A 230,686-nucleotide genomic window follows, 5' to 3' on the forward strand; every position below is an offset into this window, starting at 1 on the left:
CGGCCTGCCACATCTCCAACTGGTTAATGGCGGTGGCAGGTATATAGTCCGAACCGGTAAGCCAGGCATGTTTGGCATACCATTCATTGGCTTTTTCGATCGGCCATACTTTGCCGACGACGGTTTGCGCGGAAGCGAGACTTGTAACAAGCAAAAAAACAATCAGAATACGAAAGCATTTCATGTGTGACTATTTAGCGTAAAATAAGAGGTATCCGAAAATAATTGTTTGGATGTAAAACGACTTCCATCATTTATCAGCTTTCCGCAACAGCACTTCTATCACGGCGTTTGCTCCCGCGGCCTGGCTTGTTTCGAACCCAACCAGCGTGGTGCCGGGATTGGCGGCATCGTACGCGTTTGCGGGCGAGGTTGACCAGGTCTTCCATTCGATGGCGGCGGGTTGTTTAACCGATAGCAACAGTTTTTTTCCGTCCCTGCTCAGTTCCAGGGTATGCGCATCGATGATCTTCGGGGTGGCAGGCGTGGCCATTGTCCAGCGGATCACCGCCCGCCTGTCTGCCACCTGTATCCGATCGAGCACCTGCACGGATGATTTGTTCAGCAAAGAAATCTTGCGGATCGATTTTGCGAGCTGTCCCCGGTACACCGCGCTCATATCCACCACCGCATTCATGTCAGAAGCGGCATCTGAATAATCCGTCAGTTCCGCCATTCCCTCCACCCTTTGCAGGCTATCGTTCACGGTAAGCGTGTTGTGTGCATAGTTGTTGTAGCGGAAAACTTTCCAGCGCTGTGACTGCTGGCGCATGTTCCAGAGATCGATGCCTTTTGATTCGAGATTTTCATAATCCTGCATACCAAAATCCATCGCCCAGCGCAGGCCGTCCGCATCCAGTACAAAAGAGCCCGCATCCATATGCGCATGACTGGATGAAGGTGATCCGCCTTTGAAGCCGACATAGAGTGCTGTATCGGTCCAGGAAGAACGCATCATCACCAGCGGATTACGGCCATTGCCTTTCCAGAAAAGGGCTTTGGGCGGATGAATGCCCGCCATGCTGATCTTCTTACCCCATATCATGATCGCAGGCAGCAGCCTGTCGGACAGATTTCTTTTCGATGCCGGGTTATTGAGTAAAGGTTTTTCCATCCAGAGCAGCGAGGGATCGCTGGTTCTTTCTGCAAACCAGAACAGGGCGGGATGCAGTTCCTCGCTGCCACCCGAATCAAAAAAATTGAACGGCTTGTGCGAAGCACCCACCATATGTTCGAGAAAGGCACCCGTCTTAAGAAAACCCGGTTTGGCAGCGAGACCAAAATCCGATCCGAACGCTTTTTCCAGCGCACCGATCAGGAGCACGTTGAAACTGGTGCCGTAACCCCAGTAATTGTATCCCTCCGGATAAGCGCCGTCGGGCGCATACTCCTTCATGGGAATCTCAACCGAACTGATCGCGCGGTTAATGATCTCATGCGACATTACGGGTTCCTCCTCGTAAATGGCCAGGGCACCGTAACTCATGCCCGCATTGCATACCTGGTTCCAGTTATTGGATACCCGCAACCAGCCATTGTTCTTTGGCTCGAGGGATGCTTTCAATCCTTTTTCCAGTATGGCGTCTTTGATCGTCTTACGGGAAGCGGCAGACAATCCATCGTACAGCCAGTCGTAACCGATCGCAGCGGCCATCGTCATCTCGGCCACATCCAGGAAATGCGAGGGGTTCCAGTCGGTGAACGCCGATACTGCCAGCAATTCCTTCTCTGCGCGCGCCAGGTACCTTGCTTCATGCGTCATCCGCCATGCGTAGGAGAGAAAGAATACACGGCGCAGGCATTCCCGGGATTTATCCAGCAACCGCTTGCCGATCTTGATCTGTTCAACGGGTGGCTTGCTTTCGAACGATGCGGCTTCCTGCAGCAGGGCATGGTGCATGGCTTTCCAGGTAGGGTCCTGCAAAGAAGCACTGATCATTTTTTCTTCCCCGGCAAGTAATAATATCCTTGGGTGCGAAGGCAATGTTACATCCGCAGCTACCGGCTGGGCCTGCAAACAGATACCAACCAAACACCCGATCACGATACATCCGATCTTTTTCATATTAGTTATTTACAACAAAATGATAGCTGCCCGAACCCAATTCCATCACCACATAGCTTTCCTCCTGTTTTCCATTGATGGCGAGTCCGCCTGTTTCGGTAATGGCCGCCTGGTTTTTTGCAGGCAGGTATACGGTTGCGCGCGTATTGACGGGTATTTCCACATCCATCAGCAGCCTGTTGCCTTCACGCTTCCAGCTGTTACTGAGTTTGCCGTAATAGGTTTGCAGGGAGGCTGAAGCATGGGTAAAGCCGCCGCCGGGTACCGGCCTGATGCGCGCATGACGGTAACCCACACCATCTTCATAGGTATCCAAACCGGCCATCACCCGGTACATCCAGTCGCCGATGGCGCCATAGGCATAATGGTTGTACGAGTTCATCGAAGGAACCTGGAAACTGCCATCGGGCTTAATACCGTCCCATCTTTCCCATATGGTGGTGGCACCCATTTTTACCGGGTATAACCAGGAGGGATAGGTTTCCTGCAGCAATAACTGATAGGCAAGATCGGCATGACCAAACCTGGTCAGCACATGGCACAGATAAGGCGTACCCAGAAAACCGGTGGTAAGGTGGTTGTCGTAGCTTTTAATGTTTTCCACCAGCCTGTCTGCCGCCTGTGTCCGCATCGGCTCGGGCAGCATATCAAAATTCAATGCAAGCACGTATGCCGTTTGTGTACTTGAGACCAGGCGACCGTTGCCTGTTACATATTCTTTTACAAACGCATTTTTGATCTTTTGCAGCAGCGCCTGGTAATTTGCCGCATCATTCTGTTTACCCAGTTCGGTGGCCGCGTTGACCAGCAACTGTGTTGAGTAAGCGTAAAAACACTGTGCGATCAGGTATTTATCTGTTACCGCCGCTCGGCCGCTGTTATCGTCATCGGGTCGGTAGAACAACCAGTCGCCAAAATGAAAACCGGTGTTCCAGAGATCGTTTTTACTGCGGCTTTGCATATAACTCACCCAGGCCTTCATGCTGGCGTACTGGTTTTCGAGTATTTGTTTATCGCCGTAGGCCAGGTACATCGTCCAGGGAATGATATTGGCCACATCGGCCCATCCTGCAGAAGCGCCTGCATTGGCGCCGAGTACATTCGGCACCACAAAAGGCACGCTTCCGTTGGGCTGCTGATCGGCTTCCACATCTTTGAGCCATTTGTAAAAAAAGTTGTGCACGTTCATATTAAAAGACGCCGTTCGCGCAAATACCTGCGCATCGCCGGTCCAGCCCAGCCGTTCATCGCGTTGCGGGCAGTCTGTAGGCACGTCGAGAAAATTTCCTTTCTGTCCCCATACAATGTTTTTCTGTAACTGGTTGATCAGCGGATGCGACGATTCGAAACCTCCCGTTACGGGCATATCGGAATACAATGCCACGGCGCTGATATGCTCCGGTTTGATCTCTCCCGGGTAACCCTCCAGTTTCACGTAACGGAAGCCATGCCAGGTGAAATGCGGTTCAAAACTTTCTTCTTCCCCGCCTTTCAGGATAAACACATCCTGCGATTTTGCCGCACGCAGATTGGTAATGTAAAAATTGCCGCTTTTGTCCAGCACTTCTGCATGGGATACTACGATCTTACTGCCGGCATTACCCTTTGCCTTCAGCGTTACCCAGCCAACCAGGTTCTGCCCGAAATCGATCACCTGTTCCCCGGATGGCGTACGGAATATTTTTACGGGCTGAAAAGTTTCGTGTTTACGGACCGGCTCATTGTAAGTGGCCACCAGCGTATGCATGGGGTGACTGGCGGGTTTTACGCCGCTCCAACCCGCATCATTATACGAAGCCAGGCGCCAGCCCTGTTTCTCCTCGCGCGCATCGATGGTTTCTCCATTGTATATTTCGGAAGAGCGGATGGCACCTGTTGCCGATTTCCAGGTGTCATCGGTTACCACCGACTCGCGTGATCCGTCTGTATATACGATATCCACCTGCATCAGCAGGGTAATATCCTTACCATAGAAATTTTTGTTGTTCGAAAAACCGATATAACCGCGGTACCAGCCGCTGCCCAGCGCAACACCGATCGCGTTCGTTCCTTTACCCAGCATTGCCGTTACATCGTATGCCTGGTACTGCAGGCGTTTCTGGTAGGCGGTCCATCCCGGGGTAAGGTAATCGTTGCCGATGCGTTTGCCGTTCAGGCTGGCTTCGTACAAACCATGCGCGGTGATGTATGCGGTGGCCGATGCAACGGTCTTACTGATGGAGAATTGTTTCCGGAACAAAGGACTTGGCCGCTGAACGCTGTCTTCCGTATATCCCGGCTCTATCCATTTTGCTTTCCAGTCCTGCGCCTGTAACAAAGCCATCTGAAAAAATGCCGGGGCGCTGGCTGCCATGCGTCCCTGGTTGTCCCAGACCGTTACCGTCCACCGGTATTTCTTCCCGCTCTGCAGTGCCGGTCCGTTGTACGCAACATATACAGACTGGCCGGAGTTTTTTTTCCCCGACTCCCATATCACCTGTTTGGGATGCTGCACATCCTGCAGGGTGATGGCGTAGGCTGTCTGGAGTGTATTTCTTTTATCGCTCTGCAGTTGCCAGCTAAAACGCGGGTGGGTAATATCAAGACCGATAGGGTCCTTCCTGTTTTCGGTGAGTACTTGCTGCAGCATCAGCTGCGCATACGAACATACGGTAAGCGTTCCGGTAAGAAGTACCAGGCAGATTTTTTTCATCATGGCATATTTTACAATAACGGCGCAAGCAGGGCCGGGCTATTGGTTATACAGAAAAACTGTCGGCTGTACGATAGGCATTGATCAGCGCTTCCTCTCCTTCCTTACCGGGTTTTGCATTGCCGTGCTCCATTCCATACACGCCTTTGTAGCCTTTCTTCAGGATATGTTTGAATATATTCTGGTAATTCATTTCACCGGTGCCGGGTTCTTTGCGGCCCGGGTTATCCCCGATCTGGAAATAAGCGATCTCGTCCCACGCCCGGTCTATATTGCTGATGATATTGCCTTCGTTGCGCTGCATATGATACATATCAAAGAGTATTTTGCAGGAAGGACTGTTCACCGCCTTACAGATCGTATAGGTCTGTGAGGAAAGACGCAGGAACAGTTCAGGCGTATCGCTCAAGGGTTCCATCACCATCACCAGTCCGTGCGGCTCCAGTATTTCCGCACCGCGGCGCATAAACTCGATCACGTTGGCGGTCTGGTAGGCTTCGGGCAGGGTGCGGTCGTAGTTACCGGGTACCACGGTAATCCATTTGGCATTGCAGCGCTTGGCCACTTCCACCGAATCCTTGCAGTATTGTATGAATTTGTCCTTCCACTCTTTCTTGCCGCCGGTCATGGATATCTGCAGCGGCCATTTGTCAAACTGGTTAACAAATACGCCCATGGTCATACCCAGTTTGGCCAGCGTATCGCCAATCTTCTGCTGCATTTCGGGGGTGCGGCTCATCATGCCGTTATCTTCTATCGCCCTGAAACCCATCTCATGACCGAATTTGATCTGATCGATAAAATCGTTCCCGGCATGGTTTCGGAACATGCCGTCGTGAAAAGCATAGTTACACTGGAACGGCTGGGCGGCCGTTGCGGTATGCGTTTTTTTTACGGCGGCCATTGTTTCGGACAGGCTGAGCAGCGATCCGCCTGCGAGCAGACTTTGCTGCATGAATTTTCTCCTTTGCATGTAGCGTGGTATTTGTCGCTAAATTTACGGCTATCACCCTATAAACGATCAACTTTGTTAAGATATACAGGTTTTATTATGATCGCCCTGCTGTGTGGCGCAACGGCGCAGGGCCAGTTGAAGAAATATGTTTTTCCGAACCAGAAAATGGGATCGCCATTTACTATCATTATGGTTGCGGACGATTCGGTGCGGGCAGGGCAGCTGGCCGGCGAATGCTTCGGATTGGTGGATTCGCTCAATCGCATATTCAGCGACTACGATCCTGGCAGCGAGCTGAGCCTTGTCAATAATACGGCAGGAACGTCGACCGAACAGCCGCTCTCGCCCGCGCTCTGGCAGCTGATGCTGTTGTCGGAACAGGCCTGGCGCAAAAGCCATGGCGCTTTTGATATCTCGGTGGGCCCGCTCAGCATGGTATGGCGTAAGGCAAGAAAAACCCGGCAGTTTCCCACCGCCGGAGAAATTGCGTCGGCAAAAAAAGCCACCGGCTTCGATGCCATCCGGCTCGATAAGACAAAGCATACCGTTCTGCTCACCAAAAAAGGAATGCGGCTCGACCCGGGCGGTATTGCCAAAGGGTATATTGCCCAGCTGGTGCTGGACCGGCTTACCATGAGAGGTATTCGCAGCGCACTGGTGGATGCAGGCGGCGATATGGCGATGAGCGGCGCGCCTCCGGGCAGCGCAGGCTGGACCATCGGCGTAAACGTACCGGAAACAACAGACGAACTGCTGTCGAAGAAACTGCTGCTGCAAAACATAGCGGTGGCCACTTCGGGGGATATTTACCAGTATATCGAACATGGCGACAAAAAATATTCACATATCATAGATCCCCGCACGGGCTATGGCATTACCACGCAGCGCAATGTAACGGTGATTGCCGGTAACGGTGCCGAAGCCGACTGGCTCGCCACCGCCTGCAGCATACTGCCTGTTGCGCAGGCCAGGAAACTTGCGGAAGCCTGTCACGCAGAACTGCTGATCAATGAACGCAAAGCCGGAAAGCTGGCAACGCATACCACCAAAGGCTTTGCACGGTACTGGAAAAACACCCGCCCGGGCAACTGAGGAACGGGCTGATGCGGATCGGTGCGGACGTAACGGCCCGCCTGTTGTCCATGGCTTTTCACGGTGTATTTCCTGCTCAACCGGTTGCGCATTTTTTACTGTTATAAAATGCTGTTTTTCGCGTGGCCGATGCGGTATTTTATTACACAAATTGGCTATCTTGAAAAGCCCTAAAATTGCTGATGTGAAAAAATGTTTTCTCTGCATTTCTGTTTTGTTTTCTGTTCATGGTGTTTTTGCACAGACCGGCAATTTTCAGTCTTATGAACAGGCCATACCGGGCAGCGGTTTTCGTTTTAAAATGGTTCCGGTAAAAGAAGGCGATGTGCTGATGGGAAGCGCGCCGGCTGAAAAAGGCCGCAATGCAGACGAAGGTCCGCAGCAGAAAATACATATCGCCCCATTCTGGATGGCCGCTTATGAAGTGACCAGGGATGAACTGGATGTGTTCCTCAAAGACGAGAACACCAGCCAGAACTCGGATGTGGATGCCATTACCAGGCCCAGCCCGCAATACATAGATTTCAGCTGGGGCATGGGCAAGGAAGGCGGCTACCCTGCCAACAGCATGTCGCAGTACGCCGCCCTGATGTACTGTCGCTGGCTGTACCAGAAAACAGGTGTTTTTTATCGCCTGCCAACGGAAGCGGAATGGGAATATGCCTGCAGGGCGGGCAGCAGCACGGCCTATTTTTTCGGAAACGATTCTGCGCAGCTTGGCAGCTATGCCTGGTATGCGGCCAACAGCGACGATGCATTTCATAAAGTTGGCGAAAAGCAACCCAATGCATGGGGACTGTTCGATATGCTGGGTAATGTGATGGAATGGACGCTGGATCATTATACCGAACACTACCCGGCTTCCGGTAAAGTAGCGGCGAACAGAACGCGGTATCCGAAGACATTGCGGGGCGGTGGTTTTTCCGAAACGGCAAGGGAGCTCAGGATTGCGGGCCGTATCCAATCCGATCCGTCCTGGAACCAGCGCGATCCGCAGATACCGAAAAGCCGGTGGTGGATCACCGATGCGCGTTCTGTCGGCTTCCGCATCATGCGCCCGTTCAAACAGCCTTCGAAAGAAGCAGCAGATGCGTTTTTTTCGGCATACCTTGGGCAATAGGAATGACGGATATGTCCGCAGAAAAAGAATAACAAACGACCATAAACCATCACAAAAAACCAACACCATGCATAACGATGCTGCCAACAACTCTTCGAGAAGAGATTTCGTTAAACAATCCTCGCTGATCGCGGGCGGATTGATCGCTGCGCCATTTCTTTCGCGCGCCAACTTTTTTTCCGGTGCGGATGATGCCATCAAGGTGGTACTGATCGGATGCGGCGGCCGCGGCACCGGTGCGGCCATGCAGGCGCTGAGAAGCAAACAGAATGTAAAACTGGTTGCAATGGCGGATGCCTTCAAAGACAATATCGACAAATGCCTGAAATCGTTAACATCCGATGAAACGCCTGCCGATGTAAAAAACAGGATCGATGTACCCGAAGAAAGAAAGTTCACGGGTTTTGATGCGTACCAGAAAGCCATCCCGCTTGCCGATGTGGTCATACTGGCAACGCCTCCGGGATTCCGTCCCATTCATTTCGATGAAGCCATCAGGCAGAACAAACATGTGTTCATGGAAAAACCCGTGGCCACAGACCCCGCCGGCGTGCAGAAAGTACTGGCTACGGCGGAGATCGCGAAACAGAAAAAACTGAATGTGGTGGTGGGTCTGCAAAGACATTACCAGACTTCCTACCGCGAGCTGTTTGCCAGGAAGGATATGATCGGCGACATCACTTCGGCACAGGCCTGGTGGAACAACGATGGCGTATGGGTGCGCGCCCGTAAACCGGAACAGACCGAGATGGAATACCAGATGCGCAACTGGTATTATTTTGTATGGCTTTGCGGCGATCATATCACCGAGCAGCATATCCATAACCTGGACGTGATCAACTGGTTCAAGGGAGGCTACCCTGTAAAAGCGCAGGGTATGGGCGGCCGCCAGGTGCGTAAGGGAAAGGATAACGGGGAGATATTTGACCACCACTATGTTGAATTCGAGTATGCCGATGGTTCTATCCTGAACAGCCAGTGCCGTCATATACCCGGTACCATGAGCCGCGTAGACGAACTGCTGGTTGGCACCAAGGGAAAAATACAGTGCGGCCGCGGCACCATCACCGATCCGAGCGGGAAGGTTTTGTACCAGTTCGACAGGAAAACGGAGAACCAGCCTTACCAGGCCGAACACGATGAACTGTTTGCCGCTATCGCCAAAGGCGAATACAAATTTGCCGATGCCGAAAACGGCGCAAAGAGCACCATGACCTCCATACTGGGGCGGATGGCTACCTACAGCGGACAGGTGGTCAGCTGGGACAAAGCCATTCATTCCGGCATCAACATACAACCGAAAGTATATGCATGGGATGCCGCACCGCCGGTAGTGCCCAATGCAGACGGGTTCTACAATATTCCCGTACCCGGCGTAACCAGGTATGTGTAAATAAGCCGTTTTTTGCCAATGGGCCGGTTTTTTCAAACCGGCCCATTGGCTCTTTTTAAAATAGTGTATTTTTATTCATCATTCCCAGCACATGATGAATACACGCAATATTCCCCTACTCTTTATTCTTGCAGCCGTTTTTATCGTTTCCTGCGCAGGAACGCATCACAGCAGGCAGGGCAAATGGATCTCCCTTTTCGACGGAAAAACACTCAGCAACTGGCATGTGGGCGCCAATGCACAAACCTTCCGTGCAGACAGCGGCATGATCATCGTGCATGGCAATACCGCACACCTGTTTTACGAGGGACCGGTTGCCGCGCATAGTTTTACCAATTTCGAATTCAGGGCCGATGTGATGACCAAACCCGGCGCCAATTCCGGCATCTATTTCCATACCCTGTACCAGGAGAAAGGATGGCCTGCCAAAGGCTACGAAGTGCAGGTAAATAATTCGCATACCGACTGGAGAAGAACAGGCAGCCTGTATGGCATCAGCGATGTACGCGAAAACCTGGCGCAGGACAACCAATGGTTCACCGAGCATATTATTGTACAGGGCAAACACATCATCATCAAAGTGAACGATAAGATTGCCGTTGATTATACCGAGCCCGATAATGTACAGCGCGGCAAAGGCAGCGAGCAACGAAAAATATCCAACGGCACATTTGCCCTGCAGGGCCATGACCCCAACAGTGTGGTGTATTATAAGAACGTGCAGGTGAAGCTATTGGAGTGATTGGTGATTTCCGATTGCAGATTGGCGATTGCCGATTGGGTTTATATGCGGTAGAGGATGGATGAATTGCAGATCGGATCCGAAAGTATTTGCCTGTCCGTTTGTCTTTACTGCACACCATCACTCAAAATCGGCAATCGCCAATCTGCAATCGGAAATCGAAAATCCCTCATTTTCTCCTGTAGTTGGTCAGGAACACGCCGCCCATGATCAGTGCTGCTGCCAGTATTTTCGGCAGGCTCAGGGATTCGTTCAGCAGGATCATGGAAGCCATCGTGGCAAAAAAAGGCTGTGTGTAGATAAAAGCGCCTGTGCCGCTGGCACCGAGTTTGTTGATGCTGTAATTCATCAGCTGGTACGCAATAAAGGTGGCGCCCAGCACCACATAGACCAGCGAAAACCAGCTAAGCGCATCAAACGCCTGCCACTGCACTTCCTTCAGGGCATTCCAGCCAAGGGGCAGGCTGAACAGGCAGCCGAACAGGAATACCCATTGCAGGATATGCGCCGCTTTGTATTTGGGCATCACGGGTCTGATGAATACCACGTACAGGGAATAACTGATGGCGCCCATGATCGCAAACAGATCTCCCAGCAACTGCTGCCCCCCGGCTTTATCGGAAAGATCGCGGGAAAATACAAGCAGGGCACCGCCGCAAACCCCCAGTGCCAACCCCATCAGTTTAAACCTGGTAAGCTTCTCCCTCAATACCCAGGCGGCCAGCAGGGTAATGGTGATCGGTGTTGTCAGTATCAGCAGCGAGGCATGGATAGGACTGGTTAAAGACATTCCGCGTATGGAAAAAGTCTGGTTCATCACAATACCTGCTATCGCACAGAGGAAAAGCAGGCGATAGTCTTTTGCAACAATACCTGTTTTAACCGGCCTAACCGCATACATCAGCCAGAACAGTATGGTGGTGGAAACAACGCGAACCGCCGTTAATGCAATCGGCGGCATCAAGGAAGGGGTAATGTGTTTTACTGCGATGACACTGGTGCCGAAGAAAAAATTTCCCAGCAGCACGGCAATGATCGCTTTTTGTTTGTCGGTCATGCATTCGTATTCAGGAACAGGAAAGGGAACTGCCAGGCAATTCCCTTTCTGCTTTGTTGGTTACGGCGTTTGCTTATAACAAACGTTGGGTCAGTATTTAAACGGTTTGCCATTGGCCATTACTTCCTGTGTTTTTTCATTGAAAGTAACTTTTGCGCCGGTGCGTATCGCTGCGTTGGCCATGATGGTGGCAATTGAGTGGGTATATCCTGCTTCCACGGGTGCATTCGGCTGCTTCCTGCTGCGGATGCATTCCATCCAGTTACGCACGTGTGCCGTTGTCAGCTGGTCGCCGCCTGTGTTGGCACCGGCTTCCACTTTCACCGCAATATCGGTGAGGCTGAGTTCGGGCAGCAGGTTGGGCTGCATTTTCATGGCCGCAGCTTCGCGTGCACGCAGTCCACCCTTGGGCGATACCTTGTTGTTGATCAGGTTCAGTTCGCCGCCGTTTGAATAGTAGATCTCGGAAGGACTTTCATCGCCGTTGTGCATGCGCGACATGAATACAACCTGGAAACCTGTGCTGGCATCTCCCGCAGGACCGTAGTCGAATACGGCGGTGGTGGTATCCCAGTTGCGGCGTCCGTCTTTCCATACATAGATACCGCCGTTGGCAGTAACGCTGCGCGGATGCTGGTAGCCGGAGAACCAGTTCACGGTGTCGATCTGGTGACTCATCCACTGGCCGGGCATACCGGAAGAATAAGGCCAGAACAAACGGTATTCAAGGTATTTTCTCGGATCAAATTTTTCGAAGGGACGGTTCATCAGGTAACGTTTCCAGTCGAGATCCGCTTCGTGGCACTGTGCCACAAGATCGGGTCTTCTCCAGCGACCCGGCTGGTTCACGTTCCAGGTGAGCTCCACCATTGTGATCGGGCCAAATTTGCCGTCTTTGATAAAATCGGCAGCGGCTTTGTAATTCGGTCCGCTTCTTCTTTGCGATCCGATCTGCACGATGCGGTCGGTGGCTTTTACCGCCTTGAGCGCCGCGCGGTTATCTTCCATGGTTTCGGCAAAAGGTTTTTCGCAGTATACATCACATCCTGCCTTCACCGCCTCGATGGTATGCAGCGCATGCTGAAAATCGGCTGTGCTGATAAACACGGCATCCACTGTTTTGGAGGCATACAATTCATCGTTATTGCGGTAGGCATTGATATCATGTCCCATTTTCTCTTTCAGGAAAGCAGCGCCCTCCTCCCTTCTTTTTTTCCACAGATCGGATACGGAAACGATATCGAAATTCATTTCCTTGTGGAATTTCATGAACGGCGGTATATGCGAACTGCGGTGACGGTCGGAAAATCCCACCACACCTACCCGCACGCGGTCGTTGGCACCGATGATTCGCCCATAGCTCTGTGCACTGAAGCCTATAGAGGCTATATAAGTGCCCGCAGCAGCCCTGGCGGATGTTTTGATAAAATCCCTTCTTGATTTTGACATGGCATTATCGATTTAAGTTGTAAGTTTTCGGTTTGGGTTATACGCTGTATATGATTTTAGGTGGCGCTTACAGGTTAAAATATTCCTTCGCATTAGCATAACAGATCCTGCTTACGATATCACCCATCCATTTCTCATCATTCGGCAACAGCCCTTTTTCCATCTCATCGCCGATCAGGTTGCATAAAATCCTCCTGAAATATTCATGGCGGGGAAAGGAAAGAAAACTGCGGCTGTCGGTGATCATCCCTATAAATGTACTGAGTAATCCCATATTCGAAAGCGCATTCAGCTGCTTTTCCATCCCGTCTTTCTGATCCAGGAACCACCATCCCGAGCCAAACTGCATTTTGCCTTTGACGCTGCCGTCGTTGAAGTTACCCAGCATGGTCGCAAACACTTCGTTAAAAGAGGGATTGATGTTGTAAATAACGGTTTTTGCCAGCTGGTCCACCTGGTCCAGCGCGTCGAAGAACAGCGACATCTGCAGCGCCTGCGGCGCGTCGCCGATCGAATCGAAGCCGCTGTCTGCTCCCAGTTTTTTATTCAGCCGTGTATTGTTGTTCCGGATGGGTCCGAGGTGAAACTGCTGTACCCATTCGTGCTCGTGGTACATTTTGCAGAGTTCCGACAACACATACCCCATATACGCTTCCGGGTCTGAGAAACTGCCTTTTTTGTTTACCAGGAAACCGGCCAGTTCGTTCTCCAGCGCTTTGGAAAACTGCTGTTTGGCAGGCATCTGGGTAAGACCATGGTCAGATACCCTGCATCCGTTGGCATGAAAGAACACAACCCTGTTACGCAGCGCTTCGAGCAGCGAAGCAATGTCTTTTATCGCTATGCCGCTTGCTTTTTCCAGTAAACCGATATTGGTGAAAAACGCATCGCTCCCGATAAACAATACCTTATCAGGACGAAAAGAAGGCGATACCCTGACCGAAAAATTCTCCGCAGCCAGCCGGCGATGGTGCTCGAGGCTGTCCCAGGGTTCGTCTGTGGTGCCCACATATTTCACCCTGAACTCCGTAAGCAGCCCTTTTGTTGTATGAGATGGTTTTGCAAGCAGTTCGTTGCACTGCCCGTATATTTTCATCGCATTTTTTTCACTGAGGTATTCGTTGATACCAAAGACATTTTTCAGCTCCAGGTGTGTCCAGTGAAACAGCGGGTTGCGTACCGTTTGCGGAACCATTCTTGCCCAGGCCATGAATTTTTCCTCGTCGGAAGCATCACCCGTGATAAACGCCTCGGGCACACCCAGCGAGCGAAGCGCACGCCATTTGTAATGGTCTCCCTTGAGCCAGATATCGGTAAGATTGGGGAACTGTTTGTTCGAAGCGATCTCATCGGGCGGAAGATGGCAGTGGTAGTCGATGATCGGCTGGTCTTTTGCGTAATCATGATACAAACGCCTGGCAGCTTTTCCCTGTAAGAGAAAATCGTCGTTAAAAATGTAATCCTGCATAAGCTAATCGATAATTACACGCCGCTGAAGATGGTAAACCCACCGTCAACGCCCAGCTGCATACCCGTTACAAATGCCGAAGCATCGCTTAACAGGTAGATCAGTGCGCCGATAAGTTCTTCGGGTTTGCCAAATCTTTTGTAAGGCGTGTGTTGCACCACAAGGCTGCCTCTTGCTGTGAGGCTTCCGTCTGGTTGTGTAAGTAATGTTCTGTTCTGTTCCGTAAGAAAAAATCCGGGTGCGATCGAATTCATCCTGATCGCATCTCCGAAACGGTTGGCCACTTCCACGGCAAACCATTTGTTGTAGCAGTCCACCGCCGCCTTGCCCATGCTGTAACCCAGCACCTTGGTAACGGCAAGCTGGGAACTGACAGAGGAAATATTCACGATACTGCCCCTGCCTGCTTTTACCATGGCGGCGCCGAATACCTGTGTGGGAATGATGGTACCCCAGAGGTTCAGCTCCATCGCCTTACGCATGCCATCGAGGTTCATGGAAAAAATATCCGCATCGGGAGCCAGCACGCCTTCGGGCATATTACCGCCGGCGGCATTTACCAGTCCATCGATACGTCCGTATTTTTCAAGAATGGCTTCTTTGGTCTTTTGCAGGTTTTGTTCGTCGAGTACATCGGCGGTAACCGCCATGGCTTTACCGCCCGCAGCGGTTATTTCGTTGGCACGCTCCCCGGCTTTTGCCGTATTTCTTCCAAGGATAACGACGGTGCCGCCCGCTGCCGCAATTCCTTTCACAAATGCACCTCCCAATATACCCGTACCGCCTGTAACTATGATTACTTTATCCTTCAGAGAAAATAGATCGTTCATCGAAATAGCAATTAGTTAAAATGTGAAATTGGTTCTTTTTATCCTTCCGGATTCAAAATCGTGTTGATTAATTTACGAAAACGATATAGCGGGCTTTTCGTTACAGCGTCTGCCCGCACTTTCTCAATTTTCCGAGGGAATCATTTCCACGCGTTTGATGTTCTTAATCGGTACCAGCAGTTCCTTGCGTCGTTGTTTAAATACCAGCACACTGTCCTGCTGCTGCTGGATCACACCTTCTGTCAGTACCTTATCGTCCAGACCATATACCCGCAGCATGGTTTTGTGTTCGATAAAATAGCTGTAGGCCGATCCGTTGTAACTGGATACGGAAGCCGCTTTGCCCGCCCCTTTTCCATCCTTGGAAGTAATCAGTATCACGCCAAACATACCTCTTGACCCGTAGGCTGTTTGCGATGCCGCGTCTTTAAGCACCGAGATGCTTTTGATATCCGCCGGGTTGAGGTCGGACAGATCGCCGGAATACACCGCCCCGTCCAGTACAAACAGGGGCTGCCCCTGGCGGGTGAGGCTGTTTACGCCTCTTACGGTAACGCTGCCGGTACGCCCGTTATCGCTCGTAACCTCGAGGCCGGGCACGTCTTTCAGCATCTCGTAAATATTCCGGTAGGTACCCTGTATCGGAGCCGGCACCTTACCCTGTGCCATCGACCGCAGGCTGTGGCAGCAACTGCAGAGGGTTATGGCAAGCAACCAGGTTTTCATATGCTTATTTTTTATTGGCGATCCTGAATGCCCGGGTGGTGGTGTAATATTTGGCGATCATATTCGGCACTTCCCAGGAGGGCATATTGTTTTTGGACAGGTATTCGAGGTATTTTTCCATTACGCGGGCAAAATGCGCCTCGTGTCCTTCCTTGAATGCATCCGGAATAATCACTTCCCATCCCTTCGCCTGCTTTTTCAGTGTGAGGCCCTTGTACTGCGCGCTGATCTTTTTTACCGCCTGTTCCACCGCTGCCTCGTAAGCCGGGGTTTCTGCCATCGGTTCTATATACAAGGTTGGTTTGTACTGCTGCTCTGCGCCCTGGCGTATCACCAGGTTGGCACGGGTGCCGCGCATGATGGAATAATGGGTATCGCCGGTGCCCTCGGGCGCTTTGTAGTTCCAGATCACCGAAACTTTTGCGTGTACGCCTTTAACGGTATAGTTGATCTCTCCGTTGCTGAGGATACCGATATGACCATCCGCATCGGTTTTTTCGGCAAGGTATGCCGGCAGTACGGTTTCTTTTGTGAGCTCGGTAAACTGCGCTTTTGACACTTTGGTAGCCCAGTGTCTTGCCTGCTGTATGGCGATGTCTTTCCGGTAATCAAGCGTTACGCCGGGAAAACATTCCCACTGGATCAGGTCCACCAGGTGTGTTGTTACGTCCACGATACCTTCGCCCTGCTGTGCCACGTCGAGAAACCAGGCCGGCCTGGTGAGTACCGATCCGGATACGTATTTATAGAAATGATGCACACTTTCCTTGGTTACCGCCGGCTCCTGCAACGTGCCTTTTTTCAGCGCGCCGAACACCGATGACTCCATGGAGAACGCGCGCTGCAGCAGGGTGGTGATCTCATAACGCTCCGTCATGATATCATACAGCTGCACTTTGTTCTTTTTTGCCGTTACAAATGCCTGTTTCAGCTTTTCAAAACCCCTGTCATCGATGGCCATGGGTTTGTCTGCAAATACGTTCAGACCGGCTTTCACCGAAGCCGCGATATAATCTGTTTTCAGGCGGTTATTGCCGGCCAGCACCACCAGGTTGCCTTTTTTTTCGGCCAGCATTTTCTGCAGGTAATCGCTGCCCTCGTACACCACTTCTTTCCATTGCGTAGGGTTATTGGGGCTGCTGTTATATCCTTTGATCTTGTCGAGGTGCATGGTAACATCATTACCCTTGGGGGCATATACATGTACCGTATTGTCTACCTGCGGGTACATAGATTTCTGCACCAGCGCCGCATGGAAATGGCCGGGATCGAGTGTAATGAGTCTGATGTTTTTCTGTGCCATACCTATGGTGGTGATGCAAGCTGCAGCCGCCGCCAGGCCTGCTGTTTTGATTCCTTTCATTGTCTGCTATTTTTTTAATGGATCGTCTTTGGTGGTTGCCTGCGCTTTGGCATAGTCCAGTCCTTTGAACTGGTTTGCCATAAAACGGATGCCCTGCAGCAGGTGGTTCCTGTATACCGGTTCTTTATAACTGTCTTTGTGGTGACCCAGGGTGGTAACCCATACATTGCCGCCTTCAAAAGGCTGCCACCATACGGCCGGGTAATAGTCTGCATATTGTCCCTGGTTCTTCTGTATCAGGTCTGCCTGCGCTTTGTCTTCGCGGTTGAGCGAACTCAGCTGGTGCGCCATCAGCACGCGCATACCGGGATACAGTTCCTTGCCAAAATAGCATTCGTCTTCCCTGGACCATTCAGCAGGCACATCTTTCATGGAAGGATGCGAAGGATCTATTTTTCTGACGGTGAACCGCTGGTATTTTGCGTGCCAGGAAAATGTTTCCCCGATCATCATTTTGAACCAGTGCCAGTTCCGTTCCGTACCGGTGACGGAATGCACACCCACAAAACCGCCGCCCGCTTCGATATACCTTCTGAAGGCAACGCGTTCTTCATCGGTGGCAAACACATCGTTGTTGGTACTGGTGAAGATGAGCATTTTGTATTTACGCAGGTTGGCTTCGGTAAAGACAAGCGATGTATCCGCTACATCCACGAGGAACCCATGGGTTTTACCGAGTACTTTTACGGCATCCACCGCCGAGGCGATGTTGTCGTGTACATATCCCTTTCCGTTCTTGGTATATACCAGTACACGGCTGCCCTTCAGTTTATCTGTTTGTGCAAAAACCGCCGAGACGAGCAGCAGGCAGCACAGGATCGACAATCCTGCCTGAAATACATGTTTACGCATAATTGTTTTTTAAGGTACCGGCAGCCTGGCAGAAAACACGGATCGGTTTTGCGGCGCGGTGATGAAAAAAAATACGGTTGTGCAACTTTTCCCGGGAAAAGGCTGTCCTAACGAAGAGGCTTCCAGGCCAGAATAACGAAACGCTGCGGAAAAAAAACTCCGATGACCGGATTACTGCGTCAGCAGAAACAATTCTTTTTTTTATCATATAGCACAGCGTTAGCGCAAGCGGCAACTAATTTAGTGTTTTGCGTCTGTACAGATCGCTTTTATTTTACGAAAACCTTTTCGTAAAAAAACAAACGGTTGCGTCGGTTATCTGTTGTACAGAATGAAAAACTGGTTTAGATTCAATTTTCGATTGTCACAGTTGCAATGCGTACACAGGGTACAATCGTGTGCATTCGCAAATATTCATTAATTGCGTAAACCAATTCTTGCTGTATATGAAAACAACCTCCCGGGCGATTATATGCGCTCTCAGGGGCTTGGCTCTTTGCTTGACGGGCCTACTCCTTCTATTTAATGTAACTCTTGCACAAACCGGTTTTCCCGCCACCATTACGGGTAAGGTTAACGATGCCAAGAATACGCCGCTGGCGGGCGTTAGTGTGTTGATCAAGGGAACCAAGCGCGGTGTTACCACGAATAACACCGGCAACTTCACCATTAACAACGTGCCTGCGAATGCTACGCTGGTATTCAGTTATACCGGTTTCGAAGACCAGGAACTGGCGGTGAAGAACACATCGGCCATCACGGTTTCGCTTGCAGAAAAAGTGACCGGGCTGAACGATGTGGTGGTGATCGGTTATGGCACCGCCACTAAAAAAGACCTTACCGGTGCGGTGGCACAGGTAAAGGCCACCCAGTTCGAAAACGAAAACCCGAGGTCTGTGCAGGATATCCTGCGCGGCAACGCACCCGGACTTGACGTGGGTTTTGACGGAAGCACCAAAGGCTCCAACAGCAGCCTGCAGATCAGGGGACGCGGCAGTCTTACCGCAGGTACCACGCCGCTGATCATTCTCGACGGCGCCATCTATCCCGGCGGACTGGAAGACATCAACCCGAACGATATCGGCACCATCGATGTGCTGAAGGATGCCAGCGCCGCAGCCGTATTCGGATCGCGCGGATCAAACGGTGTTATCCTGATCACCACCAAGAAAGGAAGGGTGGGCAAACCCACCATCACCATCAATTCCAACGTGGGATTGAACAGGGTGTCGAGGAAGCCACACCTGCTGAACGCGGAGGAGTTCCTCAATTTCCGTTCCGATGCGCTTTGGGCGATAAACGGTTTTGACTCCACTTCCAAACCCGGTATCCAGTACCGGTTCCTCAATCCTGCCAAACTGCCTTCCAGCATCACCGTTGCACAATGGCTGGCGCTGGACGGTTCCACCGGTGATCCCGCCACGGCATGGCTTAACCGTCTTCGCATGAAACCGATCGAGATCAGCAACTACCTCGCCGGCAAATCGCTCGACTGGGAAAAGCTGATCTATGAGCAAAGCGCCATACAGCAGGATCATACCGTAAGTGTTTCGCAGAGAAGGGATGATTACAGCTATTACCTCTCACTGGGTTATCTCGAAAATATGGGTATCACGGTTGGTGACAGGTACAAGACCCTGCGTGTGAGACTGAACCTTGAATCCAATATCGCCAAATACCTCACGGTTGGTTTGAATACACAATTTGCCGAGAGAGACCAGAGCGCGGTAACCATTCCGCTGAGCGATGTGCTGCAGACAACGCCTTACGGCAGCCTGTATGCCGACGACGGAAAAACGCTCCGCATCAGTCCCAACGATGACCCGGGTAACAATACCAATCCGTTTATCCCGCAAACCTATACCGACCGCCTGTACAGGTACGATAACCTGTTTGCCACGCTGTATGCCAAGGGCAAACTGCCATTCGGCTTCTCTTACGAGATCCGTTTTGCGCCCACATTCAACACCTACCGCGAATTCAACCACCAGCAGGCCGCAAACCCGGTGCTCGCTTCAAGGAAAGGTATTGTGGACAGGGAATCACAGACAGAGTATAACTGGACAAACGACAACCTCCTATACTGGAACCGCAGTTTCGGAAAACATTCTTTCAATGCCACTTTTCTGATAAACGCGGAGAAAAACCAGCGCTGGTACCATACCATTCACGCAGAGAATTTTGCGCCGAACGATAACCTGAGCTTTGATGCGATACAATCGGCCACCATTCCCTATACCGCCAGCAGCAACGACACCTATGTAACCAGGGACGCCCTGATGGGAAGACTTGTGTACAGCTACGACCAGCGCTATACACTGACGCTGACCGAACGCCGCGACGGTTACTCAGGCTTTGGTAAAGAGAACAAGCGGGCTTATTTCCCCTCTGCCGCCTTTGCCTGGACGCTGAGCGATGAATCGTTCATGAAAAAAACAAACCGCTGGCTGGATTATGCCAAGCTGAGGGTTTCCTATGGCGAAAACGGTAACAGTTCGATCGATGCTTTCCAGGCCCTGGCAACACTCGGTTCGGGCAGCTATGTGTATGTGAACGGCACCGGTACCGCCAATAACGTGATCAGTGTTTTTTCCGCCAACCTCGCTAACCCCGAACTGAAATGGGAAAGAAAAGTGGCCACCAACTTTGGTCTCGACTATTCTCTGTTCAGAGGTGTGGTATCGGGTTCGGTGGAGTACTACAATTCGCATACAAAAGACCTGCTGGTTAGAAGAACCCTGCCAAGCGTAACAGGTTTCAACGATATCTACGCCAACCTGGGCGAGGTACAGAATTCAGGTTTCGAGTTCAATGTGAACACACAGAATATGCGCAAACCGAATTTTGAATGGAGAAGCACTTTCTCTATCTGGACCAACACCAACAAGATCGTGCACCTGTACGGTCCTACGCCGGATTACGATGCTTCCGGAAAACAGATCGGTACGTCTGAAAAAGATGACCTCAATAACGGATGGTATATCGGTCATAATATTTCCGACCAGTTCAACTACAAAGTGGTTGGCGTATGGCAGGCAGCCGAAGCAGCCGATGCAAAAAAATACGGTTACAAACCCGGTGATTTCAAACTGCAGGATACCAACGGAGACGGACAGTATACCATCGCCGATAAGGTTTTCCTGGGTCCTACCACGCCAAAGCTGAGCCTGAACCTGCGTAACGAATTCCGTATCTACAAGAATTTCGATTTTTCGTTCACGCTGTATGCAAGGCTGGGACAGATTTACCAGTTCAACGAAGCGAAGAATGTGGACAGGTTCTATGACCGCGCCAACTTCTACCAGCGCCCGTACTGGACACCGAGCAACCCGATCAATGATTACGCTGCCATTAACTCCAATGCCAGTGGTGTGGTTAGCTGGAACTACTATAAGAAGGCCAGTTTCCTGCGCCTGAGCAATATCAGTCTTGCTTATTCCGTTCCGGCTGAAACGGCCAAGCGCTGGGGCTTCCAGGGTATCAAGGGTTATTTCAACATGGTGAACGCCGCGGTATTCACCGGCTGGACCTATTTTGATCCTGAGTACAAAGGAACCGGCAATAACAATAACATGTCGCCTGTTCCCATGCAGATGAACCTTGGTCTCAATATCACTTTATAAGATAACCACGAAAACACAAGAACATGAAAAATATCTCAAATAAGGCATTTGTTGTGTCGGTTATCACTGTCACAACGATGGCGCTGGCCTCATGTAAAAAATCATGGCTCGACCCGAAACCGCTTTCGGTATATGTGCCTGAGAATACACTGGTAGACATTCAGGGATTCAAATCAGCCCTGTCATCCATTTCCAACAACCTGAAAGCGGAGTGGTACGGAGATGCCTCTCCCAATATCACCGAGCAGATCTTTTCAGAAGAATCGGTGGAAGGAACGGATGACAAGACCGGCCCGGCGCAGAACCTGGACCAGCTGATCAGACCGGATGCGCAGCTGAATCATACCGACTTCAATAAGATCGGTTTTTTCTGGGACAGACAGTATGTAAGCATCCGTGCCGCCAACGTGGTTATCACCCGTATACAGGCTCCGGAAGCAAAATCTATTTCCGACTCTGCCAGGAACGTGATCTTAGGACAGGCTTATTTCTTCAGGTCCTACAGCTACTACCGCCTGGTGAACCAGTTCGGCGATGTGCCCTGCCCTATGAAGGAAATCACTTCACCCAAAACGGATTTCTTCTCTGTAAAACGTGAAGTGATATTGCAGCGCATGAAATCAGACCTGGAATTTGCCGTGAAATGGGTGCCCTGGGTTACCGACAAAGGCGATATCAACCGCGCGGCCTGTTACCACCAGCTGGCGAAAATCAACCTGGCACTCGGCCTGTTCGACGATGCCATTGCCAACTGTTCTGCCGTGATCAGCCAGGGCAGTTACAAACTGGTGACCACAAGGTTTGGTGTGGATGCAGCCAATGCAAAAAAGAATGTAACCTGGGACCTGCATCGCCCCGACAACAAAGCGGCGGCAGCCAATACGGAAGTGCTTTACCTGGTAACAGACCGTTTCGGCACCCCCGGTGCATTCAGCAGCGGTTTGCAGACCATGCGTAACGCAACACCGTTTATTTCTATCGGCGCCCCCAACCTGGTAACCCCTTCGGGTAAAGCGGGCGTATCTGCTTCGCAGGGTGTGGAGATCGATAACATGATGCTGTATGGACGCGGCATCGGCCGTTGCCGTTCCACTCCTTATTATTACAACGATATCTGGGACGATCCGAACGACGAGCGTCATGATTCCACTTCAGGTAACTGGATGTACATGGAAAACATACGCTACAGCAACCCGGCACTCAAGGGAACCGATACCGCTTACGGCCTGCGCCTGAGGTTATACGGACCAACCGGCAGACTGCTTTGCCTGGATACCCTGCGCGACTGGTACCCCTGGCCGCAGTATAAAACCTATATTCCCGACCAGATCAACACGCCCTGGAGAGGTGGTAACGGCGACTGGTATGTATTCCGTCTGGCGGAAACGTACCTGCTGAGAGCAGAAGCCTATATGTGGAAAGGAGATGCGGCAAACGCGGCGGCTGATGTAAATGCCGTTCGCACAAGAGCTAAATGCGCTCCTTACCCTGCTTCCAAAATGAGCATCGGAACCATCCTGGATGAACGCGCTCGTGAACTGTATTACGAAGAACCGCGGAAAACAGAGCTGACAAGGATCTCCTACCTGTTTGCAAAAACAGGACAGGCCTATAACGGTAAAACGTATACGCTGGCGAACTTCTCTACCTCCAATTTCATGGTTGACCGCATCCTGGAAAAGAATATCTTCTATGCGAAGAATTTTGTGACGGTGCATGGCGACCAGTTCCGTATCAGTCCATACCATGTGTTATGGCCCGTACCCCAGGCAGCGATACTGGCCAATACCGATGGCCGCATCAACCAAAACCTGGGTTATACCGGTTCGGGTGGTAATGTTCCGGCTTTGGATAAGATACCCGAATAAGCAAACGGTATCGTTCTTTTACATCATACGGGAATGCCACACTGCGTGTGGCATTCTCTTTTAAATCTTTTTATATTTATCCCCTATGATACGAAAACTACCTCTAACCCTGATCGGAACACTGCTGTTCAGTGCCACTGTTTTTTCGCAGCACAAAACACCGCTGTTAACCCTTATCGACACGGCACTTAACAATGCCATAAGACAGTACAAATACCTGGCTACACAGGTGCCACAGGGCGTGATGCCCAAGACCTACTATCCGGTTAAAAAGCTGGAAACAAGCAGCACCAGCTGGTGGACAAGCGGTTTTTACCCCGGTTCCCTGCTGTATCTGTACGAATATTCAAAAGACCCGGCGGTAAAAGAGGAAGCCCTGCAAAGACTGGCGCTTCTGGAAAAAGAGCAGTACAACAAGGGCACCCATGACCTGGGCTTTATGATGTATTGCAGCTATGGCAACGCCAACAGGTTGCTCCACGATAAAAAATACGAGGAGATCATGGTCAACAGCGCCAGGTCGCTCTCAACCAGGTTTAATGCCACGGTGGGCAGTATCCGTTCCTGGGATTCCAAAGCCTGGAAATGGCCGGTGATCATAGACAATATGATGAACCTGGAACTGCTTTTCTGGGCAACCCGGCATACCGGCGATTCTTCCTTCTATAAGATCGCCGTAACGCATGCCAATACCACCATCAAAAACCATTACCGCAAAGACTACAGTTCCTGGCATGTGATCGATTATGATGTGAACACCGGAAATGTGCTGGCGAAAAAAACAGCGCAGGGTTTTGCCGATTCTTCGGCATGGGCACGGGGACAGTCGTGGGGACTGTACGGTTTTACGGTGATGTACCGCGAAACAAAGGATAAAAAATACCTGGCGCAGGCGATGCATATTGCCGATTTCCTGCTCGGCCATCCCAACCTGCCTGCCGATAAAATACCTTACTGGGATTACAATTCGGTAGACATTCCCGCCACTTACCGCGATGTGTCGGCGGCCTGCGTGGAAGCCTCTGCGCTGATCGAGCTGAGCCGGTATGCCGGCGCCAGGGGTGCAGCTTATCTTTCTGCCGCGGAGAAGATACTTGGCGTACTTGCCACCCGTACTTATACTGCAGCCCCGCAGCAGATCGGTGGTTTTATCCTGAAGCACAGCGTGGGTAATATACCCGGCAATTCCGAAATAGATGTGCCGCTTACCTATGCAGACTACTACTATATAGAAGCGATGATGCGTTACAAAGCGCTGAAAGCAAAGAAATAAGGAATCGGCAGAAGAACCCGGCAACAGGTTTTGCAGGGGTTTGGCAGCAAAGGGAATCATATTGGTTAAGGCAATCGCTGCCCGCCACCGGTATCATTCCCTTTGTCTTTTGCCCCTGCCCCACCACCGGTTTTCGTTGTTTTCGTAAATATGCCTTATCATTATCGTGGTTTTCGTAAAATGAGTAAATTACCTCTTCAAACATTTTCGTAACCATGAGTGTAAACCTGAAAAAATTGTCCGAAGAGCTGGGATTATCGATTTCCTCGGTGTCCAAAGCGCTCCGCGACAGCTATGAGATCAGTGCAGAGACAAAAAAAAGGGTGATGGAAATGGCCGAAAAACTGAATTACCAGCCCAATGCATTTGCAAGGGGTTTACGAAAACAGAAAAGCATTACGATAGCGGTTGTTATTCCCGAGATCGCGAATAACTTTTTTTCGCTCGCCATCGACGGCATTCAGATGATCGCGCAGCAGAAGGGCTACCATGTGCTTACCTACCTCAGCCACGAAGACGCGCAAAACGAAGAATCTACCGTTAAACACCTGCAGGGCGGGCGTGTGGATGGTGTGATCATTTCTCTCTGCGGCGACTCGAGCAGTGTAAAACACCTGCAGGCGCTGCAGGCTTCGGGCGTACCCGTTGTATTCTTTGACCGTGTGCCCGAATCAGGCGAGTTCCCTACGATTACCACGGATGATTTTGACTGCGGATTCAGGGCCACCGAACATATGTTGCTCGCCGGCTGCCGCCGCATCGCCTACCTGCGTATGAACGGGCACCTGTCTATCACCCAGAAGAGAATGAACGGCTACCTGGAAGCCTTGAAAAAATACAGGATCCCCTTCGACCCGAAAATGGTGGTGGAGTGCACCAACGACAACAACGGCAATATCGAATTGCTGAAAAGAATGCTCAAACTCAAAAACCGCCCCGACGGCATTTTTGCTTCAGTGGAGAAACTGGCCATCGCCACCTATCATGCCTGCAGCGAAATCAACCTGAAAATGCCCGAACAGCTAAAGATCATCAGCTTCTCCAACCTGAGAACGGCGTCCCTGCTTTCTCCCTCTTTGTCAACCATCACCCAGCCGGCTTTCGAAATAGGCCGGGAGGCAGCGACGCTTTTGATACAGATGATCGAAAAAAAGAACTTCAGCAACCGGATCGAACAGATCGTTCTGAAAAGCAACCTTATCGAACGAAACAGTTCACGAAAACGAGCGAAAGCGGGTTTATGACGAAGGATTGGCGGGTTACGGATTAGTGGATTAGCGGATGATTTTCCTGCGAAAGCACGGCTAATTCAAAATTTTCAAATCTTCAAATTCTCAAATTCACCAATCCCCCTGCACGAAATCTTCCCGAAACGGGCTGAAGGCATCGATCAGCATTCCTTCTTCCCTGCACACACAACCATGCACCACACCCGGCGGTACATAATACCCGTCTCCCTGTCTGATGGTCTTTGTTTCGCTGCCGATGGTCATTTCAAACACACCGCTGGCCACATAGGTCACCTGCGAATGCGGGTGGCTGTGCATGGCGCCGATACCGCCTTTTACAAATTTTGCCTTTACCAGCATCAGGTTTTCGTCGTAACCAAATACCTGCCGCTGTACGCCATTCCCGGCATCTTCCCAGGGAACGGACGATTCAAACTGAAATTCGCCGGATCGTATCATACAACAAATGTAGGTGCTTGCAGGCAGCCACTCCGTATCTTCATGCAAAAATCCGGCTATGCTGCAACGCAATTCCTACCGTTTATTTTTTCCGCTCGTTTCCTGTCTGCTCTGCGCAGCATGCGCAACAACGAAAACCGGCAGCGAAAACCATGGCGGTAAAAAAACACCTGTTATCGTCTGGCAGCCATCGCATCAAACCAATACCGGTGTCAATTTCAGCGAAGCGGCCACCTGCCATGCGATCGTGGAAGCCGCCATGGCAACCGGTCCGAAGCTGAAAGAATACAAAGTGTGGAGCCTGGGTGTTCCCAATCTCCACCATGCGGATGTTGGCAGCAATACCGTGGCGGAGCATACTTCGGCCGTTATCGGCGGACAGCTTTCCGGCTATGCTTACGAATTGCAGGAGTCCAACAAAAAAAAACCGCAGGTATTTATCGCGGTACACAATAACGGCGGAACCAAACGGCATGCCGTCTGGGGTTATATTCATTACGGAGATGCATTTGAGCAGGAAAACCGTGTACTTGCGGGCAGACTGATCGCCGCTATCGCCCGAACCACCGGTCTCGAAAACAGGGGCGTGCTGCTGGACAGCACCACGGGCCGCAACGATTACCGTTGTGCATCAACCGGCAAACTGGCTTTCTACAGCCTCGATGAACACATCAATACCGCACGCCACCGCGTACTGCTCGAGATAGGTGATAATTCCGTGAGCTATGATTTTCTCCAGGACTCGGCCAAACGAAAACTATTGGGCGAAGCCATCAAAAAAGAGCTGGCCGCCTGGCTGACCGATACCTACAAAGAATAACCCATTCAGAGAACGATCGTTTTCTTTTCGCTTTCATTACCCAGCCTGTCCACCGCAGTAACAATGATTTTCGTAAGCCTGTTTTTTTCTGTCGAATTGAATTGCCAGCTATGCACTTCTTTAGCGGGAATATGATTTGTCCAGGTATTCCCATACTGCGCATACACCACCCAGCGAAAAACATTTTTCTCATCCGGATGGGTCCACGAAACGGTAACTGTTCCGTTTTCGCCCGACAGGGAAACCGTGGGCGCCGCAGGCGCATCATTACCAAGCCAGGGGCTGGAAGGCACCAGTGCTTCCTGCTTATAGGGACCATCCACAAGTCCTTTTACCATATTGGGATTACCGGTAAGGGATGAGAGGCTCCAGTGTATCACGCCCGGGCTTTGCGGCAGCATACCGCGCGAGATCATTACCTGGCTCAGTATTTCGTTCACATTCCTGGCACTGGTATCGCGCCCCAGGCTGATACCGGGCCATAAGTGCCGCTGCAAGGTGTTTTCGCTTTGCCACCAGCCGAGCAACACGGGAAAACTTTGTGTGATGCGGTTTATCGGCCAGTACAGCTGCGGGGCAAAATAATCTATCCAGCCTTTGTTCAGCCATAGTTTGGCATCGGCATACAACTGTTCATACTGATCAAATCCCTGTATGGAAGCAGGATACCCCGGCCGCCAGATACCGAATGGGCTCAGTCCGAATTTCACGTATTTCTTTTCTGTCTTGATCTCTCCATACAGGCGTTCGATCAGTGTATTGACACTCTGCCTGCGCCAGTCGCCGCGCGACAGTTCGCCTCCCTTGCTTTTATAGGCGTTCCAGCTTGCCTCATCAGGAAAATCATCGGGGGCATTGTAGGAAGGATAGGGATAAAAATAATCGTCGAAATGTACCCCATCGATATCGTACCGCTTCACGATATCCCTCACCACTTTTGACGTATGATCCTGCACTTCCTGTCTTGAGGGGTCCATCCACCAGTAACCCTCTTTCAGTTTCATCACCAGCTCGGGATGTTGTTTTACGATTGACTGCCCGCTGATCTCGCTGCCGTCCCTGTGATGGGCACGGTAGGGATTGAGCCAGACATGCAGTTCCAGTCCCCGTTTATGCGCAGCCTCCACCCAGAATGCCAGCGGGTCGTAAAACGGCTCGGGCGCTTTGCCCTGTGCCCCGGTGAGAAAATACGACCATGGCTCCAGCTCACTTTTGTATAAGGCATCCGCCTGCGGGCGTACCTGGAAAATAACGGCATTGAAATGATTGGCCTGCAAAAAATCCAGCAGCGATATCGCCTCCTGCTGCTGCTGTTCGGCGGAAAGACCCGGTTTGCTGGGCCAGTTGATATTGGCTACCGTGGCCACCCATGCGGCACGAAACTCCCGGTTCGCCTGTGGCGCGGGCGGGTTGGCAGCAAGGGATTGCACGGTTGTTTTTTTTGCGGGGCCGCAGGCGCTGAATACAGTCGCCAGCGCAAATATGGCCAAAGCGTATCGCATAAGCAGTCGGTATGGAAGGTTATCAGTTTACAAAGAAACGGTTATTCCGTTTTCGTGGATGTATCAAGCAGTTTCACCACCCGGGTCATTTTACCGTCGCCGTTCACGCCTTCGAGCACCACCAGTAATTTTTTACTGATATCGTTGTTGTAAAACTCTATCCTTGCCCTCGGTGTTTTTTTATTGGTGATGATATAGGGGTTCCAGTACAAAGTGGTACGCACATCCGTTTGCGTGTTGTCGTTGCTCTTGTCGTAAACGGGATTATAGAATTCCTTGAACCTTGAGTACCCACCCAGCAAGGTATTCTCCAGTCCTTTGCTGTCGGCCGACCCTTTCCTGGCGTCAGCGCCTTTTTTTGTGTAGATGGCTATTGCACCGCCGCTGCCTCCACCGATGGATCCGAAGAAAGGCGGGCGGAACACTTTAATGTACGCCACATCGGTAACGGCAACAGACTGTACCATATCAACCGTGCTTTGCTGTTCGTTGATGTACAGGTCGGGGGATGCGCCTCTCCAGCTCAACGATGTCTGCATACCTGAACCCGATATCTGCAATCCTGCCACCCTACCCTGCAAAAAAGTAAAGATACTCAGGGCGCTTTTCGCAAAAGGGTCGTCAAGCATATCAAAAGAGTAGCCGTCTCCGCCGCTGAACAAACCGGATGCATAGGTTTTATCGAGGTTCTGCAGACTCTGGTCGCGTTTTGCTTTGGTTCTTACGATCACTTCCTCGAGTGTGGCGGCGGCCATCGCCTTTTTCAGGGCTTCCTGCTGGGTAAGAAACAGGTTCATCCGCAAACGGGCCAGGCTATCGGACCAGGCCGTCACCGGGTCTTTGGTGCCCAGGCTGATTTTTTTTGGCGACTGCCGCAGCAGGCCGTTATCGAACTGCACCTGTGTTCCCTCGGTGAATTTGTTGGCGCCGTTAAAACTGTAGTAGAGGCGCACCGTATCATAAAAGAAAACATGGGGATCTTCAAAGCTTCCATCCCTGGTGATAGGCAGGAACATAAAACGTTTGCTGCTGTCTTTCCCCACCATGATCACGTTCAGCATAGGCGATGGCGCGTTGGCAAACGCTTTCATATCCAATACCTTTCCTCCCATCTTCATCAGCGAATTTTCAACAGGGTATTTCCAGTCCGGCCTGGTGCCTGCCTTGATCTTATCCCAGTCAAACCTGCGCCAGCCGTTGGTGAGCATCAGCAGGTCGAGGTGTGCGGCAACCGTATCCGCATCGCTTTTCAGGTAATAGGCGGGGTTGTATATTTTTCCTTTTAATTCACCGCTGAGAAGGATATCGGAAAAGATATTGTTCTTTTCATCAACGGGAACATCGGCATCGGTAACAGCTATAGACATATTGGTGAACGCAGTGTCCGAAACACTGATATCAAGTACGTTCTTACCGCGTTTGTCGAGCGAAACCAGCTGGGCCAGCACTTTTGCGTTGAATTCGTGCTGGTGATTGTTTACGAAAAGTATCCTCTCTGCAACCGGCATCCAGTCGGCCGTAAACAGCGAAAACTGCAGTATCCCCGTAGGCAGTTCCTCGATGGGTATATTGGCCACCTGCACTGTTTTCTCAACGCCTTTTAACTGGGCCCTGAAAAAAAGCTGCTGGTTCATATGCACCAGGATATTGAACACTTTAAAGTTGTCGGGAACGTTTTCGCTGCGCTCCACTTTTACGATCGCTTTTTCGTTGGTGGTGGCAACGGCCATGCACACCCCCTGCTGTTTGATACCTTCCACCGCGGTGGTGCCTGTTTTACCATTTTCGTCCGTCCAGTTCACTTTATAGCTTTCTCCCGCCTGCGGCTGCAGTTGAAAGTAGCCCATGCCATCATGCTGCACTTTAAGCGTGTCGATCGTTTTGTTTTTACTGTCTGCGAGCACTGCTTTTACGAAAACGGGATTACCGAACTGGTTACTGGCTTTAAACGCCACTTTGCTGTTGATCCCATCCACCAGGAAGCCTCCTTCGGGAAACAGTTCCAGCCTGGTTTTCGGAAGCACCGGTGTTTTCCTGACAACTGCCGCAGAGAGCGTTGTGTTGTTGATACCCAGGTCACGCTCATACGAAAATGCGGGATCATCGTTGAGCATCCAGCGGGTAAACGCTTTCACGTGAATATAATCGCCTTTGTAGTCGGCCGGAAGTTCAAATGCGCCTTTGGCGGTTGCCTGGTACAGGGGTGCAACGGTCTGCTTCAGCATCCTGCCGCTGGTATCGTACCATTCGAGGTATACGTTCCTGCTGATATCGCTTAGCTCGGAGCCGGTGAGAATATAGACCTTGTACCAGATCGTCTCCTCCTTGTTGTAAACCGATTTATCGAAGTGGATATGCATTTTCTCCACCGGGTACTGTTCCTGGTAGACAGCCATCATCGAATCAACCTGTTGCGCCTTTACCAACTGGACGGCAACAATACATAACAGCAAAACCGATAAGCGTACGAATATCCTTTTCATTCCAAGCAGATTGGAATGCAATATAAAAATCCGGCGGCTTCAATGGAGCAAAACCGGCTATTTTAACTTATACACCTCGCTGCCGGCCAGCAGGAAACAGCCAAGCCCGTAGTCTTCAAAATCGGGCGAACTGTCGTAACCCACGGGCTGCCCGTCTTTGGGCTCCTTGCCGGTGCCCTGCACATAGCCCAGTTTACCGTTCGGGTGAACGCAGTCTTTTGCCATCGCATTCCAGGCTTTCACGATAGCGGGCATATAGGTTTTCCTGTCCAGCAGCCCCTTGTTGATACCCCAGGCAAAACCATAGGTAAAAAGACCGGTGCCCGATAATTCCTTACCGCCAAAATGGCCGGGGTCTTTCAGGCTTACATTCCAGAAACCGTCTTCACGCTGCAGCGGCAGCAATGCGGCGCACATTTCGCGGAAATTATCGAGGTATTCTTTGTAATGCGGATCTGTTTTCGGCAGCCATTCGAGCGTACGCAGCAGGGCCGCCACCACCCAGCCATTGCCCCGGGCCCAGTAACAACCTTCGCCATTGGGTTCTTTGTAGGGCGGTACAAAATCCTTGTCACGCCACCAGAGATGTGTTTTCGTATCGTACAATCCATTGCCGCCGTGGTTGTATTTGGCAAACGCATAGAGATCGTACATTTTCGCGGAGTAGGACGTATCGTTGTAGATATGGCCCAGCCTGGCGAAAACAGGCATGGCCATCTGCAATGCATCAATCCAGTTCCAATCGTCTTTCTTTTCGCTTTGCACCATGTTGTCGATACATTGTTTGATATCGCGGATGCGTTCCTCTTTTTTGTCGAGTAAGTACAGATCAATATAGGTCTGGCCGCAGCATTGCATATCTGCATTCCTTACTTTGGTGGTACCCCAGAGGCCCCATTGGTGTTTATCACCCCACTGCACCGCGTAATCGTAATATTCCTGCTGTTTGTCTATCGCATGCATGGCCATCAGTCCTTCGTAGTACACGGCCCTTGTCCAGAGATTGCTGGGTCTTTCTTTATTGGTAACCACCGGTTTTCCCGCATCGGGCCATTTGCTCATGAAATAGGCATTGGCCAAACGCATCGGCGCCAGGATATTTTTTTTGGAGGGTAGTTTCTGCGCAGATACAGCTGCAGAAATCAGTACGAAAACAAGCAGGCAATTTCTTTTCATGGTAAGCATGTTAGAATGCTATGTTACGATGGATGGCTTGATTGATTGTCCTGTGGCATCCTGTATCCTCAGGGCATTTTTCGCAGCCCCTCGTATCTGACTACCCAGTTTTTCGGAAAACCCGGATGGTCTCCGCCCGAGCCGTCGAAGCCGGCGCACATCATGGCCACCGCTGCCAGTAGTCCGCCGTTGCCGGGCAGGTACAGTGTCAGGCGCTGGTCCTGGTAGTTATGACCGTTGTTCAGATAGGTATTGGTCTGCACCGGCATCAGCAGCGCGTCGATCGCCTTATCCGGCATACCCAGTCTGGCCGCAGTCATGGCCGTCATCGGAAAATCCCAGCCCCAGGTTTTGTGCCAGTTCCAGTTCTGCCAGATCCAGTCGAAAGTACGCCGCATATAGACTTTGTTCACCAGCGGCGTCTGCGGCAGCATACCAAGGGCGCCAAGTACGGAAGGATGATCCGTTCGGTATTCGGGGTTGGTATAAGAATCTGTGGCGCTCTCTGTAAAAAGGTATTTGCCATCCTGTATCGCCAGCGGCGAAAGCTCCGTGATTACCCTGGCCCATGCCGGATCGGCGGGCATTTTCAGTCGCTGTCTCCATTGCTGCGCCACAGATAAAGCCCAATGCCAGTAGGCCAGTTCGTAAGCGGGGTTATAGGTATCGAGGGCTTTGAATCTCTCCTGTGCCGGAATCACGCCTTTACCCAGAACGTATTTTTTCTTTTGCTTATCGTAATAAGCAAAAGAAGCCATAAAATCGGCGGAGGCGAATACCAGTTTGCTGTATTTACGGATTGTTGCCAGGTCTTTGTTTTCGCGATACAGCAGTTCTGCGAAATAAATGAAATGCGGTTGCTGCCAGATCAGGAACGCGCCTATCGAAGAGGGACTTTCTTTCCCTGCATGATCTGTCATCTTCTGCCACCTGACTCCTTTGTATCCCTGTCGTTCCGAAATGTTTTTTGCCTCGGCTGAAACTTTTTCGTACCAGGACATTGATCTCTCCAATAGCTGCGGTCTGCCCCATAAAGCAAAATGGATACCATGCCACCAATGCATTTCGAGATGCGGTTTACCAAACCAGCTGTTATAGGTAAGTCCGGTCTCCTGCGGCGGGTAATCGCCGGCGCACTGGATTTTCGTAAGGTATTGCGACAATACGATCCTTCTTTCCAGTTCAACTGCACGGGGGTCTGTTGTGCCAGACAGGTCTACGGCGCCTCCCGATACCCAGAAATCCTGCCAGCGCTGACGACTGTCGGCAGCCGTCTCTTCGAAACCGGGCAGCGGTGAACGATCGTTTTTTTGCGCAAAACGAAAACTGATCGAAAACATGTCACCGGTTTTTGGCAGCAACGAAAATTCGTTCGCCTTTTTTTTCACCAGTTCAGCCATTTCACCCGAACGAAGCTGTACATAGTAGTCCGTGCTATCGAGGCTGTGTTTGATAACCGCGCCAAACGAGCTGGTCTGCAGCTCGGTCCGGTGTCCGGTCTCCAACCAACCGGTACCTGCATCTTTGAATTCTCCGTTGGGATACGGAAAACGTATCCGCAAACGAAGCCTGCCCTGCTGCATCAGTGATGAACTGATACGGAATGAAATAATATCCTGCTCCTGGTGGCAGTAGGTGGTCACATCAACAGGTACGTCTTCTACAGAAAAGCGGGAATGTATTTCTCCCGTCCAGGGATCCAGTTGCTGGTCGATATCGTGTATATCGGTAAGTTGTGCTGCGGTGCCGTCTTTCTTTTTTATCTCCAGTCCTATGGCTCCGAGTTGCAGCCGGTGCGGGTTCTGGCGAAACCATTCCACCGCGTTCCTGTTTCGCGCCGGTTCTTTTACCTGCACCGAGTAGGGAACCTGGCGGCCGTTCAAAGCATAGTATTGCAGTGTTTCCGAAAAACGGTAGCCGGTTGTATCGCGGAAGCTGTGCCAGCCCCACTGGCTTTGCGTACCGAGCGGAACACCGCCTGCATAGGCTTCCGGATAGGTTTGCATACCGGTGATATCTGCCGTAAACGCAAAACGCCCGTTGCCAACCGACAGGGAAGAAAGTGAATCGTACGTTTTGTTGTGCACGATATGCCTGCGCACAAGTTTTTGCCTGTCGATAGACTGCGCTATCGATGACAGGGCAATCAGTGATCCCAGTAAACAGGAAATGACTCTCATAAGGGTTTATTGCAGTCGTTCGGATACTTCTTTGGAAACCGGTTTTGCCGCTGCCGCGGCTTTTTCCACGCTGATGGAAACATTTTGAAATTTCCATCCGCTGGTATATTCAAGCTGGCCCAGCACATTGCCGGAAAACCGGCTGTTGCTGTATACAAAATTAGACAGGTACGACTGCGCAAGACCGTTTGCGCCGAAGATGGTGGATGCATGTGTTGCCCTGATATTGTCAACATACACATCTTTTGCATGCGGGATACCTTTCTCAGCAGGCGTTACTTTCTGCAGCATGGCTTTCCAGTGCGGGGGAATGGTATGGTAGTCGTACCCGGCGGGCAATTGCGAATAGCTGTACGCCGGATTCCAGTTAAGGTTGTACTGGAATACATTCCGCACTGAATCCAATTGCGAATTCCTGAAATAAATATCCTCTATCAATCCGCCTCTGGTAACAGCCGATTTGATACGAAGACCGTTGTCGGTGTTCCTTGCCACCAGTTCGGTGGCAAGCACATGCCGTATACCGCCCGATGTTTCGCTGCCCAGCGTTATAAGACCGCCGCCTCTTCTTGCCAGGCATTTCCTGATGACAACATATTCGGTTGGTCTGTTCACGCGGAGCCCGTCCCAGTCGCGCCCGGCTTTCAGGCAAAAATTATCGTCATTACAATCGATATCGCAGTTCTGGATCAGCGTCCAGGATGAAGAATCGATATCGATGCCATCTGTGCTCGGTCCATGACCGTCTTCGTTGTTCTTGATAACAAGACCATCCACCGTAAGATGATGCGAATACAGCAACTGCACGGTCCAGAAACCCGCATTTTTAAATGTCAGGTTTTTCAGGGTGATGTCCGATGCGTTCTGCACGAGTACGGTGCGCACACGTTTGGCATCATAATCAACGATCCAGCGCAGACCTTTTGCATCATAGTCTTTGCGCATGGTCCAGTATTTATCCCAACAGAATTTACCCCTTGCATTAACAATGCCCGATCCCGTAACGGCAGCATTGGTTACATCGATGAAATTGAGCAAAGCGGCAGGCCATTTCATTTCTATGCCGGCGATACGCGTGTCGATCTCGGGATAATCGGCAAAGTCCTGCGAGCCCAGCAGCAATACCTCTTTGTCTATACGCAGTTCCACATTCGATTTTACGAAAAGCGATCCGGTAACATAGGTGCCGGGCCTGAATGTAACAATGCCGCCACCTGCCGCTGCGCAGGCATCGATCGCTTTCTGGATGAACGCCGAATTAACGGTGCTGCCATCCCCTACCGCACCGTATTGATTGGCCTGAAAGATTTTCGGTGATTTCGGAAAAGAGCGGGCACCCACTTTACTCACCCAGGCAAGTTGCTGGGGAAACAGGTATCCGGATATACCGATGCAAAAAAGCAATAACCCGGGTTTTCGTAACGACATAGCATCCGTTTTGGGCAAAATAATGGGTTTGCTAAGCCTGTCTATCCTGAAGCGTCCTGCATCATTTCATATCCAACGCCCCAAATGACTGGCTGAATTCCTCTCTGCTGACAGGGAACGCGGTCCCATGGCGCATTCCTTTCGGAACACTTATTTTATCCGAAATATCCGTCCAGCTAACCAGGTCTTCAGAAACAACCGCACCGTAGGTATGATCGCGGTATTTGTCGAAATACACGATCCATTTCCCTCCCATATACAGAGCGGACGGCCCTTCCGCCCAGTAGTTTCCCGTGATCGGCGGCGAAGGATCGCTGTAACCGCCGGTGAGCCGGTCCGAACTGGCTGTCCGCAGGTTCTTCTGCGGAACGGGCACCAGTGTTTCATCTTTCAGGAATATGATGAACTGCTCTCCCGCCGAAACAATGGTTGCATCAATCACATTGAATCCTTTATCGTACAGCAGTTTTGCGGGACTGAAATTCCTAAAATCCCTGGTGACCGTATAATACATGCGATGGTTGTAGCCATTCTCGGTTTTCCCGTCGGCAGGAACCCTGCCTGCCAGGGTGGTTGCCCAATAGATCATGTATTCTCCGCGGCGGGAATCGTAGGCTATTTCGGGCGCCCAGCAATTGCGCGCGGAATCTTCGTGTTCCATTACCGGGATATATTGCTGTTCGCTCCAGTGAACCAGGTCTTTCGAAAAAGCGTACCCGATCCCTTTTGCATTCCAGCTAACGGTCCATACCATATGGAACAAACCGTCTGCACCCCTGACAATATTCGGATCTCGCATAAGTTTGTCCGTACTGATCACCGGTCTGAGAAAAGAACTGTCACTTACCGCTTTCCAGTGTAACCCATCCCTGCTCCAGGCATAGTGCAGTCCGTCTGCGCCGTTGTTGACAAAATACGCGAAAAGGTATACCGAGTCTCCCGGCTGTTTTGCACTGGTATGCATCGCGGCGAGTAAAACACAGATGATCGGCAGCAGTTTTTTCATACCCTTAAAATACATTATCGATTGCCGGCCTGCTGTATTTTTCCCTTGCCGAAGTTGTTTTGGGTGTTCCGAAATAAAAATACAGCGTACGTTTTACCGGGCTGTTGATCCTGGTGAGTTCGCTTGCCGGTCCAAGAGAAGCAGTGTTGTAATTGATGTTCAAAGCAAGTTTGCTGCCGATCGGCGGTATGCAGTCCAGGAAACTGATATTGCCTTTCGGAAGTTCGGGATGCGGTCTCAGCCCCGTGAGCCCGTAAAAATCAAATAACCGCACATACAATCCCGTATCCTTACTTGCCACGTAAAATTTCCCTTCCACGGTACTGAATTCCATCCAGGTAATATCGCCGTAATAGCCTTTGAATTCGGGATACACCACGGGCGAATACCCTGTTTGCGTATTGTTGTACAGGTTCTGCCATACATTCACAGGCGTTCCGTCCGACCGGTTCTTCCACTGGCGATAGGGACCTTTCCCCAGCCATTTCGCCCCCAGCATAAAATTTTCCGGGTACTGAAAACTGATGCCTGCAAACGGGTAATCATCGTTCAGCGCGTATTCGTATTCAAGGCTCACCCAGCCCGATCCGTAAATGGTCCATTTTGCATACCGCATATTTCTCTCATACCGAAAAACGGCGACGCTGTTGCTACCCTCCCTGGAAACAGAAGCAGCTGTCAGTATCGTGCTGCCCTGTACCAGCAATGGTCCTTTGGCAAAGGATAAATTATCGGATGCGCTGTTCTTAGCGTTCACAAGCATACCGGTGCGCCGGTCGAGTGTAATGGTAAGTTCACCGCCTTTCAGCACATAGCTGGTATCCGTCTCCGACACCGCAGTGACGCTGTCCGAAGCAGGTATGATACCGGCCAGCAATTCGGCATTGCTCTTCAGCTTCCATATCCATTTGTATATTTCTCTGCCCGCGGGGTCGGATGCAACCAGTACCAGGGCATCGTAGTCACGGTAATTGCCGGGCAGGCCAAGTGAGATGATTCCGCTTGCACCAGGCATAACGGCGCCTGTGGCCGCCATCCCTTTCTTCTCGAGATGGTATCCGTTGAGCCTGTCCTGCGGCGAAACATAATTCACCAGCGCCCACTGAAAATGACATTGATCCAGGTTGGTGAAATGATACCGGTTTTCAACGGGAATTTTTCCATCGAACCCTGCGGGCAACTCCTTCCAGGATATTTTTACCGGCGAAAAAATCTCCTTCATGGCAAAATAACTTCCTTCTTTCTCCCTGTGCGGACCAAGAATGCCATCGTTGGCGTTCAGACCGTTGGCGTCGAGGACATTGTTGAGGTCTGTGCGAACCACGGCTTCATCGAGCATGGCCCAGGTAAACCCGCCGCCACTTCTTTTGGATTTCCAGTGAAGCTCCCAGAAATCGCTCATCCCTGCCGCGCCACCGCCGTCGTCCTGCGAATGCAGGAATTCTGTCGGCATATAAATCAGTGAATCATTCAGTATTTTTTTGGTGCTGTAATAATCTTCGTAATGGTTGCAGTCTATACCGCTGAATTCATTACCGGGCCGGTGATGCGGGTGTATCACAGGTCTGCCCGACAGATCCCATTTACCGAATTCCCTGTCCAGTTCCTTGTTGGTACCGCCTTCGTTACCGTTGTCCCAGAAAATGATCGAAGGATGGTTCATATCCCTGGTCACCATTTCCTTCACCAGTTTCCGTCCCACTTCTGTTGCATAATATTTCTGCCAGCCTGCCAGTTCATCGAGCACATACAGGCCAAGCGAATCACAGAGCTCGAGGAAACGTTTGTCGGGCGGGTAATGCGAGCAGCGAACGGCGTTCATGTTCATCTCCTTCAGCAACAACACATCCTGCAGCTGTATCGCATCGTTGAGCGTTCTGCCTGTTTCGGGCCAGAAGCAGTGGCGGTTGGTGCCTTTCATTTTGATCTGCACGCCGTTCAGGTAAATACCATCGCCTCTCCTGATTTCGATGGTGCGGAAACCAAATTTTTCCTTTGTCGTATAAAGCGTCTTACCTTCTTTTCGCAGCGAAACATGCAGCTGGTACAGGTTGGGGGTTTCGCTTGTCCAGGTAAGCGGGTTTACAATATTCGTCTCGAGCAATACACTTGTATCGGCTTTATGGACAGGTTTGCTGACTGAGGCAATTTTTTTCCCCTTCTGATCAAGTATCTCCGCCACCAGCAGGGATGATTCGCCGATACCCGATAAACGGCTTCTGACTGCAAACCGGCCATCGGCTTTTGCATCAACAGCCAGGTATTCGATATGCTGCTTTGGCACCGCTTCGAGGTATACCGGTCTGAAAATGCCGCCAAATACCCAATAGTCGGCCAAACGTTCTGCATTGTTGACACTGGCATTATCGCTCATCTTGCTGACGGTTACTTCCAGCTGGTTGGCTCCGCCAACAACGATCTTATCGGTGATATCGTAGGTAAACCGGTAAAAAGCGCCCTGGTGAACTGCGCCTGCGGATTTTCCATTAACCTTCACTTCCGTATCGGTCATGCTGCCCTCGAAAACGATCGATACCTGTTTTCCCTTCCAGGATGCGGGAACGGTAAAACGGTGTTTGTACATTCCTTTCTCATCGTAGAAACGAAAATTTTTTCCGTTCGTTTTGTAGTCACGGCCATAGTTGTAATTGCCAAAACCCTGCAGCTCCCAGCACGAGGGTACGGCGATCTCTGTCCAGTAACCGCTCTGCCTGCCCGCGGTGCAGAAAAAGTCCCACGCAACGGTATGATCGCTGCCGGTGCCTGATAAATATTGCAACTGTTTTTCCTGCGCGGCCAGTGAGGATACCAATACCATGGTTACCGCTATACCCGTCAGTGTTTTATTGAAAATGCGCATACTTATTTTATTTTTTGCAGTGGCTGTATGGTAACAGGGCCCAGCAGACCCGATGGTTTGGGTTGCCATTGCGCGGCGGTGAAAATACCGTCCGCACCGCGGTTCTGCGGCAACCGCGATGGGAAATTCGTGTTATAGAATTTCTTCCATGGAATGCCTTTTTTGTCCATATCCGCGATGCGGTTGGCCATGCCGTTGGTGACCGCTATTTTCAGTTCATTATCGGCTGTCAGCAGCGATGCGGGGATCGACAGTTTAAATACCGGGCCGATCAGTGTTGCCAGACGTTTCCCATTCACAAACACTTCGGCGCTCTCCTGCACCGAACCAAGATCCAGTTCGTACCATTCTGCCTTCACGGCAGGATATAAAAAATGGGTGGTGTATACCGCCGTGCCGCTAAAATTTTTTGCGGCCGCATCGTTACCATCCGTCCATGAGCCGGGTGCGATATTGTTTTGCCTTGCAGGCAATACAGGGCTGCCGCCGGTGAACTGCAGCTGCCATTTTTCCCGTAAGGGTATTGCCGTTCCGGTGGTTTCTCTATAGGGATAGCTGCCTGCTTTTGGCGGCGATTGTACAGACTGCACGATGCAGGAAGCGCCGGCGCGCAACGACAACAATACCTCGAGTTTATTGCCCTGGTTTCTTGTTCTGGCAACGCCTGCCTCGAGCGTCATGGGATCAAACAACAAGGCATGCCTGTCATTGGTTTCCAGCGTCACCCATTCGCTGACGGATGCTGCAGTTGGGTTGCTGATAAAGTACAGGCGGCCATCATCGTATTTTCTTCTGGCAAACTGCAAGCCTTTATCCACCAGGGTTTCCCTGGTTGTTTTGGCCTGCAGCAGCAATTGCTCCATATCGTCGCCTACCAGTATCGATCCCTTTCCGATCGATGCCTGTCTGATCGTTCCCTTGTTTGTGAACGACAGCGACCCCGTGAGCTGCTGCAGCAAAGCCTGTCTTTTGGAAAGATCTGATAAGCCCGGCACCATGGATGGAAGATTACGGTAAAAAACAATCGTTGCTCCCTGCCTGGCGGCATCAAACAGTTTGCTCATGGTTTCGATGGGAATGTATTTTACATCGGCCAATACGATGGTGCGGTAACTGCCACCCCCGCTTGTCTGTAACCGGTCGCCGGCTGTGCGGATATCCATCACCTGTTTATCGGAAACAAGGTCAAAAGCGTATCCTTTTTGCAGCAACCATTCGGCGCTGGTTTTGAAAACCGTTTTATCAAAGCCTTCCATCCCGTCAAAATGCAGCAGCAGATCGCGTCCCATATCAACGATACGGTCATTAAAGGGGAAATAGAGCAGGAGGTCGTTATCCGATTTTCCTTTCTGCAAAAAGCTCTGGCAGCGCGCCACATAATTATTCAGCGTGCTTATGTCTTTCCAGAACGGATTGGCCGGCGTAAAATGCACGGCTGCATAGAACAGCCATCCGGGCCATGGATCGTTTTGCGGCGAGTAGTTGGTGCCGTGCCAGAATACATGGTTCACACCTCCCACAAAATATTTGTCAACAGCCTGCTTTACATCGCCGAGAGAAGATTGAAAATGTTCGTTCAGCCAGGTGGCGGTTTCTGCGGATGCCAGCGGCTTGCCCATAACATGCGCGGTTGAAGTGGCAAATTTAAACCGGAGTATATCCGCGCCTTCTGTTTCGGGAATATCCACCACGGCATACAGGTCGAGTATATTGGCGGGCGATCCGTGCGACTGGTTACGCACCATTTTGTTTTTTGACTTCGCCCATCTGTGCCAGGGCAGCGTAAAGTTATCGAGCAGCAGGTCTGATACCGTTTGCCGGTAATCTGCCAACACCCTGCGCCCGGTTTCCGTACTGTCGCGCTGCAATAACAAGGGCAGGTACTGCCTGATATCGTAGCCCCTTCGTTTGCGGAATTCGGACAGCATGTTGTTTGTCCAGTTTGCCTGTCCCTTTGCATCGTCCACTTCGTAGCTGTCGTTAAAAAACGATCGCAGAGAGCGGAGGTCCCTTCCTTTAAACGCCTGATCAAATTTTGCGAGGTAGTGCTGCAGGGCTTCGGCTTTGAAATGATCGATCACATCGCCCTCTCCTCCGGGGGCGGCGCGCTCCACCAGTTTACCGTGATAGCCTGTGAACAGCGCCACCAGTTTCCATTCGCCGCGGGGAGCCGTCCAGTTAAGTCTTCCGCTCTCACCGAGTTTTGATGTAAGGTCCGTCGCCTGTCCGCCGGTATCGTAGGCTATTACGGCCGATGGCAACAATACCTGTTCATACCGCAGCTGGTCCAGTGCGTACAATTGCAGGTTGGGGTTAGCGGCAACAGGATGCTGCAACTGGCTGACATCGATCTTCATCCTGCTTTCAGAGCGGTAAAACGGCTGCTGCCGGTAGCTGATCGTATCGTTGATGCGCTGTCCTTCTTTCAATACCCATGTTCTGAAGTTGATGTTACGGCAGGCGTCTTCGGGTTTTACCCATGGTCCGCCAAAGGGCCAGCCGGTGGCGTTGGCCATATCGATGCCCAGCCCCAGGCGTTTGCCTTCCTGCAGGGTATACCCCAGCATATCCATCCATTTGGGAGAAAGAAAATCGATGAACCTGGCCTCATATCCTTTCACCCCGTAGATCGGCGTGATCTCCAGTCCGCCCAGCCCTGCTTCCTTATACTGCTGCATGGCGGCTGTCAGACCGGCTTTGTCCACAGCGCTTCCCTCCCACCACCAGCGTGTCCACGGCCTGGCCGTTTGTGTGATCCGGGGCCAGGATGGCTGTGCATTGGATGAAAGAGATACGATAAGTGCTATCGCCAGTACAATGATGTTTCGGTTCATGAATTTGCGGATTTGTATAGTTGGAATTTACCTGTTCCTGTTTGCTTTTTTTATTTCAGCGGCATATACATTTTCAATGCCTTCAAAATTGGCACGGAAGATGATCCATTTTTGATCGGGACTGAAATGTACATTGGGCTCGAGTTTGTACTGGTGGTGCTGCATATTCACCAGTTTTTCTGCGCGCAGGGAATCTCCTGCGGGAAGAAACAGGTTGATCCATTTGCCGTCTTTTGCCTTGGCTACGGCATTCGGGTCTCCTCCGTCACCGGCGAAAATGGTCTCATCAGCCGAACTGGTGTAATGAACCGACCAGTCGTTCCGCTGCACCCGGTAACGTGTTTTCTTTCCCGTTTGAAGATCGACGCCGGCTACCAAAAAAGTCTCGCCGCGCGGCATCTGCAGATCGAACCAGATTCTTTTTCCGCTGGCGCCAAACCATTCGTGTCCGGCTATTTCCATATTCATCGTGCGTTTATGCACCAGGCTTACTTTCTTTGAGCCGGTATGGATCGTCCAGATACGGTCTACTTTGTGCCAGGGGCCTTCGTGACAGAACATCATCAACTGGGGATCAGTTGGTGAGAACTGGATATGGTTGAGCCATGCGGTGTCGGAGAAGAGTTTTGTCAGTTTTTTTGTTTTCAGATCGATGGTAAAAAGGGTGTGCGGCAGTTTGGCTTCGTAGATCAGGTTAAAATAGTCCGATTTGTTCGGGTTCTTCCGAAGCAGTTCTTTTTCTTCATTCGAGCTCCATCCCCCGCCCAGCATAGTGCCATCGGCATTTACCGTGGTGACACCGCCTTTAAAATCTTCCGGAAATACAAATACCAGTTCCTGTTTTCTGCTCCCGGGATCCACGCAAAACACACTGTCCTTCACCTGGAAATAGAGCTTCTTGGTACGCTGCGAAACGATTTCTCCGTTCATGGGTGTGGGATGATGGGTCAGCTGCGTGGCGGTAAGCGTGGAAAGCGAAAGCAGGTACAGCTGTTTGTCTTTTACATTCAGGTTATAGGTTTCCTGTTTGCGCATATCGGTGGCAGCGCCGGGCTCTTCGCGTTTGCTGTTGTAGAACACCATGTTGTTGCCCAGAAAAGGATTGTTGTGAAAATAAAAACTCAGGCTGCTGCCGGGTATCCTTGTCAGCCTTATCACGCGGTGTCCCGTACTTTTATCAATCCACTCATCGGGCATTTTCCGGTTACCTGTTTCCATAACGGGTTGCGCTGCGGCAAACAGCGCCAGTAACCCACCCGATACTGCCAATAGCGTTTTTTTCATAGACTGCATTTTAACGGATCCTGAATATAAATGGTGATGATGTCATGTATTTACCGCCCTGTGATGTTGTGAACAGGTAAGCCGGTTTGCCGTTGCGTAACAACAGCTGTGGTCTTTCGAAGCGACCGTATTTTTTCAGGTGCGCGGGGGCCGGCGGCTGCTGGATATAATGATCGGCCGCATAGTAGGCGATCCGGGGATCCGACCACCTAAGCCCGTCTTTCGATTCCATCAGGATACCGTTCTCGTGATTGAACACACCCATATCCCTTGCGATCATACAGAACCGCTTTTTCTCCATCCATACAAATGCGTCTTCGAGTTGCTTGTTGTCGCCGCGTGTTGAAAAATCGATCAGTGGGTTATCCGGATGTTTCTGATAGGGCCCTTCCGGCTTATCGGCGATGGCAAGCCCGTATTTGCGGTTACCGCGTATGGGGCCGGTTGCTTCTTCGTATTCTTTTGTATTCCACGATTTATAATAGAGCCAGTACCTGCCGTCGGGGTGTTTGATAACGGAAGGATTGGTGGTGCAATGGTCATCCCAACAGCCCGCTTCACCCGGCAGCAGCAAAGGCTGATCGGGTCTTTTCCAGGGTCCGTTCAGGCTGGACGCAGTAGCCAGTCCTATCCGCTTCGTATTGGTTTTACCATTGGCGTTACCCATATAAAACAGGCAATACAGGCCATCGATGTTTTTGATGGATGGGTTATGACAGGTGGTGGCATCCCAATAGCCGGGTCTGGGCGCCAATACCGTTTCCCTGATCTCATAGGGACCTTCCGGCCTCTCTGCCACCGCGTGCACGATCTCGCTGCCGTTGATCCAGCCGCCCATTCCCTTCTTCGCCACCCAGCGCGAAAAAAACACATGCGTGTTGCCATTTTCGTCTTCGATCGGGCTGTTGCACCATACATAATACCCTTCCTGTTCGAGCACACGGCCTACCGGCTGCAGTTTTTTTGCAAATGCCGATTCATCCGAAAACCAGGCTTCCGCCGCACCGGGTATGGCGCCGCCAGCGGATAAAAGCGTGAGCGACCGGATAAATTCTTTTCTTTTCATATTTTTCTGCGGCTGTGCTTATCGTTTGCTGTATCAGTTTCCATCGGGTTTTTGCGAAGCGTACAGGGGACTTAACGGCCAGTACCATTGCTCCCAGGGATCGGGATGAGATGGATCAAATGCGCCCGTATCCTTTTTCAGGTAGCTGGCAAGAGACAGTTTTTGTCTTCTGATCTCCTGCACCACACAACGCGCAAGTTCGTAAGCGCCATAGGTACTGAAATGTGTGTCGTCTTTCAGTGCCTGCGGCTGGTTGGGAAATATATTGGCCGGGAAATGAACAAATGCCCTGACAGATTTTTCAGGTCCCCATGCCTCGTACAATGTTTTGCTCATGGCATTCAGATCAATCAATGCCACATCCGCTTTTTGTGCGGTCTGCCGCATGGCTTCGGGATACTCGAGCAAGGTGTTATTGATCTTACCGCCAGTATCGAAAGATCGGCGATGCATGGAGGTAACCAATACCGGCACCATACCATGGGCTCTTGCCTCTGTGATCCATTCCATCAATGTTGACTGGTAGGTTGTAAAAGGATCCAGGTGTGTGGAGCCCGGCTTCTGGTCGTTATGCGCAAATTCGATAAACAGGTAGTCGCCGGGTTTGGCAAGACTGAAAATTTTCTGCAGCCTTCTCTCTCCCCGGAAAGCTTTCAGTGTTTCGCCCGACTCTGCATAGTTGGCGATACAGATATTACCCGGCCGAAAGAACGAAGGGAACATTTGTCCCCATGCAGCCCAGGGTTCTTTGTCCTGGTCCACCACCGTTGAATTACCTGCGAGAAAAACGGTTGCTGCGTTTGTGTCGCGCTGTATTTCCATCGCATCTACTTTCGGCAAACTGTCGTTGAACTCGATGGTGAGTTTGTTATCCCAGTGTGCGTAGCTGATCTCCCGTGGTTTGAGTCTGACCTTTGCGATGGCTGTTCCCTGCGCATCCCTGATGATGCTGTCGCGGATATGGATCGTAGCGATCACTTTCTTACGCTGGCCTTTTTTTGTTCGGATATTGGCAAACAGCAACCGTCTGTTTTCTGCGCGTACCGTGGTGGCCGAGCCGGCTTCGGTATCGCCCAATACAATCGTCACAGTATAGTTTCCTTCGGGAAGTTTTACCGAAAAGAAAAAAGGCGCAGACGCCGTGATGAAATCCATGTTCTTTCTTTCAACGGCCTGCAGCAGTGCACCCGGTTCAAATCCGTACCCTCTGTCGGCAGTGTAGCGATCATCGGTATGTATCCTGGTATACCCCTGTCTTGCTTTTCCGTTTCCGAAATCAAAGCGGTACGACTGAGCAAACAGTTCTGCAGAGAGGTTGCCGAACAGCAGGAGAAGAAAAAAACAGCGCATCTGGTTCACTGGACTTGTTGCTTTGAAATTACCATTTAAAAAATAGAAAGGACAATCTCAGCGATTGCCCCTTCACGTTATAACTACTATGCCTGCTTACTAATAGCCGGGGTTCTGGTAAGATGCCCTTGCCGCCGCATCGAGCGGCGCACCTTTCGGGTCTGTTAACTGAACCAGGAAGGCGTTGGGCCATGGCCTGAACGTATAGTTCTTTTTCATCTGTCCTTTGCCGTTGCCGTCCTGCCCGTTTCCGTTGGCGGTGTTGGCAGCCGCGGGCCATAAACCGGCGCGGTCCGATGCCATCTGGTTCGAATAGATTGCGCGATCGTAGAGAATACCGGCGTTGTGCTGGTCTTCCCAGGCAATGCCTTCCGAAAGAAATTCGCGCACTTTCTCATTGTAAATAAACTGGATGAACATATCCGCTTTTGATGTTGCCGCCGGTATGTATTTTTCCGCCGTTGCCTCGGGAGAACCCGGTGTAAAAACAGCTTCCGTAACCTGCAGCTTGGTGTACGAGCTGCCGCTGGCAGGATAGGCAGGGCCGGCTTTTTCGGATGCAGTAAGTCCTGCGGCCGCAGGCTCCCATTCTACCAGTACATTCGGTCGGCTCTCACCCGATTTGTAGGCCGCACGCTGGCGAAGCACATTGATGTCGTTCACCGCTTCTGCATACTGTCCCTTCCTGCCGTATGCTTCGGCGCGGATCAGGTAGGTCTCTGCAAGACGCATCAGTATCGCATCGCGGGTGCCGCTTTCGCTGTTGAAATTTGCCTCATCGGAGCTGCCGCCTTTCAAAGGGTCTACAAATTTTCTGGATGAGAGATAAGGCGCTGATGCACCTGTGGCCAGCCCGATATTGTTATTGGTAATACCCAAACGGTAATACAGTTTGCCCGTGGCCGAAGATTTCACCCAGCGCACCATGAACTGGTAGGGCAAACTCATCACCGACATGGAGTCCAATGCCTCCGATGGCTGGTTTTCAAGATAGATCAGCGCACGTGCACCGGGAGCTATCCGCTTTGAACCCGATACCACCGCGGGCTGACCCGCAGGTTTATTGGCGTTCCAGTAAGCGGCGGCGCCGGCAGACCAGGTATAGGACGTGCTGGTTGCAGCGGGCATGTTACTGATGTATTCGTACTGGAAAGTTTTGTAATAGCGCGAATCGTTCACTTTATCACGGAAATTATCATAGGCCCAGTCGGTAGGCTTAAAAGTTCCAAAAGGGCGTCCGTAGCCCTGCGACCTGGTGACGCCTGTATTGGCAGTATAATCGCCGGTATGGTAGTTACAGGAACGGTTGCCGCCAAAACGTCCGTCGAGACTGATATTGATATCAAACTGTGCAGACCACAATACTTCGGTCGAGGGATTGGTTTCCGATACGGCGGGATTGAACAGGGTCCAGTAATCCGGGGCAAGACCGGATACACCGCCTTTGCCGTTGATCACCTGTGTGGCGAGATTGATGCAGGAATCCAGATCGGTGGTCACATTTCCTTTGTAGAGCATTTTCAGGTGCGTTTCGCCGCTGTTTGCAAAACCTGCCGCCTGTGCACGGTTGAGGTAGAGTTTGGCAAGAAAATGCCCGGCAGCCCATTTGGTCAGGCGACCGCGGTCGGTGGTGGTAGCGGGGAGGTTATCAAATGCATAACGCATATCGCCGATGATCTGTTTGTAGATATCCTCCAGTTTTGCCTTGGGGTAATTGTAGATACCGTTGTCCTCGCGTTTTGCATCCAGCAGCAGGGGCACATCGCCCAGCTGGTTTGATATCAGGTAATACGCCCAGGCGCGGAGCATCAGTATTTCGGCGCGTCTTGTTTTACGCATCGTTTCATCGCTGCCAAATTTACCGGGTTTGATATTATCGATGATATTGAGCGCGATGTTGCAGTTATTGATATGCGGGTACACACCCATCGGTGCATAGCTTGAGTTGGCGCTGCCGAGAAAGTTCACCATATTGGCAGCGGCAATGGTAGATACATCCGTGCCGTATACGGACGACACCATCTGCGCGTTGGCTGCCGTGGAAGTCATATATGCATCCGTTTCAGGCTCTATAAGCCTTGCGCCGTTTGCATCCCACTCGTGTTTTACGCGGGCTATCACGTACAAACCGTTGATCAGCGAATTCAAACCGCTTTCGTTGTTATAATAATCCTGCGTAAGACTGGATACCTGTTTTTCCTGCAGGAATTTTTTACAGGAAGACAATGAGGCAACAAGGGATATCATCAACCCTATTATTACCATGTATTTTTTTTGATGCTGTTTCATGTCAATTATTTGAATAACTGGTAATGGGTTTAGAAAGAAGCCCTCAGGCCAAATACAAAACTCTGCGGCAGTATGGTATTGTTATTGGTTCCGCCCAGTGGATTGGTATTGGATGAAGCAATGCTCCAGTTTGTTTCATCGTCGGGATTGATTCCCCATTTCACCACACCCGGTCCGAAGATCAGCGGGTTGATCACCTGGAAATTCAGCGTCAGGTCTTTCAGTGTCGCTTTCTCGATCAGCTTCCTTGAAAAAGTGTACGAGAGCGAAATATTCCTGATCGCGCCAAATGATCCGTTATTGTACTGCCTGGCCGCTGTGATATTGGTGATATTCGTTGCGGCATTCGGCATGGGCCAGTAACCCGCGGGGTTATCAAAAGACCATACATTGTTCTCAACACGGCCGTTCGGGTTTACCCCGCCGTAAGAATTGGGATAACCGCCAAAATACATCTGTCCCCAGCGGAAATAAACAAAACTGCTCAGCGACCAGTTCTTATACCTGAACGTGTTGGTAATGCCTCCGGTCCATTTAGGTCTTGGCGTGCCAAGCACCAGCATATCGGATGCATCAATTTTTTTATCGCCGTTCTGGTCCGCCACCCTGATGGTACCGGGTCTGAAATTGGTGCCGTTGGCATTGAACAGCGCCATCTCCGCAAGGTCTTTGCTGTCTCCGCCCCATATACCCGCACTGGCATAGTTGTAGTATACCTGCGTTGGCTGACCGATAAACAGGCGGTCCGAAACCATGTCGGTCTTACCGTTCACCAGCTCAACAATCTCTTCTTTATTGGCCGACCAGTTCAGGTCTGCCGTCCAGCTGAACTCTTTTTTCTGTATGATACCACCCGATAAAGTGATCTCGATCCCTTTGTTGCTTGTCTTGCCCACATTCAGGTATTTCTGCACATAGCCCGAAACCGCCGGCAGGGTTTTGGGGAAGATCAGGTCGGAAGTGTTTTGTTTGTACACCTCAATACTGCCGGACAGTCTGCCTTTAAGAAAGGAAAAGTCGATACCCAGGTTGGTCTGTGCCGTTTTTTCCCAGGCAAGAGAGGGGTTCTGCACCAGCTGCGGCAGGTAGCCGATGGCGGCGGAAGAACCGAATACATAGGGGTTCCGGCTCAGCGGTCCGGAAGTGGTATAGGGTTGTACCGAAGAGTTGCCCACGATACCGTAACCGATACGCGGTTTCAGCTCGTCTACCCAGTCAATGCCCCGCATAAAGTGTTCATCCTGCATTTTCCATGCAAGCGCGAAGGACGGAAAGTATGCCCATTTGTTTTCGGGCGACAGCACAGACGACCCGTCGGCACGCAGCGAAGCGGTGAGCAGGTAACGGTTCATGAACGTATAGTTTACACGACCCATAAAAGAAGCCAGTGTATTTTCCGTAAAACCGGTGCCGTATCCGGGATTGCCCGCGGTGTTGGAAGCAAGATCGTACCAGAGACTCAGCGGATTGATGGTTCCCGTTACGTTCACACCCACATTCTCACGTCTTGATTTCTGCGAAGACTGCAGCAGTGTTATGCCGAGCGAATGGTTCTTGCCAAAATCCTTATTCACATATAACAGGTTCTCCAACACCCAGGAAAAATTCTCATCGGCCGCATAGCCGGCGGTGTTTGGCCTGTTGGTCAGATGGCTGGTTGCATCAGGCCCCATCCAGGCACCCGATCTGAAATGACGGTACTGCACACCGAAATTGCTGCGAAACTTCAGCCAGGGTGTGAATTTTACTTCCGCATAAGAACTTGCCATCACCGCCTGCGAACGCCTGTCGTTGAGGGCCTGGTCGATATCGATCAAAGGATTCCATAAACTCAGGTTACCACCGGGATTGCGGATCCATGCGCCGTTATCGTCTCTTGGCACGGCATAGGGAAACTGATCCGACGCCCTTGAATACAGGTCTTTCGAACCGGTGTTGGAAGTGTTGGGCCCGTTGATACCGAAGTTCTGCGTTGACAGCGAAGCGATCACCGAGGTGCCCAATGTAAACCATTTGGTTGGTGTGATATCGCCGCTCAGGTTAACCGAATAACGTTTGTAGTTCTGGTCGCGCTGCACACCGAGCTGGTTATAATAGTTAAGCGATATTGCCACACGGGACACATCGTTGGCAGCAGAAAGCGCCAGCTGGTGGTTTTGCGATACACCCTGTCTTACCGCCGCACCCAGCCAGTCGTAACTGCGGATGTTCGCGGCATTGTACAGCGGCACCATGGCGGGCCAGCCCATCGCCTGCTCCTGCGGTGTGGCGGCACGCATTTTCGGCGTAACGCCATACACATCCCACTCATATCCTTTCCACACGGAAGCCAGCGCCACCTGGTCGGCAGACAGGCTCATTTTATCCCTGTCAAGAAATGGATCCGGGTACCAGGTGCTGGCGGGTTTGGTAAGATCTGTGTTGGTGGTTGACTGATACAAACGCCCGTTGATCAGGCTCAGCCGCCAACGGTCGATGTACTGCCCCCCATTCATCCAGTCGGTAAGCGAATGATAGGAATCGAGTGATACCTGTGTATTATAGCTGAGCGAGGTACGGCCCCGCTGCGCTTTTTTCGTTGTGATCAGCACCACCCCATTGGCGCCGCGTGAACCATAGATGGCAGTGGCGGATGCGTCTTTCAATATTTCAACAGAGTTGATGTCGTTCGGGTTAAGATCGCTTATGCTGAATGAGTTTACGCCAAGTGCATTCACCAGCGGTATTCCGTCGATCACATACAAAGGATCATTGGATGCACCGATAGAACGGTTACCCCTTACACGCAGCACCGGAAGCTCGCCCGGTTTGAAATTGGTGGACACGCTCACACCCGCGGCCTTACCCTGCAAAGCCTGCAGCACGTTCTGCGCAGGACGTTCGCGTATGGTTTCTGCCGAAATACGGCTCAGGGAGCCCGTAACATCCGATTTCTTTTGCGTACCATATCCTACCACCACCACTTCGTCGAGATTGGATACCGAACGGATCATGGTAACTGCAACGCTGTTACGTGTGCCCACGGCCAACTCCTGTGTGGTAAACCCAACAGAACTGATCACCAGCACGGCATTGGCACCAACGCCGATCGCAAAACTTCCATCGGTTTTTGTAAGTGTTCTGTTACCGGTGTTTTTCTCCGAAATGGCAGCGCCTTCCAGTGGCAACCCGCCATCATCGGTAATTTTTCCCGATACGGTCTTACGCTGCGCCAGTGCCTGCGTAACCGGCAGTTGTGATAAAATAAGGGAGAGCAGCGAAACAAGGATACAGTTTCGCCACAGGCGTGGGAAAGGTTTCATGGTGCAATCGTTTGGTTTATATGATGCCAAGCATCATTTAAAAATAGAACGCTGCAGCAACATTACTATCCTGCACTATGCTGACAAACAACCAACGGCAACAACGCGGCGGACTGCTGTTACCGCTGTCTTACAGAATAGAATTTGAGGGAAACAAGATCGCCCGGAACGGGCTGCGGGTTCCACTGGTCGTGCATAACCAGCGCCGCTCCCACGGCTGTGGCCTGCGATACGGAGGCGGCAAATACCTCGTGACGGGGAAATGCGTCCGCCAGCAGGTGCAGGTATACCGGGTTGTTGGCAAAACCCCCGTCTACGAAAATGCGTTTTACATTACCCATCACCAGCAGCGAAGAAACGCATTGCTTATCTATGATAGATTGCATTAATGCGTGATAGGCTTCGGAATAATTTTCGAAAACCGAGAGGTCATCACCTGAAAAAAGTTTTTTACCGGTAACCGTCAGCCAGGAATGATCGAACTCTACCGACTTGTAAACATCAACATTTACCTTAAAATGTTCGGCCAGTTTTCTTACCTGCAGTTCGTGCTCGTAACCGGCAAAAAGACGTGAAGCTTTTACCGGGCGGCCGTTATAGGCGAGATAACAAAGACAGTCCATTTTAAGTTCCGACGAGGTCAGCGGTGTATCGTTGAAAGGATTCAGGCTGATGCACCAGGTACCTGTAGAGATGAGCAGAAAGGGATCGTTGAAAACGGACAGGTAAGGGATCAGCGCGGCGGAACTGTCGTGCAGACCGATACCCGCCTTGATGCGTCTCTTGTTTTTTTCCATCATGAACGCCTCGCTGTGCGGCACCACCGGTGCCAGTTTGGAAACCACGCCCTCCAGTGTTACCCATGAATGGTAACGTTTTTTGCCAAAATGCCAGAGCGAGGTATGACAGCCGATGCTGGTGATATCCGATGCGGGTTGTTGTGTAAACAGGAACCCGAGGTATTGCGGCAGGTGCAGTGAGTAGCTGATCTTTTTAAAAACGGCGGGCTGCTGTTCTTTCAGTCGGTATAACTGCAAACCCGAGTTCAGGTTACCCAATACAGGCGAAGCGGTTTCGAGAGAGAGTTTGTCTTCTCCCCCGTATTTTTTATAGAAAGCGTTCTGCAGCTCCTGCGGATAGGGTTTCAGGTAATTGTATAACGGCGTAACAGGATTGCCCGCTTCATCAATATGTACAAAGCTGGCGCCATACGCGGAAAAATTAACCGCCTGGATAAGGTATTGGGGAAGTGCGTTTACCTCGTCAAAAACCTGCTGCACCCAATCTGCCAGCAGCTGTAGATCTTCGCAGGCATCGCCGTCTTCATCAACAATCTCAGCAAAACTTTGCGAACGCTCCAGTACGATGCGGTAATGTTCATCAAACAGAAAACATTTCTTATTCGTTTTACCGATGTCAAAGACCGCTATGACAGGTATGGCACTCATAGACCGGTAGCCGAAGTTTTTTCGCCCCTGGTACCGATAAGCTGTGCGCGTATTTTTTCTGAGCGGAACAGTTGCAGCGGCTGCAATGCACCACCGTTCTGTAACCGTGCTTCGGCAACAAGGGGACGCAGATCGGTGCGGAAGGCGCCCTGCAGAATTTCCTGCGCAGCCACTACATCGTTTGATTCCTGTGCGTTTTTCAAAGCGGCGGTATCTACCAGCAGCGCCTGTGCATAGGCAAGCTGGATGGCTTCCACGCTCTGCAGCAGGTCTTCAAGCGGATCTTTTACATTGTGCGAGGCATCGATCATCCAGCCAAGACCGCTGGCATGATCCATTCCCTTTGCATCCATTCCTTCCACCAGTTCACAGAATATCAGGAACAGCTGATAGGGATCGATACTTCCAACGGTCAGGTCATCGTCGCCATATTTACTGTCGTTGAAATGAAAACCACCCAGTTTGTCTTCGCTCAATAACAAGGCAACGATCTGCTGGATATTCGCATTGGGCAGGTGGTGACCCAGGTCCACCAGCGTATAGGCTTTGTCGCCAAGTTTATTGGCGTACAGCAGCGACTGTCCCCAGTCGCCAACGGTCATCGAGTAAAAATTGGGTTCGAAGGCCTTGTACTCAACAAACATTTTCCAGTCGGAGGGCAAAGCAGCATAGATCTGCTGCAGACCCTCGAGTGTGTTTTCAAACGCCCTGCGGAAATTCAGTTGACCCGGGAAGCAGGACCCATCGGATAACCATACGGTCAGCGACTGAGACCCCAGTGCCATACCATGCCTGATCACTTCTATATTGTGTTCTATCGCCTGTCTGCGCACCTGTTTGTCCACATGCTGCAGCGATCCGAATTTGTAACTCAGTTTTTGTCCGGGCTGGTCCTGGAAAGTATTGGAATTAACCGCATCAAAACGAAGACCGTACTGATCGGCCAGCGAGCGGATCTTTTTGGCATCCGAGGGAATATCCCAGGGGATATGCAGTGATATGGCGCCGCTTGCGCGGTTAAGCTGGTGAAGCAGGGCCACATCTTCCATTTTTTCTTCGAGCGAACGGGGCTCTCCGCCACCGCCAAACCTGCCGAACCGCGTACCGCCGGTACCCAGCGCCCAGGAAGGGATGGCCACCTGGAATGCTTTCAGTTTCTGCAGTATGGCTTCCGTATTGGGCAATGTATCTGCCAGGCGACTTAATCCCGTCGCATGTTTGCCTGCAATCGATTCGTTGTGTGCAATGATCTTGTTCTGGTCAATCGGCATAAACAATCGTATATGTTCTTTCTAAGGTAGGTAAAATACTTCCTGCAGCGGTGTGCTTACCGGCGAGTTATCCGGGTTGGCATCCATGATGTCTTTCATATAAGCCCACCACCGCTGCATTACCGGGTGTGCGGGCAATTGTTCCATGGCAGTGGCATCGTCAATAGTCAGTACGCCGAACAATGCATTTGTATCGCTGTCGAGGAATATAGAATAAGACCCGATACCGGTTTCTTTCAACAGTGTTTCGAGTTCGGGCCACAACGCATCGTGCCGGCGTTTGTATTCCGCTTCCTGTCCTTTGTGCAACTGCATTTTAAACGCCAGACGCTGCATATGTTTCTGTTTACTGCTATGGTTTAACGTACAAATGCTGCGGCCACGCCACCGTCTACGTTCAGCACGTTACCGGTGGATTTATTCAGCAGCCCGCTCACAAAAGCAAAACAGGCATCGGCTATGTCGGAGGGGTTGATGATCTCGTTAAGCAGTGTACGCTTTGCATAGAACTGTGGCAGTTCTTCCACCTTCACACCATAGGCTTTGGCACGGCCTTCAGCCCAGGCGCCTTCCCATATTTTGCTGTCGCTGATCACCGCATCGGGGTTCACCACGTTCACGCGTATTCTGTCTTTGCCCAGTTCTGCTGCGTTCAGCCTGCTTAGGTGCAGCTGCGCCGCTTTGGCAGATCCGTATCCCGCATTGTTAGGGCCGCTTACCAGCGCGTTCTTGCTGACGATATTCAGTATATCGCCCCCCTTCTCCTGTTTGCGCATAAGGTTTGTCGCCTGCTGGGTTACGGTGAACTGTCCTTTTACCAGTACATCGTATAACAGGTCCCAGTCCTGCTCCGTATGTTCTTCGAGTGGTTTGGAGATGGAAAGACCGGCGCAGTTAACAACAATGTCTATCCCGCCAAACGCAAGCGATGCCTGTGTAAAGGCATTGCTGATGTTGCCTGTATTGGTTACATCGAGCAGTACGCTGATGAATACATCCCTGCCGTACTGTTTGTTAAATTCCTCCGTGGTGGCGGCCAGTCTTTGCTGGTCGTTGTCATTCACTACGATACAGGCCCCTTCTGCAGCAAAACGTTTGATGATGGCTTTGCCGATACCGCCCGCACTCCCTGTTACCATGGCAATCCTGCCCGAGAGGGGTTTGGGTTTTGGCATACGCTGCAATTTGGCTTCTTCCAGCAGCCAGTATTCGATATTGAATGCCTCCTGCCTGGGCAGTGAGGTGTAAGAAGATATCGCTTCCGCGCCGCGCATTACGTTGATGGCGTTCAGGTAGAACTCGGAAGCTACCCTTGCCGTTTGTTTGTTGGCCGCAAAGCTGAACATACCCACTCCCCGATACAGGATCACCACCGGATTGGCATCCCTGATGGCAGGGCTGTCGGGGTGTTTGCATGCTTCATAATAAGCGGCATACATGTCGCGGTACTCGGCAAATTGCTGACGTATCTTCTGTTTTACCTGCTCGGTGTCGCTGAGGTCATCACCGGCGCCGAGTGCCAGTACCAGCGGACTGATCTTGGTGCGCAAAAAATGATCCGGGCAGGAAGTGCCCATGGGTGCCAGCCTGTCCAGGTCCTGCGAATTGATGAATTGCAGTACTCTTTCATCATCGGTAAAATGGCCCACCATATGCCGCTCCGAAGAACAGAGTCCGCGCAGCACGGGCGCCAGTGCGGCGGCCTGCGAGAGGCGCTGCTCTTTGGGCAGGGAAGCGATCTTTTCACCACCGAATATCTTCTTTCCCTTCAGGTTTTCTTCGATATAGGCCGAGCACTGCTCGATCACCTCAAGCGTATTCAGGTAGCTTTCGTAAGCCGTATTGCCCCAGGTAAACAGGCCGTGCGAACCCAGCATAATGCCCCGGATACCGGGATTTGCATCGAGACAGGCTTTCAGTTTCAGACCGAGATCGAAACCCGGACGCTGCCATTCAACCCATCCTATCGTTCCTTTGAATATTTCCCGCGTGACCTTTTTCCCGTCTTTTGCCGCTGCTATCGCGATCGCAGCATCGGGGTGCAGGTGATCTATGTGTTTAAACGGAAGAAAACCATGCAAGGGCGTATCAATGGAAGGCGCCTTGGAACTGAGGTCGAATATGCAATGATTGAAGAGCTCCACCATTTCGTCTTCGTGTTCTATGCCGCGGTATACATTGGTAAGACTGCGCAGGCGGTTTACATATAATGCCGCCAGCCCGCTTTTCTGCAATGTACCCAGGTCGCCACCGCTGCCCTTCACCCACATCACTTCGGTTGCTTCGCCTGTGAGCGGGTCTTTTGCCATCGCTTTGCAGGAGGTATTGCCTCCTCCGTAATTGGTGAGCCTGAGATCGGCACCAAGCAGATTGGAGCGGTAGATCAGCAGAGCCACTTCATCGCCCGCCAGCTCGGCCGCTTTTGCTTCATCCCAGAGATAACTCACATGTTTAAACTGCGCCACTGTATTCACCTTACTTAGTTTTTTAGTTTTCCAATGAATTGCCATACCCCACAAGCACCACCGATGCCAGTATGGTCAGGATACCGATGAGTATGGTTGTTTTTGTTTTGCTGCTGACACCCTTCCATTCTTTAAGGGCCATACCCCACATATTGGAAACAAGAATGATGAATGCCATATGCAATATCCATGAACTTGCCCCGTTACCCATTTTGCTTTCGCCCATGCCGTAGAAAAAGAACTGCAGGAACCAGGTGGTGCCCGCTATAGCAGCAAGCAGGTAATTACCGGCAAGCGGTGTTCGCTTGTCGGTATAATCGCCGAAACTCTTATTACTCGCATTCAGCAAAATGCACCAGATAAAATTGGTGGTCAGTCCGCCCCAGAGCAATACCACATAGGTTACGTTGTTGCTGTACAGGAAATTTCCCTCTCCCGGGTGCAATGCCTGCCAGGCATGGTTGGCCACTTCGGCCATAGGCTTACCTGCTTCTATGCCAAAATTGAAACAGGCGCTGAGTATGCCCGATACCGTTGCCACGATCAGTCCTTTTGACAGACTGAACTCTTTCACAGATGCTTTTTTCTGCTCTTCGGGTAATTCTTTTTCTTTACGCATACCGGCACGTCCGCTGATAAAAATGCCGATAAGACAAACCAGCACGCCGAGCAGCACCATTCTTCCGCCATCCGCACCCAGCATCTGGCCGATGGTTGTTTTTCCCTCTGTACCCGAGAACTGGTAATAGATGGGGGGAATCAGCGAACCAAAGGCGGAACAGAAACCCAGCACCACGGAATTACCGAGCGACATACCCAGGAAGCGCACGCCCAGCCCATAGGTAAGACCGCCGATACCCCAGAGTATGCCCATAAGATAGGTCCAGAACAACACCGATGTATCGGTTTGCCTGATGATATCGGCAAATCCGGGAACGGTAAGCCATGCGGCAAGGGGCGGAACGATCAGCCAGGAAAACAGGCCGCCTACCAGCCAGTAACTTTCCCAATGCCATCCTTTGATTTTTTTGAAGGGCATGTAAAAACTGCCCGAGGCGAAACCGCCGATGAAATGAAACAGTACTCCCAGTATGATACCCATGAATGAATAATTTCGAGCTAAGCAATCAACAAGTTAAAGCTTCCAAAAATAGATTGGGGCCTTTTTTCCGCTGTCATGGACTGTCATGGGGATGGATGGTTTATGGAAGGGGTGACTGGTTGAGTAAGGTATGGTTGCATGGCTGTATGGCTGCAGGGCTGTGGTTTGCGGGCATCGCTTTGCGCAGCTGCTTTCAAAAATCAACCCCTGGCCGGACCAAATTTGTTAAGTTTGACCTGCATTGTCTTTGTTATGAAAACAAACCCGGTCTTCGAGTATCTAAGGATTGATTATTATTCCGCCACACCCAAATACCTGCAGCTGGCCAACTCGCTGATCAAGGCCATTGGCGACGGACGTATCAAAAAAGACCAGGTGCTGCCTTCGATCAACGAACTGAGTTTTGAATTCGAGATATCGAGGGATACCGCGGAGAAAGGATACAAATACCTGAAAAAGATCGGCGTACTGGGTTCCGTTCCCGGCAAAGGTTATTTTGTGCAGAACAGCCAGGTAGAGCAGCCGCTGAAAATATTCCTGCTGTTCAACAAACTGAGTCCGCATAAGAAGATCATCTACGACGCATTTGTCAGTTCGCTGGGAGAGCTTGCCTCGGTTGATTTTTACATTTACAACAACGATTTCGATTTTTTTAAACGGCTGATACAGAATACCAGCAGGGACTATACGCATTACGTGGTCATCCCCCACTTCATGGATGGCGGTGAGAATGCGCATGATGTCATCAATACCATACCCGCTGAAAAACTGATCCTGCTCGACAAACTGATTCCCGGCATCAGGGGCCAATACGGCGCGGTATACGAGAATTTTGAAAAGGATATCTATGAAGCGCTGGAGCAGGCTTTGCCGCATTTAAGCAAGTACCATACCATCAAGATCATCGTACCCGCCTATACCTATTATCCAAGGGAGATCGTAAAAGGCTATACCCGGTTCTGCCAGCAATATGCATTCAACTACAAGGTGGTGCACAATATCGCCAACGAACCGATCAAGGAGGGGGAAGCGTATATCAATTTAATGGAAGACGACCTGGTAACGCTGATCGAAAAAATACTGGCCACCAAAATGAAGCTGGGTAAACATGTGGGACTGATCTCTTATAACGAAACACCGCTGAAAAAAGTGATCCTCAACGGCATCACCACCATTTCCACGGATTTCCAGATGATGGGGGAGAAAACGGCGCAGCTGATCCTGGAAAAATCGGTGCAGCATATTGAAATACCGTTTTCGCTGACACTGAGGGCATCGCTGTAAATCAAAAGCCAAAAGCCGGCCGGCACCGGATGCATTTGCCGTTTCTTTTGACTTTTGATTTTTGAATTATTCTTCTTCCGCGGTTGCCAGCGGGTTTCTGCGCGAGGGGATGATGGTTTCCTCATCTTCGCTCAGGTATACCCAGAAATCGTAGAGGGCAAAAATATCGCCGGGGGTCTTGGGACCGTTGTGTTCGCTGTTACGCTCGTAAGAACCGAGCAGTTCTCCATTGTACTTCAGTTCGGAAAGTTTCTTCTCCACCGTAAGTTCTTTAAAAGCTTCAATTGTCATACCACGTTGATTTGGGCGCAAATTAAGGGTTTCTGTGTGAATTGAACAATCGCCCGCCGGCCGGCGTTAACGCATCGGCAGACCAGCCCGCATCCCCTACTGCCCTATCCGCTCCAGTGCCTTCATCACCGTTGAATCGTTCCTGTTGGCGATCTCGAAATACCCCTGCGCACGCCAGAGCTGTCTTCCCATCAGCGCCTGCATGCGTTTCAGCAGTTCCGATTTGTCGCGTGGCTTTATTTTAGCAAGCGCGATGGTATCTTTCTGTGCAAAAGCTGTTAACTGCTGCCACTCCTTTTCTGCGGGAACGAATTTCTGCGCCAGCTCCTCCGAGGTACGCATCGATTTGAACAGCGTGGTGTTCTGTATATAATACCGGTAGATAAAATTGGATAAGGTGTTCTTATAATACAGCCGCGCCATCAGCGGATCGAGCCGGGTGGTATCAAAGGGTACAAACACATCGGGCGTAATGCCGCCCCCTCCGTAAACAATATGCCCGCCCGGGGTTTTGTACGCCTTGCCTGCTGGCCTGGAAGTATCTCCTTTTACCACTTCGCCGTTGTGAAAACGGGCAGACAGTTCCGCCTGGTACTCTGCCTTTCCCTTGGTATAGGGTTTCTGGATATTGCGCCCCAGCGGCGTAAAATAACGGGCAATGGTGAGCCGGACAGCGCTGCCATCGGTTAGCTGAAACTGTTGCTGTACCAATCCCTTGCCAAACGATCTGCGGCCAATGATGGTGGCGCGGTCCCAGTCCTGCAGCGCACCCGCCAGCACCTCGCTTGCAGAGGCCGATGTTTCATCCACCAGCACTTCGAGCCGGCCTTTTTCAAAAATGCCGTCGCGTCTGCAGCGGTATTCCAGCCTGGGCACATGCGCGCCTTCGGTATACACGATCAGTTTATCGCCTTCGAGGAACTCATCGGCGATATCGGTTGCCTCTTTCATCAGTCCGCCGCCGTTGCCGCGCAGGTCCAGTATCAGTTTTTCCATACCCTGCTTCTGCAGTTTCTCCATGGCCTGCATAAATTCCTCGTAGGTACGCTCCGCAAAACGGTTGATACGCAGGTAGCCCGTTTTGGGTGCGATGATATAAGCGGCATCCACGGCGTATAGGGGAATGGTTCCCCTGGTGATCACCACCTCTTTTTTTACGCCGTTGCGCAGCAGGCTGATTTTTACTTTGCTGTCGGCTTCTCCGCGAAGCTGGTGGCGGATACCGTCCATTTTCTGCTTTTTTCCCGACAAAACCACGCTGTCGTTTGCCACCAGCAGCTTATCGCCTACCTGCAGGCCGGCTTTTTCGGAGGGACCGTCTTTCAATACGGTCATCACATTCACGGTATCGTTGATCAGCTGGAATTCGATGCCGATGCCCTGGAAATTTCCCTTGAGCTCTTCGTTCACATCGCTGAGGCGGGATGCGGGTATGTATATGGAATGCGGATCCAGGCGCGAAAGCAATTCATTGGAAGCCGCTTCACCGATACTGTCAGTTGCCACATTGTCTACATACCTGCTTTTGATCAGTTCCATCAACTCCTGCAGGGAACCACGCTTTGACAACGAGAAGAATTTGCCCGAGAGGGTTTTTTCTTTTAGCTGAAAACCGATGACCATTCCCACAACCATTACCACAGCAAACAAAACAGGCAGCCATACCTGCAGCTTCTTATTTATCATGCAGCAAAGGTAAGGCCTTCAAAGTACGATTTACGAAGTACAAAGTACGACCGGTCCGGTCCGGGGGTTTTACCTTCTGTTCTCTGCCGCTGAAATCGTGTTTGAATACCCCTTACTTCGTATGTTTGTAACTCATTACTAAGGATATGGCCATACTCATTGCAGACAGCGGCGCCACCAAATGCGAATGGAGACTGATTGGAAAGGACGGCAAAAAAAGCATCGTAACACAGGGTATCAGTCCGTATTTCCTCACCGGCGACCAGATCCACGCGCTTTTACAGAAAGAACTGCTTCCGAAACTCAAAAACCTGTCCGTTAAAAAAGTGTTTTTTTACGGAACGGGACTGAGCAACAAGGAAAATGCCGGTACGGTGCAGAAAGTGCTGAAAAAGGTTTTCGCCGGCGCGGCCGTTGAAGTGCAGACCGACCTGGTTGGTGCGGCAAGAGCGCTTAGCGGGAAAACCAAGGGTATCGTATGTATACTGGGAACAGGGTCCAATTCCTGTTACTACGACGGAAAAAAAATCGTGAAGAACAGCCCGGGGCTGGGCTATGTGCTCGGCGATGAGGGCAGTGGCGCTTACCTGGGCAAAAAAGTGGTGCAGTATTACCTCTATAATACATTTGATGAAGACCTGCTGAACCGCTTTGAAAAGAAATTCCAGGTATCTAAGGTGGAAATACTCGACAGGGTGTACAAACAGCCGCTGGCCAATCGTTACCTGGCCAGTTTCGCGATCTTTCTTGCAGAGAACCGCGGGCATTATATGATCGAAAACATCATCGAAGACGGTCTGAACGATTTTTTCTTTACGCACTTGTATAAATACCGCGAAACCTGGACCCTGCCCATCCATTTTATCGGGAGCATTGCATTTGGTTTTCGCGATGTATTAAAGGAACTTTGCCAGTCTTATGAACTGGACCTGGGTAAGGTGGTGAAAACACCGATCCAGGGATTGATTGACTACCACCGATAACAAACCGATATGTCTGAATTCCGTAAGGTTACCGAAGAAACCTCTCATTACCGCCACCTGGAGAAAATGTCTGTAACGGATGTGCTCCAGAACATGAACAAAGAAGACAAGACCGTTCCCGATGCCGTGGCCGAAGCCATTCCGCAGATAGAAAAACTGGTATCGGCTTTTGCAGACAAAATGCTGGCCGGCGGGCGCATGTTTTATATAGGCGCAGGCACCAGCGGCCGCCTGGGTATTGTGGATGCAAGCGAATGCCCCCCTTCCTTTGGCGTTCCTTACGGGCTGGTGATCGGGCTGATTGCCGGTGGCGAAAAAGCGATCACCCAGGCCGTGGAATTTGCGGAAGACAGCACCGAAAACGGCTGGGCAGACCTGCAGAAACATTTTATAAACGATAAAGATGTGGTACTGGGTCTTGCGGCCAGCGGCACCACGCCCTATGTGATCGCCGCACTGAAAGAATGCCGTAAACGGGGAATCCTAACCGGCAGCCTGTGCTGCAATCCCAACTCGCCGGTATCGCGCGAGGCGGATTATCCGATAGAAGTGGTGGTAGGACCTGAATTTGTGACAGGCAGCACCCGTATGAAAAGCGGCACGGCACAAAAATTGGTACTGAATATGATCTCCACATCCATTATGATACAGTTGGGGCGTGTGGAAGATAACAAGATGGTGAACATGCAGCTCAGCAATGTAAAGCTGGTTGACCGTGGTGTAAAAATGGTGATGGAAAAACTGGCCCTTACCGACTACGAGAAAGCCAAAGACCTCTTGCTGAAACATGGCAGCGTTAAAAAAGCAGTGCAGGCGATGAATGGCAGTTTGTAGTCCGGCGTCTGTAGTCTGCAGTTATAACCGTATCCTGGAAACAACCACAAACCCCAGACTACAAACCAGACCCAGACCACCCTATGCACGATATCGAACCTTTTTACAACTGGCGTCATATTTATACTGCGGAAGACGATCCCCGTTCGCCTTTCTTTGGGCGTAAGTACAGTGAGTTCGAGTTCTCGCAAACGGTTTACAATTATTATATCCATCCGCAATGGGATGATTTCGGCAGCAGAACGCTGTACCTGAAGATCATCTATGCGGATTATGAACTGCATTTTGCAGTGATCGAGCTGATCGGCGAGTGGAACGATGCGATCGAGAACGATATCATGGAACTGAAAAGAGAAGTGATGGATCTTTTATTCGGCCAGGGTATTTACAAATACATACTGATCACCGAGAACGTATTGAATTTCCACAGCAGCGACAAGGAATATTACCAGGAATGGTATGATGAAGTAAGCGAAGAGAACGGCTGGATCGTTGCGCTGAATATGCCCGAACAGACCCAGCAGGAGTTTCGCAAAAAGAAACTCAACTATTTCGTTGAACTGATGTCCTTACCCGAATGGCGCGCCTACAAACCCTATCACCTTTTCCGGAAAATAGATGATGAACTGATGCAGCGGTTGGATTAAGGGCTTTACCGATTGTCTTTAACGCAAAAAATCTTATCTTTCAGACTGTAAAACGATCTATTATGGGATTACCGGTAAACAATAAGAACAGCAGCAAGCCCGGCAAGGGCGGCAAGTCTTCCGTAATGGGAGGCAATTCAAAATTCATCGCCAAACCCGGCACCAAGGCCGCAGGCCCGGCCAAGAAGCCCATCAAAACCGGCGGATCACGCGGAAGCTGAGGGAACAGGGGAACAGATGAACAAGGAACAGATGAATAACGATCGGAATGCTGGATCGGTGTTCGTCTGTTTTTTATTTTATTTCCGTTGCTCGCTCATCTGTTCCTCCGTTCCTTGCTCCTTGCTCATCTGTTCATCTGTTCCTTGTTCATCTGTTCAATATTCGATATTCCTCATTTGTATTCATACGTATAATCCACCCCGTTTTCCGTTAGCTGCAGGGGATAACCCGAGGCATTATAGGTTTTATAGGTTGTGGTGGTTACAACCGGGTTGGCGGGAGCGCCCGGTGCGCTGAGATAGTTGTTGCTGGTGATCTTGGTGATGTTGTTGACATTGGCGCCAAAAGGCATCACCCAGGTGCCGAGATAGGGATTTTTCTGCTGGTCGTACTCGTAAAAATTTTCGTTGGTGGGCCCGCTGAGCCCTGAATTATACTGGAAAAACTGATCCGAAACCACGTTGCCCTGGCTGTTATACCGGTAAACACTTTTGTTTGCCGGACTGGTGCTGTTGGCTGCAAATACGGTTACGCTGCTCAGTCTTCCGTCTGCATTGTATTCCGTAACGCCCTTGCTTACGTATTGCGCCGCACCGCTGACAAGGTTATAGTTGCGTGTTTCCTTCCAGCTGTTACCGGCATCGTATACCATTTCGGCGTAAGACTGCACATACTGCGGACTGGTTGAACTGGAACTGATGTTGACGGCCGTTTCCACTTTTACCAGCCTGCCCGCATCGTCGTACCTGTACACCGTTTCAGAGCCGATGGCCGTTGAACCGGGAGACATATACCGCGTTATTTTAACCAGCCGCCATTTTGCATCGTAACTGAATTCGGAGCTGACCTGTGTTCCCACCAGTATGCGGGAAAGAACCGGCTTGCGGCTTCCCTGGGAATCATCATTGGGTTCAAGAAAACTTTTGCCGCAGGAAGAAACAAGCATGGCGATACAGGCGATCAGGAATAACTTTCTCATTGCGTATAGTTTTTTGGGCTGACACAAGTTAAACAGAAAACGTTGCATTGAGAGCGGAAAGAGGGCCGGTTGTATTATCTCTGCGTTCCGCTGCTGCTCATGCGTCTCTGCGGTGAAAATCTTTCCGAAAATCAAAGATCCCCGGTGGCCGGAATGTTTTACCGCAGAGACGCCGAGGTGGTGAAGTTTCGCAGAGGTAGCCGGTTACATTCGGCCATAACATATAGCCATGCAACAATTAAACCATTCATCCAATCACCGCTCCCCCAACCTGTCGGCCAGTGAAAGCCCATGTTTCCGCAAACTGTCTTTCGCTATATCGTAGCCCGCGTCTGCATGTCTGATCACGCCCATACCGGGATCGTTGCGAAGCACACGGGCCAGGCGTTTGGCCGCTTCGGGGGTGCCATCCGCCACGATCACCATACCCGCATGAATACTGTAGCCCATACCTACGCCGCCGCCATGGTGCAAACTCACCCAGCTGGCCCCGCCGGCCGTATTCACCAGTGCGTTGAGGATCGGCCAGTCGGCCACGGCATCGGAACCGTCCAGCATGGCTTCTGTTTCGCGGTTGGGAGAAGCCACCGAACCGGTATCGAGGTGATCGCGTCCGATAACGATTGGCGCTTTTAGTTTGCCGGTACGCACCAGTTCGTTGAAGGCAAGTCCCGCTTTTTCACGTTCTCCCTGGCCCAGCCAGCAGATACGTGCAGGCAGTCCCTGGAATGCGATGCGTTCTTTCGCCATGACCATCCAGCGCTGCATGCTTTTATTTTCGGGAAACATTTCCATGATCAACGCATCCGTTACGGCAATATCCTGCGGATCGCCGCTGAGCGCGGCCCAGCGGAAAGGGCCTTTCCCTTCACAGAAAAGCGGACGTATATAGGCGGGAACAAATCCCGGAAAATCAAATGCATTTTTCAAGCCATGCTCCTGCGCGCGTGCGCGGAGATTGTTGCCGTAGTCGAATGTGATCGCTCCCTTCTTTTGCAGTTCGAGCATCAATTCCACATGTAGTTTCATACTATCATAGGCAAGAGCGATGTACTGCTCCGGGTCTTTTTCCCGCAAAACATTCGCTTCCTCATTCGACAGCGTATGCGGTATATAACCGATCAACGGATCATGCGCCGAAGTCTGATCGGTCAGCACATCAACCGCAATGCTTCTTTCAATCAGCCTTTGCAATAACATAACGGCATTACACAATACACCGATGCTCAGGCGCTCCCCCGCAATTTTCGCCTTCAATGCCCGATCTATCGCAGCGTCGATATCGGTGAATTTCATGTCGAGATACCTGGTCTCGATCCGCTTATCAATACGCCATTCTTCCACTTCCGCAACAAGACAAACGCCGTCGTTCATGGTCACTGCAAGCGGCTGGGCGCCGCCCATACCACCGAGGCCGGCGGTAATACTCAGCGTTCCTTTTAAAGAACTGTCGAAATGTTTATCGGCCAGCGCAGCAAATGTTTCGTAAGTACCCTGTACAATACCCTGTGAACCGATATAGATCCAGCTGCCGGCAGTCATCTGTCCGTACATCATCAGCCCTTTTTTCTCCAGCTCGGTAAAATGTTCCCAGTTGGCCCATTTGGGTACCAGCTGCGAGTTGGACAACAACACACGCGGCGCATCTGCATGCGTTTTGAGGATGCCTACCGGCTTGCCGCTCTGTATCAGCAGGGTCTCATCCGCTTCGAGGTCTTTCAACGCTTTGATGATCAGGTCAAGACTTTCAAAATTCCTCGCAGCCTTTCCGCGACCTCCGTAAACGATCAGGTCGTCCGGACGCTCCGCCACGGCGGGATCGAGGTTGTTCAGTAACATTCGCAGGGCGGCTTCCTGTATCCAGCCCTTGCAGTTCAGTTGTGTTCCGGTGGGTGTTTTGTATTTCACCGCGTCGTAACGGGAAAGTGTAGTTGACATAGGCAATCGTTGGTCATTTATTAATTGCCAATGGTCAATTGCCAATGAAACGATCCGGTTGGCAATTGACCGTTGGTCTTTCTAATATACAAGGTCTTCGTAAGCCGCCTGCAATTCGTTGTATGAATGGTTGTCACCGGCTTTTTTTGCCTCGGACATCCCTTTTTCATAACAGGCTATTGCGGCATCACGCTCTTCCAGTTTTTCCAGTAATTTGGCAAGATGGTAATACGATCCTACATATTCCGGAGAATCCGCCAGCACCGCTTCAAATAATCCGCGGGCCTCGGCATCTTCGCCCAATTTCAAATACTCCAGCGCCAGCGCATGACGCAGGAAATTGTCTTTCGGATTGTCTTTGAGAAATTCCTGTATACGCGCGATCTTGTCCATGATGGAAAAGTAGGGAAATTCAAAAGTAAAAAGTAAAAATTCAAAAAGAAGGGCATGGGAATGGTTAAAAATTGCAAAATGGGATCTGTCGTCGTGATAGTGATTAAGATTTCGCATCCGCTTCCTTCCTGCTCGTAAAAAGGACTTGCCCATTCAGTGTTTTTGATCCTAAATATTTGTGCTACCTTCGTCAAATTGGATTTTACGGAATTGAGAAACAGAATACGCGTATCGAAATATTCAAGCTTATCTCCAATGAGATACTTTTTTTTATTATTAATAGAATTCTCGAAAGCTGCTAAAATACTAAAATTCATTTTCGCATTTATATACAATTCACGACTACCTACCGGCTCCCGCATCATTCTGCGCTTATTAAATATTTTATACTTATATGAAGTATCATTTTTTGAGATGCACTCTATGAAAGAAAGCACTTCATGAGTATTTGTATCAATATGCAAAATCCGATCGCAGAGACCCAGCTTGTCCGGTTTTGATATAGCCATGTTGTCCAGTTCAAATTGACCCATCCTGTCCGCTTTAAATTGATCCCCTTTTATTTTTCTGCAGTGATTGTTCTTCGCGTTTAAAATTGAATGACCGCGGTCATTCAATCCGCTGCTCCTGGGATTGATGTAACAACTATACTCGTATGTGCCTTGATCTGTGTGCATTGCAGCTATGTGTGATGCAGTGATGCGGCAGTGATCACAGTAGTGTATATTTAAGAGAACAGCAGTAATTGATGTTATGCTGCGACAGCGAGAGATGAACTGTAGAGATCAGAGGATTTTACGCCAGGAAAAAGGTGGGTCAGTTTGCGACGGAAAGAGTGGGTCAGTTTAATTGGATTGTGCATGTTTTTCCCGTTTTTTGCATTTCTAACCTGAAAAATGTAAAATAATTCAAATCTTGTCTATTCAATTCAATCCTATATTTGCAATGGTTGTTTATGCAACCAATTTATAAACAGATCATATGAAAATACTTGTCTGCGTAAGCAAAACACCCGACACCACCTCGAAAATTGCTTTTACCAACGGCAATACCAAATTCGATGAGGCCGGTGTTCAATGGATCATCAATCCGTACGACGAATGGTACGCACTGGTTCGCGCCATCGAACTGAAAGAAAAAGATCCTTCTGTTGTACTTCATCTTGTTACCGTTGGCGGCGCCGATACCGAACCCGTGATCAGGAAAGCGCTGGCGCTCGGGGGTGATGAGGCCATACGTGTGAATGCCGACAGCAGCGACAGCTATTATATCGCGGCCCAGGTAGCCGAGATCGCAAAACAGGGTGGATACGACCTGGTATTTACCGGTAAAGAGACCATCGACTACAACGGCTCCTCCGTTGGCGGTATGGTGGCCGAACTGACCGATGCCCCTTATATTTCCCTTGCCACCAAATTTGAACTGAACGGAACAACGGCAACGGTTACCCGCGAGATCGAAGGCGGCGAGGAGGTAGCGGAAATAAATCTCCCATTAGTGGTAAGCTGCCAGAAAGGCGTGGCCGAACAGCGCATCCCCAATATGCGCGGCATCATGGCTGCCCGCACCAAACCCCTGAAAGTAGTTGAGCCCGCAGCCATAGAACCACTGACCAATGTGGTAAGCTACGAACTGCCACCAGCCAAAGCCGGCGTTAAACTTGTCAGCCCGGATAATGTGGCGGAACTGGTAAGGTTACTGCATGAGGAAGCCAAGGCGATTTAGAAGGTCAAACGTGAAACGTGAGACGTGAGACGAAAAAAGAACGAATCGCAAAAACAGTATTGTCATTTTCAAATTTTCAAATCTTCAAATTTTCAAATTACCATGATCCTCATATTCACCGACCAATCCGACGGTCATATCAAAAAATCTTCTTACGAGGTACTTACCTACGGTGCAAAGCTGGCGGAACAGCTTGGCACAACTGCCGAAGCACTGGTACTGGGAACTGTACAGGACGATCTTGCCGCACTGGGCAGGTATGGCGTGAAGAAAGTACACCAGGCAGCCAACGAAGCCTTCAACCACCTCGATGCGCAGGTATATGCCAAAGCGATCGCCGATGCGGTTACACAAACAGGTGCCGATATCGTGATCTTTTCGCACAACCAGACGGGAAAAGCAGTTGCCGCACGTGTGGCGGTAAGACTGAAGGCCGGCATCGTTGCAGGCGCCAACGCGCTGCCCGATACCAGCAATGGTTTTACCGTTCGCAAAAGCGTATTCTCGGGTAAAGCATTTGCCAATGTAAGTATTACCAGCCCCGTAAAAGTGATCTCGCTGAACCCCAACAGTTATCATGTCACCGAAGGAACAGGCACGGCGGAAGTAACGGCGCTGGCTATCCAGCCCGAAACATCCAGGGTAAAAATAACAGCGGTGAACAAGGTAAGCGGCGAAGTGCCCTTAACCGAAGCCGATGTGGTGGTAAGCGGTGGCCGCGGATTGAAAGGTCCGGAGAACTGGAACCTGGTAACCGACCTTGCACATGTATTGCATGCCGCAACCGCCTGCAGCCGTCCCGTGGCCGATGCGCACTGGCGCCCGCACCACGAGCATGTAGGACAAACCGGCATCCAGATCGCACCCAATCTCTATATCGCCATCGGTATTTCAGGTGCCATCCAGCATCTTGCCGGTGTTAACCGCAGCAAGGTCATCGTTGTCATCAACAAAGACCCCGAAGCCCCTTTCTTCAAAGCCGCCGACTACGGCATCGTAGGCGATGCATTTGAAGTGGTGCCAAAACTGACGGAGGAAATCAGGAAGCTTAAGGCAATGTAAAACAGGTGAACAAGAAGCAGGGAACAGACGAGCAATTGATCAGTTAAGCCTTTTCTCAATCCCAAATCCGATCACCTGTTCATCTGTTCCCTGCTCCTTGTTCCTTGCTCATCTGCTCCCCAACTCCCTATAGTCTTCTCTCACCGGACTGAACACATCCAGCAGTTTGCAGTCTGTAATGGCCAGGCCGGAATGCCGTATATGGGAAGGGATCACGATCACGGTGCCGGGACCGAAACGCAGCGGCTCTCCGTCTACCGTAAGCTGAAACTCACCCTCCAGTACATGCGCCACCTGCTCGTGCGGGTGCGAATGTTCCGGCAGGGATGCACCCGCTTTTACATCGAGATAGGAAAAAGTCATGTTATCGGTATGAATAAACCGCGCGGCATAGCCGGGGCAGATTTCTTTGGGGGTGATGGAATGGAGGTTGATTTTGGGCATGATGGTGGCGTTTAGCGGGGGATACTGAACAGATGAGCAAGGAACAAAGAACAGAGGAGCAATTGATCGGATAGGAATTTTCTCGATCTCAAATCCGATCATCTGATCCTTGCTCCTTGTTCCTTGCTCATCTGTTCCCATTAATTGGTATTTGATCAAACACAAAAAAGGCACCCCCTATACGGTGGTGCCTTTTTATCGTTGTTATACACGAAAAGTTTATTTATTGGCAAAAAGATGCGCAGCGATCTCAACACCATAGGGTCTTTTGCTGAAAGGCGCTGAATCCAACGTGAAATAGGCTTCGGCGAACAGTTTTCCGTCTTTCAGTCCACGCACTTTAACAGGGAAGCTGAGTGGGAAAGCAACGCCTTTCACCAGCAGGTTACCGCTTACCTGTGCCACATTGTCGGAAGTATAGTTTACGCTGGTCACATCGTAAGTAGCTTCGCCAAACTGGGCCACATCAAAGAAATCGGCAGATTTCAGGTGGTTCTCCAGTCTTTCGCCGGAGCCGTCGGTTGGTTTGATGGTGGTCAGATCGAACACCAGTTTACCGCCTGTGATCTTTCCGTTATCAATTGAAACGGAGCCGCTTTTCAGCATCACGGTACCCGGGTGGTAACGGTTATCGGCCGAACCGGACCAGTCTACCTTGCTTTTTGCCAGATCCACAGTGTACGAATCGGCAAATTTACCCGAGAAGGAAAAAACGCCGGCGGAAGCTGCCAGCAACGCGGCTGCGAGGAATACTTTCTTCATAAAATGAATGGTTTATTTTTTAGTCGGTTAAAAATACGGAACTTCCGCAAATGCGGGTCAATGTTACAACAATAATGCCAGATACGGGAATTTCTACCAAAGGTTTCCTTTATCTTCGCGGGCAAATCTATTTTCTCCATGAACCTGCATGAATACCAAGCGAAAGAGCTGCTGAAAAAATACAATGTACCCGTACAGGAAGGCATTGCTGTTGACACCGTTATGGCTGCCGAAGAGGCTTACCGCCAGATAAAGACCCAGACCGGGAACAATTTTGCAGTGATCAAGGCGCAGATACATGCGGGTGGCCGTGGCAAAGGCAAAATAGAAGGCACCGAACAGCGCGGTGTGGCCGTGGCCAAAAGTCTGGAAGACGCCAGCAACATTGCCAAAAATATACTCGGCGGCACCCTGATTACCATACAAACCGGCGCCGCGGGCAAGAAAGTAAACAAGATACTGGTGGCACAGGATGTGTATTATCCCGGCCCCAATCCCGTTAAAGAATTTTACCTCTCCATACTTCTCGACCGCTCCAAAGGTCAGAACGTGATCATGTACAGCACCGAAGGCGGTATGGACATCGAAGAAGTGGCTCACAATACCCCCGACAAAATATTCAAGGAATGGGTGCATCCCGGCGGCGGCCTGCTGGGTTTCCAGGCAAGAAAGATCGCTTTTAACCTGGGACTGAGCGGTGAAGCTTTCAAGAGCTGTGTGAAATTCGTTACCAGCCTGTACAATGCCTATGTAGGCCTGGATTGCGGCATGCTGGAGATCAACCCGCTGTTCAAAACAAGCGACGAAAAGATCATTGCGGTGGACTGTAAAATGAACATCGATGACAACGCACTGATGCGTCATGCAGATACTGCCGCTCTCCGCGACGTTACCGAAGAAGATCCCACCGAAGTGGAAGCGGGACAATACAACCTCAACTTTGTAAAACTCGACGGTAACGTAGGCTGTATGGTGAACGGCGCCGGCCTGGCGATGGCCACCATGGATATGATCAAACTCAGCGGCGGCGAACCCGCCAACTTCCTCGACGTGGGTGGTTCTGCAAATGCCCAGACAGTGGAAGCCGGTTTCCGCATCATCCTGAAAGATCCCAATGTAAAAGCGATCCTGATCAATATCTTCGGAGGTATCGTTCGTTGTGACAGGGTTGCGGCAGGTGTGATCGAAGCCTATAACAAACTCGGCAATATCGATATCCCGATCATCGTTCGCTTACAGGGCACCAACGCCACCGAAGCCAAAAAACTGATCGACGAAAGCGGACTGAAAGTGCAATCCGCCATACTCCTCAGCGAAGCCGCCGATCTGGTGAAGAAAGCGGTGGCGTGAGAAAACACATGAGTGAATGTGAGTTGTCGTGAGTCAACGTGAGTGCAAAATATAAGAAAGAGGCAAAAACAAGGTGTTTTTGCCTCTTTCTTATGCTACAACTGTATCTTTCGGGTTAGACAACTCACGTTGACTCACCTCGCACGATTCTCACCTCACTAACCGGGCTGAACGTATACCGATACCCTGTCTTCACCTCCACGCATTCGTACCGTTTTCTGCGTTTGGGGCCTTTGCGGAATAGACGGCCATCGTCCATTTGAAATAGGGCGCCTTCGGGGAGTTCTGCTACGGGCAGGTAACCTTCTTTTTTGTGCAGGTCGTATCTGCGCAGTACCAGCAACAGGTCGGTTTCGCCGTTGGCGGTTGCTGCGGGATTGATGATGGATTTACGCAGGGCCCGTTCAATTTCGGCCGGGAATACCTGCTGCTGTACAAAATCCACCAGCAGCGAGCTGTAGCAGTGCTTCCATTCGGTGCCATGCGCCTCTACCCTGTTGCGGAATTGTTCGAATACCAGCAGGTGGGCCAGCTCATGCAGCAGCGTGATCAGGAATTCGTATTTGTTGAGATTGCCATTGATGCTGATGCGGTGGTTGCCGCCCCGGCCCGCATGCCGGTAATCGCCCAGCACCGACCTGCGCTCCTTTGTAATGGTCAGGTGCACCTTGTAGTGATCCAGGTACTGCGCCACCTGGTCGAAACTGCCTTCGGGCAGGAACTTCACCAGGGCATGCATAGGATGTTCTGAAACAGGCATTATTTTTTCCGGTTCATCCGTAAAGCGGTACGCACTTCGATCCAAGTGTAGAGGGAATAAAGTCCCATCCCGATATAGATCGCAGGTGCATTGCGTTTTTCACGCACCACTATGAGGTAGATAAAAAAAGCTGCGGCCAGCAGGAGCAGTTTCAGCAGCGAACCCGCCATCATCCCCCTGATTACTGCATTGGGATTGGCTTTGGCGATATTCCTGTTCAGCAAATACAGGTTTGCCGCAGTGATAACAAAGAGCAAAAGATTGGTTACGATCACCACCTGTGCATCGATGCCCGCACCCTGCAGTCTGCCGCTGAAAACAACGCACAGCACGGTAAACAGGATAAACAGCGCCAGCAAAGGTCTTATGGTCTGAAAAAAATGGGCGTTCATGCAGCAGGGGTTTGGGTAACAGGCAGCGTGTCAGTCGTTGGAAGTCTCTGTCTTCGGTACCTTCAAGGGTATGGTATCCAGTTGAGAGGGGGTATTTCCGGTGAGTACTTTTTTTACGCTTTCCAGGTATTGCTCCTTGTATTTGATGGCCTGCTCAAGTGAATCGGTGCGGATCTTGAGCACCTGCAGCGCCGTGCGGCTTTCGCGGGTGCCATAACCCGGTATATAGTATTTCAGCGGCGAAAAAGCGATCAGCGCAATCGTCAGTCCCACCAGCAATACGAACACCGTGCTCAGGCCGATATATACACTCAGACGTGAAAGCCGGAAAGTGACCACCTCCTCGTACGTATCATCGTTCATCACCACCAGGCGGTAGCTGTTGCGGAGCCGTTTCAGCGTATTATTGATCTCTATATTTGCCATTTTGTTAAATCGGGTTAAAGGTAATGCGCAAACACTGTTCCCGAAACCCCGCTATGAAGAAATAACTGTATTTTTAGTCACTTTTTATGTACCTGATGACATCCCGACGATACGGTAAAAAGACCTGTGCCGCCTGCCTCGCCCTGTTCGTGTTGCTGACCGCCGACCTTACTGCCCAGCCATCGCTGCTTTCTTTCGAACTGAAAAAACCAAAGAATTACGAAAACCGAAGCCTGCCCTCGGAGAAATCGGCCGATACCAAATTCGGGTACGCAAAGCGTTTGTACAACAACACCGTCAGCAGGTTTAACTATTATTTCAACGCCAGCAATATCCTGAATGAAGTGATCGCCGGTGCCAAACTTGCGCACAAAGACGACTACACACAGCTGCTGTCCTTTTATAATTATGAGCCGACAGAGGCATTTAAAGACAGGATGGACACCATCCTGTATAAAACAACCGCCGGCATTGTGCTGCACGATCTGAGAAGCGACTGGGTAGACAAGCTCTACCTGCTGATGGGCAAGGCCTACCTGTTCAGAAAAGATTTTGATTCGGCGGGTATCGTGTTCGAATACATCAACTATGCATTTGCACCCAAAGACGGCGGTTACGACCTGCCCGTGGGCAGCAATGCCAGTAACACGAACGGCGTATTTACCATAGCCACAAGGGAAAACCGCAGTCTCTGGAAACGCATGATGAGCTTTCCGCCCAGCCGGAATGAAAGTTTTCTCTGGCAGGTACGCAATTACCTGGAGCAGGATAAACTGATTGAAGCAGGCAGCCTGCTCGAGATGGTACGCAACGACCCGAATTTTCCGGAAAGACTCCACACCGATCTCGAAGAACTTACCGCCTACCTGCTGTACAAACAGAACAGCTACAGCGCAGCAGCCGGTCGCCTGGTACAGGCGCTCGGAAACGCGGAGAACAAACTCGAAACCGCACGCTGGGAATACCTGGCCGCGCAGCTGTATGAACTCGGCGGCGACAAAACCAAAGCTTCCGTTTATTTCGATCGGTCTATCCGGCATACCACCGACCCGCTGATGGAAGTGTATGCACGGTTGAACATGGTAAGTCTTGCCAGCGGCAGCGACGAGACCTCGCTGCAGAAAAACCTCGACGAACTGCTGCGTATGGCCAGGCGCGATAAATACGAAACCCAGCGGGACATCATCTATTATTCTGCCGCCAGACTGGAGCTGAAACGCAGCAACTATGCGGCAGCGCAGGACCTGTTGCTGAAAAGCATACAGTACAACAGCGACAATCCCGAACAGCGCCAGCAGAGCTTTCTGCTGCTGGGCGATCTGAACTATACGCGTAAAGCCTATACATCTTCGCACCGGTACTACGACAGTGTTCAGGTAGCGCTGTTGAAAGATACCGACCAGCAGCGGGTGAATGCCCGGAAACCGGCACTGCAGGTGATCGCCGGCAACCAGGAAACCATTGCAAGGGAAGACAGCCTGCAGCACCTGGCCGGTCTTACACCCGATCAGCGAAACGATATCATCCGCAAGGAACTGCGCCGGTTACGGAAGGAGAAAGGACTGAAAGACATCGCCACCGACCCGGGTAATATGCCGGCCGGCACCGGTACAACTGCGCCGCCTGATCTGTTCGGCAACAAAGCCGGTGAGTTCTATTTTCAGAACGCTTCCCTGCGGGCGAGGGGACTGGGAGAATTTAAATCGCACTGGGGCAACCGGCCCAATGTTGACAACTGGAGAAGACAGAATGCGATCGACAAAAGTATGGTTTCGGCCAGTGTAACCGCCGATATCAACAGCGCGGGCGCCGGGGCGGCAGAGACAGAACTTACCACGGAGGCATTGGCGAAGAACATACCGCTTACCGCGGCGCAGATAGACCGGTCGCACAGCGCCATCATCAAAGCCCTGCTGGATAACGCACATACCTTTCAGAACAAACTCGAAGACCATGCTTCCGCGATCGGGATGTACGAGGAACTGATCCGCCGATACCCCGAGAGTGCAGAAGTGGAAGACGCTTTGTACAACCTTAGCTATCTGTATGCCAAGACCGGCGATCAGGCAAAAGCAGATGCCGCCGCCGCACAGCTGAAAAGAGCCTTTCCGAACGGGAAACTCACCAGACAACTCAATGCCGTTAAGCAGCCACGAAACAACGATCCCGCACAGCAGGCCTATGAGTCGGTTTACCGTCTGTTCATAGAAGGCAATTTCAGCCGCGCAAAAGAAGCCAAAACAGCGGCCGATAAACAATTCGGAAAGAACTACTGGACGCCGCAGCTCCTGTACATCGAATCGATTTATTACATCAAACAGAAAAACGACAGTACGGCCATCGACAGGCTGCAGAACATAGCAGCACTGTTTCCCAATTCGCCGCTGGCGGAAAAAGCCGGTACCATGATCGATGTGCTCAGGAGAAGAAAAGAGATCGAAGCCTATCTTACCAATCTTGATATCTCCCGCCCCGATGATGTGCTGCGCAGGGGCGTGGACCTCAATAATACCGGCCTGGTTACACAGGCACCCCGCAAACAGGACAGTGTATCGGCTCCCAGAAACCTGCAGGGACAGGCAAAACAGCTGACGGATCTCAGCAATACCCAAACCGTGACTACCGCGGTTCCGAAAAAAGACTCGCTGCCGGTATTTGTGGCGCCCGGGCGGCTGGATGCAAAACCCGTTGCCAAAGCGGTGGAGAAACCAAAAACATTCTCCGCCAACGGTTATACCCTGAACCTTGCAGACACACAGTTTGTAGCCGTTGTACTCGACAATGTTGACCCGATCTTTATTACAGAAGCGCGCAATGCCTTTAACCGCTTTAACCAGGAGCGGTATGCCGGCAGCAATATGGGCATCTATAACAGCAAGATCAATGCACAGTACAGCCTGCTGCTGATGGGCCCCTTTGGCAACGCCGCCGATGCGGTTGGTTATATAGAGAAAACAAAACCGCTGGCAAGTTCGCGGATCATTCCCTGGCTGGCGGCCGATAAGTTCAGTTTCCTTATCATCAGTAACGACAATATGAATCAGCTGGTGAAAAGCCAGGACCTGGCCGGCTACCGTGCCCTGCTGAACCAGGTATTACCGGATAAATTTTAACGGTAAATGCACGGACTCTTGTTTAGTTTTATCATTGAATTGAAATAATCATTCCCGCTATGGTAATGTCAAAACCGGTAAAAATATTCTGGCGCATCTTTTTCGGAGGCTGTCTCGCATTTATCCTGTTGCTGCTGATCATCAACTGGGGCTGGCTGGGCACCATGCCCGACCTGGAAGATATCGAAAACCCCACGGCTTCGCTGGCAAGCCAGGTATATGCACAGGATGGTACGCTGATGGGGAAATATTATATCGAAGACCGTATCAATGTAGACTACAAGGACATCAGCAAATACGCTGTTGATGCGCTGGTAGCCACTGAAGACAAACGTTTTTACGACCACAGCGGTATCGACGTGTATTCGCTGATGCGCGCATTTATTTACCTCGGCAGCGAAGGCGGCGCCAGCACCATCACCATGCAAACCGCCAAGAACCTGTTTACGGAGAACTGGAGCACCAAGAATATTTTTCTCCGCAGCATCCAGAAACTGAAAGAAGGGCTGATCGCCATCAAGCTGGAACGCAATTTTACCAAGGAAGAGATCCTCACGCTTTACCTGAACACCGTGGCTTTCGGCGACAATGTATACGGCATACGCAATGCCTCAAAGACTTTTTTCCAGAAAGAACCCGACCGCTTAACGGTTGATGAAGCCGCCGTGCTGATCGGTATGGTGAACGGCCCGGGGCTGTACAATCCGCGCACCAATCCCAAACGTGCACTCGACAGGCGTAACCTGGTACTGAACAGGATGGTGAGCAAGAACTACCTCAGCACGGCCGAAGTGGAAAAACTCAAACGCAAACCCATCGATATCTCCAACTATAAAAAACTGGACGAAACAGCGGGTCTGGGCCCTTATTTCCGTATGGTGCTTGGTGAGGATATGAAGAAATGGTGCAAGGAACACAAGAAGAATAACGGTGATGCCTACAACCTGTACCGCGACGGGCTGAAGATCTATACCACGATCAACCCCATTATGCAGCAGTACGCGGAAGAATCGGTGGCCCGGCACATGAGCTATATGCAAAAACTGCTCGACAGGCAGGACAATATCAAGACCGGTACCATCTGGAAGGGATTTGAGAATATCCTGGAATCAGCGATGAAGCAAAGCGATCGCTGGCGCAACCTGAAGAAAGACGGGATGGAAGACGAAGAGATCAAAAAGACCTTCTACGATAAAATACCGATGCATGTATTTGCCTGGAACAGCAAACGCGGTAAAGACACCATCATGACGCCTTACGATTCCATCAAATACCATAAACAGATGCTTCAGACCGGTTTTATGGTGATGGACCCGCTGGACGGATCGATCAAGGCATGGGTGGGCGGTATCGATTTCAAGACATTCAAATACGACCACGCCAACGTAAATACCAAGCGGCAGGTAGGCTCTACCATTAAGCCCCTGCTGTACAGCCTGGCGATAGAAGAAGCAGGCTTCTCTCCTGCCACCACCGTGTACGATGTTCAGCAGAGTTTTGGCCAGTATGGGATGGTTCCTGCCACAGGCAAAACCTGTACGGGCGCGGCCATGCCCATGGCGCTGGCCCTGGCCAAATCGCGCAACTGCGCCACGGCCTATATTATGAAACAGCTGGACAGCGACGGAGGGCGCGGCGCGCGCAGGTTCATCGATTTCCTGAGAAGATGCGACCTGCAGGCCAAGCTGCAGGCTTACCCCTCTATCGCCATCGGCGCCTGTGAGATATCGCTGTACGAAATGATGCAGGCGTACAGTATGTTCCCGGGCAGGGGTTTCAATGCAAAGCCCATGTACATCACACGCATTGAAGACAGGAACGGCAATGTGCTGGCAACCTTTACCCCAAGACGCAAGGAAGTGATCAGTGATATTACGGCTTATTCACTGATCAAAATGATGGAAGGCGTGCTCACCAAGGGTACCGGCGCCGGTATCTGGCAGTACGATCCCCCCGCGGGCTTGTCGATGGCCGGCAAAACGGGTACCACCAACGATAACAGCGATGCCTGGTTCCTTGGCTATACGCCGCAGCTGCTGGCCGGCGGCTGGGTTGGTGCAGATGACCGTATCATCCGCTTCAATACAGAAAGCAAGAACGGAGAGGGCGGACGCGCAGCCATGCCGATCTGGGCCTATTTCATGAAAAAAGCAACCGCGGATCAAACGCTGGGCATCGACACCAAACTCAGCTTTGTAAAACCCGATGGCCTGCTGAACGATATCGACATCAATGCCATCGACGCCAATATCCCCATCCTGAACGGTGAGGGCGAAGGCATGGGCACGGGTACCGAAAAAGATTACGAAGTGCCGAAAGACATCCGGATCGACGATATCATCCCACCGGAGTCACAGCCGATCAAAACACCGGAAAAACCCAAGACCCCGCCGGTGAATAAACCGGTAAACAACCAGCCGGCCGTAAACCCCGCAGACAAGCAACTCAAAGCCATCATGCCCAAAAAAAAAGGTGGCCCGGCATAAATACGGACAGTTCAACTCATTGGCGCCGCCCCGCATACCAGCGGGGCGGCGCTTTTTTACACATTTATACCACAATGTATTTTTCCAGGCAACGGCGGGAGATAAAATCTTGTCTACATACCAGCGAAGCCAGAAAACCGTTATTGACATGAGAAAACTATCGCAAAGCTGGGTGCCGCTGGTTTTGGCGCTGCTGGTTGCCAAAAAACTGCCCACCTGTATGCAAATCATACTTTAGATCGCCCGTTATAACGCGGCAGGTTTAAATTCCGATGTCCGGCAGGGAGATAAACTCGCTGTTACCGGTAGCCCCGTGGTTGCCGGTTTTTTTATTTATAACGCCCCGCCCCAGTTAAAACCAAGACTGAGCTGGTGAAAAAGGTTCCGCTGGTAAAAACCGGTGGCATAGTGCAGGTGTATTTTTCTGAGCAACACCGAAGCCCCGAATGTAAAGCCGTTCAGACCGCTGGTATAATTAAATGCATTCAGGTCCTGCCGCCGCTGAAAATGATATCCCGCCGATACATGCAGTTTTTCGTTGAGGAAAGCCTGCGCAGACAATACCAGATGTGAGAATATCTTTTGCATGGCGCTTCCGGCCGCATACCCCGGTTCTCCTTCTGACGAACGGAACAGGGTATCGTTATAATACTGGTTGAACTGCTGCAGGTGATGGGCTGTCAGCGAAAACTGCAACGGTGCATGGCGCAGGCGTTTGGTAATGCCCGCCTGCAGGTCAAAGGGCAGTTCCTCCTTTCTGCTGCCGTTATAGGCTTTCAGCTGGGTTCCCATGTTTTTTGCCAGCAGGCTCACCTGCAGACCATTTGCCGAGTCGTAGTAACTGATCCCGATATCAAAGGCAATACCCGAAGAGGTGTAAGGGCCGTACCCCGACCGCAGGTACTTCATGGTGCCGCCATACCAGAAACGTTCGTGGTACCGGCGCGACGCCATCAACTGCACTACATAGTCCACCGGTCTGAAACTGCCCAGCACATTACCCGATGCATCGGTTTGCGGAATGGTGCCATAGTCGAAATAATTCACCCCCGCTGCCAAACTGGTTGCTGATCGTTCAAAATGATAGGCGCCTGTTGCACTGTAGTTACGGATCCCCGCAAGAAAGGCGTTGAAAGAAGTATTGACCTGCTTATGCATCCCTGGCCGGAGCAGTGCAGGATTAGGAAAGCTCATCCCGACATCATTACCGATAGCGGAAATATTTACGCCACCCAAGGCCGACAGTTGCGCCGTATTTGGCTGCCCCAAAAATCCAAACACCGCATTACCCCCCAGCGTCTGCGCGTTCAACAAAGAACATTGAAGTAAGAGGAGTGTTGGGAGAAGACGGTGAAGCAATTTGAAAATTTGAGGGTTTGAAAATGGGAGCGGGAGGGTAAATGGTTGTACTGCTTTATTGTTGAATTGCTGTATGGCTGCATTGTTTTCAAACACAAACAGTGCAGCCATACAGCAATTTAGCAATTTGCCAGTTAACCCATTTTCAAATCTTCAAACCTGCCGGCAGGCAGATCCTCAAATTTTCAAATTGCACTACACAAGCGCCAGGTCAATCACCTGCTGCATGGTCTTCACGTAATGGAATTCGAGGCCTTTGATGAAATTGCTTTCAATTTCGTTTACGTCTTTTTCGTTCTGCCAGCAGAGAATGATTTCTTTCAGACCGGCACGTTTGGCCGCCAGTATTTTTTCCTTGATACCTCCCACCGGAAGTACCTGTCCGCGCAAAGTGATTTCTCCTGTCATCGCCAGAAAAGGCTTCACCTTACGGCCAGTGAAGGCGGAAGTGAGCGAAGTGAGCATGGTAATGCCGGCGCTGGGTCCGTCTTTGGGTACGGCGCCTTCCGGCACATGGATATGGATATTCTTCCTGGAAAAATCATCCATATTGACGCCGAGTTTTTTTGCATTGGCCTGCAGGTAGCTGAGCGCCGTGGTGGCGCTTTCCTTCATTACATTGCCCAGGTTGCCCGTGAGTTTGAGCTCTCCCTTGCCTTCGCTCAGGATGCTTTCAATAAACAGGATATCGCCGCCCACATAGGTCCAGGCAAGTCCCACGGCCACACCCGGCATATTGGCCGTTTTGTATATTTCGTTGCTGTAGCGATGCTGCCCCAGTATCTTCTCCACATCGGCCGAAGTAACCGTGGGCTTGATCCTGTTCTTCATCGCCAGCTCTTTTGCCTCGTAACGCATGATCGAAGCAAGCTGCCTGTCGAGCTCACGCACCCCGCTCTCGCGGGTATACTGTTCAATGATTTTTTCAAGCACCCTGTCGGCGATCTTGAAGTTGACCTTACCAAGGCCATGCGCTTCTTTCTGTTTGGGCAGCAGGTGCCGCCTGGCGATTTCCACTTTTTCCTCCACGGCATAGCCACTCAGGTCTATGATCTCGAGCCTGTCGCGCAGCGCAGGTTGTATGTTCTGCAGGTTATTGGCCGTGGCGATGAACAGCACCTTGCTCAGGTCGTATTCCAGTTCGAGGTAGTTGTCGTAAAACGTATGGTTCTGTTCGGGATCCAGCACTTCCAGCAGCGCGGAAGAAGGATCGCCCCTGAAATCGTTGCCGATCTTGTCGATCTCATCGAGTATGATCACCGGGTTGGACGATCTGCATTTGCGTATGCTTTGTATGACCCTGCCCGGCATTGCCCCGATATAGGTTTTTCTGTGCCCGCGCACCTCGCTTTCATCATGCAGGCCGCCAAGGCTTACCCGTACATATTTACGGCCGATGGCATGCGCGATGGAACGGCCGAGAGAGGTTTTACCGATGCCGGGAGGGCCCAGAAAACAAAGGATCGGGCTTTTCATATCCCCCTTCAGTTTCAGCACCGCCAGGTATTCGAGTATACGGGTCTTGATCTTGCTCATGCCGTAATGATCCGAATCCAGCACTTTCTTGGCATTCTTCAGATCGTAATTGTCGGCCGTATAACTTTCCCAGGGAAGATCCAGCATCAGGTCGAGGTGGTTGTACACAACGGAGTAATCCGGTGTGGACGGATGCATTCGCTCGAGTTTTTCCACCCCGCTTTTGAACAGGGCCCTGGCGGCCTCGGGCCATTTCTTGCCGTCGGCTTTCTTCTTCATATCGGCGATCTCGCGTTCGTTGGTATCGCCGCCCAGTTCGTCCTTGATGCTCTTCAGCTGCTGCTGCAGAAAATAATCGCGCTGCTGCTTATCTATCTCGGTGCGTGTTTTGCTGGTTACCTTGTCTTTCAGTTCGGCAAACTGCAGTTCGCGCTGCAGGATATGGATCAGCTTTTCGGCGCGCTGGTGTATATCGTGTATCTCCAGCAATGCCTGCTTCTCGGGCAGCTCGCTGTTGAGGTTACTGCTTACAAAATTGATCAGGAAGGAAGGGTTCTCGATATTCCGGAGAATGATGGAAGCTTCTGTAGGCAGGTTGGGCGACAGCTGGATAATCTGCGCCGCAAGGTCTTTGATGGTGCTGATATAGGCATTGAAATTGGAATCTTCCGGTATCTCATCGTCTTCCAGCAATTTTATGGAAGCCTTGAAATAAGGATCATCGCTGACGATACCAGTGAGTTCAAACCGCTTCTTGCCCTGTATGATAATGGTGGTACCGCCATCGGGCATTTTGATCAGTTTCACGATGCGCGCAACGGTGCCGATGCTGCACAGGTCTTCCGGCTCGGGTTCTTCCACATTGGCATCTTTCTGGGCCACCACGCCGATCAGTTTATCGGTCTTGTATACATCGTTAACTGCCTTGATGCTTTTGTCACGGCCAACCGTGATCGGCAACACCACACCGGGGAACAGCACTGTATTGCGAAGGGGAAGAATGGGTAAGATATCCGGAACAACCAGGTTCTTGTCCTGCTCGCTTTCATTCTCGTTGATGGGGATGATCGGCATGAAATCGGTATCCTCATCCGAACGGAAAAACAGTTTCTCTTTTTGCATAGTAATTACTTGGTCAGAATGTCACAAATACCGGCGTACGCCGCGCAAAACGGGTAAAACAAAGTAAGTCAATATTGATGCCATTACCTATTAATAGAAGAATTATGTAAAACTGGCAGAGGAGGAGAGGAACGGATGAACAGGGAACAGAAGAACAAGGAACAGAAGAGCAAGGAGCAGGGGAAGGAAAAGAGCCGTCGGCGCCGGTTTTTCTCCGATCATCTGTTCATCTGTTCCTTGCTCTGCTGTTCCTTGCTCCCTGTTCATCTGTTCAAAAAAAATCCTCCCGCTTTTGGCGGGAGGAGCTTCTTGCAAGAAGTAATATAAAGTAACGAAGTACTTAAATTATTTCTTTGTAGTATCCATAGCAGCTTTGGTGGTTGTGTCAGCGGCAGCTTTAGCGGCGCTGTCAGCAGCAATAGCAGCTTTAGTGCTGTCAGCAATACGAGCGCTGTCAGCAGCCAGTTTGGCTTTGTCTTCACCTGAGTTACAAGCAGCCATGAAACCGGCTACGGCTAAAATTGCGAATACTTTTTTCATTTGTACTTGGTTTTTTGAGTTTAAGTTGCGCAAAGATATAGGCCTAATTGAATTTTGCAAATTTTAACACATATTTTTTATTTCTTTCTAAAGAAGATCCTGACCGGCACTCCGGTAAATTTAAACCGGCTTCTCAGCTGGTTTTCCAGGTAATTGCGGTACGGCGTCTTGATATCATCCGGAAAATTGGTAAAAAACGCGAAAGACGGCACATGTGTAGGCAATTGTGTGACATATTTAATTTTTATTGAATGTCCGCGAACCACAGGTGCATGGTAGGCTTCGATCGCTTTCAGCATCACTTCGTTCAGCTGGGCGGTGGGTATTTTCCGCTGCTTGTTATCGTTTACCTCCAGCGCCAGCTCTATGGCTTTGAATATGCGCTGCTTTTCCTTCACCGAAATAAACAGTACCGGCACATCGGTAAACGGTGCAATCTTCTGTTTCAATCTTTTTTCATAGTCACGCGCTGTATTGGTCTCTTTTTCAACCAGATCCCATTTGTTTACCAGTACCACCACGCCCTTTCCCTTGCGGGCGGCCAGACTGAATATGCTGATATCCTGCGCCGTAATTCCTTTTTCCGCATCCAGTACGATCAGGCAAACATCCGCCTCGTCTATCGCCCGGATGGCGCGGATGATCGAATAAAATTCCAGGTCTTCTTTCTCGCTGCTTTTTTTACGGATACCCGCGGTATCGATCAGTACGAATTCTTTCTGGAACAATTTGTAATGGGTGTGAATACTGTCGCGCGTGGTACCGGAAATCTCACTTACGATGGTACGCTCCTGGCCGATCAGGGCATTGAGCAGTGATGATTTACCTACATTGGGCTGACCGATGATCGCTATTTTGGGAAGCGTGTTCTCTTCTGCGGTCTCTGTTGATTTTTCTTCGCTGATCGGGCCGGTTACCGCATCCAGGAGATCACCGGTACCGCTGCCGGAGATACTGCTTATAAAATAGCTGTGTTCGAAACCCAAAGCATAAAATTCAGTGGCCTCCAGCTCGCGGGTACCGTTATCCACTTTGTTAACCACCAGGTAAACCGGTTTCTTGCTGCGTCGCAGCAGATCGGCCATGGCTTCATCCAGATCGGTGATGCCCGTGGCCACGTCTACCACAAACATCACCGCATCCGCCTCATCGATGGCGATGCGCACCTGTTTGCGTATCTCCGTTTCAAACACATCGTCGCTCTGCGGCACAAAACCACCGGTATCGATCAGGTTAAAGGTCTTTCCGTTCCAGTCGGTAATCCCGTACTGCCTGTCGCGCGTAACCCCGCTCACGTCGTCAACGATCGCTTTACGCTGCTCAAGAAAACGGTTGAAGAGCGTGCTCTTACCAACATTCGGTCTGCCTACAATGGCTACAGTATACCCCACGGAAAATCAATTAAAAATTAAAAATTAAAAACTAAAAATTGAGCATCAATAATATATAAAAATAAAGACCAACCCGACAGTGAATCCATTTTCTTAGCTGTCATTAATCCTTACACGCTGGGTTTCAAATTTCTAATTATCGATCTCTAATTTTTAATTCTTATCTATACCCGTATTCCTTCAGCTGCACTTCGTTATCGCGCCATTTGGGGCGGACTTTGACAAACAGTTCCAGGAACACTTTCTGTTGTATAAAGTTCTCGATATCGGCGCGTGCCTTCATACCGAGCTGCTTGATCATTTTTCCCTTATCGCCGATGATGATCGCTTTCTGGGTTTCGCGGTTCACGATGATATCGGCCTGTATCTTCACCAGGCTTTCTTTTTCCTTGAACTCGTTTACCATTACCGCGGTGTGGTAGGGAATCTCATCGCCAAAGAGCTCGTACACTTTTTCCCTGATCAGTTCGCCAACAAAGAACTTGGTGGGCAGATCGCTCAGATCGTCTTCGCTGTAAAAAGCCGCGGCTTCGGGCAGGTACTGCAGGATCGCATCCAGCAGTTTTTGCAGGTGCACTTTCTGCAGCGCCGATATCCTGACCAGCTGTTTGCAATACGGTCTGGTGGCAAAGAACGCTTCCGCTTCCGGCAGCCTGCCATTGGCGGCCACATCAATCTTGTTCAGCACAACAATCGCCGGCACTTTCAGCCGCAGTGCGCTGAATATGGCATCCATTTCGGCCAGGTCATCGTTTACATCCACGATCAGCAGTGCAAGGTCTGCGTCTTCCAGTGCGGTTTTCACCGAATCCATCATACGTTCATGCAGCTTGTATTTCGGATCGATGATACCCGGCGTATCGGAAAAGATCACCTGGTATTCGCCCGGCTTATTAAGAAAAGCCTTGATGCGGTGCCTGGTTGTCTGCACCTTGGATGATACAATAGCCATCTTCTCCCCGATCAGTGCGTTGAGCAGGGTGCTTTTGCCCGCATTGGGCCGGCCGAATATGTTGACAAATCCTGAACGCAAGAGAACGAAAATTGATGCTTATGAATGGAGAACCGGTGACTGTCGAATGCCTTGATCCCGATTACTCTCTCAAATTATTGATTATTACTTACTCACTGGTAAATTATATGCCTATCCAGCCGGTTATATTACTAACTCACTGATAATTAAAAAAGGCCCTTGAGGGCCTCTTTTGTTACGAGGGAAGGGATCGAACCTCCGTCCGCCTCAGGCGGATATCAGCCCGACGGCAATCCCGGAATATTTTTATCCCACAGGAGTCCGGCTATAATCTGGAAATAATTTCATTCCGTATCCAGTCACGCCCCTGCCCTCCCTTCAATTGCTTTTCCCTTAAAAGAGCTTCTTTTTTACCCGGATACGTTTCCTGATGAACAAGCACCCACGGTCTGAACCCGATCGTCCATCCTTTTTTACCCAATTCGTTATGAGACCGCAGGCGTTCAGCCAGGTTACCCGTGCATCCGATGTAAATCTTATCGTAGTTCGGGGAATATAAAATATACACCTGGTACATAAGACAAAGGCCTCTCTTCGAGGCCTCTTTTGTTGCGAGGGAAGGGATCGAACCTCCGACCTTCGGGTTATGAGCCCGACGAGCTACCGCTGCTCTACCTCGCGATGTAATGGGGTGCAAAAGTAGGTGCGCAACCGCTTCCTTCCAAATATATTTTGTTAATCCTCCGATCTTCTTTTCACGGTGGCTCCTCCGCTGGTGCTGATATCGCGGATCAATCCGTTGCCTTTGAAATAAACCGTGCTGCCGCCGCTTGCCTGGGCATTCAGTTCTTTTTCCACGCTGATGCGGATATTGGATGCACCGGACGCATCTGTTTTACACATGATGGCAGTGAGGTCGTAGGCCTTCAGGTTGCAGGCGCCGCTGGCGATGATGGCCAGGTTCTCCGCGCTGCCCGAGAGCTTGGCATTGGAAGCGCCACTGGCATCGATACGCAGTTTGCCGATGGCCAGCTCGCCGGTAAAATCACTGGCGCCCGATAATTCGATGCTGAGTTCCGGTTGTCTGATGCGTTCTGTTGCGCGTACATTGCAGGCACCGGAAGCTTCGAGCCTGCTAAGGGTTTTGAAAGTAACGTATGCTTTCATCTTGTGATTACCCCAGGCTTTCCAGTTCAGTCCCTTGCTGTCGAAATAGATCTGCAGGGTATTGCCGCGGAGTTCCGTTTTGATACGCTGTCTGATCTCATCCGAAGAAGCGCTTACGGCAATCCCTTCTTCCGTTCCCTGCGAGAGGTACAGGTCGATGGCACCCGAAACCTCTATGGCGCTGTACCCAAATACCATACGCGGCTCGGCATTGGCATCCACCACAATATTCTTCTGGTTCTGTGCACGAAGCCCGATACCGGCAAACAGGGAAATCAGGAGTACAATTCGCTTCATGGGGGCGTTTTGGGTTATAACGATGGTAAGCCATTAAAGTTACAGTGGGGCATTAATTTCCAAAACACTATTTTTGCGGCAGATCATTCCTCGGGGTGCTTTGTTCCGTTTTTGCGGAAAAGGCTGAGATAATACCCGTTGAACCTGAACAGGGTAATTCCTGCGAAGGGAAGGTGAACCGTCTTAGGGCCTCTCTCATCAGCTATTTCCCCTGTTCCCATTTGTAAACTTTTAAAACGAAAACATGAAAAAGTTTTTGGGAACAAGCGTGCTGGCATTGATCCAGTTCTTTGTCATCGCACAAACCAGAACCCTCGTTTCGGGGTCCGTAACGGAAACCAAGGGCGCGCCGGTTGCCGGCGCCGTTATTTCACTGGGCAATCACCAATCCATTGCCGATGAACAGGGCAAATTCCAGCTGGGCCGTGTGGCTGCCGGTGTGTACGAGCTTACGGTCAGCAGCCTGGGATACAAAACCCACCGGCAGCCGGTTACCGTAACTGCGGCGCCCGTTGCCCTTTCCATTGTACTTAACAGCCAGCCGCTTTTTCTGCAGCCACTGGAAGTGCGCTCTGTACGCGCGTCCGACAAAGCGCCTTTTGCCAAAACGGAACTGTCCAAAGCCGAGATCGAGAAGAACAATCTCGGGCAGGATATTCCCTTCCTGCTCAACCAGACCCCTTCTGTGGTGGTTAACTCCGACGCGGGTAACGGGGTTGGCTATACGGGTATCCGCATCCGCGGCTCCGATGCCACACGCATCAACGTAACGCTGAACGGGATTCCGTACAATGATTTCGAAAGCCTTGGCACCTATTTCGTAGACCTGCCCGATTTTGCTTCATCGGTAAGCAATATCCAGGTGCAGCGCGGTGTGGGAACTTCCTCCAACGGCGCCGGCGCTTTTGGCGCCACGCTGAACCTGGCCACCAACGAATACCGCGAAAAAGCCTATGCGGAACTCAACAACAGTTACGGCTCTTTCCAGACCTGGAAGAACACGCTGAAACTCGGCACCGGTTTGATGGGCGGACATTTTACGGTTGACGGAAGACTGAGCCGCATCAGCAGCAACGGCTATATCGAGCGCGCCAGCAGCGACCTGAAATCGTTTTACCTGAGCGGCGCCTATATCAACAACAAATCCTCCCTCAGGCTGAACATTTTTTCGGGAAAAGAAAAAACCTACCAGGCCTGGTACGGTGTGCCCGAAAATATGCTGGGCACCAACCGCAGGTTTAACCCCGCCGGAACCGAGAAACCGGGAACGCCGTACGATAACCAGACAGACAACTACACACAAACCCATTACCAGTTGTTCTTCAACCATTCGTTCAATACAAAATGGTCGTTCAATACTGCAGCATTTCTTACCAGGGGAAAGGGGTATTATGAAGAATACAAGGCGGGACAGGCATTTGCCGACTACGGATTACCGAATGTGGTCAGCGGCGGCACCACGGTGACAAAAGCAGATCTTGTGCGCAGGAGATGGCTGGACAATTATTTTTACGGACAGATCGCTTCTGTTCAGTATAAGGGAGAAAAAGATGAGTGGGTGCTGGGCGGCGGCTGGACCAAATACGACGGCGGTCATTTCGGAACCATTCCCTGGATACAGACCGGCAGCGTACCCGCCGGTTACCGGTATTACGATTATCCGGCCGTAAAAAAAGACCTGAACCTGTATGCCAAATGGCAGCACGAGATCGCGCCGCGGTGGTATACGTTTGCCGATATCCAGTACCGCAGCGTAAGCCATAACATGAGCGGGTTCGAAGGAAATGCAAAGCTGTTGGTAAACAGACGTTTTGATTTTGTCAACCCGAAAGCAGGTATCAGTTACCAGGCACGTAACGGCATGCTGGCCTATTTCAGCTATGCACTTGGTCATAAAGAGCCCAACCGCGACGATTTTCAGGCAAGCCCTGTTTCGCAGCCAAAGGCCGAAGCCATGCACGATGTTGAACTGGGTGTTGAAAAGAAAACCGGCAGGTTCCAGTATGGGGCCAACCTATATTACATGTATTACCTGAACCAGCTGGTACTGACGGGGCAGATCAATGATGTGGGCGCTTATCCCAGGATCAATATTCCCCGCAGCCACCGCATGGGCATCGAGCTGCAGGGCGCAGTAAAAGCGGATTCATGGATCCATATCGCCGCCAATCTTACACTAAGCAGCAACAAGATCGGGTCGTTTACAGAATACCTCGATAACTGGGACAACGGCGGACAGAATGCCCTTGCACACAGCAATACCGATATTTCTTTTTCACCGGCTGTGATCGGCGGCGCCACTATTACCTTATTGCCGGCGAAGGATGTTGATATCAGCCTGCTGAGCAAGTATGTGGGCAAACAGTATATGGACAACACGCAAAATGAAAAAAGAAAGCTCAATGCTTTCTTCACAGAAGATATCCGCGCCGGCTGGACCGTCCGCAAATTCCTGTTCTCGGAATGGCGTATCACAGCCCAGGTCAACAATCTCTTCAACACCCGGTACGAACCAAACGGCTATACCTACAACTACATCTACAACAGCACCCTCAACACCGATAACGGCTACTACCCCATGGCGGGAAGGAACTTTATGGTAGGGATGAATGTGAAGCTGTAGAACAAGGGAACAAGGGAACAGATGAACAAGGAACAGATGAATATCGAACAGATGAACGGGAAGAAAAAACGGGTGACCAGGTAACAGTTCCTATCCGATCATCTGTTCCTTGTTCATCTGTTCGATATTCTCGTTATTCACTTATTCTTTTCCTGCCACGCCAACATTCCGCCGGCTACGTTGACCAGGTTTTTATAACCGAGGGTTTCCAGGATAAGACAGGCCTGGCCGCTGCGGTTGCCGCTGCGGCAGTATACATACACCGTTTCGTCTTTGAGGTCATCTATATCTTCTACCTGCATGGTCTGCACTTTGCCAAGTGGCAGCAGGATACCGCCGATATTGAATTCGGCATGTTCATGCGGTTCGCGTACATCTACCAGGTTAACCGGCTCGCCGGCGTCTATTTTTGATTTGAGTTCTTCCACTGTGATGGTTTGCATAAAAAGAGTTTGTTGAAAATACTATTGCAAGGTATCGCGTAACGGCGAATTGCCGCTGATATAAACATCCATCAACTGCCCGGGCCGCACTTTATTGGGCACCCTGGCGCCCGAAGCACTCAGGGAATCGGACAGAGGCTCCGGACTTTGTCTTACCACATACGCCGATGATGAGTCCTTGATGCTGCCCATAGGCAGCACAGCCCCGATATTGATGCCAAGCGGCAGCAGATAAGCGCGCGCTTCGGCCAATGTCATGCCCACCACATCGGGTATGTTCGCCTGGCTGGGACCTTCGCCGCTGCCGAGTACAAAACTGATCGCTGAACCGATGGGTATTCGGGTGCCGGGTGCAATGGGTGCATCGTTAAACAACTGTTCCAGCACGGAGTTGCGCGCGATATCGGGTTTATACGTAACATATCCCAGTCGCAAACCAAGACTCTGCAAATACATCTCCGCGCTCTTGATCGAAAATCCTGCCAGGTTGGGCATTTCCACCTGCGGGGCTATGCTCCTGTTGATGGTAAGATAGATGGTACGTCCGGTTTTCACCATTGCATCGGCTTCGGGTGTTTGTCTTACCACGGCCTGTTTGGCAATGCTGTCGATATAGATCGAATCCTGTATCACCACATCAAATCCCCTGTCTTCCAGCATTTTGGTGGCTGCTGTGATGTTCTGTCCCATTACAGAAGGCACTTTCTCGTACTTCCCATACCGGGTAAGCCAGGAAAGCGACAAAAAGAACAGGAATACCAGTATGATCACCACCCCCAAAGCCACCAGTATATTCATCCAAAGCGGTTTGCTGGTCACGTATTTTTCGATGAATGCCTTCATAAACAATAACGCTGATTCCTTTAAGCGATCAATCAGCAGGTAAGATATTCAATAATCGGGTGCCGGATGGGATAAAAATAATAATCTATTGCGAAAAATTGGTTGGTAGAAGTTTTACAGAGCAACTACAGACCATGGATCACAACCCTACCCCAATGCCTGTTCAATAATGGAGGAATAGAAGTCTTTCAGGCTCTGTCCCATGGCCCTTACCTGTTGCGGAATCACGCTGGCTTCGCTCTGGCCGGGTACGGTGTTCACCTCCAGCATAAAGGGCCGGTCCGCGGTCATGTTATAAATAAAATCGATCCGCACCACGCCGCGGCAGTTAAGCACTTCGTACACACGCCTGGCGGCAGCTTCCAGTTTTTCCTGCATGGCTGCATCGATCTGCGCCGGGGTGATCTCTTCGCTCCTGCCCTGGTATTTTGCCTCGAAATCAAAAAACTCGTTCTTGGTGATGATCTCCGTAATCGGCAATACCTGAATACCGGCATTATTGCGCACCACGCCGATGGTGAATTCCCTGCCGCTGATAAATTCCTCCACCAGCACCTGGTCGTCTTCTTTGAATGCCTTGTCAAGCGCCGCTGCCAGTTCGCCGGCCTCATTCACCTTGCTCATGCCGATACTGCTTCCGCCGTTGTTGGGTTTTACAAATACCGGCAGGGAAAGCTGGGCAAGTATCTCGTTGGGGGCAACCGGGGTATGTTTGAAGAGATGCATCGACCTGGCCACACTGATACCGCCAAAAGAAGCCACCGCCACAGTATACCTTTTGTTGAAGGTAAGCGCCGAAGTGGCGGCGTCGCAGCTGGTGTACGGAATACCCAGCATATCGAAATAGCCCTGCAGTTTGCCATCTTCTCCGGGCGTGCCGTGGATGCAAAGCAGGATCACATCAAAATTGATCTTAGCGCCGTTATCGGTCACCGAAAAATCATCCCGGTTCACTTTTGACTTTTCGCCGTTCGCAGCCTCATACCACCAGCCTTCGGAATTGATATCGATGCGGTACAGGTCGTATCGTTCCCTGTCTACATTATTACCGACAGTAATGGCGCTCTTATAACTGATCTGTGCCTCACCGCTTAATCCGCCGGTGACAAGGGCTACTTTTTTCTTCATGAAGGAAATGATTGAGCAGCAAATATAGGGGATGGTGGGACGTGGGGAGTGAATCGTGAGGCGTGAGTTGTACCGGGCGGGGGTGTTTGCTGCAGGTCAGGGGTGTGCTATACGTTTCGGGGTTCCACAGGTCTGAAGACTGACGACTGACATCTGACGGCGTTCCCCCCCGGCTTCCTGCATAAAAAAAGGTGAAGAAAGTAATTTCTTCACCTCACGTTAGCGGGAAATATCACCCACTGTTAGCATTTGTTGCTTTGTGAGCAACAATTCAATTAATACTTCGATTAATTACCCTAAAGATAAGGCGCCTGTTTCTGAAATGCAAGGAAACGGTGTTAAAGTTTAGCACACCGCCTGTGCATTAAATGTGCATTTTCGCCTTCTTGCCCAGGAGTTCGTCAACGGTTTCGCGGTACATTTCATCGGGTACACAGCAGTCAACCGGACAAACGGCCGCACACTGCGGTTCTTCGTGAAAACCCTGGCATTCCGTACACTTGTTGGGTGTGATATAGTAAGTATCCACGCTGATGGGCGCAAAACGTTCCTCGGCGTCTACGGTGGTACCGTCCATTAAAGTAAAACTGCCTTTTACCGTTGTCCCGTCTGAAACAGACCATTCCACACCACCTTCATAGATCGCATTGTTGGGACACTCGGGTTCGCAGGCCCCGCAGTTGATGCATTCTTCCGTGATTTTAATAGCCATAGAAAAAGGTTTATTGGGTTAGTGATACATTTGCTGATTCAAAAATAAGGCTGCGCGATGACTTTACAAGAACGAATTATGCTGATGGCCCGCCTGGGCGAATATATGCGGGGAGATGATGAGTCCTGGCTGATGACAAAGGAAAAAGCCTGCCATGAAAACGCCTGGTTTGTACCGGAATTTATCGAGAAAGCCGTGAACAGCATCAGCACCCGTTTTCTGCAACCGTCATTATTGCAGGAATGGGCGGCGGCCTACCGCATTCCTGACACCCAACAAAATCCTAAAACCATCGGCGTGGTGATGGCCGGAAATATTCCGCTGGTGGGGTTTCACGACCTGCTTTGCGTGTTCATCAGCGGACATACACTGGTGGCCAAGACCGCTTCAAAAGACGAGGTGCTGCTCAAACACCTGGTGGCCCTGCTGATCGAATGGGCGCCCGCCGTATCAGACCATATCCGGTTCGCCGAACAGCTGTCGGGCTGCGATGCCTATATCGCCACCGGCAGTAACAACTCGGGCCGTTATTTTGACTACTATTTCGGCAAATACCCGAATATCATCCGCAGGAACAGGACTTCCGTTGCCATTCTCGACGGAACGGAAACCCGCGAAGAGCTGAAAGCGCTGTGCGAAGACATACAGACCTATTTCGGCCTTGGCTGCCGCAATGTGACCCAGTTGTTCGTGCCGGCGCATTACGACTTTATCCCGCTGCTGGAACTGCTGCGCAGCTACGATTATTTTATGCAGTTCCACAAGTACAAACACAACTACGATTATCACCTGGCGCTGCTGATCATGGGCAACAGGTATTACATGACCAATGATGCCGTGATACTGGCCGAGAACGCCTCGCCCTTTTCACCCGTAAGCCAGGTGCATTACACCTACTACAATAAAAAAGAGGAGGCCGGCGCCATCGTAAACAACAACGGCGATATCCAGTGCGTGATGGGTCATGGATATATCCCTTTCGGCGCTGCCCAGTCCCCATCGCTTACCGATTATGCGGATGGGGTGGATACGATGCGGTTTCTGGCGGGGCTGTAGTAAATTCCGGATTAGTGGATGGCGGATTAGTGGATTTGGGGCTTTTTTACCGAGAGATGCTGAGATAGACGGACGGGCGCGGAGGAGAATCTGACGATAGGACCATCCGTTAATCCATGAATTCCTGTCATTCATCCAAACTGAGGGCGATTATGGGCGCAATCCGCTAACTTTAGCTTATGCCGGGCACACCAAGTACGATAACTCTCGTAAAATATTTGTTAAATGGTTTTTCCGGGATGCTGACAATTAAACAGCTTCGTTTATTTGTTATCAGAAAGGCATACAATTTGAACTGTTCATCATCTCATTAAAACAAAGGAAAAGAACATGAATCTCAAGAACATTATCGCCGTAGTAGGCATCAGCGCCGCTACCGCCGTTTTGAGTGTGTGGGGTTTCAGCAAATACCAGCAAGGCCGGTATGCAGGCATACAGGATGGAAGCAAACTTCCCGTAAACTATGCAGGCTTTTTTGGCAACAACGGCGCTCCCGCCACGGCTGTTGATTTTACACCCGCTGCAACAACCGCCACACCCGCTGTTGTGCACATCAAAACAAGGACAAAAGCCCGCCAGGTAAGCAATAATTCCAGCCGCCGTAACCCGTTTGCCGACCTGTTTGGCGATGATTTCGGCGACTTCTTCGGCGGCCCGAGGGTTATACCCGAACAGCGTGCCAGCGGCAGCGGTGTGCTGATCACAGACGACGGTTATATCGTTACCAATAACCATGTGGTGGACAATGCAGACGAACTGACCGTTACACTTTCCAACAAGAAGACCTATAAAGCCACCGTAGTGGGCACCGATCCCAGCAGCGATCTTGCCGTGATCAAAATCGAAGGCAGGGGTCTACCCTACCTTGTTTACGGCAACAGCGATGATACCAAACTGGGTCAGTGGGTGCTTGCCATCGGTTATCCGCTGAACCTGGATGTAACGGTAACCGCGGGCATCATCAGCGCAAAATCCAGGTCTATCGGCATCAACAGGCAACAGAGCGGAAGTCCGGTGGAATCTTTTATCCAAACGGATGCGGCGGTTAACCCCGGCAACAGCGGCGGCGCCCTGATCAATACCAATGGTGAACTGATCGGCATCAACTCCGCCATTGCCTCTCCCACCGGTTCCTATGCAGGGTATTCCTACGCAATACCCGTGAACATCGTGAAAAAAGTGATCACCGATATCGTGAAATTCGGAACGGTGCAGCGGGCCTATATCGGTATCAATTACCTGAGCGAGAACCTGCCGGAAGAACAGATCAAACAATTTGAAAAAGAATCCGGTCTTACCTACCGCGAAGGCGAAGGTGTTTTTGTGACAGATGTGCCCGAAGGCGGCGCAGCTGTGGCGGCCGGACTGAAAAAAGGCGATATCGTTACCAAGATCAACGGCGTAACTGTTTTCAGCGGACCCGAACTGCAGGAGCAGGTATCGCGTTACAAACCCGGCGATAAGATCTCTCTTACGTTCACGAGGGCCGGAAAAGAAAATACCGTGAACCTGACTTTGAAGAACAGGGCAGGCAACACAGACATGGTTAAGAACACCAGTATTTTACAGCGGCTCGGTGCTGAACTGGTTAATGTAGACAGCAAAACCGCGGCCGCCAACAAGATCGAAGGTGGCGTGGTGGTAAAAAAGATCGGTGACGGATTGCTGAAGCGGACACGCATGCAGGAAGGATTCATCATCACCACGGTGGAAAACCAGGAAGTGAAAAATGTGAACGATCTCGACAAACTGCTGACACAGTTCAAAGGCCGCAGGATCAAGATCGAGGGCGTGTACCCGGGATACGAGAACACCTATCCCTACCCGCTCGACCTGAGCGATGTTGAATAAACAAACCGACAACAGACATACAAAAGGGCTTTCCTCCGGGAAGGCCCTTTTTTTCTCCCTGCAACCCGTCGTGTTGACATACTCCCGGCATTGGGGGCTGTTGCGGGTACGAAAGACAGGGATTTAGGGAATACGTTGGTAAACAAAATACTCCCCGGCCTGCAGCTCGAAGGTTTCATCATCTTTGAAAGAGAAAACAAGCCCGGAAAACAGGTTCCGGAAATCTCCGTTCAGCCAGGGGTGTGATACCCGGACAGACAGACGGTTATCTTTTGATACATTCAGTATCACCAGCACCACATCGTTACCGTTACGGCGCAGGTAGACCATAAGCTGGTTATCATAAGCAGATGGAAGAATAAACGTTTCACCCGAACGGATTGCCGGGTTATTGCGCAGAGAGAGCAGCGCCTTGTAAAACCCTGCTAACTGCAGGGGCTGGTTCCATTCGATCGGGTCTTTGTCGAAGAACTTCAACCGTTTCTGGTTGGGGCTCTCCTGTCCGCTGTAAATAAGCGACAGGCCTGTCCATGTATGGGCAAACACCGCCCATGGCAGGGCGGCACTTCCGTATTTTTCATACTCGGAACCGTTCCAGCTGTTTTCATCGTGGTTGGAGGTAAAGAAAAGTTTCCAAGCATCCTCGGGGTATTGCGAGTAGGCGTGCAATAGGTTGCGCATGTCTGCAAGTGTGTCCCTTCCTTTGGCATGACCCTCGCTTACATGCATCCACCACCAGCTATAGCTTGCGTCGAATACATCGTGGTATTCCACCACCTCGCACTCGGCCAGCCAGAACAGGGGTTTGACAGCATCGCAGGCGGTGCGTGCTTCTTTCCAGAAATCCAGCGGCACCAGGTGCGCCATATCGCAACGGAAACCGTCGATATCGCAGGCATCGATCCAGAACCGCATGGAATCGATCATGGCCTGCCGCATTTCTGCCGAGGTAAAGTCCAGGTCGATCACATCATGCCAGCCGTTTTTCTCGGTAAAATTTCCCTGTTCATCTTTGAGATACCAATGAGGGTGTTCCAAAGTCCATTCATGATCCCAGCCTGTATGATTGGCCACCCAGTCGATGATCACTTTCATTCCCGATGCATGGGCTGCAGTGACCAGCTGCCTGAAATCGTCAACGGATCCGAATTCGGGATTAACGGCGGTATAGCTGCTGCAGGCATAATAGCTGCCCAGTGTTCCCTGCCGCTCGCGAATGCTGATGGGTGTAACGGGCATGAACCAGAGTATCTCCACACCCATTTGCTGTAACCGCGGAAGATGCGCGGCGAACGCGGCAAAATTTCCTTCCGGCGTATACTGCCTGATGTTTACCTCATAGATGTTTGATCCTTTCGCCCACTCAACTGTTGAAAACTTTCTACGCATAATCGTATTGTCTGCTTACTAATGAAATAGTTTTATACCCAAGCACATGAGCGAGCAACCGAAACTGGAAAGAAAGATAAGCCTTTTACAGGCCACTGCCATTAACATGACAGATATGGTGGGCATCGGCCCCTTTGTGGTGCTTAGCGTGGTGGCCGAAACCATGCAGGGGCCCTGGTTTCTGTATGCATGGATCGCCGGCGCTGTTTTGTCTTTTATCGACGGTATGGTCTGGAGCCAGCTGGGCGCCACCTACCCGCTTGCGGGCGGCAGTTACAATTTTCTCCGCGAAGGCTATGGCCCCCGGCTTGGCAAACTGATGAGTTTTCTTTTTGTATGGCAGACCATGATACAGGCGCCGCTGGTGATCGCTTCCGCCGCCATCGGTTTTGCCCAATACAGCGGCTACCTTATTCCGCTGAACGAATGGCAGGGAAAATGCATCAGCGGATCACTGGTTGTGGCCATTGTGCTGCTGCTGTACAGGAAAACAGAAGCGATCGGAAAGATCAGCGTATTGCTTTGGGTAGGCGTGTTGGTAACCATGGCCTGGATCATCGGCGGCGGTGTGCTGCACGGCCGTTTCCTGGAACCGCTGAAACATATCAACGAGGGACTGACCATCGATCATGCATTTGCTGCCGCGCTGGGTTTTGCCAGTGTGAAAACGGTATACAGCTATCTCGGTTATTACAATGTGTGCCTTCTCGGCGGCGAGATCATCAACCCGCAGAAAAATATCCCGCGAAGCATGTTCATTTCCATCGCCGGCATCGCGGTATTGTACCTTGCCATGAATATCAGCGTGGCCTCCGTGCTGCCTTTTGATCAGATCAGGCAGAGCAGGTTTGTGGTGAGCGAATTTATACAGTCGCTCGCCGGCTCTGCCGCAGCCCGGATCGCAACAGGACTGATCCTCTGGGTGGCGTTTGCTTCTGTGTTTTCCGCAACGCTGGGGTACAGCCGTATCCCGTATGCCGCCGCGAGCGACGGCGCTTTTTTCAGTGTATTTGCAAAACTGCATCCCACCAAACACTTCCCGCATGTTTCGCTGCTGTTCCTGGGCGCGGTGGCTTTTGTGTTCAGCCTGCTGTTCAAACTGCGCGATGTGATCGATGCCATTCTTGCCATGCGTATCCTGGTACAGTTTATCGGGCAGGGCATCGGTTTGCTGCTGCTGGTAAAACGAAAAGGCCGGCAGCATTTTGCCTGGCGCATGCCGCTGTATCCCCTGCCGGTTCTTCTGGCCATTGGTATCTGGGGGTATATTTTCTTCTCCACAGGACAGAAAATGATGCTCGGCGGACTGATCGTAATTCTGTTAGGACTGGCGGCATACCTGATCAAAGCAAAACGCAACAGGGAGTGGCCGTGGGGGTAAAAATTACGGATTAGCGGGTCATGCATTAGCGGATTGCGGATTTGCGGATTATGGATTCGTAGATTCACGAATGAAGACCGGGATTTTTTGGGTGGTGTTTCGATTTTTTTGCGACCGGCTGTTTTTGGGAATCCCTAATCTGCGAATTCACTAATCCGCAATCCGCTAATCTTTCTTACGCGAAGGGAGGATCGGTTGAATCAGGAGGGCCAGGAGCACGACGGCGACCGCTCCCACCACGTTCAGCCAGAGAAAGCCGAGACCGATGATATTGTATCTGTCGAGGAAAAAGAAAGCGATAACGATGAGTTCACCGAGAATGGCAGAGATGAATACAGCCGTACCGCCGATGCGTTTCAGGTAAAAAGCCACCAGGAAAATACCGAGTATAACACCATAGAACAACGATCCCAGCACATTCACCGCTTCTATCAGGCTGCCCATGCCTGTGGCAAATTCGGCGGTGATCACACAGAAGATACCCCAGGCAAGCGTATAGTATTTGGAAACCTTATATTCTTTTATGCACTGCTCTTCGTGCGTTATATCCTTTGCCCGCCTGCCGAGCCGCAGGTGAAAATCGATCACGGTACAGGAGGCCAGTGAATTCAGCGCCGCAGCGATGGAGCCCCAGGCCGCGAGGAAAATGATCGCGATCAGCAATCCGACCAGGCCTTTCGGAAGAAAATCCACCACGAAGCGAAGGAAAATATAATTCGTATCGCTGGTGTCGGAGGAGGGCAGCGCTTTTTTCAGCACCGACCGGTATTCGGCCTGTGTGGCAGACAGCGCCGTGGCGCCGGCGGCCAGGCTTTCTTTATCACCAGCCGTTTCCGCAACCGCGTATTTCTTGCCGATCTCGTGTTGTCTCGCCTGCTGCCTGTTGAATTTTTGTTCGATGCGGAACAGCGTATCACGGTAAGGCGTTGCCATTGCCTTCTCCTTTACCGCGTTGTTAAAAAATACCGGCGCATCGTTGAACTGGTAAAAAGTAAACAGCAATGCCCCGATAAGCAGGATCAGGAACTGCATCGGCACTTTTACCAGTCCGTTCATCAGCAGCCCGATACGGCTTTCGCGGTTGCTTTTTGCCGTCAGGTAACGACCCACCTGCGACTGGTCTGTTCCGAAATAAGACAAGGCCAGGAAAAAACCGCCGATAACGCCGCTGATCAGGTTGTACCTGTCTTTCCAGTCAAATCCTTTTTCGGAGACACCGGTTGTGATCACATTCAGTTTTCCGGATGCCCCGCTTACTTTCAGGGCATCAGTAAACCCGACGCCTTCCGGCAGGTAATGCACGATCAGGTAACCGGCAATGAACATGCCGATGAAAATGATCAGTAACTGCAGCTGCTGTGTATACGCCACCGCCCTGGCGCCGCCACTGACAGTGTAAATGATCAGCAAGCCACCCATAACGATATTGGTCCAGAAAATATCCCAACCCATCAGGGAAGAAAGGATGATCGAAGGCGCATAGATGCTGATACCGGTTGACAACCCCCTTGACAGCAGAAACAGGAAGGAAGTGAATGTACGTGTTTTGAGATCGAAGCGCTGTTCAAGAAATTCATAGGCGGTGAATACTTTTACCTTGTTGAACAGCGGCACAAACGTGATACAGATCACCACCATGGCCAGGGGCAGACCAAAATAGTACTGCACAAACCGCATCCCGTCTGTAAACGCCTGTCCGGGCGCCGACAGAAACGTAATGGCGCTGGCCTGTGTTCCCATTACGCTGAGCAGCACGATATACCAGGGCATACTCCTGTTGCTCAGAAAATATCCTTCAAGATTTTTTTCCGTACGGCTTTTATACAGGCCATATGCGATGATGGCCAGTAAAGTGATGGCAAGTACTATCCAGTCGATCCGGCTCATGAAAAATAATTGGTGAACCATGCAAACCCGGCAATCAGCAACAGCAGCACGCCTATCACCAGCAGGTACCAGCGCTGCCAGTAAGCTTTGTCCATATCGTGGTTCTTATCTGTCAAGGTTAGCAGATTATATTTTATCGTTTCCCGCTGATCAGGCCGCCGGCGATCAGTCCCAGGCCAAGCCCGACGATCAGTCCCAGCCGCACATTCTTCAGTAAAAACCCGATAGCCAGTGCAATCAGCAATATGGTGAGCACACTTACCCTTCTTCTACCCTGCATGGTTATTTTGTTTTTGACAATGCAATGATGTTCGCCAGCAGGCGATAAGCTCCCGGCACGCCTGCGGGCAACTGGCGGAACAGGACAAGACTCACATACGTAAACCTGCCCTTACCGTATTTTGCCGTAATCAGGCTGCCGTTGCTTTGCCGTTCACCGGTATCGTTCATGCCCAGCGGGGCCTCAAAAGCAGTATCCATCTGGTCTGCCTGGTAAGTGCTGCGCTCCTGTATCCATCCCGCAAAATCGTTTTCGGTGATCTTGTTGGGATAATTCAATACCGGGTGCTGCGGCAGCAGGAAATTCACGGGCGCTTCCTCTTCGGTAACGCGCGATCCGGTGCTGATCGAGAAAGGATACGGCCCCAGCCTCAGTCTTCTGGCCCCGATCGTATTGCTCTTGATATACTGCGAAACCAGGTTGCCGCCGTTCTTTACATAATTGTTCAGTACATCGTTCTTATCGCTCAGCCATTCAAAAATATTATGCGCCCTTACGCCGATCACAATGGCGTCAAACTGCCGCAGGTTGTTATCGGTGATATCGTGTTCTCCCAGCACTTCCACTTCGTATCCCATTTCTGTGAGCGCCTCGGGCAGTTTATCGCCCGCGCCATTGATATAACCGATCTTCCTGCCCACGGTACGCACTTCTTCGTTTACAAAATGAATACGGTCTTTGAACGAATAATGAATGGTGGGAATATGATCGTATGCGACTGTTTTGAAATACTGCGAGTTCACATAGTTCTTTTTATCGACCCATATACCCATGGCCGATTCGATATCGGTGCCTTTGGAAGGATTGTAATATTTTTTCAGCGGCAGACTTACGGTATAGGTCTTCCCTTTCTCAAAATCGCGGGGTTGGTTGGAGAAAGCAGGTTTTAAAGTATCCTGCAGAATATGAAGCGTAGTGGGCACATTCTGCTGAGTGAAATTGGAGCGGTAGGTCACTTTAATGGAATCATTGGCCACTTTTCCGTTCTCCCCCCGAACATTCATGAGGGCCACATGCGGACTCATAGAGATGGAAAGATGCGGTATCATCACAAAGGGCTGATACACTTCTCCCTTTACAGGATCTACGTATTTATATTGTACGGGTCTGGTTATCCTGAACTCCACGCCTCCGATCTCAAAATGGAAACTGGCATTGAACAGGGCATCGTTCCATGCCTTTCCAACCAGCAGCGGGTTGGTGATCGTAAAATTGCCCGGCTTCTGCGGCTGCTGAAGCCAGTAAGGTTGCGTCATGTTTTCGATCTTGGGCTCTCTTGCCTGTTCCCTGATATCGAAATTATAATTCCGGTTCTGTTCCAGTTGCTGATTGGGGTCAATCTTCACAAAATCGATGCCCACCGAACTGAGTTTCACAGGAACATTGTTTCGTTTATTGACAGACACGCTTACCAATGCGGTATCGTTCTGCAGCACATACTCTTCGCGTGTGGTGGCTTCGGCAAAAATGCCGCTGCAGTTAATGATCAGTTCCTTTAACTCACCCATTTTTTTCGACCACCAGACGCCATGATCGGTGAGTCGCTGAATTGTTTTATAAAGATCCACCAGGCTGTCAACAGAATTTTCAGGGTGCTCAAAATTGTATGTCCCCAGTATCCGCCCGATCTTTGCTTTAACCGCTGCCCCGCCTTCTATCCTTGTCCAGTCGGTGGTAATATCCTCCATCAGGTCGTTGCGCGGTGTATCGCCACCCGTGGTCATGAAATTCTCGATGATCTCCCCGCGTCTGCGCGGTCTTCCCTCTCCCTGGCTTTTATGCATCGATCTTGCTTCGCCGCCCAGTTCGCCCGAGCTTTTACCCAGCAGGGGATCAAATCCGCCCACATCTATTTTCAAAGGTCCCGATACCGTATTGGCGCCGAAGTTGAAGCCGTTCAGCAATATGCGTTTTGCCTGCCATACGGTAACGCCGCGTTTGAACTGTTCCGGAAAACGGGCGGGGTCTGCCGCGGCGGTAAAGGCCTCGTTAGCCAGTATGGCCGATGCCCAGTGATGTCCATGACCCGCACGCGCATCGGCCGGAAAACGGGTAATGATGACATCCGGCTGAAACTTCCTGATCACCCAAACGATATCGGAAAGCACCTGCTCTTTGTCCCATATACGCAGCGCCTCGTTTGAATTCTTGCTGAAACCGAATTCGTAGGCGGAAGAAAAATATTGCTCCGCGCCGTCGATCTGCCGTGCAGCCAGTAACTCTTCCGTGCGGATCATGCCCAGTTCAATACCCTGCTCGCTGCCGATGAGGTTTTGTCCGCCGTCTCCTCTTGTCAGGCTGAGGTAGCCGGTACGGTATAATTTTTCTTTTGCGAGATAGGGAAGAAAGCCATTGTTCTCATCATCCGGGTGTGCAGCCACATAGAGTACGCTGCCCAGCACATTCAGTTTCCGGATCTGGTTATAGATCTCCGCGCTGGTATAAGCGGGCGGTGCCACCTGCGCTGTAAGCGACGATACCAATAAACAAAAGAGAATGCAATACCCCGAACGGATCGCTTTGAAAGGAAGGATCATATAGCTCATCTTGATTGGTCATACCGAAGATAGGTTTCCTTGCGGTATTGGGCATACCGTTAAACAAAAAGCCGCTCCGGATCGGCCAAAAGCCATTTCCACAGGAAGAACTTACCCGTACCAAGCCGGCAACGCTGCTGCACCGGCGTTTCGGCTTTTGATCGTTGACTTTTGATTTTTGATTTTGGGTTCCCGACCCAGCCTACTGCCCCACCAGGAACACGGCATTTGAAAACAGCAGTCTGCCGTTTTCCCAGAAATTGCGGAACAGGGGATCTTCTGCAAAATACACCACGCTGCCGCTGCCCATATCCTGTACACCGAACACCATACCATCCTTCAGCCTGTTTTTTACTTTTACGCCGGTAAAACCGGTGATGTAGGCTTCTTTTTTCATCACACCCACATTCCATCCTTCTTTCAGGAAATCGAATACACCGCCATCCTGTTTCAGCGTAAAATAAAAATCGGGATACCCGAATGCCAGGGGATGTGTATTATCCAGCTCCAGTTTATAAATAGCCCCGGGAATGGTATTGCTGATATACTGTGTTTCCCTGTCGCCGTATTTTTTCAGGTTGGCGTATTCGTTCTTGTCTTCGTTCTTGTCTTCTTTTGCTTTAATACCCCAGTCGGCCGATGCCAGTACCGAAATGGCATTATCGATGGCAATCAGTTTGCCGCCGCCGCGTACAAAATCTTTCAGTCTGTCGCTGCCCGCTTTGTCAGACAGCGAACGGTAACTGCCGTCCGGCATGATCAGCACCTGGAAATTTTTCAGGTTGGCCCTGGACAGATCGGATACATTGATAACGGTTACCGGGTAATCGAGTATCTGTTCAAAAAAATGCCATACCTCTCCTGCGCCAAGCGAAGAAACCTGCTCGCCGCTGAGCACCGCCACTTTCAGCGGTGTAATGGTTTTTACATCCGGCGATCCGAAGTCCGCACCCTTATCCATAAAACCGGTCTGAACCGCCACTGGCTGCACGTTGAATTTTTTGGCTGCCTCATTCACCACCTGGTTCCAGCCGGCGGGATTACCGGTTCGGAGAACGATCAGTGTACCGCGGTCGTAAGTCTTCCCGCCATAACTGAACGGCTTTTCTGCAAAACGTACTTTGATATGGTTCTTCAGCAGGTAAGCGATGGTCTGCGCCGCGCTGAACGACTGATACGGAATCAATACACCGTAATCCGAGCTGGTGCCGGTTACCGTATTTCCCGCCTTCCATTGATTCGTTATATCCAGTTTTTCCTTTACAGCATAGCCTCTTACCCCGTAGGCATACGGAATGGCCCAGGCCGTGATATCGTAGGTATTGGAGTCGGTCACCACGGTTTTCGGCTCCATCAATACCCTTGCCAGGATGGATTTGGACTGGTAGGCGCTGATGGCCACATGGTAGCCTTCGTCGGCATAGGTTTCGTCTTTCCCCGTATTGTAATTAAATCCGCGGAAGTTTTTCGTGCCAAGGGTTCCATATTCGATACCATTCTGTTCGAGCAGTCCGATCACAGACCTGATCTTGTTTTCATCGCGTGAAGTAAGTACATAGGCTTTGTATTCCGAGCCCCTGGCATCGCGGCCGTCGGCAAAATACCGGCGGTATTCGTCGATCAGTTTCTGTTTGTTTTTGGATGCGGTCTCGATGGTGGACAGACCCGTGGTAAAATGATGTGTTGCCCGGTCGAGCAGGGTAAGCGTATCACCGTCGGATTTTACGATGGCCAGTCCCGACCGGCCGCCGCCACCCTGTTCGAATGTCATACCGATAGAACCGTTGTAAATAGGATAGGTATCGCCGTAGGAAGGATACAGCAGGTCAAATCTTTCCTTGGTAAAGAAAAGCCAGCCGTTCTGGTCAAAATACCTGGCATTGTTTCTGCCGATCATCACCTGGAAATCGCGCTGCCAGGGTGTGATCGCTTCGTGAAGCGGATCTGCGGCCGGGGCAAAATAATAGGGTTCGTTGGCCCCCTGCTCATGAAAATCCACATGCACCTGCGGCAGCCACTGGTTGTATTTTTTTACGCGCTGGCGGCTCTCCACCTGTGTCTGCCATGCCCAGTCGCGGTTCAGGTCAAAATTATAATGGTTGCTTCTGCCGCCGGGCCAGGGTTCAGTATGCTCACGTGCAATGGGATCGGCATTGGCATTTTTACCTACCGTTCCGTTGAACCAGTTCACATAGCGGTCGCGGCCGTCGGGATTGATGCAGGGATCCATGACTACCACGGTATTCTTCAGCCATTCTTTTGTTTGGGTATTGGCGGGGTCTGCCAGCGCGTAGAGTGTCATCAGCGCCGCCTCCGAAGAAGAGGTTTCGTTACCGTGCACATTGTAGCTCAGCCATACGATGGCGGGCGCCTGTTCTGCAGCACCGTTACCGCTGCCTATGCCGGCAAGCTGCAGGTTATTGGTACGGATGGCTTCGAGGCGGCTGCTGTTTTCCGGAGAGGAAATAAATGCCAGCAGCAGTTCGCGGCCTTCGTTGGTCTCTCCGTATTTTTCCAGCTTCACCATATCCGGTCTGGCCTGCGCCACCGCCCTGAAATAATCGACAATACGATGGTGGCGCGTATAACGCTGCCCGATCTTATACCCCAGGAACTGCTCGGGACTCTGCAGCCCCTGTGCGGATAAACCATATACAACAGCAGTCAGACAACAGCTAAGCAGTAGTTTTTTCATAATGGAAAACGATTGTAATCGGAAATAGGAAAAGGGAAGATAAGCAAGGCAGGGTAAAAAGCAAAAATGCCGCTTCGCCAGGTGTATTACCCGCCTGGTGCGAGCGGGTTACCGATTTCTGCCGCTGCATACAGGATTGCATGGCGAATTTCATACCTTTCTGTTATGAGAAAAAGTTTTATCCTGTTGCTTGTGCTGGCAGGGCAGCAAACCCTGTACGCGCAGAAAATACCGTCTATTGTCGGTCCCGGAAAAGCGATCAATCCGTACCGGTATTCGATCGTAAAAAAAGCCGATTACCGCAATGCATCGGTGAGCAGCGCACATCCGCTGGCGAGTATGGTGGGCGCGGCCATCATGAAGAAAGGCGGCAACGCATTTGATGCAGCGATCGCCACACAGCTGGCGCTGGCGGTGGTATATCCGGGCGCAGGCAATATTGGCGGCGGTGGTTTTTTACTGGGGCGAAAAACAAACGGTGAACTGATCGGTATCGACTACCGCGAGGCGGCTCCGGAGAAAGCGGGCCGTGATATGTACCTCGATAAGAATGGCAATGTACAGCTTACACTCTCGCAGAACGGGCACCTGGCATCGGGCATACCCGGCACGGTTGCGGGACTGTTTGCCACCATGCCCTATGCCAAGCTTCCTTTTGCGCAGTTGATACAACCAGCCATCGACCTGGCCGAAAAAGGTTTTGCGATCACCGAGCGCGAAGCATCGGGCCTGAACGCATCCAAAGCCTCATTTATCAAATACAGCACCAGGCCGGGTGCATTTGTAAAAGAGACAGGCTGGAAAACAGGCGATACGCTGGTGCAGAAAGAACTGGCGGCAACTTTAAAACGGATACAGAAAGACGGTGCCATGGGTTTTTACGGCGGCACAACAGCGCAGCTGATTGTGGAAGAAATGCAGCGCGGCAACGGTATCATCAGTATAGACGACCTGAAAAACTATACAGCCAAACTCCGTAACCCGATCGGATTCGATTACCGCGGTTACCGGATCGTAAGCTTTGCCCCGCCCAGCAGCGGTGGCATTCTCATAGCCCAGATGCTGAAGATGATAGAGAAATACCCGGTAAAGGATTACGGTTTCCAGACGGCCAAAAGCGTGCAGCTGATGGTGGAAGCAGAACGAAGGGCGTATGCAGACAGGGCCGAGCATCTTGGCGATCCCGATTTTTACAAAGTGCCGGTACATACACTGATCAGCGAAAACTACCTGCAGCAACGCATGAGCGACTATACCCCCGATAGAGCCGGCAGCAGCGCCGGTGTCAGGGCCGGGGTGATCAGGGAAAGCGAAGAAACCACGCACCTGAGTATTGTAGACGCTGCAGGAAATATGGTGGCCGTAACCACCACACTCAACGGCGGTTACGGCAGCCATACCGTGGTAGCCGGCGCGGGTTTTATCATGAACAATGAAATGGACGATTTCAGCGCCAAACCCGGCGTTCCCAATATGTACGGCGCCATCGGCGGCGAGGCAAACGCCATCATTCCGGGCAAGCGCATGCTGAGTTCCATGACACCTACGCTGGTGCTGAAAAACAACAAACCTTATGTGGTGATCGGCACCCCCGGCGGCACCACCATTCCCACCTCGGTATTCCAGGGCATTGTGAACATCATTGATTTTGGCATGAGTGCAGACGATGCGGTCAACAAACCGAAATTCCATCACCAATGGTACCCCGATGAAGTGGCGCTGGAAAAAGATTTTAACCCCGACGTCAAAAAACAGTTACAGGCCATGGGATACAAGCTTACCGAACGCGGCGCCATAGGCAGAACGGAAGCGATACGCCTGTTACCGAATGGAAAAAGAGAGACCATTGCCGACAAACGCGGCGACGATGCCGTTGCAGGGTTCTGATTATACATGCCGCTCTGCTGATCAACTTAAAAAAATAACAGATGTTGTTTGAAGAAGGTTTTCTGAAAGATGTTATCAAGCGCTTCCGCAGTTACAAGGAACTGGGCGATAAAACATTTGTGCAGCTGGAAGAGAAGGATTTTTTTTACCAGCCCGGCACCGCCAGCAACAGCATTGCGGTAACGGTAAAACACATGCACGGCAATATGCTCAGCCGCTGGACAAATTTTCTTACCGAAGACGGCGAGAAAACATGGCGCCGGCGCGATGCGGAATTCGAGGAAGGCCCCGGCAGCAGGGAGCATATACTGGCTTTATGGGAAGAAGGCTGGCAGTGCCTGTTTACCACTCTCGAAAGCCTCTCTCCCGCCGATCTGACCAGAACGGTTACCATCCGCACCGAACCGCTGCAGGCCTACGATGCCATCCTGCGCCAGCTGGCGCATTATCCTTATCATGTTGGGCAGATCGTATACATTGGCCGGATGATCAGGAACGAAAACTGGCAGTCGCTGAGTATACCAAAAGGCGATAGCCTGCAGTATCTCGAAAAAGTAAAAGGCGAACAGAAAAAAAGCTGAGCCGCTCAAATCCCTCACCCAACAATCAATCGGCAATCGTCCATCAGCAATCTCCCATCTGTCTTCTATTCCTGCATTTTTCTCGCAATCCCCCATTCCAGTCCGCGCAGCTCGGCCAGTCCTCTTAGCCTCCCTATGGCGGAGTAGCCGGGGTTTGTTTTCTTGTTAAGGTCATCCAGCATCTGGTGCCCATGATCGGGACGCATCGGTATGGCAGTTTCCCGTTGCTGCATACCCTTTACCACTTCCTTCATTACCGCGTACATGTCAACATCTCCTTCGAGGTGATTGGCCTCGTAAAAATTGCCTTCCGCATCGCGCTGCGTGCTGCGCAGGTGAAGAAAATGGATGCGTTCGCTCAACCGCTTCGCCATTCCCGGAAGATCGTTATCGGCACGAACGCCGAAGGAACCGGTGCAGAAGCAAAGTCCGTTCGACGCAGAGGGAACCGCCGCAAACAGCGCATTCACATCCGCCTCCGTGCTCACCACACGCGGCAATCCCAGGATAGGATAAGGCGGATCGTCGGGATGGATCGCCATCTTTACCCCTTCCGATTCTGCAACGGGGATGATCTGCTGCAGGAAAAAGACCAGGTTGCTTCTCAGTTTTTCCGCGTCGATGCCTTCATAGGCGCCGAGCGCCGCAGCAAACTGCCCGAGTGTAAAACTTTCTTCACTGCCCGGCAGACCGGCAATGATATTTCTCTGCAACAGTGTTTTCTGCTGATCGCTCATGGAGGCAAATTTTTCCTTTGCTTTCTTAAGCTGTTCCGGCGTATACGCCGCTTCGGCCCCCGCGCGCTGCAGCATCAGCACATCAAATGCAATGAACTCGATCTTGTCGAAGCGAAGCGCTTTGGAACCGTCATCCACGGTATAACTCAGATCCGTTCTTGTCCAGTCGAGCACCGGCATAAAATTGTAGGTAACCGTTTTTACCCCGCATGCCGCCAGGTTGCGAATAGACTGCTGGTAGTTGGCGATGTACTGCAGGTACTCGCCGCGCTGGGTTTTGATATGCTCATGCACGGGTATACTCTCCACCACATCCCAGCTGAGCCCGCCGGCTTCCACCTCCTGTTTTCTTTTCCTGATCTCTTCAACGGTCCATACCGTGCCGTTGGGTATATGATGCAGGGCCGTTACAACGCCTGTACAACCTGCCTGCCGGATATCGGCCAGGCTAACCGGGTCGTTCGGACCATACCAGCGCATGGTCTGCACCAGCGAGAAAAAAGTATTGTTTGTCATAGTCAAAATTGGCTGCTAAGATAAAGGCAAAGCCAAACACCGGGAATCGGTCGAACAGGATTTCTACGAAAATGATTTCGCTTTTTACTATGCCGCAACCCGGCTATTTTGTATTTTCCCTGTCCAATCACCAACAAAATCCATTCATATGAAACGGTTCGTTTGTTTTCTCAGCATCTGTTTTGTCCTGCCTGTCTGCCTGCCGGCACAGCACAAACTTGAAAAACTCTGGCAAACGGACACGATCGTTGCCATACCGGAATCGGTGCTGCCCGATCCTGCCAACCATATCCTGTACGTATCGCTGATCGACGGCAGCCCCTGGGAAGCAGACGGCAAAGGCGGTATCGGCAAACTCAGTACCGATGGCAAACAGTACAATGGCAGCTGGATCACCGGACTTAACGCCCCGAAAGGTCTGGGCAAACACGGTAACCGCCTGTATGTAGCCGATATCTCTGAAGTGGTGGTGATAGACATCGCCAAAGGCGTGGTGGAAAAAAAGATCGCCATTCCGGGTGCCACCGGACTGAACGATATTACTGTAGACGGCAACGGTGTGGTATATGTTTCCGATTCAAGAAAGGGGAATATCCACCGTATCGAGAACGATATGCCTTCTGTTTATCTCGACAACAAACCGGGTGTAAACGGTTTAAAGGCGATCGGCAGCGATCTCTATATCTTCAATGGCAAAAAATTTGAAAAAGCCGATGTCAATAAACTCATCACCCCCATTCTGGAGCTGGATGCCGGCGGCGATGGTATCGAACCCGTGGGCAATGGTGATTTTATCCTGACGATTTGGGGAGGTTATATCTATTATGCGCGTCCCGACGGACAAAAAGAGCTGTTGCTCGACACGCATCTAGAAAAAAAGAACACCGCCGATATCGGGTACGATGCCGCTAAAAAGATCGTATATGTTCCCACTTTCAATGCCAAGATGATCGTTGCGTATAAATTACTGTAATGATATATGGAAGGCTGATCAGTTGACCTGTTGACCGGATGAAGCGCAGACAGCGAATCGCCGGTCAGCAAGGCAACCCATCAACCTTTTGCACTGCACGCATATTCATTCGCCTGTTAAGGGATACTCGAGGCAAAAAGTGGTTCCTTCATTCTCCGCACTGGTATACGTGATGTGTCCGCCGGTTTCGCGCACCAGTTGGGATACGATCGAAAGACCCAGCCCGTAAGAAGGTTCACCGTAAGTGCCCATCCTTTTGAAGGAAGAAGCCTCATCCAGCAGTGCATTGCGTTTGTCTTCGGGTATGCCGATACCGTGGTCGATGATACATATCCGCAGCCTGTCATCCTGTTCCTCCATTTCGATTTTGATCTCTGCCCCATGCGGACTGAATTTAATGGCATTGTCGAGCAGGTTGTGAAAGATGCGCTGCAGTTTTTCGCGGTCCGATATCAGCTGCACCGGCAATGAATGCAGCGTCAGCGACTGCTGTTTTTCCGCAGCGCGGTAACGGAGTACGCCCACCGCATCCTGCAGCACTTCTGCAATGTCAACGGTTTCCTGTTTGCCTGCCGTTTCCCTGGCGCGGCCTTCGAGCAGTTCGTTGATCAGGGATTGAGAACTGGTGCCCGCCTTGATGATCATGTCCAGCACTTCGTGCCGCATCTCCGGTTCTACCTGGTCCTGCCTGAGCATTTTGGCAAGTGTGGTAATGGATCCCACAGGACTGCGCAGGTCATGTGCCACGATATGCATCAGTTGCCGTTTGTCGCGCCGCATCTGCTCCAGTTTCTCCAGTGTTTCCAGCAATGCGGCGTTCTTATCGGAAATATTCTTGTTAAGTTCATTCAGCGTGCCGATGCTTCTGCGGCTGCGCAGGTAATAAAACCATAGCAACCCGATGATCACCAGCAGCATGGCCAACCCGAAGGCGCCCAGTACCAGGTAGTCGTTCTTACGCCGGTTATCGTTTTCGAGCTGGTACTGGCGGCCCACCTGTTCCAGTGCATTGCCCACCGAAATCAGCGGGTTGGATATGGCGGGCATCAGTATCGAATCGTTGTATCGGTTGTATTCTAACAGGTACCGGTATGCCTGGCCCGAATCTTTCCGTGCTGCGGCATACTGTGTGCGCAGATCCAGGTAACGGCCCTTGAGTTCCGACCTGGGAAACGCCTTGCGGATCTCGTCTATTTTCGCCATCATCGGTGCCACACTGTCTGTTTTCCCTTCCGCCAGGTACAGACCGGCCAGTTTCACCATCGTATACCCTGCATCTTCCAGTATGTATCCCGGGCGGCTGTTGTAGGCAATGCTTTTTCTGAAAAGCGCCTTTGCTTCTTCGGTGCGTCCCAGTCTTGCCGCCACATCGCCCTGGTTACCGTAAACAACGGCCTTGGCTATCTCCATAAACGCCCTGCGTCCCGGAAACCTGTTCTCGTTACTGTCGATAAACACCAGCGCCTTACGGTAATAGGTCTCGGCGCTGTCGAGCCAGTTGATCCGGCTGTACATGATACCGATATTATCATAATTGGCCTGTATGGCGGCAAACCGCCAGAAAGAACTGTCCTGGCAGTTGTGGTACTCTGTAACGATAACCTTATAAAAATCCGCGGCTTCCTTAAAACGGCGCAGCCGGAAGCATACGGAAGCCAGCCTGGCTGTATAGGTGGGCAACAGGCAGGGATTGTTTTTTTTCAGCACCAGCTGTTTGGCCCGGAAGAAAAGGGTAAAAGCTTCGTCGTATCTGCGGAGACCGGTGAAAATATCGCCCCGCTGAAGGATGGCTTCGAGGTACTCCTCGCTTTCAAGACCTGCGTTTTCCGCCAGCGGCAGCAGCGAATCGGAGTAGCGCAGCGCCCTGGTAGAATTGCCGGTATTGGTTTGTGCATAGTTGGCCAGCAGGTAAAACCGCTCCCGCTCATCGCCCGGTGTTCTTCCCGGGAGCGACCGGTATACGGAATCGATTACCCGTTCAGCCAGCATACTGTCTTTTGGCTGAAACGACCGCTCTCCCAGCAACGTGGTGATCCTGTTGCCGGATACATTTTTTCCGGCGCGATCCTTACAGGCTGATATCCCACATACGAGAACGGCAAGCAATAGTAGTAAACACAAACCCCCCGGGCGCATACCCTAAGATACGGACTATCGTTTGCAGGAAAAAGTCGATTTCGGGAAGCAGGGGCCGGCGGTGACGGGTGTTAATCGTTTTGATGGGGTTAGTCGGCGTACCGTATTTTGATCACCAGTTTCTTAACCGGCTTGTTGCCGCCCGGGGTGATATTGGGCCGGTGCGCGTCGGAAGGGAAGAAAAGAAAGAAGGTACCGGGTACGGAATGCTCCATACTGCCTTCTGCCGTATAATTGGCCACGTCTTTTTTCTCATCGTATTCTTTGGTGACAACGGCTTTACTCACCGGGCAAACACCAATGATCTCCTCTCCTGAAATGATGTACTGCAGGTCGATGTATTTACGGTGTGATTCCCAGCTGGTTTTATCCAGGTCTTTGGAAGGATCCTCAGTTACCGATGCATATACGTTATTGCTGTCTATCGGGTATTTTCCTTTTGCCAGGTTTACCATGTCGTGGTTTTTCATAAAGGCAAATGCCGCATCCCAGCAGGCTTTGTTGCGCTGGTATTGTTGCCGGAACACCTCCAGGTTGGTGGCCCGGTGCGGCATCAGCGCCAGTCCGTTCGCCCACTCTTTTTTTGCCACCCATGCGCCGGCATCCTGGGCGATGGCCGCGGTTACCGTTATACAGACTGCGAAAAGGACAGATATGCTTTTTTTCATAAGATCGTATTATGTCTGCAAGGTAGCGGAAAACCTGGTTGATGAAAAGGCCCGGGCATTACAAAGCCCTGTCGAGGTGCACATACCCGCCATCAACATGGATCAGCTGGCCGGTTGTATGCGAAGAACGCTCCGATAACAGGAAAGCCACCATATGGGCAATCTCCTCTTTGGTGGTAAACCTTTTCTCATAAGGGATCTTCGCGGTAATACTGTTCAGCTTACCCTCCGGATCGGGGAAACTGCGTATCCAGTTTTCGTATAAAGGCGTATAACATTCGGCAACGATCACCGCATTTACACGGATATGATAAGGCAGTAATTCCACGGCCCATTCCCTGGTCAGCGCATTCCGGCCGCCGTTGGCTGCGGCATAGGCAGAGGTGTTACCCTGTCCTGTTTCCGCCGTCTTCGAGCTGATATTGACAATGGCTCCCTTCGTTTCCTTTAAATACGGCAGCGCATAATGCGCCATCAGGTAATAGTGCACCAGATTCTTATGCAGGCTTTCCATGAAACGGTTGTAATTACCCAGCTCCAGGCCCACCCCATCATTCACTCCTGCATTGTTCACCAGTCCGTCTATCCTGCCAAATGCCTGTACCGTTTGCCGCACGGCGTTCCCGCACTGTTCGGGAACAGAAAGTTCGGCCGCCACCTGGAATGCCTTACCGCCGGCGCCGGTTATCTGCGATACGGTATGCAGGTTATCGGCTTCGTTCCTTCCAACGATAACCACCGTTGCGCCCTCGGCCGCCAGTACCTGGCTGATGCCCTCGCCGATGCCCTTGGCACCGCCGGTTACGATAATCACTTTACCCGAAAGCTGTAAATCCATATAGCTGTTTTATAAATGATAAAATTGAACGGCGTTCGCCCCCAGTATCTTTTCCTGTTCGGCTGCGCTGTAATAGTTACGGATAATATCAACCGATTGGCCATAGCTGGCGGCCACAAGACAAACGGGCCAGTCTGAACCGTATATCAGCCTGTCTGTTCCAAATGCTTCTGTTACCACATCCAGGTAGGGAACCAGGTCGGCCTGCCGCCAGTTATGCCAGTCTGCCTCAGTTACCATACCGGATACCTTGCAGTGAACATTCGGATAAGCCGCAATGGCGCGCAGCTGTTTTGCCCATTCGTCTGTTTTTCCCGAGCGGATTTCCGGTTTGGCCAGGTGATCGATCACAAAAGCCTGCTGCGGAAATGCGGCAACCAGTTCCTTCACCGCGGTAAGATGCCTGGGGTATACCAGTATATCGTAGGTGAATGCATATTTATGCAAACAGCCGATACCGTGTACAAACGATCTCTCCAGCATAAACTCCGGCGCCTCTCCCTGCAATATGTGGCGAAACCCTTTTATATGCGGGTGTTGCCGGTAACCGGCCAGCTTTTCTTCTATGTTTGCTGCACGCAGGTTAACCCAGCCCACTACACCCCTGATAAAATCGTACCGGTTTGCAAAATCCAGGAGATAGTCCGTTTCTGCTTCCGACTGGTTGGCCTGCACGGCAACGCATCCGTCTATACCGCTTTGCTGCAACAGGGGCAGGAGATCCGCCGGGGTAAAATCACGTCTGATCACCGACATTTCATCGCTGATCCATTCCATACCGGCATGGTATTGCCAGAAGTGCTGGTGTGCATCAATGCGCATGGTAGGCGATCACTTTTTGTTTGGAGCTGCCAAGACCGTCGATACCCAGTTCCATTTCATCACCCGGTTTCAGGTACACCGGCGGGTTAAAGCCGAGGCCTACGCCGCTGGGCGTTCCTGTGGAGATAACATCGCCGGGCAGCAAGGTCATGAACTTACTGATATACGCGACCATCTGCGGAACATTGAATACAAAATCGTTTGTATTGCCGTCCTGCACCGTTTTCCCGTTCAGTTTCAGCCATAGCCGCAGGTTGTGTACGTTGGCGATCTCGTCTTTGGTCACCAGCCAGGGGCCCAGCGGCGCAAATGTATCGCAGCCCTTGCCCTTGTCCCAGGTACCGCCTCGCTCCAGCTGAAATTCGCGTTCGCTGATATCGTTGTGCAGGCAGTAGCCCGCCACATGGTCCATGGCATCGGCCTCGCTCACATAGCTCGCTTTTTTGCCGATAACGATGCACAACTCCACTTCCCAGTCGGTTTTCACCGAGTCGCGCGGTATCATCACGGGGTCGTTGGGACCCGAGAGCGCCGTTGTGGATTTCAGGAAAATGATCGGCTCTTTCGGAACGGGCGCATTGGTCTCTTTTGCATGCTGTACATAGTTCAGTCCTATGCAAACGATCTTGGAAGGCCTGGCGATCGGCGAACCCAAACGTATGCCCGGGTCTGCCAGGGGTAATGCTTCCCTGTTGCTGTTTATAAATGCAGCGAGGCGTTCCAGGCCATCACCGGCAAAAAAAGATTCGTTGTAGTCTTCACCAAAACCCGAGGTGTCGCGCACCTGTTCATCGATCAGCACACCTGTTTTTTCTTTTCCGGGTTCTCCAAAACGTACCAGTTTCATATCGATCAGTTATTAAGTTTAATAAATCCACCGTCTATCGGGTAATCGTTTCCGGTGATAAAGCCGGCTTCCGCGCTGCAAAGGTACAGGGCCAGACCCGCCACTTCCTCGGTGGAAGCCATACGGCCGATGGGTTGCGATTGCGACAGTTTTTCAAACATCTCCGCTTCCCGGCCGGGATAATTCTTTGCCAGAAACCCGTCTACAAAAGGAGTATGCACCCGCGCCGGCGAGATGGAATTGCAGCGGATATGATCCTGCAGGTAGTCTTTCGCCACGCTCATGGTCATGGACAATACCGCACCCTTGCTCATACTGTAGGCAAATCTATCCGGTATGCCCACCAGCGCCGCTATGGAGGCAATATTGAGTATTGCACCGCCGCCGCGGTGCTGCAGTACGGGAATACCCGCGTGCAGGGCGTTATAGGTTCCTTTTACGTTGATGGTATAGATCCGGTCAAAATCCTGCTCCGATGTAGTGCCTGCTTTGCCGATATGCGCCACACCGGCGCTGTTCACCAGTATGTCAAAACCGCCGATCAGATCGAATACGGTTTTTACGCGCAGCTGGTCGCTGATATCGCAGTGATGTGCCGTGGCGGTATGCCCTTCTGCCCGCAGTGTATCTGCGGTTACGCCGGCAGCTTTTTCATCGAGATCGAGTATATGAACCGCTGCGCCCCGGCGGGCAAACAATACCGCAATGGCTTTACCGATACCGCTGCCGCCTCCAGTGATCACGGCTGTTTTATTTTGTAATGAGAACATAGTTATCGGTTATTGCCCGCCCTGTGCGGGACGGTTTGTTTCGAATATTTTTTCCATCAGCACCCATTTTTCGCCGGGTTGGGCAAACGGCAGGGCCTGCTGAAAACGCCACATCAGTTTTTCCCATTCCTGCACTTCCTGGCTGGCGGCATCTGCCAGCGCTTTTTTTTCAAAGCTGAAAGCATCGTTCACCTCCATGATCATAAACAGGCGGTTGCCTGCCTGGTATATCTGCATGTGTTCGATACCCGAAGCATGAATGCTTTCGAGGATACCGGGCCATACCTGTTCGTGCCAGCGTCTGTATTCGGCCATAAGTGCTGCATCATTAACCAGGTCCAGTGCAAAACAATACCTACGCATACGCTTTGGGTTGAACGATTCTGTATCCGGAAAATCCGAATACCATGGTAACCAGAAAACAGCACATGGGAACGATATACCCTGTTTGCAGGCTGCCGCTCATATCGCTGATCTGCGCCATCACAGGCGGCAGTATGGCGCCGCCCACGATAGACATAATGATCAGGCTGCTGCCGTATTTGGCATCAGCGCCCAGGCCTTCGATACCCAGCGAGAAAATGGTGGGGAACATGATCGACATAAAGAACGTGATACCGATCACCGCATAGATGGTGATCATACCATGCGCCAGCAGCGCCACCGCACATAAAAGGATATTGATGGCCGAATACACTGCGAGCATCCGCTGCGGTTTGAAAAAACGCATCAGGAAAGTACCCGCAAACCGGCCGATCATGAATGCCATGCCGCATCCCCATCCCAGGTAATCGGCGGCTTTTACTTTATCGATACCCGCAGCGTCCACCGCATACAGGATAAAAAAGCTGAACACGCACACCTGTGCCCCCACATAAAAGAATTGCGCCGCCACCGCCCAGCGCAGGTGTCTGAAAGCCCATGCATGCCTGATGCTTCGCGCATCCGTTTCTCCCTCTTCTTTGTGTATTTCCGGCAGCCTGATGACCGCAAAAAGTACGGCGATCAGGACGATGGCGGAACCCAGCACCAAATAAGGAAGCTTTACACTGGATGCTTCCGATGCCAGTGCCGCTTTACGCGCCACTTCGGTCATCGCGGACAGCTCTTCATCCGAAAAACCTTTGGTAAGAATGATGCGGGCGCCGATGATTGGCGCCAGCGTGGCGGCAAGACCGTTGAATGACTGCGCAAAATTCAGACGCTGGGTAGACCTGGCCGGATCGCCAAGCAATGCCGCATAGGGATTGGCAACCGTTTCGAGAATGGCCAGACCGCAGGCGATGATAAACAGCGCCGCCAGGAAAAACCCATACAGCTGCGTATTGGCTGCCGGTATAAACAGGAAGGAACCGATGGCAAACAAAGACAGACCGGTAAGAATGCCGGTTTTGTAACCGAAGCGTTTCATGATCATGCCGGCAGGCAGGGCCATTACGAAATAACCGATGAATACGGCCGAGTCTACCAGTGAAGACTGCAGGGTAGACAGGCTGAAAGATTTTTTCAGGTGCGGAATCAGTATCGGGTCCAGGTTGTGCACAAAACCCCAGAAGAAAAACAAACTGGTAACCAGTGCAAACGGCAGCAGGTAGGAACGCGGGGCAGTTGGTTTCATAAGCAGCAATCGTTATATTCCATATTATGGAATTAAATTCTTTAATATGGAGTAAATATAACCGCTTTTGCGTATTTTCGGTATCATTTTTTACCGATGATACAGGTTATCCACAGGGCACTCGATATACTGGAATTTGTGGGCAGTAACAACAATACGCCCAAACTGCTGAGCGAGATAGCCAGGCAGCTGCAGCTGAAACCCGGCACCTGCGCCAATATTGTGAAAACACTTACCCTCCGCGGTTACCTTGACAAACTGGATTCACAGAAAGGCTACCAGCTGGGCAGGCAGGTATTCTCCCTCACGGAGAACAGCGGTTACCAGCAGTTGCTGATAGACGCCGCAGACGAGGTAATGGCAAAAACAGTGGCGGAACTGCACGAAAATGTATTGCTCGCGATCCTGAAAAACGAGAACCGCCTGGTGATCCACCGCAAAAACAGCGCGCAGCTGGTGCAGGCCAATACGCCAGACGAAAAAAAAGCCTACGATTCCTCCACGGGCAGGCTACTCATCGCCATGCTGCCCGACGATCAGCTGGAAAGATATGTGCATGAATACGGTCTGCCTTCGGCTTCGCTATGGCCGCACGCACATACCAAACAGCGTTTTCTGCAGCAGATACAAAAGATCCGCAACGACGGTTACGCGCTTATCGAAGACAGTGTGCAGATCGTAGGCATCGCCGCGCCGGTTTACCGGAGCGGGAAAGTGGTGGCCAGTCTGAGCATCTATATCCCCTCTTTCAGGGTAAACGCCGCCACCCGCACAAAAATGATCCGGCTGGGTACACGGGCCGCCAAAAAGATCAGCACTGCATTATCGGTTTCCTGATCAGGCCGGCGCATGTTCGTGCATTTCTTCCAGCATTTTCTTCATGCCGCCCAAAATCAAATCCCATCCCTGCTCCGCATGCACGCGCATCTCCTCGGTTGGTATGTTTTCCTGCGTAACCAGCAACACCGTTCTGTCGCCCTCGGGCTGCAATTCATAGGTGATCATCACATAATTCTCCGGCTTATCGGGCTGCTCCTTTTCCCATCTCGAGCTCCAGTAATCGTGTTTGAGCAAGCGGTTGGGCTGCGATTCATATACCCGGCCCTTGTCTTCATAAGGCCGCCCCTGCCATTGGCCTGTCCAGCGTATCGGGCTTCCCGGTTTCCAGTCTGATTCCGCATCGGTATCGTGAAAATATTTTTTGATGAGCGCAGGGTCGGTCAGCGCCGCCCATACCCTTTCTACTGGCGCATCAATATTGATGCTGTTATGTCCGGTGATATCGTATTTCATACAATTGCTTTTGACTGGCTTCCAAAACAACAATGCCAGGCCGCGGAATGATTGCCTGCCATTCTTTTTTTGGGTAAAAAAAACCGCAGTCTGCCGGGTATACCAGCCGGTACCTGTATTTTGCGGGCCCAACTACCCGTTATGAGGAGATCGGTGCTTTTTCGTTTACATTCCCTGACAGGACTGCTGTCGGGATTGTTCATCCTGCTGATGTCGGTATCGGGATCGCTGCTCGTGTTCCGCGATGAGATCGACAGCTGGCAATACCCGACGGTAACCGAAATACCCGGTAAGACCCTGTATACCATCGATCAGGCCTATACATCCCTGCGGCAGCAATATCCCCGGGCGCAGGTAAACAGCGTTTCGCTGGCAGCGGGCAGCCAGGAGCCGTTTATTTTTACGGTCAATGATTCCGCTTATTTTTCGGGCGAAAGATCGCTGCAGGTTTTCCTGCACCCGCAAACAGGCCAACAGTTGCGCATTCGCGGTGGCAGCAGGGACATCAGCGGCAATTTCATGAGCTGGCTGGGCAGCTTTCACAACTCTTTTCACCTCAAAAAAACCGGCGAATGGCTGCTGGGATTTTTTGCGCTTGTTTTCTGCACCGGTCTTATTACCGGCATGGCACTGTACCGTAAGCAGCTGCCGGCCGTACTGGGTTTTCGCAAACAGGTATTCAAACGAAAAAAACTGCACCAGCTTATCGGTGTATACGCCCTGCTTTTTAACCTGGTGATGGGTATATCGGGTTTCTGGATGCAGCGCTATGTTTTTAAAAAATCTTTTTACCAAAGTTTTCCCGCCTACCAGGCCCGTGTAAAAACATCGGGCGCCCTGTTCTTTTCGCTCGACAGCGCGCTTGGCCGGGTAAAACAGCAGTACCGCGATTTTACGCCTTACGTGATCTATTTCGCAAAGTCAAAAAAATCGAATACGGCCATATACGGCAGCAGGGCGCGCAATTCCTTTATTCACTCCAGGAAATTTGCGGATGCGGTCTTTTTAGACAGCACCGGCCGCATTGCGAAAACCGCATTTGTTAACGAGATCGATGCCGACGACCGTTACGATATCGTTAACTCTCAGGTACATTTTGGCAGGTACGGAGGCTGGCCGATGAAGTGGCTGTATGTTTTGCTGGGCATCAGCAGCGGCATTTTAAGCATCACGGGCGCTGCCCTCTGGTGGAAAAGAAAACGCAGTCAAACCTGATATCCTGAAACCGCTTATCAAACATATCGCCCACCGGCTTGGGGTCTTTGCCTGGCTGGCCCACGGCTCGTTTTTGCTGGCGCGGATAAGATACCGGAAAACGAACCGGGCTTTCCTGGAAACCAATCCGGGTATTGCCCTGCCGCCCGACAGATTCCTGTTTGAAACCTACGGGCTCAATTACCGCCGGTTTTATGAAGACGGCAAACTAACGGCGCAGGAAACCGCGGCATGGATGACTGTTTATCTCCGGGAACCGCCCGTGCAGGTACTCGACTGGGGTTGCGGCGCAGGCAGGGTAACCAGGCACCTGCCGCTTGTTTTTCCACAGGCTGCGGTATACGGCGCCGATACCAACGCGGATATGATCGGGTGGAACCGGCAGCACTGTGCGGGCATAGGGTTTGTGTTAACCGCGCAGCAACCGCCCACACCGTTTCGCACCGGGCAGTTCGATGGTATACTGGGGCTTTCGGTATTCACGCATATCGATCCTTCCGTTACCGGTGCGTGGATACAGGAGCTGCATCGCCTGTTACAACCCGGCGGCGTTGCCGTAGTAACCACACACGGTGACTGTTACCTGAACAAGTTGACCCGCGCCCGGCGTCTTGCCTGGGAGCGGCAGGGTGTTGCGGTGCAGGCATATGGACAACCGGGCAAACGTATTTTTGCCACCTATCACCATCCCGCGTTCTTCCGCAAACTGCTGGAAGAATATGTTACGGTGCTGGAATACCATAACGGCAAAACCCACCCCGAAAAAACAGGCGGACAGGATCTCTGGATCATTCAAAAACGGATCGCTACCGGTGAAAACGCCGACTGAAACGGCCGCTTATGCTATTGTTAATTTTACCACTCCCGCACCAAATACCTGTAACTTTGACAACATCATGCGAACCCTTTTACTTTCCCTTATCCTGATTTCTGTATTGTCTGCCGCGGGGCAGTGCAAAACCTACCGGCTGGGCGAGAAACGCGATACGCTCGATTGCGTGGATACAAAAGGAATGAAACAGGGACGGTGGATTGTTCGGGTACCGCCGTTGCGCGGAGAACCCGGTTACGAAGAAGAAGGCATCTTCATCAATAACCGCAAGGAAGGCGTCTGGAAACGTTTCAACACCATGGGCGATCCGCTTGCCGTTGAAACCTATAAATGGGGTAACAGAAACGGCAAATGTCTATACTTCACCATCGCCGGTATCGAACGCGAAGAGAACTGGCGAGCGGTAAACCCCGACAAGGTATTTGATACCATCGATGTGGTTGATCCCAAAGACCCGAATAAATACGAAAAAGTGATCGTCAAAAACGAAGGCAGGTCTTTAAAACACGGGGTCTGGCGCTATTTCAATCCCAATACCGGTGCGTTGATGCAAACTGAAAAATATATACTCGATCAGTTGCAGACAGATGAGGCGCCCAGTGTAACGCAGGGTATGACCAAGGTGGGAACCGATACGGCCCGCACAAAAGCCGCCGCCGTTCCCGAAAAACCCAAACCCAGGGAAGTGCTCGAATTCGAGAAAAAAAATGCAGGCAAAAAAACCAGGGTGAGGGATGGAAGAACGGGTGGATGAGGCGTGAATCGTGAAACCTCAGACCTGAATAGTGAGAGACCTGGAAGTGATGGTGTTTGCTTTTATTGCGTATTGTATTAGTTTACAGTGTTTTTTAGCTATCAAACAGGGAGTATCCTCTCCTGATATCAATCCCTCTGTTTTTCTGCAGATAAATCCTGTCCGCGTTACGGTAAAATTGTATGTCTGCATTGCCGGGTAACAGGCAACCTTTCGGCCTCGATGTACGTATCCGGCAAATAAGAGTAGCTTTAAGACGAATTGCAACGTATCCTGAACATGCCCCGCGAGATACCGCATATATCGAGTCTTATAGCTGGTTGCTGCCGGAACGACCGGAACAGCCAGCGCGACCTATACCATGGGTTATACGGGTATGCCATGAAAATCTGTTTCCGTTATGTAAACAAACCCGAAGAGGCTGAAGAGCTCGTAAGCGAGTCTTTTGTAAAACTCTTCCGGAATATAGGTCAGTTCGATGGCAACCGGGTGGGTGATACAGAGGCGCTGCTGAAAGGGTGGTTCAAACGCATTGTGGTAAATACCAGTATCGATTACCTGCGACGCACACAGCTGAAAACGGTGAACCATGAAATCAGTGATGACGACGGCACTTTTGTGGATGCACAGGAGAACGGCATGGATAAGATCAGTTATGATGAGATCATCGGCGCCATCCGGAAACTTACGCCTGTGTACAGAACGGTTTTCAATCTTTTTGTGATCGAAGGATTCAGTCACGAAGAGATCGCCGCGCAACTGGGCATCAGTGTGGGCGCCTCAAAATCCAATCTTTCCAAAGCCAGGAATAACCTGAGAAAAATGATTACCCAACAAACCGATTACCGATTATATGCATAACCCCGGGCACGATAAAGAGCTTGACGATTTCAGCAGGGAGGCTGCTGCGCAGTACCATGCGCCGGGGTCGCCTGACTGGGGTAAGCTGTCGCGGGAACTGGACAGGCTGCTTCCTGTTGAAAAAAGAAAAAGAAGGTTTGGTCTCTGGTGGTGGCTGTTGCCCGTGCTGCTGACCGGTGCCGCCGGCGGCTACTGGATGGTATCACAGCGCGGCGGAACAGACACCGCCACCGAAGCAACAACCAACACGCAACCGGCAACACCGGGCGCAAACACCACAACCGACCATCAATCAATGCCGGCAGGTACACAGGTACAGGCTGACCAAACAACTGCTCCCGCTGCTGAAATACAGCAAAACAAAAAACGCTCCGAAACAAACCGGGGCCAGTTTACTGCATTCCTGCCCTCTGTTAAACGCAACAATACCCCGAATGGATCAGGGGCAACAGCATCAGTGCATACCATCCATACAGGTATACCGGTACCCGATGGAAAAACAGTAAGGGCGGCGCAACCGGCAGCAGGATCACCAAACGCGATGGCGGAAGAAACAAATGCGGTGAAGGATGACAGATCATCCGCCGGTAATACCTCCGTGGGTATGATGACCACCGATAGCTACGGCCCGTCCCGGCAGCAAGAAACCGCTCAGCAAAAAAACACTGCGCCTGCACAGGAAAAAACCACCCGCGACAGTCTCACTGCTGTTTCAGAACCTGTGCCTGCCGCAAAAAAAGCGGCAAAAACAAAATTGCCTCCGTTGGGCAGGGGTTTCAGCGCGGGCATTATTGCCGGTATGGATCTGAGTACTGTAAAATTCAGGTATGGCAATGAACCCGGTTACAATATTGGTTTGATCGGTGGCTATCATTTTAACCGCGCATGGTCGGTTCATACAGGACTGATCTATACACAGAAAAATTACAAGCTGGCCGGCTCGGATTTCACTGCGCCAAAAGGCTCCTGGGCCAGTTACTACAAGATACTTACGATAGAAGGTTATTGCCGCATGTACGAGTGGCCGCTGCTGGTGCGATACGGGTTTAACGCAGGGGAAAGGAACCGCTATTTTATCAGCACCGGTCTATCCTCCTATTTCATGACAAGGGAAAACTACGAGTATTACTACCAGTATATGGGCAACCCCGCAACCCGCAACGCCGCTTACAAATCAAGCGATACGCATATACTGTCGATCGCACACCTATCCGCGGGATTTGAAAGAAGGATCAGCAGGAACCTTTCCCTGCAGGTAGAACCCTATGCCAAGATACCGCTTGCGGGTGTTGGCCTGGGACAGATCAAACTCAGCAGTTTCGGATTGAATTTCGGTCTGCAATTCAGGCAACCGTCAAAACGGTAAGACCGTATCAACGCATAAAATATCCCAAGAAAAACCTGCAGCAGGCTACGATGATCTAAACGGGGCTTCATCGCGGCCCTGCAGGAAAAGCGACCTGGCAGGGTCGCTTTTCTCATAATGGCCGGATGCCAAGCAGCTTATTAAAATGTTTGCGGAAGAAAAGCAGTTGGTAATCGATGGCGTTACTCCAGTATACCCAGTTATGCTGGCCGGGTCTTTCAGTGTACTCATGCGGTATTTTCAGATTCAGCAGTTTGTCGTGCATGGCACGGTTCATACCGATAATACCCAGGTCTTCCGTTCCGCTGTCGATGATAATCGATAAAGAATCCTTCGGGTAATTTTCCACCACACGCAGCGCACTCCAGTCGCGCCAGTATTTCTGGTTGGTGATCGTATCGCCCAGTCTTTTTTCCACATCATACCGCTGCGTGATCACGCTTACATGCAATGCGCCGCTCATACTGCCCCCGCCGCTGAATACATCCGCGTGCCGGAAGGAAAGAAAGATACCGCCATGTCCGCCCATGCTCAGGCCTGTTATCACGCGTCCCCTCCTGTCGGCAATGGTGGCATAATGCGCATCCACATAGGCCGGCACTTCTTTGGCCACAAATGTTTCGAACTGGTAACTGGGATCAACAGGACTATCGAAATACCAGCTGGTATAGCCGCCATCGGGGCAAACAATCATTACCTTATACTGTTCTGCCAGGTCTTTTATATGCGGCACACGCCTCAGCCAGTTGGCATAATCACCAAAAGCGCCATGGAGCAGGTACACAACAGGCAACTTTTCACTCGCCCCAACACCCTCGGGTCTGATCACCACCGTTTTGATACTCCGCTTCATCGCCGCACTGTACACAGAAACCGTATCAACAACAGCGGCCTGGCTCATCAGTCCATGAACAAGCAGCACAGACAGAAAAAATAGTTTCTTCATAAGACAGATTTATCGGGCGAAAAAACAGTGACCAGCCGGCCGAGACCGCGAGCAGGAAATACCTAAGCACGATTCACCATTCCTCATGTCTCAGGTTTGACATCTCACGCCTCACGATACCTCATTTCCCTTTCCCCGCATTCTGCATCGGGTTAATGCCCTGCTGGGTGGCGCTTCTGCCGCTGGATGCCCTGGCTTTGAAGATGGCAAAACGGCTCGGTTCGGTATCCGCACCGCGCGGCCAGCTGTTATTGCTCAGGTCTATATCGGCTGTTTCGCGCGTAGGATCGAGCCTGATGGCGGTTGCTTTTTTCCGGGTGATGAATACCCTGCTCACTTTGTTTTCGTTCTTTCTCCAAATCTGCGCAGGTATCTTTTCTGTTTCGCTGGTACCGTCCTCAAACGTGAACTCCACGATGATCGGCATCACCAATCCGCCCTTGTTGCTGAAATTCACTTCATACAAATGCAGGTTGGCGTACCTGGCTTTTTCTGCATCGGTCACCGGCTCCGGCGCAGCGGCAGGTGTGGGTTCGGGTTGCGCGGTAACAGAGTCATAGGGCTCGATACCCCGGGCATAACGCCAGTAAAAATCGCGCAGACTGGTGTCGGCGTCCGTCTCAAACACGATGGATTTGTCCATGCGGTTGCGTGCCGCGGAAATATCTTCAAAGGATGCCAGTATAGGTTTGTCGATACCACGCCGCCCGGTTTGTGCACCCGGTGCTGCCTGTGCCGCAGCAGCGGCATCGTATACGCCATGCTTTACGCTATCAATCGAAATATCACAGGGATCGATTCCATAAAACCATCCGCGGAAGAACCAGTCGAGGTTTTCGCCGCTGGCGTCGCCCAGGGTGCGGAAGAAATCGGCGGGGGTGGGGTGCTTGAACGCCCATCTCCTGGCATATTCGCGAAAAGAGAAATCGAACAGGTCGCGCCCCATGATCGTTTCGCGGAGGATATTCAGACCCGCCGCTGGTTTTCCATAAGCGTTGGGGCCCAGGCTGATGATGTTCTCACTGTTGGTCATGATCGGCTCCAGCTGGTCCTTGGGTGATTTCATATAGTCTACGATCGTATACGCAGGACCCCGGCGCGATGGAAATTTATTATCGAACAGGTTCTCCGACAGGGATTGTACAAAAGTGTTCAGCCCCTCATCCATCCATGTCCACTGGCGCTCGTCGCTGTTTACGATCATCGGGAAGAAATTATGTCCCACTTCATGAATGATCACCCCGATCATACCGTTTTTTACAGACTCGCTGTAGGTGCCATCCTCGTTGGTGCGGCCGTAGTTGAAACAGATCATCGGGTATTCCATACCATTGTTGGCCTCTATGCTTTGTGCCACAGGGTACGGATAGGGTATGGAGAATTTAGAATAGGTTTTTACGGTATGCGCCACCACTTTGGTAGAATACCTGCGCCAGAGCGCGTAGGCTTCTTTTGCATAACCGCTCATGCACATGATCTTTTTTCCTTCCACATAGGCCGGCATTGCATCCCACACAAATTTCCTGCTCGAGGCCCAGGCAAAATCACGGACGTTCTGCGCTTTGAATATCCAGGTCTTCTTTTTTGTGCTTTTTTGTTTTTCGGCCTTCACCGCTTCTGCCAGAGTAACCACTTCCACGGGTTCTTTGGCGGTCTGGGCCTGTTTCCAGCGGGCCTGCTGGGCAGGTGTCAGCACCTGTGCATAGTTCTGGCATTCGCCGGTGGACAGGATTACGTGATCGGCCGGAACCGTCATCTGTACGGTATAGTTGCCGAAGGTAAGCGCAAACTCGCCGGTGCCTACGAACTGGTGGTTCTGCCAGCCCTGAAAATCGCTGTACACACATAAACGCGGAAACCACTGCGACATGGTAAAGAGTGCATTGCCATCTTCGGAAAAGATCTCGTATCCGCCGCGACCGTTCTTTTCCATCCGGTTGGATATCTTATACGACCAGTCGATATTGAATACAAACTGCTGTCCCGGTTTCAGTGCGGCGGGCAGGTCTATGCGCATCATGGTTTTGTTGATGGTATACCGCAGTGCTTTGCCTGCCGCATCCGTGCAGCGGGAGATCAGCTCTCCGTAGCCATTGTCGTTTTTCTGCCCGAGCAGCTGCTCTATCTGTGCCGTGCTGTACTGTTTGGACAGGCTGCCGGAACCGTTCTGGTAATTAGCGTTGTTTACGGAACTGTGTTCGTTCTCGTCGAGCTGCAGCCAGAGATAGCGCAGTTCATCAGGAGAATTGTTATAGTACGTAACCGTTTCGCTTCCTTTCAGTCTGAGGTTGGCTTCGTCCAGTTCGCATTTGATGTTATAATCGGCGCGTTGCTGCCAGTATTTCGGGCCGGGTGCGCCGCTGGCCGTACGGTACTCGTTCGGCGTAGGCAGGATGGTTCCCAACTGTTCAAATTTGTTGCCATGGTTGGAACCGGGATTGTTCATGGTGTTCTGCGCGCTGGCAAAGCCGCAAAAAGAGATCGCTGCAAGACAAAATAGTTTTCTCATCGGGATAGTTTAAAAGGGTATTCTTTCAAGCGCCATCTGCAAAGCCAGTGCGAAGACGCCCCCGCTCATAAACAACAGGTACTCTCTCCGGCTGATTTTCAGAATGCCCACGAATATAAACGAAATCAGTAAAACCGCCAGTACGATCAGCAGCTGACCCGCTTCCAGTCCGAGGTTGAACGCCAGCAGCTCCGCCACAATGCTTTTATCGCCTCCCAGCAGGCTTTTCAGCTGGCTGCTGAACCCCAGGCCGTGTACCAGTCCGAAAAACAGGGCGAAAAAATAGATAGCGGGAAACCGGCTTCTGAATGTGAATTTTTTGATGAACAGGTTGCTTACCGCGGTGACCACGATTGTTACCGGTATCAGGAACTCGATCCAGGGAACCGAATAGTTGATGATATTGAATATGCTCAGGGCAAGCGTAATGGAATGACCGATGGTAAATGCTGTTACCAGTATGATCACCTTACGCCAGTCGGAGAACTGGTAGCGCAGGCAGAGCGCCACCAGGAACAGGATATGGTCTATCCCTTTCAGGTCGGCAATATGTTCATAGCCGAATTTGAAATACAATGCGAACTGGCTCATGCGTTGGTAGGGGTTTTTCAGGATATTTGCACAAACGCCCGTGCATGGCAAATATATTGCTTCAGTGGTTAGTGACGGCAGCGGTGGCTGCGCTGCATCCTTTTTTTGTATCGGTGGTGGATATCAACCACAACGCAAAAGATGCAACGGTAGAGATCAGCGTACGGGTTTTTACCGACGATATGGAAAAAGTGCTGCAGAAATACAGCAGTAAAAAGATCGATATCCTCAACCCTGCCGACAAACCGTTTCTTGAGTCGCAGATAGCCAGTTACCTGAACCAGAAACTGCAGGTAAAGATCAATGGCCAGGCGGCAACCATGCAGTATATCGGGCACGAGATACAGAAAGAAAGCGTCTGGATGTACCTCGAAGTGCCGAAAATAAAAGAGGTAACGACTGTGGATATTGACTGCAAATTGCTGTACGACCTGGCATCGTCACAGACCAACCTGATACATGCCCGGGCAAAGGGTGCTGAAAAAAATTACAAGCTCGACTACCCGAAGAACAGGGTTTCTTTCGGTTTCTGATATCGGCGGGGGGTAATAGGTGGAATTGTTTTATGGTTACATTGTTTTATTGCTATAGTCATGTGACCATTGAACAATTTAGCCACGCAGCCATGTAACAAGGTAACCACCGGGAACTTTAACCAACCACAATCGGCAACCGGCAATACCTCAATCCACCCCCTATTCTTCCTCCATTGGCTTGTTGATCGTTACCAGTACTTTGTCGATGCGGTGGTTGTCCATGTCCACAATCTCAAAATGAAATATTTTCCAGCGGCAGGTATCGCCTGTACTGGGTATCTTTTGTAATTCGTAGAGGATAAACCCAGCGAGTGTGTCGAAGTCCTGGTCGCCTTCCATCATCCATTCCGTTCTTTCAAAGCGGTGCAGGAAATCGTAAAAAGGTATCTGTGCGTCTACCAGGAAGGAGCCATCGTTTCTTTCCACGATCTCGAATGGCGGCTCATCCTCTTCGCCGGGTATGCCGCCTACGATGGCTTCGAGGATATCGTTCAGCGTAATCAGTCCCTGCACGGTGCCGTATTCATCCACGATAAACGACTGGTGCACTTTTGTCTGTTTGAATTTCTCCAGCACCTGGTAAGCGGTGTTGTTCTCGGGCACATACATAGCGTCCTTCATCAGCGTGGTTATTTCTGACTGGTCGTCCGCTGCAAACAGGTCTTTAACGGTTACCACGCCTTTGATCTTATCGATAGAGCCATCGCAAACGGGGTATACCGAATGCACCACTTCCTGCATCTGCTGTTTGATGGCCGCCACTGTTTCGCTGCCTTCTATCCAGACAATATCGCTGCGGTGCGTCATCAGCGAAGTAATGTTGCGGTCGCTGAGGTGAAACACGCGTTCGATGATGTCCTGCTCGGCTTCTTCGATAGCGCCGGTTTCGGTGCCCTCGCTGATGATGGCCTTGATCTCTTCCTCCGTCACCGAGTTATCGCTGCCCTTGAGGTTGAGTATTTTGATGATGGCGTTTGCCGTATGGGTGAGCAGCCATACAAAGGGGAAGGTAAGCCAGGACACCACGCGCATGGGACTTGCCGCTGATTTGGCGATTGCCTCGGGCCGGCTCAGGCCGATGCGTTTGGGGACCAGCTCGCCCAATACCAGTGAAAGAAACGTAACGATGATCACGATAACGGTGGTGGCGATGGAACTGCTGTATTCGCGAAGAAATTCAAAATGTTCCAGCCATCGCTGCAGCGGTTCCTTGAAGGTGTCGCCTGAGTAAATACCTGTAAGCACGCCGATCAGCGTAATGCCGATCTGCACGGTAGACAGGAATGTTTCGGGCTTATTGGCCAGCTTCAGTGCGCTGCGTGCGCGCTGGTCGCCTTTGACCGCCTGTGATTCCAGCCTGGCTTTTCTTGCCGATACCAGCGCTATCTCCGCCATCGAAAAAAGGCCGTTGATGATGATCAGGATAAGGATGATGATGATCTCCGTCATGGTATGTAAAACTAATCAATGTGTGTTAAACCCTGTGCAACAGGGATATTTTTACTGTTAAGACGATAAAACAGGTGGGTTATTGTGTTATCCGTACAAACCTGTTCCTGTCGTTACCGCTCCAGATCGATGATCACATATGCAGGCACTTCCCCGCTACGGGTTTCGGGATTGAGGAAAGGCAGCGAGAGCGATGTAACGCCAAAATAAGGCCCTTCATGCAGTATGCGCAACGAAGGGAATAAGGCACGGAATACCGGGACGCTGTCCTTCCTGGTAAGCACCATATCGCCCTGCTGAAAATCGTGTGCCGAGGTTTTACCCGGGAAAATATGCTTTGCATAAAAATGCAGCGCCCTTCCCTCGTGAATACCGTATACCGAGATACGATCCTTATCCAGCCGCTGGTGTTCCATAAAAGCGGCGGCATCATTCCCTAACTGGTATTTCAGCACATTGGGATAGAATGCGGAACTGAGAAAAATGTTCACTCCGGTTACCGTAAACAACGCGATCGTGAGCAGCACCGGCAGTTTGCCTTTGCGGCCCAGCAGCAGGTAGCCATACACCAGCAGCCCTGCGCAGGCCAGCGCGGCAACCACAATGGGCACGGGAAAAGGCCAGATCATCAGAACGATGACCGCTATCCAGAGCAGGGCAAAGATCACGGCGTGTATGATCAGCAACGGCTTTCTCCATGCCCTGAGCTCGTCGGTGAACAGGAGGCGGAAAAGAAATTTTGCGGTGATGATCGATGCCAGCGGAAACACCACGAAAATATAATGCGGCAGCTGAGCCTGGCTGCGCGCCAGTATGCAGTAGGTAATGATAAAACCACCGGCGCTGATCCACTCATCCCCGGCGCCGATGCGGAATTTCCCGCGCACCAGCGATACCCCTTCAAACACCAGGGCCACCAGGAAGAAAATGATCCAGGGAAGAAAACTCCAGATCATATTTTCCAGCAGAAAAGTAAAATGGTTCATTTCATTGAACACATTTTCTCCCGTATAACGCCCAAAACTTTGTGTCCAGTAATAAAACCGCAGTCCGGACTGTATCGGAACACCGTTGATCATTTTGCCGGGGTGCATATCGAACTGCTGGTACAGTCCGATGCTCATGGGCACCAGCAGTATGCCGATAACCAGCAGACCTACCAGGTAGTCCCACCTGAACAGCTGTTTCCAGTCGCGCCGCAACACCATATGCGGCATAAAGGCAAATGCAGGCACCATCAGCGCAATGGGTCCTTTTGTCATCATGCCGCAGGCGATGGCGACAAAGGCAAGCAAAAAATGCTTCCACCGGTTGCTGCCATACCAGGCGGCCAGTTGCCAGAGACTGAATGTAACCCAACCCATCAGCATGGTATCGCAACGCACATCGTGGGTTACCAGGAACAGTGCCTGGCATGAGGCCAGCACCATCGCGCTCAGCTGCGCTATCTCACGCCTGTAAAACAAACCTGCCAGCCGGTAGGTGCTGTAAACTGCCAGCAGGGCAAACAGAACGGAGGGCAGGCGGTAAGCCCAGTCGTGCACACCCAGTATTTTCATGCTGAGCGCAGACAACCAGAAAAGCATGGGCGGTTTATCAAGGTAATCCTGTCTGAGATCAAATACCTGCAGCCAGCTATGGTTCTCCAGCATCTCCCGGCTGATGGATGCATACTGCGAGGCATCGATATCCATCAGCGGTATCAGGAACATACCTATGGCATATACGCCTGTACAAAGCAGCAATACAAAACGGAACGAACGTTGGTCGATCATGGCTTTCGGAATAAATACCAGGCATGTGCCCGCTATAAAATTAGGGTTTGTGCGCCGCAGCGGCTTCCTCTGCCGGTTTTAATTCACCGAACCGGCGCAGGTATACGGAAGAAGTGAGCCATCCCAGTGCCGCGCCCAGCAGGGCACCACAGACGATATCCAGCGGAAAATGCACGCCCACATATACCTGGCCATAGCTGATGGTGGCCGCCCACAGAAGAAAAAGATACCTCGCTTTACCAAATACCTGCCTGGTGGTGGCGATCAGAAACACGGCAAATCCAACATGGTTGGCCGCATGCGAAGAGGTAAAACTGAATCCCCCCGAACAATGGTTCAGCAACAGCCGCACTTGTCCCAGTAAGGTATCATCCGCGCAGGGGCGCAGCCGCATAAATGTTTTTTTGAACAGGGTACTGCTCATCTGGTCGGTAAACACCAGGGTAATAATGATGAACAGCAGCCATAGCCAGAACTGTTTCCTGAAATTCAGCAGACCGAATACCACCAGGAACAGGTACAGCGGCACCCATGCATTCGCCTCCCGCCACCAGGGCAGTATACCATCGAGCAGACCGCTTGTCCACTCGGTATTGATCTTCAGAAACAGCCATTTATCGATCTTCTCCAGCCACTGCCAGAGCGATTGCGAAAGAAGCGTCATACAGTAAAGATAAGCGGCAATTGGGGATTGTCGATTGGGAGATTGCCGATGGGGGATTGGTGTTTTGGATTCCGGATTTGCGGATTCCGGATTATGGATTATGGATCGTGGGTCTTTCCGAAACATCCCCAAAAACTCAGGTCAACTCACGATAACTCACGCCAACTCGCGTTTCGCGTTTCATTCCCCCTTCCTCGCCACAATAATCATTCGGGGAGAGTTGCGCAGGTGATAGCGGCCCAGCTGGTAGTCGCCGAACACTTCCTGTACCTGCATGCTGTGATAGGCCAGCATCTCGGTAAAATCGCCGAGGGAAAACTTGGCCACTTTTTCGGTGTACAGGTGCCGGGGCGTGGTGTTGGCGGCATCGGTTACCTGTATCTGTTTGAAGAAATGCTCTTCGTCCTGCCATTTGGTGATATGAAAATGCACATCGGCATCGTCATAAGTCACCGATCCCTGAAGTCGGTCTTCTTCGAAATGCACGTTCAGGTAATCGATAACAAATACCCCTCCCGGAAGCAGGCCCTGGGCGATGGTGCGGATGGCGTTGTTATGTTCGCGATCGGTGCGGAAATAACCGAAACTGGTAAAAAAATTGAACGCGTAATCGAAATAATTGATCCAGAAAGGCAAGCGCATATCATGCTGGAAGAAATGCAGGTGCTCGTCTTCATACGCTTTTGCCTCGCCGATGGATGCCGCGGAAAGATCTATGCCGGTAACATCAAAGCCCATATCTGCCAGCGCTTTCGCATGACGCCCCCTTCCGCAGGCGATATCCACCATCTTAGCGCCTGCGGAAGGCCGCAGATAGCTGATGAGCGTATCGATAAAACGCAAAGCCTCTTCATCATCCCTGTGCTGGTACAACAAATGATAATAATGAGAATTGAACCAATCTTTAAACCAGGCTCTGTCCGGCATGTGCTCGCATTGTGGGGCAAAGGTAGGGAATAGTGAGAGGGCGAGGGGGGACTGGGGATTGGGAATTGGGGATCGGGAATTTTGTAATTGGGTTGGGTGGTATACCGGGATGGTTTGGAAGGGGATCAGTAAGCAGCAGCCGCTGCATCGGATTTACCGGCGTCCAATCCTAAAATCTACCTATGTTTGTTTCCCAAAAATTGACAACATGCCTTTGATCAAAAGCATTTCAGGAATACGGGGTACTATCGGCGGCAAGCCGGGCGAAACCTTAAGTCCGATCGATACGGTTCGTTTTACAGCCGCTTTCGGCACCTGGCTCCTTTCACAGTCGGATAACCGGAAGATCGTGATAGGCCGCGACGGACGGATCAGCGGTGAAATGGTGCAGCGGCTTGTGGTAAGTACGCTGAATGCGCTGGGACTGGATGTGGTGGATCTTGGATTAAGCACTACGCCTACCGTGGAAATGGCCGTGGTATTTGAAAATGCTGCGGGAGGCATCATCCTCACCGCCAGTCATAATCCCAAAGAATGGAATGCACTGAAACTGCTGAATGGGAAAGGCGAATTCATCAGCGGCGAAATAGGCGCAAAAGTGCTGGAGATCGCCGCCAAAGACGATTATGTATTTGCAGGCGTTGACAGCCTGGGAAGCTACACAACAAACAGTGGCGCATTGCAGCAGCATATCGACGCCATACTGGCTTACCCGCTGGTGGATGCGGCGGCTGTGAAAAAAGCAAAATTCAATATTGTGGTAGACGCGATCAACAGCTCGGGCGCATTTGCCGTACCGCAATTGCTGAAGGCGCTGGGTGTAAAGGATATTACCATACTGAACGAAGAAGTGAACGGTAAATTTGCGCACAATCCCGAACCCCTGCCCGAGAACTTATTGCAGCTTTGCAATGAAGTGAACAGGCAAAAAGCAGACCTGGGTATTGCTGTTGACCCCGATGTGGACCGGCTCTGTTTTGTGTGCGAGGATGGCAGTCTGTTTGGCGAAGAATACACGCTGGTGGCGGTGGCTGATTATATGCTGGGGCAGCGCAGGGGCAATACCGTAAGCAATATGTCGTCTACCCGCGCCCTCAAAGATGTGACCGTAAAACACGGCGGCGAATACACCCCCAGCGCGGTGGGAGAAGTAAACGTAGTCAACAAAATGAAGGCCGTGAACGCCGTGATCGGTGGCGAAGGCAATGGCGGCATCATTGTGCCGGACCTCCACTACGGCCGCGATGCGCTGATCGGCATCGCATTGTTCCTTACGCACCTCGCAAAACAGAAAAAAACGGCTAAGCAGCTGCGCAATTCCTATCCCGATTATTTCATCAGTAAGAACAAGATCGAGTTAACACCCGGCTTCGATATCGGCAGGATATTCGCGCATATCAGCGAAAAATATGCCAAACACCCGATCAATACCGAAGACGGACTGAAGATCGAATTCGGGAACGACTGGGTTCACCTGCGTACCAGCAATACCGAGCCCATTATCCGCATCTATGCCGAAAGTAATTTTGAAACCACCGCCGCCAATATCGCCAGGCAGCTGATGAAGGATATCAGTGAAGCGATGTAAGGATGGCTGAGAGGTCAGTGGCTGCATTGTTATATGGCTATATTGTTGAATAGCTGGTTTGTCCAACCATTTAACAATGAAGCCATTTGACCACACCGCATTTCAAATCTCCAACCTTCCGCCCCCATTTCCCGAACTTTCCTAACTTTGCGGCGCTATGGAAAGAATTTATTTGGACAATGCAGCCACCACGGCGCTGGACCCTTCCGTACTGGAAGCGATGATGCCGTACCTGACCACCCATTTCGGCAACCCCTCCTCTATCTACAGTTATGGCCGTGAGAGCCGGCTTGCGATCGAGAATGCCCGCAAATCGGTGGCGAAGATCCTGAATGCGCATCCTGCTGAAATATTCTTTACCAGCGGCGGCACCGAAAGCAGCAATACAGCCATCACGGCCGCCGTGCGCGACCTGGGCTGCAAACACATCGTCAGCTCCGTGATCGAACACCATGCCACCACGCATACGGTGGAGCATTTATACCACTCCGGCGAAGCGGCGCTCAGCTATGTAAAACTGCTGCCAAACGGGCATATCGATCTGGAAGACCTGGAACGGATACTATCCGAGAGCGAGGAAAAATGCCTGGTAACCCTGATGCACGCCAATAACGAGATCGGCAATATGCTCGATATACATGCGGTGGGTGAATTATGCAAACTGTACAACGCTATTTTTCACAGCGATACGGTTCAGACCGTGGGCCATTTTCCCTTCGATCTGCGCAACACACCGGTGCATTTTGTCACGGGCGCCGGTCATAAATTCCATGGACCGAAAGGCGTGGGACTTTTGTACATCAACGAGAATGTAAAGATCAAACCCTTTGTACATGGGGGCAGCCAGGAAAGAAACATGCGCGCGGGAACGGAAAACCTGTATGGTATCGTAGGTTTTGCCAAAGCGCTGGAGATAGCTACACAGCAGCACGACAACGACAGCGCCTATATCAAAGGGCTGAAAGTATACATGATGGAAAAACTGAAGAAATCCATCAAAGGCATTGCCTTTAACGGCGATCCGCTGGGAAGGAGTTTGTATACAGTGCTGAGCGTAAGTTTTCCCAAGACGGAAAAAAGCGAAATGATCCTGTTCAATCTCGATATCAACCAGATCTGCGCCAGCGGCGGCAGCGCCTGCACCAGCGGCGCCGACCAGGGCTCCCATGTAATCCGCGCCATCAACAACAACCCCAACCAGGTAACCGTACGCTTTTCCTTCAGCAAACACAATACAAAAGAAGAAGTGGATAGCGTGGTGGAGAAACTGAAAGAAATCATATGAACATGGGAACAGATGAATAACGAACAGATGATCGGCTTTAGCATCTTATCTTATCCGATCATCTGTTCGTTATTCATCTGTTCCTTGTTCATCTGTTCTTCAGCGATAGTCGTCTTCGTTGAAGGTGTCTTCGTCTCCGCCGATATTCATATCGCCTAAGTTCATCATGCTGCCCATGAGGTCTTTGAATTCGATACGGGGACCGATGATCTTCTTGCTGATAAGCGAGTAGGATGAGAGGCCGTGCAGCACAAATTCCATCAGCAACGCGTTTTCTTTTTCGTTTGTCTGGGGAAAATACTGTTTCACAAAACCGTACAGTCCGTTCACCTTATACAAAGCCGCTATTTTGTCTTCGTCTTTCATATCCACCATCAGGTCAAGGTGATTGCCCTGGTCAAACCAGCGGGTGATGGTTTTATACGGATTTTCAGGTTCTTTTTCTTCGGCGGAACGTTTGCCCGAACTTCTTTTTTTCTTCAGCGAATCGGGATTGGGAAAGTACTGTACAAACAAAGACCGGATGGCTTTGTCAACAAGGTTAACCGCCACCTGGTAGGGTCCCTCCTGCTCCCCCTCATAAACCAATTCGATCTTACCGGTAATGGCCGGTATGATACCCGAGAGATCGCTGATCCATACCTGTGTCTGTTTTTCCCTGTGGATGATCGCCCGTCTTTCCGCGCTGCTCACGGCGTTTTCAAAAGCCGCTATCGTAAGCCTTGCGCTCACGCCGCTTTTCCTGTCTACATATTCGTTGTTCCTGGCTTCAAACGCCACCTGCTCTATCAACCGTTTTACCAGGTCGCTCACCAATACTTTTTCTTTCTGTACCTCGAGTATGTCCGCTTCCTGTTCGGTAATGGCGAGAGAGGTATCGATATCCTTTGGATAATGCGTCAGTATCTGGCTTTCGATGCGGTCTTTCAAAGGCGTTACGATGCTGCCACGGTTGGTATAATCTTCCGGGTTGGCCGTGAACACGAATAAAATATCCAGTGGCATCCGCAGTTTGAACCCGCGGATCTGTATATCGCCTTCCTGCAGTATATTGAACAAAGCCACCTGTATGCGGGCCTGCAGATCGGGCAGTTCGTTGATCACAAAAATACCGCGGTTGCTGCGGGGAATGATCCCGTAATGAATCACTTTCTCATCGGCAAAGCTCAGTTTCAGGTTGGCTGCCTTGATCGGGTCTATATCACCGATCAGGTCTGCAACGCTGACATCGGGTGTAGCCAGTTTTTCGCCGTATCGCTCCGAACGGTGCAACCATTGAACGGGTGTTTCATCCCCATGCTCGGCTATCTGGTCTTTGGCAAACTTGCTCAGGGGATTCAGCGGGTCGTCATTGACTTCGCTGCCCGCTATTACCGGAATGTATTCGTCCAGCAGGTCCACCATCTGCCGCGCCATCCTGGTTTTTGCCTGGCCGCGCAATCCCAGGAACAGGATATTGTGCCTGCTCAGCAATGCCCTTTCGGTATCGGGTATCACGGTTTCCTCATAACCCAATATACCGGTAAACGGATTTTCCCTGTCGCGGATGCTTTTGATCAGGTTCTCCCTGATCTCTTCCTTTACCAACCGGCTCCGGTAACCGCTTTGCTTTAGTGAACCGAGTGTTTTGATATCCTGTATGTTCATAGTCATTCCTGAATGCTGCGTGATGTATGGTTATGATCCGCTGTGGCCGTTTTGTTCCTAGTACACGGTCTTTCTTTTCCCGCTTTCAAAATCGCGGAAGATAAAAGCGCCCAGTTTATCGAGCGACGCAAAGAAAGCCTTGCCGTTGTTCATTTCGGTGAACTCCTGTACAAAACTTTGCAGGTAAGGATCGGAAGCGATCATGAAAGTGGTGATGGGTATCTTCAGCTTCTTGCACTGCGCCGCAAGATTGATGCACCTGTTCACTACTTTACGATCAAGACCAAAACTGTTCTTGTAATATTTTTTACCGATCTTCAGACAGGTGGGTTTGCCATCCGTGATCATAAAGATCTGTTTGTTGGGATTCTTTCTCCTGCGAAGCAGGTCCATGGCCAGTTCCAGTCCGGCAACGGTATTGGTATGGTACGGCCCCACCTGCAGGTAAGGCAGGTCTTTGATCTCAATGCTCCATGCATCGTTGCCGAACACCACAATATCGAGTGTGTCTTTGGGGTATTTTGTGGTAATCAGTTCACTCAGCGCCATGGCCACTTTTTTGGCCGGCGTAATCCTGTCTTCGCCGTACAGTATCATGGAATGCGAGATATCGATCATCAGCACCGTGGAGGTCTGTGTTTTGAAATCGCTCTCCCGTATCTGCAGATCGTCTTCCTGCATGCAAAAGCTCTCCACGCCATGGTTGATCTGCGCATTACGGATGCTTTCTGTAAAATCGATCTGTTCCAGCATATCCCCGAACTGGTACGGACGTGTATCAGGGTTGGCTTCATCGCCCTGGCCGGGTTTGAAGGTCTGGTGGTTGCCCTGCCTGCTTTTCTTCAGTTTACCAAAGATCTCTTCCAGGCTGCGTTTACGGATGGCCTGTTCCGATTTACCGGTAATGGAGATCGTACCGTCCTGCGGGTTCTCCTGCAGGTAACCGTTCTGTTTCAGGTCGTCAATAAAATCACCCATGCCGTAGGTATCATCGGTAAGCCGGTACTGGCGGTCCAGTTGGTTCAGCCAGTCGAGCGCTTCAGACGCATCTCCATTGGTATAGGTAAGCAACTGCATGAAAAGATCGAGCAGCTGTTCAAATTTGCTCTTTCCATTTTCATCCGGATCAAAATGTACAAAGCGATGACCGATCATTCTGTAAGCTACAAAAAAGAGTGTTACAGCTTCTCTGGGAAGAAGCCGGCAGGAATCTGTAGTCCTTCAGGTACAGCGAATAACATACCGGGATGAAGCGGCTGCCAAAAATTCCGGCGGTTTTTCCGGATTTAGGAAAACAGAGAGGATACAAAAACAAAAGCCATCCTGCGGGATGGCCTTTGTTATGGAAGCGAAGGGCTTATTATTTTTTGGCGGAATCTGCGGTTTTTGCAGTGTCGGCCGGCGCCATGGTTTTTCCGGGTATCTGTATGGCCGGGTTATACGCGGCCTGTATCTGCTCATAGCTTTTCAGGTAATCTTCGGCAATGCGGCGTTCATCCGACATCAGCTCGGCCTTGGCTGCTGGCAGGCCGTTATAGTAACGGATCTGCTGCTCCAGGTCTTTTTTCACGGAGCGGTCCAGTTGGTTCAGCCAGTCGAGCGCTTCAGACGCATCTCCATTGGTATAGGTAAGCAACTGCATGAAAAGATCGAGCAGCTGTTCAAATTTGCTCTTTCCATTTTCATCCGGATCAAAATGTACAAAGCGATGACCGATCATTCTGTAAGCTACAAAAAAGAGTGTTACAGCTTCTCTGGGAAGAAGCCGGCAGGAATCTGTAGTCCTTCAGGTACAGCGAATAACATACCGGGATGAAGCGGCTGCCAAAAATTCCGGCGGTTTTTCCGGATTTAGGAAAACAGAGAGGATACAAAAACAAAAGCCATCCTGCGGGATGGCCTTTGTTATGGAAGCGAAGGGCTTATTATTTTTTGGCGGAATCTGCGGTTTTTGCAGTGTCGGCCGGCGCCATGGTTTTTCCGGGTATCTGTATGGCCGGGTTATACGCGGCCTGTATCTGCTCATAGCTTTTCAGGTAATCTTCGGCAATGCGGCGTTCATCCGACATCAGCTCGGCCTTGGCTGCTGGCAGGCCGTTATAGTAACGGATCTGCTGCTCCAGGTCTTTTTTCACGGAATCGCCTATTTTTTTGGCCAGCTCTTTATCGCCTGCCATCAGTGCAGCCTGCATCATGATCAGCGAGCTTCTGTTGTCCAGGTTGGCGCGCCCGGTAAAACCATAAGGATAGTTGTCCTGGTCGATCATACCATCCGCCTTGCGCAGCACCTTCACCGCTTCCTCTTTCCGGTTCTTGTTGGCAAGATCCATCGCCAGGTCGGTGTAGGCATCGCGGATACTGCGGAGATGACGGCGGTTTTCTTCATCAAAATACACACCTTTCACATTGGCATTACCCGAGCCGAATACATTCATCGCCTTGTTGAACATATAATCGGTATTTACGGCGGTTCTTTCGTTGATCACCGGTATCAGCCTCCAGGTAAGTCCGTCGCGGCGGAGGTACTGGTCAAAACCAAGTCCAACCTGGTCATTGGTAAAATAAACGGGCCGGTTCCATTTGTTGGCGGCGATCACGTTCAACAGTGCCAGGTCGTTCTTCATCAGCGCACGCTTGGTGATATCGAAACGCATTTCGCCAACGATGCTGTCGTTTGCATTAACGGTCTGGTTTTTCAGTACCATATTCCTGTCTACCGGCACCGACATCTTGCGCACAGGGAAGGTGTTCAAAGCGTCGCCGCCGCCACGGTCTTCCATTTTGGCAGGGTCATCGCTGCCCACATAATTCTTCATCATGTCGTAAAGATCATAGTACCTGTCTTCCGGTATCTCCTGCCGCGGATGGTAGAGTACATAATCGCGTTTGCTGCCCTCGATCTGTTCGGGCGACCAGATCACATCGATCGGTGCGCTCTGGTTTACCTTATAACGGAGCTGGTTGATGTACCAGTCGATACCCAGCAGGCTGAAATTGACCACCCGCACATCGGGGCGTACGCCTTCCACTTCCTGCGCGTACCACAAGGGATAGGTATCGTTATCGCCAAACGTGAAGAGTATGGCATTGGGTGCACAGCTCTCGAGGTAGTCTTTGGCCAGATCCGGCGGCAATAATTTCTTGCTGCGGTCATGGTCGTCCCATTCCTGCTGTGCCATCAGTACCGGTACGGCCAGCAGACAGATTACGGTAGCCAGCGCCGGCGCGGTAACGCCCGTCATTTTTTTGGCGAACCAGTCGCGCACTTTCAGTACACCCAGGCCGATCCATACTGCAAAAGCATAAAAGCTTCCCACATAGGCGTAATCGCGTTCACGCGGCTGCATACCTGCCTGGTTCAGGTACAGCACGATGGCCATACCGGTAAAAAAGAACAGCAGAATATTCACCACCGCATCGCTGCCCTTTCTTTTGAAATGATAGAACATGCCTATCAGGCCAAGGATAAGTGGCAGCGCAAACAGTTTGTTATTGGCTTTGTTGTTTTTAAGACTGTCGGGCAGGCTGCTCTGGTCGCCGTAGAAGATATTATCCAACGGCAAACCGGTTTTCCAGTTGCCATCTCGCACATTGCCGGTAAAGATGCCCTGGTTATCGTTTTGCTTGCCTGCAAAATTCCAAAAGAAATAACGGAGGTACATCCAATAGGTCTGGTAGCCCACAAAGAACTTGACATTGTCAAACTGATCCGGCGCACGTTCGTAACCGCCTTCTCTTGTCTGGCCGATACCGAGGTAGTTGGCATAATACGCCGCGTGGTTCTGCTCGTTGCTGGCATCCCAAACACGGGGGAACACCATTTTATCCTCTGCCGCATACACGTATTTCCTGTCTTCACCCAGTTCAATGTATTTGTCATTTGATTTCTGGTAACGCATACCGGTGGTGCGCATATCGGCAGGCTGTGCCGTGAATTTCTGTCCGTATAACAACGGAAAATCACCGTACTGTTCGCGGCCAAGGTACCCTTCAAGACTCATCGGGTTATCTACGTTATACATATCCACCGAAGGATTGGCGCTGCTGCGGATCATGGTGGTTACATAGGTGCTGTAACCAACCAGCATAAATACAAGGCACCACAGGCTGAGGCGCAGGTAAGACCAGGCTTTCTTGGAAGCAAATTTCAGACCCAGCCAGATCAGTACCGAGAGTACGGCAAAGAAGAATACAAAACCGCTGAAGAAAGGCAGACCGAAACTGTTCACGAAAATGCGGTCAAAGGTGCCGGCCATTTTCACCGTATACTGAATTACGCCCACCTGTACGATACCGGTGACTGCGCAACCGATCAGCAGGAAAATATACATACCGCCGTAATAGGCTTTACGCTGTTTTTTGACATTCTCGATAAGAAAAAGCAGCCCGATACCGATGATCACAGCGAGTATCACCAGTCCGGCCATGGTGCTGTCCATCGGAACATTGGCAGTCGATTCTTTTGATGCCATCATCAGCGCGCCGATAAATGCCAGCACACCGCCTATGATCATCACACGCAGAAACCATTTACGCACCACGGCATAGTTGAAAGAGTCCATCCTGCGGAAATAATACACCATTACGATCGCGGGGATGGTAAGCAGGTTCAGCAGGTGCACGCCAATGGAGAGACCCATCATAAAAAAGATAAACACGATCCATTTGTCCGAGCCCGGCTCGTCTGCATGGTTCTCCCATTTGAGGATGGCCCAGAATACGATAGCGGTAAAGAAAGAAGACATCGCGTACACTTCTCCTTCCACGGCGCTGTACCAGAAAGAATCGCTGAACGTATAGGCCAGCGCACCCACCGCGCCTGCGCCGATGATGGACCAGGCCTGCGACTGGGTAAGGGTATCATAAATGCCTGCATTAACGATCTTACGGGCAAAATGCGTGATCGTCCAGAAAAGAAACAGGATCGTAAACCCGCTGGCCAGGGCATTCATAATGTTTACCGCCTTGGCTGCGGATAAAGCGTCGTTACCAAACAGTACGATAAAGAAACGTCCGAGTATCACAAACAGGGGGGCGCCCGGCGGGTGTGGTATCTGTAGCTTGAAGCAACTGCTTACGAACTCGCCGCAATCCCAGAAACTGCCGCGTGCTTCCGCCGTTAAAATGTACACGCCACAGGCAATCAAACATATCACCCAACCGGCAATGTTGTTAATCTTCCTAAACTGCATTGATTTTGGTTTTTAAAGACTGGCAAACATACCTTAATAATTGGAAAATGCAAGAAGGGAGGAGCGGGTTTGGGGGGCAGTTGGTTGGCAGTCTGCGGGCTGCAGTTTGGGGTTGTTTGCGGTTAACGGGTGACACTCCATGGATAATACCTGTTTTGTTAACATTTCCTTAGCACCCGACCCCAAGCTGCAGACCACGGGCCATAGACTTAAGACTACAAACTTATCCTATCTTTGCGCCCCCATGCAAAAACGCACCGTTGCCTTTCATACCCTGGGCTGCAAGCTGAATTTTTCGGAGACTTCGACGCTCTCGCGCATGCTGGAGAACGAGGGATTTGAGAAAAAGGGGTTTGATGACCTGGCCGATGTGTACGTGATCAATACCTGTTCTGTTACCGATAATGCGGATAAGGAATGCCGCCAGCTGGTAAGGCGTATACAGCGCCGTTCGCCCGGCAGTTTTGTGGTGATCACGGGCTGCTATGCCCAGCTGAAGCCCCAGGAAATTGCTTCCATACCCGGGGTTGACCTGGTGCTCGGAGCCGCCGAGAAATTCAATATCGCGCGGCATATCGGCGAACTGTCCAAAGGCGATCCGGCGCGTATCTGCAGCTGCGATATCGAGGAAGTGAGCGGATTCAACGCTTCTTTTTCGCAAAACGACCGTACCCGTACTTTTTTGAAAGTGCAGGATGGCTGTGATTACAGCTGTACTTTCTGCACCATACCCATGGCCCGCGGCAAAAGCAGGAGCGACAGCGTGGCCAACGTGGTAAAACATGCTGCGAAACTGGCTGCCGATGGCGTAAAGGAGATCGTACTCACCGGCGTAAACCTCGGCGATTTTGGCAGGGGACCCGATGGTGACCTGCGCTACGAAGAAAATTTTTTCGACCTGGTAAAAGCTCTGGATAAAGTGGGAGGCATCGAGCGTTATCGCATATCGTCTATCGAACCCAACCTGCTTACCAACGAGATTATCGAATATGTGGCCAACAGCGATAAATTCATGCCGCATTTCCACATACCGTTACAGAGCGGCAGCAACCATATTCTCGGACTGATGCGCAGGCGTTACCGCAGGGAGCTGTATGCAGAACGTGTAGGTCTTATCAAGACCCTGATGCCGCATTGCGCCATCGGTGTGGATGTGATCGTAGGATTCCCGGGCGAGACCGAAGAGCATTTTACGGAAACATTCGATTTCCTGCATTCGCTGGATGTTTCGTACCTGCATGTATTCACCTACTCGGAAAGAGACCATACCCGGGCGCTCGATATCAAACCCGTGGTACCCGTTCCCGTCCGCAACGAACGCAATAAAACACTGCGCAATCTCTCCTATATGAAGATGCAGTACTTTACCGGTCAGCATGCGGGCCAGGAAAGAAAAGTGCTGTTCGAAGGACATGAAAAGAACGGCATGATGGAAGGCTATACCGACAACTACATCCGCATCAGCACTCCCTACCGCAAAGAATGGGAAAACCGGCTGGTTGAATGGAAGCTGTAGGAACAAAGGAGCAAGGAACGGATGATCGGAGAAGAGATAGTCGTGTGATTTTTTTATCCGATCATCTGTTCCTTGCTCCTTGCTCCTTGTTCATCTGTTCAACAGGTTTATCAGGCGGGGGAAAGATACTCTGAGCGGAATTCCACTACCATTACCTGGCCGAGACTTTCGAGTTTTACAAACACTTTCTTTTTACCGCCGCGCAGCACCGTTCCTTCGGTGCCCATGAATACACCGTGGTTTACACGGATCTTGGTGTCCTCGCGAAACCCTTCGGAGGAGATGACGGATATCTGGGCCTCTTTTTCGTTGAGGTAGTTTTTGATGAGGTTCACCTCTTCTTCCCGGATCACCGCGGGTTTGCCGATATAGTAAACGAAGTTCAGCACCCCGTCTGTCATCAGCACCCCAGTACGTTCGGTGTCGGCTATGTACACAAATACATAGGATTTAAAAAGCGGTTCTTCGATCACTTTTTTACGGTCGCTCCACTGGCGCTCGATCTTCTGCAGCGGGCACCAGCTTTCGATGCCTTTGTTTTTCAGCAGGCTGTCGATCTTTTTTTCCCAGCGGGGCTTGGTATAAACAGCATACCACTTTCTCTCAGGTTGCACAGGTTAGGGTTTGAGTGCCAAAACTAAGGGTATCCGTCCGATTAATTCAAAACCGTGGCCTCCTGCTGCACTTTTACCAGTTCATTCATCACTTTTACCGTTTCGTCGATATACCGGTCTGTTTTCAGCGCTTTCAGCCAGGCTTTGTACCGTTCGCCCTTGGCTTCATCGGGGTTATTGTAGAATTTATCCTTGTCAACCGCAATGGCATCCACGCTCATTTCCTTTTTCACTTTCAGCAGGGTATTGTCCTGTTCCACGGTTGCCGAGATCTTTTTCTGGCGTTCCCTGTATTTCTGGATATTCAGGCTGGCAGGCTGTTCGGCATTCTGCGAAAGCCATTTCAGGTTCGACTGCAGCCTGATAAACGTAGTATCGTTCTTGATTTTGTCCTGCTCTTTACGGATCACCTGGTCCATCAGGCTGTTGTTCTGCCATAACTGGTAATTCATTTTTGGTATTTCGTCCCAGGGCAGGGCGGTGGGATTGTCTTTTTCCCTCGCCTTGTAATATTCGTAAAAATCCGGAAGGATGATATCGGGCGTGATGCCTTTCAGCTGTGTGGAACCGCCGTTAACACGGTAGAATTTCTGGAAAGTGAGGGTCATCGCGCCCATATCGGTGCGGCTGCTGCCGATATCGTTGCGTACGCCGAAGGGCACCTGGCGCTGTACGGTTCCTTTTCCGTAGGTAGAGGTGCTGCCGATGATAACACCCCGCTTGTAATCCTGGATGGCGCCCGCAAATATCTCGCTTGCAGAAGCGCTGAACTCGTTCACCATTACCGCCAGCGGACCGTCGTACAGCACAGACTCGTCGTTATCTCTCCAGGTGTTCTGGTCTACTTTACCGTCTTTTTCCTTTACCTGCACCACCGGGCCGCTCTTGATGAACAGGCCCACCATTTTCACCACTTCAAACAGGGATCCGCCGCCGTTGTTTCGGATATCGATCACGATGCCCTTTACATTTTCGGCTTTCAGTTTCACCACTTCCTTTGCCACATCGTCTGCACAGCGGTGACCGTTTTCGTCGTCAAAATTGGCATAGAAATCGGGCAGGTAAATATAACCGATCTTGCTGCCGCCTTCGGTGATCACGGCGCTGCGTACATACACTTCGTCCTGCACCACTTTCTCGCGCATCATGGCAACCGTTTTGATCGATCCGTCCTGTTTCTTGAGGGTCAGCCTTACTTCGGTGCCTTTGTTGCCGCGTATGATCTTCACCGCATCGGTTACATCATACCCGGTAACATCCACCGGCTCGGCAGCTCCCTGCGCCACTTTGGTGATCACATCACCCGCTACGATATCCTTCGATTTCCAGGCTGCACCACCGGGTGTCACAGAGGCGATCTTGATGCCGTAATCGTCTTTGGCAAGTACGGCGCCGATACCATAGAACTCACCGCTCATACGCTCGTCAAACGCCCTTTTCTCAAGCGGCGGAAAGTAATCGGTATGCGGGTCCATCTGGTTGGTGATCACATTGATAAAACTGTTGAAGCGCTCATCTTCCTTATAGGTGCTCCTGATGCGGTCAAAAGTTTCGTTCATAATCTTCAGCACCCGGTTACGCGCGTCTTTCTCCAGCTGTGCATCGGTCTTTACCACATAGTCTTTCTTATTCTTATTTTTTTCGCGCTCATTCAGCAGGTCAACATAGCGCTCGAGCGTGTAGAGTTTTAATTTTTTCCTCCAGCGCTCCCTGCGCTCCTGGTTGGTGGTGGCAAAGCTGAGTTTGCTGCCATCCAGCTGCACTATCTCATCTTTGCTGAACTCGAAGGGTTTGGAGAGAATGTCTTTATAGATCGCGACTGATTCGGTGATACGCTGGTCATAAACCGGGTTCACAGCAGGCACAAACTGTATGGCTGCTCCGTGGATCTCATCATCAAGGGTAAGCTCGTATTTTTTCAGCTTGCTGATATCCGACTGAAGAAACAGGGTTTTGTCGCCGTCCAGGTCATCGAGGTATTTTTTGAAGACCTGCCTGGAAAAGCTGTCGTTGATGTCTTTCGGGCTGTAATGGAATTTTTCGAGGTACAGTCCCAGTTGTGCCAGCAGCCGCTGGCGCTGGGTCAGCGTAATATCAATATCGCCGTTCAAGCCCGTATAACGAAATGCAAAGAATAAGCCGCCAAATAAAATAACAGCCAACAGCAACAATCCTTTTCTGCTCTTCATAAATTGTATAAATTTTTGCATGGTATGCTCAAAAATAATTGAAAATGACGCTTGAAGCTCGCCAATTAACAAGCTTTTGATAAATGGTCATCCCCCTGTACCCATACAAAAAGAGTTCCAAAAAGGAATTTTCCATACACCTGATTTACCCTATTTTTGCGGTCCGGAAAAAACGGAGGACGTAGCTCAGTTGGTTAGAGCGACAGTTTGTGGCACTGTAGGTCGGGGGTTCGAAACCCCTCGTTCTCCCCCCGAAAATCGAAACCTACCCGCCTGAGCCGGGTAGGTTTTTAAATTTTATACCGAATGGCGTACAACTGGGTGCTGGTTCCCCTGATCTCCGCATGTATTGGCTGGCTGGCCAACCGGATGGCTGTCTGGCTGCTTTTTCATCCCCGTAAACCCATCATGATCTTTGGTTTTACCCTGCAGGGGATTTTCCCCGGGCGGCAGCAATCCCTTGCCGCAAAACTGGGCAGGCTGGTGGCCGATGAACTGTTTTCATTTGATGAGTTGGGAAAGAAGATCGCGGAACCCGGCAACGCGGCCGGAATCATACCGCAGGCGGAAGCACATATCGACCATTTCCTCAAGGTAAAACTGGCCGAAAAAATGCCCATGATCAGCATGTTCATCGGCGAAAAAACGATCGCGGAACTAAAGTCCGTGTTCATGACAGAATTACAGGAACTCTTCCCGGTTATTATGAGCGGTTATATAGCCAACCTGAAAGACCAGCTGGACCTGGAAAAGATCGTGAGAGAGAAGATAAACGGGTATTCTTCCGAGCAGCTGGAGCGCAGGCTCAACGAGACCCTGTCGCGCGAGTTGCGGCTGCTGCCGCTTGGCGGCGCCGTATTGGGTCTGTTGATCGGACTGATACAAGTGGCGGTGATGGGCATATGGTTCTGATTGACCGTTTCAAAACGCCGGTCACCGACTAAATACCTGTTTTTTACCTGTGCCATCCAACCTTTGCCCACTTATTCAACCATCTTACCGCTGGTGTATGGGGTGCGCAGAAGCATAACAAGGGTTCGCAACTTTGCATTTCGGGGAACAAGACTTTAATACAAGCAATAATATATCATGAGAAGACTATTGATTCTATCGTTACTGAGCCTGGCATTGTCGACGGGTTTTGCACAATTTCCGGGCGGCGGCAACCGTGGCGCGGGTGGCGGCCAGAATATGAACATGGGCCATTTTTACGGCAAAGTGGTAGACAAGAACAACAAAGGCGTTGAAGCCGTTACCGTGCAGCTGGCCGGTAAACGTTTTGATACCGCCGCCAAACAGTTGAAAGATGCCATTTTCGGCACCACCATTACCAAGGCGAATGGCGAGTTCAGCTTTGAAAACCTGCCGGTAATGGGCAATTTTACGCTGAAACTCAGCGCGCTGGGTTATAAAAACCTGGATAAACCGGTGAAATTCGATATCCGTATGCCACAGGGCGGTAATGCCGCGGGACAGGCCGGCGGTATGCAGAATGTGCTGAGCATGGTTGACAAAGACCTGGGCAATATCAAACTGGAGGAAGATGCCGCCAACCTGGGTAATGTAACCGTAACCGCCTCTGTGAAACCACAGTTTGAACTGGGTATAGACAGGAAGACCTTCAATGTTGACAAGAACCTGGTAAGCACCGGTCAGACGGCTACCGAGATCATGAAGAATATTCCTTCGCTGAATGTTGACATCGATGGCAACGTGACCATGCGCAATGCAGCGCCGCAGATCTTTATCGATGGCAGGCCCACTACGCTTACGCTTGACCAGATCCCTGCCGATATCATCGATAAGGTGGAGCTGATCAGCAACCCCTCGGCCAAATACGATGCATCCGGCGGTAATGCGGGCATACTCAACATCGTTCTGAAAAAGAATAAAAAGACCGGCTATAACGGCGGACTGCGCACCGGTATCGACTCACGCGGTAAAGTAAACCTTGGCGGCGACCTGAACCTGCGTCAGAATAAGATCAACTTTTCACTGAACGGTAATTTCAACGAACGCAAATCCATTTCTTCGGGTATCACCGACCGCAATACAAGGGCGATCGGCAGCGTACCCCCCAACTCTGTACACAATGTGACCGACGGTATCAATACCGGCAATTTTGCCTTCGTACGCGGCGGTATCGATTATTTTGTTGACAACAGGAATACATTTTCGATTGCAGCCAATTATGTAAGGGGTACGTTCAACAACGACCAGACACAGCGGGTGGATTCCACGATCAACGGAATCTATACCTCTTATAACAACATCAGCCAGCTGAGCAACGCCAATTTCAGGAATTTTGGTTCGCAGCTGAGCTACAAACACAATTTTGCCAAGAACGGTCACGATCTTACTGCCGATATCAATTACAACTCCAGCAGGAATGAGAACCTGAACAATATCAATACGCAGACTTATTTCCCGAACAATACTGCAAAGGGTCTTGCCTTTATGCAGCAGACTATGGGTAATGGTTCTAACAATTTCCTGACGGTACAATCGGATTACGAGAACCCCATCAGCGACGACACCAAGTTCGAAGCGGGTGTGAGAGGCGCTATCCGTAATTTTTCCAATCTCAGCGACCAGTACCGTTACGACCACGGAACGGGTAAATATGTACTGGTGCCTCTGATCAGCAACAAATACAAATTCAACGACCAGGTTTACGCTGCCTATGCTACCTATACGTTCAAGACCGGCAACTGGAACTTCCAGCTGGGTCTGCGTGCGGAAAGCTCCAAGTACACGGGCAACCTGCTTACACAGCAAGGCACCGATTCAGCCAAATTTGATGTAAAGTACCCGCTGAGTCTGTTCCCGAGCGCGTTCCTGACCTATAAAATCGACGACAAACAGGATTTTCAGTTCAACTATTCACGTCGCGTGAACCGTCCGAACTTCTTCCAGCTGATGCCGTTCCCGGATTATTCCGATCCGCAGAACATCAATATCGGCAATGCGGGACTGAAGCCCGAGTTCACCAATTCGTTCGAGGTGTCGTATAACAATGCGTATACACGCGGCGCCAATTTCCTCGCGAGCCTGTTCTTCAAACACAATACCGACCTGATCACGCGCTTTACCTATATCGATACCAACCGGCTGTCTTCTGGTAAAGAGCTGGCCAACTTCAATACCTATATCAATGCAAACAGCAGCTATGTGACCGGTCTGGAACTCACCAACCGCATGACGGTTATAAAATGGTGGGACCTTACCGCCAATGTGAACATCTTCTATTCCAAGATAAACGCATATGCACCTGCCACCGCTACCACGCCAGCGCAAACACTGAGCAACGACCTGGTAAGCTGGTTTGCGAAAATGAACAACACATTCAAAGTTGCCAAAGGCTGGTCTGTGCAGTTCAGCGGCGATTACCAGGCCAAAAGCATCCTGCCTCCCGGTACGGGTGGCGGCGGTGGTGGTCGCGGCGGTGGCGGCGGCGGTATGATGTTTGGCGGCGGACCGTCTTCTACCTCGCAGGGTTTCAACTACCCGCGTATCGGATTTGATCTTGCCCTGCGCAAAGACTGGACATGGAAAAACGGCCAGAGCGGATCGCTTACACTCAGCATGAACGATATCTTCCGCTCACAGGTGTTCAAGAGCTATTCTGAAAGCGCCTACTTTACACAGATCAGCGAAAGAAGAAGGGACCAGCAGGTATTGCGTCTGAACTTCAGCTATCGTTTCGGCAAATTCGATGCAACGCTCTTCAAACGAAAGAACACCAAGGCCGACCAGAGCGGCGGACAGGATATGATGGGGAATATGAACCAGTAGCGTGAGACGTGAATTGTGAGACGTCAGACGTGAAACCTGAGAGAAGAATATAAAAGATAAGATCGTAAGATGGAGGATTTGAGGATTGGGCCGCCCGGGATGACCGGGCGGTTTTTTTGCGGTTATGATTGATCCGGGTGGGGTGTTATTTGTTCCTTCCGGTGAGCATGGGTACGAATGAGAACATATCAAACGCCTCTTCGGTGGCGCTGCCATCGGGTTGTTTGGTGAGCCGGAGCATGCGTTGCATATCGCCTTCGCCAACAGGAATGACCATCTGCCCGCCGGTTTTGAGTTGCTGCACCAGTTTGGGCGGAATGAAAGGCGCGGCCGCGGTGATAATCACTTTGTCGAAGGGCCCATAGGTAGGAAGTCCTTCGAAACCGTCTCCATAAAAGAATTTGATATTGGGATACCTGCTTTTGAAGTGATAGCTTTTCTGCTGGTGATCGTATAGTTTTTTCTGGCGTTCGATGGTGTATACCCATGCGCCCATTTCGGCCAGCACGGTTGCCTGGTATACGCTGCCGGTGCCGATCTCAAGCACTTTATCCAGCCGCTTTACCTGTAATAACTGCGTCTGGTACGCCACCGTATAAGGCTGTGAAATAGTCTGTCCCTCCCCGATCGGGAAGGCCCGGTCTTCGTAAGCGATCTTGTCAAAAGCGGAATCGAGAAAATAATGCCGCGGAATATTGTTCATGGCCTCCAATACACTTTCATCCGTAATGCCTTTTTCGCGCAAAACATCGATCAGTTTTTTACGCAGGCCTTTGTGCTGGTAACTGTCCTCATACTTTCTCATAAGCAGGACGAATATAGTATACGGGGAGTTGCGCCATGGCGGTGTGAATAGAAAAAAACTGCCGTCTTTTTTTAACACAACACCGGCAGCCACCTGCCGGGATGTGGTATTCGGCAGCTGCCTATTTCAGCTTCATATCCTCGATAATATCCGCAATCTTTTTTTCCAGCGATGCATAGACCCTGTCAAAATCCTCTTTCCTGTCCAGTTTTGCATTCACACTGAAATAGAATTTGATCTTGGGTTCGGTACCCGAGGGACGGGCCGATATCTTGGAGCCGTCTTCGGTGATGAACTGTAATACATTGCTCTTGGGCAGTTCGATATGCCAGGTTTCGCCTGTTACCAGGTTCCTGCCCTTTTGCAGCTGGTAATCCAGCAGCTGCACCACTTTTGACCCGGCTATGGAAGCAGGCGGCTGGCTGCGGTAGCCTTCCATCATGGCAGCGATCTCTTTCTGGCCGTTCATGCCTTTTTTGGTGAGGCTGATCAGGTTCTCGTAGTAAAAACCGTACGCGATATACAGCTCGATCATTTTATCGAAGAGGGTGCGGCCTTTGTCTTTTTCGTAAGCGGCCATTTCACAGAGCAGGGCCACGGCGCTTACCGCATCCTTATCGCGTATCTGGCTTCCGATCATCAGTCCGAAACTCTCCTCCCCTCCCACCACGTAATTCATTTTCCCCTCGAGCTCTTTGATCTTTTCCGCTATCCATTTAAAACCGGTGAGCACATTGTAACAGGCAACGCCGTTTTTCTCCGCAACCCGGTTGATCATTTCGGTAGTAACGATGGTGGTGATGACCATATCGTTGGGCTGTGCGATACCTTTTGCCTTACGCGCTTCCATCATATAGCTGAAAGCAAGCACGGCCGTCTGGTTGCCGTTCATCAGCACCCATTCTCCTTTGTGATTTTTGACACCGATGCCCACGCGGTCTGCATCGGGATCCGTTCCCAGCAGGATGTTTGCGTCGAGCGCTTTTGCCTTTGCCAGGCCGATGCTCATGGTCTCGCTTTCTTCGGGATTGGGATAACCCACCGTGGGGAAATTACCGTCGGGCACGGCCTGTTCTTCCACGATATGCAGGTTGGTAAATCCAAAACGTTTCAATACCTCGGGCACCAGTTTGATACCGCTGCCGTGAATAGGCGTATATACGATCTTCAGGTCTTTCTGTTTCTCGATCACATCAGGATATACGCTGAGGCCTTTCACCATATCCATATAGGCCTCGTCCATTTCCCTGCCGATGAGGGTGATATTGTTTTCGCCACCGCTGAATTTCACTTCGTTCACATCCCTGATCGCTTCCACTTCGCTGATCACATTGCCATCGTGCGGCGGTACCAGCTGCCCACCGTCGTTCCAGTAGGCTTTGTAACCATTGTATTCTTTGGGATTATGGGAAGCCGTGCATACCACACCCGCCTGGCAGCCCAGTGTACGGATGGCAAAACTCAGTTCCGGCGTGGGCCGGAGCGAATCAAACAAGAACACTTTGATGCCATTGGCGCCAAAAACATTGGCCGTGGTTTCTGCAAAGAAGCGGCTGTTGTTACGGCTGTCGTGTGCGATCGCCACTTTGATCTCTGCATTGCCATAGGTTTTGCGGAGATAATGGGCAAAGCCCTGCGTGGCCATTCCCACCGTGTATTTGTTCATCCGGTTGGTGCCCACGCCCATGATGCCACGCAGTCCGCCGGTACCGAACTCGAGGTTCCGGTAAAAAGAATCCGCCAGTTCATCGGGTTTGTCCTGTTGCAGTTGCCGGATGGCGTCCTTGGTAGCCTGGTCATAATTACCCTGCAGCCATATATCTATGTTTTTCTGTATCGCAGCTTCCATTGTATCAGTGTTTTCAGCAAGTTAAGGATAAGTGAGAAAAATACGGGCTATGCAATATAGGCGCCCGTTACTTCGCCGTTGTCCACTTCCACCTGGATATGGTCCTGTAAGGTAGTGGCCATGGACAGCCCCACATGATCGGGTTTTACGGGAAATAATTTATGCATCCGCTCCACCAGAACAAGCGTACGGATGGTGCGCGGGTGGTACTGCAGCAGGGGTTTCAGTGCATAAAGCAGCGTTTTGCCGCTGTTGGATACATCATCCGCCACCACTACATGCAGACCGTCGAAGTTCATAGCGCTGCTCAGCTCTACGTTCACCGGGTGCGTTTTATCGAGTGCGGCCGATATCACATCGATGCGGTTGGGAATATGTTCCTGCAGAAATTTACCCACTTTTTCCGCGATCACGGTTCCGCTGTTCCTGATACCGATGATCACTACGGGCGCATCATCTCCGCTGAGCTCTTCGGCAAGTTCGAGTGCAAGCCGTTTCAGTTTGTGTATCGCCTCTTCTTTGCTGAGTATGTAATTCCTGTTGGCCATATGGATGGGTTACCCTCCAAAATAACGACAATAATTTGGCATTGACACAGGTGCGCAAGGGTGCGGGCCTGTTTTTCAAGCTGCCCAAAACCATTACCTTAGCGCTCAAACACGGTGTTATGCAATATGTACAGCAGCTGATTTTTCTGGCGCTTTCCGCAACTGCCGTATGGCTGTTTGCCGGTAAAGTAAAAGAGATACGCCGGAACATCCTGCTGGGCAAAAAAGAAGCGCTGAACGATCAGCCCGGCAAACGCTGGAGAAACCTGTTACTGCTTGCCTTCGGCCAGAAAAAAATGTTCCGCAACCCGCTTGTGGCCGTGTTGCATTTTGTGGTCTATGCCGGTTTTATCATCATCAATATCGAAGTGCTGGAGATCGTGCTCGACGGGTTACTGGGTACCCACCGGTTATTTGCCGCGCCGCTGGGTATGCTGTATACCTGGCTGATCAACGCCTTTGAATGGCTGGCGGTGGGTGTGGTGATTGCCTGCGCCGTTTTCCTGGTGCGCAGGAATATCCTGAAACTGAAAAGATTCATCAACAAAGACCTCAATGGCTGGCCCAGAAGCGATGCCAACTACATTCTTCTGACCGAGATCGCACTGATGTCACTGTTTCTTACCATGAATGCCGCCGACCAGGCGCTGCAGTCCAGGGGCAGCGAACACTATACCGCCACGGGCGGGTTTTATTTTTCGGGGCTGCTGTCTCCCCTGTTCGCGGGATTCAGCGATACCTCGCTGGTGGCCCTGGAGCGAACCTGCTGGTGGCTGCATATCACCGGTATTTATGCATTCCTGAACTACCTGCCTTATTCCAAGCACCTGCATATCATACTCGCATTTCCCAACGCGTATTTTGCAAGACTGGAGCCCGCCGGCAGGATGAAGAATATGCCCGAGGTGCAGAAAGAAGTGCTGTATGCGATGCAGCCCGAGACCGCACCCGCCGATGCCGTGCCACCTGCACATTTTGGCGCCAAAGATGTTTTTGAATTAAGCTGGAAAAGCCTGATGGACGCTTACAGCTGCACCGAATGCGGCAGATGCACGGCTGCCTGTCCCGCCAATATCACCGGTAAAAAACTCAGCCCCCGTAAGATCATGATGGCTACCCGCGACAGGATGGAGGATATCGGCCGGAATATCAAAGCCAACGGGTCGTTCACCGCCGACAGCAAAACCCTGCTGCACGACTATATCACCGTTGAAGAACTGCGTGCCTGCACTACCTGCAATGCCTGTGTAACCGAATGCCCGGTGAGTATTTCTCCCCTGGAGATCATACTCGAACTGCGCCGCTCGCTGATCATGGAAGAAAGCAACGCCCCGCAGGAATGGAACAGCACCTTCAGCAATATCGAAAACAATTTCGCCCCCTGGAAATTCTCGCCGGATGAGCGGGACGCATGGAATCGGTGATGGGAACAGAGGGAAGGGAACGGAGGAACAAGGAACAGAAGAGCAAGGAACAGCAGAAGAGCAAGGAGCAGGGAATATTGAATATCGAACAAGGAATGTCGAATATCGATCGGACCAGTGCCAGGATCGTTTCGGCTTTGATTTTTTACCCTCATGTCTCACGTCTGACGTCTCACGATAACTCACGTTCCTAAATCCAGGGTCTGAACAACATTCTCCACAGCTGTATCAGTGCGGTGACCAGGAAAATGATGCCCATCACTTTATTGAGTGTTTGGGTGCTGGTGTTCATTTTTGAGACCAGCCAGTTACCGCCGTACATGTACACAGCCAGTCCGCCGATCGTACCGGCGCCGGCGCCGATGGTGAACAGGCTGTAGGAAAAATCGTCAACCGGTAATAATTTGGTCTGGATAAATGTGGAGGTCCAGAGAAACCAGAACGGTATCTGCACCGGGTTCAGCGCACTCATCATCAGTCCCAGTGCAAACCTGTTAACCGTATTGTTCAATACCAGCGCTTTTTTACCGCCGGTCTGCTTCCTGGCTGCAACAAACGAAAGAATACCCAGTACCAGGAACATCACCACAGTAACCCATCCCAGCGCCACAAACCATAGCCGGTGACGCACGATCCAGTCCATTCCCGTCAGCGCCAGCCGCAGGTACAGCATTTCCACGATGGCCACACCGATCGAAAACCGCCAGGCGCTTCTGAGTCCTTCCTGCAGACATACCTGGGTGGCGGTAAAACTCATGTTTCCCAACGGCAACTGCCCGAGAAAACTAACAAAAAAGCCTAAAAAAACGAGGTAGACCATGGGAATGATGAACAGATGAACAAGGAATATCGAATGTCGAAGTAAAGGAAATGTTGGGAAATGGGGAGATTGGGGGCGTCAGACCTGAGACGTGGGTTACCGTGCGTTGGTGTGAGTCCGTGTGGGGGCTGGGGGACTGCCGCCGATCGACATTCGACATTCCTTGTTCAATATTCGATATTCCCTGTTCTTCTGTTCTGCTGTTCCTTGTTCATCTGTTCCTTGTTCCCTATTCCTTGCTCACCTGTTCAATATTCCCCTGTCTGTTCTATTTTTGCTGCTTATAAAGCTTCTATGGCAAGATCAATGGCTGAATTGGCAATGCGTGGGGAGACTCCGGAAATATTGTTCTGGGTGGGTTGTTCGGGCAGTTTTGACCAGCGGGCGCAAAAGATCACCAAGGCGTTTGCCACTATACTGGACAAAGTGGGCATCGATTACGCGATCCTTGGCAAGGAAGAAGCCTGTACCGGCGATCCTGCCAGGCGGGCCGGTAATGAATTCCTGTTCCAGATGATGGCCCACCAGAATATCCAGGTTCTGAACGGCTATGGCATCAAAAAGATCGTGACAGCCTGTCCGCACTGTTTCAACATACTGAAAAACGAATACCCGGAACTTGGCGGCAACTATGAAGTGATCCACCACACCGTACTGCTGCAGCAGCTGATCGATGAGGGAAAGATCCGCCTCAACGAATCAGGCAGCTTCAAAGGCAAAAAGATCGTATACCACGACAGCTGCTACCTTGGCCGCGCCAACGATGTTTACGAAGCGCCGCGAAAAGTACTCGAAGCACTCGACTCCGAACTGGTGGAAATGAAACGCTGCCGGAGCAAGGGGCTCTGCTGCGGCGCAGGCGGCGCGCAGATGTTCAAGGAAGATGAACCCGGCGACAAACGCATCAACATAGAACGCACCGACGAAGCACTGACAACAGGCGCTTCGGTTATTGCTTCTGCCTGTCCCTTCTGCAATACCATGATCACCGACGGCGTTAAAAACCGCGAAAAAGAATCCGAAGTAGGCGTACTGGATATTGCGGAAATGGTGGCGATGAGCATGGTCTGAGAAACGCATAGAAAAGAACCACCAACTGTAACCACAACTTATCATGAATAATTTTACCCCATGGATTTTGAATACCGGCATTTGATCCCCGAAGATTTTGATGGCAGTTCGCGTGTGTGGATCTACCAGAGCAACCGCCTGTTCTTTATCAGCGAAGCCTTACAGATTGAGGCTATGCTGCAGGAGTTTGTACAGGACTGGAACAGCCATGGCACGCCCGTTAAAGGATATGCCAACCTCCTGTTTGGCCAGTTTGTGGTGCTGATGGCTGATGAGACCGCCACCGGTGTCAGCGGCTGCAGTACGGACAGCTCGGTGAGACTGATCAAACAGATGGAGGAAACTTTCCAGGTGGATATGTTCAACCGGCAGAACCTGGCATTCCTGGTGAAAGATAAAATACAGACCCTTCCCTACGCACAACTGCTGTATGGTTTTGAGAATGGGTTTATCAATGAGGATACCGTCTATTTCAATAACCTTGCAGCAACCAAAGATGCCCTGCTTACCGAATGGATGGTACCGGTGAAAAACAGCTGGCTGATGCAGCGGCTTCCCAAAAAACCGCATGCGGGTGCAGGTGAAGACGGCACCGCCGTTTAAGCATCACAGTCAGTTGCCGGCGGATCGGTCGTCTTATTTTTTCTTCAGCTTATCCAGCATATTTTTCTTTTCCCTGTCGGAAAGCGTGTTCTTCTGCACCAGCCTGTTGAGCTGGTAACTTACCGTCAGCCGGAAATTGCGCGTATTGGTTGAACTGACGCTCTCGATGGTAAAATTGCTTCCGTATGTATAGGTGTTATACTGCTGTACCGTAAACGGATCGATCAGGTTGATGCTTACCACCAGGCGGCGGTCAAAGAACCGGTGCTGTACGCCGATGTTCATATTCAGGTTGCTGCGGCTCCTGCCCTGTGGATCGGCAAAACTGCTGAAACGGGTACTTCCCTCAAATGTAAGTACGTTACTGGGCGTATAGCTGTAATTAAAACCGGTATAAAAAGTACTGCCATCCCGGTATTTGTACAATCTTTTCTCTGTTTCGCTGTACTGGTTAAAGGTATACCCCGCGCTGCCGTTTACACGGAAGCGTTTGCTGAAAGTAAAACCGCCCCAGAGGCTGGCTTCGTATTCCTGTCTGTCGGCAATATTAACGTAGGTCGTCTGGGTTTTGCCGCCGCCGGTAAGCGTACGAACCGAGTTGATCACATTATGCACCTTATTGTACCCGATGGAAGTGTTGACATAATACTTGCCCTTTATCCAGCTCAGGTTCCAGTCGAAATTATCGGACAGTGCGGGAGACAGGAACGGGTTCCCGAAACGCAGGTTATAAGGATCTCCATAATCCACATTCGGGTTCAGTTCGCCGATACCCGGTCTGCGTATGGTGGCACGGTAGGTAAGCGAAGTATTGAGCGTTCGGTTGAACTCTTTGCGTACGGTAAAATTGGGCAGTACATTCCAGTAGGTATTCGATACATCTGTTGAATTGCCTTTGATAAAGCTGAACCACATGGAGGTATGCTCTGCCTGCGCGCCGCCGGTAACCCTTATCTGCCGGGGAAACAGCAGGCTGATACCTGCCCGCACCGTAAACAGGTTCTGGTGAAAATAAAAATCGTTGCTCAGCATATCATTCTGCACAAATACACCATCCTGTTTACGCAGAAAACTTGTGTTAAGCGTATTGTGGTAAGCGGCAGGGTTGTATACCGCTCCCGTTGAAAAATTACTTCCTTTCCAGGCCAGCGGCTTGTTATAGTCTACACGGAAAGCCGCCGACTGGCTGTAATTATCGAAATACTGCGATTGGGTGGAATCGATGCCCGAAGGCTGGTTGTTCGCCTGCAGGAAATTCTGGAAAAAACCACGGTCGTTATCGTTCTTCGCCAGGTTGCCGATCGCTGTAAAACGGATAAATTCAGCAGGGTCTTTGCCCCTGTGTGTAAAAGTGGCCGTCAGGTTATGTCCGTAACCCGTTCCCTTGCTTTTGTTTTCCCTGGTGCTGCGTTTGTATGCCTGCTGAAACCGGTCCAGGTTGGTATAGCCAGCCTCGCTCAGATTGTCAAAATAATTCAGGTTGCCCTGGTAAATGATATTGCCCGTATTCTGTTTGCTGAACTCGTAATCCAGCTGCGAACGGAAATTGGGACGCAGGTTCTTGTTCCTGTACCGGCTTTCGGTATAGAAATAATTAACCGAATCGGCATAGGTATTCTGTCTGTGCGAATAGCTGTTACCGGTATACACGGTTCCCGCCAGCCCGATGGTATTGTTCAGTGATAACTGTCTGTTTCGGTAACTGAGATTGGCCGCAAGATTGGCTTCGCCCCTTGTACCGCCGCTGAGCGTTGTTCTTCCCACCCAGCCTATCTTTCCTTTTTTAGTAACGATGTTGATCACACCGCCGGTTTCGGTTGCGTACTGCGGCGGGGGATTGGTCATGACCTCGATCTTTTCGATGCTGCTCCCCGGCAGACTTTCGAGCAGGTCCTGCAGCTGTTGGGCGGTTAGCTCTGTTGGCTTGTCATCGATCAGTATCTTGGGCTCTTTCCCCTTCAGCAGTATCTTGCCGGAAGGATCGTTGTTGATCAGCGGCATATTCTTCAGCAACTCCGCCGTGGTGGCGCCGCCACTCAGCGCACTTTCGCCCACATTGTAGGTGATCTTATCGTCTTTGTTTTCGATCAATGGCTTTTCTGCGTATACGATCACTTCGTTAAGCGCAGAAGCCGAATCGCCGAGCCTGATATCACCCAGGTTAAAATCGTAACGCTCCGCACGCAGGTAGATACTGTCGATATGCATACGGGCAAAGCCGACCGCCAAAACGGAGAGCCGGTAGTACCCCATACCCAGGTTATTGAACTCGAAAGCTCCGTTCCGGTCGGCGATCGTGGAAAGATTTTTACCTGGCTCATGGATGGGGAACAACGAAATATTGGCAAAAGCCAGGGGCTTACCTGTCTTTTGTTCCAGCACATTGCCGATGATGATACCCAACTGTTTTTTTTCTTTGGGACCGGCGTCCTGGGTAAATGCACAAATACAGGTGCACAGGAATACTATCGCGAATAATAATCTCAAGCTGAACGGTTGCTCGCGGAAAAATAAGCCATTACCGATAAATAGCCGCAACCGAACGGCAGCAATAGTTAATTTTGCCCGCAGAATCGGTCAATATGATTACTGTTTACGGAATACCCAATTGCGATATCATCAAAAAAACCGGCAAATGGCTGGAAAAACACCAGGCAGGCTTTCGTTTTCACGATTACCGGAAAGAAGGCATCAGCAGGGAAAAACTGGAAGCCTGGTGCAAACAGGTTGGCTGGGAAACGCTTTTTAATAAAAGAAGCACTACCTGGAAAGAGCTGGATCCGGAAACACAGCAACTGGCAACCAACGAAAAAGCCGCGATCGATATCATGTCGGAACATGCCACGATCATCAAACGCCCGGTAGTGGAAAAGAACGGAAAAGTTGTTGCCGTTGGGTTTGACGAAAAAGCGCTGGCCGGGTTGGTTTGACAACCTATGCCAAGACCAGGATGCGGAATGTGAAAGACAAACTGAAATGGCCCGGTACCATTTCTTAAACAGGCCGGCCGCGTTTTATTTCAGCACTTCCTTCAATGTGCGGTGCAGATCGTCGCCGCGCAGATCACGACCGATGATCCTGCCCGTTGGATCTATCAGCATATTGGCGGGTATTCCCTGTATATGGTACAACTGGGCAGCTGCATTGCTCCAGTATTGCAGATCGCTTACATGCGTCCAGGTAAGCCCATCGGCTTTGATCGCCTGCAGCCAGTTCTCTTTCGACTGGTCCAGTGATACGCCGAGCACCGTAAAGTTTTTGTTTTTGAACGACTGGTAAGCACTCACCACATTGGGGTTTTCCTGGCGGCAGGGTCTGCACCAGCTTGCCCAGAAATCCACCAACACGTATTTACCGCGGAAAGACGAAAGTTTTACCGGTTTGCTGTTCACATCGTTCTGCGTAAAATCGAGCGCCATGCTGCCCACCATTCCCACCTTGGCATCGCCAAATGCTTTTTCCAGCTGCGCAGAAAAGCCGCCTACGCGGGCTGCGGGTTGCAGCGAATTGTAGTAGGGTTCTATATCGGTAAGGCCATTGAACACCGCCGCCATTCCGCCCAGTGCAAAACTGCTTACAGGCGAGGCGGGCCTGGCCTGGATGAATGCAATCGTAGCGGTCCGCGCTTTTGCCTTTATTCCATTGAATTCCTGGATCATGGAATCCTTTTTCACCGCATCTTTTTCCGCATTGATCACCGATACAAGCGCCCGCATATCATTGAGGTAAAGGGCGCATTCGGCAACAAACTGTTTAAAATCTTCCTGCAGCTGCGATCCTTTGATATCCATCTTATCGGATGCATTGATATCGCCGGTAACAGATACCTCGTCGTTGCCCATATAAAAATCGATCACCTTACTGTACGCCGGCAATCCAATGATGAATACACTGGGTGCATTCACCTGGCCGCGCAGGGTAAACACACCCTTATTGGCGGTAACGGTATTCATCAGGGTACCGTCCACGCCGTTGTACAGCACTACCTTGGTCGTATCTTTCAACCCGCTGATCTTACCGGTTACCACGTAGCCTTTCACGGGCTGCGCCAGGGCGGCTATGGGCAGGCATAATAAAAACAGTAATCTTTTCATATCATTTTGAGTGACGTTTCTGCAGGATATCGATCACGTCCTGCAAGTTATGTCCTTTGGCGTTAACCAAAAGCAAATAGTGGAACAGCAGGTCTGCGGCTTCGTTGAGAAAAAGTTCGGTATTGTCGTCCTTTGCTTCTATCACCATTTCCACCGCTTCCTCGCCCACTTTCTGGGCGATCTTGTTGATCCCTTTCGCAAAAAGCTTCGAAACATAGGAGTCTTCCGGTGGCGCCTGTTTCCGCAGGCGTATGATATCCTCCAGGTATACCAGGAAATTATCGCTGTGGTTGCGCTCCGACCAGCAGGTATCCGCACCGGTATGACACACAGGCCCTTTGGGATGCGCCTTGATCAGAAGCGTATCCTGGTCGCAGTCCTCCGCCATGCTTTTCAGCTCCAGGAAATTACCGCTCTCCTCGCCCTTGGTCCAGAGCCGTTTTTTGCTGCGGCTGTAAAACGTGACCTTGCCCGTCTGCTCGGTGCGGTGCAGCGCTTCTTCGTTCATAAAACCCAGCATCAGCACTTTGTGTGTGTCGTAGTCCTGTACGATTGCCGGCACCAGGCCGTCGGCATATTTGTTGAAATCGATTTTCATGGTTGCATGTTACGTGGTTAGACTGCTATATTGCCGGGGGCTGTTAACCCCATTATTCAATGTCTTATGCTGATCCCTTTCTCCAGCAGAAAAGCCTTGAGCTCGGGGATGGCTATCTCTTTGAAATGAAAGATACTCGCTGCCAGCGCCGCATCTGCTTTTCCCCTGGTGAACGCCTCTACAAAATGCTGCATGGTGCCGCCGCCGCCTGATGCGATCACCGGCACGGGTAAGGCTGCTGCCAAAGTTCCGGTAATATCCAATGCAAAACCCTGTTTGGTGCCATCGTGGTTCATCGAGGTGAGCAAAATTTCGCCGGCGCCCAGTTCCACCGCCTGCCGGGCCCAATCGGTGGTTAGGGCATCGGTTCGGGTGCGGCCGCCATTGAGGTACACATACCAGTTGCCATCGGCTTCCTGCCGGGTATCGATGGCCAGCACCACGCACTGGCTGCCGAACTCACGGGAGAGGTCGGCGATCAGCTGCGGGTTTTTATACGCAGCGGTATTAACGGATATCTTATCTGCCCCGTTTTGCAGCAAAACACGCACATCTTCCACGCTGCTGATGCCGCCACCTACGGTAAAAGGAATATTAATATGATGCGAAATACGGTTCACCAGCTCGCGCAGCGTTTTCCTTTTTTCGACCGTGGCGGTGATATCGAGGAATACGAGCTCATCCGCTCCCTGCCTTGCATAGAGTGCTCCCAGCTCCACCGGATCGCCTGCGTCGCGGATATTCTCGAAATTGATCCCTTTTACGGTTCTTCCGTCTTTGATATCGAGACAGGGGATGATGCGCTTGGTAAGCATGGGTGCGAATGGTTAAATGGTTGAATGGTTGAATTGCCCGAGGTCGCCGAGCGTAATGCGGTTTTCGTAGATGGCTTTGCCTACTATTGCGGCGCTGCAGCCGATGGAGCGCAATTGTTGCAGGTCTTCGATGGAACTTACACCGCCGCTGGCAATAAAGAAAACCGCGGGGAACTGTTCTATGATCTTTTTGTACAACTCTGCGGAAGGGCCTTCGAGTTTTCCGTCTTTGCTGATATCGGTGCAGAACACCTGTCGTATCCCTTTCGCAACATATTTGCCGATAAAACCGTATACATCTTCTTCCGTTGTTTCCAGCCAGCCGCCAACGGCGATTTTATGACCCTTGACATCCGCGCCCAGCAGGAATTTTTCCGCACCGTATTTCTCGATCCATTCGGAAAATAAAGTTTCATTTTTGACGGCAAGACTGCCGATGGTGGCAAACGCCGCGCCCGATTGCAGCACTTCCTGCAGGTCGCTCTCCGTTTTGATACCGCCGCCAAAATCGATCTCGAGTGCGGTATGTTTCGCGATGCGCTCCAACACTTTCCCGTTGGTTACTTTACCCGCTTTGGCACCGTCGAGATCAACCAGGTGCAGGCGTTTCAAACCGGCAGCTTCAAATTGCAAAGCCATTTCCAGCGGGTCTTCGTGGTATATTTTTTTCTGGTCGTAATCGCCCTGCGTAAGCCGGACGCATTTGCCATCGATGATATCTATTGCGGGTATGATCAGCATGAGCGGGAATGATTAGGCGATTGGTTGTCTGGGTTTATCGTTCAATAAAATTTTTCAGTATCTGCTCTCCCACCCGGGCGCTTTTTTCGGGATGAAACTGAACACCGTAAAAATTATCCCTGTGTAATGCCGAACTATAAGGATCGGGATAATCTGTTTTGGCGATGGTATGCTGCCCCAGGGCCGCATAGTATCCGTGTACAAAATAACAATAGCTGTTTTCCGGAACACCTTGAAACAGATCTGTTTTCAGACCATAGATATTGTTCCAGCCGATCTGCGGCACTTTTACCGTTTCTCCGTTTGCGGATGGCTGGAATTTCCGGACGCTTTCCTCAAAAATACCAAGACAGGCGGTATCATTCTCCTCGCTGTGCGTACACATCAGCTGCATACCCAGGCAGATACCCAGCACAGGTTGCCGCAACTCCCTGATAAGACTATCGAGATTTCTTTCTTTCAGGTATTGCATAGCCGTGCTTGCCTCTCCCACACCGGGAAAAATCACTTTGTCCGCAGAAACTATTTTTTCATGATCATCGGTTACCAGGGCTTCCGCACCGATCCTCTCGAGTGCGTACAATACCGATTGAATATTGCCCGCATTGTATTTTATGATAACGGTAGTCATATTGTTTTGTTTACCATCAGCCCGTTCAACAACTGGTTTCCCGGTTACTGTATGCTGCTTAAAAAATTTCCGGTCGCGGTTTCCACATCGGTGCCGTTTTCCAGCGCCTGTATATACGCGGTGCCGATAATTCCGCCGTTTGCATATTGGCAGGCCGATTGAAATGTTTCCCTGTCCTTGATACCAAAACCAACCAGCACCGGGTTCTTCAACTGCATTTCCTGCAAACGCTGCAGGTACACTGCCACTGAAGAAAAATCCTTGTCCTTACCCGTGGTAGCTGATGAGCTTACCGCATACAGGAAGCCGCTGCTCAATGCATCCAGTTTACCCACCCTTTCCCCGGAGGTTTCTGGCGTAACCAGGAAAATAAAATCGAGCCCATACTGTTTGATGACCGGCCCGTATTCTGTTTCAAATTCGTATTCGGGAAGGTCCGGAAGGATCAGCCCGTCCACACCGGCGGCCGCCGCATCTGCACAGAATTTTTCAAACCCATACTGCAGTACGGGGTTCATATATCCCATCAATACAACGGGTATGTTTATTTCCGTTCTGAAACCCTGCAATTGTTCGAACAGCACTGCTATGGTCATGCCGTTCTGCAATGCGCGGCTGCCGCTGGCCTGTATCACCGGACCATCTGCAAGCGGGTCGCTGTAGGGCATACCCAATTCAATGAGATCCGCACCATGGCGCTGCAGGGCTTTCATGACTGTACGGGTGCTGTTTAACCCGGGGTAGCCTGCGGTGCAGTATACGTTCAGCACCTGCTTGTTCTTCCTGGCAAATAATTCCTGTAACCTGCTCATGTGGTTCTTTTATTGTTGGCTGTATTTGTCGAGTTCCTTCATATAGGTACCGAGGTCTTTGTCGCCTCTTCCGCTTAAACATACCACTACGCGGTCGGCGGCAGACAGGTTAAGTTTTCCCAGTACAGACAATGCATGCGCGCTTTCAAGTGCCGGTATGATGCCCTCTGTTTTGCTCAGGTGAAAAGCCGCAGCCAGTGCCTCCTCATCTGTTGCGCTGAGAAATTTTCCGCGGCCGCTTGCATACAGGTTGGCATGCATCGGGCCGATACCGGGATAATCCAGTCCTGCCGAAATACTATGCGGTTCCACCACCTGTCCGTCGGCCGTTTGCATCACAAGGCTTTTACTGCCGTGCAGCACGCCCGGCGTACCCAGCTGTGTGGTGGCTGCGCTGAGGCCGCTGTCAACACCATGTCCCGCCGCCTCCACCGCCACCAGCTGCACCGATGGTTCCTCGAGAAAATGATAAAAAGCGCCGGCCGCATTGCTGCCGCCGCCCACGCAGGCTATCACATGGGTGGGTAGGGCATGACCCGTTTTCTCTTTCAGCTGCCAGCGCATTTCCTCGCTGATCACACGCTGAAAACGCGCCACCATATCGGGATACGGATGGGGGCCTACCACGCTGCCGATGATATAATGTGTGTCTACGGGGTTATTGATCCAGTCGCGGATGGCTTCGTTGGTGGCGTCTTTTAATGTTTTGCTTCCGCTTGTAGCCGGTATCACCCTGGCGCCAAGCATCTGCATGCGCGCAACATTCGGGGCCTGCCGTTCAATATCCTTTTCGCCCATGTAAACAATGCATTCCATTCCTTTCAGCGCACATACGGTTGCGGTTGCCACGCCATGCTGCCCGGCACCGGTTTCGGCGATGATGCGTTTTTTTCCAAGCCGGCGCGCCAGCAATATCTGCCCGATGGTGTTGTTGATCTTGTGGGCGCCTGTATGACAAAGGTCCTCGCGTTTAAGATAAACCGGCGCGCCGTATTCTGCACTCAGCCGTTCGGCCAGGAACAGGGGCGTAGGGCGGCCTACATAGTCGGTGAGCAGCTGCTGAAACTCCTTTTGAAAAGCAGTCTCCTGCATAATCTCCAGGTAGCGGCGCTGCAGTTCTGCCACGTTCCTGTGCAGCATCTCGGGGATGTAGGCGCCGCCGAATTTTCCATAATAACCATGGTTATCGGGTTGGCTGTATATCGTTGTACTTGTCATCTATAGTTGTTTTACGACGGGGATAAATGTCTTCAGTTTGTCCATATCCTTACTGCCCGGCGAAATCTCGAACCGGCTGTTTACATCGATCGAAAAAAGATCCTTTGCCACCGGGTCCTTTGCAAATTCGGCAAGCGCCTCCGCATCATCCGGCCCGATGCCGCCGCTCAGGAAAAAAGGTTTGCCGATAGTCAGTCCTTTCAGCATATCCCAGTTGAATTTTTTCCCGGTGCCGCCATAACCCGTGCCATCGGTATCAAACAGGAACATATCGACGATATCCATATAGTCTTTGATCTTCCACAGCACATTTTCATTCTCTCGGAGACGGAAAGCTTTGATCACGGATACATAGTCTGCCACTTTCTCGCAATACTTCGGGGTTTCATCGCCGTGCAGCTGAACAAGGTACAGACCGCAGTCGTCCACCGTCTGCAGCAGTTCCTCCACTTCCGCATTTACGAACACACCCACTTTGTTGATCCCTTTGCCCCTGATCTTCTTTATTTCGGGGCGGGACATAAACCGGTACGCATACCTCGGTGATTTAGGGTAGAAGATGAACCCGGCGAATTCCACGCCCATTTCATCCAGCTGCATTACCTGCTCGGCACTGGTCATGCCGCAAACTTTGCTACGCATGTTGTTTTGCTTTTAGTTGACTGACGAAATCAGCAAAAGCAATCGAAGGATCGGTCTGTTTCATAAAGTTCTCACCGATCAGGAATCCTGTAAAACCAGCCTGGCGTAAAGTTACGATCGTATCCACCTCGCTGATACCGCTTTCGGCAACAGCCGGTTTGGAACCGGGTATTTTGGTGATAAGGTCGAGCGAAGCCCGGATACTTACCTCGAAGGTCTTCAGGTTGCGGTTGTTCACGCCCACCATATCCACCTGGTCGCAGATATGCGCCAGCTCGGCTTCGTTGTGTATCTCCAGCAACACTTCAAGCCCTAACTGTCTGGCGGCGATCGCCAGTTCTTTTACCCGTGCGGGCGACAAACACGCCGCGATCAGCAGGATCACATCCGCACCGAAAGCCTTGGCTTCCGTCAGCTGGTATTCATCGATCATAAAATCCTTGCGGAGCAGCGGTACCCGGTTCGTATTGGCCGCTACCAGGTCTTCGAGACTGCCCCCAAAAAAATCCGTGTCCGTCAGCACCGAAATACCCGAAGCACCGTTGGCGGCATAGGCTTTTGTCACTTCCACCACCTGGGCCTGACTGTTGATCACGCCCTTGCTCGGAGACTTACGCTTGAACTCGGCAATGATCCCGGTTTTGGACGGATCGCGCAAAGACCGCACCAGCGATGGGCTCTGTTTCCCGAACAAAGGCATCTGCTCCAGTTCGGAAACGGGTATGTCCGCTTTCCTGTTCGCCACTTCCTGCTGTTTGCGTTCGATGATGGTATCGAGTATGTTCTTCATTGTAAACTGATAAGGTTTTGTAAGGAACGGTGGGCCTTTCCGTTCTCTAGACTGTCTACCGCCGCGCTGTAGGCACTCTCGTAACGGTCGTAGCTGCCGGTGCAATACAGGGCCATCGCAGCGTTGGCAAGCACAACGGCATTCTGCGCCCAGCTTCCCTTTCCGCTGATGATCCTGGTAAAAATTTTGGCCGCTTCCTCCACGGTATTTCCGCCGTAGATATCTTCTTTGGCTACGGTGCGTTTACCCAGCTGTTCGGGTGTCATAATCCTTTCTCCTTCATTGGTGATCACTTTGGTATCGTTGGTCAGCGATATTTCGTCGTACCCGTCCAGCCCGTGAATGATGGTAAACGCTTTTCCTGTCTGCTGCAGCAGGTAATTGTAGATACGCGCCATCTCGAGATTATATACACCCACCAGCTGGTAGGCAGGAGACGCGGGGTTCACCATCGGCCCCAGCATATTGAAGAAAGTGCGCAGGCCGAAATTTTTACGGATCGGTCCCACAATCTTCAATGCGGGATGGAAGATGGGCGCATGCAGGAAGCAGATATTGGCCGCATCCAGTTCCCTGCGCAACGCATCTTTGCTGTTCTTGAACGTATACCCCAGCTGTTCCATTACATTGGAAGAGCCGCTGATCGATGAGGCGCCGTAGTTGCCATGCTTGGCCACTTTCTGTCCGGCACCCGCCACTACGAAGCAGGACAGCGTAGAAATATTGAAGGTATTTTTGCCATCGCCGCCGGTGCCCACAATATCCATAAGCGGTTCATCGCCCAGATCGGCTTTTACGCACAATTCGAGCAAGGCATCGCGGAAGCCCTGCAGCTCTTCGATGGTAATACTGCGCATCAGGTACACGGTAATAAAAGCGGCTATCTCGCTTTCGTTGTACTGACCGCGCGAAATATTGATCAGTATTTCTTTTGCCTGCTCACGCAACAGCGTTTTGTGTTCAAACAGGTATTGTAAGATCTTCTTCATGATGATTATTTCAGCCAGTTTCGCAATAAGGTTTCACCATCGGGTGTAAGTACGCTTTCGGGATGAAACTGCACGCCCTGGATATCGTAGCGGGTATGCTGCAGTCCCATGATATAACCGTTCTTATCCCTGGCCGTTATCTCCAGTTCACCGGGAAAGTCTTCCTCGCTTACCACCCAGCTATGGTAACGGCCCACCGCAAACTCATCGGGCAATCCTTCGAACAAACGGCTTCTGACACCTGAGCGCTCGCTTCGCACAACAACAGGTGTTGCCACGCCGTGGTATACAGACTGCAGGTTTACCAGTTTACCGCCAAAGGATTCGCCGATGGCCTGGTGCCCCAGGCAAACGCCCAGTATGGATTTGCTGGCCGCATATTCTTTGATCAGGGGCAGCAGCATACCCGCTTCAGAAGGGATGCCGGGTCCGGGCGAAAGGATGATCTTATCGTAAGCCTTTATTTTTTCCATCGGCAGTGCATCGTTCCTGACCACATCCACCTGCCCGTGAACGATCTTTTCCACCAGGTGTACCAGGTTATAGGTGAATGAATCGTAATTATCGAATACCAGTATTTTCATTTGGTTTGTTTTGTTTTATTCCCGGATCGGTTTCATCACTGTCCGTTGCTTATTTATTTACCCGATCCCTCCCGCTATTTCCAGCGCTTTTTTCAGTGCGTTAAGTTTGTTGTTCACTTCCTGCAATTCGCTTTCCGGAACACTGGCCGCCACCACACCCGCGCCGGCCTGGTAGATCAGTGTATTGTTCCTGCTGAGGAAGCTGCGTATCATAATGGCATGGGTACAGCTTCCGTCAAAACCCATAAAGCCGATGGCCCCTCCGTAATAACTGCGTGCGGTGGGTTCATAGTCGTCGATGATCTGCATGGCTTTGAACTTCGGCGCGCCGCTTAAAGTACCTGCGGGAAATGTTTTTGCCAGCAGTTCAAATGGATTATGCCCTGCACGAACTTTTCCGGTCACCTCGCTTACCAGGTGTATTACATGGCTGTAATAATGCACCTGTCTGTAGCGGTTCACCACCACATCGTCGCATGCCCTGCTCAGGTCGTTGCGTGCAAGGTCTACGAGCATTACATGTTCGGCGTTTTCCTTTGCATCCTGCAGCAGTCTTTCCGTCAACTGCTGATCGGTTGCTTCATCGCCGGTTCTTTTAAAAGTTCCTGCAATCGGGTGTACAATGGCCTTGCCGTTCTGTATCAGCAGTTGCGCCTCGGGAGAAGAACCCATGAGTTTGTAATCGCCATAATCGAAAAAGAACAAATAAGGCGAAGGGTTTACACTGCGCAATGCACGGTATACATTGAACTCATCTCCCGAAAAACCCTGCTGAAACCTGCGGCTGAGCACGATCTGGAATACATCTCCCCTGTGACAGCGGTCGATTCCTTTTTTCACCATAGCGATGTATTCGCTGTCGGTCATATTGGACGACTCCGGCCCGGTTGTCCCGAAGGGATATACCGGTACATCCTTGCTCCTGATCAGCGACTCCACAACAGCCAGTTCGGTTTCCACGCCGGGTATAATGTTTTCGCAGATATACAGTTCATCCTTGAAATGATTGAAGGCGATCACATACTGGTACAAACGGTAACGCATGAGCGGTATGGATGCGGCTTCCTGCGCAGGTTTTGCGAGCTCTATGGTATCGAAAAACTGTACCGCATCGAAACTGGTATAACCGAATAACCCCTGGGCAAATTTCCCTTCTTTTGATGCCGGTGTTTTGGCATCGAAACTTTGCATAAACTGCCATAACTGACCCGGCACTTCTGATGCCTGCCTGATGACCGCTTTTTCAGGATGTGTTCCGGGCAATTTGAACTCGATGCTTTCCGGCGTGCTGATCTCGATACCCGCAATGGCATTGATGCAGATAAAGGAATAGCTGTTCTCCGCAGAATGGTGGTCTGTACTTTCCAGCAGCACCGTATCCCTGAACCTGTCGCGCACCCGCAGGTAAATACCCACCGGCGTGAATACATCGGCCAGAATGGTCTTGCACCTTGTTTCTAAACTTACTTTTTTCATGTCCCTTTTTTTATCGCCCGCCTGCGGAATAATAAAAAACCCCGACAGGATTTGTCGGGGTTTGAATATGATTCACAAGTACTGGCATGCCACTACAATCCCCGAACGGAGTTTGTATGCCACCACCAGTTTTGTTGAAATACGTTTGTCATATCCCTACAAAAATGAGGGAGAATCTTTTTACAAACAAATTTTTTTTCAAGGCTGCGTTCTTGTGCTAATTTTCAGGAATGCGAATACCGTTTATGCTTGCCGTTCTGCTGCTTACCCATTACGGCGCCGCCCACGGCCAGCAGCCCGATACCGTTCTTGTATTAGCGCCCGATCGGGTATTCGATGGCACGGCCATGCACAGCGGATGGCGGGTATGGGTACAGGGCGGCACCATACTTGCCGCCGGCGAAAATGCCGGCATACCGGCCGGTACCCCGCAGAAAATGATCGCCTTACCGGGCACCACCTTGCTGCCCGGGTTGATAGAGGGCCACTCCCACCTGCTGCTGCATCCTTATAACGAAACAAAATGGGATGAACAGGTATTGAACGAATCCAGCGCCGAAAGGGTGGCCAGGGCGGTGGTGCATGCGCAGCAAACCCTGCTGGCGGGGTTTACCACGGTACGCGATCTGGGCACAGAAGGTTCGGGATACGACGATGCAGGGCTGAAGACGGCGATCGAAAAAGGACTGATACCCGGCCCCAGGATGATCATCGCCACCCGGGGCATTGTGGCAACAGGAAGCTATGGCCCCAGGCTGAAAAATACGGAACACAGCATTATCCGCGGCGCGGCGGAAGCCGATGGAACGGATGCCCTGATCAGGGAAGTCCGCACCCAGATAGGAAATGGCGCGGATGTTGTTAAGGTATACGCGGATTACCGCTGGGGACTGGAGAAAAATCCCGAACCCACCTTCAGCCTCGAGGAGTTGAAGACGGTCGTAGGCGTGGCTTCGGCCGGCGGCAGAAAAGTGGTGGCGCATGCCAGCACGGCCGAAGGAATGAAACGGGCCGCCCTGGCGGGTATTTCCACCATCGAGCATGGAGACAACGGCAATGAAGAAGTGTTTGATATCATGCTCAGGAACAAAACGGCCTATTGCCCCACGCTGGCCGCCGCAGAAGCAACCGCCGGCTACGACGGATGGCGCAAAGGCATCGATGCAGACACCAAACGCATAAGCGCCAAGAAAAAAAGTTTTGCAGTGGCATTACAGAAAGGTGTGACGATCTGCTTTGGCGGCGATGTGGGCGTGTTTCCGCATGGCGATAACGCAAGAGAAATGGAACTGATGGTGGAATACGGTATGAAACCCATAGCGGTTCTGCAGGCAGCCACAGCTGTTAATGCGGATGTATTTGGCTACGGTAACCGGATAGGAAGGATCAGAAAAGGTCTTGCGGCCGATATCATTGCCGTAAAAGGAGATCCTTCACAAAACATTAAGGATATACGGCAGACGCGGCTCGTAATGAAAGAGGGGGCAGTGTATCTTTATCGGCAGACGCAATAAGCGGTATCTGCAGAAGCAGGCTTTCGATCGAGAATGCTGACATGCAAAAAGCCTGTCAACTTAGAATACACGGAGAAAATCTCTGTGCAACTCCGTATCTCCGTGGCTCTGTGTTGAAAAAAAACCGACCATAGGGTTATTGAAACCGGAAGGTAACTGAGACACAGTTTCAACACAGAGCCACAGGGGCACGGAGGTACACAGAGGGATACGAAACGCAAGCTTTACCAAGACCCCGATGGCCTGCATAAACCAACCGATCCTAATGGCACCCTGAATAAAAAATATTTGGTTAAATAAAGAACTTAGAATACACGGAAACAGAGCGTCGGGGGAATTTTTGACGGTACAAATCCAATGAGTATGAAAACATTGCTTTTTTTACTGCTTTCAGGTTTTATCAGTACGGCTGTGGCCAAGGAAGGCCCTGATGATATCACCGGTATCTGGATGAACCAGAGCGGGAAAGGCCAGATACAGATCTATAAGGAAGGCGAGAAATACTTTGGCAAGATCATCTGGCTCAAAGAGCCGAACAATGCCCAGGGCAATCCTAAGCTCGATATTAAAAATCCCAGGGTTTCCCTGCAGAACAGACCCATTCTGGGCGCCGTGATACTGCGTGATTTCAGTTTTAAAAACGAAGAATGGAGCGGCGGCTATGTATACGATCCCGCAAACGGAAAAGAATACAAATGCTACATGAAACTAAAGGACCAGAAAACCCTCAGCGTCCGCGGTTATATCGGCATCTCCCTGCTGGGAAGAACAGAGGAATGGACGCGGATGAGATAAGGCATCGGACCAAAGACATTTGCGATTCCCGCATCCTTTACAGCACGCCTTTTGTTGAGGGTAAATAATTCGAGAACGGGTCTCTTTTCACCGCCATCCTGATCGCTTTGGCAAACGCTTTGAAGATGGCCTCTATCTTGTGGTGTTCGTTATCGCCCCTGCATTCTATGTTGAGGTTGCATTTGGCTGCATCGCTGAACGACTTGAAGAAATGGACGAACATTTCCGTTGGCATCTCACCTATTTTTTCGCGTTTGAATTCCGCGTTCCAGACCAGCCAGTTCCTGCCGCCGAAATCGATCAGCACTTTGGCTTCGGCCTCATCCATCGGCAGCGCAAAACCATAGCGTTCCATACCGCGTTTATCAGTTAATGCCCTGGCAAACGCCTCACCCAGCGCAATGCCGGTATCTTCTATGGTATGGTGTTCGTCGATATGCAGATCACCTTTTGCTTCGATCGTCAGATCCATTTTGCCATGCCTGGCCACCTGGTCCAGCATATGATCAAAGAAACCGAGCCCGGTATCGATCTTCGACCGGCCGCTGCCATCGAGCGTGAGCTCCACATGGATCTGCGTTTCATTGGTATTGCGGTCATGAACCACCGATCTTGCGCCCAGTTTCAGGAATGAATAGATATCGTGCCAGTTATCCGTTTCAAATGCAATCGTGGGACGAAGCAGTATCTCCTCGTCTTCTGTCAGTTCGTGCAGGGGCGATCTGAGGTAAATGGCTTTGCAGCCCAGGTTCTTCGCAAGCTGTATATCGCTCCACCTGTCGCCTACCATATAGGAATTGGCCAGATCAAAAGCGGGATTGCCGACAAGGTGTTTTAACAGACCGATACCCGGTTTACGCGTATCCTGGTTGTCTTTCGGAAAGGTCCTGTCGATATGCATTTCATCGAATACAAACCCCTCCCCCGCCAGCGTATCGGTCATCAGGTTATGGTACGGATAGAAAGTGTTTTCCGGGTATACCTCGGTTCCCAGACCATCCTGGTTGGTGATCATCACCTTGTAAAAATCCATCTCCGCCGCAATCCTTGACAGGGTGGCGATGCAATGCGGCAAAAATTTTACCTCGTCCAGTCGGTCTATCTGGTAGTCGCCAGGCGGCTCTATCAGTACCACACCATCCCTGTCCAGCAGCAATATCCTTCTCATATTATTTTGTTTTCGCGCGCACCGCTTTTACTTCTGCCGGTGTTATGGCAGAAGCCCTGTTACTCCAGCTATTGCGAACATAGGTAAGCACGTCAGATATCTGCTGATCGTTCAGATCGGCAAGCGGCGTCATATTGTTGCTGTAATATTCCCCGTCTATTTCAACGCGGTCGCTGTAGCCTTTCAGTATGATGCGTACCAGTTTTGTTTTGTCGTTACCCTGCACCAGCGATGCCCCGTCGAGGGGCGCATTCAGGTGGGGTACACCGCCGCCGTCTACCTGGTGACATACCAGGCAACGCTGCGTATATATCCTTTTACCTCTGTCCATGGTTGCTTTACCGATGGCAGCGGGTTTGGGAGCCTGTACGGGCTTTCCCTTAAAAGACTGAAGACCTGCTAAAGCGATCAACAATACCAGACCGCCGATTGTTTTTTTCATCAATACTTATTTGCCGTTATAAACTATGCGGTAAATGGTCCCTTTCTGGTCATCGCTCACATACAGCGATCCGTCGGGGCCCTGTGCCAGTCCGGTGGGACGATGCAGTGCAGAGCGCGGTGTGATATTATCCACTCCTGCAAAACCGTTGGCGAATATTTCCCATTTGCCGCTTGGTTTTCCGTTCTCAAACGGAACGAACACCACGTAATAACCCTCCTGCGGTAATGGCGCCCTGTTCCAGGAACCATGGAAGGCAACAAAAGCGCCGTTCTTATATTTCGCAGGGAACATATTGCCCGTGTAAAAAAGCAATGCATTCGGCGCCAGGTGTGCCGGAAAAGCAACAACAGGATCTATCGCGTCTTTACCGCCTTCTTTCTTGCCATCGCCGCCGTATTCGGGCGCCTGCATTTTTTTATTCTGGAAAGGATCGTAATAGATATAGGGCCAGCCTGCGTTGTCGCCTTTTTTCAATGCATACATACATTCGGCGGGCAGTTCGGCATTGTCTTTTTCGGTAAAAAGATTGGGGAAGATATTATGCAGGTCGTCGCGTCCATGCTGCATCACAAATAACTGGTTGGCCTGCTGGTTCCAGTCAAGACCCACCACATTGCGCAAACCGGTGGCATACCGAACGCCGTCGCCATAGGTCTGACCACCTTTATCGGCGCTGAACTGCCAGATACCGCCGGCAGAATCGAGAATGGGACAGGGTGTTCTTCCGAGCGAGCCCGCCTGACGGTCTCTTTCCTGGCAGGAATTGGAATAAGCACCGATATTCACATAAATACTTCCGTTGTTATCAAGTACGATCGATTTTGACTCGTGCTGGCGGCGGTTGATCAGCCCGCTGATGATCTTTTCCGCTTTTGTGGTGTCGATCACATTTTCCTTATCATCCAGTTTATAACGGAACACTTCTTCGTCTGAAGAAGCATAGAGGTACCCGTTCTTGATGGTGATGCCTGTTCCGCCGTACTGACCAAACCCGGTTATCTGGTCGGCCTTGCCATCGCCGTCGGCATCGTGCAGTTTGGTAATGCCTTTGCCGTTTACACGACCGGTCAGCTTTACATATACATCTCCCTGTTTGTTTACAACAATATGTCTTGCCCTGCCGATGTTTTCCGCCACCACCAGCGCACCAAATCCGGTGGGTAATTTCAGACCGGCATTGTCTGCATCGGCCGCCACGGTTTTAGCGGGCTTTTTCTTCGGGTCATCTCCCGAAGCTTTTGCATGGGAAATGCCATATCCCGACAGGATCATGGCAAGCGACAAAATTTGAAAGGCCTTTTTCATTTGAATGTTTGTTTGAGGACGGAATTTACGACCGATTGACGGAATTTCGGGTTTTGACTCGGGGAAATTGGAAATTGCTTCCGCTATTTTCTGCAGTTACCCCGGATTCTGATCATACCAGTCGTGCATGGCATCCACCAGTACGGTATTTTCTTTTTCCGTTCCGATGGTAATGCGCAGGCAGTCTTCGCACAGTTTTACATTGCTCCGGTCGCGCAGTACGATGCCCCTTGTGAGCATGAACTCGTATACTTTTCTTGCATCCCTGATCTTTACCAGCAGGAAGTTGGCATCGGACGGATACACTTTATCCACTGTAGGCATCGATGCAAACACTTCCGCCATCGCTTCCCGCATATCGGTCAGCAGATGGATCATATCGTTCACCTGGCCAACTTCGTCCAGCGCTTTCAGCACCAGTTCCTGTGTTGCCTGGTTGATGTTATAGGGCGGCTTTACCTTATCCAGTGTGTCAATGACCGCGGTAGAAGCAAATGCCATACCCAGTCGCAGGCCGGCCAGGCCCCAGGCTTTGCTGAGCGTTTGCATCACCACCAGGTTGGGGTATTCGGTAAGCTCCTGTATAAAAGTTTTCTGCCGGGCAAAATTGATATAGGCTTCGTCTATCACCACCAGGCCGTTAAAATTATTCAGCACCATTTCCATATCCTCCCTGCGAAGCGAGTTGCCTGTTGGATTATTGGGCGAACAGAGCCATATGATCCGGGTATTGGCATCCACCAGGTTCTCGATATGCACCAGGTCCAGCTGGAAATCTTCTGTCAGCGGCGCTTTTCGAACGGCTGTATCATTGATGTTGGCACTTACTTCATACATGCCGTAGGTGGGCGGGCAAATGATCACATTATCCTTTCCCGGCTCGCAAAAACTGCGGTACAGCAGGTCTATGCACTCATCGCTGCCATTGCCCAGGAAAATATGCTCCGCACCGATGCCTTTGATCGCCGCCAGTTTTTCTTTAACAGCCCGCTGGTGCGGGTCGGGGTAACGGTTGTACCATTTTGTGAGCGGGGAACCAAGGCTGTTCTCGTTGGCATCGAGGAAAACCTTTGCTTCGCCGCTGAACTCGTCCCTGGCTGATGAATAGGGTACGAGTTTTTTAATATTGGGTCTGATGAGTTTGTCTAAGTCGAACATATCGTATTGCTTTCCTGGTTATTGTTTCAGCCTGATCTTTACTGCATTGGCATGCGCATCCAGTCCTTCGGCCTCGGCCATGCTGATCACTGTATTACCGAGCAGTTGCAGTCCCTCTTCGGTCAATCGCTGGTAAGTGATTTTTTTTACAAACGAATCCACGCTTACGCCGCTGTAGGCCCGGGCAAAACCATTGGTAGGGAGCGTATGGTTGGTGCCGCTTGCATAATCGCCCGCGCTTTCGGGCGAATAATGACCCAGGAATACCGATCCCGCATTGGTGATCTTACCCGCGATGGCTTCGTCATCCGCGCAGGCTATGATCAGGTGTTCCGCCGCATAATCGTTGACCAGTTCGATCGCTTCTTCCAGGGTGTTGAGCAGGATGGCCTGGCTATTCTCCAGCGCTTTTTGCGCAATGTCTTTTCTCGGCAATAGAGCCAGCTGCCGCTGCAGTTCGGTTTTTGTTTTCTCGATGAGCGCCCCGTCTGTGGACACCAGCAATACCTGGCTGTCTGCTCCGTGCTCGGCCTGGCTTAACAGGTCGGCGGCAATAAATGCGGGGCTGGCCGTGGCATCGGCGAGCACACATACCTCGCTTGGTCCGGCGGGCATATCGATGGCGATGCCTTCCTGCTGCACCAGTTGCTTGGCGCAGGTTACGTACTGGTTTCCGGGACCGAATATTTTAAACACACGCGGCACTGTTTCCGTACCATAGGCCATCGCTGCAATGGCCTGCACACCGCCTATCCTGTACACGCGATGAATACCCGTGAGCCGGGCGGCAAACAGTATGGCGGGATGCACATTGCCGGTATGATCAGGCGGTGTACACAACACCACTTCCCTGCAGCCCGCGATCTTTGCCGGTATACCCAGCATCAGCACCGTTGAAAACAATGGCGCGGTGCCTCCGGGTATATACAAACCCACTTTTTCAATCCCGATGCTTTTACGCCAGCAACGCACACCCGCCATGGTCTCTATAGGTTCTTCGTTCCTGAGTTGCTGCTGGTGAAACCGGCGGATATTATCTGCAGCGCAGGTGATGGCGTTTGCCAGATCCGGTGAGAGGCTGTTTACGGCCTGTTCCATTTCGGTCTCTGATACCAGGAAATCGTTTACCGAGATCCGGTCAAATTTCTGTCCCAGTTCGCGTACCGCCGCATCGCCGCGTTTGCGCACTTCGCCGAGCAAGCCGCTTACCGTTTCTTTCAGGCTGGTTGCATCGATAGAGGGACGTTCCAGCAAAGCGGCCCATGCCGCCCGCGATGGATTTTGTATTGTTTTCATCGGCTTCGGTTTGCCCGGAATTTATACGATCATTTTTTCGATAGGCACCACCAGTATGCCCTGTGCGCCTGCCGCTTTCAGCTGTTCGATGATGTTCCAGAAATCGTTTTCATTGAGCACACTGTGCACGCTGCTCCAGCCTTTGTCTGCCAGCGGCAATACCGTAGGGCTCTTCATGCCGGGTAACAGGCCGATGATCTGATCCAGTTTGTCGTTGGGCGCGTTCAGCAGGATGTATTTGTTGTTCTTTGCTTTTTTCACCGACTGTATCCGGAACAGGAGCCGGTTCAGCAGTTGCTGTTTGTCGGCCGTGAGCGACTGGTTCCTGATCAGCACGGCCTGTGACTGCAGGATGGTTTCCACTTCTTTGAGCCCGTTCATAAACAGCGTGGAACCGCTGCTGACCAGGTCGCAGATGGCATCGGCCAGCCCGATGCCCGGTGCAATTTCAACGCTGCCGCTGATCTCGTGGATTTCGGCGCTGACGCCTTTTTCTTTCAGGAAATGTTCCACGATCACCGGGTAACTGGTGGCGATGCGCTTGCCCGAAAGAAATGAAGCCTCCGAATAGGTTTCGTTTTTCCTTATGGCAATACTGAGACGGCATTTCCCGAATCCGAGTTTTTCCACCACGTCCACTTTCTTTTTTTTCTCGTACACCACGTTCTCGCCCACAAATCCGATATCAGCCACAGCATCTTCCACGTACTGCGGAATATCATCGTCCCTGAGAAAATACACTTCAAGGGGAAAATTGCTGGCATCGGCCTTGAGTTTGTTCACGCCGTTGCTGATGTCTATGCCGCATTCCTTCAGCAATTTGATAGAGTCTTCGTGCAGGCGACCGCTTTTCTGGATCGCGAGCTTTAGTTTGGGGCTGTTGGTAACCTGTTCCATATACTTATATTGATCAAAAAATAAGGGCCTACCTTCCGGTAAGCCCTCAATGTTTTATAAAACCAGCACAAAACACCGCAGCCTACCCGATGGGTAAGATATGATGGTGGTGTGTATGTGCGAATTGTCTCATTTCGGAGCAAAAGTAAGCCGGGCTGTCTTTCCACGCAAATTTTTTTCCGCTTCGCCGAATGCGCCGGACCTCTGCCGGATTTATGAGTATCTTCCGCCGATAAAGCCTTGCCATGAAAACAATCCCGTTAATTCTGCTGGTTCTTTGCTTTTCCAGCTTTTTATCCGCGCAGAACAAAAGAAAACTGGTATGGAGCGATGAGTTCGGTTATACCGGGTTGCCCGACTCTGCAAAATGGCGGTATGATGTTGGCGGGCACGGCTGGGGCAACAACGAATTGCAATACTACACCCATGCCAGAACGGAAAATGCCCGGGTGGAGAACGGTCACCTGGTTATCGAAGCAAGAAAAGAAAACAGGGAGAACCGGGAATACACGTCTGCCCGGCTTACCACCAAGGGCAGGGGCGACTGGCTGTATGGCCGTATCGATGTACGCGCCAAACTCCCGAAAGGCGTAGGCACCTGGCCGGCGATCTGGATGCTTGGCTCAAGAACACCGATGAAATGGCCTGACGACGGCGAGATAGACATCATGGAGCATGTTGGTTACGACCAGGGCATGGTGCATGCATCGGTGCACTGCAGGAAATATTTTCACAGCATCGGCACCCAGAAAACGGCAAAGACAGAGGTTCCCGACTGCAGTGAAACATTCCATGTGTATTCGCTCGACTGGGATGCAGAAAACATTACCATGCTGATAGACGACAAGCCTTATTTCAGCTTTAAGAACGAGCACAGCGATGCAACCGCCTGGCCGTTCGACAAACCTTTTCACCTGCTGCTGAATATCGCGGTCGGCGGCGGCTGGGGCGGACAGAAAGGCGTGGACCCCGCTGTATATCCCCAGCAGATGCTGGTAGACTATGTACGGGTTTACCAGTAGTAGCCGGAGGAATTGGGATTTCTGTGTTGTGAACCCGGGATCAGGGAGTTTGTCATCCGCCAATCCGTAATTCGCAAAGCGATCCAAAACACCAACCATATGAACATGAAAAAACTGCTGCTTGCTGTCTTGCTATCCGGGTATGTATTTGCGGTACCTGCGCAGGACGCGATCGGATACCAGTTGCCTCCGAAAGACATAGCGGACCTGCTCCTGGCCAAACCCACACCCGGGGTAAGCATAGACCGCAAAGGGGAGTGGATCCTGCTGATGGAACGAAACTCCTACCCTGCCGTGGAAGAACTGGGTCAGCCCGAACTGCGTATCGCCGGTATGCGGCTGAACCCGAATAATTTTTCGCCCAGCCGCCAGGGTTATACCAGCAATTTTACGCTGAAACATACCAAAAGTGGGAAAGAATACAGGATCACCGGTTTGCCTGCGGCGATGATGGCCGGCAGTGTAAGCTGGAGCCCTTCCGAGAAAAAGATCGCTTTCACCAACAGCACCGGCTCGCGCATCGACCTGTATACGATCGATATCGCCACGCAGAAAGCGGCGAAGATCAGCAAACAGCCGCTGAATGCCGTGCTGGGGCAGGCTTATACCTGGGTTGACGATCATACCCTTCTTTACAAAGCGGCCACACAACCCTCCTCGGGCGCTGCCAGGCGCCCTATTACGCCGAAAGGACCCACCATGCAACAGAACCTGGGCAAGACCGCGCCCAGCGTTACTTACCAGGACCTGATCAAATCGCCTTACGATGAACAGCTGTTCGAGTTTTATGCCACTGCACAGCTGGTACAGCATACCAACGGCGTGGAGACCGCTATCGGCAAACCGGGTATGCTCGCTTCTTTCCAGTTATCGCCGGATAAAAAATACCTGCTTACGCGCACCATTCACAGACCTTTCTCTTACCTGGTGACGGCGCAGGGTTTTCCCGCTGTGATCGCGGTAACGGACAGGAGCGGAAAAATAGTAAAGACCCTTGCCGATCTGCCCTCTTCCGAAGGCACGCCGTCGGGTTACGATAATGTACAGGACAAGCCCCGTGGTTTTGACTGGCGCGACGATGAGCCCGCCACCGTTGTATGGGTTACACCGCTTGACAGCGGCCTGATCAAAAAACAGGTACCGTACCATGATGCCATGTACGCCCTAAGCGCGCCATTTACAGGCGCAGAAAAAGAACTGTTCAAAACCAGGTGGCGTATGGGCGGTATCACCTGGGGCGATGCCAGTATGGCACTGGTAACGGAGAACTCGCGCACGCGGCAAATGATCCGGGTGAGCCGCTATAACAGCCATACCGGCGCTATGGAAACACTTTGGGAGCGCAGCACCAACGATGCCTATAACCACCCGGGCATTCCGGTGACCGCCAAAAACAAATACGAAAAGGATGTGCTGCAGTTAACGGATAACGGAACAAAACTGCTGATGAACAATACAACAGGCGCTTCGCCGGATGGCGACCGTCCTTTTCTTGCCAAATTCGACCTGGCGGCAAAAAAGAACGATATCGTATGGCGATGCGCAAAGGGCAGCTATGAAACTGTTACCGATGTGCTGAATGCAGACAGCCTGATACTGATCACCCGCAGGGAATCGCAGAAAGATGCGCCCAATTATTACCTGGTACACCTTCGTTCGCAGGTAATGGACCAGCCGCTTACCGCTTTCACCAATCCCTATCCTCAGCTGGAAGGTGTGACCAAAGAAAAGATCCGATACAAAAGAGCCGATGGTGTTGACCTTACCGGTGATCTGTACCTGCCCAAAGGCTATAACAGGGAAAAAGACGGTCCGCTGCCCATGATCATCTGGGCCTACCCGCGCGAGTTCAACAGCGCGGCCGATGCGGCACAGGTCAGGGGAAGCCAGTACCGGTTTACCACCATCAGCTGGGGATCACCCGTTTTTTACGTAACACAGGGCTATGCCGTTCTCGACAACGCAGAAATGCCGATCGTTGCCACCGCCGCCGAAAAACGCCCCAACGACGATTTTGTACACCAGCTGCAGCTTAATGCAGAAGCGGCGATCGACAAGCTGTCGTCTATGGGTGTGGGCGACAGAAACCGGGCAGCCGTTGGCGGTCATAGCTATGGCGCTTTTATGACGGCCAACCTGCTGGCGCATACCCATCTTTTTAAAGCCGGCATCGCCAGAAGCGGCGCTTATAACCGCACACTGACTCCTTTCGGTTTCCAGAACGAAGACCGCACGTACTGGCAGGCCCCGCAGTTGTATTACGAGATGAGCCCGTTCAGCTATGCAGACAAGATCAAAACGCCCATACTGCTGATACACGGCGAGGCCGATGACAATACAGGCACCTACCCCATCAACAGCGAACGTTTATATGCCGCCATCAAAGGTCATGGAGGAACCGTTCGTTTTGTTTACCTGCCCTACGAAGCCCACAGCTACCGCGGCAGGGAAAACCTGCTGCATATGCTCTGGGAACAGAACGAATGGTTGAAGCGGTATGTGAAGGGGGGATTGTGAGACGTGAGTTGGCGTGAGGGGGGAGACGATAGATATGAATTGATTTAAAAAAAGTAGAGACGCTCGTGTAGGTAACGGGCGTCTCTACTTTTTTATTTGCCGAAAAACGGGAACCATTTTCTACGTCTGACGATTCACGTCTCACGATTCACATTCCCTCAATTTCCTTCCTTCAGCAGCCTGTCAACGGTTGCAGCGAAGTCTTTTTTCAGGGCCTCGTAGTGCTCGCCTGTGCCGGGGCCTTCGAAGCCGGCATGCAGTTTGGCTACACGACCCTTCCTGTCGAGGAAGATGGTGGACGGAAATGATTTGATGGGGGTTAGCTGCGGCAATGTTTTTTCGGTGCGCAATGAATCCGTAACCGTAACACCCGTATTCAGCAGGGTATATTTTACCTGGAACCGGTCTTTGAATTTCTGAATGCTTTTTCTCGATCTTTCCCAATCGGTGGAATACTCGTACGCAAGACCGATCACTTCCACGCCACGCTGTCTGTTTCTGTTGTAGAACTCGCTGAGAAAAGCTGTCTCGTCCATACAGTTAGGACACCAGGAGCCCATGATCTGCACAATCACCACTTTATTCCTGAATTTGGGATCATTGATCGAGACCATTTTACCAGTCAGGTCACGGAAACGGAAATTCAGTTTGCTCTCGCCGTCTTTGAGATGCATGGCGGCCAGGTCGGGCAGACTGGCATCGGGATTTTTCACAGCCTCCCAGGGCTGCACGCTGGTGGCGCCGGAATAAAACAGACCGCCGCTTATTTTTTGATCGCTTTCCACTTTTGCGGTGAACAGGAAGGCATGCGACCCGTCGAATGTAGACAGCCGCAAACTGTCTCCATCAAGCACACCCGACAGGTACCGGTAATCGCCGGTGGGTGTAAGTACGGTGCCGCGCAGAGTGTTGCCTTTCTGCTGCCATTCGCCAACAGCCGGTGCGTTGTTATGGGTAAAACTGACCGACCAGCGGCCGCTGATATCCGTTATGGCCCGTGCCGTTTCTTCCGGTGGAAGCGACTGCTGTGTGGCTGCTGTAAAAGGCATTACCTGCTGTTTTACCGAGCCTTCCTTGATCCACACACCCTGCCACTGCGTCGGAGACAGTTTCCTTACGCGGAACCGGGATTCAAACACGGGCATCTCGATAAACAGCGAATCCTTACGATGCACCAGTTTGTCTACCCGCAACCGTTCATTTGCGTTGATGATGTACAATACCTGCTTTCCGTTTTCCGAACGGATATCGAAATGAAAATGGATGGATTTTCCGTCTTCCCGTAATAAAGACCCGCGCCAGGGACCTGTTTGCTGCGCCTGCACGCCCCCCAAACCTGCCAGTACTACCGCAAGAACCATTGAAATATATTTCCGCATCTGCTGTTTTTACACAAAGTTACGGATAGTCTACTGGTTGTATCGGTTATTAACATCTCTGTCACGAATGCCCACTCCGGATTTTGCCCTTTGAATTTTGCCTTATAACTTAGGAGTCCATCAATCCGACCACCATGCGATCATTGCTTGCTGCCATTGCCTGTACCTGCCTGTTTACTGCAAAAGCCCAGGAATACCATCTTTTCGTGGGAACCTACACTACCGGCGAAAGCAAAGGCATCTATGTATACAAATTCAACGCCGCCAATGGCAGGTTCAGCTGGGTGAGCAGTACCGATAGCTGCACCAATCCATCCTACCTGGCGCTATCGCCCGATGGCAACCACCTGTATGCCGTAAATGAGACCAACAAACAGCAGCCCGGGCGGGTAAGCGCTTTCGCATTTGACAAAACAACGGGAAAACTCTCCCTGCTCAACCAGCAGTTAAGCGGTGGCGACGATCCGTGTTTCGTCACCACTGATAAAAAAGGCAAATGGGTGGTTGTGGGCAATTACAGCGGCGGTAACCTTGCCGCCCTGCCTGTCAGGCCAGACGGATCGCTGGCGCCTTACGCGCAGCTGATACAGCATACCGGCAGCGGTGCCAACAAAGCCCGGCAGGAAAAAGCGCATGTACATGCCACTTTCTTTTCACCCGACGGGCAATATGTATTCGCACCCGATCTGGGCATGGATAAAGTAATGGGCTACCGGTTCCGTTCTTCTGCAGCACAACCGCTGAGTCCCGCCATACCGGCTTTTACGCCAACAGCGCCGGGCAGCGGACCAAGACACCTTGTCTTTCATCCGAAAAAAAATTATGTTTATCTGGTAGAAGAACTGACCGGTACGGTTGCTGTATTCATTTATAGAGGCAGTGCCTTAAAACCGGTACAAACCATTGCAACGCATCCTGCGGATTTCAAAGGACAGCCCGGCAGCGCCGATATACATGTTTCTCCGGATGGAAAATTCCTGTATGCCTCCAATCGCGGCGATGAGAATAACCTGGCGATATTTTCCATTGGCAATGACGGCAAACTGACTACCGTGGGTTACCAGTCTGTGCTGGGTATGCAGCCCCGCAATTTTATCATCGATCCAACGGGCAGGTATTTACTGGTGGCCAATCAGAAAACCAGCAATATCGTGGTATTCAGCAGGGACAGGAAAACGGGAAAATTACAGGCCTTACCCGAGCAGATCAAAGTACCCAACCCGGTATGTCTGAAACTGCTGGCCGATTGATTCACCATTAAACAAAGCCTTATGAGCAACTGGAAGATCAAGACCTCTCTGTTCCTGAACTATTTTGTGTTTGCGATACTGCTCAACAGCGTAGGCACGGTGATACTGCAGGTACAGAACAATTACGGTGTTTCGCAGGGAGACGCCTCGGTGCTGGAAGCTTTCAAAGACCTGAGCATTGCGGCCGTTTCGTTCCTGGTATCCTCGTATATCACCCGTATCGGTTATAAAAACGCGATGCTGATAGCGCTCGGGTTTGTAACGGTTATCTGTTTTATCATGCCCTTTACAGGAAGCTTCCTGGCCACCAAACTACTGTTTGCTGCCGCCGGTTCGGGGTTTGCACTGATTAAAATGTCGGTATACAGCACCATCGGTCTGGTTACAAAAAATGAAAAGGAACATATCAGCCTGATGAATTTCATCGAATCGTTTTTTATGATAGGCATCCTTACCGGTTATTTTATCTTCAGTTATTTTGTAGACAACAACAATCCGCAGTCGGGCTCCTGGCTCAAAGTGTACTACGCCCTCGGTGCCATTTCGCTGCTGGCTTTTCTGCTCCTGCTCGGCTCTCCGCTGGATGAATCTTCGGTAAAAAACCAGCAGCCTGCTTCCCTGCTCAGCGATTTTGGAAAAATGTTCCGGCTGATGGTGTCGCCCGTGGTGCTGGTGTTTATTTTCTGTGCTTTTTTCTATGTGCTGATCGAGCAGAGCATCATGAGCTGGCTGCCTACCTTCAACAACAAGGTGCTGCTGCTGCCTGCTGCACTCAGTATACAGATGACCAGCATCCTTGCCGGGTCAACGGCACTGGGCAGGTTTCTGGCAGGCCTGGTGCTGAAAAAACTCAACTGGTTCCTGGTGCTGGCGGTTTGTGTGATCCTTTCGGCCGTTCTGGTATTGGTGGCCATACCATTGGCAAAAGATGTACCGGGCACAGCCGTTACGGGATGGGGTAATGCACCGCTGGCGGCATTTGTATTTCCGCTGATCGGGCTGGTGATCGCGCCTATCTATCCCGCCATCAACTCGGTTATCCTGAGTACCTTACCGAAACAGCAGCATGGACTGATGTCGGGACTGATCATCATCTTTTCCGCGCTGGGCGGAACAACGGGGTCCATTATCACCGGCCATATTTTTGAGGCTTACGGCGGAGAGAAAGCATTTTATTTTTCACTGGTACCGATGGCGGTACTGATCGTATGCCTGTTTCTTTTCAAAAGACTGCAGGGCAGGCTGCATCCAAATACCCCATAGGGAACCATGGCAGTACACAAACTGTTTTATATCGAAGACCTCTCGCCCCTGTACGAAGACGTGCAAACGGCGAAGCTGTTTCCCGATTCCAAATTCTTCGTGGACTGCATTCCCAATTCTTCGGCCGAACATATCCTTGCAGCGTACCGCCTACAGAAAACCCTGCCGGGCTTTGACCTTCGCGGGTTTGTAGCCACCTGGTTCCGTTTTCCCGAAGCCAGTACGGCCGGGTATTCTTCGGAAGGCAAAACGCCAGCTTCGCATGCGCATGCGCTGTGGGACTTTCTTACACGCGAGCCCGATACCGATACGGCGACAGGTACCCTGATACCCCTGCCCTATCCTTATATCGTACCGGGAGGAAGGTTCAGGGAGATCTATTACTGGGACAGTTATTTCACCATGCTGGGTTTGCAGGTGGATCATAAGACCCAACTGATCCAGCATATGGTGGACAATTTTGCCTGGCTGATCGATGAACTCGGTTTTATTCCCAACGGCAACCGCACCTATTACCTCGGAAGATCGCAGCCCCCGTTTTTTTCGCTGATGGTTACCATACTCGCGCAGGAAAAAGGCAGGGATGTACTGGCAACCTACCGCACCCAGCTGGAGAAGGAATATGCGTTCTGGATGGATGGAGCGGAGGGTTTATCGCAGGAGCATCCCGCTCACCGGCGTGTGGTAAGGCTCGAGGACGGCAGTATCCTGAACCGCCACTGGGACGATAACGATACGCCCAGGCCCGAAGCTTTTTCAGAAGACCTGCATATCGCGTCTTTATCGGGAAGAGATCCGGCAACGGTGTACAGGCATATCAGGGCCGGCGCAGAATCGGGCTGGGACTATACCTGCCGCTGGTTCAAAGACGGCAGTAACCTGCACACGGTCGAAACCACGGACATCATTCCTGTTGACCTCAATTGCCTACTGCTGTTCCTGGAGATCGCACTCTGCACCATTTATGAACTCAACGATCCGCATGCAATGGAAGCCATGCTCAAAAAAGTAATGCTTCGCAACAGGGCGATCGAAAAATACTGCTGGAGCGGCGACAAAGGATTTTATTTCGACTACCATTTCCACGACAGGCATCATACAGGCGTTTATTCGCTGGCAGGTGTGTACCCACTGTTCTTCAATATCGCATCGCCCGAACAGGTGAAAAAAGTTGCATCCGTTGTAACCGAACAGTTTCTGCAACCCGGCGGACTGTTGTCCACACTCACCGAAACCGGCCAGCAATGGGATGCGCCCAACGGCTGGGCGCCGCTGCAGTGGATCGCTTACAAAGGTTTTCAGAAGAACGGAGAAACGGCCCTGGCAGACATGATACGCGATCGCTGGATGCATACCAACGAAGCCGTATTCAACGCCTCGGGCAAGATGATGGAGAAATACAATGTAACGAATCAGGATACAAACGCCGGCGGCGGCGAATACCCCAACCAGGATGGGTTTGGCTGGACAAACGGCGTATACCTGAAAATGAAATCAGAAAAAACACAGGGATAGTTCAGTCGGCGGAAGACGGCTCTTTCTCCGGCGCCGGCGATTCTTTCTGCACCTTTTCAATTTCCACAACGATCTTACGCTGGTATTGCACCAGTCCCACGGCGATCATGCCGATACCCAGCAGCAGGAAAAAAAATTCGATCAGGAAAATACGCCGCAACAGCAGCAGCATCATAAATACATACATGCAGATGATCACACCCTGCAGCATGATGCCCATGGAATAAAATCCCGTCTTCAGCAGAATACTGACAACCAGCATCAGGCTGAACAGGCCGATGGTAACAGACAGGATACAGCCGATCATATAGTAATCGTAGAAGATCGTTCCGCGAAGTAAAAAGAAAGGAAAATGCAGGGAGCTGCCCGTAGGATCCAATATCAGGTGAATGCCGCTGTACAAGGCCAGGAAGCTCGCGGTTAATAGTAAACAAACCGACAATCGCCGGGCAGTTCTCATTTGGGGGGCATTAAACTGTCAATATACTAAATAACCTTTGATTATTTTCGATAACACATGAAAATGGACTGTGATCAGTCTGAAAAATCGTCGGAAACAGGTAGCAGCAGATTCGCAGATGACAAAGTCCTTAATCTGCGGCTAACATATCGGGGAATGCATTGTATTGCAAACCTGCCATAATCAAACCGCTTTCTTTGTTTTCACCACTTCCACATCAAATACCAGCACGCTGTTTGGCGGTATGTCTTTGCTTCTTGCCCTGATGCCGTAAGCGAGTCCTGAAGGAATGATCACGCGGACCGTTCCCCCAACCCGGCTCATCGGTATGGCAATCTGCCATCCCCTGATCAGTCTTTTCAGCGGAAAAGTGGCGGGTTTGTCTTTGGTCTGGTCAAAGACCGATCCGTTCGACAGCAGGAATCCTTTGTAAAAAACGGTAACAGTATCCGTAACCGAAACTGTCTCGCCCGTTCCTTCTTTCAGTATATGGTAATACACACCTTCCCTGCTTCCGGTAGTGTCCAGCTTCCCGTTCCTGACCGCAGAAACGATCGCAGCCCTGTCTTTGCCGGCCTGTGAAAGACTGTCAGTATTCTTTGCAAGATCGATCAAGGGGCGCTGGCTGGTGAACTCGTACCAGGTATTATTGCTGCGCTGCAGCCAGGCATTGGCGATGCGCAGGGTATCGGCTTTGTTTGCCGGCGAGCCGGAATTTTCTTTACCGGCATATAAGCCCCGCAGATAATCTCCGTCGGAAGAAGCGCGCACCGTTGCCAGCATTTTCCATTGCTGTTTTTCGGGAAGAAAAAGATAGGCGGCATAGATCGTTGTGCAGGAAGCGCTGTCGGGCAATGCGGTTACCAGCGTTTTATAGGCGGTGGCTGTTTGCCAGTTGTATTTCCATGTGCAGATCGTTGCCTCCGGGTTCTCCGTTACATCGTTGCCTTTTGCAAGTATCTCGGGTTTTCCGGCGGTATCGCGCAGGTGTAACTGCCATCCGCGCTCCATTCCTTTTTTGAACAGCCGGATGCTGCCCCGCGAAAAACCGGCGCTTATATACTGGCCATCGTTTTTGCCCGCGCCCCGCGGCAGCGTTACCTCGTTGTAAAATGCAATGGCTTTGGTGGTATCGGGTGCGGTATACGCCACCTTGCCGGTTACGGGCCGGTCGCCTGTTTGTGTCTTTCCGGTTTGCGCGACACCTGCTGCTGAAAAAGCGGTCAGCAGTAAAAAAGCAAAACAGTTCCGAAGCATACCAATGTTTTGCCAAACATACCAACAAATCAGGAACCGCGCAGGAAATCGCGGAACCAGTAGCCCGAGTTTTTAATGGTTCGTAACTGCGTTTTAAAATCCACATGCACCAGCCCGAAGCGGGCGGTATACCCTTCCGACCATTCAAAATTGTCGGTAAGCGTCCAGGCAAAATAGCCTTTGATATTGATGCCTTCTTTTTTGGCGCGCAGCATGGCCGAAAGGTATTGCTGAAAATAATCGGTCCTTTTTGCATCATCCACCACGCCGTTAACCAGCTGGTCTTTGAACGCGGCGCCGCCCTCGGTGATCATGATTTCTTTTACTCCGCCATACAGCCAGAAACGCTTGATGATGCGGTAAAAACTGTCGGCATTGATCTCCCAGCCCATATCGGTATGTGGCACTTTGCGCACTTTGGCTTTCACATCCGAAGCATGCAGGTAGGGTATCAGCGCATTGTATTTGACCGTCAGCGGAAAATAATTCTGGATACCGATAAAATCGAAATTGAACGTCATGCGTTCGGTGTACTTCCATGCCTTGTTATGCAGGTGCAGTTTATCGAGCAGCGGAAAATTCTCTTCGTGCGGGTAGCCCCTGCCCATGGCAGGCTCTATGAACAGCCGGTTCAGCAATGCATCCGCCCGTTTTGCTGCAAGCAGGTCTTCCTCGCGCCGGGTAAACGGGATGATCTCGCTGCAGGAAAACACGGTACCGATATTGGCTTTCGGCACCGTCGATCTGATCAGCCTTCCGCCCTCCGCCTGGCAGAGCGCGGCATTGTGCACGGCCGGAAAAAAATTACCGATGCCCGTCTTACCCGGCGCATGCATTCCCATCATATACCCCAGCGAGGTAAAACCCATCGGCTCGTTCAACACGATCCAGTTCTTTACCTTGTCGCCGTATTCCTCTACGCATACCGTTACGAACCGGGTAAACCATTTGAGCATCTGGTGACTTGTCCAGCCCCCCTGCTTCTGCAATTCCTGCGGCAGATCCCAATGGTATAAAGTAACATAGGGCGTAAGACCCAATAACAGGCATTCATCGATCAGCCGGTGGTAAAAAGCGATGCCCTCCCTGTTCACCCTGCCCACCCCCTCGGGGAGGATGCGGCTCCAGGAAATGGAGAAGCGAAAAACGGAAAAACCCAATGCCTTTACCAGCATCAGGTCGTCTTTGTAGCGGTAATAAAAATCGCAGGCCTCATAGGGTTTGCCGCCGCCCTTGATCTTGCCCTGCCGGCGGGAAAACACGTCCCAGATAGAAAGACCCCGCCCGTCGTCGAGGTGAGCCCCTTCGTTCTGCTGCGCGGCGATGGCCACACCCCATTGAAAATCAGGACCGAATGAAGACGCATGGAGTTTATGTAAATAGCTCAAGGGCAGAATATTTCCAGCAAAAATCCGGCCCGCCATATTAAGCTACGGTTAAATTTTAGGTTTTGATACCTTGTTTCAAACAAACGTTTAATTAATTCAAACATTTGTTTAACTTTGCGGCGTCAACACCGATCCTCATGAACGAAAAAAAAGAACACATCATCGACACCGCCATGGAATTGTTTGCGGAGAAGGGGTTTGAAGGCTGTTCGATCCGCGACCTGGCCACCAAGGCCGGAGTGAACCTCGCCATGGTGAACTATTATTTCGGTTCCAAAGACAAACTGTTTGAAGCCATCGTGGAACACAAAGCCCGTTTTATGCGCGGGCGGCTGGATGAAATTGCGGCAGACAGCAAACTGGATTCGCTGCAGAAAATGGACGCGGTGATCGAAAGCTATGTGAACAAGATCATATCCAACCCCTCTTTTCACAAACTGCTTTACCAGGAACTGCTGGTGAACGAGCGCAACGATATGCACGATGCCATCATCAAAATATTCGTAAAAAACACACAGACAGTGCGCGGTATCATTGAACAGGGTATCAGGAAGAAACAGTTCCGGAAAGTAGACCCCCAGCTTACCATGGCTACCCTGATGGGCACCATCAACCAGGTGATGCTCTCGAAAGCCATGTGTGTTATGCTGATGGATGGCCAGGAGAATTTTGATCCCTACACCGACACCAATTTCAAAGCCAGACTTGTCAGGCACCTGAAACAGGTACTGCACTCCCTCTTACTCAATAAATAATCATACAGGCAAGCAAAATAAAACCAACATGGAAGCAAAAGCAAACAAGAAGAAAAAATCACCGGTTAGAACCATCGTACTGGTACTGGTATTACTGGTAGCGGGCTATTTCGGCTATCAGAAGATCGCCTTTGCCGTTAACCACGAAACAACCGATAATGCGCAGGTGGAAACCCAGATCACACCCGTACTGCCCCGCGTGGCCGGGTTTGTGAAAACACTGAATGTAAAAGATTACGACTCGGTAAAAGCCGGGCAGCTGGTAGTGGAACTGGACGACGCGGAACTGCAGACGCAGCTGCAGGAAATGGAAGCCGATTACCGCCAGGCCGAAGTGGATGTGATCAATGCAAAAGCGGCGCTGAACAACGCGGTGGTTACACTGCGTGTGAACAAGGGCAATATAGACCTTAACCAGATGCGCATGCAGAAAGCGGAAGACGACCTGAAACGTGACCAGAACCTGTTCAACGACCAGGCCATTACCAGGAAACAGCTGGACGATTCAAAATTTGTACTGCAAACCGCCGCACAGCAGGTCGACAACAGCAAGACAGACCTTACCGCGGCGCAGAGCCGCATCGCCGTATTACAGGCGGGTGTAAGCAAGGCAGAAGCGGCGCTCGGCGTGAAGAAAGCAAAGATCGACGAGACAAAACTCAAGCTCACCTATACAAAAGTATTCGCACCCCAGGCGGGCAAGATCGGCAAGAAAAATGTTTCCGAAGGACAGTATGTACAGGCGGGCACCCCGCTGTTTTCCATCGTAAACGATACCACGTATTGGGTGGTGGCCAATTTCAAAGAGAACCAGCTCCGTAAACTGCATCCCGGTAAAGAAGTGGATATAGAAGTGGATGCCTATCCGGATATGAAACTGAAAGGCAGGATCGAAAGCCTCAGTGAAGCCACCGGTGCCAAGTTCTCCCTGCTGCCTCCCGACAATGCCAGCGGCAACTTCGTAAAAGTGACACAGCGTGTACCGGTAAAGATCCAGATAGAAGACATGGGCAAATACAAATCGGTGCTGCGCGCAGGGTTGAGTGTAAACGTGGTTGCGGAAACAAAATAACCTAAGTGACCATTACCGATGAATCATTTCAGCTGCCTTATCGGAAGCACCGGCAGTGTGCAGGTGCCGACCGCAGCTGTTGATTGCGGATCACCGATGAAACATCTCCTCTCAAAGTATTAAACCAACAACATGTCAACGCCTAAAGGATTTGCAAAGGCGATCATCGTGATCACTACCGTGGTGGCGGCCGTGATGGAACTGATCGACACGTCCATCGTGAACGTGGCCCTCAGCGATATGAGCGGCAGTCTCGGTGTGAATATCGAAGACATCAGCTGGGTGATCACCTCGTACGCCATCGCCAACGTGATCATCATCCCGCTCACGGGTTTCCTTGCAGAATATTTCGGAAGAAAAAATTATTATATCGTATCGATGATCATATTCACGGTGGCATCCTATATGTGCGGCCAGTCCTCAACACTCGTGGAGATCATCATCTGGCGCTTTATACAGGGCGTAGGCGGCGGCGCGCTGCTGTCAACCTCACAGGCCATCCTGTTCGACGCGTTTGAGCCCAAAGACAGGCCGATTGCATCGGGTTTGTTTGGCATGGGACTGGTGCTCGGTCCCACGCTCGGGCCAACACTCGGCGGTTATATCATTGACCATGCTTCCTGGCCGCTGATCTTTATGATCAATATTCCCATCGGCATCATTGCCACTTTCCTTTCCTTCACTTTTATCGAAAAGAAAGCCGGCGAAGGCACGAAGAAGAAAAAAATGAAGATCGATTATACCGGTATCCTGTTGCTGATGGTAGGCATCGGCTGTCTGCAGTTTGTACTGGAAAGAGGCGAATCGGAAGACTGGTTCAGCAGCGAGCTGATCAGGATCACCTCCATACTGGCGGTAATCGGCATGGCCGGTTTTATCTGGTATGAACTGAAAATAAAAGAACCCGCTGTAAACCTGCGTGTACTCAACAACCGTAACCTGGCCTTCACCACCATCTTCACTTTTGTGGTGGGTCTGGGCCTGTTCACCTCGGTGTTCGTATTCCCGGTGCTGGCGCAGAGAACACTGGGGTTCACCGCCTACGAAACCGGGCTCACATTGCTTGCGCCCACCATGATCACCGTACTCATGATGCCGATCATCGGTAAGATAATGAGTAAGGGCGTATCGCCCATTCCCTTTGTGGTGATCGGGTTCCTGCTGTTTGCCGGATACTCCTGGATGAGCAGTAATATCAGTCCGGACGTAGGTAAGGAAGATTTCTTTCTGCCCCTGGCGTTGCGCGCCGTTGGCATCAGCATGGTGCAGCTGCCGCTGATCAACCAGGCTGTGGCCGGACTGATGCCGAAAGATTATGCATCGGGTATCGCACTCAATAATATGATACGCCAGCTGGGCGGCGCATTCGGCATTGCCCTGGCGAATAACTATATCGCACACCAGTATGCGCAGCACCGTTACCACCTGGTTACGAACGTAACGGCCGAATCGCAGATGTTCCTAGAAAGAAGCAATACCATCGCACAGGGACTGGCGGCAAGATCCGGCGACCTGGCGGGTGCGGGCAGCAAGGCGCTGGCCGCCATCGACGGGGTCGTGAACAGACAGGCTTATTACCTCTCCTACCTGGATACGTTCAGACTGATCACCATCTTTTTCGTATTGGTGATACCGCTGGTAGCTTTTCTGCGGGTGAAGAAAAAATCCAAAGACGAAATGGCCGCCACGATGAAAGCGGCCGCCGAAGCGCATTGACATCATTCAAATACAACAAGCAATCTATTTTATGAAAAAAATATTCTTACTGATACCGGTTCTGGCGCTGGCAATGGCTGCGCAGGCGCAGGTAACTGCCAGCAACGAGCTCAAAACCCTTATCGGGCAATCCTTCGGTTATTTTCCCAAAGTGAAGGAAACGGAAAATGCCGTTGTGACCGCGCAGGAAAAACTTACCCTCACCGAGCTGAACAAATACCCCGAAGTAACAGCCGATGCCTCTTACGCTTATGTAAGACCCAAAATCGAAATACCGCTGAATGGCGAAAACTTCCAGTTTGCACCGGTTCATAATGTAAGCGGAGCAGTGAATGCCAATTACCTGCTTTTTGATTTCGGCCGCTTAAAAGCGAATGTGAACCGTTCAAAAGACGACCTGCTGTATGCCCGGCACAACGTGGAGAACGTAAAGGCGCAGCTTGCCTACCAGGTGTCTAACGTGTATTACAACATCGTGTATTTACAGAAAGCGATCGGCATACAGGACAGCGTACTCCGTTTCCTGAACGAGAACAAAACCATCGTGGAAAGCCAGCTGCGCAACGGCACCGCCCTGCGTATCGACCTGCTGAATATACAGGCATCCATCGACAATGAACAGAACCGTAAGATAGACCTGCAGAACAGCCTGCAGAAACAGCTGAACCTGCTGGAATATACCACGGGAAGCAAACAGACAGCGCATGCAGGCAGTTTTGATTTTGATATCAGTCTTACCGACCCGGGTGCCGCCCTCGGCGCCGCGCAGCAGAACAATTACGATTTCATTCTGGCAAAAGACAGGATCAAACAGGCAGAGTCGGATCTTGCCATTACCCGGATTTCGGAAAAACCGACCATCGGGTTGAAAGGTTCCGCGGGTATTAAAAATGGCTATGTGCCCTATATCGCCGATATGCGTTTCAATTATATGGCCGGTGTAGGTCTCAGCATCCCAATCTACAACGGAGGTAAAAACAGACAGCAGCAGAAACTGCAGCAGAACATCATCAGACAAAATGAACTGGCGGTGGAAACGCTGGCCGGCACTTATAAAAAAGATATCGAACAGGCGCTGACCGATATCGGTTCCAGCCTGGAACGCATCAGGAACACACGCGGCCAGATAGAACAGGCCCAGGCTGCCCAGGGCCTGGCATCCACGCGTTTCAAAGGCGGCACCGGCACCAATCTCGAAATCACCAACGCCAGTACCAATGTACAGCGCGCCCTGCTGACCAAACTGCAATACGAATACCAGTTATGTATTGCCAAACTTGAATTGACGAAGTTGATGGGGTATCCGTACTGGCAATAGGAAGTCTGTGTTTTATAGTCTGTGGGCTGTGATTTGTTGCTATTGGCTCACAGCTGTTCAGAAGAATCAGTTATGATTGTCGAATCAGCCGGTTATTCTCTGCGAAGCTCCTTGGACTCCGCGCCTCTGCGATAAAAGCATTTTGGATTTTGGAGATGTCTGATTTTCGGAAGTCTTTTCACCGCGGAGACGCAGGAGGTGCCGAGATACGCAGTGACAATAGAATCTTTCTTTTATTTTGCCCTGTTTCTTCCGAACAGTTGTGCTTATTAACTCAACCATAGACTAACTCACCTCGAACCAAATCGGCGTTTCATCGTCCGGTACGGCGTTGTAATTGACGAACAGCTCCTCTCCTTTTTTTACACCCCTTACGGTTTTGATCCGGATGGTCTCTTCTTCAAAATCCATCTCGTATTCGCAGTTGGCCTGGTAGGAATGGTTATACAGCGAAACATATCCCCAGGCAACACAGGCCTGTTTCATTTCGTCGCCCCATTCAAAAATATAATCGAACAATGCGGTCTTCTCCGCCTGTGCCCTGTCTTCTGCAGACAACGGCAGCACCGGTGATATTTCGATGATGGTGCCCGCCGGGATGTCTTCGGTGGTGAAAACACCCCTTCCCCTGTTTACGGAAGGCGCTATGGTGAGTATCGGGAGGATCATAGGGTACAAATGCTGATGAAGGTAGGCAATGACTGTGAAAAAGATACTGTTGAATACCGGATAATACGGGGTTGGCAAACCGGTGCATGATGCGGGCGGTTTGCCATTGCCGCAATCGTGAATTCTTAGTTTCCAATTATCAATTACTGATTAACTTGCGGTATGTCACTCGAACTCGAACAACCAGGCATTGCGGAGCAATTCGAGCAGCTGATCGCCAAAGAAGATAAGCTGGAGATCCGGGAGTTCCTGGATGACCAGAAGATCAGTGATGTTGCGGACCTCATCAATGAATTTCCCGAATACGAATCGCAGATCATCGCCAATATGGCGATACACCGTGCGGCAAGCGTATTCAAGATACTGGATATCGTTCAGCAGAAAGACATCGTCAAAGACCTGCCCTCGGCCAAAACCGCAGAGCTGCTCAATGAACTTCCTGCGGATGACCGCACCGATTTTCTGGAGGAATTACCCAAAGCGGCCATCCGCGATCTCATCAAATTACTGGACCCCGAAGAACGCAGGATCACGTTATCGCTGCTGGGTTATCCCGAAGACAGCGTAGGCCGTTTGATGACGCCCGATTATGTGTACGTATATCTCCACAATACGGTAAACGAGGTATTTGACACCATCCGCAAACACGCCAAAAACAGCGAAACGGTGGATGTGATCTATGTGATCAACGAATCGGGAATGCTGATCGATGATATGCGGATCAGGGATGTGATCCTGGCTTCGCCGGAGAAACGGGTGGACGAGATCATCGACGGACGGTTTGTTGCGCTGAAAGCAACCGATGACCAGGAGCATGCCAGCCAGGTATTTAAAATGAATAACCGCATGGCGCTTCCGGTTGTGGACGATAACCAGATACTGCTGGGCATCGTTACCATCGATGATATGCTCTGGGTGGCCAACGAGGAGTTCAGCGAGGACATGCAGAAAATGGGCGGTACCGAAGCGCTGGATGAACCTTATCTCGATATTCCTTTGCTGAAACTGTTCCGCAAACGTATCGGCTGGCTGGTGGTACTGTTCCTCGGAGAAATGCTCACCGCAACAGCGATGGGATATTTTGAAGACGAGATCGCAAAAGCGGTTGTGCTTACTTTGTTCATACCACTGATCATATCCTCCGGCGGCAACAGCGGCTCGCAGGCATCCACGCTGATCATACAGGCGATGGCAGTTGGTGAGATCACGATTGCAGACTGGTGGCGGGTAATGAGAAGAGAGATCAGCAGCGGCCTGCTGCTGGGACTGGTATTGGGACTGATCGGTTTTATCCGGGTGGTGGTATGGCATTCTGTGGCGCCGGAAATATACGGACCGCACTGGATGATGATCGGCGCCACGGTCAGTTTCTCATTGATTGGTGTCGTCTTGTGGGGCACCCTGTCGGGTTCCATGCTCCCCATCCTGCTGAAAAAACTGGGCGCCGACCCGGCCGTTTCCTCCGCGCCGTTTGTAGCCACGCTGGTGGATGTGACCGGTCTGGTGATCTATTTCAGCTTTGCCTACTTTTTCCTGCAGGGTTTATTGCTTTGACCGCTGCCCGGCAGACCTTCACCGATAGCCGATAACCATACCCGGGACTTTGTTCTACGGTCGCGTGGTCTGTTGTAAATTTCATACGGCTTATGAAGAAATATGCTTTTTTGCATCTACCTTTCTACAGCTGCCCCCCATAAATACCACCGCATGAAAAAAACCTCTACACTGCTGGCGATGCTGTTGCTGGTCCTCTTTGGCAGAACACAGAACAGCCCATCCGCTTATCCGAGTTTATTATGGGAGATCACAGGCAACGGACTTACACGGCCTTCTTACCTGTTTGGCACCATGCATGTAAGCAACAAAATGGCGTTTCACTTAAGCGATTCATTTTACCATGCCATCGCCAGCTGCAGCACCGTATCGCTGGAACTCGATCCCAAGCAATGGCAATCGGAAATGTTCCGGCTGCAGCAGTCGCAGACTGCGATGGTACTGTACCAGCGTGTGCCTTCGGATTACATCAACGAACGCTCATTCCGGCTCAACAGCCGTTATGCGGCCGATATCAAAAGAGCGCTGAGCGAAGAACCCTATGTGATCAATGGATTGTTGTACCGGACAGCAGATGGACAGTCCAATTTCCAGGAAAACACTTACCTGGACCTGTATGTATACCAGACCGCACGCAAGCTGGGTAAAAAAGCGACAGGCGTTGAAAACTATATGGAGTCGGAAAGGATACAGCTGGAAGCGCGGGAAGACATGATGCGGGCAAGAAACCGGATAAGGGTGAATTTCAACAACGAAAACCCCTACGAGATACAACGCAGGATACAGGAGGCCTACCGCCGCGGAGATCTTTCCATGCTGGACTCGCTAAGCCAGCTGACGGGCAGCAATGAGGCTTTCAACGAGAAATTCCTTTATGGCCGCAACGATATACAGGCCAATTCCATCGATTCGATCATCAGGAAGGAATCCCTGTTCGTAGCCGTGGGCGCAGCGCACCTGCCGGGCAAACGCGGGGTGATAGAACTGTTGCGGCGCAAGGGGTATACGCTGCGGCCTGTGAACATGACCGACCGCGACGCGGAGCAACGCGACCGTATCGACAAAATACGCGTGCCTGTGCAGATGCAGACCGTTTTATCTGACGACGGGCTGATTGAACTGAAAGTTCCGGGCAAGTTATTCAGACGCACCGATATCAGTTTCTCCGAAAGCTGGCAATATGCCGATATGGAAAACGGTGCCTACTATATGCTTTCCCGCATTAAAACACATCCCGGCCAGACGGCCGAAGCACCGCAGGGCATTGCCCGGAAAACCGATAGCCTGCTGTACGAGAACATCCCCGGAAAAATACTGGAGAAAAAAAATATCAGCGTAAACGGTTACAACGGTATCAGTATCATTAACAAAACAAGACGCGGCGATATACAGCGCTATGCGATTATTTACACCGCGCAGGAAGTGCTGGTTTTTAAAATGAGCGGCAACGACGATTATGTGTACGGCAAAGAAGCGGATGATTTTTTCGGATCCATCCGTTTACAGCAGCCGGCTGCCATTCAATGGGCGAACTTTTCACCGGCCTGGGGTGGTTTTACCATAGCGATGCCGCAGAAACCGGCGATAAGTCCGGGTACGGGTGAGGACTTCAGGTCCGGATCCCTGTACGAAGCTGTCGATGCCTCGAACGGCGATGCCTATATGGTGATGCAGAAGCATATCCACAACCATGGTTTCATAGAAGAAGATACATTCGATATCTCGCTGATCGCTGAAAGCCTGAAGAGTTCCGAGGCGATCGACAAAGAACTGTCGCGCAAATTCGGCAAGCAGGATGGAGTGGACGCATTGGATATGGTATTCAGCCTGAAGGATGGCGGTGTATTAAAGGCACGCGCCTTCATAAAGGGTGCGCAGTATTACCTGCTTACGGCAAGAGGCCATAATCCCAGAGCCGGTTTTAACCGTTTCTTCAGCAGTTTTCACACCAACGAATGGAAATACCCGGCACCACAGTTGTATACCGATCCATCGCTTGGGTTTACGGTAACAACGCCGGTGCAGCCTGCCATCGACAAAGACCTGAAAGAATTCCTCAACAAACAATTGTATGGCACACTGAGCATTTTACTCAATGAACGTTACCAGGCGCATGCCTTTCCGCGCAATGCGTATTTTAAAAGCGATTCCACCGGCGAAGCGGTACAGGTAACGGTATCCACGTTCGCGAAATATTATTCGCAGAAAGACACGGCAGCTTTCTGGAATGCAGAAATGGACTGGAAAAAAATCCAGACCAATTTCGTAATAGACAGCAAGACCTTCGAAACCGGGGCAGATGCATCGCTGGTTTGCCGGTATGTATTGTCCGACACCAATACCAGCAGGAGAATCAAAGGCCTGGCCATTTTATCCGGCAACAAATTGTACCGCGTACAGGCGCTGGTCGATAACAACAGCCGGGAAAGCAGTTTTATCGGAACCTTCTTCAGCAGCTTCCAACCGATACGGGACACGGCCGCAGCAACCTTATTCAGCAGCAGGTCTGCACAGTTACTCGAAGATATACAAAGCGGCGACAGCTCGGTTCAGAAGTTCGCCAGGTCCGCGGTCGGCCTGGTCGGTTTTGCCGGTTCCGATATCGCCGGTCTGAAAAAAGCATTTGACGGCATCAAACCGGACAGCAGGGATTATCTCTCCACCAAAACAAAACTGGTGCTGGCCGCCGGTCAGATAAAAGACACCCTGCAATACCAGCAAAGGCTCGACTGGCTCAGGGATATCTATGACCGCTACGCTGACACCAGCATGTACCAGAATGCTGCTCTGCAGGCGATCGCCGGCAGCAAAACAACAGCAGCTTATGCCGTTCTGAAAAAGATTCTCGTGGAAAACCCACCGGTGTTTGACAATAGTTTCGAATACCAGACTTTGTTCAGGACAATTTCCGACAGTCTTTCACTGGCCGCCGGTCTGTATCCCGATATACTGCAGCTGACCGCTTTTGACGATTACAAACAGCCGGTGATAACGCTGCTTGCCAAACTGGTAGACAGCAGCCGGCTGCCGGCGGAAAGTTACCGGACGCAGTTTTCCAAACTGTTTTTCGATCTGCAGATACAATGCAAAAAATTACAGGCGCTCGGTGAACGCGAAATGATGCGGTTGCAACAGGCCGAAAATGAACCCGGCATGGGTATCTACATGGGCAGTTATGCAAACGGCGTTCCGGGCAGTCCCGCCAATCTGCTGATCGGCAGCTACCTGGTATTGGTCATGCCCTTCTATGACGAAAACCCGCAGGTGGCCAAACTGTTCGCCAGGCTGCTGCATGGCAGCGATGTTTCCACAAAAATGCAGGTGGCCCTGCTGCTGGCGCGCAACGGCAAAAGCCTTCCCGACAGCGCCTGGATGGCTATTGCCGAAAACGACCAGTACCGTTCTGCATTATTTGAGCGACTGGATAAGCTTAACAAACTTTCCCTGTTCCCTGCAAAATTCAACACGCAGGAAGCCATCAGCCGCTCACTTGCCGTTAACAGCCGGCCGTACACGCGTGTGGTGGAGATACAGCCGATGGGCAGCCAAAAAGTGCGGGCTAAAAACGCCACCGGATACCTCTATTTCTTCAAATACCGCATACAGAAACAGGGCGACTGGCTGATGGCGGTCAACGGTCTGCAACCCTCAGACACCACGCAGGTAAAGATCGACCGCTCGATGACGAATACGGGTAACAAAAAACTGGTGACCAACGGCACCGAGCAGGAACAGTTCAACAAGCTCGCCAGGCAGCTCGTGATGCGTAAAAGAAAAAGCGCCCTGTCTTTCTTCGAGCAGGAAAGGTTTGGACTGACGGAAGAAATGTTCTGAGCATAAAAACAACTTACTCAACGGTGAGCGTTTCTTTCAGCCAGGTGGTTCGTGACGAAGCGCCGATCATGAGACGGAATTCCCCGGGTTCGATGATCCTGTGCATTTTTTCGTCGAACATTTCGAGCATTTCGGGGGTGATGAGAAAAGATATCCTTTTGGTTTCACCGGGACGAAGATGTATGCGCTGAAAACCTTTTAGCTCCATTACCGGGCGTGCCACAGAAGCCAGTCTGTCATGTATATACAGTTGTACCACCTCGTCTCCTTCCCGTTTGCCTGTGTTGGTGAGATTGAACGACACGGTTGCCGAATCTTTCGCGCTGATGTTTTTCCTGTCGAGCCTGATAGCATCATAATGAAAATTGGTATAACTAAGTCCGTATCCAAAAGGGAATAAGGGAAGACCACTCAGGTTCTGGTAGTCATCTCCCCTGCCGGTGGGTTTGTGGTTATATACAAGCGGCAGCTGCGCTTCGTCTATCGGAAAACTGACCGGTAAACGACCGGCGGGATTGGCATCGCCAAATAATACAGCCGCCAATGCCTCGCCACCCATTTCACCTGGATACCATACATCGATGATGCCATCAACGCTGTCGATCCAGTGCTGCATGGTGATGGCGCTGCCTCCTACCAATACAACGAGGACAGGCTTTCCGGTACCGGCTACCGCCCTGATCAGCTGCTCCTGTTGCCCGGGCAACGATAACATGGCACGATCACGGAACTCTCCTTCTTCTATTCCGGCAACAATGATCGCCATATCCGATTGCCGCGCAGCGCTGACCGCCTCATTGATCTTCTCCTGTGTATTATTCTCAATACCCCGATTCCATACAAGCCGGATATGTGCATTGCCCGTTGCCTCATAGAATTCAACCCTGATATCATACAGTTTGTCCTTCTCAAATACCTGGTCAGCAAGTCTTGTATGAAAACTCTGTTTATCCCACTGGTCGATCAGCAGTTTATCGTTAACATACAAGCGGTATCCATCATTTCCCTCCAGCCCGATCGCGAATTTTCCGGTTTCGGGTGACCGTAATTTCCCCGTCCAGCGAACGGAATACTGGTCGTTTTGCAATGCAGTATCGGGTGGATACAATGTCCAGTGAAAATTGATGGCGGCATCTTTTCGTGTAAGAACAGGTTTGCCCTTAAGGTCAATAGTATTGTAATACGTCCCCAGCAACCCGTCAACAAAAGAACCCGAAGGAATGGTCTCCGTCTGCACATCATACCTGCCCGGACCGGGTGCATAGGTAAGTTTTGTTTTTGTTCCCAGCCGCTGCTGTATGCCATCGAGTATGCTGATCTTTGCGTTTCCCGGTCCGCTGTAACCACCTAATCTCCCTTCAACGGCATCCGTGCCGATCACTGCTATCGAAGCCATGTTTTCCCCGAGGGGCAGTATGTTTTTTTCATTTTTCAACAGCACCATGGATCGTATTGCGGCTTCTTTCGCCAAGGCGCGGTGTGCAGCGATATTCACCGGTGTTTCCGGAACATAGGGCTTTTCAAATAATCCCAGTTCAAACTTTGCCCTGAGTACGCGCGTCACTGCATCGTCTATCCGTTTGGCTTCGATCGCTCCGTTTAAGAAAGGTGCAATAAATAACGAATGATGCGAATAATCTGTTTGAAAGATCACATCCAGCCCGTTTGTGATCGCTTTTTTCCCGGCTTCCCCATAGTCCTTTGCGGTAAAATGCAGCACATTGGCGCCACCCACTGCGCTGGCATCGGAGATCACAAATCCGTTGAAATGCCAGGTATCTTTCAGCTGTTTATTCAGCAGCCAGTCATTGGCAGTGGCCGGGCTTCCGTCCAGCGAATTATAAGCTGTCATCACCGATCTGGCGCCGCCTTTTCCGATGGCTGCTTTGAAGGGCGGGAAATAGATCTCCTCCAGCAATCTTTTGTTGTAATGAATGGGGTAACTGTCGCGGCCACCGTCTCCCACATTTGCGATAAAATGTTTCGGCGTAGTGATGATGCCATTTTGTTCAAAAGACCGGATAAAAGCCACAGCCATTTCGGATGCAAGAAAAGGATCCTCTCCATAGGTTTCTTCTGTTCTGCCCCAGCGAACATCGCTCGCGATGTTTACCACCGGTGTCAGCACCTGGCGTATACCGCGGGATCCCGTCTCTTGGGCAATGGCGGTCGCCACTTTTCGCATCAACGCAGTATCCCAGCTTGCCGCCAATGCGATCGCCTGCGGAAAAGAAGTGGCGCCGCCGCGGACAAGACCATGCAAAGCTTCATCAAATGCGATGATGGGAATCCCCAGCCGGGTATGCTCCACAAAATACCTTTGTATCGCGTTGATCTTTTTTGCGAGTGTGATCGCATCGTCATCGGTCTTGTATTGCAGTAATTGCGATGCTGCGTGTTCTCCCTGTGATCCGGCGCTTACCTGGAACCCGAAAATACCATACCGGTACCTGGCAGAATCTGCACCCGGCTCGCCGGGTATCATAAACAGCTGCCAGAATTTTTCTTCCGGCGTCATACGCCCCAGCAGATCGCTTACACGTTCGCTTACCGGCAGCGCAGAATTTTTATAGGCAGGCAATTGTGCCTGTAACACCGTTACTGACAAAACCATCCAAAGAAGCAGGCCGTTTTTTTTCATCGCGTACAGTTGTTCATCTGATCGATCAGTTTCTGTCTGACATGCCCGTACCATTCTTCCCGCAATATGCTCAATACAATACTGTCTCTTCTGAGATCGCTCTGACATGTGGGCATATGGCTGCGCAGTACGCCTTCTACCGTGCACCCAATGCGTTTCATGGCCGCGATACTTCTGGCGTTGTTGTTATCGGCCCTGAATTCAACCCTTTCCATCCCCAGCTGTTCAAATGCAAACCGCAGCAGCAGAAATTTACAATGTCTGTTCAAACCGGTTCCCTGGAACCTTTTGCCATACCAGGTATACCCCAGCTGCAGCGTTTTAAAAGGCAATTGTATATCGTAAAACCTGGTACTTCCTGCGTATTCCTGCGTTCTTTTGTCAAATACAATAAACGGGTATTCCCGGCCGGCATGTTTTGCTTCCAGGGCCACTGACAGATAATGTGTCAGATTTTCCTCGCCACCGGCCTGCAATAACGAGAACCGCCAGATCTCAGGTTCGTTGATCGAAAATTCCCGCAAATTAACGCAATCATCCGCCTGCAAAGGACGCAATAAAACGCAGTCATCTTCAAGCGTATAATCCTGGCTTGTTTCGAACGCTATCATAAAAAACGATTTTTACAGCAATGACCATGAACTATTCGTTACAGAAACTGTTTACCGATATACAAATCCAGTAATCCGTAATGCATTAATTCATAAATTCAAGTAAACTTGCAAGTTATTTCCTAAACACGCAAATCATATTACTATTATGTGTGGAATCGTTGGTTATACCGGACCCAGGGAAGCATACCCTGTCCTCATCAAAGGGTTAAAAAGACTTGAGTACCGCGGCTACGACAGTTCAGGCGTTGCGCTGTTATCGGATGGCGATCTGAACGTGTACAAAAAGAAGGGCAAAGTGGCGGAGCTGGAAGAAAGTGTGCTTGGCAAAGATCTTTCGGGTACTATCGGCATTGGCCATACACGCTGGGCCACGCATGGCGAGCCAAGCGACAGAAACGCCCACCCGCATTATTCCCAGAGCGGCAGGCTGGCGATGATCCACAACGGCATTATCGAGAACTATGCGCAGCTGAAGCAGGACCTGCTGGTAAAAGGCTACAGCTTTAAAAGCGATACGGACACCGAAGTGCTGCTTAATTTTATAGAAGACATCCGCAGCAACAACAATTGTTCGCTCGAAGAAGCCCTCCGCATTGCCCTGAAGCGGATCGTGGGGGCCTACTGCATACTGCTGATCTCCGACGATGATCCCGACACCATACTGGCTGCACGCAAGGGAAGTCCGCTGGTGATCGGTATTGGAAAGGGCGAACATTTTCTGGCAAGCGATGCCTCTCCCATCATCGAGTATACAAAGGAAGTGGTGTATGTAAACGATTACCAGATCGCTGTTGTACGGCCGGATGAACTGATCCTGAAAAACCTGGGTAACGAAAGAGAAACGCCTTTTATCACCAAACTCGATATGGAGCTCGCCGCCATTGAAAAAGGCGGTTATGAGCATTTCATGCTGAAAGAGATCTACGAACAGCCCGATACGATTTTTGACTGTTTGCGCGGCAGACTGCTCACACAAAGCGGACAGATCATGATGGGCGGCATCGAGAACAACCTGAACGCCTTTATCAATGCGCCGCGTATCATCATCGTAGCCTGCGGCACCAGCTGGCATGCCGGACTGGTAGCCGAGTACCTGATCGAGGACCTGTGCCGCATACCGGTGGAAGTGGAATATGCATCCGAATTCCGTTACCGTAATCCTGTCATCAACCAGGGCGATCTGATCATCGCCATCTCGCAAAGCGGTGAAACAGCTGACACCCTGGTGGCATTGGAAAGCGCGAGGGAAAAAGGCGCGTTCATATTCGGTGTGGTGAATGCGGTGGGCAGCAGTATTGCACGGTTGAGTCACGCAGGTGCCTATACACACTCTGGCCCCGAGATCGGCGTGGCAAGCACCAAAGCCTTTACCGGCCAGCTGGCCGTACTGATGATGATGGCCCTGAAAATCGGCCATGCCAAAGGAACACTTGACGAAGCAAGGTACCTGCGCCTGATGAACGACCTGGCCACGGTACCGGAAAAAGTAAAGGAAATACTGCAGGACACTGCCAACATCAAACGCATTGCAGAAAAATACAAAGACGCTTCCGATTTTCTCTTCCTGGGCCGTGGGTACAATTTCCCCGTTGCCCTGGAAGGCGCATTAAAACTGAAAGAGATTTCCTACATACATGCAGAAGGCTATCCCGCGGCAGAAATGAAACACGGACCCATCGCGCTTGTCGATGAGAAGCTGCCGGTGGTGTTTGTGGCCACCAGGGATTCCTATTATGAAAAGATCGTGTCCAATGTACAGGAGATCAAGGCGCGCAAGGGCAAGGTGATCTGTGTGGCCACCATGGGCGACGAAATCATTCCCGGCATGGCGGATGATGTGATGTTTGTGCCCGACGCAGACGAAGTGATTGCGCCGCTGCTGAGTGTTGTGCCGCTGCAATTGCTGAGTTATTACGCAGGACTGGCAAAAGGATACGATGTGGACAAACCGCGCAACCTGGCGAAAAGCGTTACGGTTGAGTAGGCATGCCCGGCTGACCCGACCAACTATTTCAATCACCGACTTCTTTAGCTACTATGTCGATCAATATCATCAACAAATCGCCGCTGGGCAGCCTGGGTTATGATTTTATCAAAGAGCCCTACCTGCCCAAAGGCAAGAATGAGTTCTACCTGCGCAATATGCAGATACGGAACGGCATCGATTACCGCAGGCTTAATGCATACGAAATAGAAGTACTGGTAAGAAACGGCAATACCAGTGAAGACTGGAACAATATACTCGTATCGGATGCTTTTAATGCAGAGCTGGTAAAGAACTGCAAATTCTTCGGGCTGGTACGCATCGGCAAACTGGAGCCGTATTGTCTCAGCTTCAGCGATCTTACGCTTCCGGTGGGTTTGTATAATTCCATTATCATCAATTGTGATTTCGGCGATAACGTGGTGATCGATAATGTCAATTACCTATCGCATTACATCATTGGCAGCGAGGTCATCATCACCAATGTAAGCGAACTGGTTACCACCAACCACGCCAAATTCGGCAACGGTATCATCAAACAGGGAGAAGACGAAGATGTGCGGATCTGGGTGGAGCTGTGTAACGAGAATACCGGCAGGCGCGTTCTTCCCTTCAATGGCATGCAGCCCGGCGATGCCTTTTTATGGAGCCGGTTCCGGAACGATGACCTGCTGCAGGAAAAGTTCAGGGAACTGACCGAGCAGAAATTCGATAACCGCCGGGGTTACTACGGCAAGGTAGGCGACAGAACGGTGATCAAGAACTGCAAGATCATCAAAGATGTCTGGGTGGGAAGCGATGCCTACCTGAAAGGCGCCAACAAACTCAAGAACCTCACGATCAATTCGGGAGAAGAAGGGCGCACGCAGATCGGCGAAGGCTGCGAGATGGTGAATGGCATCATCGGTTTTGGCTGCCGTATCTTCTATGGTGTGAAAGCCGTTCGGTTCATCATGGCATCGCATTCGCAGCTGAAATACGGCGCAAGGCTGATCAACTCCTATCTCGGCAACAACGCAACCATTTCGTGCTGCGAAGTGCTGAACTCGCTGATATTTCCCGCGCACGAGCAGCACCACAACAATTCTTTCCTCTGCGCTTCGCTGGTGATGGGCCAAAGCAATATTGCCGCGGGCGCCACCATCGGATCCAATCACAACAGCCGCGGTGCAGACGGCGAGGTCATCATGGGCCGCGGTTTCTGGCCGGGCCTCTGCGTAAGCCTGAAACACAATTCGCGCTTTGCCAGCTTCACCATTCTGACCAAGGGAGACTATCCCGCCGAACTGGATATACCCATACCGTTCTCGCTCGTCAGCAACGATGTAGCCAACGACAGGCTCACCATTATGCCGGGTTACTGGTTTCTCTATAATATGTATGCGCTGGCCCGCAACTCGTGGAAATACATCGACCGCGATAAACGCGGCGAAAAAATACAGCATATCGAATACGATTACCTGGCACCCGATACCGTGAATGAAATGTTTAACGCATTGAAACTGATGGAAACCGCAACAGGCAAAGCCTATGCAAAAGCCACGGGCATCGCAAACCGTTCAGACGAAGAAACCGGCCGGCAATTGCTTTCCACCGGTAACAAGATGGTGAACGAACTGGAGATCGTGCTTGACGGTGTTGAAAACAGCAAACGGAAAGTGGTCTTGCTGAAAGTCTTATCGGCCTACCAGACATTCACCTCACTGATCGGCTATTATGGCATCAGCCAGTTGCTGGCGCACCAGCAGCAGCATAACTTTCGCAGTTTTGCAGAACTGATCGCATCCCTGCCTGCCGCACCAAAACGCGGCGAATGGATCAATGTAGGGGGCCAGTTGATGAAAGAGAGCGAAGTAACCACCTTAAAAGAAAAGATCAAATCGGGCAGGATACGTTCCTGGGATATGGTGCACGACTATTACGGGGAACAGGGTAAACAATACCCGGCAGAAAAAACAAAACACGCGCTGGCCTCACTCGCCGAGATCAGCGGCATCAGACTCAGGAAACTGGATGCCCACCAGTTCAGCACCATGCTGAATACCTGCATCTCCACACGGGAATGGATGACCAAGGCCATTCACGATGCAAGAGCGAAAGATTATACCAACCCCTTCCGCAAAATGGTCTACGAAAGTTTTTCGGAGATGAATGCCGTTGTAGGAAAACTGGAAGACAACGGGTTTATCAACCAGCAGGTAAAAGAACTGCAGACGGTAAAAACGGAGATCACCGCCCTGAAGAAGAAATTCAAACTGAAAGGATAGAGGAAAGTCGGACAGACTCAAAAAAAAGTCAAACAGGAAATAGAAGAATGGTAACCCCTTCCGCTCCTGTTTGACTTTTTTTATGGTTGAACTGCAGTCTTATATTACAACCTCAGTCCTAATCCAAATTGTATCTGCTGGTTGGTCCATTTGTCCCTGTTATCGATATCATTGATGTTCTGCAGACCGATATTGTAACGGCCATAAATACGCAGGAAGTTAAAGTTCAGCTGGCCACCAAAAACCATCGAAAAATCGCCGTTCTTGAATGCCGACTGCCCGTTCTGCAGAAGCGTTTTGTCTTCGTTCAGCAGGATACCGAATTGCGGACCGGCGTTCAGCGTAAGCATATTGCCCACATTGTAACGAAGCAATATCGGAATGGACAGGTAATCCAGTTTTACTTTTTCAGCTCCGTTCGGGTTGGTCACTGTGGGGTACAATGTGTTGAAATTACTGCGTCTGCCTGTTGTCTGGTTCCATAAAAGCTCGGGTTGAATACCCCATTTTTTATTGAAGTCGATCTCGGCAAAACCACCCAGGTGATAGGAAAGATCGAAGCCGTCTTTGAAAGACTGTCCTTCTATCTTGTTAAGGTTGGCACCCAGTTTTGCACCCAGTCTGAACCCGCCCTGTGCATACGATGCGGCAGTAAACGCGATCACTGCCGAAAAAACCAATACGATTCGTTTCATAAGATGTATTTTGTTTAACAGTTTTATTTATTCAATCCTTATGCCACAAAAGAAAACCAAACGTTCAAAAGACAATAATGGGGCGATAAGCGGTAGTAAAGAAATGTTAAATCAGCTGGTCAGTTCAATAACCGTTATCTCGGGCAGTATGCCCACCCTGCCGGGATAACCGATAAAACCATACCCCCGGTTCACATATAATTTCTGCGAATCGGTTTCATACAGGCCTGCCCATTGCCTGTACACCCATTGCACGGGGCTCCACCGGAAATAAGGATTTTCCAGTCCGAACTGCATACCATGCGTATGGCCTGCCAGTGTAAGATCGATATCGGGATAGTTTGCCCTCACTTCTGCATCCCAGTGTGTGGGATCATGGCTCAGCAATATTTTGAAAGGAATATGTTCGGTGCCGGGATGCGCTTTATGCAGTTTTCCGTGTTTGCCAAAACGCCCGGCGCTCCAGTTCTCCACACCAAGCAGGGCGATCTGCTGTCCTTCTTTTTCAATCAGCACATGTTCGTTCATCAGCAGGCGCCAGCCTATCTCCGCATGAACCTGTTTCAGCCTGTCGAGGTTCTCCGATTTAGCCTGTGCAGAGGGCCATGATACATAATCCCCGTAATCGTGGTTACCCAACGAACTGAATACGCCCATCGGCGCCTTAACACGGTTGAACACATCCATATAGTCGTGCATCTCATCCGCCCTGTCGTTAACCAGGTCGCCTGTAAACAGAACGATATCCGGTTTCTGCGCCAGGATCAGGTCTACCCCCCTGTTCACCGCCGCCTTATTCTGAAAACTGCCGCTGTGGATATCACTGATATGAACGATCCTGAGTCCTTTGAACGCATGCGGCAGGCTGTTGAATGCCAGCCGGATTTTTTTTACCTGGTAATTGTATTTGTTGCTGAAGCCATAGAGCAGTGTGCCAAACAGCGCCGATCCCATACCAATGCCCAGCCAGCTCAGGAACAGCGACCGCGGGATACCGGCATGATCGGCCATACGCGGCGCGGCGGTGCTGCGGAATAATTTGCTCACCACCCAGATACCGCCTCTCCGCAGGTCGTCGGTAAGCAGGAAAACAGAGCCAACCAGTTTTGCCAGGAAAAGTCCCACAAGTATCGCAAATACATAATTCCGGAAAAAACGGGACGACTGCAGGCTCATGATATAGGGAAACGAGAGCAGAGCGGCCAGCGTCAGCGCGGATATTGCCCAGTAGGCGATCTGTACCAGCAGCCGGGTTCTTTCGCTGTATTGGTGGGTAACGGTTCTTACTGCCTGGTAAACATAGATATCGAGCAGGAACATGATCAGTGCGATGATCCACCAGGTGCCTGAATTTCGCATGGACTATTTTTTGTGAATGTAAGGGATAGACGTTCCGCTGGTGCTTTTATTGTATGAAAGGCCTGCAGCAGGCTTGTGCGACAAAATTATGTTGAAAACTTCGCTTCCATCCCCAGCCGGCTTTGGATAATATTGTTTCGGTGGAACTGCCCTAAAGCTTATTTTTGACGCCTTCTGAAACAAAGCGCATTATGAAACTGACCTATTTCGGGCATGCCTGCTTCCAGGTAGAGATCAGGGACAAAAAAATACTTTTTGACTCCTTTATCAGCCATAATGAGCTGGCCACAGCCGTAAAAACAGACGAAATCGATCCCGATTACATCTTTTTATCGCATGGCCACGCAGATCATATTGCGGATTGTGTAAGCATAGCCCGGCGCAGCGGCTGTAAAGTGGTGTCGGCCTTCGAGGTGCACGAATGGCTCAACAAACAGGGTATTGCCAATACGCATCCCATGAATACCGGCGGGAAATGGAATTTTGATTTCGGAACGGTAAAATGCGTGGTGGCACACCATAGCAGCGGGCTGCCGGATGGCAGTTACGGAGGCAACCCGATGGGTTTTGTGTTCCTGACCGATGAAGGCAATTTCTATTATGCCGGCGATACGGCACTGACACTCGATATGCAGCTGGTACCCACCTGGGCCAGGCTGGATTTTGCCGTGCTGCCTATCGGCGATAATTTCACGATGGATGTGGCGGATGCGATACGCGCAGCGGATTTTGTGGCATGCAAAACGATCGTAGGCGTTCATTACAATACCTTCGGTTTTATTGTGGTGGATACGGAAAAGGCAAGACAGGATTTTCAGCAGGCAGGTAAAACATTGCTGCTGCCGGCAATTAATGAAACGATAAACCTATCATAAAGAGGAACCGTAATTATGGCAAGAATCATCGGCGTAGCCAACCAGAAGGGAGGAGTCGGAAAAACCACTACGGCCATCAACGTGGCTGCCAGCCTTGCTGTGCTGGAATTCAAGACATTACTGGTGGATGCGGATCCGCAGGCCAACAGTACCACCGGCGTGGGTTTTGACCTGCATAATATCACCAGCAGCCTGTACGACTGCATGGTGAACAATACACCCGCCACCGATGTGATCCTTAAAAGCGATGTACCCAATCTGGACGTAATCCCATCGCATATAGACCTGGTGGGCGCCGAGATAGAGATGATCAACTACCCCAACCGGGAAAATGTGCTGAAAGGCATATTGGATGTGGTGCGCGACAGATACGATTTCATTATCATCGACTGTTCCCCTTCACTGGGACTTATCACGGTAAACTCGCTGGTGGCGGCAAACAGCGTGATCATTCCCGTGCAATGCGAATTCTTTGCGCTGGAGGGACTTGGCAAACTGCTCAACACCATCAAGATCGTACAGAACAGGCTTAACCCGGAACTGCAGATAGAAGGCATACTGATGACTATGTACGACGGACGACTGCGTTTATGCAACCAGGTGGTGAGCGAGGTAAGAAGACATTTCGACGAAATGGTGTTCGATACCATCGTACACAGGAATACGCGCTTGAGCGAAGCGCCCAGTGTGGGCAAGCCCGTGATCCTCTACGATGCCGAAAGCAAAGGCTCGGTGAACTACCTGAACCTGGCCAAGGAAATACTGCAAAAGAACGGCATGACGAAAATGTCGAACGAAGAAAGAATTATTGAATAGTCTGTAATAGTTTGTGGCCTGTTGTCTATGGTTCAAAACCGCAGACCACAAACCAAAAACCACAGACCAAAGCCTACAAACCGCATGACATCACCCAAACAGAATAAAGACCTGATCGGAAAAGGGCTTCGCTCTTTGCTGCAGAATATAGATTCGGATCTGAAAACAACCGCCGGCACTTTAAAAACAGAAGTGACCGAGCAGGCAACGCATTCCGCACGCGTTGCCCTGGCCGATATTCAGGTAAACCCCAAACAGCCCCGCCGCGATTTTGACGAACAGGCCCTGAATGAACTGGCCGAATCCATCAAACTGCACGATATCATCCAGCCGCTGACCGTATCTAAACTGGCCAATGGAAAATACCAGCTGATCGCCGGCGAAAGACGGTTCCGCGCCTCCAGGCTGGCGGGATTGAAGGATGTACCGGCCTATATCCGCCAGGCCAACGACCAGCAACTGCTGGAACTGGCATTGCTCGAAAACCTGCAGCGAGAAGACCTCAATGCCATGGAGATCGCCCTCAGCTACAAACGGATGATGGAAGAGCTCAGCTATACACAGGAGCAGGTGGCCGAAAGAATGGGCAAGGAACGCACTACCGTTACCAATTATCTGCGTTTGCTCAAACTGCCCCCCGATATCCAGCTGGCGGTAAGAACCGGTCTGCTGAGTATGGGGCATGCAAGGGCATTGGTGAATATCGATACCATCGACAAACAGCTGTATGTTTTTAAAGAGATCCGAGAGAAAGGGCTGAGCGTTCGCCAGACGGAAGAACTGGTGCGCAAGATGTACAAAGAAGACAAGGGCGGCGCTGTTAAATCTTCCGTAAAGTCGGACCTTCCGCCGGCTTACAAAAAAATTGAGGATAATTTAGCCTCGCATTTCGCAACCAAAGTAAAGATGGAGCATAACAAAAAAGGTTATGGCAGTATTACCATCGAATATTATTCGCTCGACGAGCTGAATAAGATACTGGAAGCGATGAACGTAACCGTGAGTTGATTACCGGCATGAAACCATACGGGCTTTTATTCATCGCGATGATCATGTGCGTACATGCTGCCATCGGCCAGGATGATAAGAAAGTTTTGTCCAACACCCATCTTTTTGCCGCTCCCAAAGACTCCGCCAGCCGCGACAGTCTGCTGAAAACAAGGCCCGCCGCTTTGGCAAGAAAAGACAGCGGCCGGAAAAAGCACGATCCACGCATTGCTACAAAACGATCCCTGATCCTTCCGGGATGGGGACAGGCATACAACAAAGAATACTGGAAGATCCCGATCGTATACGGCATTCTTGCCATTCCCACCACGCTGTTTTTTTACAACAACAGCTACTACAACAAAACCAAGTTCGCCTACGAAGCGCGTTACAAAGCCCAGCAGGGAGATTCTTCCGATCTTCCGAAGATCGACCCCGAAATAGCCAATATCAGCATTTCCGGTCTGCAGAACTACCGGAACGCGTTCCGCCGCGACAGGGACTATGCAGTGCTCTGGTTTCTGGCAGCATGGGCGCTGCAGGTGGCCGATGCCACGGTGTTTGCGCACCTGAAGGAGTTTGATGTAAGCAATGACCTTACCATGCAGGTGAATCCCTCGTTTAACCCGTATACAAGAACCCCGGCGCTGAGCCTTACACTGAACCTGAAGAACGCATCGCAGCGAAAGATAGTGGCCAGGTAGCAGCCCCTGCCAGAAGGATTCGTGTATATTGATTTTGCAAAGTAGCTTTGCAGGCATTCCTTAAAACATCTACTATGAAAATTGCGCTAATCGGTTATGGCAAAATGGGTAAGGCCATTGAAAACATCGCCCTGGAAAAAGGACACGAGGTGGTGGTAAAGATCGATCTGGACAATGCAGACGCGTTCAACAAAGAGAATATGGCCAGGGCGGATGTTGCCATAGAGTTCACCGGCCCGCACAGCGCATTCGACAACATCATGAAATGCCTGGCATTCGGCATTCCCGTGGTATCCGGTTCCACCGGCTGGCTCGAACAATGGGACACGGTGAAAAAGACCTGTGAAGAAAAAAATGGCACCCTTATTTACGCCAGCAATTTCAGCATCGGCGTAAACCTTTTTTTTGAGCTGAATACCTATCTCGCAAAACTGATGAGCCGGCACCCTTCGTACAATGTGTCGATGGAAGAGATCCACCACACACAAAAAAAAGATGCTCCCAGCGGCACCGCCATTACGCTGGCAGAACAGGTGATTGCCAACAGCCATAAAACCTCCTGGGTAAACCAGGCCACCGACAGCGCCGGCGAACTGGGTATTGTTTCGGAGCGCATAGACCCGGCGCCGGGCACGCACAAGGTCCGGTACAGTTCGGCCGTCGACGATATCGAGATCATTCATACCGCGCACAGCCGCGTAGGCTTTGCCGGCGGTGCCGTGCTTGCCGCGGAATTCACCGCAGGGAAAAAAGGCATTTTCGGAATGAAAGAAGTACTCGGGCTCTCCTGATCCCCGGTAACTACAATTTGATTGCCAGTCCGCCTTTCAGCAGCAGCGCATTCCTGTTTTCGCCGAAACCGGTGTAGGCAGCGCCCAGTTCGAAGAAACCGAGCTTGTAGCCGGCGCCCACTTCATAGAGAAAATTACTTTTCTGTTCGTCGGGCAAACTATTGTAATCGTAATTCAGACGTGCCACCCCAACATTGCCATTGAGAAAAAGACCCAGCAAAAGATACTGGCGCACCCCGAATTTCCAGGGCGTAACACTCAGGTGCCCCAGATTGGGAAGGGTGTAACGGATATTGCCCGAGGAAGCCATCAGCATGGTTTTACCAAGGCCTAACCCGGCGCCGATTTCATACCCGATACCATTGTTGGCAATATTTTTAAATTCACCCACCGGGCTGGCATAGGTAATGTTGCCAAAAGCCAGTACCTTGGGCAGCTGCGCGTTTACACGGGGAATGATTACATTTGACACGCAGATAAGCAGGATAAGTTGAATTGTTTTTTGCATCGGATCCGGTTATATCGTTTAAGCTACAAAAATCATGCTATCGAAGAAAACACAATATGCGTTTAAAGCGCTGACCTTTATGGCAGAGCGCAAAAAAGACGGCCCCGTACTGATAGCGGAGATCGCAAAAAGGAAAAAAATCCCCCTGAAATTCCTCGAAAATATTCTGCTTGAACTGAAAAAAGCCGGTTTGCTTGACAGCAAAAAAGGCAAAGGCGGCGGTTATTTTTTTAAAGTGGACCCGCAAGACATCAGACTGGCACAGGTTATGCGTCTGATTGAGGGGCCCATTGCCCTGTTGCCCTGTGTAAGTCTCAATTTTTACGAACGCTGCAAGGATTGCGACGAAAAAAAATGCGGCCTTAACAGGGTCATGATCCAGGTAAGGGATAATACCCTGATGATCCTGGAGAACAAAACCGTATCTGATCTCGCTATCAAATAACAAAACCATATATTGTTTATGAAAAAAATCCTGCTGGCAATATTGCTGTTGCCCATGTTTGCAAGTGCCCAAAGCCTGATCGGCGGAAAGAACATCGTACGATGGAACCTTGGTTCGCTGGCATTGCGCAACTATCATTTTACGTATGAAAGAAGCATCACCCGCATGTTCTCTCTTTCACTCAGTTACCGTACCATGCCCAAAGGCTCGGTTCCCTTCCAGAGCCAGCTGGAAAACGCCATCAAAAGCAAAGAGATCAACTTCGGCAAAATGGAAATGGGCAATACTGCCTGGACGGTGGCCGGCCGTGTGTATTTCGGTCTTGGCCGTATGAAGGGTTTTTACATTGAACCCTACCTGCGTTTCGCCAACTTCGATATAAGTGCACCCGTAAAATATACCATCACCTCGGGGCCCGCCACCGGGCAATCGAAAGAAGCGCTCTTTAACGGTAAGGTCAAATCAACCAGTCCGGGCCTGTTATTGGGATGGCAGTTCCAGCTGGCCACCAAACTGGTGCTGGATGTACAGATACTGGGCGGACACTATGGTCACAGCAATGGCGATCTCAATTTTGCCGCAACCCTAACCAATGATGAACGCGATGCACTGCAAAAAAGCATCAACGATATCAAAGCCGATCCGTTCAAGATACAGGGCACGGTCAGCAACAGCGGTGCCGTTATCAAAACCGACGGCCCCTGGGCAGGACTGAGGGGCGCGAATATTGGAATAGGGTTCAGGTTTTAAAGAGATTCCGGATTCGTGGATTGGCGGATTATGGATAAATGAATCTTGCAGGTCTAAAAAGCAGGGCGATGCTGATGAATAGCATCGCCCTGCTTTTTTCGTCGCAGTGCCGCAACCCAAAATCCGCCAATCCATAATCCACTGATCCGCGAATTCTTACCCCAGGTTCCTGAGCATATCTTCCGTCATCCGCGGGAGATCGTATTCGGGTTTCCATCCCCAGTCTCTGGCGGCCACACTGTCGTCGATGCTTTGCGGCCAGCTATCGGCGATCGCCTGGCGGTAATCGGGTTGGTATGTCATGGCAAAGCCGGGAACATGCCTGCCGATCTCGGCACCGATTTCTCTGGGCGAAAAACTCATACCGGCGATATTATACGAAGTGCGTATGGAAATTTTCTCCGAAGGCGCATGCATCAGTTCCAGCGTTGCCCTGATGGCATCGGGCATATACATCATGGGCAGGTAGGTATCTTCGCTTAAGAAACAGGTATATTTTTTATCGTCCAGGGCACGGTGATAGATCTCCACTGCATAATCGGTGGTGCCTCCGCCCGGCTCCGATTTGTAACTGATCAATCCCGGGTAACGGATGCTTCTCACATCCACCCCGTAACGCTGGTGATAATAGTTACACCAGAACTCGCCTGCATATTTGCTGATGCCATACACCGTAGAAGGTTCGATAATGGTCTGCTGCGGGCAATGCTGTTTGGGAGAAGTGGGACCGAATACCGCAATGCTGCTCGGCCAGTACACTTTGTGCAGTTTTTCCTCCCGGGCAATATCCAGCACGTTCAGCAGTCCCTGCATGTTGAGATGCCAGGCAAGATTGGGATTTTTTTCGCCTGTGGCGGAAAGAATGGCCGCAAGCAGGTATACCTGGGTGATGTTCTGGCGGATCACCTGCACATGCAGCATTTCCTTGTTCATAACGTCCAGGCTTACATAGGGGCCTGTATCTTTTAACAACGGGTTCTGCTCGCGCAGATCGGAAGCGATCACATTGGCATTGCCGTATTGCTTGCGGAGCGCCATCGTAAGCTCCACCCCTATCTGGCCTGATGCACCGATCACCAGAATTTTATCTTTTACTGCCGACATGTTCAATCGTTTTGTGCAGCAAAGGAAAGCAATAAGACCGAAACAAATACCAGCCGCCTGCCCTTTTAAGCAAACGGTTGACCGGGGGTTCGCTTACACCAAATGCAGTAACTTTGCACATCGTAATCAGCAAATACACACCTATGATCCCTTCGTTCCTGCAAGATCTTTTCAGACAGCAATCCTATCATCCGGATAATTTTTTCCTGATCGCCGGTCCCTGCGTGGTGGAAGACGAAGCATTGGTGATGGAAGTGGCAGATAAGGTGCGCGCCATCTGCAAACGCCTGGAGATACCCTATGTATTCAAAGCCAGTTACCGGAAGGCCAACCGCACAAGCGGCAATTCCTTTACAGGCATCGGTGACGACAATGGCCTGGCGCTGATCAAAAAAGTAGGCAGCACCTTTCAACTGCCCACCACTTCAGACATACACGCACACGATGAAGCCGCCATGGCTGCTCCCTATATCGACATACTGCAGATACCCGCGTTTTTATGCCGGCAAACCGACCTGCTCCTGGCCGCCGCAGCAACAGGTAAAGTGGTGAATGTAAAAAAAGGACAGTTTCTCAGCGGTCCTGCGATGAAGTTTGCGGTAGACAAGATCAGGAAAGCCGGCAACGATAACATCATGCTTACCGAACGGGGCACCACATTCGGCTACCAGGACCTGGTGGTGGATTACCGCAATATACCCTGGATGCAGGAACACCAGGCGCCTGTGATCATGGACTGTACGCATGCCCTGCAGCAGCCCAATCAAACCACCGGTGTTACCGGCGGCAACCCGCAGCTGATAGGCACCATTGCCAAAGCGGCCATTGCCACAGGAGCCGATGGACTGTTCATTGAAACCCATCCCAACCCCGCCGTGGCCAAAAGCGATGGCGCCAATATGCTGAAACTGGATCTGCTGGAAAGCCTGCTGGAACAGCTGGTAAAACTGCGCAAAGCCGTTATTTAAGCGGTGAACAGGGCACACAAAATCCGTTCCCTGCTCCTCCGTTCCCTGTTCCTCTGTTCTTTGTTCCCTGCTCTTCTGTTCAATATTTCACCGGATTCCTTCTTCCCGTAAGGATATAGTTCTTCAGGTTGATCCAGAAGGCAAGTATCATATAAATCACCACAGGTGAGCCCATGGTAAGGAATGACACGTAAATAAACCACATACGGATACGCGAAGAGGCAATACCCAGTTTCTCACCAATTGCCGCGCATACGCCAAAGGCACGCAGCTCAAGAAATTCCCTGATCTTTTGCATATAACTCGTTTATCTGGTCGGGGGGTGTTTGCATTGCTAAATTATATAAATCATCCAATACAGATGGTAAAACAGTGCCCGGTTTTTCGTAAATTCGCGGCATTCTGCCACCCTTTTTGCCTGAGCTGGGGATAATCCCTGTGCACGAACACAGCCATTACCGCCGGCCGGCATGGATGACATGAAAAAACAGGGCCGGCCCATCTGCCCTGTGGAAGAACAAGAATTCCAAACCTCAAACAACTTATAACTATGGCCTTCGACATTGAAATGATCAAGAAAGTGTATGCCGGAATGCCAGCCAGGGTGGATGCCGCACGTAAAGCGCTGAACCGTCCGCTGACGCTGAGTGAGAAAATCCTGTTTGCTCACCTGCATCCCGACCAGAAGCCGGATAATTTTGAAAGGGGAAAAAGCTATGTGGATTTTGCCCCGGATCGTGTGGCCATGCAGGACGCCACGGCGCAGATGGCCCTGTTACAGTTTATGCAGGCAGGAAGACCCAGGGTGGCCGTGCCCTCCACCGTACACTGCGATCACCTGATCACAGCCAAGGCTGAGGCCAAAAAAGACCTGGAAGTAGCCAATAAGGAAAGCAAGGAAGTGTACGATTTTCTTGCATCCGTTTCCAATAAATACGGCATCGGTTTCTGGAAACCCGGCGCCGGGATCATTCACCAGGTGGTGCTTGAAAACTATGCATTCCCCGGTGGTATGATGATCGGCACCGATTCGCATACCGTAAATGCCGGCGGACTTGGCATGGTAGCCATCGGCGTGGGCGGTGCCGATGCCTGTGATGTGATGGCCGGTTTGCCCTGGGAACTCAAATGGCCCAAGCTGATCGGTGTGAAACTGACAGGTAAACTGAGTGGCTGGACAGCCCCCAAAGACGTTATCCTCAAAGTGGCAGGCATCCTTACCGTAAAAGGCGGAACCGGTGCCATCGTGGAATATTTTGGCGAAGGTGCCCAGGCCATGAGCTGTACAGGTAAAGGCACTATCTGCAATATGGGCGCCGAAATTGGTGCTACCACTTCCACTTTCGGTTACGATGACAGCATGAGCCGCTACCTGCGCGCCACCGGCCGCACCGAAGTGGCTGAAATGGCCGATCAGATCTCCGCTTACCTGAACGCAGACGCGGCCGTTTATGCCGAGCCTTCCAAATATTTTGACGAGGTGATCGAGATCAACCTCAGCCAGTTGGAACCCCATCTCAACGGGCCGTTCACACCCGATCTGGCTACCCCTATTTCCAAAATGAAAGAAGCTGCCGCCGCCAACGGCTGGCCTACCAGAGTGGAAGTGGGTCTGATCGGAAGCTGCACCAACAGCTCCTATGAAGACATCAGCCGTTCCGTAAGCCTGGCACGCCAGGTAGAACAGAAGGGACTGACACTGAAAAGCCAGTTCACCATCACCCCCGGAAGCGAACAGGTTCGCTATACGGTTGAGCGCGACGGCTTCCTCGATGTGTTTGACAAAATCGGCGCAACCGTATTTGCCAACGCCTGCGGACCCTGTATCGGTATGTGGGACCGGGTAGGTGCCGAGAAGAAAGAAAAGAACACCATCGTGCACAGCTTCAACAGGAACTTTGCCAAACGCGCGGACGGAAACCCGAATACGATGGCTTTTGTGGCATCACCCGAACTGGTTACAGCGCTGGCCATTGCAGGTGACCTGACCTTTAACCCGATCACCGATACCCTCACCAATGAAAAAGGCGAGCAGGTAAAACTGGATGAGCCAACAGGACAGGAACTGCCCCTGCGCGGTTTTGCCGTGGATGATCCCGGTTACCAGGCGCCTGCGGCAGACGGCAGCGGCGTTAGCGTGATTGTGGCGCCCGACAGCAAACGCCTGCAGTTACTGGCCCCCTTCTCCGAATGGGAGGGCACCGATCTCAAAGGGCTGAAACTGCTGATCAAAGCCAAAGGAAAATGTACGACCGATCACATCAGCATGGCAGGGCCCTGGCTGAAGTTCCGCGGTCACCTCGATAATATCAGCAACAACATGCTGATCGGCGCGGTGAATTTTTTCGGCGAAAAAACAGACCATGTAAAGAACCAGCTTACCGGCGTGTACGGTCCTGTACCCGCCACACAGCGCGCCTACAAGGCCGCAGGCGTTGGCAGCATCGTTGTAGGCGATGAGAACTATGGCGAGGGCAGCTCCCGCGAGCATGCCGCCATGGAGCCCCGCTTCCTCGGCGTTCGGGCAATACTGGTAAAATCCTTTGCGCGCATCCACGAAACCAACCTGAAGAAACAGGGTATGCTGGCACTGACCTTTGCGGATAAGGCCGACTACGACAAGATCCAGGAAGACGATACCATCGATATCACGGGTCTTACCGGTTTTGCACCGGGCGTTCCCTTAACCCTGGTCTTCCATCATGCAGATGGCACCCAGAACATCATCGTGGCCAACCACACTTACAACCAGCAGCAGATCGAATGGTTCAAAGCCGGCGCTGCCCTGAACATCATACGCAAACAGTTATAAAAGGGCGCTGCCTTTTTACGCAACAAGCCGGTTACACCAGTGACCGGCTTTTGTTTGCGGGTTACCGCACCGCTATAAAACGGTATTGTTTTGCGGTAAACCACCTTGTTACGATCATTTTCTGCCGTTATTTTCCCTGTATGCAGGCAGATACGATCTACCAAAAAATCAGGGAAATCAGGGCCTGCAGGGTCATGCTCCATTTTTTGACCTGGCCCTGCTGTACGGAGTAACAAAAGCCCTGAACCAGGCCGTAAAACGCAACAGCAACCGCTTCCCGGATGATTTTATGTTTCAACTAACTGAGAAAGAATGGGATGCACTGATGCGGTCACAAAATGTTACCGCATCATCCGCAGAAATCAGAAAACGCAACAAACAATCCCTTCCCTACGCATTTACAGAGCATGGCGTAACCATGCTGGCATCGGTGCTGCGCAGCGATAAGGCGGTTCATGCAAACATTTTCATCGTCAGGGGCATTCATCAGTTTACGGCAGTTGGGACAGCAATACACGGAACTGGCCCAAAAGCTGTCCAGGCTTGAGAAAAGCAACCAGGAGCAGTTCAGGGATATTTACAAAGCATTAAACTACCTGGTCGAGAAAAAACAACAGCAGGAAGATTTCAGCAAACGCAGAAGAATCGGGTTTACAGCGCCCTGAGACCGGTGCACGGGTAATGGTACCAATAAAAATCCCCCGGATGTCGGGGGATTTTTATTCAGGGGCGGTTATTTTTTCGGGAAATTCGGATCGGCTTTTACCTCGTTCATCTGCTGCATATGGCGGTTGCTGTGCGCACCGATAAACAGCAGCATCTGGAAGCTGTCGAAACTGGCGAATGGCAGCGCGTTCACATGGTTGCGCAGATCGTCGTTGGTATTGTTCACATATTCGATCAGCTTGTCGCGGCTTTTGCTGAACGATTCCCAGGCTTCGCTCATGCTTTTGTAGGGCGTGTTAAGGGGCTCCATGGGTGCAGAAGTCTTTACCTTATTGGTACGGTCTTCGAGCACTTTTATCACCTGGTCATCCGTCATCTTAACATCAGCTCTTTTTTCAGGCGTGGCCGGGCTCTTGAGTCCCTGCTCAACCATACCCCAAAGCATCTGCTCGGTAATGGCGATATGTTTCATACAGTCTTCCACACTCCATTTATCGGGTGCGGGTTTAAATTTCAGCTGCGCTTCGCTGAGACCCTGGGTGGCATCCCAAACGCCCTTCTTGGTCTCTGTAAGAAAATCGGTGGCTTTTTTACGCTCTTCCTTGCTGATCGTATCAACCAAAGAAAAGGAGAACAGCACGCTGGCTGAGAGTAGCAGGAGTAGTTTTTTCATCTGTCAAGTTTTTTATGGTGAATAGGACCTACAAAATACAACCTGCAGACACAAATTCAAACCGGAACAGATGATATTTCCGTAACCTTTTCGGGGCGGCGCATATTTTCCATCAATGGCGGCCCAAAATCCGCTCATAAACAAAAAACGGCTGGCCCTTTCGGAGCCAGCCGTTTACTTTTATCTGTCAGGCTGATTACTTCACTTCTTCGAATTCCGCATCGGTTACGGTTTCTCCGCCACCCTGCGCGCCTGCATTCGGCTGGGCGCCGCCATCAGCGCCCGGCTGACCGGCTGCCTGCTGCGCTTTGTAGATCTCTTCGCTGGCGGCTGTCCAGGCGGTATTCATTTCCGTCATCGCGGCATCAATGGCTGCGATGTCCTGGTTTTTATGAGCCGTTTTCAGGTTTTCCAGCGCCGCTTCGATCGGCGCTTTTTTATCGGCAGGTATCTTATCGCCGAACTCCTTGATCTGTTTTTCGGTCTGGAAGATCATGCTGTCCGCACCGTTCAGTTTCTCCACTTTCTCGCGTGCTTCCTTATCCGCAGATTCGTTTGCTTTTGCTTCGGCTTTCATTCTCTCCACTTCTTCCTTACTCAGACCGCTGCCCGCTTCGATACGGATCTTCTGTTCTTTACCGGTGCCCTTGTCTTTTGCACTTACATGCAGCATACCGTTGGCATCGATATCAAAAGTCACCTCGATCTGGGGTACGCCTCTCGGGGCCGGCGGTATACCATCCAGGTTAAACATACCCAGGCTCTTGTTCTGGTTAGCCATTGGCCGTTCGCCCTGCAATACATGTATCTGCACACCCGGCTGGTTATCGCTGGCTGTTGAATACACTTCTGTTTTCTTGGTGGGAATGGTTGTATTGGAAGCGATCATGGTGGTCATTATACCACCCATGGTTTCGATACCCAGGCCCAGCGGGGTCACATCCAGCAGCAGCACATCTTTTACCTCTCCTGTCAGCACCGCACCCTGAATAGCGGCACCGACTGCCACCACCTCATCGGGGTTAACACCCTTATTGGGTTTTTTGCCAAAGAATTTCTCCACGATCTCCTGTACTTTGGGGATACGTGTGGAACCTCCCACCAGGATCACTTCATCGATCTGCGAGGTACTGTAACCCGCGTCTTTCAAAGCGGCCTCACAGGGTTTCAGACAGCGCGCAAACAGGTTATCTGCCAGCTGCTCAAACCTTGCACGGCTCAGTTTGGTCACCAGGTGTTTGGGCACGCCGTCCACTGCGGTGATATAAGGCAGGTTGATCTCCGTTTCGGCGGATGAGCTCAGCTCGATCTTTGCTTTTTCGGCAGCTTCCTTCAAACGCTGCAGGGCCATCGGGTCCTTTCTCAGGTCGATCGCTTCCTGCGATTTGAACTCATCGGCCAGCCAGTCCATGATCACTTTGTCAAAATCATCACCACCCAGGTGGGTATCGCCATTGGTCGATTTCACTTCAAATACGCCATCACCCAGTTCGAGGATAGAGATATCGAAAGTGCCGCCGCCAAGGTCAAATACGGCGATCTTCTGGTCGGCATGTTTTTTATCCAGACCATAGGCCAGTGCAGCAGCCGTAGGTTCGTTCACGATACGCCTAACGGTCAGTCCCGCAATTTCGCCGGCTTCTTTGGTGGCCTGGCGCTGGGCATCGTTGAAGTAGGCCGGAACGGTGATCACCGCTTCGCTTACCTCCTGGCCCAGGTAGTCTTCGGCCGTTTTCTTCATTTTCTGAAGGATCATGGCAGAAATCTCCTGCGGCGTGTACAGCCTGTCATCAATGGCCACACGCACTGTATTATTGTCGCCTTTGGCTACTTTATAGCTCCAGTGGCTGATCTCTTCGGTCACTTCGTCAAACCTGCGGCCCATAAAGCGTTTTACGCTGCTGATGGTGTTCTGCGGGTTGGTGATCGCCTGCCTTTTGGCCGGATCCCCTACTTTACGCTCGCCGTTCTTCAGGAATGCCACTACCGAGGGCGTGGTTCTGCGCCCCTCGTCGTTGGCAATCACTACCGGCTCGTTACCCTCCATTACGGCAACGCAACTGTTCGTTGTTCCGAGGTCAATTCCAATTATTTTACCCATGTTTTGTTGAATTTCAGATGAATAATCGGTTTTTAAGTGTCAATCATTATGCCACCCGCCAAAAAATGAAAAATTGGCAGGTTGATTTTTCCTTAACACACATTATTGCAGATTCATATATGAAAAAAGCCTTAGAATCTGCCAGATTGTGCAATAATTGAGCACCAATCACTACCTTCATTTGCATGATCAGTTTTCCGGCGCCTGGTCCTGCTAAAAATCCAATCCTGGCTAATCCTAAGTTTTCGTAACCCCCCAGGAAATCATACGTGTGAATAGATCTGTAACCAGGTACGTATTGTTGGTGCTGTGTATGGCGCTGTGTGGCATCGGTATATCGCAGTCTTCCCAGGTGCGCGGCCGGATCCTCAACCATTTTACCAAAGAAACCGTTCCCTTTGCAAGCGTTTACTGGAAAAGAGCCGGCTTTGGCGGAGTATCCGACAGCCTGGGTAATTTTCTGCTGCGCAGCAGCCACCACCAGGTAGACACCCTGGTTGTAAGCTATGTGGGTTTTTCCGATGTGATGCGCCGGATCACGCGGGGAAAAGACACCGCGGAGCTGACGATGATGCTGGACCAGGTAAAACAAAGCAACGAGGCGGTTGTTAAATCCAAATTCAACAAAGGACTGCGCTGGTGGAAATACATCGTAAACCACAAACCGCAGAACGATCCCTACCGGCACGACAGTTATTCTTACGAGCTGTACAACAAAATAGAGATCGATATCAACAATATCAAACGCGATTATTTTGAAAACAAAAAACTTTTCAAACCTTTTGCGTTCATACTGGATAATATCGACAGCGTTTCCGAGAAAGCGCCGTTCCTGCCCGTATACCTTACCGAATCGCTCTCGGATTACTACTACGCAACCAACCCCTACAAAGTGCGGGAAGAGATCAAAGCCGCCAAGATCAGGGGTGTGAAAAATGAAAGCATCCTGCAGTTCATCGGCGGCATGGGACAGCGGGTGAACATGTACCAGGACTATATCAACATCTTCGGCAAAGAATTCATCAGTCCGCTGAGCGCCGTAGGCGATAAATACTATAACTACCGCGGCGCCGATACACAGGTGATCGGCGGTGAAAAATATTTTCACCTCTATTTCACACCCAAAAGCGCCGGTGAGAATTCCTTCAGCGGCGATTGCTGGATCCATGGCCGCAACTGGGGCATCCGCCGCATCAGCCTCAATATTTCCACCAGTGCCAATATCAACTATGTGAACCGCCTGAGCATTTTGCAGGAATTCAACCTGCAGTCAGACAGCTCCTGGATGTTTGGCAAGGACAAATTCATCATCGATTTCTCCCCGCTGGGTAAGGAAAAGACATCGTTTATCGCGCGCAAATCGAGTACCTATAAAGATATCCGGATCAACGATACCGCCATCCTGTCAAAACTGGCGCTGAATGCCGAAAAAGAGGAAGTGGTGGTAGCGGAAGGAGCACGCCTGAAGACCGATGATTTCTGGACCGATAACCGGCACGAAACACTCAGCACCAACGAACGCAAAGTGTACTGGATGATGGATACCCTGAGATCCATGCCCGTTTTTAAAAAGTACATGGATATTCTCACTTTTATCGTAGACGGACACAAAAAACTGGGCGCCGTGGAAATAGGCCCCTGGTACAAATGGATCAGCGGCAACCAGCTGGAGAAAGTAAGGGTAAGGTTTGACCTTGGCACTACGGAACAATTCAGCAAATACCTGCGCCTGCACGGCTACCTGGCCTATGGCTTTAAAGACGGAGAGTTCAAAGGAAGGTTTGATATGAACTACCGTGTTCCCGGCGACAGGGGGCTGAGCATCTTTGCCTCCTACACACACGACCTCGACAATGGCCGCGCGCGCTACAACGACGAAGACA

Annotated in this window: 186 protein-coding genes, 2 tRNA genes and 1 riboswitch (2 of these 189 only partly in view); of the genes, 70 read left to right on the plus strand and 118 right to left on the minus strand. The window is 51.1% G+C overall.

Going from position 1 to position 230,686, the window contains the following annotated elements; translation table 11 throughout:
* The 4 genes from GWC94_RS09220 to GWC94_RS09235 form a co-directional block, all read right to left on the minus strand.
* Nucleotides 1-184, minus strand: the 5' end (the start) of a protein-coding gene (locus GWC94_RS09220) for a glycoside hydrolase 5 family protein (RefSeq protein WP_161834745.1). The gene continues 875 nt to the left of window position 1, outside the view; 184 of the gene's 1,059 nt are visible here — the first part of the coding sequence; its start codon is at nt 182-184; its stop codon lies off the left edge, out of view.
* A 66-nt stretch (nt 185-250) separates the two neighbouring features.
* Complete coding sequence (locus GWC94_RS09225; RefSeq protein WP_161834746.1) at nt 251-2,065, minus strand: heparinase II/III domain-containing protein; 1,815 nt, start codon at nt 2,063-2,065, stop codon at nt 251-253.
* 1 nt (nt 2,066) lies between these two features.
* Entirely contained in the window at nt 2,067-4,760 is a 2,694-nt protein-coding gene (locus tag GWC94_RS09230) for a glycoside hydrolase family 78 protein (protein ID WP_235918498.1), read from the minus strand.
* A gap of 43 nt (nt 4,761-4,803) precedes the next feature.
* Nucleotides 4,804-5,730, minus strand: coding sequence for a hydroxypyruvate isomerase family protein (locus GWC94_RS09235; protein WP_161834747.1), 927 nt, complete (start codon nt 5,728-5,730; stop codon nt 4,804-4,806).
* Between the two features lie 54 nt (nt 5,731-5,784).
* On the opposite strand from GWC94_RS09235, the gene GWC94_RS09240 reads away from it, so the two are divergent.
* From GWC94_RS09240 to GWC94_RS09255, 4 genes are all read left to right on the plus strand, one after another.
* Complete coding sequence (locus GWC94_RS09240; RefSeq protein WP_161834748.1) at nt 5,785-6,804, plus strand: FAD:protein FMN transferase; 1,020 nt, start codon at nt 5,785-5,787, stop codon at nt 6,802-6,804.
* A 184-nt stretch (nt 6,805-6,988) separates the two neighbouring features.
* Nucleotides 6,989-7,924 carry a formylglycine-generating enzyme family protein gene (locus GWC94_RS09245; RefSeq protein ID WP_317163457.1) on the plus strand — a complete coding sequence of 312 codons (936 nt, stop codon included), beginning with the start codon at nt 6,989-6,991 and terminating at the stop codon, nt 7,922-7,924.
* Between the two features lie 67 nt (nt 7,925-7,991).
* Nucleotides 7,992-9,317, plus strand: coding sequence for a Gfo/Idh/MocA family protein (locus tag GWC94_RS09250; protein ID WP_161834750.1), 1,326 nt, complete (start codon nt 7,992-7,994; stop codon nt 9,315-9,317).
* Between the two features lie 91 nt (nt 9,318-9,408).
* Nucleotides 9,409-10,059 (plus strand): 3-keto-disaccharide hydrolase, encoded by a 651-nt coding sequence (locus GWC94_RS09255; RefSeq protein WP_161834751.1) that lies wholly within the window; start codon nt 9,409-9,411, stop codon nt 10,057-10,059.
* A gap of 169 nt (nt 10,060-10,228) precedes the next feature.
* Here GWC94_RS09255 and GWC94_RS09260 read toward each other — a convergent pair whose 3' ends face one another.
* From GWC94_RS09260 to GWC94_RS09290, 7 genes are all read right to left on the minus strand, one after another.
* A complete protein-coding gene (locus GWC94_RS09260; RefSeq protein WP_161834752.1) occupies nt 10,229-11,116 on the minus strand; it encodes a DMT family transporter in 888 nt (295 codons plus the stop codon).
* Nucleotides 11,117-11,206: 90 nt separating this feature from the next.
* Nucleotides 11,207-12,565, minus strand: a complete 1,359-nt coding sequence (locus GWC94_RS09265) for a Gfo/Idh/MocA family protein (protein WP_161834753.1) — start codon at nt 12,563-12,565, stop codon at nt 11,207-11,209.
* A gap of 67 nt (nt 12,566-12,632) precedes the next feature.
* On the minus strand, nt 12,633-14,033 hold the full coding sequence (gene uxaC, locus GWC94_RS09270) for a glucuronate isomerase (RefSeq protein ID WP_161834754.1): 1,401 nt from the start codon (nt 14,031-14,033) through the stop codon (nt 12,633-12,635).
* 14 nt (nt 14,034-14,047) lie between these two features.
* Nucleotides 14,048-14,863, minus strand: coding sequence for an SDR family oxidoreductase (locus tag GWC94_RS09275; protein ID WP_161834755.1), 816 nt, complete (start codon nt 14,861-14,863; stop codon nt 14,048-14,050).
* A gap of 123 nt (nt 14,864-14,986) precedes the next feature.
* Nucleotides 14,987-15,589, minus strand: coding sequence for a TonB-dependent receptor plug domain-containing protein (locus GWC94_RS09280; RefSeq protein WP_161834756.1), 603 nt, complete (start codon nt 15,587-15,589; stop codon nt 14,987-14,989).
* 4 nt (nt 15,590-15,593) lie between these two features.
* Complete coding sequence (locus GWC94_RS09285; protein WP_161834757.1) at nt 15,594-16,952, minus strand: putative oxidoreductase C-terminal domain-containing protein; 1,359 nt, start codon at nt 16,950-16,952, stop codon at nt 15,594-15,596.
* Between the two features lie 6 nt (nt 16,953-16,958).
* Complete coding sequence (locus GWC94_RS09290; RefSeq protein ID WP_161834758.1) at nt 16,959-17,804, minus strand: ThuA domain-containing protein; 846 nt, start codon at nt 17,802-17,804, stop codon at nt 16,959-16,961.
* 500 nt (nt 17,805-18,304) lie between these two features.
* Here GWC94_RS09290 and GWC94_RS09295 point away from each other — a divergent pair, with 500 nt between their 5' ends.
* The 4 genes from GWC94_RS09295 to GWC94_RS09310 all read left to right on the plus strand — a co-directional run bounded on the left by GWC94_RS09295 (nt 18,305) and on the right by GWC94_RS09310 (nt 25,812).
* On the plus strand, nt 18,305-21,427 hold the full coding sequence (locus tag GWC94_RS09295; RefSeq protein WP_161834759.1) for a SusC/RagA family TonB-linked outer membrane protein: 3,123 nt from the start codon (nt 18,305-18,307) through the stop codon (nt 21,425-21,427).
* Between the two features lie 23 nt (nt 21,428-21,450).
* Nucleotides 21,451-23,295, plus strand: coding sequence for a RagB/SusD family nutrient uptake outer membrane protein (locus GWC94_RS09300; RefSeq protein ID WP_161834760.1), 1,845 nt, complete (start codon nt 21,451-21,453; stop codon nt 23,293-23,295).
* An 85-nt stretch (nt 23,296-23,380) separates the two neighbouring features.
* Nucleotides 23,381-24,568, plus strand: a complete 1,188-nt coding sequence (locus tag GWC94_RS09305) for a glycoside hydrolase family 88 protein (protein WP_161834761.1) — start codon at nt 23,381-23,383, stop codon at nt 24,566-24,568.
* Nucleotides 24,569-24,783: 215 nt separating this feature from the next.
* Complete coding sequence (locus GWC94_RS09310; protein WP_161834762.1) at nt 24,784-25,812, plus strand: LacI family DNA-binding transcriptional regulator; 1,029 nt, start codon at nt 24,784-24,786, stop codon at nt 25,810-25,812.
* Between the two features lie 96 nt (nt 25,813-25,908).
* Here the strand turns inward: GWC94_RS09310 and GWC94_RS09315 are convergent, their stop codons facing one another.
* The gene (locus tag GWC94_RS09315) at nt 25,909-26,256 is read right to left on the minus strand and encodes a cupin domain-containing protein (protein ID WP_161834763.1); all 348 of its coding nucleotides are present in this window, start codon (nt 26,254-26,256) and stop codon (nt 25,909-25,911) included.
* Nucleotides 26,257-26,314: 58 nt separating this feature from the next.
* Between GWC94_RS09315 and GWC94_RS09320 the strand changes: the two genes are divergently transcribed.
* Nucleotides 26,315-27,076, plus strand: a complete 762-nt coding sequence (locus tag GWC94_RS09320; protein WP_161834764.1) for an N-acetylmuramoyl-L-alanine amidase — start codon at nt 26,315-26,317, stop codon at nt 27,074-27,076.
* A 5-nt stretch (nt 27,077-27,081) separates the two neighbouring features.
* On the opposite strand, the gene GWC94_RS09325 is transcribed toward GWC94_RS09320, so the two are convergent.
* The 18 genes from GWC94_RS09325 to rhaT all read right to left on the minus strand — a co-directional run bounded on the left by GWC94_RS09325 (nt 27,082) and on the right by rhaT (nt 58,122).
* Nucleotides 27,082-28,578, minus strand: coding sequence for a glycoside hydrolase family 10 protein (locus tag GWC94_RS09325; protein WP_161834765.1), 1,497 nt, complete (start codon nt 28,576-28,578; stop codon nt 27,082-27,084).
* A gap of 41 nt (nt 28,579-28,619) precedes the next feature.
* Nucleotides 28,620-31,061, minus strand: coding sequence for a hypothetical protein (locus GWC94_RS09330; protein ID WP_161834766.1), 2,442 nt, complete (start codon nt 31,059-31,061; stop codon nt 28,620-28,622).
* 57 nt (nt 31,062-31,118) lie between these two features.
* A complete protein-coding gene (locus tag GWC94_RS09335) occupies nt 31,119-32,237 on the minus strand; it encodes a glycoside hydrolase family 88/105 protein (RefSeq protein ID WP_161834767.1) in 1,119 nt (372 codons plus the stop codon).
* A gap of 68 nt (nt 32,238-32,305) precedes the next feature.
* A complete protein-coding gene (locus GWC94_RS09340; RefSeq protein WP_161834768.1) occupies nt 32,306-34,417 on the minus strand; it encodes a hypothetical protein in 2,112 nt (703 codons plus the stop codon).
* 6 nt (nt 34,418-34,423) lie between these two features.
* Nucleotides 34,424-35,845 carry a glycoside hydrolase family 28 protein gene (locus GWC94_RS09345; RefSeq protein WP_161834769.1) on the minus strand — a complete coding sequence of 474 codons (1,422 nt, stop codon included), beginning with the start codon at nt 35,843-35,845 and terminating at the stop codon, nt 34,424-34,426.
* A gap of 61 nt (nt 35,846-35,906) precedes the next feature.
* Nucleotides 35,907-36,851: a glycoside hydrolase family 43 protein gene (locus GWC94_RS09350; protein WP_161834770.1), complete on the minus strand. Its 945-nt coding sequence runs from the start codon at nt 36,849-36,851 to the stop codon at nt 35,907-35,909.
* 4 nt (nt 36,852-36,855) lie between these two features.
* Nucleotides 36,856-39,711 (minus strand): glycoside hydrolase family 2 protein, encoded by a 2,856-nt coding sequence (locus GWC94_RS09355; RefSeq protein ID WP_161834771.1) that lies wholly within the window; start codon nt 39,709-39,711, stop codon nt 36,856-36,858.
* Between the two features lie 2 nt (nt 39,712-39,713).
* Nucleotides 39,714-42,545: a glycosyl hydrolase gene (locus GWC94_RS09360; RefSeq protein WP_161834772.1), complete on the minus strand. Its 2,832-nt coding sequence runs from the start codon at nt 42,543-42,545 to the stop codon at nt 39,714-39,716.
* Nucleotides 42,546-42,572: 27 nt separating this feature from the next.
* Nucleotides 42,573-43,829, minus strand: coding sequence for an oligogalacturonate lyase family protein (locus GWC94_RS09365; RefSeq protein ID WP_161834773.1), 1,257 nt, complete (start codon nt 43,827-43,829; stop codon nt 42,573-42,575).
* A gap of 10 nt (nt 43,830-43,839) precedes the next feature.
* Entirely contained in the window at nt 43,840-44,895 is a 1,056-nt protein-coding gene (locus GWC94_RS09370) for a glycoside hydrolase family protein (protein WP_161834774.1), read from the minus strand.
* Between the two features lie 33 nt (nt 44,896-44,928).
* Entirely contained in the window at nt 44,929-46,245 is a 1,317-nt protein-coding gene (locus tag GWC94_RS09375; RefSeq protein ID WP_161834775.1) for a rhamnogalacturonan acetylesterase, read from the minus strand.
* 99 nt (nt 46,246-46,344) lie between these two features.
* Complete coding sequence (locus GWC94_RS09380) at nt 46,345-48,534, minus strand: RagB/SusD family nutrient uptake outer membrane protein (RefSeq protein ID WP_161834776.1); 2,190 nt, start codon at nt 48,532-48,534, stop codon at nt 46,345-46,347.
* A gap of 29 nt (nt 48,535-48,563) precedes the next feature.
* Nucleotides 48,564-51,836: a SusC/RagA family TonB-linked outer membrane protein gene (locus GWC94_RS09385; RefSeq protein WP_161834777.1), complete on the minus strand. Its 3,273-nt coding sequence runs from the start codon at nt 51,834-51,836 to the stop codon at nt 48,564-48,566.
* A gap of 119 nt (nt 51,837-51,955) precedes the next feature.
* The gene (locus GWC94_RS09390; RefSeq protein WP_161834778.1) at nt 51,956-53,284 is read right to left on the minus strand and encodes an FGGY-family carbohydrate kinase; all 1,329 of its coding nucleotides are present in this window, start codon (nt 53,282-53,284) and stop codon (nt 51,956-51,958) included.
* The gene (locus tag GWC94_RS09395) at nt 53,281-54,555 is read right to left on the minus strand and encodes a TIM barrel protein (protein WP_161834779.1); all 1,275 of its coding nucleotides are present in this window, start codon (nt 54,553-54,555) and stop codon (nt 53,281-53,283) included. The genes GWC94_RS09390 and GWC94_RS09395 overlap by 4 nt, the downstream gene beginning before the upstream one ends.
* Nucleotides 54,556-54,576: 21 nt before the next feature.
* Nucleotides 54,577-54,891, minus strand: a complete 315-nt coding sequence (gene rhaM / locus GWC94_RS09400) for an L-rhamnose mutarotase (RefSeq protein WP_161834780.1) — start codon at nt 54,889-54,891, stop codon at nt 54,577-54,579.
* A gap of 23 nt (nt 54,892-54,914) precedes the next feature.
* Nucleotides 54,915-57,029: a bifunctional aldolase/short-chain dehydrogenase gene (locus tag GWC94_RS09405; RefSeq protein WP_317163458.1), complete on the minus strand. Its 2,115-nt coding sequence runs from the start codon at nt 57,027-57,029 to the stop codon at nt 54,915-54,917.
* A gap of 13 nt (nt 57,030-57,042) precedes the next feature.
* Complete coding sequence (gene rhaT / locus GWC94_RS09410) at nt 57,043-58,122, minus strand: L-rhamnose/proton symporter RhaT (RefSeq protein ID WP_161834781.1); 1,080 nt, start codon at nt 58,120-58,122, stop codon at nt 57,043-57,045.
* Nucleotides 58,123-58,374: 252 nt separating this feature from the next.
* On the opposite strand from rhaT, the gene GWC94_RS09415 reads away from it, so the two are divergent.
* Nucleotides 58,375-59,406, plus strand: a complete 1,032-nt coding sequence (locus tag GWC94_RS09415) for a GntR family transcriptional regulator (protein WP_161834782.1) — start codon at nt 58,375-58,377, stop codon at nt 59,404-59,406.
* A gap of 66 nt (nt 59,407-59,472) precedes the next feature.
* Here GWC94_RS09415 and GWC94_RS09420 read toward each other — a convergent pair whose 3' ends face one another.
* A complete protein-coding gene (locus tag GWC94_RS09420) occupies nt 59,473-59,697 on the minus strand; it encodes a hypothetical protein (protein ID WP_161834783.1) in 225 nt (74 codons plus the stop codon).
* A gap of 96 nt (nt 59,698-59,793) precedes the next feature.
* Nucleotides 59,794-61,383, minus strand: coding sequence for a S41 family peptidase (locus GWC94_RS09425; protein ID WP_161834784.1), 1,590 nt, complete (start codon nt 61,381-61,383; stop codon nt 59,794-59,796).
* A gap of 146 nt (nt 61,384-61,529) precedes the next feature.
* Between GWC94_RS09425 and GWC94_RS09430 the strand changes: the two genes are divergently transcribed.
* From GWC94_RS09430 to GWC94_RS09445, 4 genes are all read left to right on the plus strand, one after another.
* Nucleotides 61,530-62,366 (plus strand): N-acetylglucosamine kinase, encoded by an 837-nt coding sequence (locus GWC94_RS09430; RefSeq protein WP_161834785.1) that lies wholly within the window; start codon nt 61,530-61,532, stop codon nt 62,364-62,366.
* Between the two features lie 9 nt (nt 62,367-62,375).
* Entirely contained in the window at nt 62,376-63,200 is an 825-nt protein-coding gene (murQ, locus tag GWC94_RS09435) for an N-acetylmuramic acid 6-phosphate etherase (protein WP_161834786.1), read from the plus strand.
* Between the two features lie 83 nt (nt 63,201-63,283).
* Entirely contained in the window at nt 63,284-63,847 is a 564-nt protein-coding gene (locus tag GWC94_RS09440) for a hypothetical protein (protein WP_161834787.1), read from the plus strand.
* A gap of 62 nt (nt 63,848-63,909) precedes the next feature.
* Nucleotides 63,910-64,068, plus strand: coding sequence for a hypothetical protein (locus GWC94_RS09445; RefSeq protein ID WP_161834788.1), 159 nt, complete (start codon nt 63,910-63,912; stop codon nt 64,066-64,068).
* A gap of 173 nt (nt 64,069-64,241) precedes the next feature.
* Here the strand turns inward: GWC94_RS09445 and GWC94_RS09450 are convergent, their stop codons facing one another.
* The 3 genes from GWC94_RS09450 to GWC94_RS09460 all read right to left on the minus strand — a co-directional run bounded on the left by GWC94_RS09450 (nt 64,242) and on the right by GWC94_RS09460 (nt 67,532).
* Nucleotides 64,242-65,048, minus strand: coding sequence for an RHS repeat domain-containing protein (locus tag GWC94_RS09450; RefSeq protein ID WP_161834789.1), 807 nt, complete (start codon nt 65,046-65,048; stop codon nt 64,242-64,244).
* A 255-nt stretch (nt 65,049-65,303) separates the two neighbouring features.
* Nucleotides 65,304-66,986 (minus strand): urocanate hydratase, encoded by a 1,683-nt coding sequence (gene hutU, locus GWC94_RS09455; protein WP_161834790.1) that lies wholly within the window; start codon nt 66,984-66,986, stop codon nt 65,304-65,306.
* A gap of 81 nt (nt 66,987-67,067) precedes the next feature.
* Nucleotides 67,068-67,532, minus strand: coding sequence for a tetratricopeptide repeat protein (locus GWC94_RS09460; protein WP_235918499.1), 465 nt, complete (start codon nt 67,530-67,532; stop codon nt 67,068-67,070).
* 828 nt (nt 67,533-68,360) lie between these two features.
* Between GWC94_RS09460 and GWC94_RS09465 the strand changes: the two genes are divergently transcribed.
* Nucleotides 68,361-69,104, plus strand: coding sequence for an electron transfer flavoprotein subunit beta/FixA family protein (locus tag GWC94_RS09465; protein ID WP_161834791.1), 744 nt, complete (start codon nt 68,361-68,363; stop codon nt 69,102-69,104).
* Nucleotides 69,105-69,206: 102 nt separating this feature from the next.
* Nucleotides 69,207-70,166 (plus strand): electron transfer flavoprotein subunit alpha/FixB family protein, encoded by a 960-nt coding sequence (locus GWC94_RS09470; protein ID WP_161834792.1) that lies wholly within the window; start codon nt 69,207-69,209, stop codon nt 70,164-70,166.
* Between the two features lie 108 nt (nt 70,167-70,274).
* Here GWC94_RS09470 and GWC94_RS09475 read toward each other — a convergent pair whose 3' ends face one another.
* Nucleotides 70,275-70,610: a cupin domain-containing protein gene (locus tag GWC94_RS09475; RefSeq protein WP_161834793.1), complete on the minus strand. Its 336-nt coding sequence runs from the start codon at nt 70,608-70,610 to the stop codon at nt 70,275-70,277.
* Between the two features lie 219 nt (nt 70,611-70,829).
* On the minus strand, nt 70,830-71,372 hold the full coding sequence (locus GWC94_RS09480) for a YceI family protein (protein WP_161834794.1): 543 nt from the start codon (nt 71,370-71,372) through the stop codon (nt 70,830-70,832).
* 138 nt (nt 71,373-71,510) lie between these two features.
* On the opposite strand from GWC94_RS09480, the gene sucC reads away from it, so the two are divergent.
* Nucleotides 71,511-72,722: an ADP-forming succinate--CoA ligase subunit beta gene (gene sucC, locus GWC94_RS09485; RefSeq protein WP_161834795.1), complete on the plus strand. Its 1,212-nt coding sequence runs from the start codon at nt 71,511-71,513 to the stop codon at nt 72,720-72,722.
* A 124-nt stretch (nt 72,723-72,846) separates the two neighbouring features.
* On the opposite strand, the gene GWC94_RS09490 is transcribed toward sucC, so the two are convergent.
* Genes GWC94_RS09490 through GWC94_RS09500 form a run of 3 tightly spaced genes read right to left on the minus strand, consistent with a single transcriptional unit; the run spans nt 72,847 to nt 74,300 of the window.
* Nucleotides 72,847-73,482 (minus strand): SprT-like domain-containing protein, encoded by a 636-nt coding sequence (locus tag GWC94_RS09490; protein ID WP_161834796.1) that lies wholly within the window; start codon nt 73,480-73,482, stop codon nt 72,847-72,849.
* On the minus strand, nt 73,482-73,874 hold the full coding sequence (locus GWC94_RS09495) for a hypothetical protein (RefSeq protein ID WP_161834797.1): 393 nt from the start codon (nt 73,872-73,874) through the stop codon (nt 73,482-73,484). Before GWC94_RS09495 ends, GWC94_RS09490 begins: the two co-directional genes overlap by 1 nt.
* Before the next feature lie 30 nt (nt 73,875-73,904).
* Nucleotides 73,905-74,300, minus strand: a complete 396-nt coding sequence (locus GWC94_RS09500) for a hypothetical protein (protein WP_161834798.1) — start codon at nt 74,298-74,300, stop codon at nt 73,905-73,907.
* Nucleotides 74,301-74,395: 95 nt separating this feature from the next.
* Between GWC94_RS09500 and porW the strand changes: the two genes are divergently transcribed.
* Together porW and GWC94_RS09510 are read left to right on the plus strand one after the other, a co-directional pair.
* Nucleotides 74,396-77,413 (plus strand): type IX secretion system periplasmic lipoprotein PorW/SprE, encoded by a 3,018-nt coding sequence (gene porW, locus GWC94_RS09505; protein WP_161834799.1) that lies wholly within the window; start codon nt 74,396-74,398, stop codon nt 77,411-77,413.
* Nucleotides 77,414-77,472: 59 nt separating this feature from the next.
* Nucleotides 77,473-79,899 (plus strand): transglycosylase domain-containing protein, encoded by a 2,427-nt coding sequence (locus GWC94_RS09510; RefSeq protein ID WP_235918500.1) that lies wholly within the window; start codon nt 77,473-77,475, stop codon nt 79,897-79,899.
* Nucleotides 79,900-80,232: 333 nt separating this feature from the next.
* On the opposite strand, the gene porQ is transcribed toward GWC94_RS09510, so the two are convergent.
* The 9 genes from porQ to GWC94_RS09555 form a co-directional block, all read right to left on the minus strand.
* Entirely contained in the window at nt 80,233-81,369 is a 1,137-nt protein-coding gene (porQ, locus tag GWC94_RS09515) for a type IX secretion system protein PorQ (RefSeq protein ID WP_235918501.1), read from the minus strand.
* 84 nt (nt 81,370-81,453) lie between these two features.
* Nucleotides 81,454-83,856: an endopeptidase La gene (lon, locus tag GWC94_RS09520; protein WP_161834801.1), complete on the minus strand. Its 2,403-nt coding sequence runs from the start codon at nt 83,854-83,856 to the stop codon at nt 81,454-81,456.
* Between the two features lie 102 nt (nt 83,857-83,958).
* A complete protein-coding gene (locus GWC94_RS09525) occupies nt 83,959-84,171 on the minus strand; it encodes a hypothetical protein (RefSeq protein WP_161834802.1) in 213 nt (70 codons plus the stop codon).
* Nucleotides 84,172-84,201: 30 nt separating this feature from the next.
* Nucleotides 84,202-84,396, minus strand: a complete 195-nt coding sequence (locus GWC94_RS09530; protein WP_161834803.1) for a hypothetical protein — start codon at nt 84,394-84,396, stop codon at nt 84,202-84,204.
* Between the two features lie 77 nt (nt 84,397-84,473).
* A complete protein-coding gene (gene der / locus GWC94_RS09535) occupies nt 84,474-85,787 on the minus strand; it encodes a ribosome biogenesis GTPase Der (RefSeq protein ID WP_161834804.1) in 1,314 nt (437 codons plus the stop codon).
* 160 nt (nt 85,788-85,947) lie between these two features.
* Nucleotides 85,948-86,820 (minus strand): GTPase Era, encoded by an 873-nt coding sequence (gene era, locus GWC94_RS09540; protein ID WP_161834805.1) that lies wholly within the window; start codon nt 86,818-86,820, stop codon nt 85,948-85,950.
* A 265-nt stretch (nt 86,821-87,085) separates the two neighbouring features.
* Nucleotides 87,086-87,337 (minus strand): GIY-YIG nuclease family protein, encoded by a 252-nt coding sequence (locus GWC94_RS09545; RefSeq protein ID WP_161834806.1) that lies wholly within the window; start codon nt 87,335-87,337, stop codon nt 87,086-87,088.
* A gap of 32 nt (nt 87,338-87,369) precedes the next feature.
* A tRNA-Met gene (locus GWC94_RS09550) sits at nt 87,370-87,441 on the minus strand.
* 54 nt (nt 87,442-87,495) lie between these two features.
* On the minus strand, nt 87,496-88,224 hold the full coding sequence (locus GWC94_RS09555) for a head GIN domain-containing protein (RefSeq protein WP_161834807.1): 729 nt from the start codon (nt 88,222-88,224) through the stop codon (nt 87,496-87,498).
* Between the two features lie 81 nt (nt 88,225-88,305).
* Nucleotides 88,306-88,412: riboswitch (TPP riboswitch) on the plus strand.
* 56 nt (nt 88,413-88,468) lie between these two features.
* Between GWC94_RS09555 and GWC94_RS09560 the strand changes: the two genes are divergently transcribed.
* The gene (locus GWC94_RS09560; RefSeq protein ID WP_161834808.1) at nt 88,469-90,847 is read left to right on the plus strand and encodes a TonB-dependent receptor; all 2,379 of its coding nucleotides are present in this window, start codon (nt 88,469-88,471) and stop codon (nt 90,845-90,847) included.
* A 137-nt stretch (nt 90,848-90,984) separates the two neighbouring features.
* On the opposite strand, the gene GWC94_RS09565 is transcribed toward GWC94_RS09560, so the two are convergent.
* From GWC94_RS09565 to GWC94_RS09580, 4 genes are all read right to left on the minus strand, one after another.
* Entirely contained in the window at nt 90,985-91,290 is a 306-nt protein-coding gene (locus GWC94_RS09565; protein ID WP_161834809.1) for a rhodanese-like domain-containing protein, read from the minus strand.
* Between the two features lie 21 nt (nt 91,291-91,311).
* On the minus strand, nt 91,312-92,133 hold the full coding sequence (locus tag GWC94_RS09570) for a PASTA domain-containing protein (RefSeq protein ID WP_161834810.1): 822 nt from the start codon (nt 92,131-92,133) through the stop codon (nt 91,312-91,314).
* Between the two features lie 147 nt (nt 92,134-92,280).
* Nucleotides 92,281-93,261 (minus strand): D-alanine--D-alanine ligase, encoded by a 981-nt coding sequence (locus tag GWC94_RS09575; RefSeq protein ID WP_161834811.1) that lies wholly within the window; start codon nt 93,259-93,261, stop codon nt 92,281-92,283.
* 364 nt (nt 93,262-93,625) lie between these two features.
* Nucleotides 93,626-93,973 carry a 4Fe-4S dicluster domain-containing protein gene (locus tag GWC94_RS09580; RefSeq protein WP_161834812.1) on the minus strand — a complete coding sequence of 116 codons (348 nt, stop codon included), beginning with the start codon at nt 93,971-93,973 and terminating at the stop codon, nt 93,626-93,628.
* A 57-nt stretch (nt 93,974-94,030) separates the two neighbouring features.
* On the opposite strand from GWC94_RS09580, the gene GWC94_RS09585 reads away from it, so the two are divergent.
* Together GWC94_RS09585 and GWC94_RS09590 are read left to right on the plus strand one after the other, a co-directional pair.
* Nucleotides 94,031-95,029, plus strand: a complete 999-nt coding sequence (locus GWC94_RS09585) for an acyl-CoA reductase (protein ID WP_161834813.1) — start codon at nt 94,031-94,033, stop codon at nt 95,027-95,029.
* 330 nt (nt 95,030-95,359) lie between these two features.
* Nucleotides 95,360-96,880 (plus strand): S1C family serine protease, encoded by a 1,521-nt coding sequence (locus GWC94_RS09590; RefSeq protein WP_161834814.1) that lies wholly within the window; start codon nt 95,360-95,362, stop codon nt 96,878-96,880.
* A 123-nt stretch (nt 96,881-97,003) separates the two neighbouring features.
* Here GWC94_RS09590 and GWC94_RS09595 read toward each other — a convergent pair whose 3' ends face one another.
* Nucleotides 97,004-98,269, minus strand: a complete 1,266-nt coding sequence (locus tag GWC94_RS09595; protein WP_161834815.1) for an alpha-amylase family glycosyl hydrolase — start codon at nt 98,267-98,269, stop codon at nt 97,004-97,006.
* 46 nt (nt 98,270-98,315) lie between these two features.
* Here GWC94_RS09595 and GWC94_RS09600 point away from each other — a divergent pair, with 46 nt between their 5' ends.
* Complete coding sequence (locus GWC94_RS09600) at nt 98,316-99,650, plus strand: APC family permease (protein WP_161834816.1); 1,335 nt, start codon at nt 98,316-98,318, stop codon at nt 99,648-99,650.
* 165 nt (nt 99,651-99,815) lie between these two features.
* On the opposite strand, the gene GWC94_RS09605 is transcribed toward GWC94_RS09600, so the two are convergent.
* The 4 genes from GWC94_RS09605 to GWC94_RS09620 form a co-directional block, all read right to left on the minus strand.
* Complete coding sequence (locus GWC94_RS09605) at nt 99,816-101,537, minus strand: sodium:solute symporter (protein ID WP_161834817.1); 1,722 nt, start codon at nt 101,535-101,537, stop codon at nt 99,816-99,818.
* Nucleotides 101,538-101,670: 133 nt separating this feature from the next.
* Entirely contained in the window at nt 101,671-101,817 is a 147-nt protein-coding gene (locus tag GWC94_RS09610) for a hypothetical protein (protein WP_161834818.1), read from the minus strand.
* A gap of 2 nt (nt 101,818-101,819) precedes the next feature.
* Nucleotides 101,820-104,363: a PIG-L family deacetylase gene (locus GWC94_RS09615; protein WP_235918502.1), complete on the minus strand. Its 2,544-nt coding sequence runs from the start codon at nt 104,361-104,363 to the stop codon at nt 101,820-101,822.
* A 193-nt stretch (nt 104,364-104,556) separates the two neighbouring features.
* Complete coding sequence (locus tag GWC94_RS09620) at nt 104,557-107,049, minus strand: M14 family metallopeptidase (RefSeq protein WP_161834819.1); 2,493 nt, start codon at nt 107,047-107,049, stop codon at nt 104,557-104,559.
* A 165-nt stretch (nt 107,050-107,214) separates the two neighbouring features.
* On the opposite strand from GWC94_RS09620, the gene ggt reads away from it, so the two are divergent.
* Nucleotides 107,215-108,936: a gamma-glutamyltransferase gene (ggt, locus tag GWC94_RS09625; RefSeq protein WP_161834820.1), complete on the plus strand. Its 1,722-nt coding sequence runs from the start codon at nt 107,215-107,217 to the stop codon at nt 108,934-108,936.
* A gap of 41 nt (nt 108,937-108,977) precedes the next feature.
* On the plus strand, nt 108,978-109,517 hold the full coding sequence (locus tag GWC94_RS09630; RefSeq protein ID WP_161834821.1) for a DUF1572 family protein: 540 nt from the start codon (nt 108,978-108,980) through the stop codon (nt 109,515-109,517).
* A 65-nt stretch (nt 109,518-109,582) separates the two neighbouring features.
* On the opposite strand, the gene uxuA is transcribed toward GWC94_RS09630, so the two are convergent.
* Nucleotides 109,583-110,770 (minus strand): mannonate dehydratase, encoded by a 1,188-nt coding sequence (uxuA, locus tag GWC94_RS09635; RefSeq protein ID WP_202628700.1) that lies wholly within the window; start codon nt 110,768-110,770, stop codon nt 109,583-109,585.
* Between the two features lie 148 nt (nt 110,771-110,918).
* On the opposite strand from uxuA, the gene GWC94_RS09640 reads away from it, so the two are divergent.
* A complete protein-coding gene (locus GWC94_RS09640) occupies nt 110,919-111,743 on the plus strand; it encodes an SMP-30/gluconolactonase/LRE family protein (RefSeq protein WP_161834822.1) in 825 nt (274 codons plus the stop codon).
* A gap of 105 nt (nt 111,744-111,848) precedes the next feature.
* On the opposite strand, the gene GWC94_RS09645 is transcribed toward GWC94_RS09640, so the two are convergent.
* The 8 genes from GWC94_RS09645 to fucP form a co-directional block, all read right to left on the minus strand.
* Nucleotides 111,849-113,864, minus strand: coding sequence for a sensor histidine kinase (locus GWC94_RS09645; RefSeq protein ID WP_161834823.1), 2,016 nt, complete (start codon nt 113,862-113,864; stop codon nt 111,849-111,851).
* Between the two features lie 104 nt (nt 113,865-113,968).
* On the minus strand, nt 113,969-114,547 hold the full coding sequence (locus GWC94_RS09650) for a YhcH/YjgK/YiaL family protein (protein WP_161834824.1): 579 nt from the start codon (nt 114,545-114,547) through the stop codon (nt 113,969-113,971).
* A gap of 58 nt (nt 114,548-114,605) precedes the next feature.
* Complete coding sequence (locus GWC94_RS09655) at nt 114,606-115,385, minus strand: L-fucose dehydrogenase (RefSeq protein WP_161834825.1); 780 nt, start codon at nt 115,383-115,385, stop codon at nt 114,606-114,608.
* A gap of 9 nt (nt 115,386-115,394) precedes the next feature.
* A complete protein-coding gene (locus GWC94_RS09660) occupies nt 115,395-116,207 on the minus strand; it encodes an amidohydrolase family protein (RefSeq protein WP_161834826.1) in 813 nt (270 codons plus the stop codon).
* Nucleotides 116,197-117,054, minus strand: a complete 858-nt coding sequence (locus GWC94_RS09665; protein ID WP_161834827.1) for a fumarylacetoacetate hydrolase family protein — start codon at nt 117,052-117,054, stop codon at nt 116,197-116,199. The genes GWC94_RS09660 and GWC94_RS09665 overlap by 11 nt, the downstream gene beginning before the upstream one ends.
* 5 nt (nt 117,055-117,059) lie before the next feature.
* Nucleotides 117,060-117,824, minus strand: a complete 765-nt coding sequence (locus GWC94_RS09670) for an SDR family NAD(P)-dependent oxidoreductase (RefSeq protein WP_161834828.1) — start codon at nt 117,822-117,824, stop codon at nt 117,060-117,062.
* A 9-nt stretch (nt 117,825-117,833) separates the two neighbouring features.
* Entirely contained in the window at nt 117,834-118,187 is a 354-nt protein-coding gene (locus GWC94_RS09675; protein WP_161834829.1) for an L-rhamnose mutarotase, read from the minus strand.
* Entirely contained in the window at nt 118,180-119,442 is a 1,263-nt protein-coding gene (gene fucP, locus GWC94_RS09680) for an L-fucose:H+ symporter permease (protein WP_161834830.1), read from the minus strand. The genes GWC94_RS09675 and fucP overlap by 8 nt, the downstream gene beginning before the upstream one ends.
* A gap of 96 nt (nt 119,443-119,538) precedes the next feature.
* On the opposite strand from fucP, the gene GWC94_RS09685 reads away from it, so the two are divergent.
* On the plus strand, nt 119,539-120,279 hold the full coding sequence (locus GWC94_RS09685) for an IclR family transcriptional regulator (RefSeq protein WP_161834831.1): 741 nt from the start codon (nt 119,539-119,541) through the stop codon (nt 120,277-120,279).
* Here GWC94_RS09685 and GWC94_RS09690 read toward each other — a convergent pair whose 3' ends face one another.
* Nucleotides 120,280-120,735: an SRPBCC family protein gene (locus GWC94_RS09690; protein WP_161834832.1), complete on the minus strand. Its 456-nt coding sequence runs from the start codon at nt 120,733-120,735 to the stop codon at nt 120,280-120,282. It lies immediately after the preceding gene.
* Between the two features lie 141 nt (nt 120,736-120,876).
* Here GWC94_RS09690 and GWC94_RS09695 point away from each other — a divergent pair, with 141 nt between their 5' ends.
* From GWC94_RS09695 to GWC94_RS09715, 5 genes are all read left to right on the plus strand, one after another.
* Nucleotides 120,877-121,950, plus strand: a complete 1,074-nt coding sequence (locus GWC94_RS09695) for a PepSY-associated TM helix domain-containing protein (RefSeq protein WP_161834833.1) — start codon at nt 120,877-120,879, stop codon at nt 121,948-121,950.
* A 73-nt stretch (nt 121,951-122,023) separates the two neighbouring features.
* Nucleotides 122,024-122,779, plus strand: a complete 756-nt coding sequence (locus GWC94_RS09700) for a class I SAM-dependent methyltransferase (RefSeq protein ID WP_161834834.1) — start codon at nt 122,024-122,026, stop codon at nt 122,777-122,779.
* Nucleotides 122,780-122,846: 67 nt separating this feature from the next.
* Entirely contained in the window at nt 122,847-123,536 is a 690-nt protein-coding gene (locus tag GWC94_RS09705; RefSeq protein WP_161834835.1) for a toxin-antitoxin system YwqK family antitoxin, read from the plus strand.
* Nucleotides 123,537-123,815: 279 nt separating this feature from the next.
* The gene (locus GWC94_RS09710; protein WP_161834836.1) at nt 123,816-124,397 is read left to right on the plus strand and encodes an RNA polymerase sigma factor; all 582 of its coding nucleotides are present in this window, start codon (nt 123,816-123,818) and stop codon (nt 124,395-124,397) included.
* Nucleotides 124,390-125,763: an outer membrane beta-barrel protein gene (locus GWC94_RS09715; RefSeq protein ID WP_161834837.1), complete on the plus strand. Its 1,374-nt coding sequence runs from the start codon at nt 124,390-124,392 to the stop codon at nt 125,761-125,763. Before GWC94_RS09710 ends, GWC94_RS09715 begins: the two co-directional genes overlap by 8 nt.
* Before the next feature lie 112 nt (nt 125,764-125,875).
* Here the strand turns inward: GWC94_RS09715 and GWC94_RS09720 are convergent, their stop codons facing one another.
* From GWC94_RS09720 to GWC94_RS09730, 3 genes are all read right to left on the minus strand, one after another.
* Nucleotides 125,876-126,709, minus strand: a complete 834-nt coding sequence (locus tag GWC94_RS09720) for an alpha/beta hydrolase (RefSeq protein ID WP_161834838.1) — start codon at nt 126,707-126,709, stop codon at nt 125,876-125,878.
* A gap of 121 nt (nt 126,710-126,830) precedes the next feature.
* The gene (locus tag GWC94_RS09725; RefSeq protein WP_161834839.1) at nt 126,831-129,218 is read right to left on the minus strand and encodes a M1 family metallopeptidase; all 2,388 of its coding nucleotides are present in this window, start codon (nt 129,216-129,218) and stop codon (nt 126,831-126,833) included.
* 9 nt (nt 129,219-129,227) lie between these two features.
* Nucleotides 129,228-129,809 carry a HupE/UreJ family protein gene (locus tag GWC94_RS09730; RefSeq protein WP_161834840.1) on the minus strand — a complete coding sequence of 194 codons (582 nt, stop codon included), beginning with the start codon at nt 129,807-129,809 and terminating at the stop codon, nt 129,228-129,230.
* Nucleotides 129,810-129,853: 44 nt separating this feature from the next.
* Between GWC94_RS09730 and GWC94_RS09735 the strand changes: the two genes are divergently transcribed.
* Nucleotides 129,854-130,342, plus strand: a complete 489-nt coding sequence (locus GWC94_RS09735) for a DUF6702 family protein (RefSeq protein ID WP_161834841.1) — start codon at nt 129,854-129,856, stop codon at nt 130,340-130,342.
* Between the two features lie 162 nt (nt 130,343-130,504).
* Here GWC94_RS09735 and GWC94_RS09740 read toward each other — a convergent pair whose 3' ends face one another.
* From GWC94_RS09740 to GWC94_RS09755, 4 genes are all read right to left on the minus strand, one after another.
* Nucleotides 130,505-131,794 (minus strand): hemolysin family protein, encoded by a 1,290-nt coding sequence (locus GWC94_RS09740; RefSeq protein ID WP_161834842.1) that lies wholly within the window; start codon nt 131,792-131,794, stop codon nt 130,505-130,507.
* 113 nt (nt 131,795-131,907) lie between these two features.
* Nucleotides 131,908-133,569 carry an ArnT family glycosyltransferase gene (locus GWC94_RS09745; protein ID WP_161834843.1) on the minus strand — a complete coding sequence of 554 codons (1,662 nt, stop codon included), beginning with the start codon at nt 133,567-133,569 and terminating at the stop codon, nt 131,908-131,910.
* Between the two features lie 40 nt (nt 133,570-133,609).
* On the minus strand, nt 133,610-134,233 hold the full coding sequence (locus GWC94_RS09750; protein WP_161834844.1) for a phosphatase PAP2 family protein: 624 nt from the start codon (nt 134,231-134,233) through the stop codon (nt 133,610-133,612).
* Between the two features lie 180 nt (nt 134,234-134,413).
* Nucleotides 134,414-135,160 carry a class I SAM-dependent methyltransferase gene (locus tag GWC94_RS09755; RefSeq protein WP_161834845.1) on the minus strand — a complete coding sequence of 249 codons (747 nt, stop codon included), beginning with the start codon at nt 135,158-135,160 and terminating at the stop codon, nt 134,414-134,416.
* Between the two features lie 208 nt (nt 135,161-135,368).
* On the opposite strand from GWC94_RS09755, the gene glmM reads away from it, so the two are divergent.
* Both glmM and GWC94_RS09765 read left to right on the plus strand, forming a co-directional pair.
* Nucleotides 135,369-136,748, plus strand: a complete 1,380-nt coding sequence (gene glmM / locus GWC94_RS09760) for a phosphoglucosamine mutase (RefSeq protein ID WP_161834846.1) — start codon at nt 135,369-135,371, stop codon at nt 136,746-136,748.
* Nucleotides 136,749-136,905: 157 nt separating this feature from the next.
* Nucleotides 136,906-138,033, plus strand: a complete 1,128-nt coding sequence (locus GWC94_RS09765) for a cysteine desulfurase family protein (RefSeq protein ID WP_161834847.1) — start codon at nt 136,906-136,908, stop codon at nt 138,031-138,033.
* 99 nt (nt 138,034-138,132) lie between these two features.
* On the opposite strand, the gene GWC94_RS09770 is transcribed toward GWC94_RS09765, so the two are convergent.
* The 4 genes from GWC94_RS09770 to GWC94_RS09780 form a co-directional block, all read right to left on the minus strand.
* Complete coding sequence (locus GWC94_RS09770) at nt 138,133-139,686, minus strand: sigma 54-interacting transcriptional regulator (protein WP_235918503.1); 1,554 nt, start codon at nt 139,684-139,686, stop codon at nt 138,133-138,135.
* Nucleotides 139,687-139,737: 51 nt separating this feature from the next.
* A complete protein-coding gene (locus GWC94_RS09775) occupies nt 139,738-140,835 on the minus strand; it encodes a vWA domain-containing protein (RefSeq protein ID WP_161834848.1) in 1,098 nt (365 codons plus the stop codon).
* A gap of 205 nt (nt 140,836-141,040) precedes the next feature.
* Entirely contained in the window at nt 141,041-141,400 is a 360-nt protein-coding gene (locus tag GWC94_RS16690; protein ID WP_202628834.1) for a hypothetical protein, read from the minus strand.
* 205 nt (nt 141,401-141,605) lie between these two features.
* Nucleotides 141,606-144,872, minus strand: coding sequence for a protein O-mannosyl-transferase family (locus GWC94_RS09780; RefSeq protein WP_161834849.1), 3,267 nt, complete (start codon nt 144,870-144,872; stop codon nt 141,606-141,608).
* A gap of 244 nt (nt 144,873-145,116) precedes the next feature.
* Here GWC94_RS09780 and mtaB point away from each other — a divergent pair, with 244 nt between their 5' ends.
* Nucleotides 145,117-146,388: a tRNA (N(6)-L-threonylcarbamoyladenosine(37)-C(2))-methylthiotransferase MtaB gene (mtaB, locus tag GWC94_RS09785; RefSeq protein ID WP_161834850.1), complete on the plus strand. Its 1,272-nt coding sequence runs from the start codon at nt 145,117-145,119 to the stop codon at nt 146,386-146,388.
* A 110-nt stretch (nt 146,389-146,498) separates the two neighbouring features.
* Here the strand turns inward: mtaB and GWC94_RS09790 are convergent, their stop codons facing one another.
* Nucleotides 146,499-147,002, minus strand: coding sequence for a UpxY family transcription antiterminator (locus GWC94_RS09790; protein WP_161834851.1), 504 nt, complete (start codon nt 147,000-147,002; stop codon nt 146,499-146,501).
* Nucleotides 147,003-147,043: 41 nt separating this feature from the next.
* On the minus strand, nt 147,044-149,191 hold the full coding sequence (locus GWC94_RS09795; protein WP_161834852.1) for a carboxy terminal-processing peptidase: 2,148 nt from the start codon (nt 149,189-149,191) through the stop codon (nt 147,044-147,046).
* A 175-nt stretch (nt 149,192-149,366) separates the two neighbouring features.
* Between GWC94_RS09795 and GWC94_RS09800 the strand changes: the two genes are divergently transcribed.
* The 3 genes from GWC94_RS09800 (at nt 149,367) to GWC94_RS09810 (ending at nt 152,986) form a co-directional block, all read left to right on the plus strand.
* Nucleotides 149,367-149,440 (plus strand) — tRNA-His (locus GWC94_RS09800).
* Nucleotides 149,441-149,497: 57 nt separating this feature from the next.
* Complete coding sequence (locus GWC94_RS09805) at nt 149,498-150,103, plus strand: DUF445 domain-containing protein (RefSeq protein WP_161834853.1); 606 nt, start codon at nt 149,498-149,500, stop codon at nt 150,101-150,103.
* Nucleotides 150,104-150,280: 177 nt separating this feature from the next.
* Nucleotides 150,281-152,986: an outer membrane beta-barrel family protein gene (locus tag GWC94_RS09810; protein ID WP_235918504.1), complete on the plus strand. Its 2,706-nt coding sequence runs from the start codon at nt 150,281-150,283 to the stop codon at nt 152,984-152,986.
* A 145-nt stretch (nt 152,987-153,131) separates the two neighbouring features.
* On the opposite strand, the gene GWC94_RS09815 is transcribed toward GWC94_RS09810, so the two are convergent.
* From GWC94_RS09815 to GWC94_RS09825, 3 genes are all read right to left on the minus strand, one after another.
* Nucleotides 153,132-153,791: a protein-L-isoaspartate(D-aspartate) O-methyltransferase gene (locus GWC94_RS09815; RefSeq protein WP_161834854.1), complete on the minus strand. Its 660-nt coding sequence runs from the start codon at nt 153,789-153,791 to the stop codon at nt 153,132-153,134.
* A gap of 121 nt (nt 153,792-153,912) precedes the next feature.
* A complete protein-coding gene (locus GWC94_RS09820; RefSeq protein ID WP_161834855.1) occupies nt 153,913-155,640 on the minus strand; it encodes a phospho-sugar mutase in 1,728 nt (575 codons plus the stop codon).
* 47 nt (nt 155,641-155,687) lie between these two features.
* On the minus strand, nt 155,688-156,188 hold the full coding sequence (locus tag GWC94_RS09825; protein ID WP_161834856.1) for a phosphoribosyltransferase family protein: 501 nt from the start codon (nt 156,186-156,188) through the stop codon (nt 155,688-155,690).
* A 119-nt stretch (nt 156,189-156,307) separates the two neighbouring features.
* Here GWC94_RS09825 and GWC94_RS09830 point away from each other — a divergent pair, with 119 nt between their 5' ends.
* A complete protein-coding gene (locus GWC94_RS09830; RefSeq protein WP_161834857.1) occupies nt 156,308-157,612 on the plus strand; it encodes a (Fe-S)-binding protein in 1,305 nt (434 codons plus the stop codon).
* A gap of 190 nt (nt 157,613-157,802) precedes the next feature.
* Here the strand turns inward: GWC94_RS09830 and GWC94_RS09835 are convergent, their stop codons facing one another.
* Complete coding sequence (locus GWC94_RS09835; protein ID WP_161834858.1) at nt 157,803-158,432, minus strand: LysE family transporter; 630 nt, start codon at nt 158,430-158,432, stop codon at nt 157,803-157,805.
* A gap of 294 nt (nt 158,433-158,726) precedes the next feature.
* Here GWC94_RS09835 and GWC94_RS09840 point away from each other — a divergent pair, with 294 nt between their 5' ends.
* Together GWC94_RS09840 and GWC94_RS09845 are read left to right on the plus strand one after the other, a co-directional pair.
* Nucleotides 158,727-159,503 (plus strand): (Fe-S)-binding protein, encoded by a 777-nt coding sequence (locus tag GWC94_RS09840; RefSeq protein WP_161834859.1) that lies wholly within the window; start codon nt 158,727-158,729, stop codon nt 159,501-159,503.
* A gap of 60 nt (nt 159,504-159,563) precedes the next feature.
* Nucleotides 159,564-160,106, plus strand: a complete 543-nt coding sequence (locus tag GWC94_RS09845) for a hypothetical protein (protein ID WP_161834860.1) — start codon at nt 159,564-159,566, stop codon at nt 160,104-160,106.
* Nucleotides 160,107-160,139: 33 nt separating this feature from the next.
* Here the strand turns inward: GWC94_RS09845 and GWC94_RS09850 are convergent, their stop codons facing one another.
* On the minus strand, nt 160,140-162,593 hold the full coding sequence (locus GWC94_RS09850; RefSeq protein WP_161834861.1) for an outer membrane beta-barrel family protein: 2,454 nt from the start codon (nt 162,591-162,593) through the stop codon (nt 160,140-160,142).
* 95 nt (nt 162,594-162,688) lie between these two features.
* Here GWC94_RS09850 and GWC94_RS09855 point away from each other — a divergent pair, with 95 nt between their 5' ends.
* Nucleotides 162,689-163,036, plus strand: a complete 348-nt coding sequence (locus GWC94_RS09855; RefSeq protein WP_161834862.1) for an ArsC family reductase — start codon at nt 162,689-162,691, stop codon at nt 163,034-163,036.
* Between the two features lie 84 nt (nt 163,037-163,120).
* Here GWC94_RS09855 and GWC94_RS09860 read toward each other — a convergent pair whose 3' ends face one another.
* Genes GWC94_RS09860 through GWC94_RS09915 form a run of 12 tightly spaced genes read right to left on the minus strand, consistent with a single transcriptional unit; the run spans nt 163,121 to nt 173,496 of the window.
* Nucleotides 163,121-164,200, minus strand: coding sequence for a TlpA disulfide reductase family protein (locus GWC94_RS09860; RefSeq protein ID WP_161834863.1), 1,080 nt, complete (start codon nt 164,198-164,200; stop codon nt 163,121-163,123).
* Nucleotide 164,201: 1 nt separating this feature from the next.
* Nucleotides 164,202-164,798, minus strand: a complete 597-nt coding sequence (gene hisIE / locus GWC94_RS09865) for a bifunctional phosphoribosyl-AMP cyclohydrolase/phosphoribosyl-ATP diphosphatase HisIE (protein ID WP_161834864.1) — start codon at nt 164,796-164,798, stop codon at nt 164,202-164,204.
* 56 nt (nt 164,799-164,854) lie between these two features.
* Nucleotides 164,855-165,613, minus strand: a complete 759-nt coding sequence (gene hisF, locus GWC94_RS09870; RefSeq protein WP_161834865.1) for an imidazole glycerol phosphate synthase subunit HisF — start codon at nt 165,611-165,613, stop codon at nt 164,855-164,857.
* Nucleotides 165,614-165,625: 12 nt separating this feature from the next.
* A complete protein-coding gene (hisA, locus tag GWC94_RS09875) occupies nt 165,626-166,354 on the minus strand; it encodes a 1-(5-phosphoribosyl)-5-[(5-phosphoribosylamino)methylideneamino]imidazole-4-carboxamide isomerase (RefSeq protein WP_161834866.1) in 729 nt (242 codons plus the stop codon).
* A 34-nt stretch (nt 166,355-166,388) separates the two neighbouring features.
* Entirely contained in the window at nt 166,389-166,985 is a 597-nt protein-coding gene (gene hisH, locus GWC94_RS09880) for an imidazole glycerol phosphate synthase subunit HisH (RefSeq protein WP_161834867.1), read from the minus strand.
* Between the two features lie 44 nt (nt 166,986-167,029).
* Nucleotides 167,030-167,797: a tryptophan synthase subunit alpha gene (trpA, locus tag GWC94_RS09885; protein WP_161834868.1), complete on the minus strand. Its 768-nt coding sequence runs from the start codon at nt 167,795-167,797 to the stop codon at nt 167,030-167,032.
* A gap of 9 nt (nt 167,798-167,806) precedes the next feature.
* Nucleotides 167,807-169,015 carry a tryptophan synthase subunit beta gene (gene trpB, locus GWC94_RS09890; RefSeq protein WP_161834869.1) on the minus strand — a complete coding sequence of 403 codons (1,209 nt, stop codon included), beginning with the start codon at nt 169,013-169,015 and terminating at the stop codon, nt 167,807-167,809.
* Nucleotides 169,016-169,657, minus strand: a complete 642-nt coding sequence (locus GWC94_RS09895) for a phosphoribosylanthranilate isomerase (RefSeq protein ID WP_161834870.1) — start codon at nt 169,655-169,657, stop codon at nt 169,016-169,018.
* Nucleotides 169,650-170,447 (minus strand): indole-3-glycerol phosphate synthase TrpC, encoded by a 798-nt coding sequence (gene trpC, locus GWC94_RS09900; protein WP_161834871.1) that lies wholly within the window; start codon nt 170,445-170,447, stop codon nt 169,650-169,652. Before trpC ends, GWC94_RS09895 begins: the two co-directional genes overlap by 8 nt.
* Entirely contained in the window at nt 170,444-171,436 is a 993-nt protein-coding gene (gene trpD, locus GWC94_RS09905) for an anthranilate phosphoribosyltransferase (RefSeq protein ID WP_161834872.1), read from the minus strand. Before trpD ends, trpC begins: the two co-directional genes overlap by 4 nt.
* A gap of 5 nt (nt 171,437-171,441) precedes the next feature.
* On the minus strand, nt 171,442-172,020 hold the full coding sequence (locus GWC94_RS09910) for an anthranilate synthase component II (RefSeq protein WP_161834873.1): 579 nt from the start codon (nt 172,018-172,020) through the stop codon (nt 171,442-171,444).
* Nucleotides 172,021-172,077: 57 nt separating this feature from the next.
* Complete coding sequence (locus GWC94_RS09915; protein ID WP_161834874.1) at nt 172,078-173,496, minus strand: anthranilate synthase component I family protein; 1,419 nt, start codon at nt 173,494-173,496, stop codon at nt 172,078-172,080.
* Nucleotides 173,497-173,726: 230 nt separating this feature from the next.
* Here GWC94_RS09915 and GWC94_RS09920 point away from each other — a divergent pair, with 230 nt between their 5' ends.
* Both GWC94_RS09920 and GWC94_RS09925 read left to right on the plus strand, forming a co-directional pair.
* Nucleotides 173,727-175,010 carry a metal-dependent hydrolase family protein gene (locus GWC94_RS09920; RefSeq protein ID WP_161834875.1) on the plus strand — a complete coding sequence of 428 codons (1,284 nt, stop codon included), beginning with the start codon at nt 173,727-173,729 and terminating at the stop codon, nt 175,008-175,010.
* A gap of 363 nt (nt 175,011-175,373) precedes the next feature.
* A complete protein-coding gene (locus tag GWC94_RS09925; RefSeq protein ID WP_161834876.1) occupies nt 175,374-175,805 on the plus strand; it encodes a DUF2147 domain-containing protein in 432 nt (143 codons plus the stop codon).
* Between the two features lie 37 nt (nt 175,806-175,842).
* On the opposite strand, the gene hisB is transcribed toward GWC94_RS09925, so the two are convergent.
* From hisB to hisG, 6 genes are all read right to left on the minus strand, one after another.
* Nucleotides 175,843-176,973, minus strand: coding sequence for a bifunctional histidinol-phosphatase/imidazoleglycerol-phosphate dehydratase HisB (hisB, locus tag GWC94_RS09930; RefSeq protein WP_161834877.1), 1,131 nt, complete (start codon nt 176,971-176,973; stop codon nt 175,843-175,845).
* Between the two features lies 1 nt (nt 176,974).
* On the minus strand, nt 176,975-177,415 hold the full coding sequence (locus GWC94_RS09935; RefSeq protein ID WP_161834878.1) for a c-type cytochrome: 441 nt from the start codon (nt 177,413-177,415) through the stop codon (nt 176,975-176,977).
* 6 nt (nt 177,416-177,421) lie between these two features.
* On the minus strand, nt 177,422-178,723 hold the full coding sequence (locus tag GWC94_RS09940; protein ID WP_161834879.1) for a PQQ-dependent sugar dehydrogenase: 1,302 nt from the start codon (nt 178,721-178,723) through the stop codon (nt 177,422-177,424).
* A gap of 96 nt (nt 178,724-178,819) precedes the next feature.
* Nucleotides 178,820-179,881 (minus strand): histidinol-phosphate transaminase, encoded by a 1,062-nt coding sequence (gene hisC / locus GWC94_RS09945; protein ID WP_161834880.1) that lies wholly within the window; start codon nt 179,879-179,881, stop codon nt 178,820-178,822.
* 18 nt (nt 179,882-179,899) lie between these two features.
* Nucleotides 179,900-181,177 carry a histidinol dehydrogenase gene (hisD, locus tag GWC94_RS09950; RefSeq protein WP_161834881.1) on the minus strand — a complete coding sequence of 426 codons (1,278 nt, stop codon included), beginning with the start codon at nt 181,175-181,177 and terminating at the stop codon, nt 179,900-179,902.
* Between the two features lie 21 nt (nt 181,178-181,198).
* Entirely contained in the window at nt 181,199-182,074 is an 876-nt protein-coding gene (gene hisG, locus GWC94_RS09955) for an ATP phosphoribosyltransferase (protein WP_161834882.1), read from the minus strand.
* Nucleotides 182,075-182,319: 245 nt separating this feature from the next.
* Between hisG and GWC94_RS09960 the strand changes: the two genes are divergently transcribed.
* Together GWC94_RS09960 and GWC94_RS09965 are read left to right on the plus strand one after the other, a co-directional pair.
* On the plus strand, nt 182,320-183,096 hold the full coding sequence (locus GWC94_RS09960; RefSeq protein ID WP_161834883.1) for a glycoside hydrolase family 16 protein: 777 nt from the start codon (nt 182,320-182,322) through the stop codon (nt 183,094-183,096).
* 105 nt (nt 183,097-183,201) lie between these two features.
* On the plus strand, nt 183,202-185,613 hold the full coding sequence (locus GWC94_RS09965) for a S9 family peptidase (RefSeq protein WP_202628709.1): 2,412 nt from the start codon (nt 183,202-183,204) through the stop codon (nt 185,611-185,613).
* A 158-nt stretch (nt 185,614-185,771) separates the two neighbouring features.
* Here GWC94_RS09965 and GWC94_RS09970 read toward each other — a convergent pair whose 3' ends face one another.
* Nucleotides 185,772-186,974 (minus strand): peroxiredoxin family protein, encoded by a 1,203-nt coding sequence (locus GWC94_RS09970; protein ID WP_235918505.1) that lies wholly within the window; start codon nt 186,972-186,974, stop codon nt 185,772-185,774.
* Nucleotides 186,975-187,126: 152 nt separating this feature from the next.
* On the opposite strand from GWC94_RS09970, the gene GWC94_RS09975 reads away from it, so the two are divergent.
* The 3 genes from GWC94_RS09975 to treF are packed head-to-tail and all read left to right on the plus strand — an operon-like array spanning nt 187,127 to nt 191,020.
* Nucleotides 187,127-188,242, plus strand: a complete 1,116-nt coding sequence (locus tag GWC94_RS09975; RefSeq protein ID WP_161834886.1) for a lactonase family protein — start codon at nt 187,127-187,129, stop codon at nt 188,240-188,242.
* 21 nt (nt 188,243-188,263) lie between these two features.
* Nucleotides 188,264-189,505 carry an MFS transporter gene (locus tag GWC94_RS09980; RefSeq protein WP_161834887.1) on the plus strand — a complete coding sequence of 414 codons (1,242 nt, stop codon included), beginning with the start codon at nt 188,264-188,266 and terminating at the stop codon, nt 189,503-189,505.
* Nucleotides 189,506-189,511: 6 nt separating this feature from the next.
* Nucleotides 189,512-191,020 (plus strand): alpha,alpha-trehalase TreF, encoded by a 1,509-nt coding sequence (treF, locus tag GWC94_RS09985; protein WP_161834888.1) that lies wholly within the window; start codon nt 189,512-189,514, stop codon nt 191,018-191,020.
* A 1-nt stretch (nt 191,021) separates the two neighbouring features.
* On the opposite strand, the gene GWC94_RS09990 is transcribed toward treF, so the two are convergent.
* From GWC94_RS09990 to GWC94_RS10000, 3 genes are all read right to left on the minus strand, one after another.
* Complete coding sequence (locus GWC94_RS09990; RefSeq protein ID WP_161834889.1) at nt 191,022-191,480, minus strand: hypothetical protein; 459 nt, start codon at nt 191,478-191,480, stop codon at nt 191,022-191,024.
* Between the two features lie 183 nt (nt 191,481-191,663).
* A complete protein-coding gene (locus GWC94_RS09995) occupies nt 191,664-192,737 on the minus strand; it encodes an FKBP-type peptidyl-prolyl cis-trans isomerase (RefSeq protein ID WP_161834890.1) in 1,074 nt (357 codons plus the stop codon).
* A gap of 29 nt (nt 192,738-192,766) precedes the next feature.
* Complete coding sequence (locus GWC94_RS10000; RefSeq protein ID WP_235918506.1) at nt 192,767-194,125, minus strand: GH1 family beta-glucosidase; 1,359 nt, start codon at nt 194,123-194,125, stop codon at nt 192,767-192,769.
* Nucleotides 194,126-194,262: 137 nt separating this feature from the next.
* On the opposite strand from GWC94_RS10000, the gene GWC94_RS10005 reads away from it, so the two are divergent.
* The 4 genes from GWC94_RS10005 to GWC94_RS10020 all read left to right on the plus strand — a co-directional run bounded on the left by GWC94_RS10005 (nt 194,263) and on the right by GWC94_RS10020 (nt 198,986).
* Nucleotides 194,263-194,880 carry a TetR/AcrR family transcriptional regulator gene (locus GWC94_RS10005; RefSeq protein ID WP_161834892.1) on the plus strand — a complete coding sequence of 206 codons (618 nt, stop codon included), beginning with the start codon at nt 194,263-194,265 and terminating at the stop codon, nt 194,878-194,880.
* A gap of 28 nt (nt 194,881-194,908) precedes the next feature.
* On the plus strand, nt 194,909-195,952 hold the full coding sequence (locus tag GWC94_RS10010; RefSeq protein ID WP_161834893.1) for an HlyD family secretion protein: 1,044 nt from the start codon (nt 194,909-194,911) through the stop codon (nt 195,950-195,952).
* A gap of 132 nt (nt 195,953-196,084) precedes the next feature.
* On the plus strand, nt 196,085-197,668 hold the full coding sequence (locus GWC94_RS10015; protein WP_161834894.1) for a DHA2 family efflux MFS transporter permease subunit: 1,584 nt from the start codon (nt 196,085-196,087) through the stop codon (nt 197,666-197,668).
* 31 nt (nt 197,669-197,699) lie between these two features.
* Nucleotides 197,700-198,986 carry a TolC family protein gene (locus GWC94_RS10020; protein WP_161834895.1) on the plus strand — a complete coding sequence of 429 codons (1,287 nt, stop codon included), beginning with the start codon at nt 197,700-197,702 and terminating at the stop codon, nt 198,984-198,986.
* A gap of 285 nt (nt 198,987-199,271) precedes the next feature.
* Here the strand turns inward: GWC94_RS10020 and GWC94_RS10025 are convergent, their stop codons facing one another.
* Nucleotides 199,272-199,655 (minus strand): SET domain-containing protein, encoded by a 384-nt coding sequence (locus tag GWC94_RS10025; protein WP_161834896.1) that lies wholly within the window; start codon nt 199,653-199,655, stop codon nt 199,272-199,274.
* Nucleotides 199,656-199,817: 162 nt separating this feature from the next.
* Here GWC94_RS10025 and mgtE point away from each other — a divergent pair, with 162 nt between their 5' ends.
* Both mgtE and GWC94_RS10035 read left to right on the plus strand, forming a co-directional pair.
* Complete coding sequence (mgtE, locus tag GWC94_RS10030; RefSeq protein WP_161834897.1) at nt 199,818-201,209, plus strand: magnesium transporter; 1,392 nt, start codon at nt 199,818-199,820, stop codon at nt 201,207-201,209.
* A gap of 153 nt (nt 201,210-201,362) precedes the next feature.
* A complete protein-coding gene (locus tag GWC94_RS10035; protein WP_161834898.1) occupies nt 201,363-205,043 on the plus strand; it encodes a TraB/GumN family protein in 3,681 nt (1,226 codons plus the stop codon).
* 13 nt (nt 205,044-205,056) lie between these two features.
* Here GWC94_RS10035 and GWC94_RS10040 read toward each other — a convergent pair whose 3' ends face one another.
* Together GWC94_RS10040 and GWC94_RS10045 are read right to left on the minus strand one after the other, a co-directional pair.
* Nucleotides 205,057-207,684 carry a glycoside hydrolase family 3 protein gene (locus GWC94_RS10040; protein ID WP_161834899.1) on the minus strand — a complete coding sequence of 876 codons (2,628 nt, stop codon included), beginning with the start codon at nt 207,682-207,684 and terminating at the stop codon, nt 205,057-205,059.
* Entirely contained in the window at nt 207,681-208,295 is a 615-nt protein-coding gene (locus GWC94_RS10045; RefSeq protein WP_161834900.1) for a GNAT family N-acetyltransferase, read from the minus strand. The genes GWC94_RS10040 and GWC94_RS10045 overlap by 4 nt, the downstream gene beginning before the upstream one ends.
* A gap of 148 nt (nt 208,296-208,443) precedes the next feature.
* Here GWC94_RS10045 and glmS point away from each other — a divergent pair, with 148 nt between their 5' ends.
* Both glmS and GWC94_RS10055 read left to right on the plus strand, forming a co-directional pair.
* Entirely contained in the window at nt 208,444-210,282 is a 1,839-nt protein-coding gene (gene glmS / locus GWC94_RS10050) for a glutamine--fructose-6-phosphate transaminase (isomerizing) (protein WP_161834901.1), read from the plus strand.
* A 53-nt stretch (nt 210,283-210,335) separates the two neighbouring features.
* Nucleotides 210,336-212,549 carry a DUF4954 family protein gene (locus GWC94_RS10055; protein WP_202628714.1) on the plus strand — a complete coding sequence of 738 codons (2,214 nt, stop codon included), beginning with the start codon at nt 210,336-210,338 and terminating at the stop codon, nt 212,547-212,549.
* A gap of 104 nt (nt 212,550-212,653) precedes the next feature.
* Here GWC94_RS10055 and GWC94_RS10060 read toward each other — a convergent pair whose 3' ends face one another.
* Nucleotides 212,654-213,244, minus strand: coding sequence for a porin family protein (locus tag GWC94_RS10060; protein ID WP_202628716.1), 591 nt, complete (start codon nt 213,242-213,244; stop codon nt 212,654-212,656).
* A 111-nt stretch (nt 213,245-213,355) separates the two neighbouring features.
* The gene (locus GWC94_RS10065; protein WP_161834902.1) at nt 213,356-214,603 is read right to left on the minus strand and encodes a metallophosphoesterase; all 1,248 of its coding nucleotides are present in this window, start codon (nt 214,601-214,603) and stop codon (nt 213,356-213,358) included.
* A gap of 191 nt (nt 214,604-214,794) precedes the next feature.
* On the opposite strand from GWC94_RS10065, the gene GWC94_RS10070 reads away from it, so the two are divergent.
* The 5 genes from GWC94_RS10070 to dapB all read left to right on the plus strand — a co-directional run bounded on the left by GWC94_RS10070 (nt 214,795) and on the right by dapB (nt 218,776).
* Nucleotides 214,795-215,478: a metal-dependent hydrolase gene (locus GWC94_RS10070; RefSeq protein WP_161834903.1), complete on the plus strand. Its 684-nt coding sequence runs from the start codon at nt 214,795-214,797 to the stop codon at nt 215,476-215,478.
* A 15-nt stretch (nt 215,479-215,493) separates the two neighbouring features.
* Nucleotides 215,494-216,294 carry a ParA family protein gene (locus GWC94_RS10075; protein ID WP_161834904.1) on the plus strand — a complete coding sequence of 267 codons (801 nt, stop codon included), beginning with the start codon at nt 215,494-215,496 and terminating at the stop codon, nt 216,292-216,294.
* 84 nt (nt 216,295-216,378) lie between these two features.
* Nucleotides 216,379-217,302, plus strand: a complete 924-nt coding sequence (locus GWC94_RS10080) for a ParB/RepB/Spo0J family partition protein (RefSeq protein ID WP_161834905.1) — start codon at nt 216,379-216,381, stop codon at nt 217,300-217,302.
* A gap of 8 nt (nt 217,303-217,310) precedes the next feature.
* Nucleotides 217,311-217,985 (plus strand): DUF5683 domain-containing protein, encoded by a 675-nt coding sequence (locus tag GWC94_RS10085; protein WP_161834906.1) that lies wholly within the window; start codon nt 217,311-217,313, stop codon nt 217,983-217,985.
* Nucleotides 217,986-218,059: 74 nt separating this feature from the next.
* Entirely contained in the window at nt 218,060-218,776 is a 717-nt protein-coding gene (gene dapB / locus GWC94_RS10090; RefSeq protein WP_161834907.1) for a 4-hydroxy-tetrahydrodipicolinate reductase, read from the plus strand.
* Between the two features lie 10 nt (nt 218,777-218,786).
* On the opposite strand, the gene GWC94_RS10095 is transcribed toward dapB, so the two are convergent.
* A complete protein-coding gene (locus GWC94_RS10095; protein WP_161834908.1) occupies nt 218,787-219,284 on the minus strand; it encodes a hypothetical protein in 498 nt (165 codons plus the stop codon).
* A gap of 34 nt (nt 219,285-219,318) precedes the next feature.
* Here GWC94_RS10095 and GWC94_RS10100 point away from each other — a divergent pair, with 34 nt between their 5' ends.
* Nucleotides 219,319-219,729: an RrF2 family transcriptional regulator gene (locus tag GWC94_RS10100; RefSeq protein WP_161834909.1), complete on the plus strand. Its 411-nt coding sequence runs from the start codon at nt 219,319-219,321 to the stop codon at nt 219,727-219,729.
* A gap of 18 nt (nt 219,730-219,747) precedes the next feature.
* Nucleotides 219,748-220,479 (plus strand): hypothetical protein, encoded by a 732-nt coding sequence (locus GWC94_RS10105; protein ID WP_161834910.1) that lies wholly within the window; start codon nt 219,748-219,750, stop codon nt 220,477-220,479.
* A 156-nt stretch (nt 220,480-220,635) separates the two neighbouring features.
* Here the strand turns inward: GWC94_RS10105 and GWC94_RS10110 are convergent, their stop codons facing one another.
* Entirely contained in the window at nt 220,636-221,583 is a 948-nt protein-coding gene (locus GWC94_RS10110) for an NAD-dependent epimerase/dehydratase family protein (RefSeq protein WP_161834911.1), read from the minus strand.
* Between the two features lie 143 nt (nt 221,584-221,726).
* Between GWC94_RS10110 and kdsA the strand changes: the two genes are divergently transcribed.
* Complete coding sequence (kdsA, locus tag GWC94_RS10115) at nt 221,727-222,551, plus strand: 3-deoxy-8-phosphooctulonate synthase (protein ID WP_161834912.1); 825 nt, start codon at nt 221,727-221,729, stop codon at nt 222,549-222,551.
* A 79-nt stretch (nt 222,552-222,630) separates the two neighbouring features.
* Here the strand turns inward: kdsA and GWC94_RS10120 are convergent, their stop codons facing one another.
* The gene (locus GWC94_RS10120; RefSeq protein WP_161834913.1) at nt 222,631-222,849 is read right to left on the minus strand and encodes a PspC domain-containing protein; all 219 of its coding nucleotides are present in this window, start codon (nt 222,847-222,849) and stop codon (nt 222,631-222,633) included.
* A 252-nt stretch (nt 222,850-223,101) separates the two neighbouring features.
* Here GWC94_RS10120 and GWC94_RS10125 point away from each other — a divergent pair, with 252 nt between their 5' ends.
* The 3 genes from GWC94_RS10125 (at nt 223,102) to GWC94_RS16840 (ending at nt 226,028) form a co-directional block, all read left to right on the plus strand.
* Nucleotides 223,102-225,363 (plus strand): aconitate hydratase, encoded by a 2,262-nt coding sequence (locus GWC94_RS10125; RefSeq protein ID WP_161834914.1) that lies wholly within the window; start codon nt 223,102-223,104, stop codon nt 225,361-225,363.
* 85 nt (nt 225,364-225,448) lie between these two features.
* A complete protein-coding gene (locus GWC94_RS10130) occupies nt 225,449-225,910 on the plus strand; it encodes an ORF6N domain-containing protein (protein WP_235918507.1) in 462 nt (153 codons plus the stop codon).
* Nucleotides 225,819-226,028: a hypothetical protein gene (locus GWC94_RS16840; protein ID WP_235918584.1), complete on the plus strand. Its 210-nt coding sequence runs from the start codon at nt 225,819-225,821 to the stop codon at nt 226,026-226,028. The genes GWC94_RS10130 and GWC94_RS16840 overlap by 92 nt, the downstream gene beginning before the upstream one ends.
* A 68-nt stretch (nt 226,029-226,096) precedes the next feature.
* Here the strand turns inward: GWC94_RS16840 and GWC94_RS10135 are convergent, their stop codons facing one another.
* Both GWC94_RS10135 and dnaK read right to left on the minus strand, forming a co-directional pair.
* Complete coding sequence (locus tag GWC94_RS10135; protein ID WP_161834915.1) at nt 226,097-226,702, minus strand: DinB family protein; 606 nt, start codon at nt 226,700-226,702, stop codon at nt 226,097-226,099.
* A gap of 196 nt (nt 226,703-226,898) precedes the next feature.
* Complete coding sequence (gene dnaK / locus GWC94_RS10140; RefSeq protein WP_161834916.1) at nt 226,899-228,803, minus strand: molecular chaperone DnaK; 1,905 nt, start codon at nt 228,801-228,803, stop codon at nt 226,899-226,901.
* Between the two features lie 271 nt (nt 228,804-229,074).
* Between dnaK and GWC94_RS10145 the strand changes: the two genes are divergently transcribed.
* A protein-coding gene (locus GWC94_RS10145) for a DUF5686 and carboxypeptidase-like regulatory domain-containing protein (RefSeq protein ID WP_161834917.1) crosses the window boundary here: on the plus strand, nt 229,075-230,686 show its 5' portion. Its footprint extends 926 nt past the window's final position; only the first 1,612 of its 2,538 coding nucleotides appear in the window; its start codon is at nt 229,075-229,077; the stop codon falls past the right edge of the window.

The sequence above is a fragment of the Sediminibacterium soli genome, from assembly GCF_009939225.1.
GTDB lineage: Bacteria > Bacteroidota > Bacteroidia > Chitinophagales > Chitinophagaceae > Sediminibacterium > Sediminibacterium soli.

Bases quoted from the DNA above. Each gene is read 5' to 3' on its own strand.
- GWC94_RS09225 (WP_161834746.1), bottom strand. From the start codon at position 2,065: ATGAAAAAGATCGGATGTATCGTGATCGGGTGTTTGGTTGGTATCTGT.
- GWC94_RS09230 (WP_235918498.1), bottom strand. From the start codon at position 4,760: ATGATGAAAAAAATCTGCCTGGTACTTCTTACCGGAACGCTTACCGTA.
- GWC94_RS09235 (WP_161834747.1), bottom strand. From the start codon at position 5,730: ATGCAAAGGAGAAAATTCATGCAGCAAAGTCTGCTCGCAGGCGGATCG.
- GWC94_RS09250 (WP_161834750.1), top strand. From the start codon at position 7,992: ATGCATAACGATGCTGCCAACAACTCTTCGAGAAGAGATTTCGTTAAA.
- GWC94_RS09255 (WP_161834751.1), top strand. From the start codon at position 9,409: ATGATGAATACACGCAATATTCCCCTACTCTTTATTCTTGCAGCCGTT.
- GWC94_RS09260 (WP_161834752.1), bottom strand. From the start codon at position 11,116: ATGACCGACAAACAAAAAGCGATCATTGCCGTGCTGCTGGGAAATTTT.
- GWC94_RS09265 (WP_161834753.1), bottom strand. From the start codon at position 12,565: ATGTCAAAATCAAGAAGGGATTTTATCAAAACATCCGCCAGGGCTGCT.
- uxaC (WP_161834754.1), bottom strand. From the start codon at position 14,033: ATGCAGGATTACATTTTTAACGACGATTTTCTCTTACAGGGAAAAGCT.
- GWC94_RS09275 (WP_161834755.1), bottom strand. From the start codon at position 14,863: ATGAACGATCTATTTTCTCTGAAGGATAAAGTAATCATAGTTACAGGC.
- GWC94_RS09280 (WP_161834756.1), bottom strand. From the start codon at position 15,589: ATGAAAACCTGGTTGCTTGCCATAACCCTCTGCAGTTGCTGCCACAGC.
- GWC94_RS09285 (WP_161834757.1), bottom strand. From the start codon at position 16,952: ATGAAAGGAATCAAAACAGCAGGCCTGGCGGCGGCTGCAGCTTGCATC.
- GWC94_RS09290 (WP_161834758.1), bottom strand. From the start codon at position 17,804: ATGCGTAAACATGTATTTCAGGCAGGATTGTCGATCCTGTGCTGCCTG.
- GWC94_RS09300 (WP_161834760.1), top strand. From the start codon at position 21,451: ATGAAAAATATCTCAAATAAGGCATTTGTTGTGTCGGTTATCACTGTC.
- GWC94_RS09305 (WP_161834761.1), top strand. From the start codon at position 23,381: ATGATACGAAAACTACCTCTAACCCTGATCGGAACACTGCTGTTCAGT.
- GWC94_RS09310 (WP_161834762.1), top strand. From the start codon at position 24,784: ATGAGTGTAAACCTGAAAAAATTGTCCGAAGAGCTGGGATTATCGATT.
- GWC94_RS09315 (WP_161834763.1), bottom strand. From the start codon at position 26,256: ATGATACGATCCGGCGAATTTCAGTTTGAATCGTCCGTTCCCTGGGAA.
- GWC94_RS09320 (WP_161834764.1), top strand. From the start codon at position 26,315: ATGCTGCAACGCAATTCCTACCGTTTATTTTTTCCGCTCGTTTCCTGT.
- GWC94_RS09325 (WP_161834765.1), bottom strand. From the start codon at position 28,578: ATGCGATACGCTTTGGCCATATTTGCGCTGGCGACTGTATTCAGCGCC.
- GWC94_RS09330 (WP_161834766.1), bottom strand. From the start codon at position 31,061: ATGAAAAGGATATTCGTACGCTTATCGGTTTTGCTGTTATGTATTGTT.
- GWC94_RS09335 (WP_161834767.1), bottom strand. From the start codon at position 32,237: ATGAAAAGAAATTGCCTGCTTGTTTTCGTACTGATTTCTGCAGCTGTA.
- GWC94_RS09340 (WP_161834768.1), bottom strand. From the start codon at position 34,417: ATGAGAGTCATTTCCTGTTTACTGGGATCACTGATTGCCCTGTCATCG.
- GWC94_RS09345 (WP_161834769.1), bottom strand. From the start codon at position 35,845: ATGTCGTTACGAAAACCCGGGTTATTGCTTTTTTGCATCGGTATATCC.
- GWC94_RS09350 (WP_161834770.1), bottom strand. From the start codon at position 36,851: ATGAAAAAACTGCTGCCGATCATCTGTGTTTTACTCGCCGCGATGCAT.
- GWC94_RS09355 (WP_161834771.1), bottom strand. From the start codon at position 39,711: ATGCGCATTTTCAATAAAACACTGACGGGTATAGCGGTAACCATGGTA.
- GWC94_RS09360 (WP_161834772.1), bottom strand. From the start codon at position 42,545: ATGAACCGAAACATCATTGTACTGGCGATAGCACTTATCGTATCTCTT.
- GWC94_RS09365 (WP_161834773.1), bottom strand. From the start codon at position 43,829: ATGAAAAAAACGCTATTGGCAGTATCGGGTGGGTTACTGGCGCTGTTT.
- GWC94_RS09370 (WP_161834774.1), bottom strand. From the start codon at position 44,895: ATGAAAAGAAAAGAATTTATCCGGTCGCTCACGCTTTTATCCGCTGGC.
- GWC94_RS09375 (WP_161834775.1), bottom strand. From the start codon at position 46,245: ATGCGCTGTTTTTTTCTTCTCCTGCTGTTCGGCAACCTCTCTGCAGAA.
- GWC94_RS09380 (WP_161834776.1), bottom strand. From the start codon at position 48,534: ATGAAACAGCATCAAAAAAAATACATGGTAATAATAGGGTTGATGATA.
- GWC94_RS09385 (WP_161834777.1), bottom strand. From the start codon at position 51,836: ATGAAACCTTTCCCACGCCTGTGGCGAAACTGTATCCTTGTTTCGCTG.
- GWC94_RS09390 (WP_161834778.1), bottom strand. From the start codon at position 53,284: ATGAGTGCCATACCTGTCATAGCGGTCTTTGACATCGGTAAAACGAAT.
- GWC94_RS09395 (WP_161834779.1), bottom strand. From the start codon at position 54,555: ATGCCGATTGACCAGAACAAGATCATTGCACACAACGAATCGATTGCA.
- rhaM (WP_161834780.1), bottom strand. From the start codon at position 54,891: ATGCAGCGTCTGGCGTTTAAAATGCAGTTGCACAAAGGACAGGAAGCG.
- rhaT (WP_161834781.1), bottom strand. From the start codon at position 58,122: ATGGGTATCATACTGGGAGTACTGTTTCATTTCATCGGCGGTTTCGCC.
- GWC94_RS09415 (WP_161834782.1), top strand. From the start codon at position 58,375: ATGAAAACAAACCCGGTCTTCGAGTATCTAAGGATTGATTATTATTCC.
- GWC94_RS09420 (WP_161834783.1), bottom strand. From the start codon at position 59,697: ATGACAATTGAAGCTTTTAAAGAACTTACGGTGGAGAAGAAACTTTCC.
- GWC94_RS09425 (WP_161834784.1), bottom strand. From the start codon at position 61,383: ATGATAAATAAGAAGCTGCAGGTATGGCTGCCTGTTTTGTTTGCTGTG.
- GWC94_RS09430 (WP_161834785.1), top strand. From the start codon at position 61,530: ATGGCCATACTCATTGCAGACAGCGGCGCCACCAAATGCGAATGGAGA.
- murQ (WP_161834786.1), top strand. From the start codon at position 62,376: ATGTCTGAATTCCGTAAGGTTACCGAAGAAACCTCTCATTACCGCCAC.
- GWC94_RS09440 (WP_161834787.1), top strand. From the start codon at position 63,284: ATGCACGATATCGAACCTTTTTACAACTGGCGTCATATTTATACTGCG.
- GWC94_RS09445 (WP_161834788.1), top strand. From the start codon at position 63,910: ATGGGATTACCGGTAAACAATAAGAACAGCAGCAAGCCCGGCAAGGGC.
- GWC94_RS09450 (WP_161834789.1), bottom strand. From the start codon at position 65,048: ATGAGAAAGTTATTCCTGATCGCCTGTATCGCCATGCTTGTTTCTTCC.
- hutU (WP_161834790.1), bottom strand. From the start codon at position 66,986: ATGTCAACTACACTTTCCCGTTACGACGCGGTGAAATACAAAACACCC.
- GWC94_RS09460 (WP_235918499.1), bottom strand. From the start codon at position 67,532: ATGGGCAAGTCCTTTTTACGAGCAGGAAGGAAGCGGATGCGAAATCTT.
- GWC94_RS09465 (WP_161834791.1), top strand. From the start codon at position 68,361: ATGAAAATACTTGTCTGCGTAAGCAAAACACCCGACACCACCTCGAAA.
- GWC94_RS09470 (WP_161834792.1), top strand. From the start codon at position 69,207: ATGATCCTCATATTCACCGACCAATCCGACGGTCATATCAAAAAATCT.
- GWC94_RS09475 (WP_161834793.1), bottom strand. From the start codon at position 70,610: ATGCCCAAAATCAACCTCCATTCCATCACCCCCAAAGAAATCTGCCCC.
- GWC94_RS09480 (WP_161834794.1), bottom strand. From the start codon at position 71,372: ATGAAGAAAGTATTCCTCGCAGCCGCGTTGCTGGCAGCTTCCGCCGGC.
- sucC (WP_161834795.1), top strand. From the start codon at position 71,511: ATGAACCTGCATGAATACCAAGCGAAAGAGCTGCTGAAAAAATACAAT.
- GWC94_RS09490 (WP_161834796.1), bottom strand. From the start codon at position 73,482: ATGCCTGTTTCAGAACATCCTATGCATGCCCTGGTGAAGTTCCTGCCC.
- GWC94_RS09495 (WP_161834797.1), bottom strand. From the start codon at position 73,874: ATGAACGCCCATTTTTTTCAGACCATAAGACCTTTGCTGGCGCTGTTT.
- GWC94_RS09500 (WP_161834798.1), bottom strand. From the start codon at position 74,300: ATGGCAAATATAGAGATCAATAATACGCTGAAACGGCTCCGCAACAGC.
- porW (WP_161834799.1), top strand. From the start codon at position 74,396: ATGACATCCCGACGATACGGTAAAAAGACCTGTGCCGCCTGCCTCGCC.
- GWC94_RS09510 (WP_235918500.1), top strand. From the start codon at position 77,473: ATGGTAATGTCAAAACCGGTAAAAATATTCTGGCGCATCTTTTTCGGA.
- porQ (WP_235918501.1), bottom strand. From the start codon at position 81,369: ATGGCTGCACTGTTTGTGTTTGAAAACAATGCAGCCATACAGCAATTC.
- lon (WP_161834801.1), bottom strand. From the start codon at position 83,856: ATGCAAAAAGAGAAACTGTTTTTCCGTTCGGATGAGGATACCGATTTC.
- GWC94_RS09530 (WP_161834803.1), bottom strand. From the start codon at position 84,396: ATGAAAAAAGTATTCGCAATTTTAGCCGTAGCCGGTTTCATGGCTGCT.
- GWC94_RS09545 (WP_161834806.1), bottom strand. From the start codon at position 87,337: ATGTACCAGGTGTATATTTTATATTCCCCGAACTACGATAAGATTTAC.
- GWC94_RS09555 (WP_161834807.1), bottom strand. From the start codon at position 88,224: ATGAAGCGAATTGTACTCCTGATTTCCCTGTTTGCCGGTATCGGGCTT.
- GWC94_RS09560 (WP_161834808.1), top strand. From the start codon at position 88,469: ATGAAAAAGTTTTTGGGAACAAGCGTGCTGGCATTGATCCAGTTCTTT.
- GWC94_RS09565 (WP_161834809.1), bottom strand. From the start codon at position 91,290: ATGCAAACCATCACAGTGGAAGAACTCAAATCAAAAATAGACGCCGGC.
- GWC94_RS09570 (WP_161834810.1), bottom strand. From the start codon at position 92,133: ATGAAGGCATTCATCGAAAAATACGTGACCAGCAAACCGCTTTGGATG.
- GWC94_RS09575 (WP_161834811.1), bottom strand. From the start codon at position 93,261: ATGAAGAAAAAAGTAGCCCTTGTCACCGGCGGATTAAGCGGTGAGGCA.
- GWC94_RS09580 (WP_161834812.1), bottom strand. From the start codon at position 93,973: ATGGCTATTAAAATCACGGAAGAATGCATCAACTGCGGGGCCTGCGAA.
- GWC94_RS09585 (WP_161834813.1), top strand. From the start codon at position 94,031: ATGACTTTACAAGAACGAATTATGCTGATGGCCCGCCTGGGCGAATAT.
- GWC94_RS09590 (WP_161834814.1), top strand. From the start codon at position 95,360: ATGAATCTCAAGAACATTATCGCCGTAGTAGGCATCAGCGCCGCTACC.
- GWC94_RS09595 (WP_161834815.1), bottom strand. From the start codon at position 98,269: ATGCGTAGAAAGTTTTCAACAGTTGAGTGGGCGAAAGGATCAAACATC.
- GWC94_RS09600 (WP_161834816.1), top strand. From the start codon at position 98,316: ATGAGCGAGCAACCGAAACTGGAAAGAAAGATAAGCCTTTTACAGGCC.
- GWC94_RS09605 (WP_161834817.1), bottom strand. From the start codon at position 101,537: ATGAGCCGGATCGACTGGATAGTACTTGCCATCACTTTACTGGCCATC.
- GWC94_RS09610 (WP_161834818.1), bottom strand. From the start codon at position 101,817: ATGCAGGGTAGAAGAAGGGTAAGTGTGCTCACCATATTGCTGATTGCA.
- GWC94_RS09615 (WP_235918502.1), bottom strand. From the start codon at position 104,363: ATGAGCTATATGATCCTTCCTTTCAAAGCGATCCGTTCGGGGTATTGC.
- GWC94_RS09620 (WP_161834819.1), bottom strand. From the start codon at position 107,049: ATGAAAAAACTACTGCTTAGCTGTTGTCTGACTGCTGTTGTATATGGT.
- ggt (WP_161834820.1), top strand. From the start codon at position 107,215: ATGAGAAAAAGTTTTATCCTGTTGCTTGTGCTGGCAGGGCAGCAAACC.
- GWC94_RS09630 (WP_161834821.1), top strand. From the start codon at position 108,978: ATGTTGTTTGAAGAAGGTTTTCTGAAAGATGTTATCAAGCGCTTCCGC.
- uxuA (WP_202628700.1), bottom strand. From the start codon at position 110,770: ATGACAAACAATACTTTTTTCTCGCTGGTGCAGACCATGCGCTGGTAT.
- GWC94_RS09640 (WP_161834822.1), top strand. From the start codon at position 110,919: ATGAAACGGTTCGTTTGTTTTCTCAGCATCTGTTTTGTCCTGCCTGTC.
- GWC94_RS09650 (WP_161834824.1), bottom strand. From the start codon at position 114,547: ATGAAAAAAAGCATATCTGTCCTTTTCGCAGTCTGTATAACGGTAACC.
- GWC94_RS09655 (WP_161834825.1), bottom strand. From the start codon at position 115,385: ATGGATTTACAGCTTTCGGGTAAAGTGATTATCGTAACCGGCGGTGCC.
- GWC94_RS09660 (WP_161834826.1), bottom strand. From the start codon at position 116,207: ATGCGCATTGATGCACACCAGCACTTCTGGCAATACCATGCCGGTATG.
- GWC94_RS09665 (WP_161834827.1), bottom strand. From the start codon at position 117,054: ATGAAACTGGTACGTTTTGGAGAACCCGGAAAAGAAAAAACAGGTGTG.
- GWC94_RS09670 (WP_161834828.1), bottom strand. From the start codon at position 117,824: ATGTTCTCATTACAAAATAAAACAGCCGTGATCACTGGAGGCGGCAGC.
- GWC94_RS09675 (WP_161834829.1), bottom strand. From the start codon at position 118,187: ATGCGTAGGTATTGTTTTGCACTGGACCTGGTTAATGATGCAGCACTT.
- fucP (WP_161834830.1), bottom strand. From the start codon at position 119,442: ATGAAACCAACTGCCCCGCGTTCCTACCTGCTGCCGTTTGCACTGGTT.
- GWC94_RS09685 (WP_161834831.1), top strand. From the start codon at position 119,539: ATGATACAGGTTATCCACAGGGCACTCGATATACTGGAATTTGTGGGC.
- GWC94_RS09690 (WP_161834832.1), bottom strand. From the start codon at position 120,735: ATGAAATACGATATCACCGGACATAACAGCATCAATATTGATGCGCCA.
- GWC94_RS09695 (WP_161834833.1), top strand. From the start codon at position 120,877: ATGAGGAGATCGGTGCTTTTTCGTTTACATTCCCTGACAGGACTGCTG.
- GWC94_RS09705 (WP_161834835.1), top strand. From the start codon at position 122,847: ATGCGAACCCTTTTACTTTCCCTTATCCTGATTTCTGTATTGTCTGCC.
- GWC94_RS09710 (WP_161834836.1), top strand. From the start codon at position 123,816: ATGCCCCGCGAGATACCGCATATATCGAGTCTTATAGCTGGTTGCTGC.
- GWC94_RS09715 (WP_161834837.1), top strand. From the start codon at position 124,390: ATGCATAACCCCGGGCACGATAAAGAGCTTGACGATTTCAGCAGGGAG.
- GWC94_RS09720 (WP_161834838.1), bottom strand. From the start codon at position 126,709: ATGAAGAAACTATTTTTTCTGTCTGTGCTGCTTGTTCATGGACTGATG.
- GWC94_RS09725 (WP_161834839.1), bottom strand. From the start codon at position 129,218: ATGAGAAAACTATTTTGTCTTGCAGCGATCTCTTTTTGCGGCTTTGCC.
- GWC94_RS09730 (WP_161834840.1), bottom strand. From the start codon at position 129,809: ATGAGCCAGTTCGCATTGTATTTCAAATTCGGCTATGAACATATTGCC.
- GWC94_RS09735 (WP_161834841.1), top strand. From the start codon at position 129,854: ATGGCAAATATATTGCTTCAGTGGTTAGTGACGGCAGCGGTGGCTGCG.
- GWC94_RS09740 (WP_161834842.1), bottom strand. From the start codon at position 131,794: ATGACGGAGATCATCATCATCCTTATCCTGATCATCATCAACGGCCTT.
- GWC94_RS09745 (WP_161834843.1), bottom strand. From the start codon at position 133,569: ATGATCGACCAACGTTCGTTCCGTTTTGTATTGCTGCTTTGTACAGGC.
- GWC94_RS09750 (WP_161834844.1), bottom strand. From the start codon at position 134,233: ATGACGCTTCTTTCGCAATCGCTCTGGCAGTGGCTGGAGAAGATCGAT.
- GWC94_RS09755 (WP_161834845.1), bottom strand. From the start codon at position 135,160: ATGCCGGACAGAGCCTGGTTTAAAGATTGGTTCAATTCTCATTATTAT.
- glmM (WP_161834846.1), top strand. From the start codon at position 135,369: ATGCCTTTGATCAAAAGCATTTCAGGAATACGGGGTACTATCGGCGGC.
- GWC94_RS09765 (WP_161834847.1), top strand. From the start codon at position 136,906: ATGGAAAGAATTTATTTGGACAATGCAGCCACCACGGCGCTGGACCCT.
- GWC94_RS09770 (WP_235918503.1), bottom strand. From the start codon at position 139,686: ATGACTATGAACATACAGGATATCAAAACACTCGGTTCACTAAAGCAA.
- GWC94_RS09775 (WP_161834848.1), bottom strand. From the start codon at position 140,835: ATGATCGGTCATCGCTTTGTACATTTTGATCCGGATGAAAATGGAAAG.
- GWC94_RS16690 (WP_202628834.1), bottom strand. From the start codon at position 141,400: ATGATCGGTCATCGCTTTGTACATTTTGATCCGGATGAAAATGGAAAG.
- GWC94_RS09780 (WP_161834849.1), bottom strand. From the start codon at position 144,872: ATGCAGTTTAGGAAGATTAACAACATTGCCGGTTGGGTGATATGTTTG.
- mtaB (WP_161834850.1), top strand. From the start codon at position 145,117: ATGCAAAAACGCACCGTTGCCTTTCATACCCTGGGCTGCAAGCTGAAT.
- GWC94_RS09795 (WP_161834852.1), bottom strand. From the start codon at position 149,191: ATGAAGAGCAGAAAAGGATTGTTGCTGTTGGCTGTTATTTTATTTGGC.
- GWC94_RS09805 (WP_161834853.1), top strand. From the start codon at position 149,498: ATGGCGTACAACTGGGTGCTGGTTCCCCTGATCTCCGCATGTATTGGC.
- GWC94_RS09810 (WP_235918504.1), top strand. From the start codon at position 150,281: ATGAGAAGACTATTGATTCTATCGTTACTGAGCCTGGCATTGTCGACG.
- GWC94_RS09815 (WP_161834854.1), bottom strand. From the start codon at position 153,791: ATGAGAAAGTATGAGGACAGTTACCAGCACAAAGGCCTGCGTAAAAAA.
- GWC94_RS09820 (WP_161834855.1), bottom strand. From the start codon at position 155,640: ATGGAAGCTGCGATACAGAAAAACATAGATATATGGCTGCAGGGTAAT.
- GWC94_RS09825 (WP_161834856.1), bottom strand. From the start codon at position 156,188: ATGGCCAACAGGAATTACATACTCAGCAAAGAAGAGGCGATACACAAA.
- GWC94_RS09830 (WP_161834857.1), top strand. From the start codon at position 156,308: ATGCAATATGTACAGCAGCTGATTTTTCTGGCGCTTTCCGCAACTGCC.
- GWC94_RS09835 (WP_161834858.1), bottom strand. From the start codon at position 158,432: ATGGTCTACCTCGTTTTTTTAGGCTTTTTTGTTAGTTTTCTCGGGCAG.
- GWC94_RS09840 (WP_161834859.1), top strand. From the start codon at position 158,727: ATGGCAAGATCAATGGCTGAATTGGCAATGCGTGGGGAGACTCCGGAA.
- GWC94_RS09845 (WP_161834860.1), top strand. From the start codon at position 159,564: ATGGATTTTGAATACCGGCATTTGATCCCCGAAGATTTTGATGGCAGT.
- GWC94_RS09855 (WP_161834862.1), top strand. From the start codon at position 162,689: ATGATTACTGTTTACGGAATACCCAATTGCGATATCATCAAAAAAACC.
- GWC94_RS09860 (WP_161834863.1), bottom strand. From the start codon at position 164,200: ATGAAAAGATTACTGTTTTTATTATGCCTGCCCATAGCCGCCCTGGCG.
- hisIE (WP_161834864.1), bottom strand. From the start codon at position 164,798: ATGAAAATCGATTTCAACAAATATGCCGACGGCCTGGTGCCGGCAATC.
- hisF (WP_161834865.1), bottom strand. From the start codon at position 165,613: ATGCTTACCAAGCGCATCATCCCCTGTCTCGATATCAAAGACGGAAGA.
- hisA (WP_161834866.1), bottom strand. From the start codon at position 166,354: ATGCTGATCATACCCGCAATAGATATCATCGATGGCAAATGCGTCCGG.
- hisH (WP_161834867.1), bottom strand. From the start codon at position 166,985: ATGACTACCGTTATCATAAAATACAATGCGGGCAATATTCAATCGGTA.
- trpA (WP_161834868.1), bottom strand. From the start codon at position 167,797: ATGAGCAGGTTACAGGAATTATTTGCCAGGAAGAACAAGCAGGTGCTG.
- trpB (WP_161834869.1), bottom strand. From the start codon at position 169,015: ATGACAAGTACAACGATATACAGCCAACCCGATAACCATGGTTATTAT.
- GWC94_RS09895 (WP_161834870.1), bottom strand. From the start codon at position 169,657: ATGCGTAGCAAAGTTTGCGGCATGACCAGTGCCGAGCAGGTAATGCAG.
- trpC (WP_161834871.1), bottom strand. From the start codon at position 170,447: ATGAAGAACATACTCGATACCATCATCGAACGCAAACAGCAGGAAGTG.
- trpD (WP_161834872.1), bottom strand. From the start codon at position 171,436: ATGAAGAAGATCTTACAATACCTGTTTGAACACAAAACGCTGTTGCGT.
- GWC94_RS09910 (WP_161834873.1), bottom strand. From the start codon at position 172,020: ATGAAAATACTGGTATTCGATAATTACGATTCATTCACCTATAACCTG.
- GWC94_RS09915 (WP_161834874.1), bottom strand. From the start codon at position 173,496: ATGAAAAAAGTAAGTTTAGAAACAAGGTGCAAGACCATTCTGGCCGAT.
- GWC94_RS09920 (WP_161834875.1), top strand. From the start codon at position 173,727: ATGCGAATACCGTTTATGCTTGCCGTTCTGCTGCTTACCCATTACGGC.
- GWC94_RS09925 (WP_161834876.1), top strand. From the start codon at position 175,374: ATGAAAACATTGCTTTTTTTACTGCTTTCAGGTTTTATCAGTACGGCT.
- hisB (WP_161834877.1), bottom strand. From the start codon at position 176,973: ATGAGAAGGATATTGCTGCTGGACAGGGATGGTGTGGTACTGATAGAG.
- GWC94_RS09935 (WP_161834878.1), bottom strand. From the start codon at position 177,415: ATGAAAAAAACAATCGGCGGTCTGGTATTGTTGATCGCTTTAGCAGGT.
- GWC94_RS09940 (WP_161834879.1), bottom strand. From the start codon at position 178,723: ATGAAAAAGGCCTTTCAAATTTTGTCGCTTGCCATGATCCTGTCGGGA.
- hisC (WP_161834880.1), bottom strand. From the start codon at position 179,881: ATGTTCGACTTAGACAAACTCATCAGACCCAATATTAAAAAACTCGTA.
- hisD (WP_161834881.1), bottom strand. From the start codon at position 181,177: ATGAAAACAATACAAAATCCATCGCGGGCGGCATGGGCCGCTTTGCTG.
- hisG (WP_161834882.1), bottom strand. From the start codon at position 182,074: ATGGAACAGGTTACCAACAGCCCCAAACTAAAGCTCGCGATCCAGAAA.
- GWC94_RS09960 (WP_161834883.1), top strand. From the start codon at position 182,320: ATGAAAACAATCCCGTTAATTCTGCTGGTTCTTTGCTTTTCCAGCTTT.
- GWC94_RS09965 (WP_202628709.1), top strand. From the start codon at position 183,202: ATGAAAAAACTGCTGCTTGCTGTCTTGCTATCCGGGTATGTATTTGCG.
- GWC94_RS09970 (WP_235918505.1), bottom strand. From the start codon at position 186,974: ATGGTTCTTGCGGTAGTACTGGCAGGTTTGGGGGGCGTGCAGGCGCAG.
- GWC94_RS09975 (WP_161834886.1), top strand. From the start codon at position 187,127: ATGCGATCATTGCTTGCTGCCATTGCCTGTACCTGCCTGTTTACTGCA.
- GWC94_RS09980 (WP_161834887.1), top strand. From the start codon at position 188,264: ATGAGCAACTGGAAGATCAAGACCTCTCTGTTCCTGAACTATTTTGTG.
- treF (WP_161834888.1), top strand. From the start codon at position 189,512: ATGGCAGTACACAAACTGTTTTATATCGAAGACCTCTCGCCCCTGTAC.
- GWC94_RS09990 (WP_161834889.1), bottom strand. From the start codon at position 191,480: ATGAGAACTGCCCGGCGATTGTCGGTTTGTTTACTATTAACCGCGAGC.
- GWC94_RS09995 (WP_161834890.1), bottom strand. From the start codon at position 192,737: ATGCTTCGGAACTGTTTTGCTTTTTTACTGCTGACCGCTTTTTCAGCA.
- GWC94_RS10005 (WP_161834892.1), top strand. From the start codon at position 194,263: ATGAACGAAAAAAAAGAACACATCATCGACACCGCCATGGAATTGTTT.
- GWC94_RS10010 (WP_161834893.1), top strand. From the start codon at position 194,909: ATGGAAGCAAAAGCAAACAAGAAGAAAAAATCACCGGTTAGAACCATC.
- GWC94_RS10015 (WP_161834894.1), top strand. From the start codon at position 196,085: ATGTCAACGCCTAAAGGATTTGCAAAGGCGATCATCGTGATCACTACC.
- GWC94_RS10020 (WP_161834895.1), top strand. From the start codon at position 197,700: ATGAAAAAAATATTCTTACTGATACCGGTTCTGGCGCTGGCAATGGCT.
- GWC94_RS10025 (WP_161834896.1), bottom strand. From the start codon at position 199,655: ATGATCCTCCCGATACTCACCATAGCGCCTTCCGTAAACAGGGGAAGG.
- mgtE (WP_161834897.1), top strand. From the start codon at position 199,818: ATGTCACTCGAACTCGAACAACCAGGCATTGCGGAGCAATTCGAGCAG.
- GWC94_RS10035 (WP_161834898.1), top strand. From the start codon at position 201,363: ATGAAAAAAACCTCTACACTGCTGGCGATGCTGTTGCTGGTCCTCTTT.
- GWC94_RS10040 (WP_161834899.1), bottom strand. From the start codon at position 207,684: ATGAAAAAAAACGGCCTGCTTCTTTGGATGGTTTTGTCAGTAACGGTG.
- GWC94_RS10045 (WP_161834900.1), bottom strand. From the start codon at position 208,295: ATGATAGCGTTCGAAACAAGCCAGGATTATACGCTTGAAGATGACTGC.
- glmS (WP_161834901.1), top strand. From the start codon at position 208,444: ATGTGTGGAATCGTTGGTTATACCGGACCCAGGGAAGCATACCCTGTC.
- GWC94_RS10055 (WP_202628714.1), top strand. From the start codon at position 210,336: ATGTCGATCAATATCATCAACAAATCGCCGCTGGGCAGCCTGGGTTAT.
- GWC94_RS10060 (WP_202628716.1), bottom strand. From the start codon at position 213,244: ATGAAACGAATCGTATTGGTTTTTTCGGCAGTGATCGCGTTTACTGCC.
- GWC94_RS10065 (WP_161834902.1), bottom strand. From the start codon at position 214,603: ATGCGAAATTCAGGCACCTGGTGGATCATCGCACTGATCATGTTCCTG.
- GWC94_RS10070 (WP_161834903.1), top strand. From the start codon at position 214,795: ATGAAACTGACCTATTTCGGGCATGCCTGCTTCCAGGTAGAGATCAGG.
- GWC94_RS10075 (WP_161834904.1), top strand. From the start codon at position 215,494: ATGGCAAGAATCATCGGCGTAGCCAACCAGAAGGGAGGAGTCGGAAAA.
- GWC94_RS10080 (WP_161834905.1), top strand. From the start codon at position 216,379: ATGACATCACCCAAACAGAATAAAGACCTGATCGGAAAAGGGCTTCGC.
- GWC94_RS10085 (WP_161834906.1), top strand. From the start codon at position 217,311: ATGAAACCATACGGGCTTTTATTCATCGCGATGATCATGTGCGTACAT.
- dapB (WP_161834907.1), top strand. From the start codon at position 218,060: ATGAAAATTGCGCTAATCGGTTATGGCAAAATGGGTAAGGCCATTGAA.
- GWC94_RS10095 (WP_161834908.1), bottom strand. From the start codon at position 219,284: ATGCAAAAAACAATTCAACTTATCCTGCTTATCTGCGTGTCAAATGTA.
- GWC94_RS10100 (WP_161834909.1), top strand. From the start codon at position 219,319: ATGCTATCGAAGAAAACACAATATGCGTTTAAAGCGCTGACCTTTATG.
- GWC94_RS10105 (WP_161834910.1), top strand. From the start codon at position 219,748: ATGAAAAAAATCCTGCTGGCAATATTGCTGTTGCCCATGTTTGCAAGT.
- GWC94_RS10110 (WP_161834911.1), bottom strand. From the start codon at position 221,583: ATGTCGGCAGTAAAAGATAAAATTCTGGTGATCGGTGCATCAGGCCAG.
- kdsA (WP_161834912.1), top strand. From the start codon at position 221,727: ATGATCCCTTCGTTCCTGCAAGATCTTTTCAGACAGCAATCCTATCAT.
- GWC94_RS10120 (WP_161834913.1), bottom strand. From the start codon at position 222,849: ATGCAAAAGATCAGGGAATTTCTTGAGCTGCGTGCCTTTGGCGTATGC.
- GWC94_RS10125 (WP_161834914.1), top strand. From the start codon at position 223,102: ATGGCCTTCGACATTGAAATGATCAAGAAAGTGTATGCCGGAATGCCA.
- GWC94_RS16840 (WP_235918584.1), top strand. From the start codon at position 225,819: ATGCAAACATTTTCATCGTCAGGGGCATTCATCAGTTTACGGCAGTTG.
- GWC94_RS10135 (WP_161834915.1), bottom strand. From the start codon at position 226,702: ATGAAAAAACTACTCCTGCTACTCTCAGCCAGCGTGCTGTTCTCCTTT.
- dnaK (WP_161834916.1), bottom strand. From the start codon at position 228,803: ATGGGTAAAATAATTGGAATTGACCTCGGAACAACGAACAGTTGCGTT.